The sequence below is a fragment of the Flavobacterium sp. IB48 genome (assembly GCF_016405855.1).
In the GTDB taxonomy this organism is placed as follows: Bacteria; Bacteroidota; Bacteroidia; order Flavobacteriales; family Flavobacteriaceae; genus Flavobacterium; species Flavobacterium ginsengisoli.
This window is the reverse complement of record NZ_JAEFCA010000009.1, coordinates 1-175,714: the sequence shown is the minus strand read 5'-3', so window position 1 is coordinate 175,714 and position 175,714 is coordinate 1. Positions and strand designations below refer to the sequence as shown.

The following is a 175,714-nucleotide window of genomic DNA, read 5'->3' as shown; positions in this document are numbered from 1 at the left end:
GTCTACGAACGTGTCTTTATTTCTTCATCGCTTGTGTTTCAAAGCGGGTGCAAAACTAAAACTAATTTTTTAAACCTGCAAGAAAAAATTTGAAAAATTTTGAAGCTTTATTTTCGCCTCCATTTTCCTTTTTCCTTCCCAGTCTATCAAAGAGCTTTCCGTGTTTTGCGGGGTGCAAATGTAAATCGCTTTTTCAAATCTCGCAAGCTTTTTCGAATCTTTTTTTAGAAAATTTCTTCCCTTTTTAATTCTTATTCCCTTGCCGGCATTTCGATGAGCGTTTCGCTGTTGCGGGTGCAAAAGTAGAACCTTTTTCCGCTTTTCCAAGCTTTTTTATCCGCTTTTTTCAATCTTTTTTCAATCTTTTTCCAATCTTTTTCTTAACTGTCTGGAAGCGCTTCTTTTACGACTTGCTTTTTTTTGACGGCTTGTGGGGTTTTTCTGAGCTGCGGTGCGGTTTTGCCGTTTCATCGGGTTTTTGCAATGCCGCTTTTGCGGGGGTTCCGCCATTTGCCGCCCTTTTTGCGCGGCTTCTTATATTCTTAAAGGGGCGATTTACGTAAAAATGCCTTCCAGAAAAGCTCCTCCATGGCTCCGATGGAAGCGGAAATCCTTTTTTGCAGGCATTCGGAACAAAAAGATTGAAGCGCATAGCGGGAAACGGATCCCATTTATCATTAAAGCTTAATACTTCACATCTGCCCTGCATCATATTCCATACTTATATTATATGCATATAAAAAGCAAACCCGAAAGGTTTTCAAAAAACTGCCGGGTCTTACATTATATATAGTAGTCCTTTATATATAGTATTATTTTTTATTTAAGTCTTTGGCTTTCTGTTGCCATTTTTCTGATAGATCTTCATAATCTATCGGAGTGGCTGGTTTTTGATTTATTAATCGGCCAGATTCAAATGCTCGAACTAATATTGTTTCTATTAGATAGTCTTCGTTTACATCGTATGGCTTATATTCTTCTTTTAAACTAATGTCAAACAAATTGGCGGTTGTATTAGAAACAAAAGCTTTGAATCCGCTTTTTAATGTTTTGATTAGTTCATAAGTTGTAATTCCTGTTTGACGATGAACAAGCTTTACTAAAATCTGACCTTGTTTTCTAGAAAGCTTTTTAAGTCTTTCTTCGAATTCGTTATTTAAATAATCTTCGACGATTTTAAAATACTTCTTTTTTTCTCGACTCGTTTTTAAACGTGACATTCCATTATTCAAAGCCGTTAATCGCTCTGCTGCCAGCTTAGCATATGGATATACTTTATACACTCTATTTTGAAGAATTTGAAATTGTTTCATTTCCTCAGGACTCATCTTTTGTCCTTTTGAAATAATTATTTCTGGAAGCTGAATAGTATCGCCTAAAATAGAATCTCTTTCTGTTAATATATATCCCATTTGCTCGTTCTCTTTAGGAGTAACTTGGGCTTTGGAAGAAAAACAAACTAAGAGTAAAAATAAAAAGGTGGTTAATCTCATTGAATCATAATTTAAGTGTAAAATTATATATTTATACACAACTCTGATACCAAATTTATATTTTAGCGGAAAAATATTTTTATGAGCACAAATTCTATCTTAAACGATACTTCTCTAGCATTCTTAGAAAGCTACCTAAATAACGCTTCCCCTACTGGTTACGAAAGTGAAGGCCAGAAACTTTGGATGAACTATTTAAAACCTTATATTGACACCTTTATTACTGATACTTACGGAACTGCTGTTGGAGTAATTAATCCTGACGCACCGTATAAAGTTGTAATTGAGGGGCATGCGGATGAAATTTCTTGGTATGTAAATTACATTACAGAAGATGGTTTGGTTTATGTAATACGAAATGGTGGTTCAGATCATCAGATTGCTCCTTCTAAAAGAGTTAATATTCATACTAAAAACGGAATCGTAAAAGGTGTTTTTGGATGGCCAGCAATTCATACTCGTTTACGCGACAAAGAAGAAATTCCCAAACTAAGTAATATTTTTATTGATTTAGGTTGCGAAAACAAAGAGCAAGTTGAAGCTTTAGGTGTTCATGTTGGATGTGTGATTACGTATCCTGATGAATTTATGATCTTAAACGAAAACAAATTTGTCTGTCGTGCTATCGATAATAGAATGGGCGGTTTTATGATTGCTGAAGTTGCTCGTTTATTAAAAGAGAACAATAAAAAACTTCCTTTTGGTTTATATATTGTGAATTCTGTTCAGGAGGAAATTGGTCTTCGTGGAGCTGAAATGATTGCGCATAGAATAAAACCAAATGTAGCGATTGTTACTGATGTTTGCCATGACACCACTACTCCAATGATTGATAAAAAGGTAGAAGGTGATCTTAAAATGGGCAAAGGCCCTGTTATTGGCTATTCACCAGCAATTCAGAATAAATTACGTGATTTGATTGTAGACGTAGCTTCAGAAAATAAAATTCCTTTTCAGAGACATGCTACTTCACGTGCAACTGGAACAGATACTGATGCTTTTGCTTATAGCAATGGCGGTGTTCCCTCTGCATTAATTTCGCTTCCTTTACGTTATATGCATACAACAGTAGAAATGGTTCATAGAGATGATGTTGAAAATGTTATTAAGCTAATTTATGAGTCACTACTGAAAATCGAGAACAACGAGACGTTCTCTTACTTTAATTAAAAAAACAATACCGCACTAAATTCGGCTATTTCATGAAATGGCCGAATTTTTAAATCTCCCCAGAATGAAAATATTACTGCTCGAAGACGATTTTACTTTGTCTAAAGAAATCTCTGCCTTCTTTACCTCAAAGAAGTTCGAGTGTGTTCCATATTATGATGGCTCATTGTTACTGAAAAAGTATTTTCCGTACGAATATGATTTGATTATTCTTGATATCAATGTTCCTGGATTAAACGGAATAGAGGTATGCAAAGACATTCGTAAAATTGATATTAAAACGCCAATAATAATGTTGACCGCTTTTAGTGAAATTGAAGACAAATTATCTTCTTTTGATAATGGCGCAGACGATTATCTAGTAAAACCATTTCATTTTGAAGAATTATATGCTAGAGTACAATCTCTTTTAAGACGAAAGGAAGTTCCGCAACAGATAGAGAGCAAAATTGTGGTCAAAGATTTAGAAATTTATGAAGAAGACATGAAAGTTTTTAGATCTGGCGAAGAAATAAAACTTACTCCTAAAGAGTTTAAATTGATTTTAATTTTGGCTCATGCCAAAGGAAAAGTGCTTTCTAAACAATTTATTGCAGAAAAACTTTGGGATTATCATATCGAAACTAATCAAAATACAATTGAAGTTTATATCAACTTTTTAAGAAAGAAAATCGACAAGGATCATGAAATAAAACTTATTCGCACCAAAGTTGGTTACGGTTACTATCTAAGCGATCAAGAATGACATTAAAAAATAGAATATCACTTTTAGTCAGTTTACTGTTTACCATTCTTTTTGGACTGGCATCTACAGTGATATTCATTTTGTATTCTAATTATAGAAAAGAAGAGTTTAGAGATCGATTAGAAATTAAGGCTTTATCGAATATTAAATTATTGGTAAATGTCAAACAAGTCGACAATCAGCTTTTAAAAATAATAGACCAGAACTCTATTAATAAACTTTATGATGAGAAAACCTTAGTTTTTGATTCTAATTATAAACTTATTTATAGCAGTATCGATGATGCAAAAATCAATTGGTCTGTTGAAGATTTAAAATATTTAAAAAAGAATAAAACCTTTTTTAAACAGCAAGGAGATTACGAAGTTTATGGCGTTTTTTACGATACGAACGATAAAGATTTTTATGCTCTAATTTCTGCGACAGATGATTACGGAAAAAAGAAACTTCTTTTTTTAAGATACACATTAGTTGTTTCCTACATTTTCTTTACCACAATCTGCTGGCTATTAACTTCTTTTATGGTTAGAAAAGCAATGGATCCGCTTCTTGCTTTTCATCAGAAAATAAAAAACATAAACGAAAACAATCTCGATACCAGAATTGCATCTAATAGCACGAAGAACGAAGTTGATCTCCTTGCTGATGAGTTTAACTTTATGATGGATCGAATAGAAGTTTCCTACCAAAAACAAAAAGAATTTACTGCTCATGCCTCGCACGAATTAAGGACGCCTCTTTCTAGAATGACTTCGCAGATCGAAAATGCTATTGCCGATCCTGATATAAAACCAAAAAACAGTTCTTTTCTAAATAATATATTAGCCGATGTTAATCATTTAGGAGAGTTGATTAATTCCCTATTAATTCTTTCTAAAATTGATAATAGAAGAACAGAAAACAATGAAATTCAGCGTATAGATGAGATTTTATTCTCTTCTATAGAAAAAATCAACAAAACATTTCCAGATTTTGCTATTCTTTTTGAAATGGAAGAAAGTGATGATTTGGATACTGCTTTAGAAATAAAAGGAAATAAAAATCTTCTAGAAATTGCTTTAACCAACATTTTAAAGAATGCCTACATCTACTCCAATAACAAACAGGCAAAAGTAAAAATAAGCACTGATCATTATCATCTTATAATTTCAGTATCAAATACTGGAAACACTCTTAGCGAAGAAGAACAAAAAAGTCTTTTTGAACCTTTTATGCGTGGGCAAAATTCAAAAAGAACTTCAGGATTCGGTCTTGGTCTAAGAATTGTCCATCGCATTTTGACAGTTCATAAAGCCAACATAATCTACTCAACTCCAAATATTAACACGAATTTATTTCAATTATTTTTCGAATTATAAACTTTTTTAAGCTATTTTTAAGGTAGATTTTAAGCTCCCCTAAAGCCTGTTGATAGCATATTTGTATAATCCAAAAACAATACAATGAAAAAGTTATTCGCATTGCTGTTATTTGCAGTTCTAAATCAAGCTGCAATAGCCCAAAAAACAGCTACCTTAGAAGACTGTGAAGGCCAATTCTTAAAAAAGAATTTATTTCTCTTAGCATCGCAGTACAATATTGATGCTTCAAAAGCTCTAGCCATTCAAGCCCGAATTTGGGACAACCCCACTATCACTGCCGAACTTAATGCGTATAACCCCGAAAGAGACAAGTTTTTTGACATCGGGAAAGAAGGACAAAAAGCGTTTGGTATCGAACAGCTAATTTATCTTGGCGGTAAAAAACGTAACGAAGTTAAACTCGCACAAACCAATGCTCAATTGGCAGAATTATCATTTAATGATTTAATGCGCACCTTAAAACTACAACTTCGTAAAAGTTTTTATACTGTCTACTACAACAGTAAAAATCTCGAAAACACGGATAAACAATTGGCTCATATCGAAGATTTAATCAATTCTTATTCTGTTCAGGCTCAAAAAGGCAATATTCCTTTAAAAGATGTTGTTCGTTTGCAATCTTTATATCTTAATTTCAAAAATGAACGACTAGAAGTTGTAAATAACAATATAGAAGAGCAAGCAAATCTAAAGCTTTTAATGAACGAAACGGAAAATGTAATTCCAGTTGTCAGTAAAGATGATTCGAATAAATATTTAAAAATTATTCCTTTAGATATTAAAAGTTTCGAAGAACAAGCAATTGCAAATCGACCTGACTATTTAGCAAAACAAAAAGAAATAGAGGCTAATGAAATAAATGTAAAATGGCAAAAATCGCTTGCAATTCCAGATCTTACTTTAGGTGCAAATTACGATCAGCGAAGTGGAGCTTTTAATAAAGAATCTAATGTTAGCCTTGGTATTCCGCTACCATTATGGAATAAAAACAAAGGAAACATTAAATATGCTCAAACTATTTTAGAACAATCTAAAGTTGAAAAACAAAATTTTGAACTACAACTACAAACTGAAATTACTTCAGCTTGGACAAAATGGGATGAATCAAGACAAAACTACAGTGTGATTAAACCAACTGTAAATTCAGATTTTGAAGCAGTTTACAACGGAATGCTAACTAATTTTCAAAAACGAAATGTAAGCCTTTTAGAATTTACCGACTTTATGGAAAGCTACAATCAGGCAATAATTCAGTTAAACGAATTAAAGAAAAAAGTAGTATTAGCAGGTGAAGAGTTAAATAGTACCATCAACAAAGATTTATTTTAAAACAGTAAAGAAATGAAACATACATTATTCATAGGAATGGCAGTTGCAACTCTATCTCTAACAGGCTGCAAAAAAGAAGTAGAGAATCCTGAAACAAATACATCTTTTGTTTTAAGTGATACTATGCTAAAAACTACTACAACAGCCGAAGCTACGACCCAACCATTAAAGAACGAACTTAGTTTTTATGGAAAAATTACGGCTGATAATAATAAAATGATTGACGTTTACCCGTTGGTCGGCGGAAATGTTATGAAAGTAAATGTTGAACTTGGTGATTATGTAAAAAAAGGACAAGTTCTGGCAACCATAAAAAGTACCGATGTAGCCGATTTTGAAAAACAATCTATAGATGCTAAAAGTGATTTGCTTGTTGCAAAAAACAATTTAAAAGTAGCGCAAGAATTATTTGACGGCAAATTAAATTCTGAAAGTGATGTTCTACAGGCAAAATCTGAAGTAAACAAAGCACAGTCACAATTAAGTAAAATTCAGGAAACTTATAAAATTTACAATATTAAAGCAGGTTCTATTTATGAAGTGACAGCTCCAATAAGTGGTTTCATTATTCAAAAAAGCATTAATCAAGATATGCTTTTGCGTAATGACCGTTCTGAGAACATATTTGATATTGCAGAAATCAGCGAAGTTTGGGCAATGGCTAATATTAATGAAATCGATATTAATAAAGTAAAATTGGGAACAGCGGCTGCTGTTACTACCCTTAGTTATCCAGATAAAACGTTTAACGGAAAAGTAGATAAAATCTACAACGTAATTGATCCAGAAACTAAAGCAATGCAGGCAAGAATCAAATTGAGCAATCCTGATTACATGTTAAAGCCTGATATGAATGCGAATATCAAATTATCTTTTAATGAAAACCAATCGATGATAGCCGTACCTAGTAAAGCTATTGTTTTTGACAAAAGTAAAAACTTTGTTGTTGTATTTAAAGACCGTAATAACATAGAAACTAGACAAGTAGAAGTTTATCGAGTTGTTGGTGATACAACTTATATTTCAAGTGGTTTAAAAGAAAATGAAAAGGTAATCACAAACAATCAGCTATTTATTTATGGTGCTTTAAATAATTAAGATATGAACAAATTCATAAAAAATATTATTGCTTTCTCTTTAAAGAATAAAGCATTTACCTTCTTTTGGGTCGGATTATTGGCTGTTGCAGGATTTATTTCGTTCAAAAATATGCCTATTGATGCCTTTCCTGATGTTACCAATACGCAAATTATCATTATTACACAATGGAATGGAAAAAGTGCCGAAGAAGTAGAACGTTTCGTGACTTCTCCAATTGAGATTTCAATGAATTCTGTTCAAAAGAAAACAAGCGTTCGAAGTATTACAATGTTTGGATTATCGGTTATCAAAATTATTTTTGATGATGGTGTTGATGATACTTTTGCTCGCTTTCAAGTAAACAATTTATTGAAAAATGTTTCTCTTCCAGATGATGTAGAGCCAGACGTACAGCCGCCATACGGACCTACAGGAGAAATTTTCAGATATATTGTAAAAAGTAAAAGCAGAGACAGTAGGGAATTATTGACTTACCAAAATTGGGTAATTGATAAACAGCTTCGCTCTCTTCCAGGTGTTGCCGATTTAAATGTATTTGGAGGCCAAACTAAAACCTATGAAGTTGGAGTTGATCCAATTAAACTGGCTAAATATAATATTACTCCATTACAAGTTTATAATGCTGTAAATTCTGGAAACTTAAACGTTGGCGGTGATGTTATTGAGAAAAACGGACAAGCTTTTGTAGTTCGTGGTGTAGGTTTATTAAAATCTAAAGAAGACATTGGAAATATTATCGTTGACGATGCAGGAGGAAATCCTATTTTGGTAAAAAATCTAGCTGATGTTTACGAAAGTGCAATGCCAAGAGTTGGACAAACTGGTCTTGGAGATAACGACGACGAAGTTGAAGGAATTGTAGTAATGCGTAAAGGAGAAAATCCGCAGGAAACTTTGGCTTTAATCAAAGCAAAAATCAAAGATCTTAATGATAATGTTTTACCTAAAGACATTAAAATTGAAACTTTCTACGATCGCGATAATCTGATGAATTTCACGACCGAAACCGTAATGCATAACTTGTTTGAAGGTATTATTCTGGTTACTGTTGTCGTATTTCTTTTTATGGCCGACTGGAGAACTACTTTTACAGTTTCCATTGTAATTCCGCTTTCACTTTTATTTGCATTTTTATGTTTGAAAATGATGGGAATGAGCGCTAACTTATTAAGTTTGGGTGCTGTCGATTTCGGAATTATCATTGATGGAGCCGTCGTAATGGTTGAAGGGCTATTTGTGGTTCTAGACCATCGAGCGCATCAATTGGGAATGGAAAAATTCAATAAAATTGCAAAAGGAAGCTTAATTAAGAGAACAGGAACAGAAATGGGTAAAGCTATTTTCTTTTCAAAACTAATCATTATTACAGCTTTACTGCCTATTTTCTCATTTCAGAAAGTAGAAGGAAAAATGTTCTCTCCCCTAGCCTTTACATTAGGTTTTGCATTATTGGGAGCACTGATATTTACATTAACTTTAGTTCCAGTTCTATCGCATATTTTATTGAATAAAAATGTGAAAGAAAAACACAATCCGTTTGTTAATTTTTGGGATCGAATTGTTTCTAAAGGTTTTGCATGGACATTTAAACATAAAGTAAAAACTTTAATCGCTTCTATCGGAATACTAGCTGCTGTTTTCTTTTCTGCAGGTTTCTTAGGAACAGAATTTTTACCTCAATTAAATGAAGGCGCATTATGGGTTACTGCCGAGTTACCAATGAGTACTTCTCTTCCTGAAAGTGTTAAGACTGCTGCAATAATTAGAAAAGACTTAGAGAGTTTTCCTGAAGTAAAGAAAGTTTTGTCTCAAACCGGACGAAGCAATGATGGAACCGATCCTAATGGTTTTGGATTTATTCAGTTACAAGTTGATTTAATTCCGCAAAAGCAATGGAAACGTAAAATTTCTATGGACGATCTGATTAATGAAATGGATGAGAAACTGAAAGTTCATCAAGGAATCACTTATAACTATTCTCAGCCGGTAATTGATAACGTAGCCGAATCGGTAGCTGGATTTAAAGCCTCAAATGCGGTTAAGATTTATGGTGATGATTTAAATAAATTAGATCAGTTGGCAAATGAAGTTTTGGCTCAGATTAAAAATATTCCAGGTATCAAAGATGCAGGTATTTTAAGAAATGTTGGCCAGCCAGAAATAAGCGTTATTTTAGATCGAGAAAAAATGGCTGCTTACGGCGTAACTTTAAGCGATGCTCAAGCTGTTTTAGAATTAGCTTTTGGAGGAAAAACAGCAACTGAAAAGTATGAAGACGAAAAGAAATTTGATGTTCGTGTTCGTTTTTCAAAAGAATACAGAAAAGATGAGAAAGATTTAGAGGAAATTAAAGTTCCAACTATTAGCGGAATAAAAATCCCTTTAAAAGAAATCTGCGATATTAAAACTATTACCGGTCCAGCATTTATTTACAGAGATAATACAAAACGTTTTATTGGAGTTAAATTCTCTGTTCGTGATAGAGATTTAGGAAGTACAATTGCAGAAGCACAATCTAAAGTAAATAAATTGAAACTTCCTGCAGGTTATACAACAGGTTGGACTGGAGAATTTGAGAACCAAGTTCGTGCCAGTGCACGTTTGGCACAAGTTGTCCCTATCAGTTTAATTGGAATTTTTGTTCTGTTATTTATTTTGTTCGGAAACTTTAAAGATTCTCTTCTTGTTTTAGCCAATGTACCGTTTGCAATTATTGGCGGAATCATTGCGCTTCATCTTACAGAAATGAATTTTGGAATTTCTGCTGGAGTTGGATTTATTGCGCTTCTAGGAATTTGTATACAAAATGGAGTAATCTTAATATCCGAATTCCATCATAATCTAAAAGCAAAATACTCGCTGGAGGAATCTATTTTTAGAGGAGTCAAAGCCAGAACAAGAGCAGTAGTGATGACAGCATTAATGGCTTCTATCGGTCTTATGCCTGCGGCAATTTCTACAGGAATTGGTTCAGAATCTCAAAAACCGCTTGCTATTGTAATTATTGGCGGATTAATGACAGCAACAGTCCTAACCTTGTTGGTATTCCCGATATTATTTTGGGTATTTAATAGAAAAAAAGATGTGCCACTTGAATAGGTAGAAAAATATTTAGTTTTAAATCAATTTGTTGGGATTTAAAAAGGAAGAAGCATCATTCTAGTAATGATGCTTTTTTTGTTTTAGAAATTTAATTTTAAAACAAAAAAAAGACCTTTTGCTCAGAAAGGTCTTTTTACTAACTCAAAACTTTTAAACTGTTATTTCAAATCTTTCAAAAGCGCAATTGATTCTGAAGCATTTGATAATTCTGCATATCTTAATGCAGTAAATCCACTTTCGTTTTTTGTACTTGGTTTTGCACCATTTGCCAATAAAACTTTAATGATTTCGTACTTGTTGTAACGTGCAGCAGTCATTAAAGGCGTAAGCTCTTCAGACATTAAATTTACATCTGCACCGTACTCAATAAATTTTTGCACAGCTACGATATCTCCTTTACTAATTGCAACATTTAAAGGGTTTGCTGCATATTCTACTAATTCAACTGGATTTTTAGCAGTTGAAACTTCATTTGAAGCCATAGCTACATTTCCAAATGTTACCAAGGCTAGTCCTAAATAAATAACTGATTTTTTCATAATGATTGATTGTTTATTAATTGATTGATGATGATTTTAATTCTGATGTAAAAGTAATTTATTTTATCGTATTATGCATTACAAAGTACCATGTTTTAACCAATTCTTAACACTTACTTAATAAAACGATAATTAAAGAACCCAAACGTTACCAAATTACTGGTTTTACTATAATAGACTACATAAAAACAAAAATGTTACAATAAATCTTATTTTTTTTTTGATCTTTTTAAAATCGGTATCATTTCAAAACTCACAATTATTTTTTTAAATTTACTATGAGATTAAAAATCAAAAACATACAAGTATAGTTGCAAAGCCCTATAACTTCTATTAAGAAGGAAAAAAAACAAATCAAAAACTACTACCCTTAAAACAAAAACTATGATTTTTATTAAAAGATTACTAGTCATTCTAATTCTATTTATTTCAATTGTCTTGATTGCGGCTTATTTTATGCCAAAAGAATATTCGGTAGAAAGAGAAATTACGATTAACAAACCAGCTGATAGCATCTTCAAATATGTGAGATCACTAAAAAATCAAAATGAGTTTAGCGTTTGGGCCAATATGGATCCAAAAATGAAAGTTCATTATAAAGGAGCTGATGGTGCTGTAGGTTCTGTTTCTTCTTGGGAAAGCAATGTGAAAGAAGTTGGTGTTGGTGAAGAAGAGATTACAAAAATAACAGAAAACAGACGTCTCGAATTTGCGCTCCGTTTTAAGAAGCCTATGGAAGATAATGCTGTAGGATTTATGTCTACTGAACCTATTTCAGATAATCAGACAAAAGTGAGATGGGGAATTAGCGGTGTTATTCCATATCCAACAAACATTATGCTTCCAATGCTAAAAATGGACCAATTGATAGGAAATGATCTGCAAAAAGGTCTAGAAAATTTAAAAGATATAATGGAATAATTTTTCAGAGTTTTAAAAGAAAAAAGAGCAATTCATTTATTTGAATTGCTCTTTCTTATTTCATTTATGTTTTCTACTCTTTTCCATATTCACTTTATTCAAAATAGCAATCGATTCTGCAGATTTTCCAAACTCAGCGAAATGCAAAGCGGTATAACCTCTTTCATTTTCAAGTGAAGGTTCTGCCCCATTTTCGAGTAAAATTTTAATAATCTCTACTTGATTAAATCGTGCAGCCACCATCAAGGGCGTCATGTTATTTACTATTTTATTGATATTGGCTCCATACTTTATAAATCTCTTAACCGTTTCGATATCGCCTTTACTAATTGCTAGATGAAATGGAGAGTTCGAATAAATTGAAAATTCAGCTTGATTTTCAATTTTCAGTTCACAATTTGATGCTTTTATTTCATTTGTAAAAATGAAAATTAGCCCTAAAATAATTACTGCTTTTTTCATAATGATTGTTTGTTAAATGATTGATGATGATGATTTTCTATTTAGACGACTAAAAAGAGCATTAGGTTGCAGGAATAAGGAGAAAAATAAAAAAACGCAATTTAGGCAGACCAAAATTGCGTTTCTTTATTGATGTAAAAATAGATTATATCTTAAACTTCTTGCTGTATATATACTTCAAATCTTTTTCAAATAATGTAAAAGGATCGTTATAAAATTTCATAAAATCGGTTTCGCTAATTTGTCCAGGAAAAGGCGCATAATAGTGAGTTGGACTTGTAGTGTCATTTCGCCAAACTAAAACATAAGCCAATTGCAGATTTTCAGATTTTAAAGTTTTAAGTAAAATTTCTGTCCACCAATTTTCATTAGGAATTGATTCTAAACCAGTTTCTGTAAACGCAGCTACTTTTTTCCTTTTTACAGCCAAATCAGAAAATATTTTTAATTTTTTCAAACCAGCTTCTAAATCATATTTTCCATCACGTCCAAAATCGGCATAATCATCCATGCCCAAAATATCAACGAATTCATCGCCTGGATAACGCTCTAAATATTCTGATTCAGAATTAAATCGATTATCGGGAGAAAAAGCATAAATAAAATTGTGAACTCCTAAAGTATCTCTCAGATAAGAAATCGTAAACTGCCAAACGGCAATAAAATCTTCTCGAGAAGTATGTGATTTTCCCCACCAAAACCAATCGCCATCAAATTCATGAAAAGGTCTAAAAATCATTGGAGAAAGCTTTCCGTCCTTTGCTTTTACAGAATGGGCAAAATCGGCAATAGTTTTTAGAATTTCTTTATACTGTTCGTTATTAGAGCCACCAGGTTTAATTAAAGACATTGAAGCGGTTGAGATTCCGTCTTTCCAGTAAAATCCGCCATCAGACGCTGGATTATTAAAATGCCAAGAGACTGTTGTAATTCCGCCTCTTTCATAAGTATCGATTACATTTTTTCGTAAAACCTCTTTTGTTTTTTCAATCTGTTCTTTAGAACGACCCGAAAAATCGCTAAAATCTATACCAACAACAGCCGGATGCGACCCCGTAACCGACTTTACATCTGAACGATTAGGCTCATTACTCCAACCATGTCCATATTCAAGAGCGTGCTGATGTCCAAAAAGAATATGCTTTTTTGAAATGATTTTTAGATTCTGATATAAGTTTTTAGTTTCTTTTGTCGCATTTTTATCTATTTGCGCAAAAAGAAAATGCCCTACAGTAAGACAAACTAATAGGGCATTTTTTTTAGTAATAAGTTTCATGGCTTAAATAGTTAGTTTAAACCCAAAAGTATTACTTTGAAGAAAGGCAATCTGATACGTTTTATTCAATACGTTGACCAATATTATCAAAATAAAGATAATGCTTTTCTTTTTTTTTTTTGCATTAAAAATTTTTACTTCAGCCCTTTTAAAACAGCTTCAGCCTCTGTTGATTTTGAATATCTTGCATAATCTAATGCTCGTAATCCATGTTCGTTTTCTATGGAAGGTTTAGCTCCATTTGCTAGTAAGATTTTCACAATTTCTACATTATTAAATCGAGCTGCAAGCATTAAAGGCGTCATATTTCGCACAATTTTATTTACATCCGCACCATATTCAATACTTTTTTTTACGGTTTCAACATCTCCATTACACACAGCTATGTGCAAAGGCGATGAGAAATAATCTGAAATTTCAATTTGATTTTTAACTGCCAGCTTATGATTGGAAGCTGCTGCAAAATTTGCAAATACGGCAAGAGCCGTCCCTAGAATGATTACTGTCTTTTTCATGATTGATTATTTGTTTAATGATTAATGATTGTGATGATTACTTGTTAGACGCTCATAGTAGGCAAAACGTTGCATCAAAAATGAAAAAAAAGATAATTTTTCTTAAAAAAGACAAAGAACTGCAATCAGATAAGCTCAATTGCACTTTTCGCATAATTAAATTGGGATAATTTCAGATTAGATTTCATATCGAAAACCTATTTAAACGAAAAAAAGCCTCGCTGAATTTATCTCAGCAAGGCTTTTTATATATTTATTTTTTTAGCTTAAATCGAAATTATTATTTTGAAGAAAGGTAATCTAATACGTTTTTCTCAATACGTTGATCAATATTGTCGATGTCAGCTTTAACAAATTTCTCTCCTAAAATATTCTCATACAATTCGATATATCTTTCAGAAACTGACTCAATATATTCGTCAGTCATATTTGGAATCTGCTGTCCGTCTTTACCTTGGAAACCATTTTCGATTAACCAACGACGAACAAACTCTTTAGATAATTGTTTTTGCTCCTCTCCTTTTTCTTGTCTTTCAGCATAACCATCAGCGTAGAAATAGCGAGAAGAATCTGGAGTATGGATTTCATCAATTAAAACAATTACGCCATCTTTTGTTTTTCCGAACTCATATTTGGTATCCACTAAAATCAATCCACGTTTTGCAGCGATTTCAGTTCCTCTTTGAAATAAAGCGCGAGTATATTTTTCTAAAACTAAATAATCTTCTTCAGAAACAATTCCTTTTGCTAAAATGTCTTCACGAGAAATATCTTCGTCATGAGAACCATTATCAGCTTTTGTAGTTGGCGTAATAATAGGTTCTGGAAATTTATCGTTTTCCTTTAAACCTTCTGCCATTGTAACGCCACAAATTTGTTTTCTACCAGCAGCATATTCGCGAGCAGCGTGACCAGACAAATAACCACGAATTACCATTTCTACTTTAAAAGGATCACATAAATGTCCAACAGCAACGTTTGGATCTGGAGTTGCAATCAGCCAGTTTGGAACGATATCTTGCGTCAATTCCATAAATTTTGTTGCAATCTGATTCAGGATTTGTCCTTTGTACGGAATTCCTTTTGGCAAAACTACATCAAAAGCCGAAAGTCTATCTGTTGCCACCATTACTAAAAGTTCATCATTAATATTATAAACTTCTCTAACTTTTCCGCGGTAAACTGATTTCTGATTCGGGAAATTAAAATCTGTAGTTGTGATTGTATTACTCATTATCCTTTTAGTTGTGTTGTTTTTAATGAATGCAAATTTAAAACTATTTGACAGAGCAAACAAAGAAAATATCAGTTCAATTTTTGCAAATTATTTAAAGTTCAAAATTCCTTTGCCAAAAGATTTTATTGACTCGTCTAAACTTGAAAGTGTTGTGTCTGTCAATTTTTTAAAATCGGTTGATTTGACAATTAGAATCTGTCCTTGATCTTTAGCTGGCGCATTTGGAACAAAAATGACTGCTGAACCATTTTTATCTTCTTCAATTAAATGGGCCGGTTGCCAAAAATCTCCATTTTTAAACAAAATAGGTAAATCTGTTATGGGTTTAGGTTCTTTATTTCTTTTTAGTAATTTTTCTTCTGCTTCTTTTTTATTCTTTTCATAACCTGGCAAAAAGATCATTAATTTCTCGTCTACCCACTTTGTAAATCTTTTTAAAAGAGATAATCGCATTAGAAAACCGCTAAAATAAATTAGAGCTAACAAAATAATTCCGCCTGCGATATCAGTTGCATATTTTCCTAATACAAGATCTAGACGAAGAAAATGTGCAAATTTTTCGCCATAATTCTGAAAGAACTTCCAAACTTTTTCTAACAAAATAAAAAAAACTAAAAGCGGTAATAAAACCAATGCTCCCGAAATACAATTTCGTTCAACTTGAAGTAAAAATCTTTTCATTGCTAAAACAAATTTAAGGTTAAAAAAATAAGAGCTAACTCTCTGCGAATTAGCTCTTATAAAAATAACCATTATTTAGCATTCAGCAACAAAACTGAATATAAAACATTCTAAATTAAGTTGTTGCAAACTCTTTATCTAAAATTTTAGATGCAATATATTTTGCAACACCGTCTTCTGCATTTGTTTTAATTACTTCCAAATCAGGTAAAGCATCTTTTAAAATTGAAGGCGCATTTCCCATAATCAAACCTTTTCCGGTTGCAGACAACATTTGCAAATCATTAAAACCATCTCCAAACGAAATTGCCTCATCCAAAGTGAAACCTTCTTTTTCTAATACTTTTTCAATTGCAACTGCCTTGTCTACAGACTTATCCATAAACTCTAAACAAGTTGGCAAGCTAAAAGCATGATGCAAATGTTCTGAAGAATTAGCTAAAACAGCATCTCTTACTTTTACCAATTTCTCGTGATTATCGCAAGAAAAGAAAATTTTGATTGCTTTAAAATCTTCAATTGTTTTATAATCTACCAATTCTGGACGGTATTTTAATTCGGCTTGAAAAGAGTTCAATCTTTCATTCCATTTATTAGTCTGCCATACATTTTCTTTGAATAACACAACTGTAACATCTGGGTCAATTTCTATATTCAAAGCCGCTTTAACCACATCGCTGTCTAAATTAAAAGCAAAAAGTTCTTCTCTATTTGGCGAATGGATTCTTCCACCGTTAGAACTTACAAGATAAACTGGCACTTCAAGTGTGTCTATAATTGCCATTGCATCAAGATGATGACGTCCTGTAGCTACAATAATTAAGTAACCTTGATTATGAAGTTCTTGAAAAATTGATTTAGTATAATCTGAAATTCTGTGTTGTGGGTTGAGTAAAGTTCCGTCAAGGTCACTTACTACAACTTTTATATTTTTAAGTTTTGTCATATTAATATTCTAATATTTAGAATTGCAAATTTACGGCTTTAAGCTCGGTTAGACAAAGATTACAGGCTTTGAAAGCCAAAATTGAGGTAAGTTTATTATTTATTTAACTATTCCGTTAAATATTGCTGTTTAAACATTTTAAATCTTAACAATTCCAGTTTTGTATAAATTTATCGCTTTTTGTATTATCGTTTCAATCTGTTCCAAAGGCAAATCTTCATTATTATCAAACATCATAATCTTCATTCGTGAGCGATTTTCCTGAATCAGAAAATCTTCATCAAAATGTTTTCCTTCTACAATTCCAATATAAGGCCTTTTGAGTTTTTTATGAATCCATAAATAACAGAACATTTTTCCTTTATAAGAGAAAAAGGGCATTCCGTATTTTAAAGTATTGGTTATGTTTTGATCTTGTTTTAAGATGATTTCTTTTAATGCGAGAAATATTCCTTTTATAGGTTCTTCTTGATTTAGATAGAAATCATCTAATTGTTTCATTTTTTTTAATTAAAATTCAAAAAAATATTCGTTTTGCACTTTTCAAAAGAAAACATACAAAACGAATATTAATAAATGTTAAAACACAATTCACGATTTACATTTAACATTTCACTAAAATTTATAATTAATCGTGATTCTCGATTTGTTTGTAAGCATCGATTACCTTTTTAACCAATCTGTGACGTACGATATCTTTATCATCCAAATAAATAATTCCGATACCTTCAATGTCTTTCAGAACTAGAATTGCTTCTTTAAGACCAGAAATTGTTCTTCTTGGTAAATCGACCTGCCCAGGATCACCCGTAATCATAAATTTGGCGTTTTTTCCCATACGAGTCAAAAACATCTTCATTTGTGAGTGTGTGGTGTTCTGTGCTTCATCTAGGATTACGAAAGCATTATCAAGCGTACGTCCACGCATAAAAGCAAGTGGAGCAATTTGAATAATTCCTTTCAAAATATAATCCTCTAATTTTTCATTCGGAAGCATATCACGCAGCGCATCGTAGAGCGGTTGCATATAAGGATCCAGTTTTTCTTTCATATCACCAGGAAGAAAACCAAGATTTTCACCGGCTTCTACCGCAGGACGCGTCAGAATGATCCTTTTTACTTCTTTATCTTTTAGCATTTTAACCGCCATAGCGACACCGGTATACGTTTTTCCGGTTCCAGCAGGACCAATAGCAAAGACCATATCGTTTTTCTTGATAGTATCAACCAACAATTGCTGATTTGGTGTCATTGCTTTGATAATCTTACCGCCAACACCATGAACTAAGATTTTGTCATGATCGTAAGCTCTTTTTTCTTCTTGACCATCACTCATTATGACACGCTCAATTACATTATCATCAATATTATTGTAACGTGTAAAATGAAGCATTAATCTTTGAAATCTTTTTTCGAATTCGTCTAAAACTTCTTTTTCGCCAAATGCTTTTAAAGTTGTCCCTCGCGCTACGATTTTAAGCTTTGGGTAATACTTTTTAATGATTTCTAAATGGCTGTCCTGCGCGCCCCAAAATTCTTTTGGTGCAATATCTACTAGCTCGATTATTCTTTCGTTCAAATGAAGTAGTTTTAAATTAAATAATTCCTTTTATTATTTAGGGGTTGTCGGGTCTATTTTAGTTTCAGTTTTCGATCGCAGTTTTCAGTTTTTTTCTAAATCAAACTTAATCTTCTGGATATAAATACTGTAACTTGCAAAAACTTTAAAAAATACAAATTGTCTTTTCTTTCTTTCAATTTGTGTTTACTATTACTAGCTTTGCATTTCTCAAATTTAATGAAATTTAGATTTAAATACTATCAATAGTTATAAACAAAATTATGTCAATAATTACCCTTACTACAGACTACGGCTTGAAAGATCACTTTGTGGGGTCGCTGAAGGGTAAAATACTTTCTGAAAATCCAGAGGTTCAAATCATTGACATTTCTCATGACATTGATCCCTTTAATACTGCCGAAGCGAGTTACATTATCGGAGCAGCTTACATGAGCTTTCCAAAAGGAACCGTTCATCTTATTGGTGTCGATATTGAGCGTAATAAAGAAAACCAGCATATCGCTATGCAATGGAACGATCACTTCTTTATTTGTGCCGATAATGGTATTTTAAGCATGCTTACGCAGAAAATCGTTCCGCAGAAAATTGTGGCAATTAATATTCACGATCGCTTCCCGATTGAAGCAACAGATTTGGACATCTTTATTCAAGTCGCTTCTCATTTATCTAAAGGAGGTCTGCTGAATGTAATTGGAAAAGAAATTCCTGCCATTAAAGAAGCTACTGAATTGCAAGCTCTTGTAGCAGATGATGGAAATTCTATAAAAGGAAATATCATTTACATTGACCATTTTGGAAACGTGGTTACGAATATCTCTAAAAAGCAATTCTTAGAAATTTCGCGCGGACGTCCGTATGAAATTGTGATGAAACCAAAAAATATCAAAACGATTCTGCCAAATTACTCTGCGATTGCTACTTCAGATAAATATCCGATAAAAACTTATGAAGGAGAAAAACTGGCCATTTTTAATGAAGCTGGTTTTCTAGAAATTGCTATTTTCAGAAGCAACCCTTCTAAAGTGGGTTCTGCAAATAGTTTGTTAGGATTGAATTATCGTGATGTGATTACTATTAAATTCTCCTAAATTAATTTTAGATTTTTAGAATTCAGATTTTAGATTAATTCTCTCGCAGATTTTGCTAATTGAGCAGATTCATATTTATTATTTGTTTGCATTAGTAAAGAAGATTACTCACACAACATAAACATAGCCCGTAGTTTCAACAGGAAACGGATTGTGATACGCATTTTATATACATCCTAATACATAGTGTGCGTGATATGCATTATGCTCCCGCGGTTGAAACCGCGGGCTATATTTGAAATATTATTACTTATTGGAACTCTAAAAAATATCGTTTTATAATATTTGAATTTTTATTTAAAACAACAATCAAATTTGGTATTTTTGCGCACCTGTAAGACTTTGGACAATTCAAAAAATCTAAAATCAACAGTCTAAAATCTTAAATTACAAACATGTTTGTTCGAATAGTAAAAATGAGTTTTCACGAAGAAAAAATCCCAGATTTTCTGGAGAATTTTGAATCAGTGAAAGAGAAAATACGAAATGCCGAAGGAAATCGTTTTTTAGAATTGTATCAGGACAAAAATGATAAAGGTGTCTTTTTTACCTACAGTTATTGGGAAACTGAAGAAGATTTGGAAAATTATAGAAATTCTGAACTCTTTAATAGCGTTTGGGATTTTACAAAAAAACTATTCAATGCAAAACCAGAAGCTTGGAGCTTGGATAAATTGGTAAGCTTAAATTAGTTCAGGTTTAAGGTTTCACGTTACACGTGCGACTTGAAATATGAAATAAAAATTAAATTATGAAATATTTTTTCTTATCACTTTTACTAATTACACTTAGCAGTTGTGCACAAAACAAGCGTTTAGTTTTAGGGGTTGAAAATGCAAACGAAGAATTAAAAATTGCTTTGTCTAAAAAGTCACAGCATAATGTTATCGATAATAACAAGTTAGTTATAAAAGATAGTGCTACTGTAATTAAAATCGTAGAACCTATTTTATTTGATATTTACGGAAAAGAAAAGATAGAAAAACAAAGACCATATGAAATTTACCTCTTAGAAAATTACTGGGTTATTTCTGGAACATTGCCTGAAAATTATGTTGGAGGAACATTTTTAATAATTATTGATGCTAGAAATTCGAAGATTATAAAAATTACACACGGAAAATAATTTATAAGTCGTTTCAAGGGCATGAAACTTGAAACAATACAAAAACAAAAACAAACAAATGAAATCAATCATTTTAAGAGAAATAAAATCCTTTTTTGGTTCTCCTATTGGCTACTTGGTCATTGCAATTTTCTTAATTAGCAACGGACTATTTTTATGGGTCTTTGAAGGAGACTACAATATCCTAAAAACAGGTTATGCCGACTTAACTCCATTTTTCACATTGGCTCCTTGGATTTTAATTTTCTTAATTCCAGCAGTAACCATGAGAAGTTTTTCAGACGAAAAAAAACAAGGAACTTTAGAGTTATTATTGACTAAACCTTTATCTATTTGGGAAATCGTAAATGGTAAATTCTTCGGTTCGTTTTTGCTGATCATTTTGGCAATCATTCCAACTTTAATTTATGTTAAAGTCATTTCAGATTTAGGCTCACCAGAAGGCAATATTGACATGGGAAGCACTATTGGTTCTTATTTCGGACTATTGTTTTTAATTGCTTCTTATTCAGCAATCGGAATCTTTACTTCTGCCCTTTCAGAAAATCAGATTGTGGCTTTTATTATTGCTGTTTTCCTGTGCTTTTTCTTCTATTTTGGTTTTGAAGGATTGAGCTCATTAATTCCAGGATCAAATAGTTTTGTTTCAGCTTTAGGAATGCAAAATCACTTTAAAAGTATGAGTCGAGGTGTAATTGATACTCGCGATATTATTTATTTTTTAAGCATTGCAGCCGCTTTTTTGTCTTTTACTGTTTATCAATTAAAATCTTATAAAGCTTAATGAAACCATCTACAAAACATAATTTAAAGACATTAGGCATTACTATTTTTATTTTAGTTGTTTTAAATGTACTTGGAACGATCTTTTTTCATCGTTTTGATTTAACAAAAGACAAGCGTTATACTTTATCTCCAACTTCATTAGGAATTCTAAAACAAGTAAAGAATCCGCTTTCCATTAAGATATATATGGAAGGAGATCTTCCTGCAGATTTTAGACGTTTGCAACAGGAAACGAAACAATTATTAGAAGAATTTCAGGCCTATAACAGCAATATTGTTTTTGAATTTGTTGATCCGTTAGAAAATGCAGATGAAAGCGACGAATTGACAAAGTCACTTTTCCAAAAAGGATTAACGCCAATAAACATTACAGTTGACGATAAAGGAAAACAATCTCAAGCAATGGTTTTTCCTTGGGCTGTTGCCGTTTACAATAATAAAGAAGTTAATATTCCTTTATTAAAAAATATCATGGGATCTTCGACTACGCAAAAAGTTATCGGATCTATCCAGCATTTAGAATATTCTATTGCAGATGCAATCCATAAAGTCACAAAAGACAAACAGAAAAAGGTTGCAATTATTAAAGGAAATGGCGAATTGAGAGAAAGGCATATTGCTAATATGTTGAAACAGATTCACGAAAGTTATCTTATAGGTCCATTTACATTAGATTCAGTTTCAAAAAATCCGAGTGGAACTTTAAGCGAACTTAAAAAATACGATTTAGCAATTATTGCAAAACCAACAGAAAAATTCTCTGACGAAGAAAAAGAAGTTCTTGATCAATTTATTATGAATGGCGGAAAAACGCTTTGGCTAATTGATCAGACGGCTGCAGACATGGACAGTTTGTACAATGACATGGGTGCGACTTTGGCTTATCCTAGAGATTTAAACCTGAACGATATGTTCTTCAAATACGGGTTCAGAATTAATCCTGATTTGATTAAAGACGAACAAGGAAGTCCAATAAAACTGGCTACTGGCGAACAAGGAAGTGCAACGCAATATCAAGATTTTATCTGGAAATTTGCTCCTCAAGTTTATCCAACAAGCCAGCATCCAATCGTTAAAAATCTAGGCGGAATTAAATTCGATTTCGCAAATCCGATTGACACTTTGAAAAACGGAATTAAGAAAACAGTATTACTGCAATCTTCCCAATATTCTAAAACAATTGGAACGCCAACAGAAGTTAACCTAAACATGGTTACAGAAAAAACAACTCCGCAAGATTATTTGAATAAAGGAAACAAACCGCTTGCTGTTTTATTGGAAGGTTCTTTCCATTCGGCTTTTGAGAATAGAGTTTTGCCTTTCAAAGACAATTCTTTCACAGCACAAGGAAAACCAAACAAAATGATTGTTGTTGCTGATGGAGATATTGCAAGAAACCAGCTAGATAAAAATATGATGCCCGTTGAATTAGGTTACGACCAGAGAACTGGCCAATTGTACGACAATAAAGACTTTATCATGAATTGTATCAATTACCTTCTTGATGATACTGGACTTATTAACATTAGAAGTAAAGATGTCGAATTGCCTTTGTTGGACAAAGAAAAAGTTTACGAAAGTTATACTTTGACCCAATTCATAACTATCGGAGTTCCAATTCTAATTTTATTGATCTTTGGACTAGTATTTACTTTTATCAGAAAGAAAAAGTACAGCAAATAGATGTTAATAAAAAAATGTAATACTTTGGATAGTTTAAGATATATTTGTAATCCGTATATTTAGACCTTAATTTATTCAAAGGCGCATCAAAAAATAAAACAAAACAGATGAAATTTATAGTATCGAGTTCATACTTATTAAAGCAATTACAAGTTTTAGGTAGTGTAATCAATAGCAATAATACGTTGCCTATTTTAGACAACTTTTTATTTGAACTAAACAACAATGAGTTGACCGTTTCGGCTTCAGATCTTGAAACGACTATGTCGGCTACATTATCGATCGATTCTACAAGTAAAGGAAGCGTAGCAGTTCCTGCTAAACTTTTGCTTGAAATTTTAAAAACTTTCCCAGAGCAGCCATTAACTTTTACTGTTGAAGACAATAACACAGTAGAAATTAGCTCTAACTCTGGTAAATATGCATTGGCTTATGCTGCAGGAGAAGAATTTCCTAAAGCGGTAAGTTTAGAAGATCCATCTGTAACGCTTGTTCCTGCAGAAGTTTTGGCAACTGCGGTAAGCAAAACTATTTTCGCTGCTGGAAACGACGATTTACGTCCAGTAATGTCTGGAGTATTCTTCCAGTTTTCGCCAGAAGGATTAATTTTTGTTGCTACAGATGCTCATAAATTGGTGAAATATTCTCGTACAGATGTAAAAGCTTCTCAAGTAGCAGATTTCATCATGCCTAAAAAACCTTTAAACATTTTAAAAAGTATTTTAGGAACTTCTGACGCTGAAGTAAAAATTGAATACAACGATTCAAATGCGACTTTCTCATTTGATAATTATATTTTAATGTGTCGTTTAATTGACGGGAAATATCCTAATTACGAAGCGGTAATTCCAAAAGAAAATCCAAACAAATTAATGATCGATCGTTCTTTATTCTTAAGCTCTGTTCGTCGTGTTGCGATTTTCTCTAACAAAACTACACACCAAATTCGTTTGAAAATTGCTGGAGCTGAATTAAACGTTTCTGCAGAAGATATCGATTACTCAAATAAAGCAGAAGAAAGATTGACTTGTGATTATCAAGGTGATGATTTACAAATTGGTTTCAACTCTCGTTTCTTGACAGAGATGCTTACAAACCTTCAGTCAGACATGATTATGCTTGAAATGTCTTTACCTAACAGAGCTGGAATTTTAACTCCAGTTGATGGTTTAGAAGAGGGAGAAACTGTTACTATGTTGGTAATGCCTGTAATGTTAAATAGTTAACATTAAAGTTTCTTTCTGTTACAGGGATATTTTTTAGTTTTAAATAAAAGATTTATCATTGTAAAAAAAAAGATATCGCTATTAACCAACCATTTTTTATACCTAGAAACCGCAATTCCTCATAAAGAATTGCGGTTTTTTATTTAGGTTTTCTTTGTTTCAAGTTTCAAGTTGATATACTATTTGATATGCTATGCGTATAATTTTAACGCAAAGTTCGCAAAGGTTTTACGCAAAGTTCGCTAAGATTCTTGCTTAGGATTGTTTTAGAATGCTAAGAACGCAAAGCTTTGTGTACTTATACTCTTTACAAAGACTTTGGTAAAAAGAAAACTTTGTGACCTTTGCGTAACCTTTGCGCACTTTGCGGTTAGAAAAACAAAGCATATCAACTTGAAATCTGAAACTTAAAACTTAAAAAAACATTTTTCCTTATCTTTGTAAAATGAAAATAGAAATTTGGTCGGACATCATGTGTCCGTTTTGTTATATCGGAAAAAGACAATTGGAAACTGCACTTGCGGTATTTCCAGATGATGAATTTGAAATTGAATGGAAAAGCTTTCAGCTTGATCCAACCATAACTGCAGAACCAGACATGGACGTTTACACGTTCTTAGCAGAAAGAAAAGGCATGTCAATTGAACAATCTAAAGAAATGCACAAAGGTGTCGCAGAACGTGCTAAAAGTGTTGGTTTAGATTATAATTTTGATAAAGCTGTTATCTCAAATTCTTTAAACGCGCATCGAATCATTCAATTGGCTAAAACAAAAAATATTGGCGATCGAATGGAAGAGATTTTCTTTAAAGCCTATTTTACCGACGGAGAAGATTTAAACAATGGTCAAACTTTGATTAAATTGGGAATCCAGGCTGGTTTAGAAGAAAATGAAATTAGAGAAGTTCTGGAAAGCGAAGATTTATTTATTAAAGAAGTTCAAGCAGATATCAAAGAAGCTGCCGAAATTGGCGTTCAAGGAGTTCCATTCTTTGTATTTGATCGTAAATATGCAGTTTCTGGCGCTCAACCAATTGAAACTTTTGTAAAAACAATTCAAGAAGTTTTAAAGTAAAACTTTAATCTTATAAAAACGTAAAAGCGTGCTGTCTACATTTAAACAGCACGCTTTTATTATTTAGTCCTTAAATAAACTAAAAAAAATTAATGTCCGGCTCTACCTTTAGAATCATTAGATTTTGTTGTAGTGCTTTTTGCTCTAGAACCAGCTGTTGATTTTTGAGTTTTTCCAGAATCTTTCATTCCAGATTTCGAATCTTTTCTTGAAGTTTCCATAATGTTATAATTTTTTAAATTATTAGTTATACAAAGTTGCAAAATAGCTAAGTGCTTATTTTACAGAATTATACTTGAGTTTTACAAAATGAGAATTATGCTAAAACGCCCCAATAAACAAATCATGTAAGATTAAATGTAAATCCTATAATTTTTTTAAGCGTCTAATTTTCAAATTTGTATATATCAAAAATTTAGAGAACTTACTAATTTAAAACAGCAGCCATGAGAAAAGATGCAAACAGCCGACAAACTGCAAACTTAAATGATTTTAAATGCAGTAAACCCGATCATATTGATACCGCACATGAAAATGAAGCAATGGATCATGAATTTACTTCGGGAGAAAATGAAGATAATAATTATAGAAATCAGTTTACTGACTATTCTGATTGTTATGAAATTATAGAAAGCGGACTAAATTTAGCTGAAAACAATACTCCTTTTTCAACTTACGACACCACCAATCCTTATGACAGTTATAATTTAGATAATGAAGATGACAAATACAGCTGTCCGCCATATAGTAATTTTGAATACTAAAAAAATCCGGAATAGCTGATCATCAAAGAATGAACAAGAATAATTATCTAATTGCCAAATTTTCTAATTATCCAATTAAAAAATGAATGCACCCTTATTACAATTTAACGATAAAGGAATATACTGCCAGCAAGCCGATGTTTATCTCGATCCATGGCGGCCAGTAAAAAATGCGATAATTACACATGGACATTCAGATCATGCGCGTTGGGGGCATGAAAACTATATTACACATTATTCAAATATTCCGATTATAAAATATCGTCTAGGAGAAATAAATGTTTCTGGCAAAGACTGGAATGAAACTTTTATTATAAACGGCGTGAAATTTTCTTTTCATCCAGCGGGCCATATTATTGGTTCAGCACAAATTAGAGTTGAATACAAAGGTGAAATTTGGGTTTTTACTGGCGATTATAAAACAGAAGACGATGGAATCTCAGTTCCTTATGAAGTGGTAAAATGCCATTCGTTTATAACAGAATGCACTTTCGGACTTCCAGCTTTTAAATGGGAACCACAAACAAATGTCATGACTGATATCAATAATTGGTGGGCAGAAAACCGTGCAGAAGGAAAAACTTCTATTCTATTTGGCTATTCTTTAGGAAAAGCACAACGATTATTAAAAAATCTTGATACCAGCATTGGGCAAATTTACACACATGGCGCAATCGAAAACATGACTAATATTGTTCGTCCGCAAATTGATTTGCCGCAAACTACTAGAATTACTTTAGAAACTAAAAAAGAAGATTTATTAGGCAATATTGTCATTGCACCACCAAGCGCTCACGGAAGTACCTGGATTAGAAAAATGACTCCTTTTGTAACGGGAACAGCAAGTGGTTGGATGGCTTTTCGCGGTGCAAGACGCAGACGAGCTGTAGACCGAGGTTTTGTTTTAAGCGATCATTGTGATTGGACAGGTTTACTAGAAAGCATAAAAGCAACAGGTGCAGAAAAAGTAATCTGCACTCATGGCTATTCAGATATTTTTTCAAGATATCTAAGAGAATTAGGTTACGATGCCAGAACAGCCAACACGCAATATGAAGGAGAAACGAACGACGCAAATAATGATGAATTGTAAATTATTAATTTCAAACTCAAAATTCATAATCAAATGAAAAACTTTGCCGAGCTTATAAAAACCTTAGACAGTTCTAATAAAACATCGGTAAAAGTTGATGCGCTGACAAACTATTTCTTAAAAGCAAGCGATGAAGATAAAGTCTGGACCATTGCCATACTTTCGCATCGTCGTCCTCCCCGACCAGTTAATACCACTTTATTGCGCTTATGGGCAAACGAATTGGCTAATATACCGCTTTGGTTGTTTGAAGAAAGTTATCATATTGTAGGTGATTTGGCCGAAACCATTGCGCTTGTTATTCCGACTACAAAAGAGCATACAGACAAAAGTCTGACTGAATTTCTACAGGAAATAATCGCTTTAAAAAAGAAAACTGATTTAGAGAAAAAAGAATATTTACAGACCAATTGGTTGAATCTAAATTATTACGAACGTTTTGTTTTTACTAAATTAATTACCGGAAGTTTTAGGATTGGTTTGAGTCAGAAGTTGATGACGCGAGCGCTCTCTAAAGCTGAAAATATAGACGAAGATACATTGGCGTACAAATTAATGGGCGATTGGAATCCGAATACGATTACATTTCAAGAATTGATTTTAGATGAAAAAAGCAGTGATTATTTATCAAAACCTTATCCGTTTTATTTGGCTTATCCGATTGAAGGCGAATTGGAAAGTTTAGGAAATCCCGAAGATTGGAGTGCAGAACATAAATGGGACGGAATTCGTTCTCAAACGATTATTCGTGAAAATGAAATCTACGTCTGGAGCCGTGGCGAAGAATTAGTAACCGATAAATATCCAGAATTCAATTCTTTTATTGGACTAATCTCCAATGGAACTGTAATTGACGGAGAGATTCTTCCTTTCATAAACAATCAAGTCGGAACTTTTAATGATCTACAAACTCGAATTGGCCGTAAAAATGTATCTGCTTCTATTTTAAAAAATACGCCTGTCATCATTAAAGCTTACGATTTATTGGAATGGCAGGGAAATGATATTCGGAATCTTTCTTACGAAAAACGCCGTACTTTATTAGAAGAAATGTTTACCAGTTTAATAGGAAAAGATATTCCACTACAGCTTTCAGAACGAATTAATTTTTCTACTTGGGAAGAAATTACAAATGAAAGATTAAAATCTCGTGAAATGAAAAGCGAAGGTTTAATGCTAAAACGAAAAGATTCTCCTTATCTCGTTGGAAGAAAAAAAGGAGATTGGTGGAAATGGAAAATTGAGCCTTTAACCATAGATGCCGTCCTCACCTACGCTATGCGCGGTCACGGAAGACGATCAAATCTATTTACCGATTATACTTTTGCGCTTTGGCAAGAAAATGAAAACAACGAACGAGAACTCGTCACTTTCGCGAAAGCGTATTCCGGTTTGACCGATGCAGAATTTAGGATGGTAGATGATTTTATTAAAAAGAATACTTTAGAGCGATTTGGTCCAGTTAGAAGTGTTACGCCTAAATTGGTTTTTGAAATTGGGTTTGAAGGAATTTCGCTTTCTAAAAGACATAAAAGTGGCGTTGCAACACGTTTTCCGCGCATTTTAAGATGGCGACACGATAAAAAAATTGAAGAAGCCAATTCGATAGAAGATTTAAAAAATATGATTTTATAAATGAACAGAGAGCAGTTATTTACAATCGCCAACAATTGGTTTGAAAGTCAGGGATGGAAACCTCTTCCGTTTCAAACTCAGACATGGACTGCTTTTCTTCAAGGCAAAAATGGTTTATTGAACGCGCCAACTGGAAGCGGAAAAACCTATGCGCTCTGGCTTCCGATTATTTTAAATTACATTAAAGAAAATCCGAATTATAAAACTAAACACCATCCAGGTTTAAAAGCGATTTGGATCACACCGCTTCGTTCTTTATCTATAGAAATCAAACAAGCAGCAGAACGAGTTTTAAACGATCTAGACGTTCCTATGACGGTCGGTATTCGTTCTGGAGATACTTCTTCGGCAGAAAGAGCCAAGCAAAAAGGCAAAATGCCCGATTTATTGATTACAACTCCAGAAAGCTTACAATTGCTTTTGGCAACAAAAGGTTATGCCAATACATTTAAAAACTGCAGTTCTATTGTCATTGATGAATGGCATGAATTACTAGGAACCAAACGTGGCGTTCAGATAGAATTGGCATTATCCCGATTAAAAACGATTACCAAAAAATTACGTATCTGGGGAATTTCAGCTACAATTGGCAATCTTCAGCAAGCACAAGAAGTTTTACTCGGAGTTGATTCTGAAGCTTTTAATAATTCTATTTTAATCAAAGCCGTAATTCATAAGAAAATAAAAGTCGTTTCTATCATTCCAGAGAAAATGGATACGTATCCGTGGCGCGGACACATGGGGTTACATTTGATTGATGAAACGGCTAAAATTATCAAAGCCAGTAAAACTACTTTAATTTTTACGAATGTTCGCTCAGCATGCGAAATCTGGTATCAAAGATTATTAGAAAAATATCCTGAATTTGCTGGAGAAATGGCAATGCATCACGGAAGTATTGACAGAGAAACGAGAATTTGGGTAGAAAATGCAATTCGGAATGAAGAATTAAAAGTAGTAGTCTGCACTTCGAGTTTAGATTTGGGAGTTGACTTTGCTCCAGTCGAATCGATTATTCAGGTTGGTGGACCAAAAGGTGTCGCCCGTTTTATGCAACGCGCCGGGCGAAGTGGGCATCAACCCGGAAAAGAAAGTGTTATTTATTTTCTAGCCACTCACGCTATTGAACTTATTGAAGCTTCGGCATTAAAAAAAGCGGTTGAAAACAGTGTTATTGAAGATCGGGTTCCGTATTTAAACGGTTGGGATGTTTTGGTTCAATATCTCAATACTTTAGCCGTTTCTGATGGATTTTATCCCAACGAAATTTTTAAAGAAATTCAAGGTACTTTTAGCTATCAAACCATTTCATCAGAAAACTGGAATTGGATTCTAAATTTTATTACGCAGGGCAGTCAGAGTCTTCATGCCTACGACGAATTTAAAAAAGTAGAAATTGATGAAAACGGCTGTTATAAAATAAACAGCCGAATGATTGCGATGCATCACAGAATGCAGATTGGAACAATCGTTGGCGATGCTGTTATGAATGTAAAATATGTTAGTGGTGGTTATATTGGTACAATTGAAGAATGGTTTATTTCGAAGCTAAAACCTGGTGACACTTTCATTTTCGGAGGAAAAAAATTGGAGTTATTCAAAATTAGAAATATGCAGGTTTTGGTTAAAAAAGCAAATCCTAAGAAAGAATCTAAAATTGCAAGCTGGATGGGTGGGCGTTTGGCTCTTTCTTCTCAAATGAGCGAATTGCTTCGAAAAGAATTATATCGTGCCAATACTGATAATCTTTCTCCTGAATTAAGAGCTTTACAGCCTTTATTTCAAAGACAGCGAAAAGAATCTATTGTACCGAGTTCAGATGAATTTTTAATTGAAACATTTAAAACTCGAGAAGGATTTCATGCTATTTTTTATCCTTTTGAAGGTCGCTTTGTTCATGAAGCTTTGGCTAGTTTATTGGCTTTTAGAATTAGTTTATTGCAATCGATCACTTTTTCTTTGGCTTATAATGATTATGGTTTTGAATTGCTTTCAGATCAGGAAATTGATATTGAAGCCGTTTTAGATAATAATCTCTTTTCAACAGAATATGTGCATCATGATTTGCAGAAAAGCTTAAATTCAACCGAAATGGCTCGAAGAAAATTTAGAGACATTGCTGTAATTTCAGGATTAGTCTTTACTGGTTTTCCTGGAAAAATGGTTAAAACAAAACATTTGCAAAGTGGTTCTCAATTACTATTTGAAGTTTTTAGAGATTTTGAACCTGATAATTTATTACTGCATCAAGCCTATCGCGAAACATTTGAACATCAATTAGAAGAAGGCCGTTTGATAATGGCTTTGGAAAGAATTGCCAATCAGAAAATTATTTGGAAACAATGCTTAAAGCCAACACCATTTAGTTTTCCAATTATTACCGATCGCTTACGAGAAAAATTATCAAGTGAAACTTTGGCTGAAAGAATTCAGAAAATGACTGCTTCATATATGAAATAACGACTTATGAAAATTCAAATACAAAATGAAACCTTTATACTTCACTCAAGCGGAGCTGTTTTTTGGGAATCTAAAAAAATAATTATCATTTCTGATGTTCATTTAGGAAAAGTTACGCATTTTAGAAAACACGGAATCGCGATACCGCAAAACGCCATTTCTGAAAATTTTAGAAAAATTACTGAAGTTTTGGATGAATTCATGCCTGAAAAAATCATTTTTCTCGGCGATTTATTTCACAGTTCAAAAAATGCAGAATGGGATTTATTTGAAAAATGGCTTTCTAACCACAATCAAGAAACCTATTTGATTACGGGAAATCACGATATAATTGATGAGAAACACTACAAAACGATTGGTGTTGTGGTCATCGAAATGTTACAAATAGATGCTTTTTTCTTCACACATCATCCTACAGAAAAAGAGAATTTGTTTAATTTTTCAGGACACATTCATCCCGGGATTGTCTTGCGTGGCTTGGGTTTACAGACCTTAAAGCTTCGTTGTTTCTTTTGCAAACCCAATCAAATGATTCTTCCCGCTTTTGGAGAATTTACTGGAAAATATTTTCTAAAACCCAATTCTGAAGATACTGTTTACGCAATTGCAGGAAATGATGTCGTTCAAATTAAAAAAGAATAACGTAACATATAAACAAACTTAAAAACACATCCTCTTAACAATCAATACATTATACGTATTTATTCACAAAAATAAAAGAATTATCTTTCAAATTTTAAGCTTACATTAGTTGAATTAACTTATAAAGCTTTGAAAATGAAGAATATTACATCAAAATTTGACAAAGTCCTAAACAATTCTACAACCTACGGAAATGTTAATCATGAACCAGATTCGAGTACAGAAACCCAGTTAAACACCCCAGAAAAATCAATGCCGTTTTCAGATCAAATTGGAAATTACCAACGTAACATTGGAATTCCACTCAAATCGCACGAAAACAGTAAAATCTATATTGTAGGAAGCGGAATTGCTGGAATGGCCGCGGCATATTATTTTATAAGAGATGGCCGAATTCCAGCAAAAAACATCACTTTTTTAGAACAACTTCATATTGACGGCGGTTCTTTGGACGGCGCAGGAAATCCGAAAGATGGATATATTATTCGTGGAGGACGCGAAATGGATATGACTTATGAAAATCTTTGGGATATTTTCCAAGATATTCCCGCTCTAGAAATGCCGCCTCCATATACCGTTTTAGATGAATATCGATTAATCAATGACAATGATTCTAATTATTCTAAAGCGCGTTTAATTCATAAAAATGGCGAAATTAAAGACTTTAGCAAATTTGGTTTAAACAAAAAAGATCAGCTTGCTATTGTAAAATTACTTCTTAAAAGAAAAGACGAATTAGATGATCTTACTATTGAAGATTATTTTAGCGCAACGTTTCTAGAAAGCAATTTTTGGACATTTTGGAGAACTATGTTTGCTTTTGAAAACTGGCATAGTTTATTAGAACTTAAACTTTATATGCATCGTTTTCTCCACGCCATTGACGGACTAAATGATCTCTCTTCATTAGTCTTTCCGAAATACAATCAATACGATACTTTTATTACTCCGCTTCGAAAATTTCTTGAAGAAAAAGGCGTAAATATTAAATTTCATACGCTTATAAAAGATCTAATTATTCAAAGTAATACTGAAGGTAAAATTGTTGAAGGAATTATTACTGAGCATGAAGGAAAAGAATCAAGATCTCCTATCGGAAAGGATGATTTTGTTATTGTAACAACAGGTTCTATGACCGAAGATACTTTTTATGGAGACAATAAAACAGCGCCAATTATTGGTATCGACAACTCCACAAGCGGTAAAAGTCCAGGATGGATGTTGTGGAAAAATCTTGCAGCAAAATCTCCTATTTTTGGCAAGCCTGAAAAGTTCTGCAGTAATATCGAAAAATCATCTTGGGAATCTGTTACTTTAACTTGCCGACCTTCTGCTTTTGTAGAGAAACTAAAAGAATACTCGGTAAACGATCCATACTCAGGAAAAACAGTGACTGGCGGAATTATCACGATTACCGATTCTAATTGGCTAATGAGTTTTACTTGTAACAGACAGCCCCACTTTCCAGATCAGCCAGATGATATTTTGGTAATTTGGGTTTATTCATTGTTTATGGACAAACCAGGAAATTATATTAAGAAAGTAATGCCCGAATGTACAGGAGACGAAATTTTAGCCGAATTAAGCTTTCATCTCGGAATAATAGACAAACTTGACAATGTAATTGAAAATACAATTTTACGAAGTGCTTTTATGCCCTACATTACTTCTATGTTTATGCCTCGAGCAAAAGGCGATCGTCCTAGAGTTGTACCTGAAGGCTGCAAAAATCTTGGTTTAATTGGACAATTTGTTGAAACAAATAATGATGTAGTTTTCACAATGGAAAGTTCGATTAGAACGGCTAGAATTGCGGTTTATAAGTTATTGAATTTAAACAAACAGGTTCCCGATATTAATCCGCTTCAGTATGATATTCGTCATTTGCTAAAAGCAGTAAGAACGCTCAATGACGGAAAAGCATTTTTAGGCGAAAGTATTCTGCATAAAGTTTTAAGAGGAACTTACTTTGAGCATGTTTTGCCGCCAATTGAAGAAGATAAAGAAGAACATGAATCTTTTATTTCAGAACAGGTAAACCGATTTAAAGATTGGATAAAAGGGGTTAAGGATTAAATTGTGAATTGTGAATTGCGAGTTATGAATAATTAATTTAAAACTATTTGAATCATTTTATCTAAAGTAATAAATTACATTCTGTTAGGAATATTTGGTCGGTGAAAAATCATGATATTGTTGTGAAATGTGTCCTGTAGGAACACCTGCTTTTTATCGAAAAAAATATAGTCAAACAATCAAACGTTCAAATTCTAATTTTATCAATAAGCTATTCTTGCGGAATGAAATTGGAATAATATTGCGGTTAAAATTGAAAACCCAGTAAAACTAAATTTACTGGGTTTTCTTGTTTAACTCTAAATTGTAATCAGAAAATAAACATTATTGTTCGTCATTATTCATGGCAGACATCAATAAAGTATATGCATTTTTGACAACCACTTTTGAAGAGTCAGAAATCGCATCAGAAGTAATTTGAGTAAAGCCCTCATTTTTGACTCCAGATTTAACTTCATTCATTTGAAACTGGTTATTTCCAATAGCTGTAAACACATAAAATTTTCCTTGCCAACGTACTACTGCATCTTCTGGAACAGTTAACGCTTTCTTATTTTCAATTTCAACTTCGGCGTTTACAAACAAACCAGGTAAAAGTGCAGGATTATAAGCGTTTACATTACAGATAATTTCTGCTGCTCGATCTCCATTTAAGCTTTGATTGATAAAAGCGATTTTAGCCGCATACTTTTTAGCATCAGAAGCATTGGTATAAGCCATTACAGTCTGACCAATTGAAAGCGAAGTCACGTCTTTTTCGAACGCGTTTAAAGTTAGAACAATATCTTTTTTATCAATTAATTCAAAAAGCATATCTGTCGGATTTACATATTTTCCAATGTTGACATTTACTTTAGAAACCAGACCATTAATTGGAGAAACAACTCGAATCGTTTTGCTAATATTTCCAACATTCAGCGTTTTAGCATTAATTCCTAATAGATTTAATTTTTGCTCTAAAGAAGACATTGTAATGCGTTGCGTTCTCATTTCAGTTGTAATCTGTTCTAAAACTTTATCACTCGCCGCTTTATTTGCATTTAACTCTTTTTGCCTTTTGTGTTCGTTTTGGGCCAATTCGAATTTCTCTTTCGCCATTAGATAATTTTGTTGCAATTCTATAAACTGCATATCTTCTAAAACAGCCAAAACCTGACCTTTCTGAACGTTCATTCCGGCAATAAGATTAGTGCTTTTTACATAACCTCCCAACGGAATACTAATACTTATTACGCTTTTTGGCGGAACTGTTACTGTACCTTGAAGCTGTAAAATCTCTTTTACATTCTTCACCGTTGGATTACCGCTTTCTAATCCTGCATTTTTAACTTGTTCAGGACTTAATTTAATAATATCAATGCTTTTAGTTTCAGCACTTTTGGTTTCTTCATTTTTCTTATTTCCACAAGAAATAAGAAATATAGCGCCTATGAACGCTGCAATATATTTTTTCATTTTTAAATGTTATTAAGATTTTGCAGTGTAACAACTGCTTTATTGTAAGCATTAAGCGCGTCTAAATATTCACTTTTGATTGTGATAGCTTGATTAACCACCAAAACCCATTGCAAGTAATCGATATCTCCATTTTGCAATTGACTGCTTGACGCTTCTATAATGGTTTGAGCATTTTTTAATCCATCAGTTTCATAGTATTGTAAACTTTCTTGGAACTTTTTTAGCTCGCGATCTGCATTTTCAATATTCGTTTTCACTTCGATTTTAGTTGCTTCAGAAAGTTCAACAAAGCTTTCGTATTCTGCTTTTGCGGCTCTTTTTCGTTCTGATTGACTAGTGAAAAATATTGGAATCGAAAGACCTGCATTAACATAATTAAATCTTTGTCCGCTACCATAATAAACTTCTTGACCTGAAGCATTAGTTTGACTTCCGATAATGCTTAGATTGTTATATCCTAAAGTAATTTCAGGAAGTAATTTAGCGCCTTCCGTTTTCCATCTATACTTAGCCGATTCCGATTCAAACTGTGAACGCTGAACTGCTGGAAGATTTTCTGCTTTTAAATTTTCGATAGACGAACGATTTAAAACCGCTTTTAAATTCATCTTTTTTGGAGTATGCTCCACTTTATCTTGAAGAATAGCATTGAACGAATTCAAAGCAATTTCAATATCACGGTTGACCATTACCAATTGATTGCTGTAGAATTGTCTTGCAGATTGTGAAGCGCTTTTTTCTAAAACATTTGCTTCTCCAGCTTTAAACCTTAAATCTGATTTTTTCTCCATAATCCTGTAGATTGAATCAGCGTAAACTAAAAGTTCTTTTTTGCTGTTGAGCCACAAATAATCGTAGTAAATATTTCTAACACGAGTTTTTATTTCTTGCGAAGTCAATTGCACTTCTGCTTTTGCTTTATTGAAATCGGCTTTTAAAGCTTTTTTCTGATTGCTATAAACAGTCGGAAAAGCAAAAGTCTGGCTAATTCCAAAACGTGTATCATTCTGCGAGCTATTAAATTGTCCGTAATCGGCATCTATTTGCGTTTGCGGAATATTATAAGCCGTTTTCTGCAAATAACTTTTAGACTGCTCGTTTAATTTAGCCGATTTAACTATTCGATTATTTTGAATCGCAATAGAAATAGATTCGTCAAGCGAAATTGGCAACTCTTGCGCTTTTGCCATGTTACCAATAAAAAGAATACTCAATAAAATGGTTAGATTATTCATATGCTTTTTTCTTTTTTTAGTGAAAACTTTAGCGTGATACGTCATTAAATAAATGGCAGGAAGTACAAAAAGCGTTAAAAGTGTTGCGGTTACCAATCCGCCGATCACTACAGTTGCTAATGGACGCTGCACTTCTGCTCCTGCTCCGTTACTCAATGCCATCGGAAGAAATCCGAGAGAAGCAACAGCTGCTGTCATTAAAACTGGACGCAACCTGTTTTTAGTTCCTAATAAAATAATTTGGAAAGGATCTGTAATTTCTCCTTGTTTCTGAATTCGGTTGAATTCGGATATTAAAACAATTCCGTTTAAAACGGCGACTCCGAACAGCGCAATAAATCCAACTCCGGCAGAAATACTAAAAGGCATGTCGCGCATTACCAATGCAAATACACCGCCGATGGCTGATAATGGAATTGCCGTAAAAATGATAATTCCTTCTTTAAATGATCTAAAAGCAAAATATAATAAGGCAAAAATCATTAATAAAGCCGCAGGAACAGCAACGCCTAATCTTGCTTTTGCTTGCTGAAGGTTTTCAAAAGCTCCTCCATAAGTAATATAATAACCTGGATCAAATTTGATTTGCTGATTTACTTTTTGCTGCAATTCTTCTACAATAGATTGAACATCTCTTCCTCGAACATTAAAGCCAACGATGATTCTTCTTTTAGCATTTTCACGCTGAATCTGATTTGGGCCTTCAACTTCTTCGACACTAGCCACTTGGTAAAGCGGAATTTGCATTCCCGATGGCGTTGCAATCAAAAGATTTCTAACATCTTCAATTCCTTTTCTTCCATTGTCTTCCACTCGAACGACCATATCGAAACGTTTTTCGCCTTCGTAAATACTTCCAGCAACAGCTCCTGCGAATGCGGCATTAATCGTTGCATTCACATCAGCCACGCGTAAACCGTATTTCGCCATTTCTGCCCAATTGTAATCAATTACGATTTGCGGCATTCCTGTAACTTTCTCTACATATAAATCGGCTGCGCCTTCAACTGTTTTACTAATTGCTCCTAATTTTTCAGCGTATTCAGAAAGCTTTTGAAGATCTTCTCCGTAAATCTTACAAACCAAATCTTGTTTTGCTCCTGTCATCAATTCGTTAAAACGCATTTGAACAGGAAACTGAAATCCTGTTGTAACTCCAGGGGCAATTCTTTTAACGGTTTTTGTCATTTTATCAGCCAATTCGGGAAATGAAGAAGCGCTTGTCCATTCTGATTTATCCTTTAAAACAATAATCATATCTCCACCTTCGATTGGCATTGGATCAGTTGGGATTTCTGCGCTTCCAATTCTGGAAACTACTTGTTGTACTTCTGGATATTCCTTCTTTAATTCGGCTGAAATTTTCTCAATAGTTTTGGTCGTCGTAGAAAGATTTGTTCCTAACAATAATCGAGTTTCAACGGCAAAATCCCCTTCTTCTAATTGCGGAATAAACTCTCCTCCCATTCTTCCAAACAAAACAACAGCGATTCCAAAAAGTATAAATGCTGCAATAACAATCGATTTTCTAATGCCTAAAGCTTTCGTCAGCCAACCTTCGTAAGCATTTTCTAGTTTCGCCATTATACGATCAGAAAGATTCTTTTTATGGCTAATTTTTTTACTTAAGAATAAAGCGCTCACCATTGGCACATAAGTCAATGACAAAATGAAAGCTCCTAAAATGGCAAATGCAACAGTTTGCGCCATTGGTTTAAACATTTTACCTTCTATTCCTTGAAGAGAAAGAATTGGTAAATACACAATCAAAATGATAATTTGTCCAAACACCGCCGCGTTCATCATACGCGCAGCAGAGCCTGTCACTTCTTTATCCATTTCTTCTTGCGAAATAGTATCAACTACTTGATATTTTTTTGAACTGTGAAGATGATGCAGAATAGCTTCTACAATAATTACAGCTCCATCTACAATTAATCCGAAGTCTAATGCTCCAAGACTCATTAAGTTTCCGCTAACGCCAAAAGTATTCATCATAATAATGGCAAAAAGCATCGCTAACGGAATTACTGAAGCTACAATAAAACCTGCCCTAAGATTTCCTAAAAATAAAACCAGAATTAGAACAACGATTAAAGCTCCTTCTATTAAGTTTTTTTCTACTGTACCAATGGCGTTGTCTACCATTTTTGTTCTGTCTAAGAAAGGTTCGATTTTTAAACCTTCAGGAAGAATTTTCTCGATTTGAGCAATTTTGTCTTTTACATTGACGATAACATTATTGGCGTTTTCACCTTTCAGCATCATTACAATTCCACCAACCGATTCCCCATATTCGTCTGTCGTTAAAGCACCGTAACGAATCGCAGAAGAAATCTTCACATCGGCAACATCTTTTACCAGAATCGGAAGTCCACCTTGCGTACTTTTAACAACAATGTTTTCAATGTCTTTAATGCTTTTGGCTAAACCTGTACTTCTAATATAAGAAACTGTTGGACCTTTCTCAATATAAGCTCCTCCAGTGTTTTCGTTACTAGTATTCAAAGCCGTAAAAACTTCACTAATCGTTAAATTTTGGGCTTTTAATCTAGCAGGATTTACCGCAATTTCATACTGTTTTAATTTTCCTCCAAAAGTAGAAACATCGGCAATTCCTTGCGTTCCCAAAAGCTGTCTTCTGATTGTCCAGTCTTGAATTGTTCTTAAGTCTTCTAGAGAATATTTTTCTTCGTAACCTGGTTTTGGTTTTAAAACATATTGATAGATTTCTCCCAAACCAGTTGTTACAGGTGCCATTTCAGGCGAATTGGCGTTTCGATCAATTTCTACTTGCTGGAGTCTTTCAGCAATTTGTTGACGTGCCCAATATACATCGGCATCGTCGTCAAAAACGACACTTACAAGAGAAAGTCCGAAACGAGAAATACTTCTGCTTTCTTTTAAATTTGGAATATTACTTATCGCTTGTTCGATTGGGAAAGTAATTAACCTTTCTACATCTTCGGCGCCAAGCGAAGGGGCTGTTGTGATAATTTGCACCTGATTATTAGTGATGTCTGGCACAGCATCAATTGGTAATTGGGTAACTTCATACACACCGTAGATAATCCACAGTAGTGTAAAGATTCCAATTGCCAGTTTGTTCTTAACTGAGAACTGAATTACTTTATTAAGCATAATGTATTAATTAAAAAATAATAAATGAGCAACTGAAAACGATACGTCTCAGCCACTTCAATAAAAAATTTAAAAATTAATTATGCGATTGGAGGTCTAAATAAAGAAAGTAGATTTGGATCTGAAAAAAGATCCGATCTGTAAGTTGGAATTTTTAATTGTGGTAATTCTGGATTGAAAGGAACCGGAAGCAAGTCTTTGTCTTCTAAAATAAAAACAAAGTGAACCGAGCTAGTGCTAATTGTTTTAAAAGGAAGCTGCATGTCTCTATCTCCGTCATTGTCTTCTAGATCTTCTCCCCAATAATGCATAGACAAGAAATCTATAAAGCTTACGCCTTGCAGCTTTTGATGCTCCTGAAAATGTTCTATCAGGATTGGCAGTTTGTAAAACTGCTGTACAAAACTGCTGTTTGAAGCTATTAGAAAAATGAATATGTAGACAATTTGTTTTCGCACGAAGCAAATTTAATTTAAATTCTTCAAGATTTCATCTTTTTAAACTAGCAAAAAGGGTCTTTTAACAATTTAGAAATATGGAATACTGATTTTGTTTATTTCAATATCGATGTCCCATTTTACTGTCAAATCGTCAAAATCATACACTATCTTTCTAGCTTTCAATACTGCTATACTTTTTTATAAAACAAAAAACGAATCAATTCAATAAGAATTGATTCGTTGTATTCTTAAATTTTTATAACTGTATTTTTAGTACAGAATTAATTATTAATATTTGAATTTGCATTTTCTAAAAGCGCCCGTATTTTAGTTAAAATTAAATTCTCATAGGCCTCTTGTCTTTCATCACTTTTTCTTCCCGAAGTAAATCCTTCACTAATTCTATAATTCTTAATAAACTGACTTTTCCTTGCTCCTAGAGCATAATACCAGCTTTCCCTTTCTGATTGAACAAAAATTATGGCTTCATCCAGATTCATTATTTTCTTTTTTGAAATTAACGGACTTGTTTTGTAAACGACATTGTTACGAGCATCAAACGTAAACTGAATTTTAGAGGCTATTTGAATATCATATAAAAAATGAATCAAAAAGTATACTAGAAATATACCTATTACCCAACGCATTTCTTCTCCTAGATAATTAAAAAACAATAATAAAGCTATTACTCCTGCCGTTATTCCAGCCAAAAACCACCAGGATTGAGTTACTGATGTTTTTTGCGGATTTAATGAAAAATAATGAAGCGTTTCTTGGATGTTATATCTTTCTCGAATGTTCATCTAAAATTTCATTAATTTCATTCATCAAATTCTGCATGGATCTAGTTGTAAAACCTTGGGCAATTCCAGTGCATTTCTCCTTGTTTTCTTTTCTGTAATAAAGATTTAAGGAAACGTTTGTTGTGATAAGATTATGTTTCACTTTGACCAATTCAAAATTGAGAAAATCAGCAATCGGAATCAGAACGGGTTTATTAATCAAGCCGTTTTTTATTCTAAATTCATTTTGGTCCAGATCAATACTAAATCCTTCCTGCCAAATCGCAATAAAACATATAGCAGCCAAGACTCCAAAAATGCCAATTACTGCATTATTTTTATAATAAATGCCTCCAATAGTAAAAGCTATCATCGCGAGTACCACAATTAGACCAAAGCCGTATTGTCTTTTCATGACATATAGATTTCCTTCTTTTGTGAATTTCTTCAATTCAATCATTTCTCTACTCAATTTTAACGCCATCAATAATCAGAGAATCACAAAGAAGTGAGATGTAAGCACTGGTATAATCGGCAGTTAATTGATCGCTTAAAGAATCTACTCTTCCTTTTGTAAAATCAAATTTTCTTGTAGGAAGCTTTCCCAATATATCGGTCATAGTAATCTGACCATCAACTCCTGCTTTATTTTTCATTAAAACTGCCAGCAAGGCAATATCTTGTTTTTCAAAATCAAGAGAAAAGTAATAATTGTTTTTTACCTCCGATTCTGTTCCACTAACAGTAGATTTTGTAAAAGAAAATGTAGCAGATCGCAATATCGCTTTTGTCGTTTTGTTACCATCTTTCAAAGCGATTTCTATTTTAATCCGTCTGTCTTCTTGCCCATAACTTAATGATGATATAAAAAGGCAAGCTACCACTAATAATGTAAAAAAAATCTTATTCATAATTTTATAGTTTTAAAAATAATTTATAACAGCAAGATTACTACGAAGATCAACTTGCCACAATTTGAAATTGGCAAATGGATGCTTTAGATTTTTATTTGGTAATTCTATGCCAGTATCGAGAAAAAGCGCTCTTTAACCACTTCTACACAGAGACTTTACAAGGGAATTTCTTGTCAAATTTGCTGGGTGATTTTTTTGGTCAGTCTATTTTCAATTTGTATTTTGGCTTTAATTACCACAATATATGCACGAAAAAACTACTTTAAATCAGATAAAAAACACGAAAACGAAATGGTTATTCTCGTTTCTAATTTTGTTTTTCTTCACCACTTTAAATGCACAAGTTTCGGCTGTAGAAAAAATCGCGTCCTACGGTTATTCTAAACGTTTTTCTGATTCATCTGCCAGTAAAAAAATTCAGCAGCAAGCTCTTAATTTAGCCAAGAAAAAAAAGAATATTGACGATGAAGTTATTTGTTATTCGTATCTCGCGCTTACGCAAAGGCGTTTATTGCATTTAAAAGAATTTACTCGTTATGCAGACACTGCTTATATTTTAGCTCAAAAAAGCAGCAAAACAAGAGTTAAAGCTTTTGCTTCTCTAGCAATGGGAAATTTAAAATCTTATATAGATGATAAACCTCAGGCCATCGACCATTTATTGCATTCGTATACACTTTTCTCAAAAATAAATGCTCATGATCAATGTGCTAAAATTGCGGCCGATATATCTTATCTATTTTCTCCGGCATCGCCAGAAAAGGTGCATAAATATGCGCAAGAAGCTCTAGAACATGCCTATAAAGCAAAAGATCCAGAAAGTAAATTGTATGCAAGATTAGCTTACGGAGGCTATTTGACCGATAAACTCGAATCTGGAACAGAGAAAGATTGGCAAAAGACTTTGGATTTTTTAAAAACTACAGTGGTACTGGCCGAAAAAGAATCTTTTGATATCATTAGCAAAAGCAATATCGGAATTGCTTACATCAATCTGGCAGATCTTTATTCTAAAGGTCCGAAACCAATTAATGAAACTGCCTTGTTTGACAACCTTGAAAAAGCTACTGCAATTGCCAAAAAATATAATATTAAAATCATTTACAGAAGCGCCATAGGCCTTCAAGGTTTTTATTATACCGAAAAAGGAAATTATGTAAAAGCCGAAATGCTTTTTATTGAAGGCATAAAATACCAGCTTAGTCTACCTTACACCGATAATTATTTATTAGCTACTTTTTACAATTGCTTAAAAGAAGTTTCTGCAAAGCGTCATGATTTTGAAGCGTATTATGCATACGATACCTTGTTTACAAAATACAATCAGTTAAAATATAATGAAACTACTCAGAAGCTTTTGCAAAATGCAGATGCCAGATTTGAGTCTTCCAAAAAAATGGAGCGTATAAAACAGCTTGAGTTGGAAAATGAATTGGAGCAGCAAAATAAACTTTTAGGCTACGGAATTGCTGGCGTTCTTTTGCTTGGACTTGTTTTTATGTTTCGATCTTACTATTTCAGGCAGCGTTATTATTTAAAGCGTGAAGAAATTTTAAAACAAGAACAAACCAATAGTGAATTGAAGCTGCAATTAATGGAAAAAGAAACCATTGAAAACCTTGCAACCAGACTTTCGTTAGAAAGAAGATTATTGCGTTCTCAAATAGATCCGCATTTTATTTTTAATGCTTTGGGAAATATTCAGAGTATGATTTTGCAGAAAGACACGATTCCGGCGGTTTCTTATTTGAATAAATTTGCCAAACTCACACGCCAGATTCTAGAACAATCGAGAAAGGAAACCATTTCTTTAGAAGAAGAAATTGGCACTTTAAAAAATTACATCGAATTGCAACAATTGCGTCTTAATAATAGTTTCGAATATGCGATTGTTTGCGATGAATCTGTTGAAGAGGATATTCTTATTCCGCCACTTTTGATTCAACCTTTTATTGAAAATGCTGTCGAACACGGATTAAAACCAAAACCAAAAGAAGAAAAAGGTGTCTTGCAAATTAATTTCTCACAGCAGACGCAACAAAGAAATCTAATTTGCACGATAAAAGACAACGGAATCGGACTTACAGCTTCAAGGAAATTAAAAACAAACGAAAATCATACCTCTCTTTCTACAACAATTACTGACGAAAGATTAGCTAAAATGCAAAAAGATCATCCATACGCTGGTTTTCAGGTTTTAGAACGAAATGCAGACAACGGAGAAACGGGCTGCATTGTTATTATTAATATTCCAATATTATAGAAAATGTACAAAACTATCATTATAGAAGACGAACAACGCATTCGCGAAGCTTTATCCATCATGTTGGAAATGGTTGCGCCAGAAGAAATTCAAATTATCGCTTACGCCGAAAGTGTTGAAGAAGCTGTAAAATTAATTGACCGTATGCAGCCTGATTTGGTTTTTATGGATATAATGCTTCAAAACGGAACTGGGTTTGATGTTCTAAAACAAGTTTCCTTCAACTCTTTTCATCTTATTTTTACAACTGCTTACGAACAGCATGCTATTAATGCTTTCAAATACAGCGCAATAGATTATCTTCTAAAACCAATTGATCCAGATGAACTTAAAACTGCAATTGAAAGGATTTCGCTTTTACAGGAAAGAGTTTTAGAAAAACAGCAGTTAAGCGAATTGCAAAATAACCTTTCTAAAACTCCCGACCGCATTATATTGCCTACTCAAGAAGCTATGTATGTAGTTAAATTAGAACAAATTATAAGATGTGAAACCTCTGGTTCTTACACCACTTTCTTTTTGATCGATGGCCGAAAAATTATGGTTTCTAAACCTTTAAAAAACTATGAAGATTTGCTGGAACCGCCAATGTTTTTCCGTATTCATCAGTCGCATTTGATCAATGTAAATTCAATTATAAGTTATTCCCGCGAAGGAATGGTTCACATGAATGACAAATCGGTTGTGCCCATTTCGAGAGGAAAAAAAGAGCAGTTTTTCAAATTAATGAAAGAGGAAATTTAATCTTTGAAAAACACATTTTACCTCTTACCGATTTAAATACGACAAATACCAACTAAAAAGCGCAGTAGACAAAGTAACTATTCCAAGTCCTATTCCTAGTATATACTTTTGACCCAATAAATAACTTAAACTATGAATAATAAAACCCTTTCTATTCTTAGCTATGTCACTATTATTGGTTGGATTATAGCTTTTGTTAAAAGTAAAGATTTAACACCTAAAAGTGATTTGGTGAGATACCATTTAAAACAAGGATTCGGAATTTTTCTGGTTTCTTTAGTAATAAATGTTGCTTTGTCTATTATTGTAACTATCGTTCCAGCACTTTACTTTTTAAGCTACATTGGATACGTTATTCTTATTTTATGGATTTTCGGAATCATAAATGCTGCCAACGAGCAAAAAAAACCAATTCCGTTAGTTGGACAAGTTTTTGAAGATAAATTCAGCTTTATTGACTAATCTGTCTAGCTTTTTTTAGCTGACGTTTTTATTTTTTGGATGTAGGAGATGATTCTCAGAGAACTTCATTGGCTATCTTAGCAGTGAGCAGTATTTGAGGATCTTTCTACTTTTAATACAAAAATTAAAAATTTATGCCAACCCTTCTAATTGCTGAAAAACAGGAATTAACGATTTTCCTTTTTCTGTCAAATTATATTCGATATGAAGAGGTTTCAACTTAATAGTTACCTTTTCTAAAAGACCTTCTTCTTCCAATTCTTTTAAAGCTGTAGCCAAAGATTGCTTATTTGAGCCTTGAATTTGACGCAGTAATTTATTAAAACGTAAAGGTGACTCTACAGCTAAACGAAAAATTTCTGCTTTCCATTTTCCAGATAATACTTTTAAGAGTCTTTGTGCGGGACAAGTTTCTGTTTCTTCCATAATTATTGCGGGTAGTCAAAAAAAATTGACCTATTGTTTTCGAAAGTTTTTTAATCAAATTTTGTTGTAAATCTAAAGTAAAAATATAAAATGAAAGCAAAGAAACCAAGCGAAATGAGCGTTGAAGAGTTATTAAGAACACAGAAAAAAATAAAAAAAACGATTAAAGTTTTAATTTTAATTGCCATCTTACTTCTTCTTCTAATCGTATTTCTATTTCTCGAGAAAGGATTATTAACTTTAATGATATTTCCTTTATCGATTGCTTTTCTTATTATCAACTCTAATTTTCTTAAAGAAATACAACATGAAATTGCTAACAGAAACTTAGAATAAAACCTTCATATTTAATTTTTTAAATTTAAATTTTCTTAACTGCAAAGTCATTCAAAAAAAATTAAATTTGGGCTCAATTAACAAGCCCTTAAATTATGATTATTCACAAAAAGACTTTTTATTTTCTCTCTCTATTTTTACTTCTTTTATTCTCTCAATTTAACTACGCACAACAACAGAAAACAGTTAAAAAAGAAAGCCGCGGAAGATTATTTAACGACACTACGGCTACAGATAGCGATTACTTAATGGCAATTGAAAAAGCCGGAGAAGTATTAGAATCTGCTTATAATGATATCGATTTTGCAGGTGATACGCGTCATCTTTTTGGCGAAATGAAACGTACAGAAAGTAAACTGGACTTAATTTTGGCTAGTTTGAAAGGTGCTAATCCTAATGTGCGAAACCAGCAGATGTACCGTATTGTTCTACAAGAAATTCAACAAGAACTGGAGGAACAGAATAAGGCAATTAATGCTAAAAATCTGGATCTTGAAAACATCAAAAAACGTGTAATTGATCTTCGAAAAGACAAAACTTTAATTACCTTAATAAAGGATACTATTCGCCGTAAACAATTTAAGAAAGAATTTGGAGATCTTAGAAAAAGATATGTTGCTACTGATAGTTTAATGACTAAAAACCAAACTACTTTAAACAATAAAAAACGACTTACAGTACAACGAAAAATTTCTGTTTCTAATGCTTTAGTTGCCGTTGAAGGAAAACTGGAAAAATCTGGAATTAGCATTTTCAATAAAGAATATCCTTCTTTATGGCAGATTAATGATTCTGTTGCAAAGAAAAGAGTAAAACATAATATTGGGGCCAAAATTATAATTGAAGAAAATGTATCCGCATATTATTTAGGCTACAAAGCTGGCGGACTTATTACGCTGTGTTTCTTTATGGGACTTTTGTTTTGGTATATTTCTCGAAATATTAAATATCTAAACACAAATGGTTATGCCGAGAATCTACAGCTTTTAAATTTCAAATATTTAAACCGAGGTGTTTTACTGCCAATTCTAGTTATTGCATTAAATATTGCTGTAGTAACCAATTTATACGCTCCCGCACTATTTTTAGAATTAATCCAGCTTTTCCTTTTAGGGGTTTTAATCTTTCTTTTTAAAAATCAATGGTCTGGAGTTGCCATGAGAAATTGGCTTTTTCTTTTAGGATTATTCTTTGCGCTTTGCTTTTTGGATTTGTTTATTACAATTGGATTATTACAGCGTTTTGCTTTTGTAGCGATTAATATTTTAGGGATTCGTTACGGATTGGTTCAAATAAAAACACTTAAAGAAGAACTTTATATAAAAGGCTTTTTTAAATGGGCAAGTATCATTTTTATTGGACTAAATATTTTATCAATTTTATATAATTTATTTGGAAGAGTTTCTCTTTCTAATATGTTAAGTATTACGGCTTTTATTTCACTTACTCAAATTGTTGCTTTAAGTGTTCTTTTAAAAATTATTTTAGAGATTATTTTACTTCAAATTTATACGACTAGAGTAAAAAGAGGAATTGAAAAAATGTTTGATTATGAAAGTTTATCAGACACTTTGAAAAAACCATTTATCATTGTAATTAGTTATATGTGGCTAATTGTAATTGCTTCAAATTTGAATATTTGGGAATCACTTCGCGGTTCATTAGGAAAGTTATTAAGCCATCCTAATACAATTGGAAGCATTACGTTTACTTTAGGAAGCGTTGTTTTATTTTTTATTATTATTTGGGCCGCGCATTTGCTTCAAAAATATGTTGCTTATTTCTTTGGAGAAATTGATGACGAAAACGAAGAAAATATTAATAAAAGACAGCATTCTAAATTGCTTATTACACGATTAGTTGTTCTAATAAGCGGTTATCTTCTTGCTGTTGCTGCTTCTGGAATGCCTTTAGATAAGCTGAGTATTCTTCTCGGTGCTTTAGGTGTCGGTGTCGGACTTGGACTTCAGAATGTGGTAAACAATTTTGTATCGGGAATTATTTTAATTTTTGACAAACCAATTCAAGTTGGCGACGTGGTAGAAATTAGTTCTGAATCTGGCCGTATCAAATCGATGGGACTTCGTACTACTAAGATTAATGCTCCAAATGGTGCTGAAATTATTATTCCGAATGGTAACTTATTATCTCAAAATATCACCAATTGGACGTATACTGACAATTTTAAATTGGTCGAAATCACTTTTGAAATTAATGGAGAAACAATTCCAGAAGAAATTAATACAATCGTAACCGAAACGCTTGCTAATCTTCCTTTAGTAAACAATTTAAAACCATCACAAATATACTACAGCTCAATTTCTGATGGAAAGTATAAACTTTTAATCAAGTTTTGGTGCAGTATTTACAGAACGGAAGAAACGATAAGTTCAGCGAGGCAAGAACTTTATGTCAGCTTCAAAAATAAAGGTTTAACTTTCTCAAGTTAATAAAAAACAGAAAAGGCGGTAATTAATTTTACCGCCTTTTTTATTAAGACAATATTTTAAATATTGCTATATTTTTATAGTAATGTGTTAAAATATAAGACTTTACTTAAAAACACGTATAAACCCGTGCATCCATGATTTTGTTATAAAGTAATTTAGCATTGTAGTAAAATACTACGAAAAACTAAAATTAACTATTAAATCTAAAAAATTATGATGGAAGTTTACCTCGGAACAATTTTGAGTTTCGGATTCAATTACCCACCTAGAGGCTGGGCTGCCTGTAATGGCCAGCTGGTAGCAATCACTCAGAATTCAGCTTTATTTTCATTGCTTGGAACAATTTATGGCGGCGATGGCATCACCACATTTGGTTTACCTGATTTAAGAGGAAGAGCTCCTATTCATTTTGGTCAAGGACCAGGTTTAAGCAATTTTGTAATAGGACAAAAAGCAGGTAGCGAAACAATGACTTTGTTAGTAAATAATATGCCTGCTCACTCACATCCACTTGCAGGTACTGCTACAGCAGCAGTAACCTTAACTGCAAATTCTGTAGTTGGAGGAACAATTACAAATATAACTGATGCTGGAAATAACTCTTTTTCCTCAGGTGGTTCAACACCAAATATCTACAGTGAACCAGGAGGAAGCGGAACAGACGCAATTGGTGGCATTACTGCATCTGTAGCAATTGGAGGTAATACAGGAGTAATTGGAGGCACTCAACCTTTTGATTTACACAGTCCATATCTTGCTGTCAATATGTGTATTGCATTATCTGGGCTTTTTCCATCTAGAAACTAATAATTCAAAATAGAGGCAAAAAATGCCTCTATTTTTTTAATCTCATTTTATGGATAACGACATTAAAATAGGCATTTTAATTCCAAAGTCGCAACAGTATCCTTCATTAGATAAAGATTTTATAAGAGGTTTAAAACTCAATAATTTAAATGTAAAATTTTTTGTAGAAAGTATTGGTGTTGGTGCTGATGAAAAACTAATAATTGATAAAATTCAGAAACTTAACTTTCAAGAAGATGTATCAATTATAATTGGTTTTATGGGACATTGCAACATGTCTGAAGTTTATAATTATGCTTCTAATAATAACATCTTATTTTTGGCAGCAGATTTAGGAGCAGCAACTCCTTATCAAGCATCTGCATATGAAGGTATATTTATAAATTCATTAGGACTAACAGATTCTTGCTATTATTTAGGCCAATACTTTATCGCTAAAAAATATCAAATCGCCTCTTCTACTTCATTTTATGATTCAGGATATGGCTTGCTTTCTGCATTAGAATATGCATTTAAAGAAAAAAATCAATTTACAGGACATTACATTACTCCTTTTATGCCAAGAGAAAATGAAGCATTACATATGGATCACACTATAAATACACAGCAACCCAATGCTGTTTTTGCGTTTTATAGTGGTTTATATGCTGAAGAGAATGCTGCTTTTCTGAAACAAAATAAACTTACTCAAAAGTATCCTTTTTATGTAACTCCTTTTTTTATTAACGATAAAATTTTGGAGGAGTATAAAAATAATCCTTCTGAGCTTTATGTAGTGAGCAGCTGGATGCAAAATGATACTACTTCAACCAATTTCACTTCACTTTATAAAGAGGTTTATAAAGAGATTCCTTCTTTCTTTTCAGTTTTAGGATACGAAAATGGATTAATATTAAAGAATATACTTTTAAATGCTGACAGTTTAAAAACAAACTCTTTAATTGAAGAAATGTACAAATTAGATATTGATGGCCCAAGAGGTAATATCCGATTTGATACCACTACCAATAGAACACTATTCAATCACTATATATACCAATTAAATTTGGATTCTTTTAATTCTATAAGCTTTAGAAAAATTGAAACGTTATTAAACGATGGCGGTTTTATTAGAGCTTTTGCCTCACTAACAAAACCTGACCATATAGGAGGCTGGGACAATGCTTATCTATGTCATTAACTAAATTGTATGTTATGAAAAAAAAATTACTCTTATTTTTTACGTTCTTTTGCGTCTTTGGTTTACATCAAAATATAAAAGGACAGACTTTAGGGCCAGGCGATATCGCTTTTATTGGCTTTGATACTGGAGGCCAAGATGGGTTTAGCTTTATAGCCCTAAAAAATCTACCTGCTGGAGAAATTGTATACTTTACAGAAGAAGGTCTCTCGGCAGATGGTCCCATTGAATCTCGCTGGATCGGTAGTGGAGAGCCCCACATCAAATGGACAATACCTCTTGGGGTGACTTGCGGAAAAATTATTTCTGTTATAGAAACTAGTGCTAATACCTTTACTGTAACTGGAGGCCAAGCAAGTGACTTTCTAATTAATCCAGATGGAGCTACTTATAGTTTTAACCTATCTGCTGGCGATCAAATGCTAGCTTATCAAAGTGCTGATAATACAGTTAGACCTACAATTTCGGCAGCCACAATTACTTTTTTAGCAGGTATTCATGGCGATTTTAATTCTCTCAATTATGATTCTACAACGCATTGGAATAGCCGCGACATAACACAAGGTCTTGGTGGTGCAGAAAGTATCATACCACCGGGATTAACTAACGGAGTAAATTGTGTTTCGCTATTTCCTAATATTACTGAGCCAAGTCAATACTTCGCAAAATACACAGGTACTTTAACTGGTACTTCTACTGCTTTAAGAGCAAGTATCAATAACTATACTAATTGGACAATCACAACCCTAACTTCTACTCCTTCTGGAACTCAGGGAATCTTACCTAGCAACTATTCTCCAAATGTAACTTGTACCTCAGTACCAACAGTAACAACAACTACCACTGTAACCAATCATGGTGCAATTACAGCCACGCTGGGAGGTTCAAATGATAATGGAGGTGATAGTGGCGCCATACAAAGAGGTATTGTTTGGTCTTTAATTCCAGATCCTGTAATAAATGGTCCGGGAGTAAATCAAGTAGCGGCAATTGATGGAGTAAGCGCTTTTACCGTAAATGCAAGCGGGCTTCCTTCTTTGGCAACAATATTTTATAGAGCATATGCAACAAATTCAGTTGGAACTGCTTATGGAGCTACTGCATCATTTATGACCAATGCTGCCTTATCTGCTACACAATCGCAAACAAGTGCTTGTAATGGTATCAATAACGGAACGGCAACAGTAACTCCTTCGGGAGGAAAATTCCCTTACACTTTTTTGTGGTCTAATGGCAGTTCCGCAGCTACCGCTGTAAATTTAGCTCCAACCAATTATTCTGTTTTAATTACAGATAGTGAAGGAACTTCAACATCAAAAAGCTTTACTATAACTCAAAACTCTGCTATCTCAGGAACAACCGACATTACCAACGTTTCTTGCAACGGAGGAAACAATGGAGCAATAAATCTTACACCTATAGGTGGCAGTGGAACATACACTTATAATTGGGGAGGCGGAATAACAACTCAAGATAGAACGTTACTTCAAGCAGGCACCTATTCTGTTACTATTACCGACTCTAACGGTTGCAGTCAGACTATCAGCAACATAGTGGTAGGCCAACCTTCAGCAGCACTTGGCGGATCAACAGTTGTAACCAATATAGCTTGCAACGGAGGCAATACTGGAGCCATAAATCTTACCCCAACTGGAGGGACTGGACCCTATACTTTCTTATGGAATGATGGAGTAACTACAACAGAAGATAGAACAGGACTTACAGCCGGTACTTATGCTGTTACTATTACAGATTCTAATTCATGCCAAGTAAACATTAGTAACATTACTGTAGGTCAATCTTCTTTAATTACTGCGAACGCAACTGTAACTCATATTGCCTGCCATGGAGGAAATACAGGAGCAATAAACTTGACTCCTAGCGGTGGTGTTGGTCCTTATACCTACTCTTGGAGTGATGGGCCGACTACTGAAGATCGAACAGGACTTATCGAAGGCACGTACACCGTTACAATAACTGATTCTAATTTATGCTCAAAAACATTGTCTTCTTTTACAGTTAGTCAGCCTAGTTCTCCGCTTGGAGGTACAGCACTACCAACCAATACTACTTGTTTTGGAGGATCAAATGGAACCATTAACCTTACTCCAACTGGAGGTCAGCCACCTTATACTTTCAACTGGGTTGGTGGCGCATCTACTGAAGACAGAACTGGGCTTAGTGCTGGTACTTATGCTGTTACGATTACAGATGGTAATGGCTGCACCGCAACAGTAAGTAATATTGAAGTAGGTCAGCCAACAGAGGTAATTGCAACTTCAGCTGGTCAAACCAATATTTTATGCTACGGATATGCTACAGGAACTGCAACTGTCTCTGCAACAGGAGGAACTGGAATTGGAACTTATACTTACTCTTGGTCACCTACTGGAGGAAGTACTGCAACAGCAACAGGACTAACTGCCGGAACTTACATCGCAACCGTTACTGATGCTAATAATTGCCAAGCGACCCACTCATTTACGATTACAGAACCATTACAGGCTTTAACTGCAACACCATCTGGCCAAACAAATATTTTATGTCATGGATCTACAACTGGATCTGCAACTGTTACTGCTGCGGGAGGAGGAGGAGGCTATACTTACTCTTGGGCTCCTTCTGGAGGAACTGAGGCTACAGCAACAGGACTAGCTGCTGGAACTTACACCGTAACTATTACTGATGCTAATGATTGCCAAACTACCCAAGAATTTATACTTACAGAGCCCGCAGCGGCACTTACAACCGCAGAGGGCACTATAAACAATACTTCTTGTTATGGAGGCGGTAATGGAACAGCGACGGTTATAGCATCAGGAGGAACAGGAAGTGGGACTTATTCTTATTCTTGGAATACAACTCCTGTTCAAAATACCGCTACAGCGACAGGTCTTTCTGCTGGTACTTATACGGTAACAGTAACAGACGCTAATGCCTGTACAGCAACTAGAAACTTTACTATATCTCAACCGTCTATTCTATCAATAACTCCTAGCCAAACCGATGTTTCTTGCAATGGAGGCTCAAACGGAACTGCTACGGCATCTGTAACTGGAGGAGTCGGAACATATACTTACTCTTGGTCTCCTATTGGAGGAACTGGCGCAACAGCAACTGGTCTTACAGCTGGTACTTACACGATTACAGTTACAGATGCAAATAACTGTCAGGCTACACAAAGCTATAATATTGAGCAACCATTTGCCTTAACGGCAACACAATCACAAACAGATGTTTTGTGTAATGGCTCTGCAACAGGTACGGCAACAGTTATTGCTTCTGGTGGGACTGGTAGTAACTATACTTATCAATGGCTTCCTTCGGGAGGAACAGCGGCGACCGCTACTGGATTAATGGCAGGTGCCTACACTTGTACAATTAGAGATCAGAATAATTGCACAATTACAAAATCCTTCAATATCTCTGAGCCAACTTACGCATTAAACGCTACAACTTCTCAAGTAAATGCAACTTGTTCAACAGGTGGAGAAGCGTCTGTAAATGTAAGCGGCGGTGTTCTTCCTTATAGTTATCTATGGTCACCATCTGGAGCTACGACACAAATAGCAACCGGATTAGCTGCAGGAACACACAGCGTTTTAGTAACAGATGGTAATGGATGTACTTTAACGCGAAACTTCACAATTGGAACAACTAACACCCTTGTTGCTACTACATCTCAAGTCGATGTTTTATGCAATGGCTCATCAACTGGAAGCGCTTCTGTAACTCCATCTGGAGCTCCGGGTCCATTTACTTATGTTTGGTCGCCTTCTGTCACTAATACTGAAACAGCAGTGAATCTTAGTGCAGGAAACTATTCCGTGACCATCACTTCTTCAAACGGATGTTCTATTATCAAAAATTTTACAATTACTGAACCTACAGCAATTAATATAACTCCATCACAAACAAATGTTAGCTGTCACGACGGAACAAACGGATCTGCCTCAGTAACAGTAAATGGTGGAACTGGCGCCTATACCTATTCTTGGGCTCCTTCTGGAGGAAACGGTGCAACCGCAACAGGACTTTCTGCTGGAACTTATACCGTAACAGTTACTGATGCAAACTACTGTGAAAAAACACAAAGTTTCACTATAACACAACCTGATGCACTTATTCCATCAATATCTCAAACGGATGTTTCTTGTAATGGAGGTTCAAACGGATCTGCAACAGTAAATGTAACTGGAGGAACTGGACTTTATACGTATTCTTGGTCACCATCAGGAGGAACTAATGCAACGGCCAGCGGATTATCTGCAGGAACCTACACTGTTACTATTACAGATGCTAACTTATGTGAAGCAACAGCAACGGTAACCATTAATGAACCGTCTATTCTTAGCGCAACAATAGCCAAAACAGATGTTTTATGTAATCAAGCAAATAACGGAACAGCAACGGTAACTCCTACTGGAGGAACTGGAACTTATACATACTCTTGGTCACCATCGGGAGGAACTGCCGCAACAGCAACAGGACTAAGTCCAAATACTTACTCTGTTACTGTTACCGATGCAAATGGATGTTTTGTGACACAGTCAGTAATAATTTCAGAGCCATCTGTACTTTCTGCATCAGATTCGCATACCAATGTTTCTTGTAACGGAGGCAATAATGGTACTGCATCTGTAGTGGCAACTGGAGGAACAGGCAATTATAGCTATTTATGGGCGCCTTCTGGCGGAACTGCTGCGACAGCAACTGGTCTTACTGCAGGAACTTATACAGTAACTGTTACAGATGAAAATTCATGTTCTACAACAAATACCATAACAATTACAGAACCAGATGCTTTAACCTTAACACCAAATGCCGTAGCGGTATCTTGCCATAACGGAAGCGATGGATCGGCTACAGTTAGTGTAACAGGCGGTACAGGCGTCTATTCTTATGCTTGGTCTCCATCTGGAGGAAATGCAGCAACAGCAACTGGCCTTGCAGCAGGAACTTATACAGTAACTGTTACAGATGCTAATTCTTGTTCTGCAACAGCAATGGTAACTATTAATGAACCGCCTGCTCTTACAGCGACAATAGCCAAAACAGATGTTTTATGCAATCAAGCAAATAACGGAACAGCAACTGTAACTCCTTCTGGAGGAACTGGAACTTATACATACTCTTGGTCTCCATCTGGAGGAACTGCCGCATCAGCTACAGGATTAAGTCCAAATACTTACTCTGTTACTGTTACAGATGCAAATGGATGTTTTGTAACAGAATCAGTAATAATTTCAGAGCCATCTGTACTTTCTGCATCAGATTCACATACCAATGTTTCTTGTAACCAAGGCAATAATGGTACTGCATCTGTAGTGGCTACTGGAGGAACAGGCAATTATAGCTATTTATGGGCGCCTTCTGGCGGAACTGCTGCGACAGCAACTGGCCTTACTGCAGGAACTTATACAGTAACTGTTACAGATGGAAATTCATGCTCTACAACAAATACCATAACAATTACAGAACCAGACGCTTTAACCTTAACTTCAAATGCTGCACCAGTATCTTGCCATAACGGAAGCGACGGATCGGCTACAGTTAGCGTAACAGGTGGTACAGGCGCTTATTCTTATGCTTGGTCTCCATCAGGTGGAAATGCTGCAACAGCAACTGGCCTTACTGCAGGAACTTATACAGTAACTGTTACAGACGAAAATTCATGTTCTGCGACAAATATCATAACAATTACAGAACCAGATGCTTTAACCTTAACAGCAAATGCTGTAGCAGTATCTTGCCATAACGGAAATAATGGCTCGGCTACAGTTAGCGTAACAGGCGGTACAGGCACTTATTCTTATGCTTGGTCTCCATCTGGAGGAAATGCTTCAACGGCAACTAATCTAGTAGCTGGAACTTACATGGTTACGGTTACAGATGCAAATTCCTGTTCAGTTTCTCTAAGTATTGACATAACACAGCCTGATAATCCAGTTAATCTAAATACTGCAACTATTACAGGAATAACGCAAACTGGTGCTTCATTATCTGGTACTGCATCTTCTGACGGATTAGATACTGACAAGGGAGAATGTTTAACAGAAGTTGGTTTTGTATATGCACAACATGCCTCTCCTACTACAGCCGATACTAAAATTAATGTTACTGCTGCATTAGGAACATTTACAAGCTCTTTATCAGGCCTTAGAGGAAATAGAACTTATTATGTTAGAACTTATGCTGTAAACAGTAACGGTTTTGTTAATTATGGAAATGAAGTAAGTTTTACAACAGAAAAATATACGCTTACTATAACTGCAGCAGCAGGACATACCAAAGTTTATGGTACAACCGATCCAGTATTCAATTATACGGCTTTAGGTTTTGCTAATGGAGACACAAACTCAATACTTACAGGTCTTCTTTCAAGAGATACTGGAGAAAATGTTGGAAAATATAACATTAAGCTAGGATCAATTAGTGCTGGTGCTGATTATATAATTGATTTTACCGGTGCAGAATTTGAAATTACTAAAGCTGACCAAACTATCACTTGGAACCAAACTTTAGATTTTGGATGTTTAGATTCTGATAACGTAACCTTAACTGCAACAGCAGATAGCGGATTACCAATTTCTTATACCATTGCAAATACAGCTTTAGGAACAATTTCTGGATCAACTTTAAATATTACAGGTTCAGGAAATTCAACCATTACTGCAACGCAAAATGGAGATCAGAATCATAATGAAGCTACAGCCGTTGTTAAACCAATAGAAATAAGCCAATCTGGACTCGTTGTACAGCAATGGGCAAATGTGCTATTCTTTGATAACAAATCGAATAATTTTGTGGCTTGGCAGTGGTATAAAAACGGAACAGCTGTTTCTGGTGCAACACGTCAGTATTATAGCGAGGTTCTCCCTTTAAACGGTACTTATTATGTAATTGCAAAAGACAAAAACGGAAATTCAATTAAATCTTGTCCAATTGAGACTACTGGAACAATTTTTACCAAAAAGATAAAAATCTATCCAAACCCAGTTAAACCGGGAGCTCAATTTACTTTAGAATGTGATTTTAGTGATTCTCAATTAAGTGGATCTGAAGTGGTGATTTATGACATTACAGGTAAATTAGTGCAGACTATTTCAAATGTAAAAGCCAAAAATGAAATAACCGCTCCATCACAAGTTGCACTATATATTGTTGTTCTTAAATTGGCTGATGGTCAATTAAAAACAATCAACTTATTGGTTAAATAAAAATGAGATTTAATTTAAAATTACAAGCGATGAAAATTAAAACCACGATAGCCATACTTCTACTGTTTACTGTCACTATAAAAGCACAGGAAATTAATGTCAAGATTAATGGAGGTCCATCAGGAATCCTTTATGATAGCACTCTTGGAGATGGCAAACTAAAATTTGGCGGAGGAATAGGTGTCGGTTACACCTATTTCTTCAGCAGCCACTGGGGAATAATGACGGGAATTGATGCAATGTACAATCAGAACAGTTTTGAATTGCATAACGGAACTACAATCTCAACCTATGAAATCGATGACCAAACTTCTGCATTTGAGTATCAAGTTACTCCGACAAACTATAAAGAAGATCAACACTTCATTTCTATTGCAGTTCCATTAATGATGCAATACAGAACATCAATTGCACCACAGACACAACTGTATTTTGGCGTTGGAGGAAAAATTCTTTTTCCAGGAAAACAAACAGCAAAAGCATCAGCATCTGAGTTGCAATTGAGCGGTTATTATCCTGACATAAATCTCTTGATTGATGATTTGCCTTCTCACGGATTTGGTAAAGTAACCAATTGGCAAGATAAAACAACAGTAAACTTAGATCCTTCTTTTCTTTTAAGTATAGAAACTGGTCTTACTTTCAAACTAAAAGAAAAAACGCAACTTTATACTGGCATATATCTAGATTACGGTTTAACAGAAATGGCAAAAGAAAATCCAGATGTTAATATAGTTGCTTATAGCCCAAACGGGATTGATAATATTCAGGCAAATGGTACAATCGGCAATAGAAAAATTGTTCAAGAAAGCCGTTACTTCTCTGCAGGTATTCAACTGAAATTAGGTTTTATGCTAACTAAAAACAAACCAGAACCTGTGCCGCCAAAAGAAGAAATCATGACCAAGACAGAAGCTCCTGTTCAAGAAGCGGCTCCTGTACAGCAGAAAGTTGTTGAAGCTCCACCTGCAAAAAAAGAACTTACACCAACTGAACGCACATATGTTGAAAAACCTCTTGCTTTCCAAGAAGTTGGCAACACTAATGTAACGCCTGAATTGGCTACAAGATTAGACGAAATTGCTAAAATTCTAAAATCAAATAAAGATACAGATCTTAATATTACAGGATATACTTGTGATATAGGAACTGAAGAACGCAATCTTGAAATTGGAATGAAAAGAGCTCAGGCAGTTTCAGATTATTTACAGAATAAAGGAATTGAATCTAATCGTATGCATTTATTTTCAAAAGGTGAAAGCGAACCTTTAGTTCCAAACATTCCAATTGAGAATAGACCTCTAAACAGAAGGGTTACACTTACGCTGATAGACGCAAAATAATTTTTTTAATCCACAATTGTATAAAGCATGATGCAAGAGTTTAACTCTTCATCATGCTTTATCTTTTTATAAATTTTCCCTTATCATACTTTTATTTCAAAATTTCATTAGAATATATTTTGATTCGAAAAAATAATTCAAAAGCTAACATTTATCATATTTCCTTTCCTCTTTAATACTTTTATTTGCCCTAATAAAAACAAAACCAAATACTTAACCAATTCTTCAAAATGCAATAATTGTTTCATCATGCACATTGATACTGATTTGCTTTATACTTGGGGAGCTGTGGCTAAAAAAGTTCCTAAAAACTCAATTATTTTTTTTGAAAATGATGTTGCACTTTCCTATTTTCAAATTTTAGAAGGAACGGTAAAAATGAGTTATACCAATGAAGATGGCAAAGATCTGACGGTTGGTATTTTTAATGAAGGAAATAGTTTTGGCGAACCGCCACTTTTTATCGGACAACCCTACCCTGCTACCGCAATTGCGCAAACAGATTGTATCATTTTAAAATTATCCAAAAACAGCTTTTTTTCTTTTCTAGAAGAAAATCCAGAAATACAATTTAGGATACTCAAGCTATTTGCATGGAAAATCTATAACAAAATTGTCTTTTCTAAAAATATAGTCAATCATAAACCAGAATATCGCATTCAATATTTTTTAGATAATCTAAAAAAACAAAATAACGTAGCCGCATCAATAAAAATGAAAATTCCATATACGAGACAAGAAATTGCTGACTTTACAGGACTGCGGGTAGAAACCGTAATACGCACATTGTCACTTATGAGTAAAAACAAAAAAATTGAAATTATAGATCATAAATTGTTTTACTAATTTCCTGTCTTATGATTTGAATCATACCAAACCAACACGGTTTTTTCTTCTTTTGTAAAAGGTTAAAAGAAATTATTAATTCAGTTCTAATAGCTTTAAAAATAAAAACGGGAACTTTTTTAGTTCCCGTTTTTGTATTAAGAAATGACTTTATTCATCATTAATTTTGAAATATTCTCTGCCCGCACTTTTATCTCATCAGCATTTTCTCCTTCAAACAAATCATCGACTGTTTTTTTCCAAAGCTTTGTCCAATGTTTAAAATGAGTTTCTGCAAGTCTACTTTTTTGATCTAACATTCGATGTTTCAGCATCGGGTTGCCTTCAAAATTCCCAGTATGAAAAAGAATATTATCCCAAAAATCGTACATAATCGGCAAGTGTTTCTGCCAATTGACCATAGCCACTTCTGTAAACAAATACCCAATTGTTGAATCTGATTTTACTTTCAAGTAAAAAGCATCTACCAATACAATTATATCATCTTTATTTTTAATATCTGTTTTCATATTTCTTTTGTTCTGAATAAATAATAAAAAATTAAAGATCCTTACGGACAAATTTTCTAACCGAAATTAAAAACGGAACTGCTATCCACAAAACAAGCAGTAAAAAAGAAATCAGCAACCCGATAGTTGTTCCGAAAAAATCTTTAAAAATAGCACCTGTATAACCCATCATAGCAGATTGATCTAAATGCAGCAATATTTGTATTCTAGCCAAATCAATCGGACTTGAAGCCGTAATTCCTACCATCGCTTCTTCGATTGGATATTCTGCAAATTGAAACAAAAGAAATAACACCAAAGCATCAAACAATATGGCAAAATACATCCAAAATAAAATGGCTAAGCCTATTCCCTTTGCTTTATCTCGAGTTAAAATACAGCTCAAAAAGGCCAGTGACACAAAAACAACAGAAATTAAACTTCCAGACAGAACCATCATCAATCCTGCCATTCCTGGCGCATTTACCAAAAGAGGAATTCCTGCTCCAAGAAAAAAAGCTAAAAGCATTGCAATAGAAAGTCCTGTAAACAAACTAATCCAGATTTTCTTTCTTTTAATAGGCTGGCTCAACAAAAGTTCTATAAACTCTGAACTATTGTAAATATAAATAGTTGAAAAAAGTATCGATACCAGTGGAACTGTGAATAAAATAACATTCAAAATAGTTAGTAAACCTTTGGCTGTATTGTCTTCAAGCAAAAAAGATCCCCAAGAAAGCAGCGCTAGAATTAGAGCATAACTCACAACAATCTTATTTTTAAGAATATCCAATAAGACAATTTTAATTATTCTGTTCATGCTGCTTTTCTTTTAATATTGTGGCAATAGATTTTGAAATTTTGTTTTCTCCGGTTGATTCCAAAAGATCTTTAATCGTTTTATGAAAATGTACTTTTCCGTCCTGCATAAAAATGATTTGAGTAATCATATCATCCAATTCACTCAACAAATGCGAAGTAATCAAGATTAATTTTCCTTTGTTTTTCTCTTTAATGATTTTCTCCTTCAAGATTTCAGCCGCCAACGGATCTAGTCCTGCAGTCGGTTCGTCTAGAATTAAAACATCAGGATTAAAAAGGAAAGCTAATGTTGCACTTACTTTTTGTGTTGTTCCGCCAGAAAGTGTCCTCATTTGTTTGTCGCTCATTTTATCCAATTTGAAAGCTTTTATCAAATCTTCATCCAATTCCTTCTTCGAATTCCGAATCTGCTTGATCATTTCTATAATCTGAGAAATGGTCATATTATCAGGATAACGGCCAATTTGTGGCATGTATCCAATAGTATTTCGATATTCAAATTTCTTTAAGATCGATTCTTCATGAAGTAAAATATCACCACTATCAGGCAATACCATTCCTAAGATCGATTTTATCAAAGTTGTTTTTCCACAGCCGTTTGGACCAATAAGCGCAATGCATTCTCCTGCTTTAAACTCAAGGTTCACATCTTGCAAAACCTGCAGTCTTCCAAATTTTTTATTTATATTTTTTAAAGTAATCATAATACAAGAGATTTCATTTCGGGAGATTCATCTACAAAATTGTCGGGTGTTATGCTCGGAAGGATTTTTTCTGATTTATCCAAAAGCGTAATCATAAAACTTCGGAACAAAAGCATAGCCGAAGGATTGTTTTCTGTAATAACAGCAAAAAGACTCAGCGGATGAAAAGGCACATCGCCAATCCCGTCCCGATTTAAATCGTAGCCTTCATATTTATCCCAATAATTATTATTGAAATGATTTAGAACAAGGCTTCCGTTAGTACTGATATCGAAAGTATTGGAAAGAAAATTATTAAACGAAACCACATTATCCATACAGCTTGCCTGTACTTTCATTCCCCAGCCATTGTCTTTAAAAATGTTCTTTTCCAATTTTACACGGCTTGTTCCTTCCATATAAATTCCAGAAGTATTGCGGATAAATTTATTTCCAACAATATAGCTATCCGAAATTTCTTTGAGCAGTAAACCATAAGCAGCGTCGCCCCAGTTCTCTTCAAAATAATTGTTGAACATTTTTACATTTTTGGTAAACATAACCGCCACTCCTGCTCCATTATTTTTAAAAACATTGCCTATATAAGAATCATCATTAGAGAACATAAAGTGTAATCCGTAACGAATGTTGGCTTTAGATACATTTCGCCAAATGACAGAATTAGAAACAAACTCAAAATAAATTCCGTCACGATGTCCCGAAATTCTATTTCCTATAATCTGCATACTATCGCTTTTCCAGCAATGAATGCCATTGCCAATACGCTGTTCTTCTTTTTGATAAGCTTTTATGGTATTGTTTTTTACGATGCAGTTTGATCCTTTCTGAACATAAATTCCGAAAAAATTATTATCTAGAACATTGTCTTTTACTACAACTCCGATTTTATCGTATATTTTAATTCCACAGGGATCATTAAGAGAAGCATATCCTGAATTGATAACTTTAAACCCAGAGAAAACTACGCTGTCGGCTTTTATCGAAACTACTTCATATTTTTGCTGTCCATCCAGAACTGGCAAGCCTTTTCCTTGTAGAATTAATTTTTTATCTATAATAATATTGCCTTCTCGATAAATGCCTTTATTGACTATAATGGTGTCACCAGATTTGGCAAGTTCTATTGCCTTTTTAATTGTTTTAACTGACTTATCTGAACCTACTTCAATCTTTTGAGACCAGAGACAATTAAAAAACAATAGGAATGAAAGGCAAAAATGAAATTTCATGATTCAATATTTTAATTAAGATGGCATTTTATTTATTCAAAATTGCAGTCCATTCTGTTTCAACTCCTTTTGATTTTGCTTCAAAAGCTTTTGCCTCACTCTTATTAGAAAAAGCGGCAATATTTCCGTTCATTGGACTTTTTATCATGCCACCTGAAACAAAAAAAGCGTTTTCTGCCTTTATTAATTCATTATTTTTGGCGTAATCGTGTACGTAATATGCTTTTATTTTACTGTCTTTATGCTCTTTACAATAATGTGCCATACAAGCAATATCATCAAACTTATATGCCCTTCCTTTTTCTGTAATAATTTCGGCTCCGTGTCTTCCGTCACTAATTCCCATCATACAGAAATCACAATTATCAGTATTTAGTTTAATAGGAACAGGTTTGTCTCCAGAACATGAAAAAAGAAAAGCAGGAACCAGCAAAATGCCCAAGAGCCGACCAGATGGTTTAGTATATTTTTCCTTTATAATAGCAGCAAATAGCAAAGCTCCAACTACAATTAGCATCCATCCTCCAATATCCGGAATTGAATAAGCGCCAAAATTTAATAATTGTTTGTATCCAAGCATTGGTGGCTGATAAGCCATTCCGGGAACTCTAATAGCAGCATTCGGATCTAGATTATGTCCATATTCATAATTCCATCTGTAGAAATCGCAAGCAGATAATATTCCAAAAATCACAAAAGAAAAGAAGAAAATAAAGAGTCCTTTTCTATTTGATTTCCATGCACAAGCAATTGAAACAATTCCTAATCCTGCAAGAATAAACGGTAGCACTTTAAACTCAATAAAATCTTCTGTATGCAGAGTTTTCATTCCAATATAATGATTCAATCCGTTTATAATATCAACATCGCCAGCAATCTTAGAAGCATGAAGTTTTAATACCAAACCTTCAGGATATTGGGGTGCCGTAAGTTCAATTTTCCAAATAGGAAAGAATACAGCTCCAATTAATAAAAGCCCTGATAAAAATAGCATAACTTTAGAAAAAGGGGATAGTTTTTTATTTTTCATAATAATTCAAAATAAAAGGGAACAAAGAATACTTTGTTCCCTTATGGTTACTGACTATTCTTTTGGTAAATTGGTACCTACACTGTAAGTAATCGGAACGTTGCTTCCTGCTGGCGAAACACGCACATACCCTTGCATTTCTTGGTGCAATGCACTGCAGAAGTCTGTACAATAGAATGGGAAGATTCCTTTTTTCTCAGGAACCCATTTTAATGTTAAGGTTTCTCCTGGCATGATTAGCAATTCGGCGTTGTTTGCTCCTTTGATAGCAAATCCGTGAGGAACATCCCAGTCTTGCTCAAGATTGGTAACATGAAAATACACTTCGTCTCCAACGCGAATTCCTTCGATATTATCTGGTGCAAAGTGCGAACGAATACAAGTCATATAAATATGTACTTTATTGCCTTCTCGAACTACTTTAGATTCTTTTTCACCTTTAGTCGCAAAAGGATGTTTATTGGCCACAATATCATAATATTTCAGCTGTCCATTATTTCTAACTTTATCTGCTGGAATACCTTGTGCGTAGTGTGGTTCTCCAATAGTTGGGAAATCCAGAAGCAATTTCATTTTATCTCCGCTAATATCAAACAACTGTGCACTTTGAGCTAATTCTGGTCCAGTTGGTAAGAAACGGTCTTTGGTAATTTTGTTGTAAACCACCATGTATTTTCCAAATGGTTTTTCTGTATTTCCACCAGGAACCATTAAGTGTCCAGGAGAATAATAAGTTGCTTTTCTGTCTAAAACTTTTAAGTCTTTGATGTTCCATTTTACAACCTCAGATGAAACGAACATTGTAGTATAAGCATTTCCTTTTCCATCAAATTCTGTATGCAAAGGCCCTAAACCAGGTTTTTGAACTTCACCATAAAGTGCTGCTTCATATTTTACAACTGGAATTCCTGCATAAGCACCATCGAATTGTTTTTTAGCAATTGCATCTTTTAATTTTGTGAAACTAAACACTGGAATCAAAGCTGCCAATTTTCCACTTCCAATAATATATTCTCCTGTTGGATCAATATCACAGCCGTGAGGCGATTTCGGACAAGGAATCATATAACAGATATCTTTCAATTCTGAAGCATCTAGAGTTAAAACCTCATTCATGATTACAGATTTAGCACTTTGAGTTTTTTCATCCCAAGTATTATGGGCATATTTTGCAGGAATTCGTTTTCCTTTTCCAGCTTTAATATATTCTTCTGCTTTTTTCCAGTTCACTGCCATGATAAAATCTTTATCATTTTTAGAAGCATTAACTTCCAATAAGGTATTGGCTTGTTCTGTATTATAGCAAGAGAAGAAAAACCATCCGTGAGATTCTTTTTTTCCTGGGTGGCTAAGATCAAAATTCACACCTGGAGCAACGATTTGGAAAGAAAGATCCAATTGACCTTCTTTACCAATTTTAACGAAACTAAGATATCCTTTAAAGTTTTTCTTGTACGTGTTAATAGGCACATCGCCATTATCATTATCTGGCGGCACACTAAAACGGCTTGCTCCTACTACATATTCTGTGTTCTCCGTAATAAATGGCGAAGAGTGATTACCTGCACAGTTTGGTAGCTCAATAATTTCGGCAGTTCTAAACGTTTTCAAGTCAATACGCGCAATACGTGGCGTATTATTCGCATTAGCGAAAATCCATCGTCCATCAACTTCTCCGTTTGTTTGCGATAAATCCAAGTGATGCTGATCGTCCCAAGGCACATAACCATGAGAGGTATTCAACATTGGTTTTGTTTCTTCGCTGTATCCATAACCACTTTGCGGATCTTCAGAAAATACAGGCATTACTCTTAACAATCTTCCGCTCGGAAGTCCGTAAACACTGACCTGACCGCTAAAACCGCCCGATACAAAGTTGTAAAATTCATCATATTTTCCGGGTGCCACATACACTTTCTGAGCGGCATCGCCTTCAACAGCGTCTGTAGAGTCTTTCGGTTTGCACGAAACAAACAAAGCACACCCTAACGTAACAACGAAAATCGATTTTAAAAATTTATTTTTCATAAGGCTATTATTTTGATTTTGATTCCTTTTAATTATTTCACTCCATCATTCTGGCGCATATACTCCAAAATAGATCTTGCTTCATCTTCTGTTAATCCCTGATTAGGCATACGAATCATGCATAGCTCTAATTGTGCCTGCAATTCTGGATCTTTGTCAATCATTGGGTCAGGATTGGTAATAAAATTCATGATCCATTGAGGAGTTCTTCTTTTTGTTACCCCTTTCCATCCAGGACCAACTAATTTTTCGTCTGTTGGTTTATGACAGGAAGTACATTTTACTTCAGCAGTTTTAAGTCCTTTTTCAGCTAATGCTTTATCCAAAGAAGCTCCTAATTCAACTGTTTCATACTTACCAAGACCTCTTTTTGGATCGTAAGATTCTGCATCAGCTGTTTTCTCAGCTGCAGCTGGAGTAGAAAAATCCTGATCGGTGTTTGACTTTTCTTTCCCGCATGACGTGAGCAGGGCAAAACCAAACATGGTTAATAAAAATAATCTGTTCATTACTTTGTTTTTTACTTGTTAAACTTTTGATCAAAATTCTAAAACTTGTTTTTAGTAAAGTATGATTGCAATCATATCCTCAAAAAAAAGTTCATAATACCTTCGTATTCTCAAAAATCAACAAGCAATGAAGTTTTGTGTTTACATATTTTTATTTGCAGTGGTATTTCGCCCAGCATTTCCATTTCTGGATTATGTGGTCAACTACCATTACATTGCAACTGAATTATGCGAAAACAAAAATGCTCCAGAATTGCATTGTAACGGAAAATGTCATTTGAAAAAAGAACTGGCAAAAAGCTATAAAAATGATACACCGGCTTCTAACGAAAAGAAAAGTGAAACAGCAGAAACTGTGATTCTGTTTACGGTACAAATCCCAGTATTCTCTTTTGAAAAAAATAGAGTTTCTACTTTTATAGTAAATGCATTTTATAACAACTTATATTCTCATTTAGAGGCCGTCAACATCTTCCGTCCTCCGATTTTCATCTGATTTTATTTCATTCTTTTCCTTCTATCGAATTCATTCGATAGACCTATTATTATCATTATTTAAATTAAAATCTCATGAAAATTTTAAAATACACAGCCATTTTATTTCTAGCAATTACCTCATTATCTTGCTCTTCTGATAACGATTCTTCTTCAATTCCAGTTGATGAAACAAGCGGACTTCATAAAATACAGGAAATCGCAAATGATACTCATATTATAGAATTGTACTCATCAACAGGTTCTCTAGTTCAAGGATATAATCATATTTCGCTTCGAATAAAAGACAAGAAAACCAACAATTATATTACAGATACAAAACTTGAATGGACACCGCTTATGCACATGAGCATGATGCAGCATTCTTGTCCAAAATCAGTTGTTACTAAAGCATCAGACAAAAAGACTTTATATGAAGGCGATATCATTTTTCAGATGGCACAAAATGCAACAGAATATTGGGAACTCACTTTTAATTACACGGTTGATAATGTTACCTACACTGCAGCAGACAAAATAAATGTTCCTTCATCGGCAAAACGAACTGTAAGCTCTTTTAAAGGAAGCGACACAAGCAATTATGTAATTGCCTATATCGCACCATCTTCTCCAAAAGTGGCAATAAACGACATGACAGTAGGAATTTACAAAATGAAGGATATGATGAATTTTGAGGCTGTAAACAATTTCAAAGTTAAAATCGATCCAAGAATGCCGAGCATGGGTAATCATGGTTCTCCAAACAATACAGATTTGCTTCAATCTGAAACTAATAGTTTTTATAAAGGAAAACTTTCTTTGACCATGACTGGATATTGGAAAATAAATCTTCAAGTTCTTAACGACAAAAACGAAACTATCAAAGGAGAACCTGTTACAGCAGACAATACATCAAGCAGTCTTTATTTTGAGATTGAATTTTAAACTTAAAAATAACAAGAAAGAGGCATAACACAATTTGTCTCTTTCTATTAAAGTATGAAATGATGAAAAATCTAACAGCAACCTTCTTGGCTGTATTTTCAACAATATGCTGGGCGCAGGAAAAACCAAATGATAGTCTTGAAACCGTAAAGCTTAATGAAATAATCGTCATTGGAAGCAAACCTTCTTTGCATCTAAAACAATCAAAATCATTAACCTCTGTAGAAGAATATCTCTCAAAATCATCAAAAGTAAATATGATTAAAAGAGGTGCTTATGCGTGGGAGCCTGTTATAAATAACATGGCTACAGAGCGTACCGTGATTACTATTGACGGGATGCGCATCTTTGGCGCGTGTACCGACAAAATGGATCCGATTACTTCTTATGTTGAGGTTTCAAATTTGGCCGAAGCCAGCGTAGCGTCAGGACAGCAAGCAAGCTGTCATGGTGCAGGAATTGGCGGATCTGTCGATTTAAAACGTAATCAGTTTAGTGATAAAAATACAGGCTGGAACGGCAGTTTAAATTCTGGTTTTGAAAGCAATAATCTTCAAAAAATTATTGGTGCGTCTTTAGGTTACAATGATTCTCGTTTCTACACCCATATCGATTTTATGCATCGTGATGCCGATAATTATAAAGCAGGTGGAAACAAAGAACTGAGTTTTTCTCAATTTACCAAATACAATATTTCTGCCAGTGCAGGATATTTTATAAACAAACAAAACCTTTTGGAAGCTTCTGTAATTTATGACAAAGCAACAAATGTGGGCTACCCCGCCCTTCCTATGGATGTTTCTTTAGCCGAAGCTAAAATTGTATCTCTAAGTTATAAATATGTGCCAAAATCAAGTCTGATAACAAATTGGGAAACAAAAGGATATTACAATTCTATAAATCATAAAATGGACGATACCAAAAGACCAAGCGTACCGATACACATGGATATGCCGGGATGGTCTGATACTTATGGTTATTATTCGAGAATTAAAGGAAAAATTAAAAACCATAATTTTCTAGCTGACTTGAACGGTTTTTACAATAAGTCAATTGCAGAGATGACAATGTATCCTTCAGATCCTAACGAAAATCTGATGTTTATGTATACTTGGCCAGATGTCAGAACTTTATACAACGGATTGTCTTTAGAAGATAATATCAAAATTTCCGAAAAAGATCATCTGAGAATTGGTGCAAATCTCGGATTCCAGAATAATACTGTAGCAAATGATTTTGGATTAGCAAGTCTCCGCATTTTTTATCCTGATATGGATGCTTCAAAAAACCGTTTTCTAAAAAGCTTTGCCGCAAATTATACCAAAAATGAAGGGCAATTTGAGTTCGGATTTGGTTTGGCTTACGCCGAAAGAGCTCCTTCAGTTTCTGAAGGCTACGGATTTTATCTGTATAACAGCAGTGATTTTTATGATTATATAGGAAATCCTAATCTAAAAAATGAAAATGCTCTTGAGGGAAACTTTTCAATTGGCTATAAAAAATCGCAAATCACAGCAAAAATTACAGGATCCTATTTCTATTTTTCAAATTATATAATAGGCAAAATTGACCCTAATACGCTTCCTATGACTATTGGTGCTTCTGGAGTAAAAAGATATGAGGCCATAGACAATGCCAAAATATTCAATACCGATTTTAATCTGACTTATGATTTTCTGGAAAATTGGCAATTCAAATCGCAACTCACTTATAGTTCAGGAAAAGATAATGACGGAAATAATCTGCCATTTATAAGTCCAATTAAATACAGCGCCGGAATCGATTTTAAGAAAGAAAATTTTAATGCTGGAATTAATGCTTTAGGAAATCTGGCTCAAAATGAATTTGCAAAAGTGTACGGGCAAACTAAAACTCCAGATTATCTCATTTTTGGAATTAATGCAGGCTATACTTTCAATTGGAGTCAGAACAAATTAAAAATACAAAGTGGCGTAGAAAACATTTTTGATAAATATTACACCACTTATGCCGACTGGAATAAAATTCCTCGAATGGGGCGAAATGTCTTTGTAAATCTCAGCTTCTCTTTTAATTAGAATTCAATTCTCAAGGTTAACATATACAAACAAATATAAAACAGTATGATTAGAATCATGTTTTGAAAAAAATGATGATAATATATTTACCCTATTAAAATTATGTATTAAAATATATTTTGATACAAGCTTAAAACATAAATACCCAACAGTTTTATAGGTTAACGAAGCCGAAAATTCAAACAAGAAAAAATGAACAAGAACTTTTTAGTACAGGAAATACTCCGATTGAAAAAGGAAAAAAATGCCGTTATCCTGGCTCATTATTATCAAGATGAGGATATTCAGGAAATAGCAGATTTTATTGGAGATAGTCTTGAACTGGCAAAAAAAGCTCAAAATACAAATGCTGATATTATTGTTTTTGCAGGAGTCCACTTTATGGCAGAAACAGCAAAAATTTTAAATCCAAACAAAAAAGTAGTATTACCTGATTGGAACGCTGGCTGTTCACTTGCTGATGGCTGTCCGCCTGAAGATTTTAGAGTATTCAAAGAACAGCATCCCGATCATATTGTAGTCACTTACATCAATTGTTCTGCCCAAATAAAAGCTATGAGCGATTTAGTCTGCACATCGGCAAATGCAAAAAAGATAATCGAATCTATACCAGCAGAACAAAAAATCATATTTGCTCCAGATGAAAACTTGGGCAAATACCTTCAAAAAGAAACCAAACGCGAACTGGTCTTATGGAAAGGCTCTTGTGTTGTGCATGAAGCCTTTTCATTAGACAAACTAATTGAAATATATAACAAAAACCCGACTGCAAAAATTGCGGCACACCCTGAATCTGAAGAACATATTTTAAAAGCAGCACATTACATTGGCTCGACTTCGGGAATTATTAATTTCATTAAAACGGATCCTGCTGCCGTTTTCATTGTGGCCACAGAAGCCGGTATCCTGCATGAGCTTTCAAAAGCTGTACCCGATAAAACGCTGATTCCGGCTCCTACCACAGATCACAATAGCTGTGCCTGCAGTGAATGTGCTTATATGAAAATGAATACACTCGAAAAACTGTATTTATGCCTCAAAAATGAAAGACCAGAAATGCTAATTAAAGACGAGCTGAGAATAGAAGCCTTAAAGCCTATTAAAAGAATGCTCGAACTATCATAAAAAATGCAATAACCTTAAATCAAAATAACATGCTTAAAACAGATATACTTATCATCGGTTCTGGTATTTCGGGATTATTTTTTGCTATGAAAACAGCAAAAAAACGCCCAGACTTATCTATTGTTATAATGACGAAAGAAACAGCCAAAAATACCAATACACAGCTTGCTCAAGGCGGTATTGCTGTAGTGACAGACCTAATAAAAGACAGTTTTAACAAACACATACATGATACGCTTCGTTCTGGCGGAGGCCTCTGCGATAGAGAAGTTGTTAATATGGTTATCAAACAAGCTCCCGAAAGACTTCGAGAACTAATCGAAATAGGTGCTTCTTTTGATAAAAATGAAAAAGGACAATGGGATCTAGGTTTAGAAGGCGGGCATTCACAACATAGAATATTACATCATAAAGATAGCTCCGGACAGGAAATCGAGCAGAAACTGCTCAAAATAATCAAGAAAATGCCCAATATTGAGCTCTTAGAAAATCATATGGTCATTGACTTAAATACCGAAACAAAAAAAGCTAAAACTACTTGTACCGGGGCATTTTTCTTTGAAAAGAAACATAACCGAATTAAATACATTAGAGCAAGAACTGTTATTTTGTGCACAGGCGGATGCGGTCAACTTTTTGAAAACACAACAAATCCAAAAATAGCAACAGGAGACGGATTAGCAATTGCAGCTCGTGCAGGTGCCGAAATTACTGATATGCAATACATTCAGTTTCATCCAACAGCTTTATATACAGGAAAAGAAAATCCGTTGTTTTTAATTTCCGAAGCTGTTAGAGGCTTTGGTGCTTATATAGTAAATGATGAAGGAAAAAGATTTTTATTCAAATATGATATTCGAGGCGAATTGGCTACACGAGATATGGTTTCAAGTGCCATTAGTAAGGAGCTTCAAATAAGCGGAAAAAATCATGTCTATTTAGACTGCAGACACTTAGATGCTAAAGCTTTTTCAAATCAATTTCCTGTAATTACAGCTCATTGCAATGAGTTAGGAATTCGACCTGAAAAAGATCTAATCCCTGTTGTTCCTGCAGCTCATTATCAGTGTGGCGGAATTAAAGTGGATCAAAATGGAGTTACCTCAATAAAAAATCTTTACGCAATTGGGGAATGCGCTAGAACAGGTCTTCATGGTAAAAATCGTCTCGCATCAAACTCTCTTCTTGAAGGTTTGGTCTTTGCACATCAGGCTTCAGAAAATGTAGATAAAACCATTGCCGAATTTATTTTTTCATCACAAATACTAATTCCGAAGTTTCCGAAGGCACATCAAATCGATGATTATCTTGCTTTTGAAATACTTAAAAAAGAATTGCAAAAACTGGTTACTTCATTTTACACAAGTGAAGAACGTGATGCTGAGTTAGCTTTTGAAAAAATAAAAGAGCTTCATAATTATGCCGTTTCGCTTACAGAAGCCCACGAAATTACGATTCCATTTATCGAATTTTCGAACATGATTGCCGCTTCTTTGTTAATCATTAAACAATGTAAAGCTGCAGAAGACCAAAAAATATGCTGAAACCATAAAAAATCTATACCCCCAACCATTATGAAACTAACAAGTAAAACAACCATTGGTGAAATCGTCGCAGATGATTTCAAAACAGCAGCCATTTTTACAAAATTCCATATTGATTTCTGTTGCAAAGGACATCGAACTATCGAAGAAGTCTGCAAAAAAAGAGATATAGAAGAAAGTGTTCTTATTGAACATATTGAAAAAGCAAGAAACAGTTCTGCCAATCAGTCTTTTGATTATAAAAGCTGGTCTGCAGACATGATTGCAGATTATATAACAAAAACCCATCATAGATATGTTACAGAAAAGTCCCCTGTTATATTGGAGTATTTAAATAAATTATGCGGTGTTCACGGTGCGATTCATCCTGAGCTTCATGAAATTCATACTATTTTTTCAAAAACGTATTTAGATCTGACGGCTCATATGAAAAGAGAAGAGTTGGTTGTTTTTCCTTTTATTAAAAAAATGAAAGCCGCACACAGTAAAGGTACAGAACTGGAAACACCGCCTTTTTTATCTATTGAAGCACCAATTGTAACCTTAAAAGATGATCATGTTACAGAAGGACAACGCTTTAAGAGAATTGCGGCTTTAACCAATAATTATACACCGCCAGTTGACTCATGTAACACTTATAAAGTAGCTTTTCTAATGCTAGAAGAATTTGACAAGGATTTAAAAAAGCACATTCATCTGGAAAACAACATCTTGTTTCCAAAAGCAATTGAGCTTGAAAAAACATTTGAAAAAGTGTCATAAATAAAAACGAAACCATGGAAAAATATGTAATAAAACGCAATGGAGATTATAAGCCTTTTGAAGCTTATAAAATTCAGGATGCCATTCAAAAAGCCTTTCAGAGCGTCAGTCAGCCTGTCGACAAAAGAATTTACAAAACTGTTCTTTCTGGTCTTGAGGTAAAGTTTTCGTGGCCTGTAGAAGAAATTCAGGACATGATTGAAAGAGTGCTTTTTGAAAACGGATATTTCCAAACCATGCGTTCGTTTATAATTTATCGCCATACGAGAAAATTACAGCGAGAACATATTAATGGTTTAAACGATGACACCACTTATATAGACAGTACACAAACTGTTGAAGAATACATTAATCAATCAGATTGGCGAATTAATGCTAATGCGAATATTTCGTATTCAAACGCGGGACTAGTCAGTAATACCGCTGGAAAAGTAATCGCTAATTATTGGCTGGATAAAATATACAATAAAGAAGAAGGTTCTGCTCATAGGAATGGCGACATACACATCCATGATTTGGATTGTCTTACCGGATACTGCGCTGGTTGGAGCTTGCGTGTGCTGTTAAATGAAGGTTTTAATGGCGTGCGCGGCCGTGTCGAGAGCAGACCTCCTTCTCATTTTAGAGAAGCATTAGGGCAAATGGCCAATTTCTTAGGAATTCTGCAAAGCGAATGGGCAGGCGCTCAAGCTTTCAGTTCATTTGATACCTATTTGGCTCCTTATGTTTTTAAAGATCAGCTTTCTTATGATGAAGTTTTAAAAGGAATTAGAAGTTTTGTTTACAATCTAAATGTGCCGGCGCGCTGGGGTCAATCGCCTTTTACAAATATTACTTTGGATTGGAATGTGCCAGAAGATCTAAAAGAACAGATTCCGACCCGAAATGACGAACATTTATTTTTAAAGGTTACTGATGAAAATCTGATTTTGCAAGCTAAAAACAGAGGCGTTTCAAAACTGATAGATCTGAAATATGCTGATTTTCAAAAAGAAATGAATCTCATCAATAAAGCCTATTATACCATTATGACAGAAGGTGATGCAAACGGACAGCCGTTTACATTCCCTATTCCAACAGTAAACATCACTGAAGATTTTGACTGGAATGGAGAAAATGTCGATTTGCTTTTTGAAAACACAGCAAAAATTGGTTCATCTTATTTCCAGAATTTTATTGGAAGTCAATATCTTTTGGATGAAAATGGAAACCGAATCGAAAATCCAGAAGCTTATAAACCAAATGCGGTACGCAGTATGTGCTGTCGTTTACAGCTCGATTTAAGAGAATTGCTAAAACGTGGAAACGGTCTCTTTGGAAGTGCCGAAATGACGGGAAGTATTGGCGTGGTAACCATTAACATGGCGCGTCTTGGATATTTGCATAAAGGAAACATCATTACTTTATTTGAACACTTAGATGAATTGCTTCAAATAGCTAAATCGACTTTAGAAAAGAAAAGAATCTTTATCCTGCAAATGTACGACCGCGGACTTTATCCGTACACACAGCGCTATTTAAAACATTTTAGAAATCACTTTTCTACAATTGGCGTAAACGGAATGAACGAAATGGTTATTAATTTTTCTGAAGGAAAACAAAATATAACTGATACTTCAGGAATACATTTCGCGACAGAAATTCTAGATCATATTCGACTGAGAATGAAAGAATTTCAGGAAGAAACAGGAAACCTTTATAATCTAGAAGCAACTCCAGCAGAAGGAACAACGTATCGTTTTGCAAAAGAAGACAAAAAACGTTTTCCAGAAATTCTGCAAGCGGGACAAAATGAAAATATATACTATACCAATAGTTCACAAATTCCAGTCGATCATACCGACGATCCTTTTGAGGCTTTATTGCTTCAAGATGAATTACAATGCAAATATACTGGAGGTACAGTTTTGCATCTTTATATGAGAGAAAAAATAAGCAGTCCAGAAGCTTGTAAAAACTTCGTTAAAAAAGTTCTCACCAACTTTAAACTGCCCTATATAACCGTAACACCAATTTTCAGCATCTGCCCTATTCATGGCTATTTAAACGGAGAACATGAATATTGTCCAAAATGCGACGAAATTTTACTCAATAAAAACAATCAAAAACACTTGGCTTATGAAAACGAAAACGCGTAAGATTCTAGAAGAAAATAAATCGCAAAGAAGTAAATGTTTGGTTTACACACGTGTAATGGGATATCACAGACCTGTAGAAAGTTTTAATATTGGAAAAAAAGGTGAACACCAACAGCGTACACATTTCGAAGAAACCATTATCTATTAAAGGAATATTTAGCCTCACGCCTTTTACTTTATTAGATTATCCGCATAAAACGGCCTGCATTGTGTGGTTTGCAGGCTGTAACATGCGGTGTTTATACTGCTATAATCCTGATATTGTTTTAGGAAAAGGAAAAATAGATTTTGATTCTGTTCTTTCCTTCCTAAAAACTCGAAAAGGATTATTAGACGGCGTAGTATTAAGCGGTGGCGAATGTACTTTACATAAAAAAATAGTTGATTTTATAAAAGAAATCAAAACAATGGGATTTGCGGTGAAAATAGACACCAACGGTTCCAACCCAAAAATATTGAATAGCCTGATTCATGATCAATTAATTGATTATGTCGCGTTAGATTTCAAAAGTCTTCCTCATACCTTTAAACACCTAACGCAATCAGGCTTATTTTCTGAATTTGAAGAAAGCCTTTCTATTTTAATTCAGTCAAATATTCCATTTGAAGTTCGCACTACTTTTCATTCTTCTTTAATTACAAAGAATGATTTTGTGAATATGATAAAATATCTAGAATCTAAGCATTTTGAAGGAAACTATTATGTGCAACACTTTATGAATAATGTGCCAACACTTTCAAAACTAGACCATTCAAATAAAGAAATACAACTAAAAAACTTCTCAACTCCAAAAATAAAAGTTATTTTTAGAGATTGACAACTCAAAATGAACACGTTATGACTTTGCATCATTTTGTATTAATACTTCATCTTTTGGCAGCCACAATCTGGGTTGGCGGTCATTTGCTTTTAGCTATTTGCTACCTTCCAACAGCATTGAAGAAAAAAGACCCTAAGATTATTTTAAATTTCGAAAAAAAGTATGAAAAACTCGGAATGTCTTCTCTTGCTTTACTTATTATAACTGGAATCTGGATGGCGTATGATTTTGGAATTAAAGCCGAAACCTGGTTTCACTTTTCTAGCGGATTTGAAAAGGTAGTTTCAATAAAACTGATTTTGCTTTTCTGCACTTTCTTTTGTGCGGTTTGTGCACAATTTTTCATTATTCCAAAACTTAAACCTAATAATATCAACAAAATGGCTGTCATTATATTAACTGTTACTTCAATTGGTGTTGCAATGCTAGTTTTGGGATCAACGTTGCGTTATGGCGGAATTTAAAGTAACTAAAATCTTAAATCAAATACAACTAAAAAAACAGCCGTTAGGCTGTTTTTCTATGCTTATTACTATAAATCAATTAACTATCTAAAAATTAATCTTTGATAATTTTTCCTTCTTGTTTAAAACCATTTTGATCCGTAATGACATAAACGTATATTCCTTTAATAAATTTCTCAACATTAATTTCAGAGCTGATCTTAGCATCTTTAATTAAAACTCTACCTTCAGAATCAAATAAAGAAATAACATATTTTCCTAAGTTTTTACCTGTAAAGTTTAATACAGATGTTGTTGGATTAGGAGAAACAATAATCTCGTACTTACTTTCAGATTCTGTTTCGTCGGCAGTTGCAGCTATCCTTTCAGGACTTGGACCTGAATTACATGCGTTACAGCCAGCAAAAGAAGATGATAAAATACCGCTGATAGGTTTAACAAAGCAAAAAACAGTATTGTTTGCATTAAAATTGATAGTAATTGTTGTTGAAGTGCCATCTGTAAATCCTATTTGTGCAGTGTAATTTTTTGTTTTGCATATGGCATTATTTGTTTGTAAATAAAATGATGCGCAATATAGATTGCAAACAGAAGAAAAATTATACGTAATACAGCTGCCTTGAACAGGAGTAGTACATTTTATAGGAATTTCGAAACGCAATCCATTTGCAAATCCTTCAGCTACAGAGTTGCAACAGTTATTTAAAGTAGTAATAAATTCGGTATTTGTAGCATTCATACTACCAGCTAAGTAGCTATCACATTCACCATTTAACTCACCAGTTACAAAATAGGGATTAATGCTAGTTCCAGCTGACGAAATTTTAATTTTAATAGGAGTGTTTAATGGTGCTCCAGCTCCAGAACTATTTATATACCCACCAGCTAAATTTATATTATGTTCATAGTAAATAACGGTGCCTGCCACATTGCTAATAGTTAACGTTGAGCCGCTTGATGTGGCTTGACTATTTGCGTTAAATACTGCGAGAAATAAAAAAACAATTAAAAAAGTAAAATTTTTCATAATAATTTAGTTTATATTTACCTACTTTCAGTCAGTTTAGGGTCGCTGTTTCAGTTATTCCGACCAAAATTTATAATAATTAAGCAACTTGGTTAAATAGATAAAACAATATTCTTCGGGTCAATCAACGATAGATTATATTTTCTTCAAACAGCATATATGTACGAAAATAATTCAATAAAACAACATTTTTGTACGTTTTCCCGTAAACAATTAACTTTTTTCATCTTTTAACATATTGTTCTACTTCATGAAAACAAAGCGTCTACATCAATCGCTTATACTATTTAGTCCAGCTTAAAAAAGGTTATTATAAATCATAAAAAAACAGCCTGAAGGCTGTTTAAGATAAGTTTTAAATATAGAGATGTTACATTTGATTTAGTATCATCAAGACATCATACCAACAAGTATTGGTCCAAAAGCGGTCAATAATATATTAGCTAATGCGTACGGAATGGTATAGCCTAAAACTGGAAACTTGCTTCCTGCTGCATCTTGAACAGCTTTTAATCCGATTGTTGAGGTACCTGCACCTGTTTGCGCGCCAAGTAAGATTAGAGGGTTTATTTTTAATACATATCTTCCAAAATACATTCCTATGATATGCGGGATTAAAGCAACTGCTACACCGGCAAGCAAAATACCAAAACCGGTTTCTTTAAGACCTGAAATAAAACTTGGACCGGCTGCAAGACCAACAAGACCAATAAACGCTGCAAGTCCAACGTTGTCAAATATCCACAAAGCGGGTTCTGGAATTTTTCCAAAAACTGGAGTTCTTGAATGTAGCCAACCAAAAATTAATCCCATTACCAACGCACCACCGCTTGTTGTTAAAGTTACCGAAACTCCAAATAATGTTACCGAAAGCAAACCTAAAAGTCCGCCAAGAACAATACCTAAACCGACAAAAATGATATCGGTCTCTGGAGTTAAACGATCCAGATAACCTATTTCTTTCGCTGCTTCTTCCAATTTTGCAGGTCTACCTGAAAGATTTAAAATATCACCTCTATTTAAAACTGTTCTCGATTCAAGTGGTATTTCATGATTCTCTCTCGTTATTTTGTTTAGCATTAGTCCATGATAAAAACTGGCTTTTCGAAGAGCTTTTACTGTTATTCCTTCAATTGCTTTATTGGTTATTGTAACATCTAAATGCGCTAATGGGAAGTTTAATAAATCCTCATCCAAGATTTCTGGACCAATAGAAAAGAGACTGTCTAAAATGATTCCGTGCTGTCCCATAATAACCAAAACATCATCTTTATAAATTATAGTATCAGGTTTCGGGTCTAGCAATTGATGTTTATGGCGTATCCTTTGGATCACAATATTCTTGTTAGATATTAATCTTTCAAACTCGCTTATACTGATTCCTATCCATTTCTCGTTGGTTATTCTATAGGCTCGAATAATCCATCTCTGATAAGCGCTTTTCATTCCTGGACCATACTCAGTTTCACCTGAAATAGTTTCAGCCAGTTTATCGCTTTCTTCAACTAAATTAATACCAAGCAGTTTTGGAGCAATTCCGGTTAGAAAGAAAACAAAAGACGCTGCTCCTACGAGATAAGTTACAGAATAGGCCACGGGAATATTATTGATTAATCGGCTTTTTTCTGCATCGGCAAGATTTAAGTGGCTGATAGCATCTGAAGCTGTTCCAATCACGGTAGATTCAGAAAACGCTCCTGCCAATAATCCAGCTGCTGTCCCTATATCATAACCTAAAAAAGTGGAGACAGAATATGCCACTAATAAACACGACAAACAAATCACCAAAGTGAGTAATAATTGCGGAAATGCATTCTTTTTAAAACCTTGAAAAAATTGCGGACCAACTTTATATCCTGTCGAAAACAGGAAAAAGTCAAAGAAAATAGTTTTTACAATATCGGGAATATCAATATCCAATTGGCCAATTAGCACTCCAGCAAATAAAGTCCCTAATACTACACCAATTTTAAATGTACCTATTTTAATACGCCCGATTAAAAACCCAAGAGCCAAGCATAAAAAAAGTGCCAGTTCAGGATGTTCTCTAAGTATAGCTGTAGCCATATTACTTTTTTTATATAAATTTAAGCAAAAAAAGCAACCAACATACTATATTTCAATTATTTACAAATAATTAATTATAATCACAGTTTAGTAAACAGAAAAGTAACAATGACAAAATTAAATCTAAATGGCTATTTTTGATAGTGAGCTAATTTGGAATAAACATAAATGCAAACCATTTCTAGCATGAAAAATTCAAGCGATTATTCTACAAAACCCTTGTTACAAAGACAAAAATGAATTCTCAAACCATAATACCAGATAAATCTATTTCGCTTTTTGTAAAAAATATTTGGGTATTTGAAAGCGAAGAGAACAAAGCTACAACGAGTTTGCCATTTTTTGCAGATGGTTTTCCTGGTTTGATGTTTCATCAGTCCGAAAATGGATTGACGGTAAAACCTCATGATAAGAAAATGCCAGAAATTTTTGTTTACGGACAAACCATCAATCCAATTGTGCTAGAAATTTCAGGATCTTACTCTATTCTCGTTTTTCAGCTGTATCCTTTTGTGCTGCAAACCTTCTTTGGTATTCTTCCACAAAGCATAAATGACAATTGCTATTATTTGGACAATGCAGACAACAAAATTACAGCGCTTAATCTGGAATTGATTTTATGCAAAACGGTAAACGAAAAAATTGACATTATTTCTAATCTGCTTTTACATTATTTTGAAACCAAAAAACAAAATCTCGATCTAGAAATACGTCAGGCAATTGCAGAAATTATAGATGCAAAAGGACAAGTCCCTATTCGTGCCATTGCTGAGAAGCAAAAGATCAATCTGCGAACTTTTGAAAGGAGATTTTTAAAAGAAACTGGACTCTCACCCAAACAGTTTGCGCAAATATTGCAATTTCAAGCTTCATTGGAACAATTATCCATAAAGAATTATACAAAATTGACTGACATCGTTTACGAAAATGGCTTTGCAGATCAATCGCATTTCATCAAAGTATTTAAAGCATTCACAGGCAAAACACCAAAAAAATTCAGTAAATAGCCGTACTGTCGTTTTTATTCTATTTTCTAAAAAGTCCCTGTTGCACCTTTGTATCATTAACTTAAAAAATGATATAAAATGAAAATTATAATTTTTGGAGCAACAGGAACAGTAGGTCAAGAACTCGTAAAACAGGCAATAGCACAAGGCCACCAAGTTACAGCCTTTGTTCGTAATCCTGAAAAAATGCAACATGTAGTCAACACCAATTTAATACTTTATAAAGGAGACGTATTAAATGCCAAGCAAGTAGAAAATGCAATAAAAAATCAAGATGCGGTCTTGTGCGCCTTAGGTGATGGTAGAACAGGAACAATCAGAGCCGCGGGAACCAAAACAATTATTGAAGCAATGGAAAATACCGGAATAAAAAGATTGATCTGCCAAACTACATTAGGAATGGGCGAAAGTTACGCAAACCTAAATTTTGTCTGGAAACACATCATGTTTGGAATGTTGCTAAAAAAAGCTTTTGCAGATCATAAATTACAGGAGCACTATATTTTAAACAGCGATTTGGATTATTCCATTGTAAGACCAAGTGCTTTCACGGATGGAGAAATTACCAACCAATTTAAAATTGGGTTTGATGGGAATCTTAAAGGGCTCAATTTGAAAATTTCCCGCGCAGATGTTGCGAACTTCATGCTGCAACAGGTTTTAGCAAAAGAGTATTTGAAAAAAGCGGTTAGTATTTCTAATTAATGGCTATGAAACTGACTGACATCATACTTGTTATTGCGGCAACTTTTACTGCTTTAATGGCTGGTCTTTTCTTTTCCTACTCTGTTTCTGTTACGTTAGGTTTAGGAAAATTGAGCGATAAAGAATTTCTTAGCGCTATGCAGCACATAAATAAAGAAATTCAAAATCCATTATTTTTCACTTGCTTTTTTGGTGCTTTAATAATGCTTGTTATTGCCTGTATTTCACGTTACAATCAAAACTCATTTATATTTTTGATTACCGCAACGCTAATGTATTTATTAGGTGTTTTTCTGGTAACGGCTTTTGTAAACGTTCCGCTGAACAACAAATTAGAAGTTTTCGACATTTCAAGTTCTACAGAAATAGCAGCAAAGCAAATGCGAAATATATTTGAAAGACGTTGGAATTTTTGGAACAACATAAGAACAGTTGCATCAATATTAAGTTTGCTAATTGTGATTTTAACCTGTATTCGAGAAAACAAATAAAGAGGACTGCAACTAAAAGCAATATGACTTTCTAAAAACGAAAAAATACGAAAAGATTTTCCAAGCATAAAGAAAAGCCTGAGACTATATAATCTCAGGCTTTTCTTTATTCTATTTACCTCGATGAGACAGAATTCGATTCAACATCTTAATAAATACTTTTATAAAGTCATTTGGACCAAATTAAAGTTTTAATACCATCATAAATAAAATTATAATCTCTCTATTTTAAAATAAGCAAGTTCCTCCTGATTTCTTATCAGATTGCTTAATCGCTTAAACCCGACTTTTTGCAACACATTTTGCGATCCAGTGTTCTCAAGATCTGTTATAGCGACCACTTCATTTGTATTTGTATTTTCAAAACAATACTGCGTTATAGCGCTGCATACTTCTGTAGCAATACCTTTTCCCCAGTATTCCCTACTAAGCACATACCCTATCTCTATCTGATCTGTATTGTGTACAAAAATACGGGCAACACACATTCCTATAAAACTATTATCGGTAGGGTCAAATATAGCCCAACGGCTGAGATTTTTGTTTTTATAATTTTCTAGCAGTTCGCTAAACATTTCGATATATCTTTCAGGTGAAGTATTAGGAAGATATTGCGTCACTTGATTATCTTCAAAAAGATCTAAGAATGTCTGTTTTTCCTCAGGCAAAAATTCGCGTATAATTATTTTGGAGCTTTGATAGATAATATGCATTTGGTACTATTAATATAAATGAATTAGAATCTGTCATCTAAAATTAGTAACAGGATTTCTCTTTTGTAAATATATCGAAAATTTCCAATCACAAAAAGCACTGATCGACGCAAGGGAATAAAACAAAATTAAAAATAGTCCGAATCTTTCATCCATGTTATCTGATCGTCCTCATGAAATATTGGACAAAGAATTATGCTTTTCTCGCCTTTCTCATCGAGAATATACCAATCTGTAGTAGTATCAACTATTAAATCAAGAAATTTTTTTTCCTCTTCCGCTTGAGCAAAAATCAAATCATCATCCTGAACTCCTTCATCTAATAAAATGCTATCTTTTATAGAGAATTTTATAAAGTCAGCTAAATGTTTATTTTCAGATAGTTCAGCCAAATAATCAAATTTAAACGAAATATTACCAGAGCTTCTCATATCCCAATTGGTTTCAACAATCGATCCGATATTAAAGTCTTTCCAATACAATTCCAACTTCTTCATTTCTTTTTAGTTTACTTTAATTTTCTATTTATAAAACATTCTAAACTTACATCAACCACTCACTAACTAATTTCCTATACGTCTCTCCTATTGGCAAAGCATTACCGCTTTTCATTACAATTTGGTTTCCATCTATTACCTTTATTTTATTCTTTGGAATAATATACGATCGATGAATTCGAATAAATTGATTTGATGGAAGCTTCGCCAAAATATCTTTCATATTCTCCAATGCCATTATCTTTTCGTCATTGGTATGAATACGAATATAATCTCGTAATCCTTCAATATATAAAATATCGTTTAGAGCAATTTTATAATGCTTTCGGTCAGCTTTTACAAATAGATAATCATCTCCCTCTTTTTCAGGAGTTTGAAAAGTTTCCTGCCAACGAATGAACTTTTCTACACTTTGATAAAAACGATTAAACGTAATCGGTTTTAATAAATAATCAATCACATGAAACTGAAAAGCTTCTAAGGCATATTGCGGATAAGCTGATGTAATAATGAAATTATACTTCTGATTGAACATCTGCATCAATTCGATTCCAGTCAATTGTGGCATCTGGATATCAATAAAAATCAAATCGACCGATTCTGTATTTAAAACTTCAATCGCTTTAAAGACATCACTATCTGCATACAAAACATTTAGCCTTGAGATTTTAGAAGCGTAATCGGCAATTAATTTTACAGCAAAAGGTTCGTCATCCAGAATAATGCAGTTTATTTTTTTATTCATTTTAAATCTATTTCAAGTTCTGCTGTAAAATGGTTTTCTTCTTTGGTGATTTTAATTTGGTGCTTTTCGGGATAATGAATCTGTAAACGCTTTTGCAAATTATCTAAACCAATTCCGCCTAAACTATCTTTTTTCTGTGTTCCAATTTTATTCTTCACTTTAAAAATCAATTTTTCAGATGAAACTTTTAGCTGAATTTCTATTGGTTCTGAGTCTGAAACTTCTCCGTGCTTTAAAGCATTTTCGACCAAAGGCGATAAAATATACGGCGGAATTTCTTCCAACTCATTTTTGATTTCGACATTAAAATCAACCAAAAGATTCTCTTGATGCCTCAATTCTTCGAGCTCAATATATGCTTTTATATACTCAACTTCATCTGCTAATTTAATCTTTTCTTTCTGCGATTCGTAAGTGGTAAAACGCATAATTTTACTTAATTTATCAATTGCCATTAATGACTTATCTGACTGAAAATAAACCATTGAGTAAATATTATTTAAAGTATTAAATACAAAGTGTGGATTAATCTGAGCTTTCAAAAATTTGATTTCGGTATTCTTATTTTCTTCCACAATGATCTTGTTGTATTCTAAAAGACGAATCGAATAAATCACGAACCAAAGAAACGAACTCAAAATAATTGCCATACTACTATAATGCAAATTATCGAGCATATAACTCAGAAAATTAACGTTGGTATAATTTACTCTATCAAACAAAAGTTTGGTTATGATTTGCTCTAAAACAAATCTTAGAAAAGTAAAAATGAGATATGAAACGAAAACTCCCGCAAAAAGCCTTTTCCAATTGAAAGCTTTGAAAACCTTTTTCATTACGATCAAATAATGAAAATAAAACGTAATAATGAAAACAATAAAATAAGTGCAAAGAAATAGATCTGGTACAGAAAATCGTGCTCCAATCGGATTTTTCACGAAAGTGAAATATGAAATTAAAAGCCAATAAATAATATGAATTAGACATTCGAGCCTTTTGGTAATGGTTCCTTTATACATTCGGTATATTTTTAAAACAAAGATATACATTCAGTAAAAAGCATTTTAACGGGTTTGCAGATTAATCGAATGGGTTTGTCGATAAAAGTGGTTTTTAGGTTTTAATTCTAACAGTTTTGTCCTGTAATTAAATTCAAAACCATGAACAGAATCATTTTAGTATCAATTTTATTTCTATTTCAAATTAACGTATTCGCACAACAATTTTCAGTAAAAGGAAAAATCATCAATCAGAATAAAACGCCGCTGGAATTTGTAACGGCATCTTTATTAAAAGGAGACAAAACTTTACATCTACAAGCTTTAACTGATAGTTTAGGTAACTTTATTTTAAATCCTGAAAAAGGGAGTTATAGATTAATTATAGAAAAATTTGGAACCGAATTCAGCAACAAAGAAATAATCGTAAATCAAGATCTTGATTTAGGAATAATTGAAGTGAAAGAATTAGTGCAATTAGACGGCGTAACTATAAAATCAAGAAAAAAACTGGTAGAACAAAAAGTAGATCGATTGGTTTTTAATGTCGAAAATTCTGTTGTTGCAACTGGCGGAACAGCTTTGGATGCTTTAAAATCTACGCCAACAGTACGAGTTCAGAACGAAACCATTTCTATTGTTGGAAAAGGAGAAGTTTTGGTTATGATTGATGATCGTTTGAACAAAATGATACAGGAAGATCTCGTTGCATTTCTTAGATCCATTCCTGCTGATAACATAAAAAGCATCGAAGTAATTACAACGCCTCCAGCAAAATATGAAGCAGAAGGAAACAGCGGTTTAATCAATATTAAACTGAAAACTGCTAAAGCGAATTCTTGGACTGCAAATCTTGGCTCTACTTATGTACAAAGAAGTTACGCAAGCGGAAACATAAACGGATTATTTATCTACAATTATAATAAATTGTCGCTTCAGGCTTCAATCAATAAAGGAACAGATCAATTTCGCACCACTTCTGATAATCGAATTTATTATCCAAATGAGCTTTGGAAACATGATCTTAAAACCAAATCAAAAACGGATATATTGAGCATTGGTTTTGGTGCCGATTATAAACTGACTGAAAAATGGACGTCTGGAGTAAAATATTTAGGAAGTTTTAATGATAGAAATGCAGTAAATAATCCGCTGACAACTCGTTACAATACTTCTGGAGAAATCAATTCTTATATATTATCTGATGTAAATGCACAGAACAAACCGAAAATGAATTCTATAAATTGGAATAACGTTTTTAGCTTAAATAATGAAGGCAAAAATATTACGGTTGATTTGGATTATTTCAATTATCAAAAAGACGATTCTCGTACATTTTCAGGAAATGAAATAGACAACCAAAATGAAAATATTCCCGAAACTTACTTTGCTGCAATCAATTCTAACTTAAACCGATTGAAAAATTATTCGGCAAAAATTGACATTTCACTTCCTTATTCTTGGGCAAATATTAGTTTTGGAGGAAAAGGATTTTATACTAATACTAAAAACAATTTGACTGTTTTTGACAACGAAACTGGAACTCTGATTCTGGACACCAATTATTCTAATATATTCACATACAAAGAATACAATGAAGCAATCTATTTCTCTGCAAACAAAAAATTAAACGAAAAATGGGAAACGCAAATCGGCTTAAGAACAGAAGCTACACAAACAGAAGGCTATTCTGAAAATCTAAACCAAACTAACAAAAACAATTATATCAAATTGTTTCCAACGGCTTACGTTACCTACAATGCAAACGATAACAACTCGTATTCTTTAAATTACAGCCGAAGAATCCGCCGACCTGATTTTGATTACTTGAATCCGTTTGTTATTAGAACTAGTCCCTTTTACTATTCTCAAGGAAATCCGTTCTTAAAACCTTCTATTATAGATAATTTTGAGTTTTCTTATATCCGAAATCAAAAATGGGTAAATACAATCTATTTTTCTCAGGTTTCTAATTTCGGACAAGAATTAGCAATTATTGATCCTGAAACGAATATTACCAAAAGTACACCAATCAATTACGCTGATACTTACCAAATCGGTCTTTCAACATACTACAATTTCAATAAATATTCTTGGTGGAATAGCTTTATGGGGTTCAATTTAAACTATCAAAACGTAAAATCTAGAACCAATTTAATTGCTTCTGTAGACGGTTACAACGGTTATATTTATAGCAATAACGATTTTACAGTAAATCAATCTAAAACTCTTTTCTTTGGTTTAAATTATGGTTTGCAATTACCAGGACGTTATCAAGTTTTTAATATTTCGACTTTAAATATTTTAGATGTTTCTGTCAAGTTTTTGGCTTTAAAAAAGAATCTTTCAATCACTTTAACTGGAGAAGATTTATTGAACGCACAAAAACCTTTAATTTCTTATTATTCAAACGGAATTAAAAATACGATGGAAAACTACAGAGATTCTAGAGCTTTTAAAATTGCTTTGAGTTATAAGTTTGGAAATCAAAGTGTAAAAACTAACGAAAGAAACTTTGGAAATGAAGAGGAAAGGAATCGTGCAAATTAAGAAATAAATATTGCGCAATTCGAGAGATTTGCGCAGTTTTATTAAGTGAATCTTTAATAGTATATTTTTCTCTAAATAATCTTTACATCATAAATTAATCTTTTACTCAATTACATATACTTCTTTAGAAAACAAGCAGTCACTAGTTCTCAATACCATTTTATCGGGAGGCGTATTTTTATTTGGTTTTAGAAATTTATAATCTCGTATAGCTATATTTAGCATTTGTTTGCCTTTTTTTTCAAAAACAGCTTTAAATTTGAATTTGCCCGTGTTTAATGAATCAACATACGATAACAAAATATTTTTTTGAATTTCATTATAATTGGCTAGTTCTTTATTTATACTGGTTGATAATAATAGCTCCAAGAATCTACTGCTTGTTATATTAGAATCAAAATTACTCACATCGTATTGAAGGTTGCCATCAATCACTTTATTTACTTTTACAGTATCAGGAAAACTGGAAAACAAAATTTTATTTTTATATAAATTCTCTTTAAAACCTTTATCGGAATTCTCTTCTTTTTTGTTGTTGCAAGAAATAATAATAAATGTTATTAATAAACATTTTGCTATCTTATAAACCTCTTTCATTCTTCTATTGTACTTTTGTTTACAATTAATCTTTTATAAATATTTTTAACTTTATACTTCCTCAAGCAAATATAATTTAAAATAAAAATTTCTTAAAAGCTTATGCTTTTTAAATAGAATAAATAGTTACAATCCCTAAATTTCAAACACATCATAAGCTGTTTTATCTCTTTAAAAAACAATCAAATACATAAAAAAATCATTATTAACTTGTTTTTATGACCAATCGGTCATATATTTGCATCGTTAAATACAATCCATCATGACAAAAGGTGAAGAAACCAGACAATTTATTATAGAAAAAGCCGCTCCTATTTTTAATACAAAAGGAATTGCAGCTACTTCTATGAGCGATATTATGGAGGCTACGAAATTGTCTAAAGGAAGTATGTATGTACATTTTGAAAACAAAGATGTTTTGGCCTGCGCCGCTGTAGATCATAATATGAAAATATTAAGTTCTAAACTGGAAACTGCACTTAGACAAGGACAAAGTGCCAAAGATCAGCTTTTTGCTTATATCGATTTTTTTAGCAACCCAATCAATCCACCCGTAATTGGCGGATGTCCTTTACTAAACTTTGGAACCGAAGCAGACGACACAAATCCGATTGTGAAAGAAAAAGTAAACGCTGCCATCAAACGCGGACAAGTGCTTTTAACTTCGATTATAGAAAAAGGAATTGCCGATAAAGAATTTCATTCTGATTGGAATGCATCAGAATTTGCCATTACACTTTTTGCCATGCTTGAAGGAGGACATTTAATGTCTCGAGTGTCTGGCAACAATGATAACATGAAAACAATAGAAAAAACACTTAAAAAAATTATATCTGAAAAATTGATATAATTTTTTTTACTATAAAAATGACCGATTGGTCATAAATAAATTTTTAATTAATTATAAAAAACAAATACCATGTCAAAAACAATTTTAATTACAGGAGCTTCAAAAGGATTTGGAAGAGCTTGGACCGAAGCTTTCTTAGCTAAAGGATACAACGTTGCTGCAACAGCAAGAAATCTAGAAACGTTAAACGATTTAAAAGAAAAATACGGAAACGCAATTTTACCTTTAAAATTAGACGTAAACAATCGTTTAGAATCTCTAGAAGTAGTTCAAAAAGCAAAACAGCATTTTGGAAGAATCGATGTTTTGATTAACAATGCGGGTTATGCACTTACGGGCGCGGTTGAAGAAGCAAACGAACAAGAAGCTAGAGAACAATTTGAAACCAATTTCTTCGGGACATTATGGTTAACACAAGCTGTTATTCCAATTATGAGAGAACAAAAAAGTGGTCATATTATTCAAGTTTCTTCTATTTTAGGATTAGCCACTTTACCAACAGGAATGGGACTTTACAGCGCTTCTAAATTTGCTATTGAAGGTTTAAGCGAAACATTGGCATCTGAGGTAAAACAATTCGGAATTAATGTTACTTTATTGGAACCAAACGGATATGAGTCTAATATCTGGCATACTGGAATTACCAGCGAAAGTTTGCCATATTATGACGAAATCAAAAAGGCTCTGGCTGAAAGAGAAAACATTTTTGGCAAAGTCGAAGCAACTGCTCCAATAGTGGTAAAATTAGTAGAAAACGAAAATCCACCTTTACGTTTGTTACTTGGAAAAGTGGCATTTCCGTTTGTAAAACAAAGCTATGATCAAAAATTGGAAAGCTGGGAAAAATGGAATCATGTTTCAGTTGAAGCACATGGTTAATTGATTTTCAATTTTAAAATAAGAAAGACAATCTAGCATGATTGTCTTTCTTATTTTATTTACTAAATCGTTAAATCAAAAATTGCCAAACGTATTTCGATATTTAACCATCACTGTTTTGAATAAATCTTTATTTGACGGTGGCGAAAGTACGATTGCTCTAGAACCCGAATCTATAGATTCTTCAATACTGTTGAGACTTTTTCCGCCTGTAGCCATTACTGGAAAATCGGGAAATTTAGCTCTAATCTCTTTCACAATTTTAGCTGTGTTTGCTCCTCCAGAAACATGAAAAACATTTACTCCTGCTTCTATCTTTCCTTTCAGAAAATCATGATCAGATGAAGTTACAGTAGCGATAATTGGAATAGAAACTTTCTCTCTTATTTTTTTGACATCTTTATTCTCAAACGGAATATTTACAATAATTCCCGATGCACCCGCTTGTTCAGCATAGATGGCCATTTCTACAGATTTTTTGCCTTTTGTTGTTCCGCCTCCAACACCGCAAACAACAGGTTTTCCTGCAAAATCTATCAAGGTTTTGATTATTTTTGGAGACGGCGGAAACGGATAAACTGCTAGAATTGCATCGGCATCATTATTTTCGATAAGTGCCATATCTGTAGAAAAAAGAAATGATTTTATGATTTCGTTTTTCAGCAGTAAACCTTGGCAGTTTTTGCCAATAATCTCTGGTGTAGTAAGGGCTTTAGTTACGGTTTTATTTCTTCTGAATAACCGGTCCCAAAGTGAACTTTTCTTTTTATTTTCCCAAAATGAGCCTGAAATTGAACTAATCTGCATGGTCTTAATTTTTGCTTTTCGACCAAATTTAATACAGCAAAATCTAAATTTTCTTAAAATAAAAAGTGAAAATTCAGATTTTGTAATGAGTTAGGAAAAATTTGTAGTAAAATTAAATCTGCCAATTAGTTTAATATAAAAATCGAACAAAAGTCGGATTTAATATTTCAAAATATAACCAAACAAAAAATGATTTAAAATTGGATTATCATTCCGTAGGAATGTTTGATTGGTAGAAAAAAAACGACAACGCATTCACGTTCCATCAGGAACGTTTGATGTACACCTCCATAAAAATGATAAAACCAAATGTTCCTACGGAACGTAAAACAATGACAACAATTTAGTTCTACCGACCAGATGTTCCTACGGAACACAGAGCTATATTTATCCAAAAATAAAAAGCGCAAAATGCATCTGATTTTGCGCTTTCTAAATTTTATATGATTTTTTTTATGCTTGAACCTTTTTCTTCTTAGACTTCTTCTTCCCTTTCCTCCACCAAATTATAAATCCAGTTATAGGCAATGAAGCTCCAATCAAACTGACCAAACTCCAGATTATTTTTCCTGTAAGTCCAAAGAAAACTCCTGTATGCAAGTCATGATTACTTGCTTCATAAATATCAGCAGCGTTATTGTCTTTGTATAATTTAGCTCTAAGCAACTGCCCTGTTTTTCCATCAAAGAAAAGCGTATTTTGATTTCTTGCCCAATCATTTGGATACGTCATTCTTAATCGCAATTCTCCTGTTTTTCTAATTGAAAATGAAACAGAAGTTGCACCTGGATATTTCGCATTTGCACTTTCGTAAATGTTATTATATCGAACAGGAATTGTAGTCGAATCAATTTTAGCGTTAGAAACCACTTCATCTCCTTTTCTAAGTTTGGTTCCCGTTACTAAACTAACTCCTTTTTTAACCGTATCATATTTGAAATACGTTCCAGAAAAGGCAATTAAAAGCAGAAATATCGAAGCATAAAATCCTAAAACTTGGTGCAAATCAAAATTGACTCTTTTGAATGAACCGCTCCACTTTATTTTTAAAGATTGCTTAAGCAAGCGTCTTTGGTTTGGAAACCATAAAATTAATCCCGTTATGAGCATAATGATAAAAATTACCACTGCCCAACCTTGAATAAATTCACCAACTTCTCCCAACAACAAAGTACGATGTATTTCTAGTACAGTATTCAACCAATCTGCTCCTTGCTGATTGATTAAAGTTCCATCGTATGGATTGAAATAATACGTCTTTTTCTTTTTTGTCGAAATTTCAACTGCAGAATTTGGTTCTTCCTTATTTATTTTTAAAGCTGTGATTTTCTGCTTTGGTTCCAGTTTTTCATAGTTCTCAATTATAGTTTTTAAACCTATAAATGGCTTTTCCTGAACGGGAACGTGCAGATATTCTTTGTTGGCAAAATCACGAATTTCTTCTTCAAAAACATAAAGAAATCCAGTGATGCTCACTATAAAAACAATGAGGCCCGATGCTAAACCGAGCCACAAATGTATTTGTCTGATAGTATTTTTAAAACCTTTGGTCATAATTTGCAATAAAATCCAAATGTAGAAATATCATTTTAAATGACGAATTGTATTCTTAGAATTTAAACGTAATATTTCCTGTAACTCTTGTTGGGTTTTGAGCTGCTAAACGATATGACCAGTATTTCTCATTCGTAAGATTGTCGACTTTTAATCCTAATCTAAATTTTGGTCTGTCATAAAATACAGAAGCATCCAAAACGGTATAAGACGGAATACTGAATTTGAAAGTCGTTGTATTCGTTTGATAATACTCGCTTCCATAAATTCCACCAAAACCAAATCCAAGACCAGAAGCCGCTCCTTCGGTTAATCTATAACTTGCCCAAAGGTTTGCCGTTGTAGGCGAACCAGCAGTTGTAGGTCTTAAGCCATTAATGCTTGGATTTGCTTTTGTATATTCACTATCATTATAAGTATAACCCGCAACAATATTTAAACCTTTAATAGGATTAGCGATCAATTCTGCTTCAAAACCTTTACTCAATTGCGTTCCGTCTTGAATCTGAAAGTTTACGTGATCTGGATCGTCACGAGTTACGTTTGTAACTTTGATGTCGTAATAACTGAAAGTTGCGCTAATTTTATTAAAGTCAAATTTAACTCCACCTTCTAATTGATTTGCCTGATTTGGTTTAAAAGTATTTCCATTAAAATCAGATCCTCCCACATTATTAAATCCGTTCATGTAGTTTCCGAAAACAGAAACCTTATCTTTAACCACTTGGTAAACAGCTCCCAATCTAGGAGAAAATGCCGTCTGATTGTAATTCCCAGCAATAGAATCACGGCTCGGATAATATACTCCTTTATTGATATAACGATCAGCTCTAACACCTCCCATTACCAACAATCTATCAGTAACATTCAAAACATCAGAAACATAAGCACTATAAGTTCTTTCATCATTTGAAACCATATTAGTGTACGTCGCATTAGCAAACAAAGGCTCTATTTTATTGATTGTGAAATTGTTATATGCATCTCCTGGTTTTCTAAAATTAAGTGCTGGCATGTTTACCGTTGCATCATTACGTGTTGCACGAAGACTGTAAAAATCTAAACCTGCCACAACTCTATTACGCAATTTTCCGATTTTAAAATCTCCGTTAAAGTTTTGCTGAATATCTGTACCGTAATAAGGATAATCTTGATTGGTAACTTGCTGTCTCAATGTTTCATTGCTTAACATAGTCAAAGCCACAACATATCCTTCAGATGAAGATCTTGTTCGCGAAACAATAGTTTGTGAAGTCCATTCGTCTGAAATTTTATATTTCAATTGAGCAAAAATATTATATTGCTGCCCCGTATAATTTACAGTATTATTAGCAAAAGAAAGATTGTACGGAATTCCTAATTCTTCGATGCTGTGGGCAGTTGCATCCGCTTTTGTATAAGGCGTTAATCTTGTTGGAGATGTTCCTTTAGAAACACTAAATTCGGCATCGATTAATAAAGTCAATCTATCACTAACTTCATAAGAGAAACTTGGCGCGATGAAAAAACTTTTGTTAAATCCTGCATCTTGAAAGCTTCTTTCGCTATGCAAGGCCGTATTAATTCTAAAAAGAGCCGTTTTATCTTCGTTAAGAGGCGTGTTAATATCGGCCGTTAAACGATTCAAATCCCAATCTCCAGCCGAATACGACACTTCTCCTTTAAAGAAATTAAAAGGCTTTTTGGTAACTCTATTGAACAATCCGCCAAAAGAAGAAATCGTACTTCCAAACAAAGTTGCCGATGGTCCTTTTATGACTTCAATGCGCTCTAAATTGGATGGATCAATTGTATTATAGGTAAAACTTCCAACCCCATTTCTAACTAACTGAGGCGTTGCAAAACCTCTAGAAATATTAGTTGTTCTTCCTTGATTTCTCACTTCAGAAATACCAGCTCCAGGAACGTTTTTAAAAGCACTATTATAGTCTGTAATTACCTGCTCTTTCATTAGCTCCTTGCTTACAATTGTATAAACCTGAGGATTTTCCATGTTTTTCAGTTTCATTTTAGAAACTTCTTCACTTTCCTTTCTTGCAAATCGGTTTCCTCCAGAACTTACAATTACCTCTTCTAATTTTTGCGAAGTATAAGCCATCTCAAAATCTAGAGTAACTTCTGTGTTATTCTGATCAACAATAACCGAAGCTGGAGAAGATTCGTATCCATTCAATTTTATTTCTATGAAATAAGTTCCGAAAGGGATATTTTTTAATTGATACGTACCATCAGAATCCGTTGTTGTCGTTTTATTTAATTCTGAAATTTTAACCGTTGCACCTTGTAAATAATTTCCGTCTTTAAGAAGAGCCTTACCAGAAATTGAACCAACAGTCGATTGAGAAAAAGCCGTTTCTGAGCATGAAAAAAGAATCAAAAAGGCTGTAAACACTTGAGATAAAACATTGTTTTTAAGTGTTTTAAAAATTGTTTTCATATAAAATTTATAATTTATCCTTATTTAGACTGGTTACAAATATATAAATGAGAACTGACTTCTTAGGAAAAGATTAAAACTTTCTTAAAAAATAATTAAAAACAAACAATGAGATTTCTCGCGTCTTAAAAAGAGCTATGATTATAGAAGATTACCTTCCCAATCAGTTTTCTTTGGAACAAACATTTTATGCCATTTTTCTACAAAGACATTTATGTTTTGCATATCAGATTGAATCAATTTCGAAAGTTTAGCGACTTCGCTTTTATAATCACTTTTAGAATAAAATTTCCCAAGTTTATGTTCTGGTAAAAAAAGCATATAGAATAATGGAGGACCTTTGTATTCGTCACTTCTTAATCTCATTTTAGTTGAAATCTTGTCTGGAGTTCCAAATTCTAAACCATCAAAATCCTTTAAAAGTGATAATGAATTTAAAGCAGGACTAAGCTCATAAATATTCAAATGAATTTGAATCCACTTTTCGCCATTAATTATACTGACAGAAAGTTGTTCTAAATAATTTTCTGAAGATAATCTGCTAAAATCATAAGTATAGCCGCGGCTGTTTCGATCATATTGCCCGTGCCATGAAGTTTTAAATGGAGAAAGCTCAAAACCATTTTTTAATAAAGAAGGAATTCCGACTTCTTTAAAAATTTCATTTCTAACTTTGAGAAGCTCCTTGTCTTCAACTTTGTAAAATAATTTCATTTAAATTTTAAATAGTTTTTGAAAGTAAAATTTTATTAGCAAACCGTTATAGTACAATTTTGATCCGCTTTAAATTCATTTAGAAGTAACTTTTATAAAATTATAAGAAAATACCGTTTTAACCCTTTTTACCTTCTTATAAGTTCTGTTTTCATAAAAAAAAGACTACCTATTCAACAAATATAAGTTAAAAATTTAGACTTTTTAAAATGAACAGATTGTTATGATTTTTAGATTTGGGTTGCAGAAACCGTTATTCTTTTTTATTTTTATGAAATCGTGTGAAACTCTAATCACTTGATTTAATGTTTTAAAATAAGAGAAAAACAAAATGAGCAACAACAAAAAACTAAAAGCTGTAGCTTTCGGAGAAGTACTTTGGGATATTTTTGGTAATGAAAAAAAAATTGGCGGAGCGCCTTTAAATGTAGCGCTTCGCATGAAAGCACTGGGTGTTGATTCTAATATGATTAGCTGTGTAGGAAATGATGAAGATGGAGAAGCAATTATAGATGAAGTCAACAAATTAGGCCTTGAAACCAAAACTATTCTAAAATCTGACGATTTCCCTACAGGATTGGTAAATGTAACATTAGACGAAAGTAAATCTGCGACTTATGAAATTATTTATCCTTCTGCTTGGGACAAGATTGTTTTAAACGAAGAAGCAAGAGAATTAGTCATAAACTCAGATGTTTTAATCTACGGAAGTTTGGTTTGCAGAGATGAAGTCTCTAGAGAAGCTTTAGACGAATTACTCAACACGCACACTTATAAAGTTTTTGATGTTAATCTTCGAAAACCGCATTATGATTACGAAATTCTGCAGCACTTAATGCAATCGGCTAATTTTATCAAATTTAATGATGAAGAGCTAATGGAAATCAGCGCGGCTTTAGATTCTCCTTACAATACTTTAGAAGAAAATATGAATTTCATCTGTTCTTTAACCAATGCCACAGCAATTTGTGTTACAAGAGGAAAAGATGGAGCCTTGCTTTTATGGGACAAACATCTTTATGAAAATGAAGGTTACACGATAAAAGTTGAAGACACGGTTGGCGCTGGAGATTCTTTCTTGGGAGCTTTGATCACTTCGCTTCTAAACGGAAAAGAACCACAAGCAGCTTTAAATTTTGCCTGCGCAACAGGAGCCTTAGTCGCTGGTTCAACTGGTGGAAATCCTAAAATTTCAATATTTGACATAGAAAATTTAATTAATAAAAATTAAAAATTTGAAAAGCCTGATTCTAAACATCAGGCCTTTTTTATAGTTATAACATTCTATTTTTCTTCCAAACATGGGAAATATGTAAATTTAAAATGGAATTATTTCGTCCTAATCAAGAGGAGCGCAGTAAATTGCAAATCCAATAAAATAAGGAAGAATGATGAAAAAACTACGAATTTCACTTATCAATATCCACGGACTTTTGAAAGGTTCTGGTCTCGAAATCGGTCGAGATGCTGACAACGGAGGTCAGACCAAATACATATACGAATTAGCAGAGTTTTTATCGCAGCATGAAGATGTCGAACACGTTCATATTTTTACAAGATTAATAGATGATCCCGCCCTTTCGCCAGAATACTCAGTACCTGTAGAAATTATAAATGACAAACTGGATATAAGGCGAATTCCGTTTCTGGGAAAAAAATATAAAGCAAAAGAACAGCTTTGGGAAGGTCTAGATACTTTTGTGAACGGCGCGATGCAACACATCAAACAACACAATATTTTCCCAGATTGGATTCACTCTCATTATGCTGACGCAGGTTACGCCGCAGCCGAATTATCGTCAGTTTTGAATATACCTTTCGCTCATACTGGACATTCTCTAGGATTCTACAAAAAGAGGAAATTAATCGAAAGCGGAGAAACTGAGGAAGAATTGGAGAAAAAGTTCAAGTTTAAAGCCCGAATTGCTGCTGAAGAAAGAACCTTAGAACTCGCAGAATTTATTGTCACTTCTACCGAACAGGAAATTGAGACCTACAAAGCATATAAAAATTTTGAATTAGGAAAATACCACGCGATCTCTCCCGGAATTGACACCAGAAAATTTGTTCCTTATTATTATCAAGAAAACGATTCGGATAAACATATGGAAGAAGCGCAACGAAAATATTGGGTTGCCGAAAGTATTTCTAAATTTCTTACCAATCCGCACAAGCCAATTATTCTGGCGCTTTCACGACCTGATCGTCATAAAAACTTGAATACCTTAATTGAAGTTTACGGAAAAGACAAAGAACTGCAAAGTATGGCTAATTTGGTCATTTTTGCCGGAATTCGAAAAGACATTGCTAAAATGCCAGAGTCTGAAAAAAACGTTTTAACTGATTTGCTTCTTTTAATGGATAAATACGATTTGTACGGAAAAATGGCAATTCCGAAGAAACATGATGTTGAAAATGAAGTTTCGATTATCTATCGTTATGCTGCAGAAAAAAGAGGCGTTTTTGTGAATTTAGCTTTACATGAAAACTTCGGATTGACCGTTATCGAATCGGCTAGTTCGGGACTTCCAGTTGTGGTGACAAAAAACGGCGGACCTTCAGAAATAATTCCTGTTTGCCAGAACGGAGAATTGGTAAATCCGCAAGAAGAAAGCCAGATCAAAAAAGCACTCCGAAATATTTTAACCGATGAAAATCGATGGAAATATTACTCAAATAATGGTGCAACTAATATTCAAAAATATTACAGTTGGATAAGCCATGTTAACCATTATGTAGATTTAATTAATGAAAATCTATCAGTTTCTTCAACTGGAATCAAAAAACAGCATTATCCAAATATCAATATCAGCCGATTAAAACGAAAAATAGATCACTTATTGGTTTCTGATATTGACGGAACTTTAATTGAACCAAAACTAGCAAATCCAGGTTTGAAAGAATTAAAAGCTCATTTAACCAATCGCACCGAAAAAATGGCTTTTGCAATGGCTTCTGGAAGAAATTTAGCGCTTGTTAAAAAAGTAATTGATGAAGAAGAGTTTCCTCTACCCGACTTTATTATCTGTTCTGTCGGAACCGAAATTTATTACACCAATGGAAAGGATTATATTTTGGATAAAGGTTGGGCAAAATTTCTTGCAGGAAGATGGAAACGAGAAGATATTGTCAATAGATTGAAAGACATTAAATGGATAAAAATTCAGGAAGAAGAAGCTCAAAACCCTTATAAAATCTCATATTATTATGATAAAGAACACTACAATCATGATGAACTGATTACTGCTTTGGGAACGGGCTGGTACAAAGTCAACATTATTCCGAGTCATGGGCAGTTTTTAGATTTTATTCCCAAAAGAGCTTCAAAAGGAAATGCGATTAAATTCTTGTGCAGAAAATGGTCTATTCCGTTAAGTAATGTAATTGCGGCAGGAGATTCTGGAAATGATGTCGATATGTTTAGAGGTTCAGTAAAAGGAATTATTGTTGGAAACCGAAGCGCAGAACTTGCCGATTATGAAACAACAAAAAGCATTTATGTCGCTAAAAATTCAGCTTCAGAAGGAATTTTGGAAGGTTTAAAACATTATAAAGTCATAAAATAATTCATTCGTTGAGCATAAAAAATAAGCCACTAATTGCACAAATTTTCACGAATTTTTAATTAGGCAAAAATCTAAGACATATCACAACTACAACTTTGTCAAAGTTTAAAACTTTGACAAAGTTCTTCAAATTAGAATTCGTGAAAATTCGTGCCATTCGTGGCAAAAAAACATACTAACAGTTTAAAAATAAGTAATAAAATGTATTCAGGTTCAGGATTTAGCAACTGGGAAATTGGAGATGTTGATGTATTTATAGATGAAAAAGGAATTCATCATTTATTTCATTTAATCATTCCAAATCATGATTATATCGCTCATGCCATTTCAAAAGACGGTCTTTCGTGGAAACGAGTAAAAAACGCTTTATTTGTGGGCGATCCAGGAGAATGGGATGATGATATGTTATGGACAATGCACATCAGCAAAAAATCGGATGGCGAAGGTTATGAAATGTATTATACTGGCCTTAAACGCCAAGACAAGGGAATCGAACAAAAAGTAGGAAGAGCAATTTCTACCGATTTGCTTACTTGGAAAAAGGAAAACTTATACGGACTTCCGTTTAAAAGCGAAGCTCCTCATTATGAAGGCAAAAATAACAATCCGCGACAATGGATTAGTTTTCGTGATCCTTTTAAATACCAATACAAAGACGAAGATTATTTGTTAATCTGCGCCCGAAGCGCCTCTGGACCAACATACCGCAGAGGCTGTATTGGTGTAGCAAAAAGAGAAAAGGAAGGTTATGTGCTGCAAAAACCGCTTCACATTCCGTATGTTTATGATGATGTGGAATGTCCGTGTGTTTTTGAAATTAAAGGAACGCATTATCTTTTAGGATCTATCAGAGAAGATATTAAAATTCGTTATTGGTCTTCGCCAGAATTTAGAGGAGAATATTCTGCATTTCACAATAATGTACTGATGCCACAAGGAAACTATGCTGCCAGAGTGGTTAAAGATGGAAAACATTTCTTGGTTTACAATTTCTATTTTGCAGACGGAAACGTCAATACACACCGCGTAATTCCGCCACCAAAAGAATTGGATGTCGATAAAAGTGGAAGACTTTTGCTGAAAAGTTATTACTATTGGGAAAAACTGTATCAGAAAACGATTCTTCAAAAAGATTTGCCTCACCCCTTGCCTATTCTAGGAAATCCAACAGCCGAATTTGTTTTGGAAAATGAAAACAAATGGCGATTTGGCTGCCGAAGCGGTTATGAAATTTATGGCTTCGAAAAACCATCAAACGATTTTGTTTGGGAAGGAACATTGTCTGTTGAAGGAATGGGAAAAACGGGTTTTGTAATTGAATGTGATAAAGAAGGAACTGGATATTATATTTCGATTGATTTTATGAATGGTTTCGTGCAGTTTAGAGCTTGGGGATTTAATGAAAAAGATGTCAAGAATAATTTCATTTTTGAAAACATTCAAACCAATCAATTTGAAATTAGCGAAGAAAAACAGATTTCCTTTAAAATTATCCGTTACGGAAATTACTATGAACTTTCTATAAATGACATCGTAAAACTGACTTTATTGGATTTTAAATACAACGAAGGAAAAGTCGGAATCTATGTTTGTTCTGCTGTAATTTCGATAAGCGATTCTAAAATTCACGTTATTCCAGAACCAGAAAACGAATATGCAGCTTCTGATCCTGAAAAATATGATAATGAACTTCAGCCAAATTCTTTAATTTAATGAGCTTTGCCAAAAGATAAATTATAGAGCTCGTTTACGCATTTTTGTCATTTCGACGGAGGAGAAATCTCCACGAGAAGCTCGATAAAGATTGGACTACCATTGTAGAGTTACTTGTGGAGATTTCTCCTCCGTCGAAATGACAATTATTGAGGTTATAAATGTCAAACTTTGTCAAAGTTGGACTCACTTCACAAAAGGATAATAGGTTAATACAGCTGTTTTTATTTTGAAAGATAAAACTTATATTGGCATTCCAAACTCATAATTTAATAAAATGCCACAAAGTCCGTCTCCTGAAGATGTAAAGAGAATTTTCGAAAATTATTTTACTGCCGATATGAACATCTGGACAGGATTTTCGGAGAAGATTAAAGTTCGTGAATTTGATAAATCTGAAATCATAAAAGATTATCATGGTGTCGAAAAATATCTTAATATCATCATTAAAGGATCTGCGGGATTATTTGTTTGGGATGGTAAAAGAGACATCTGCATTAATCTATTGTATGAAAAAAGTTTTATAAGTGATTATATGTCTTTTTTAAATCAGCAGCCATCTGTTATTAAAACTGAAGCTTTAGAAGATTTGACGCTTTGGTCTATTCCGCATCAAGATTTGAACGAACTGTATCAAAGATCTGAAACAGGTTTACGAATTGGAAAAGCTATTTCTGAAATGCTTTATGTGCGTAAACAGCAAGAACAAATTAATCTATTAACGCTTTCTCCTCAAGAACGTTATTTGAAACTTATAGAAGGGCGTCCAGAAATTTTTCAAAGAACACCACTCAAAATCATTGCTTCTTATTTGGGATTAACAGCAGAAAGTTTAAGCCGAATTCGAAAAAGAGTTATGGAAAAATGATTTCTTACCCAAAGTCAATTTTATTTTCATTTTTGCTCGCTAAGTTTGCTTCACTAAACCAAACAAATTTAAAACGATGAAAAATAAAATCAACTTTGGCGCTATTATAGTTTATTATGTAATTGCTGTAATCTGCAGATATGCAGCTGTTAAAACCAATTTATTGTCAGGAATAGAAAATCCGTATTTAGTAATTTTGCTTCGTGGTGTTGGTCCTGCTTTGGGTGCTTTGGCAGCAATAAAAATATTCTCTCTTAACAATCCAATGTCGTTAAAAGGAATTTATAAAAATGCAATTGTTCCGTTTGCCGTTTATTGGATTCTTCCAGCTGTTTTAATTGCAGGTGTTTATTATTTCACAATCGGTAAATTTCCAATTTTATTAATGTTTACGGTTTTAGTTTACGGACTTTTAGAAGAAATCGGATGGCGTGGATTTTTGCAAGGACAATTGAAATCGCTTCCTAAATTTACTTCAATCTTAATTATTGCTGTTCTTTGGTTCGCATGGCATTTAAACTTTGAAACAACTCCAAGCAACATGATTTTCTTCGGAATCATTTTCTTCGGAACTTGGGGAATCGGAAAAGTATATACTTCTACAGGATCGCTATTGGCAGTTGCGGGAGTACATTCGCTAAATAATTTCTTCCGTAATGGACTTCACGATACAGAACTTGCTTTAATCATAATTTTATTAGTAATATGGGTTGGTTTTATTATTCTTTATAACAGAAAATATAAAACTGCTGTTAATCCAGCTTAACTTAATTCCGCAGACAATTGAGATAGTTTCTGCAAAATATTTTTTTCACGCAGATTTAGCAGATTATGCAGATTTAATCAGTGAAAATCCTTTTAATCTGTGGCAAAAAAAACAGCGCAAACATTTTAAGTTTTGCGCTGTTTCTATTCTAATTTAATCTTTCCATAGTTTCCATTCTCAAACAATGTTCACTTCCTAAATACAATGGATTTCCATGTTTCTCAGACCAAAATCCGTCTAAAATATCTTTGGTAATGCATCTATAAACCGCAACTCCTTTATAAGTTTTATGATCATCGCCTTTATAACTAAAATTAATGACCAAAATATTGTCTTTAAAGAAACCCGTTCCTTTTTGTTTATGCGAATTGATAAGCCAATCTGCTTTTATGCGATTGTTTTGATCTAAAGTCAGAGTCAAAACACCTTTGTAAGTTATCTCATTACTTTCGTCCTGATTGCTTCCCGAAATAGAATAAGTACCTACTAAATCTTGTATTGTCATTTATTTAATGCTGAATTTGAAATATAAATAGTTCCAGATTTTAGAAATCTTTAATTGAAAGTTGGCAAATATATATAATTAATAAACTTTTCTAAACATAAAAAATGCGCACACCATTACAGTCTGCGCATTCTAAAAAAAAAATATCCGAATTATTTAATTTTCAAGGTATATGCAGTAAGCGTACTGGCTGCATCTCTATAGAATCTTACTCGATTATAAGTTCCCGCAGGTGTTCCTTCTGGAACTTTTAATATCGCTCTGTAAATAGTGCCACTTACAAATTCTAACGGATAAATTGCCGTTGGAGCTGTACTGTTATACATTTCTATTTTGGTAATTGTATTTAGTTGACCTCCTCTAATTTCAAATGTATCTCCAATTTTCCTTTCTGTTCCAGAACCAATTAACTCTGCTTTAAAAGAATCTGGTTCAATAACACTAACTTGAAATCTATTTTCGACACTTCCATTTTGAAGCGTATAAATTCCGTTTTTGACACGTAAATCATAAGTTCCTACAGGCATGTCTTCTTTAAGAAAATAATATACTCCATATTCCGTAAACGCTGTACCAGATGTGGTTGTTCCTAACGAACCACCTAAATGAACGATTTCTGCGGTATATTCTGTTTTCTCATCTTCTGCAGATACCAAATAAACTCTAGTGTTTTCGACACTTAGCCACAAATCATTTATCGATGATGTGATTCCTGAGTTTCCTATATTAACAATCTTTTGCAAAAAACCTTTTCTAAAAGTTTCTGGATAGGCTACAGTCCAAGTTCTTGGTTCTGTTTGTCTGAAATCTATTTTAAGCGTATATTTTTTTGTTGTTCCCGCTTTTGAAGTTACCGTGTAAACGGTTCCGTCTTTAAAAGGAACTTCTGTTCCAGATGCCGGAGAAATTACAGCTTCTGTACCAAGAACAATTTCAGGTTTTATGGTTTCTGGAAAAGATGTATTTACACTCCATGTCACTATTATATTTTCCTCTGTAATAGCGGCGCTTACATCATTATTATCTGCATCTTTTATCGTAAAAGACTCAATGTGAGTATATCCTGGAACTTTTACAACATCGCCAGGAATTGAATTTACTTTATCAATATATTCAGTATCACAAGAAAAGAATAGCACTGATAAAAAAAGTAATCCGATTAAAAATACATTGGTATTGTTTTTTTTATTCATGATTGTATTGATTATCTAATTTTTAAATGATTTTATTTTATTATTTTTGCCTTATTGATAAAGGCATTTATATTTTTAAAATGTCTGTATTTTCAATGCTTACGGTAATTCAAAAAGCCGTTTGATAGTCATGGGGTAATGATATGATATTAGTATTTTGCAGAGATCGCCGGTCAAGCTTTACTGCAGCACTTTTTAATTATGTCGTAATCCCATGTTTCTTTTTACATTGTTATTGATTTATAATACTTTAGACCAGTTATAACTGATTACGCTGCTTGAAGTTCCTGGAGTAACCGCAGTTACTTTTACCAAATAAACTTCTGTAGCACTTGTATGAGGAACTGTAACAGAATGTGAATTTGTTCCAGCTGCTTTCCAGATTACAATAGCTTTAGCAGGAGTCATAACATGAGTTGTAATATTATAAGAGTAATATCCTAATCCGTAATTTGATCCAGATATTGTACCATTGTATCCAACTATATTATAAGGATCTGATGTTGGAGCTGTACCAACATTTCCAGTTGCATTTTTAACTTCAACACTTTCTTTCCATAAATCCCATTCTCCACAAACAGAATTTAAATCAACTGTACCAACGTACCATTGAGCTGTATTTCCAACAGGACGAAGTGAAGCTCCGTAAATACCTTCCCACTGAACGTTTACACCGCCAATAACAGCAGCTACTGGAGTCCAGTTAGTATCTACAGATGATGGTGCTTGCCATCTATTTACAGTTACTGATGTTGAAGTTGCAGAACATAATTCTAATGCAGCTGCTTTGGCTGTTTTATTAGAAACTTGTTCTTCTTGTGCTTTTGCAAGTCCTTGTGAATCGGCAGTTTGGTCTTCTGAGCTACAAGATGTAATTGAAATAGTAGCCAATGCTAAAAATGATAAGATTATTTTTTTCATAATGATATATTTAATAGATTAATTTGGCTTCTTTTATTACCTCGGCAGAAAAGACAGACATTTTTTATTTGCAAGTTTATTTTGTAATTCTAATAGGATATTTCATTGTAGCGGTAAGATTATAGCTTTCCATCTGTATCCAATAGTCAGTATCGGGTTCTAATGTTATTGCTTCACTAGAAGTTCCTCCAAAAACATAAGCTGCTGAAAAGCTAAAGATGTCTAAACCTTCATTATACTGCTGAAATTGCCATTTTTTATTTCCTTGTGCATCTACAGCATAAACTTTTGTTACTTCGTAAGAAGGGACAAAGTTTTCACCTTTTAAAAACATAGAGCTTGAAACGGGTATAGTATAAGTTGAAGTCTCACTTGATAATTCTCTTAAAACCAATTTTGGCTGTTGGATCACAATTTTTACAGTATAAACAGCTGTTGTTCCATCAGCTGCTTTAGTGGTATACGTAAATGGTGTTTTTGCGAATACAGGCACTAACTCGGTAGCTGCGGGAGTAATAGTTGTTTTTTCAGGAAGTGAAATCGAAGTTTCTAAATATTCATATTCATAATAAGAAGGCAGATAAACTGTTATTGTTTTTTCTAAATTATTTACAGCGCTATATATCGCTTGACTTTCACCCGGATTTACAACCTTAAAAGATATAATTCTTCGTGCATCAAGGTCGGTAACAATTTCTGTAACTGGATCTTCTTTTACATCTGTCCATCTTTCTTCTTCATTATCGCAAGAAGTTAAAAGACTAAAAAGCGTAAAAGCAACAAAAAACAAAGGTGTTTTTAATTTTGTAATTTTAGTATTCATTATTTGTATTTGGATTGGTTATTTAATTTCAAATTTTGTACTTCCTTTTGGAACCATTACATAATCAAAAGTGTAATACATGTGCGGCGTATCTTTAAACCATTCAGCTGACGTATAAACATCTTTGTAAACCGAAATCATTTTAATTTTGGCATAATTTCCGTTTGCTGTTTTTAGAATAATAGTTCTTGCGGGAATAGTTGTTCCGTTTATAATTTTAAGAGGTTCACCAAGTGCATATGCTACGTGAGCTTTTTGCGGATTAGTTCCATCAGACACAACAACTCCATCAAAATCATACAAGTACCATCCAGTTCCATTACCAAAAGAACCAGCATCATCTGTTCCTATAAGATCAATTCCTGTTTTAAACTGACTGTCAGCCGGAACATCAACCACTTCATCAAAAGGTTTAGCTACAATTGTAATTCCGCCAACTCCACCTGCCTGATAACCATTATTTTTATTGTCTAAACCGTTATTTCCAGACAAAAAGCTGGCATATAATCCGCCAAAAGCTAAATCCCATTTTCTTGTTTTTTTATAAGAACCGTCAACCGATTTATTCTCTTCAAGACTATAGTAAAGTGTTGCAGAAGGCGCCGTCGGATTATCATCAGAAGTGCTTCCTTGATAATTTTTTACATGAATGACTTTATTAAAAAGTGTTTGATCTGGAATTTCTGTTCCTGGGTTTTCTTCATTTCCGCTTCCTTCTGCTGGTTTATCATCAGATGAACATGCTGTAGTTGTGGCAGCAATAAGAAAAACCATCATCAATATTGGCGATACTTTCTCTATTAATGTTTTTATTCGTTTCATGAGGTTATCTATTTATTTGGTATTTAAATTTTTACTTCCGTCTTTCTGGATAAAATATCTGAAAGTGAAATAAGGAGCAGGCCAATTCAAATCTGTAACCGCTGGAGGATTTCCTTTATAGGCATTTACAAGTTGCAGTTTGGCATATTTTCCGTCAGGTAAACGTATCGCATATGTACGATTCGGAATTGCCTGCATAATGTGGCTGCTTAAGCTGTAATAAAACCATCCAGCAGAACTTTCTGAAGAAGCCCATCCTATTTTGGTTATCTCGCTAGTATTAAAATCTGTATCTGAAGGTGCTTGCGTTACATTTTTATACTCTTCATTAAGCAATACAACAGAAGTATTTTCTGCTGGCCCTTCAAAACCAGGATTATATTGGTATTTTGCATTATTTACAAAAACTTCGCTATTGTAAGGTCCTGTAAAAGCAATGTCCCAGTCTTTTGTTTTCATATATTGCAAAGAATCTGCTTTGGTATGCAGCCATATTTGTTTTTTATCGCTGAAGCGAAACAAAAACGTATGAAAACTTCTCTGTTCTTTTCCATTAGTTCCATCTCCCATAGAAGCTCCAGTGTCGCCCGCAAGATCAGTAATAATAGTGCTTTTATTATCAATAAGCGAAGAGTTTGTATCTTCCTCATTGCTGCTGCAGGAAGCCAAACTTATCGCAGCTATCGCGAAAAGCAGTATTTTACTTTTGTTAAATGTTTTAATTGTTGTCATTAGAAATATTTGAGTTTATTGGTTTTTAAAGAAACGATAGCTAACACCCAAAAGAAGTATTCTTCCTGGCTGTCCTGGCATTAGCGGATCTGTATAATCGAAAATATTATCAGCCGTAAATCTGACATTGAGATGATCATTCAATAATTGCTTATCAATACTTGCATTGATCAGCCAGTAATCTTTCACAAAAATGTCATATTTGTCAATAAATTGATTTCCATTACGATCTCCAAATGGATACTTTCCTCTAAAATTCACTCTCAAGTTTGCATTAAGTTTCCATGGATTATTGCGATAGAAAATAGAAGAATTCGCCATATGACGGGAACGGTTTTCAATTCCCCAATAATCTGATGGTCGCGGCTTATACGAATTTCCAGTTGCTGGATCGTGAATATTCTGACTGTAAGGCCATTTTCCTGCTCTAATGCTATCTTTTATGCTAAGATCTTTAGCAATTAAGTATTGATAACCAGCACTTATTTCTAGATTTTTTATTGGGGTTAATTTTAGCGAAAGCTCAAAACCTTTATTGACAGCTTCTGGAAGATTTTGGTAGGTATAAATTATTCTGTTGTTTGAGCCTGTAGCAACTTGAATACTATTAATCTGATTGGTTATTCTATGATAAAAACCGCCTCCCTCTACTTTGAGTTTCTTTGAAGGTTCGAAAATCAATCCTGCATTATAAGAAGTACTTTTCTCGGCTTGCAAATTTCCAGCGGTCTGATCAAGAACATATTGTCTAACTTCGCTGATTTGTCCATCTTTTTGAAGTTGTTCTAAGGTTGGTGCTAGAACAGCATTTCCAATTACTAAATAATTGCTATTTGAATTGTAAAACACTAAATAATTGGTTTTAAAATCTGGTGCTTTAAATCCAGTTCCAACACCTGTTTTAAAAGTTAATTTTGGACTAATAAAATACTGCAATCCAAAACTCGGATTTAATCTTCCTCCAAAATTATTAGTATGATCATAGCGTAATCCGCCAACTGCCTTTAGTTTCTCGAAAGGAGTCCATTCTCCCTGAACATAAGAAAACATAGTTTCTAGAGAGTTTACACCATTGAGCGCAACATCATTCATGTTTTCCACACTTCCCCCAAAACCCCCAACAAGCTGGTATGTATTATTACTGCTATAAGAAAACTGCTGTTCTAAACGATGAAGCGTCTGTTTAAAAACATCTTGACTAACCGAACTATTATTTTCCTGCCAAGCTACACTCATATCAGCAGTATAATACGTAAGGTAGTATCTTGTAATACTTCTAAATGCGCTATTAAAACGATGATCAAATGAAACCGAAAGATTTAAATCCTGCTCATCTTGATTATCTCCAGAAATATGGCCTAGACCAAAATCCTTTTCCATAAAAGAACGACGAAGCCCATATCGTCCGCTCAAGCCTAGAAAACTCTTTTGGTTTACCTGATAACGCGATCTTCCTTGTAAGCTATAATTATCGTAAGGTGGCGAAGTTGTTCCTTGTATGTATTTAGAATTGGTATTGTAACCATCTGTTCTGTAATAATTTGCTGCAAGATTTACAGTGCCTTTATTTTCAAGAAAAGGTGTTTCTCCTTCCAATGTAGCATCAACAATATTCAGTGATCCATAACTTACTGAAGCCTGCATTTGCGGATCTACAACTCCATGTCGGGTAATAATATTTATAGTGCCGCCTAAAGCCTCACTTCCGTACAAACTCGAAGAAGCACCCTTTATAATTTCTATACGTTCGATGTTGGAAACGCTAATTCTCGAAAGGTCAAAGTTGCCATTGTTTCTCCCCACCATTGGCTGACCATCGATTAACACCATAATATATTCACTTCCAAAACCCTGCATTTGCACGCCAACAGATCTAGCCCCACCGCTAATATTGTTTACAATAGCAATTCCTGTTTGTTCTTTTAAAACTTCATCGAGCCTTCTACTCCCCATAAGTTCAATTGTTTTACGATCGATTACAGTAACTGGCATAGCGCTATATCGTGCATTTACCAAGTTTTCAGGATTACTGCTTTCTTTAATGCGGCTCGTTACATTGACTTCTTTCAAATCGACTCCTTGTTCCATTTCGATTTGAATGGAATGAGCAGCGCCATTTAAAGTAATTTTCTCAATGTAATCTTTATAGCCCATATTGCTTATTCGAATTGTATACGTTCCATTTGATAATCCTGAAAATGAAAAATGTCCTTTACTGTCAGTTACGGTGTTTTTAAAAGAAGGTTCTAAAATTACTGTAGCATGCGATAATGGATTTTTAGAATGAAAAACCAAACCGTTTATACTATTATTATTTTGCCCCAAAAGCATATTAACAAATAGTAAAATGAAACTCGTAATAATTGTATTGAAATGACCGTAAGTGCTTTTATTTTTCATTTATTTTTTGACTGATCTCTTCTCAAAAACCAGAATAACTATTCTTATTTAGACTGCGTAAAAATAGTAATTAATAATAAAGTAATAGTATTTTATTTACATATTTTTTAAAATCGTAGAATAAATCGTAAATATCACCTAAACTAAAACTTTATAAAAAATAAATTAAAAATCTAAAAAACAATACTTTAAATAGTAATTATAAATAAAACAAATTCAAGAAAAAAAAATCAAGAAGAGAAAAAGATAGTGCAAAAAAATTAATATTATTTTTATTACGAATTGAAAAAATAGAAGTTTCCTTGCCTCATTTGAAATTTTAAGTCTTAAGAAAAAAACAAAATAAATTATCATTTTTTATGTGAGAAAACACAGAATAAACAACATTGAAATTTTGTTAATTTCTTATAGAATTAAGTAAGAACATTTGAGTTTTTATGATTAAATTGGTTGTATGAGAACAAATCCCGATGTACTTATTATTGGAGGCGGTCTTGCTGGTCTGGCAAGCGCTCTGCACTTATCTAAAAAAGGTTTGAGGGTAACTCTTATCGAAAAAAATACGTACCCAAAGCATAAGGTTTGCGGAGAATATATCTCAAATGAAATTCTTCCTTATTTATTTTGGTTGGACATAGATGTTAGAGAACTCCATCCAACCAGCATTTCAAATTTTGAATTTGTTGCACAAAACGGTAAAACGGCAAAAACAAAACTTCCGCTTGGAGGATTCGGAATCAGCCGTTATGAATTGGATCATTTCTTATTTAAAAAAGCCGTCGAAAATGGCTGTACTATTATTACAGAAAATGTCACTACTATTTCTTTTGAAAATGACATTTTCACCGTAACAACTTCTGAAGAAATTTTTTCAGCAAAAATAATTTTAGGCGCTTATGGCAAAAGATCAAATATTGATCAAGTTTTGTCAAGAGACTTTATTTCTAAAAAATCACCTTGGCTTGCCATAAAAGCGCATTACAAAGGGAAATTTGATGAAAGCCTCGTTGGTTTGTATAATTTTCAAGGCGGTTATTGCGGCGTTTCTAAAGTCGAAAACGACGTTATAAACATTTGCTATTTAGCCGATTTTGAAACTTTTAAAAAATACAAAAACATAGATGAGTATCAAAAATCGGTACTTTATAAAAATAAGAAACTGAAAGCTATTTTCGAAAACAGCACTTCCCTATTCGAAAAGCCTTTAACTATAAGCCAGATTTCATTTGACAAAAAAGAATGTGTAGAAAATCATATTTTAATGATTGGAGATACTGCAGGATTGATTCATCCAATGTGCGGCAACGGAATGGCAATGGCGATCCATAGCGCTAAAATAGCTTCTGAACTAGTTCTTGATTTTTATTATGGAAAGATTGAAACCAGAAATGAATTTGAAAAAAAGTATATCAAAGAATGGAAAAAGCATTTTAGCAAGCGATTATTTTTTGGCAGACTATTATCAAATGCATTGACGCATAAAAATTTAACTCATATCATGACGACCATTGCAGCATCGATTCCTGCATTACTTTCGTTCATTATAAAACAAACGCACGGCCGACCAATAACAATTGAATAAATGGGTGTAAACACTAAATATAGAACAGAAGAAATAGAGATAATGGATGATTTTTCGCTTGAAAGCGAAGAATTGATTGGCGCGTTAGATCAAATTGCTTCTATCAACCAATTGCTTGGAGGAAATAAACTGACGCTACATGGCATAAAAGAACTTTTAAAAAATAATGATATTTCAAAAACAATAATCATTGCTGATATTGGTTGCGGAAATGGAGATATGTTGCGAATGCTTGCTAAATACGGAAAAAAGCAAAATCTAAATTTTAAATTAATTGGTATCGACGCCAATGCTTTTACAATTGATTATGCCAAGAAACTTTCACAAGATTTTACAAATATTGACTATCTCTGTATGGATATTTTTAGCGAAGATTTTAATGAACTGAAATATGATATTGTTTTGTGTACGTTGACGTTGCATCATTTTACAACAGCGCAGATTGATCAAGTTATGAATGTTCTAAATAAAAATGCTTCGATTGGAATTGTTGTAAATGATCTTCATCGAAGCAAACTCGCTTATCGATTATTTGAATTGGTAAGTGTTATTTTCAATCTCAATAGAATGTCTCGTAATGATGGTTTGATTTCCATTTTAAAAGGATTCAAAAAAAAGGAATTGGAGCATTTCTCCGAAAAACTAAATCTAAAAAACTATTCCATAAACTGGAAATGGGCGTTTCGCTACCAGTGGATAATTACTAAAATATGAGTGTAAAGATAATCACAGCTGTTAAGCAGCTTCCGCAATATTCTCGAACGACAGAAGAAATACTTCCCCTTGTAGACGTATGGCTTAAAGGTCAGGAAGAGCGTTTTATAAAAAAAGTAAAAAAGATCTTTGAAGGCGCTTCTGTAGACAAACGATATTCTATCATGGAACCTTCAGAGGTTTTTACCGCTACTTCATTCGAAGAAAAAAATGATATTTATAGCCGTGAAATGATTGTTCTTGGACATCAAGTTCTCGAAAAAGCATTAGAAAAAACTGGTTGGGATCCGCAGAGTTTAGATTACATTATTACCGTAAGTTGTACCGGAATTATGATTCCTTCGCTTGATGCTTATCTGATTAATAAAATGAAACTCAGACAAGATATTGTTCGTCTTCCTGTAACCGAAATGGGTTGCGCAGCAGGAATTTCGGGAATTATTTATGCCAAGAATTTTCTAAAATCGAATCCTGGAAAACGTGCAGCGGTAATTGCTGTAGAATCGCCAACGGCAACTTTTCAGTTAGATGATTTCTCCATGCCAAATATTGTCAGCGCTGCGATTTTTGGAGATGGTGCTGCTTGCTGTTTATTGTCTTCCAAAGAAGAAGATGCTGGTCCTGAAATTCTCGATGAACAAATGTATCATTTTTATGATGCTGAACACATGATGGGTTTCAAACTAACCAACGGCGGACTGCAAATGGTTCTCGATATTGAAGTTCCTGATACGATTGCTTCTCATTTTGGAGATATTATTCATCCTTTTTTGAAACAGAATAATTTAGAAATTAAAGATATTGATCACATGATTTTTCATCCCGGGGGAAAAAAAATCGTGACAACTGTTGAATCTCTTTTCGGAGGATTAGAGAAAAATATTGACGACACTAAAGAAATTCTCAAACAATACGGCAATATGTCGAGCGCTACGGTTTTGTATGTTTTAGAAAACATTATGAATCGAAATCCGAAAAAAGGAGAAAAAGGTTTAATGCTGAGTTTTGGCCCAGGATTTTCAGCACAAAGAGTTTTATTGCAATGGTAATTTGAAAGCTTATGAAATTAACAAATATCGTAAAACAACTTCCTTACAGTGAGCCCTTTTTATTTGTCGATGAATTGCTTCACGCAGATGAAAACAGTGTTATAGGAACTTATACCTACAAAGAAAATCTTGATTTTTACAAAGGCCATTTTAAAGATAATCCTGTTACTCCAGGCGTTATTCTAACTGAAACAATGGCACAGATTGGAATGGTTTGCTTAGGAATATTTCTATTAGGAAATGAATTGGGAGAAAACACCGTAATTGCTTTTACTTCTGCCGATATGGAATTTTTGAAACCTGTTTATCCAAATGAAAAAGTAACGGTAACTTCAGAAAAATTGTTTTTCCGTTTCGGAAAATTAAAATGTAATGCTGTAATGAAAAATGAAGCTGGACAAGAAGTTTGCCGAGGTGTTTTGGCAGGAATGATAACCAAGAAATTATGAAAAAACGAGTTGTTATAACAGGACTTGGAGTTGTCGCGCCAAATGGTGTTGGCATTCCTGCGTTTAGTCGTGCACTGCAAAACGGCATTTCGGGTATTCGTCATGATTCTCAGTTAGAAGAATTGCAATTTTCTTGTCAGATTGCGGGTCAGCCTCAAATATCTGAGGAATTAAAAGCTCAGTATTTTACAGAACTCGAACTTCGCGGATTTAATAGCACCGGAATTTTATACGGTGTTATTGCAGGCATGGAAGCTTGGAATAACGCAGGTTTGCCAATAAACGAAAATCCAGATTGGGATAGCGGAGCTATCTTCGGATCTGGAACTTCTGGAATTGATAAATTTCGCGAAAGCATTTATAAAATTGATGAACTGCAAGTTCGTAGATTAGGAAGTACAGTTGTGGCACAAACAATGAACAGCGGTATTAGCGCGTATCTAGGCGGTAAAATCGGATTGGGAAATCAGGTTACTACGAATTCTTCGGCTTGTACAACTGGAACCGAAGCTATTTTAATGGCTTACGACCGAATTCAATCTGGACAGGCAAAACGAATCTTAGCAGGAAGTACTTCTGATAGCGGACCTTATATTTGGGCTGGATTTGACGCGATTCGTGTTTGTTCTTCCAAGTTTAATGACAATCCAGAAGAAGGTTCAAGACCTATGAGTGCTTCGGCAGCTGGATTTGTTCCAGGAAGCGGTGCTGGTGCTTTTATTATTGAAGATTTGGAAACTGCTTTAAAACGAAACGCAATCATTTATGCTGAAATTTTGGGTGGAAATGTCAATTCTGGCGGACAGCGCGACGGCGGAACGATGACGGCACCAAACAGTACAGCCGTTCAAAGATGCATTAAAACTGCTATCGAAAATGCAGGAATAACTCCGAATGAAATTGATGCCATAAACGGGCATTTAACAGCAACAACAAAAGACAGTTTGGAAATCGAAAACTGGACAAAAGCGTTAGAGAGAAATGGTTCTAATTTTCCGTACATTAATTCACTCAAAAGTCTAACTGGACATTGTTTAAGCGCATCTGGAAGCATTGAAAGTGTTGCCACAGTATTACAGCTTTATGAAGGTTTTTTGTTTGGAAATAAAAACTGCATTGATCTACATCCTGAAATTGCTGCACTTATTGATTCGTCAAAAGTGCTCTTAGAAACAAAAATAACTAACCCAAAAATAATTGCAAAAGCCAGTTTTGGTTTTGGCGATGTAAACGCGTGCATATTATTTAAAAAATTCGAAAATTAAAATGGACAGACAAGAACTTACCGCAAGATTAAAAGTAATTATAAAGCCTTTTGTGACCAACATGGACGCCTATGACAACTTAACAGAAGAAACTGATTTTATAAAAGATTTAAATATAAATTCGGCAAACTTGGTTGATATTGTTCTTGATCTTGAAGAAAACTTCAATATTGTAATTGACAATATCGATATGGAAAGAATGCTAGATGTAAAAACAGCTTTAGAAATTATCGAAACTAAACTTGCCGAAAAATGATTGGCAACGATATTATAGATCTCGCGCAGTCACGTATAGAAAGCAATTGGCAACGGAAAGGCTTTATAGAAAAGCTTTTTACGGCTGATGAACAATTGCTCATAAAAAATTATGCTGAACCAGAAATCATGGTTTGGCTTTTATGGAGTATGAAAGAGGCTGCGTACAAAATCTATAATCGCCATACCAAAATACGTGAATTCAGCCCGAAAAAACTTTATTGTTCATTAAACTCTTTGACTTCAAAAAATGCATCAGGAAGAGTGATTTGTGATAAAAGAATTTATCACACAAAAACGATTTTATCTTTAGAGAACATTCATACTATTGCTGTAGATAATCAGAAAAATTTCAATAATGTAATTGAAGTTCAGAACCAAGAAATTGTAAAAGATGAAAATGGAATTCCGTATTTAAAAACTTTAAACTCACTTCAGGATATTTCAATCAGTCATCACGGAAGATTTCAGAAATGGGTAACTATTCGCCAATAAATCTATTATGCTCTTATTGTTTCTTTAGAAGAAATTCTCTCAAAACAACGGCATGATTTATTTCGGCATCTTTTGCGCCATACAATAACGTGATGGATTGTTTTTCTGCAATTGTTCTTAATCGTTCAACATCTTCATTTTTCGTTTTTAATTCTTCTGTATACAATTTAGAAAAATCGGCAAAATTTTCTTTTTTATGATCGAACCACGTTCGCAATTTTGGCGAAGGCGCAATTTCTTTATCCCATTCATCCACTTTAAGATCAACTTTTTTTATTCCTCTTGGCCATAAACGATCTATTAGAATGCGATAAGTTCCATCATTCTCTTTAGAATCGTAAACTCTTTTAATCTGTATTGTTTTCATTTCTTACTTCATTTCCTTCACAATACTTTCTGCTATTTTTGCATAATCATCGTTGAAGTGATGTGAGCCCGAAATTTCTATGGTTTTAATATTCGATTCTGCAAAACGTTTTCTGGTTTCTTGATCTTCTTCACTTCCAAAAAAACAAACCGGATTATAAGCTTTTATTTTCTTTATTTCCGAAATCACATCATAATTATCATTTGAACTTTCCATACTTAACATATCAGCAATATGAATTTCAAAATCAGCTTTTACATCTGGCGATAGCGAGTAAACTCCTTTTAAACTTTCTTTTAAGTTTTCTGGAAAATTAGCCGCAACAAACGGAATAACAGATGCTCCAAAAGAATAACCTACAAGAATAACCGATTTTTTATTCCATTGCTGCAAATAATGTTCTACTGCTTTTGATATAGCAATTGAAGTTTCTGATGGCGTTTTAGCATTCCAAAAATACTTCTGAGCATCAAGTCCAACAACTGCAATTCCTCTTTCTGCTAACGCTTCTCCAACAGATTGATCAAAACTTGTCCAGCCGCCATCACCAGAAATGACAAAAGCAATCGGAAGATTTTCATCTTTACTTTTTGTCGGAATCAATGTTAAAGGCATTTCAAAAGGCAGTGGTTCCAAATGCTGTTCTTTCAATAACGAATTCTGCTCTGATTTTTGTCTCGCATAATTGGGTGTATTCAGAATTTCTTTATATGCATCTATAAACTGAGGAAGCCAATTTTTTGTAACCGAAAATCCGTGTCCAACTTTTTGAAGTGTAATTAATTTTCCTTGTTTAAGTCCGTCCATGTATTTTTTAGTATCTGCATAATTGCAAACCTGATCTGTTGTTCCTTGCAAAACAATAAAAGGAGCTGTAAGTTTTTCTGTTTTTTCTAGATAAAAGGCTTTTCCTTCTTTTAAAACATGAGAAGTTAGTCCAGAACCATCGCATAAAGTTCTGTCTGTTTCAATATCAGGACAAAATCCTAAAGCAATAGCTCCACTAAAAGTATTGGCAGGAGCTTGAGCCAGCATTCCATAAACGAGTGTAGCGCCAGAAGAATATCCTACTAATATGGGTTTAAAATATTGTTTTAGCTTTAATTTCTTTTGCAAAATCAAACTCAATTCTTCAAAATCGCCTGCCGGATAATAACATTTTGATTTTTCTTTTTTAATGTTTTTAAAATAATGCTGAATATCAATACCAGCCACCAAAGCTCCTTGATCTACAATGTTTTTGGCCATATCTACTACTCCACTATTCCAGCCTCCGTCACCAGAAATAAACAGTACAACTGCATTTGGTGTTGCTTTGGGTTTATATATCGTTACTTTTCCAAATGAACCTACATTTATAGTATCCAAGCTTGCTGCAAGAACACTTTGACCAAAAACAAAAAGAAAAATTATTGTTATTTTATTCATCTTGATTCTTTTTAACGTTAAATTAAAACTGGTTTTCTTTACCATACATTATTATCGAAAGCGCAATAAAATATACATAGAGATTTAGCAGAAAGAGTCTTTGCCATAATCCTTTGTAAAGAGAAATGAAATTATTTTGATCTGAAGAAAAACGAAATGTAAAGAGTATCGTTGTAATAAGTCCGAAAACAAAAACAACCCATGAAAAAATATGAAACAGATATTTTCTTTGTGTTACAATAGCTTTACGTAAAATAAAAGGAAGCAGTAATGCCGCAATAACACCAATCCCACCGGCCAAACTATGCATCATAAAAGAATCAGTCATTCTGCCCTCGACTCTATCAGCTTTAAATAAACCAGAGCCAATACCTTCTCCCCAACCGTAGAGAATAATTAAAACAGAACCTAATTTTATAGCATTAGAGTTGTCATTAAATGCTTTTCCAAAAAAAATTCCGAAGCCAATAAATATAATTCCAATGCAAATCCACCAAATCGAAATTATATTTGAAACAGGACTAATACTGGTCCCTAGCGAACTCATTGTATCCTTTAACTGATCATATCCAGCGTATCGGCTTCCTAATGCAAACACGGCAATAAAATCGGAAATACAGGTAATGATACAAAGTATTGCCATTATTTTTGTCCAATTTAATTGTGCTGTTTTCATATTTTAAAAAAATTATGGTTTTACAACTTTATTAAGAACAATTGGAGCTTGAAGCAAATCGTAATCATGAGAATACACTAAGTATTTGTTGTGCCAAATGGGAGAAAATTTTTCCTTAAAATCTCGCAAACCTTTATAATGCGAAAAGAATTTAATTCTTTCGTAAGCAAACTTCATTGATTTTTCAGGAAAAGTATTCGCTTCCTCAATTCCGCTCATAGCGGCCAGTCCGAGATTTACAGATTCACAATTTTGCGATTTTAAATAGGTAAAAAGCTCAATAAGAATAAAATCCATTATACCGTTTGGCGCATCGTTCGTCTTACGAATTAAATCGTAAGTCCCTTCATTTTCAGCATAATCTGGAATTACATTTAAGAAAGCAACAACTTTTTCTTCGGCATTATCAACCGTAATAATCGTCTGCTGTTTAAGCTCTTCCCAATCAAATCTACCTTGAGAAAATATAATTTCGCTTCTTCCTGTACTGTCTAACCATTCATCGCTAACAGCTTTTATTTTTTGAAGCACTCCATCCTTTATTGGCGGCGAGTAAATAGTAGTTTTAAAGCCTTTTTCTTTGACTTTGCTTATTGCATTTCGCAACGATTTTTTTGCACCGCCTTCGAGTGTAAATAGCGATAAGTCTACAACTCCTTCTTGACCAATAAACAAACTCTTTTTTTGCAGTGAAGCAAACACATCTAAATTTTCTTCGGATACGCGATAATAGATGCTTCTTAGACCGTTTTCATAACAATAATCATCAAATTCTATTATGCATTCTTTCATTTCGGCATTCGATTCTGCAACTGGATTTTCTAATACAACAGCAAAATTATCGGCAACACGATACGCTAAAAAAGCTTTCTGATTTTTGGCAATAAAAATGGTCTTGTCATCGTAGGTTTTAAAATAATCCAATGATGACGAACCATATTGCTGCAGAATAGCATTTGCTGCAGAAAAATCTGCTTCTACAGCTTGTTTTTTAATTGTATACGGACGTATTAAAGCGTAAAGCAGAAATCCTAGAGAGAGAAATCCACAGATATTTATCGACAGAAGAAAACGTCTTGCAAAGCGGTCCAAAGGCACTAAATCTGAACTTCCGATCAAGAAATAGTTTTGCAATGTATATCGTATCGATTGAAGCCAGTCAAAATCAATATTAAAATGTTTTTTGTCTAAGAAATAAAAGCCTAAAATACCATAAACTAAAACAGCTGAAATACTTATTAAAACCGTTTTTAAACCTAAACTCTGCAAATGCGAATTGCTCTTTATATAATATTCTTTTCTTGTCACAATTAAACTAACCAGAACAATAAGTGCAATTACAGCTTCTTCATAATCAATAGCTTTAGTAATATTTCCTATTACAGAAATGCCAGTAAGAAAAACTGAAAACCACCACGCAGTTCGCAATCCTTTGAGCATAAAAGCCGCATTAACTAGCATAAATAAGCCTGCAGTTATTACAAAATAGTTGGAAACTTTGATTGCAGAAATGGGAATTATATCTTCTAAAACATCTAAACGCTCAGAAATAGCCGGCGTTAAAACAGATATAATGTTGATTAAGCCTAAAATAAAAATTAGAAAAGAAGGAATAATACGCATTAATAATTTATTGGCACTGAATAAAAACAATGCTGCTCCAGCCAGTAACGGAATCCAGAATTCGAAGAAGCGATAGAGAAAGGTAATTGCTATTGCATTAACATTCTGAAAACCAAATTGTATCAATATAAAACTCATTGATATTTCGATAGCTCCAAGTCCACGAAGAAAAGGCGAAACAATCAAAAATATAACCGAAATAATGTACCCCATTATCGCTGCGGTTAAGGATGGCGCAAATCCTAAAGCGATCATGGCGACATATAAATGCGCAATTCCAACAAACTCAATAATAGTAGAATAAACAACAACAAGCAGAAACTTATTTTTTATGATTCTGTTGTTTCTTAAATCCTCCATAAAGACCTCGGCAGAAGGAAAAAATCGAATAATAATAGTATAAATAAATCCCTTTTTTATAACCGAAACATAAACATAATACAGCATAATGCTTAATCCAGCAACTGCCGCAAACGCATACCATTCTCCAGAACCTGTCGTGCCTTGAAAAAAAGAATAAATTAAAGCAGGAATAGCAACTATAATAACAGAAAGGATACCGACAAAACCATAAACAATTGATGCAAAATGAATTTGAGTTGCTTTTACACCTTTCTTTTCGATTGGTTTAGTGAAAAAAGCTAAAGAAGAAATTCCGCCAGCAGGTAGGAAAAAACTAACAAAGTTTCGTTTTAGAAAGAGAATAACGGCATCTTTAAATGAAATTTTGCTTTGTACGGCCAAAAAAGAGGCGTAATACATTAAAGCTTGCAATGTGATATAAATAGCGGCCAGAATAACACCAGATAATACCCAAAAAATGCTTGCATCTGCAATAACATTTTTGACTTCTTTTAATTCTGAATTTTCATGTTTGATAAACCATATTCCGATTCCGAGAAAGAAAATGGTAAAGATTGCTTGTCTAATAATTTTATCATTTTCGCGTATAAAAGAGATTCCTTTTTTTTCTTTAAAAAAAACAAGAAATCGGTTAGAAATGGATTGTACTTTCATATTTCTATTATAGAATAATTTTAGCAATGAAAATAAATATCTTGTGTCGTATAAATTTACAATAATTATCTATCACTTATAACTTTACACAAATCTTTTTTAAGTAGCCAGAGAACGAATTATTAAGAAGATTCTCTATATTTGAATTGAATTATGTTCTAATTTTAATTCCCTAACGAGCCAAAATCTATGAGGATATTTTTGACAAAATCTGTATTATTTTTACTATTCTTAACCTTACTTTCTTGCGAAGGCAAAAAAACACAAACCGAATCTAAACCAGCATATAAAGCTGGAGTAATTTTATCTTTTGATGATGCTTATGTCGACGAATGGTCTGAAGCAGATCAAGTTTTAAGAAAATATTCTTGGAAAGCCACTTTTAACGTCTGTAGAATTGATTCTATTGGAGCTCCCGAAATAAAAACACTGTTAGAGATGCAAAAATATGGTCATGAGATCGCTGGACACGGTTATCATCATTACAATGCTGTTAAGTTTACCAAAAAATATAGCGTCAAAGAATATTTAAAACAAGAAATAGATCCGATGATTGTTTCTATGAAGAAAAAGGGATTCAACGTTACATCTTTTGCTTATCCTTACGGGGAAAGATCAGATTCATTAGATCAAGCATTATCTCCTTTATTTAAAATTATTAGAGGAAGAGCATTTGGTGGTGAAGCTCCAGAAAAACAAGACAGCTATTTTAATAATTCTAAAATTGTTTTTGCTTTTGATATTGACAATAGCCATATTCATTTCAGCATTCCTTATGTATTAGAATTATTAGATTATGCCAAAAGAAACAATAAAATTCTACTTCTTTGCGGCCATAAACCTGTAAAAGAAATCACTGAAAATTATCAAGTTAAAATTGAAACTTTAGAATTCATCTGCAAATACATGAAATTGAATGATCTTAAGTTTTATAAACTTTCCGATTTAGACAATTTGGTTCCGCCGAAGCTTTAATCCAGAAAATTGAATTACCACTAACATAAAAACAGCTTTTTTAAAATGAAAAATTTTCTAATCACATTAAGCCTAATACTATGTAATATAATGGCTTATTCTCAAAAAGGTACAATTCCTGCCGACAATCTGCTTAAAACCAAATTGGACTCTCTGGTCAACAAATCTGCTCTTCCGTTTATGTCAGAAAGTTCGAGAGTTGGTCTTTCTATCGGAATTATAAAAGATGGAAAAGAATATTTCTACAACTACGGTTCTACTCAAAAAGAAAAACAAGTTCTTCCTACTTCAAATACACTTTACGAACTGGCTTCAAACAGTAAAACATTCTCTTCAACATTACTAGCAAGAGCTGTTCTCAACAAAAAAGTAACTCTTACAGATGATATTAGAAAATATTTGAAAGGAGATTATCCAAATCTTCAATATAAAGGAACGCCAATTACACTACTAAATCTTGCTAACCTTACTTCTGCCCTTCCAAACTGGATGCCAGACAGCAAAGAGATTTTCGCAAAAGCCAACCCCGATTCTATTGCTTATATATTAGACGCCGTGCATCGAAAATATAGCAGACAACAATTTTATACCGATTTGCATGATGTGAAATTAGATACAGTTCCTGGAGCAATTTCTAGACATTGCAACACAGCAGCGCAATTATTAGGTCATATTATGGAAACAGTTTATGGAGAAAAGTTTGGCACACTTATAAAGAAAGAATTTACAACTCCGCTTAAAATGAAAAATACCGTTTTATTAGGCAATGTTAAACTTCCTGCTTCAATGGCATTTGGATATGATGCAAAAGGAAGAAAAATGCCTTTTATAGATTGGGAAGATATGCAGGTTGCGGCATCAATAGCTTCTTCAACATCAGATATGCTACAATACATTAAATATCATTTGAATGAAAAAAATGCAGATGCAAAATTAACACATCAGCCAACTTTTGGAGATCTTAAGAATGGTGCAATAGGCTTAAACTGGAAAATAACCAAACCAGAAAATGGTCCAGTAAGAATTTCGCATACTGGAGGAAGTTTAGGTTTTAGTTCTTATGTTGTCTTTTCTCCAGAATCTAATTCGGGAATTATTCTCTTTGCAAACGACTCTGATATGAAAACACAGAATGAGCTCATCAAATTGGCCGAAACAATATTGTATTAAAAACTGAATTTAAAAGCCTGATTTTTTCAGGCTTTTTCTTTTTATAATCGAAAGATTTATTCTAAAAAAAAATACAGAGAATAAATACTTTTAATTACTTTTAATGCATCAATTTTATTCTACATAATGATTATTAAGAAAAAAGACAACTGGTTTAAAATGCTCTTTGAATGGAAGGGTTCTGTTTTACCCCAATTGCTTCCACGATTGTTTCTACTCTTTTTGTTTTCCTTCCTTATTGTTTATTATAAATCTTTTCTTCTCGAATATAATCTTCACATTAATCCAGCAATTTTTACTTTGTTCGGAATTGCGCTTGCCATATTTCTTGGTTTTAGAAATAATGTAAGTTATGATCGTTTTTGGGAAGGAAGAAAACTTTGGGGCGCTCTTTTAAACGATACCAGATCGCTAGCCAGACAAAGCATTACACTTTTAAATACAAAAGAAAACAAATTAGAAAGCCAAAAGTTCATTAATCTTTTAATTGCATTTGTTTATGCTTTAAAACATCAATTACGAAATACCAATTCTACAGAAGATTTTAATCGTTTGCTTCCTTCAGACTTTAAAGAACAATTGAAAGATGTTCATTTTAAGCCAATTATTATTTTAAGAGAATTAGGTTTATGGGTAAAAAAAGCAAAAGAAGAGGGCAAAATTGACGGAATGGCGCAATTGGCATTCGAGGAAAATTTAAATAAACTTTCGGATATTGTTGGCGGATGCGAAAGAATTGCCAGTACTCCTATTCCGTACACTTATAGCGTATTATTGCATAGAACTGTTTATATCTATTGTTTTATACTTCCGTTTGGATTTGTAGAAACATTAGGATGGATCACGCCTTTTGCAATTGTTTTTATTGCTTATACTTTTGTAGCCTTAGAAGCTATTGCCGACGAATTAGAAGAACCATTTGGCGTTCAGCCAAATGATCTAGCTTTAGATGCAATGTCTCTTATGATTGAAAATACACTTTTAGAATTAAACGATCAAAAGACGATTGAAAAGAAAACTCCTAACCAATATTATATTACCTAATTTACTTCAAAAACGATGAACAAAGTTTTATTAGTCGAAGACGATCCGAGAGTTGCTTCTTTTATTACAAGAGGACTTGAAGAGCAATTGTATCAGGTAAAAAATGTCAGCAAAGGTTTTGACGCCATTAACGAAGTAATGGAAAACACCTATGATATTATCATTCTTGATATTATGCTTTCTGATATTTCTGGTTTTGAAGTCTGCGAAGTTTTAAGAAATCGAAAAATAATTGTTCCTATTCTTATTTTAAGTGCACTCGATACTCCACAAGAAAAAGTTAGAGGACTGAAAGCCGGAGCCGATGATTATTTGGCAAAGCCCTTTTTGTTTGAAGAACTTCTAGCGCGAATCAATGCACAACTTCGTCGCACAGAATTTAGCACTGGCGTTTTGGATTTTCAGTCGTATGCCGGAATCAAAATTAATATGAAAGAACAAAGCGCCAGCAGAGATGGTAAAGAACTTAATCTTTCTTCGAGAGAATTAAAACTTCTGATCTTTTTTATGAAAAACCGAGAAACTGCTTTGTCTAGAATTGCCATTGCAGAAGCTGTTTGGCACATGGATCTTGATATGAGCATTAATACTGTTGATGTTTATATTAATTATTTAAGAAATAAAATCGACAAGAATTTTCCTTTTCCGCTGATACATACCATAAAAGGTACAGGATATATGCTTAAAGATAAATCTAATGAATCTTAAAAGTAAACTTGCCAGAAATTCGACTCTGCTGTTTGCCTTTATCTTAGGCCTTGTTCTTATTGGATCTTTTTTGCTTTTTAAAAGCCATCGAAAAGATTTGTATTATGAAAAACTCGAAGACAACGCCTTAATTACTGCTTTCTTCTATTTTGAGAAAGATGAAATTAGAAAAATGGACAGTGTCAGTTATAAAGACATTGAAACTCAATTTAATAAAATTGCGAATCAGTCTATTCGAATTTACAATGCAAAAACAAAGAAATTGTATTTACGCGATGATGTTCCTGTTGTATTAAATGATCGAGAATTAAAAGCTATTTCTCGAGACCGAATTCTGCATTTTACAATAGACGAAAGACAATTTAGCGGTTTATACTACAAAGACAACCAAGGAGATTTTATTATTGTTGTTTCTGGAATAGACGATGTTGGAATTAGGCAGTTAGAAATGCTTGCCATTGTTTTCTTTACTTTTTATCTGGCAGGAATTGCACTTAATTATCTTTTAGGAAGATTTTTGGCAAAACAAACTTTCAGACCTTTTGCCGATGTTATTTCTAAAGTAAATACCATTACAACAGAAAATCTCCATTCTAGACTTGAAATGCCAACCGCAAGCGGAAAAGACGAAATAAAGGAACTGATTACAACTTTTAATTATCTTTTAGAAAGACTGGAAAATGGCGTTGCAATACAGAAAAACTTTCTTAAGAATGCTTCTCACGAATTAAAAACTCCGCTTACTTTTATTATAGGAGATATCGATGTTTCTTTACAGCATCCGAGAACCAATGAGCAATATGAAGAAGTTTTAAAATCACTTCGAAGAGATACTTTTCACTTAAAGTCAACATTAGATGGTTTGCTTATTTTATCTGGATTAGAACTTTCAGAGCCTGACCAGATGGAAATGGTTAGAATAGATGAAATTTTATGGAATATACTCGAAAAGAAAAATATCGAATATCCTGAAGTAAAAGTTGCACTTAATTTGGATGCCGTTGCCAATAATGAAGATTTATTATTTGTAAATGCCAACCGACACATGCTTTTTATTGCTCTATATAATATAATAGACAATGCAATTAAGTTTTCTTTTCCTTTACAGGTTAATATTGTAGCTTATGAAGAACAAGGAAAACTGCTTCTAAAAATAATAGATCAAGGTTCTGGAATTGAAGAAAAAGACCTCAAATCTATTTTCGATTTATTCTTCAGAAGCGATCGCACCAGACACATTCAAGGACAAGGATTAGGACTCTTTATTACGATGCAAATACTAAAACGCCATAACATCACTTTAACTGTCGATTCTGAACTTGAAAAAGGCACTGTTTTCTCTCTCCAATTTCCGTAGTATTTGAAATAAAAATCAAAGATATTTCTTGGTCTTAAAAATAGCTTTTCTGCTCTTCGTAACATTTACATAATACTCTAATCTATCTCTAATCTTGTTTAAATCTATCTCTAATACCTTGTTTTATGGGATGTGAGAGAAACTGCTTGATTTTAAAGCGATAGCCGTTTTTTTATTAAATAACATCTTCGTTATCTTAAGTTAACAAAGAATTGTTTTTTGATTTTTCGTTAACATAAGCCTTAAATCGAATCAAAGTAAAGAGAGTTTATTTGTCGTGGATAAAAACTAATAAATAACATGACAAAACTAAAACTCTTTTTTTCGGCTTTAATGCTCCTTACAGCAGGAAGTATTTTTGCCCAGATTACAACTTCATCGTTGTCTGCAAAAGTCAATGATGGAACTACTGCAGTTATAGGTGCAGAAGTTACTTTAACGCATTTACCTACAAATGCAGTTTACAGAGCTACAACAGACAAATCTGGTCGTTTTAGCTTCGAAAACTTAAATGCTGGTGGCCCTTACGAATTAGAAATAAAAGGTAACGACACCAAAGATTACTCAAATGCAAATATTTATCTAGCTCTTGGCGAAAATGATTTACCAACAATAGTAGTTGGAAAAGCAGATAACAATGTATTAGAAGAAGTGGTTATTACAAGTTCTAAACCTTCTTCTAAAAACAATGGTACAAGCATTAATGAAAAACAAGTAAACTCGCTTCCTTTAATTAATAGAGGAATTCAGGATGTTACAAAACTTGTTCCTCAAAGTTCTAACAACTCTTTTGCTGGTACCAACTTTAGATACAACAACGTTACAATTGACGGTTCTATAAATAATGATGCAATCGGATTTAGCCCTTCTTTAGGTGGTCAATCTGGAACTTCTGGAATGCCAGGAAGCAGTACACGTTCAAATTCTATCAGTTTAGATGCAATTCAAGATATTCAGGTTTATATTGCTCCTTACGATATTAAATTAGGAAACTTTTTAGGAGGAAGTGTAAATGCCGTAACAAGAAGCGGAACAAATACTGTGAGCGGATCTATTTACAGTTACGGAAGAAGTGCTGCTATAACTGGTCCTAACAATGCTGGTGACGGTTCTAAAATGCCAAGTTCTTTTGGTGATTACCAAGTAGGTTTCAGATTAGGATTGCCAATTATTAAAGATAAATTGTTCTTCTTTACTAATATGGAATATGCAGAAAGAACAGATCCTGTTTTTTATAATGCTGGTTCAACAGATTCTAACGGAAAATTAACTTCATTAGTAGATAATGCTACTGCAGAGCAGATTTCACAATTCGTAAAATCAAACTATGGGTTTGATCCAGGAACTTACGGTTCTTACAATAACTTCTCGAAAAGTCAAAAATTCTTCAATAAGATTGATTGGAAAATCAATGAGAAAAACTCTCTTTCGTTAAGAAACAATACTGTAATTTCTCAGGCTACAAACTTAGAACGCGATGCTGCAAACTTCAGATTTGCAAGTATGGACTTTACTCAGAAAAACCAAGCTATCAGTACGGTTTTAGAATTAAAAACGCATTTCAATAGCCAATGGTCTAACTCATTTATTGCAAGTTATTCGGCAATAAAAGATTACCGTGATCCAAAATCTAATAATATTATGTTTCCTCAAACAGAAATTGGTTATAATGGAGGAACTATTTTCTTAGGGAACGATCGTGAAGCAACTGTTTTCAACATGAAGCAAAATACTGCTGAGATTACAGACAATCTTACTTATAAAACAGGAAATCACACTTTATTATTTGGTACTCATAATGAGTTTTACGATATCAACTATGGTTTCGTAAATGCACTTAACGGAAGAGTTTCATACAAATCTCTTGCAGATTTCTTCAATAAACTTCCTACTCGTGTTCGTGGAACTTATCCTTTTGATGGTTCTACCAGAGACGAAATCTTCAATAATCCGTATGCTAAATTCAAAATAAACATGTATAGCGCTTACGTTCAAGACGAAATTAGAGTTGGAGAAAAATTAAAAGTAGTTCCAGGTATTCGTATTGATTATACAGATTTGCCAAACAAACCAAAATTAAGCGAGCAGGTACAAAACTCTCCTGAAGATCCAAACTACGGAACAACATATACTTATACTCCGTTGAATCAAATTAAAAACAACTTCTTTAGTTCAGCATTAGTTTCTCCTAGAATTGGATTTACTTATAATGTAGACGATGATAAAACATTTGTTATTAGAGGTGGTTCTGGTGTATTTACAGGAAGAATTCCGTTTGCATGGTTAGGATATGCTTATTACAATGATGGTGTTGGATACGGAAGTTATGACAAAAACAATTTAACTGCTGCTCAGGTTGCAGCTGCTGGAGATCCTTTAGCAACTGGCGGACTTAACGGTTACCATGATGCTACGCCAAAAGTACAAGCCGATTTAATTGACAATAAATTTAAAATGCCTGCTGTTTTAAGAAACTCATTGGCTTTTGATAAAACGATTGACGGATACAAATTTACTCTTGAAGGTATGTACACAAAAGTAATTCGTGACTTAGAGTTTCAACAAGTAAATAAAACAGATAATCCTACTTATTTCTCTTACGATACAAAACACGAAATGCCAATTTATGCTGCAAACATAAACTCAGCTTTTTCAAATGCATATTTGTTGTCAAACACAAATAAAGGATACCGTTACAGCATTACTGAAATGATTTCTAAAACTTACGATTTCGGTTTCAACTTTATGGTGGCTTATACTTACGGAGATTCACGTGATATCACAAACGGAATTCGTAACTCTATGGAAAGTAACTTCCAAATGAACCAATCTTTAACTCCAAATAATCCACAGTTAGCGACTTCTAACTTTAATATTAAGCACAGAATCGTTTCTAATGTAGGTTACGGCGTAAAAGTTGCTCCAAACAATACTTTATCTGCTAACGTGTATTTCAATGCACAATCTGGAAATCCGTTTTCTTGGGGATTTGTTAACTCAACAATTGCAGGAACAGGACAAGCAGCAGGTTTAGCTTATATCTTTAAAGATGCAGCAGAAGCAGCAAAATATATTGGAGTTAATTCTGCAGGAGTTCCATCTGCAACAGCAGCACAACAAGTTGCAGATTATGAAGCTTTCATCAACGGAAATGATTATTTAAAAAGCCGTAGAGGAACATTTACACAAAGAAATGGAGATACAACTCCTTGGAACATTCAAGCTGATTTAAAATTAATGGATGAAATTAAGGTTACTAAAGTAGGAACTTTCCAAATTTCTTTCAGCATGGCAAATATCGGAAACCTTATCAACAAAGATTGGGGAAGAAGTTATTTTGTTCCTAACACTTATAATTCAACAGCAAGTCTTGGTTTAACAAAATCAGGAAACTTAGGCGGAGTTGCTACGGGCGATCCAACTTACACTTTCCAAAAACCGACTACTTCACCTTATACTGTAGATCAATTAGCTTCAAGATTCCAAGGTCAGCTTGGCTTGAGATACTCGTTCTAAAAATTGTGTTTTTTTTTATTTTTGATTATCTCCCCGTTTCTCCTTTAAGAAACTGGGAGATTTTCCTTTTAAACTTATATAACAAAAGCCACTCTCACAAAAGAGAGCAGCTTTTTAAACAAACCAAATATAAATATTACTGTTTTTCTGGTGTAATACTGTAAGAGATTCCTTTTTTAGTAGCAAATACGGCAGTATAACCAATAGTTGATTTTTCGCTTTTAATATTCAGCTTATCTACCACAAATGGTTCTGCAGCTCTTACAGTGCAAGTTCCTCCGTTATTAGATACAATTTTCGTCTTACTCATTTTCCCATCTTTCCAATTTATATCTACAGAGAAATTTCCTTTTGCTTTAATACCTTTAATTTCGCCATCTGTCCAAGCATCTGGCAAAGCAGGAAGCAAATGAATTTCTTGATTCTGACTCTGCATTAGCATTTCGATTACACCAGCTGTTCCTGCAAAATTTCCATCAATTTGAAATGGTGGATGCGCATCAAAAAGATTCGGATAACAACCTCCGTGTCTATTATATTCTGTGTTATTTTCCTTTGTTAATCGCAACTGATTTTTGAATAATTGATAAGCATGATTTCCATCTAAAAGTCTTGCCCACATATTTACTTTCCAAGCCAAGCTCCAGCCTGTTCCGTCGTCTCCGCGAAGTTCTAGCGTTTTCTTTGCAGCGTTTGCTAACTCAGGGGTTTTTAATGGAGAAATCAAATTAGCAGGATGCAAAGCATACAAATGAGAAGTATGCCTATGATGCGGATCTTCTTCTTCAAAATCTTTATACCATTCTAACAGTTGTCCTTTGCTTCCTATTTGAAATGGCAATAATTGTTCTTCTGCTTTACTTACAGTTTTTCTGAAATCAACATCTGTATTTAAAATTTTAGAAGCCTCAATTGTATTTTCGAATAAATCTTTTATAATTCCAATGTCCATTGTAGAAGCTGTTGTAACAGTTCCTTTCTTTTTTCCATCATAATAAAATATATTTTCTGGAGAAGTAGAAGGCATCGTTACCAAATAACCATTTTTATTTTTTTGAAGCCATTCTAAACTAAACTCTGCAGCTCCTTTCATTATCGGATATACTTTTTTAAGATACGTTAAATCGCCCGTATATTGATAATGTTCCCACAAATGTCTGCTCAACCAATTGGCCCCCATATACCAATTGGCCCACATTGGATCTCCTTTTCCAAAATCGCCTACCGGATTTGTCATTGCCCAGATATCTGAGTTATGATGCAAAACCCAGCCATTTGCATGGTAATAACTTTTGGCTGTTTCTGCTCCTGTTATAGAAACATTATTAATGAATTCGTCTAACGGAAAAAACATTTCAGACAGATTTCCTGATTCTACTGGCCAATAATTCATCTGTAGATTAATGTTGGTCGTATAATTGCTGCTCCAAGGCGCACGAAGTTTATTATTCCAAATTCCTTGTAAGTTTGCTGGTACGTTGTGTGTACGCGAAGAAGAAATTAATAAATAACGGCCGTATTGAAAAAATAAAGCTTCCAGTCCAGCATCTTTTTCACCTTTTGCATATTGTTCTAATCGTATATCGGTTGGCAAATTAGATTTATTGGTTTCGTTTACATTTAATTGCAATGAAATTCGGTTAAAGAATTTTTGAAAATCGGCTTTATGTTCTTTAAATAAAAAATCGTATTTCTTAGCACTAGCTTTTTTAATTGGAGTTTCAGCAAATTGATGTTCATCTTTTCCTTGACTGTCTGGACATTTATCAAATCCATTAAAGCTTGTTGCTGCCGAAACAAAAAGCAGTATTTCAGATGCATTTTTTATAACTAATCTATTTCCTTCAGAATTTATTTCTCCATCTTTTACAATTGGTTTAATAATCAATTCAAAACGCATTCCTCTACATCCTGATGCGTCTTCATAAACAACAGGCTCTTTATTATAATCAATATAACTTGGATCTGAATGAGAAGGTGCTTTACCTTTTAAAACCAAAGATTGATTTTGAACTACTTTCTGATTTTTTAAAAGACTTGAAGCATCAATTGCAATAGAAAGTTTTTTTAACTGATCTGCAGAAAGTTTTATCACAATACATTGTGCAGGCGCTGATGCGAAGATTTCTCTTTTGTAATTTACACCGTCAACTTTAAAATTGGTTACCGCTAATCCTGTTTGAATGTCAAGACTTCTGTTATAAGAATCTGTCTTTTTCCCGCCAAAATCCTGTTTTAGAATCAGATCTCCTAAAGGCATAAAGCTTTCGCTATAAGCTCCTTGCATGTTTTTAGTCAATTCATTTGCCTTTTCAAAGTCTTCATTTTTTAATGCTTCTCTAATTAATGCCAAGTTTTTAAATGCATCTGGATTCATATTTTTCTGTACAGGTCCTCCGCTCCACAAAGTAGCTTCATTTAGTTGAATTAATTCAGAATCGACCCTTCCAAAAACCATTGCCCCAAGCGTACCATTTCCTATTGGCAAAGCTTCTGTCCACTCAACAGCAGGCTGATTATATTGCAATTTTAAATCCTGCGAATAACCAAAAAATCCAGTAATGGCAGAAATAAATATAAAAACCTTTTTTAAAAAATGATATAGCATGGTATTTCTATTAATAATTTACAATTAATTAGTTCATTTTCAATTTTAAGACCGTTACCGAATAAGCAGGAAGATTTAAATCTTGTTTTCCTTTTATCACTTTGTATTCACTTTCTTTTGGTGTAATTTTTTTAGGTTCTGCAAAAGTGTTTTCATCTTGTGTACTTGCACTTGCCAATCTTATTATTGTTCCTTTCGTACTTAATTTTGCACCTTTTAAATCAATATTCACTTCTTGGCTTGATGCTGCAGTATTGACCAATTTTATAATAATTTCTTTGCTGTTTGCGTCTTTTACCGCCGATGCGTACAAATCATTCTGACCAATTAACGCTTTTCCGTCTTTTGTAATGCTTAATAAATCTGTTCCTTTATTGGTTGAAAACAATTGCTGTACATAATAATTGGCTGATCCGTAAGATTGCAGATTATTAAACCAAATCATATCTGGTGTCCATTGCCAAGCATCTTCATGCGCCATCAAAGGCGCGTAAGAAGTTAACTGAACAACTTCTGCATTTCTTTCTAAACCTGTCATAAAAGCAGCTTCAGAAAAAGCACATTCCCAATTGTTTCTATTATTTGGGTTTGCTCCAGAAACACTTTGTGCAGCATATTCTCCTGCAAATATTTTTGGACCTTTTCTATCGTAATTATCGTAACGTCCTGCATTTTCTCTAAACCATTTCGGGCTTTCGTAATAATGTTCGTCTACCAGTTCTGCGTTAAGTTTTTTAAGTTCTTGCATTGCATAATCAAAATGTTCACCTTTTGGAGAAGGTCCGCTTCCAGACACAATAATAATATTAGGATATTTTGCTTTTATGGCTTGTTCAAAAACTTTATATCTTTCAATGTAAGCTGGTCCCCATTGTTCATTACCAACTCCGATATATTTTAAATTAAATGGTTTTGGATGCCCCATGTCTGAACGGATTTTTCCCCAATTTGTAGTAACTGCACCATTAGCAAATTCGATCAAATCTAAAGCATCTTGAACGTATGGTTCTAATTCATCCATTTGAGCTAATTCTCCTGTATTGTATTGACAAGCCATTCCGCAACTTAAAATAGGTAGCGGTTCTGCACCAATATCTTCTGAAAGCTGAAAGTACTCGTAAAACCCTAATCCGAAACTTTGAAAATAATCTGGAGTTTGCTTGTGGTTGAATTCGACATTCCAACGATTCATCATGGTTTTTCTTTCTTCCACATTCCCAACCGATTTTTTCCATTGGTAACGATCAGAAAGTGTTCTACCTTCTACAATACAACCTCCTGGAAAACGCAAAAATCCAGGTTTTACATCATACAAAAGCTGTACGAGATCTTTTCTAAGTCCGTTTTTTCTGCCTTTCCAAGTATCTTCAGGAAAAAGCGAAATCATGTCTAAATCAATAATTCCCGTTCCTTCAAAAGTTAGTTTTAATTTTGCTTTTGCTTCTGTTTGAGTACCAATAAGCTGTGCTGTATAATTCGTCCATTGATCTGATTTTGGAACAATGCTCGTTTCTCCAATTACCTTTTGATCTTTATCTATTAATTGAACAATAATTTTTTTTATTGCTCCGTTATGATTCGCAGCTTTTAAAGAAAGATTGTATTTAGCATCCTTCTTCACTCCCATTCCTCTGAAACCTTCGTTTATTAAAGCGTAGCCTTTATCATTATTAATCTCAACTCTGCAAAAATTAGTATTATTTGAAGCTATGTTGACAGGTACGGCCATTCCAGATTCCTTATTCATCGAAGACCTGTTCGATTTAGGCTGCTCCCATCCCATTAAAGGTTTTTCAAATTCAAAGGATCTGTTTTTAATCATTTCGGCATAAAGTCCACCATCTGCAGCAAAATTGATGTCTTCAAAAAACAAACCGAACATGGTTGGCTGAATTTTGGTTATCGTTTTGGAAGCATCAACTTCTAAAGTCGCTTTTTGGGCATTTCCATAAATAGTACTAAATAGTAAACCACTTATGAATAATGTTGAAATTACATTTCTTTTCATTGTACTGTTTTTATATTGAGAATATACTTGCAATATATTAATTAATCATTCTAAACGCTATGCTGAAAGTTTGAAAAGTATCACTTTACAAAAATTTATTGTGAATTTAACACTTATAATTTTTATACAAGATTACGTCACTTTTTAACGGCCTCATATTTATTTGGAAAAGCTGCTTCTCCATCTAAATTAACCACTTTTAAAATATCAACATTTTTACTTTCTACAGCATATTTATAATATTCTGGTTTGTTTTTTCCCCATTGAACCGTGCAATTCTGAACTTTTATACTTTCGGCAGTATCAAAATAAAAACCCGAAGTGCTTCCTTTTACAAAACCTTCCACATTTGCAGGACGTCTGTCATATAATCCGCCAGGGAAAGAAGTCGTTTTATCCATGTAAACGCTCACGTTTTCAAAAACAATGTTCTTGATTTTATCTTTTGATTCTCCGCTTACAAACACACCATTTTCTCCTGTACATTGGATATTCGAGAAATAGATATTCTTAATTTCTCCGACCTTACCTTCTGTCGCCCCTTTTGGAAAACGCCAATTTGCGTCTTTATGGTTTCCTTTTGCTCTGCTAAAAGCTGTTACATAAATCGGTTCTGCTTTTCCCCACCAAGTATCAGTGTTTAATTTACTTTCGATAATAATATTAGAAAAAATAACGTCGCTTACCGTACCTTCATCACGATTTTGAATACCTAAAGCGCGATTACTATTTTTAATGATGCAATTATTAATAACCACTTGTCTGATAGCATCCATATTTTCTGAACCTATTTTAATAGCGCAACTGCTGCTTGTCATAGTACAATTGGTTACTGTAATATTTTCGCAAGCACCAAATTCTTCAAATTCTCTTCTGTTTTTTAAACAAATGCAATCATCACCGCTTTCGATATAACAATCACTAATTCTAACATTTTTAGAATGGTCTAAATCAATTCCGTCACTGTTACGGACTTTTAAGCTGTTCAATAAAGTAATTCCGCTAATTACAACATCATTACAACCAATTAAATGCACAGTCCAATAAGCTGAATTTCCGATATGAACATCTTTGATTCTGATATTTTTTCCTCCAATAATTGTTAAAACATGTGGTCTTGGATCTAATACATTAAACGGTTTTAAAATATAGGCATCATCTTCCTCTGCTCCCATAAAAGAAATTCCGTTTCCGTCTATTTTGCCGCTTCCGCTAATGGTAAAATCTTCTATATTTTCTCCTCCGATCCAAATCGTTCCTTCGCCTGGATTGGTTCTAAAAGCACTTTTGGTGTACAGTTTCTCATCTGGACTTGCTAATAATTTTGCTCCGGCTTCAATATGCAAATCTACTTTTGATTTTACATCAATTGGTCCCGCCAAAAAGGTAAATGGTGCTGGAATTAAAACTCTTCCGCCTGTTTTACTACAAGCATCAATTGCTTTTTGAATAGCTGCCGCGTCGTTGGTTTTACCGTCTCCTTTTGCTCCGTATTTTTTAACGTCGTAGATTTTCTGCGCAGAAACTGTTAAGGAAATACAGAAAATTAGGATCGCGATTATAGATTTCTTTTTCATGTTTTATATTTTTTTTTAATGCCACAAAGACTCAAAAGCACTAAGTTTTTTTGTTTCACGCAGATTCTGCAGATTTAAACAGATTCTGCAGATTTTTTTTTAAAGAAATCTAATTTAATCTGCCAAAATTTGCAGAATCTGCGTGAAAAAAAATCCTTTTTAATCTTAATAATCTTTGGCAAAAAAACTTTGTGTCTTAGTGCCTTTGTGGCCAACTATCAATGTGCTGGTAATTCAAATTTATTTTGCTCTGGTTCTATTTTTCTTTTTGCAGCTTCACTGTCCAAATTGCTTGATAAAACATCTTTAAAAACAATCTGATTGATTTTATCCGAAGGAACATCAATAGCTTTCATTGTCAGATTTTTTACATCGTCGAAAACAAAAGCTGGACGAAAATCTTCCTTATCTAAAATCAGTTTTATATTCTTCATTTCGATTCCGTTTACGTGACGCACATAAAATCCCCAAGAAGGCAATTCACCAAACATCGTAAATTCAGGATATCCATTAATGTTTTCTTTTACATCTTTTAGTCTGCTTAACGGATGATATGCCATTCCTTTTGAAGCTCTTCCTGGATAAATGATTTCGATATTTTCTAAAGTCACATTTTCTATCAAATGCCCTGGAATTCCTGCAATAGAAGAGGGAAACGGATTATGGAAATAATCGACTTCTGGTCCGCGCATATCGTAATCAATGTCTGGACGGCCAAAGGGAACTTGTACTTTTACATTTTTAACCGATACATTTTTAATATAACCTGGTTTATCTCCATTTCTGTGACCCAAACGAATTAATATCGCGTTTCCAGTATTTAGCGCTGTAATATCAGAAACTTTGATGTTTTCAATCTCAGCACCATCAACAGATTCAATCGCAACTGCCGATCTGAAAGTATCAAAAACTTTAATATTTTCAATGGTCACATTTTTGAAACTTCCGTAAGAACCTGTCCCAAATTTCACTGCATTTGCACTAGATCTTATCGTACAATTTCCGATGTAAATATTGTTATTGTGCAATCCCAGAACTTCAGATTTTAAGCAGATTCCGTCATCTGCAGCGTTTACATTACAATTGGTAATTCGGGCATTCTCGCAGCCGTCAAGGTCAATTCCGTCATTGTTCCAATACGCTCGGCTTTCCACTTTCATAAAATCAATTGCAATGTTTTTACATTCTCTAAAACACATTGTCCAGCCTGGGCTATTTTTTAATGTAATTTGCGTCATGGTAATCGAATCGCATTTTACAAACGAAATCAGTTTTCCTCTGCCATCTTCAGGGCGCATTCTTCTGTAATTGTATTTCGGATCAATTCGAACTCCTGTATGATGCAGACTGTCTATTGCTAAAGCCAATTCTCTTCCTTGTCCATCGATAATTCCTTTTCCATTTACCGCAATATTTTTGGATTGATTAGCAATAATAAAAGCTCTAATTCCTTCGTATTTTGGATAATCGTCTGGATTGGTGCTTCCTAATAAAGTTGCACCATCTTCAAAAAATAATTCTACATTATCTTTTAAAACAATACTTCCCGAAAGAAAAGTCCCTTTAGCAAAAACAACTTTTCCTCCTTTGTTTTTATTCGCTGCATCAATTGCTTTTTGAATGGCTTTTGTGTTTAAAGTTTTGCCATCTCCAACAGCGCCGTATTTTTTAATATCAAAAACCTTTTGCGCCGAAACGGTCAGCGAAAGGCAAAGGATAATTAAGGTAATTATAGATTTCTTTTTCATATTTTTATTTGATCTTTACTTTAATCTCTTTGTTAATTTTTTTCACGCAGATTTAAAATGATTTTAGCAGATTTTGCAGATATTTTATAAAAAAAACAATTAAATCTGCTAAAATCTGCCACATCTGCGTGAAACAAAAAACCTGTGACTTTTTAGCAATTCCAAAATATTACCAGAAAACCGTGTACAAAGCCACTAAAACGCCACTGATAATAAACGAACCAACGATAAACTCTGATGATACTTTAAACATTGATTTATCTACTTCTATTTGATGAATTTCAGACTCTTCTTCAGAAACTGGATTTACCACACTTATTCCCACCATTATTAAAACAATTATGAAGAAAACAATAGTCATTCTGTCTAAGAAAGGATAATCTGGAAAAACGCCATCTGTCCACATGGGTAAAAATTTCAAAACTGCAGCAAGAGGTACGGTTAATAATGCTCCTGCAAGTCCTGCTGCTGGAGTTGTTTTTTTCCAGAACATTCCCAACAAGAAAATCGCTAATACTCCTGGCGAAAAGAATCCAACATATTCTTGAATAAATTGATACGCTTGATCTAATGATTTTAATGCAGGAGCAACAAAAGCTGCTATAATCATACATACAACAACGCACCATCTTCCTGTACGAACCAATTTCTTTTCTGATGCCTGCGAGTTGAAATATTTTTTATAAATATCTAAAGAAAAAATAGTCGAAATACTATTGGCTTTTCCTGCCAGAGAGGCTACAATTGCAGCAGTTAAAGCGGCTAAGGCTACTCCTTTTAATCCTGCCGGAAGTAAATTCATTAATGTTGGATACGCGTGATCTGGTTTTAAAACTCCAGCTGCATCTACCATTTCTTGTTGAAACATTCCGTTTTCGTGCATTACAAACATGGCGATTCCTGGTAAAACCGCAATAATTGGAACTAAAAGTTTTAGAAAAGCGGCAAATAAGATTCCTTTACGCGCAGTTTTTAAATCGGCTCCTAAAGCTCTTTGAACAATATATTGGTTACATCCCCAATATGCCAGATTATTGATTAACATTCCGCCAACTAAAACCGACATTCCTGGCAATTCATTATAATGCGGATTTGATTCTTCTAAAATCATGTGCAAATGTCCTGGAGCTTCATCAGCAATAATCGAAAGTGCTTTTAGAATATCTTTTCCAAAACCAAACTGATCTGAAAGCAATGTTAAGGCTAAATAAGTTGTTACTAATCCGCCGAGAATTAAAACGATAACCTGAAACATATCTGTGTATCCAATTACTTTCATACCGCCCAATGTTACGATTACCGAGAATAAACTCAAACCGATGACACAAAACTGAAAGCTAATTGGAGCTATAGAAGAAATAGCTAAAGCACCTAAATAAATTATTGAAGTAAGGTTAACAAAGACATAGATTAACAACCAAATAATAGCCATAATTGTACTCACTGTTCCGCTATATCTTTTGGCTAAAAACTGAGGCATCGTAAATATTTTATTCTTCAAATAAATGGGTAAAATAAACATTGCTACAATAATTAATGTAGCAGCCGACATCCATTCATAAGAAGCAATAGCAAGTCCGATGGCGAAACCTGAACCGCTCATACCAATAAAATGTTCTGCTGAAATATTAGAAGCAATTAAAGAAGCTCCAATTGCCCACCAAGTAAGTGATCCTTCGGCTAAAAAATATTCGTTAGAACTCGTTGCAGCAGTTTTTTTGCTTCTGTAAATATACATTCCATAGGCAGTAACTATGACAAAGTAGATAAAGAAAACAATGTAATCTGCGGTTTGTAATACATTCATAATTGTGTGGTTATTGTGTGGTTAGATAGTAAAATGTATTTTAAAATTTGATTGCTATCAAATCTTGAGAAACCATTTCTTTTTATATAAAAAGTACAGTAAAATAAGCTGTACAATGGTGACGGATAATGCGACAAAAAAAGGCTGCCAATTAAGCGAGATATATTGTATAAGTCCGCCAAAAAGATAATCTGCTGTATGTTTAAAATCGACTAAACCTTCTGCTGCGATATAAATTAAAATAGAATTGGAACCAATTAAGATTAATGGAAATGCCCATTTATGAAAACCAAACAAATCGATTATCACATAAAAAAAGACAAAAAACAAAATACTAAATCCGCCAACAAAACAGACAAAAGAACTGGTCCATAAATGTTTGTTGATTGGAAAACTGATATCCCAAATCAAACCTATAATAATTAAAACTACTGCCGTTAAGGTCATTAAAAGCAATTTCACATTTATAGAGAATGGGCATTTTGCTTTTAAAAATGTTCCTATAAAAACGCCTAATAAAGCAGTTGCGATAGCGGGAAGAGTTGAAAATATTCCTTCTGGATCGTAAACCGTACTGTGCAATCTTCCTGGTAAAAAAAGACGATCAATGTAGCCTTCTAGTGAACCTTCTTTGGTTAAAACTCCAGCTCCAAAATCTGGGACCGGAATCCATTTCATTGCAGCATAATAGCCAATTAAGATTCCGAAGAACCAGATTAATTGTTTTTTAAAATCAAAATTCAAAAAGATGATTCCGGCAAAAAACCAAGCGAGTCCAATTCTTCCTAAAACACTTGCAAAACGCGTTTGGTCAAAACCATCAAATCGTAATAATCCGTTTACTACAAATCCTAGAACCAATAAAATGAAGGTTCTTTTCAACATCGATAAATATATTTTTCGCTTTTCGGTTGGAGGCAAATCATTTGGAGATTTAACACCAGCCAGTTGCATTTTCTTTTCGAAAGAATAAGGCATCGAAACGCCGGCCACAAATAGAAACACAGGAAAAATCATATCATAGAAGGTAATACCATTCCATTCTGCATGATGCAGTTGCGATGACATCCAGACAAAAATAGGAATTGGAGCCACTTTGGCCAGAGCATGAATAATATGTTCGCCACTCATGATCCAAAACATCACAAACCCGCGCAGTGCATCTAAAGAAATTAATCTTCCACTTGTAGTGTTACTCATTTTTTTATTTGATTAGTCTTCAGTCGCAGTCTCAGTTTTCAGTCCTAACTGTGACCGAAAACTGAAACTGAAAACTAAAATTATTTAAAGTGGTTTAATGACAAATCCGTAGCTGTATTCGCTTTGGGTTAAGGTATATTGTTCGTGTGGCGGTGCGCCCCAACTGTTGTCACCTCCTAATCCACGTTGGGTTAAATCGACACAAACTACAACTTCATTTCTCGGAGTAATATCGCTAGAATGAATATTCTTTTTAGAAATTCCTCCGTCAAAATCATTCGGATAATTATTTAAAGTACTTATTCCTAAAGGTTGCAGACCTTTTATTTCCAAGCCATTTCCTGAATTGCTTGATAATTTAAACCAGCGTATATCGGTCTTGTATCCATTTTCTTGTGGGCGTGTATAAGGCACATATTGGTCTGCAACTTTACTAGTATAAATTCCTTTCAAGGATGCTGTTTTTCTGTCAGGATAATTTTCTAAAGGTCCTCTTCCGTAATAATCCAGATTTTCTAATGTATTTTTTAAAGTGAAAATCATTCCGAAACGCGGTAATTCTGGAACCGGATTATTTCCTTTTTTATAAGAAGCCTGAATTTCTAAAGCGCCATCATTTCCTAATGCATATTTGATTGTATAATCGGAAGTAACGTCGTTCAATTTTAATCTTGCAATGATATATTTTTTGCCATTTTCCTCACTTTGCTGAATACTTTCTAACGAAGTGTTTTTTCCAGCAGTTCTCCACACATTTGTTCTAATCTGCATTTTGTTTCCAATATCATTATCTGTTGGAGCTCTCCAAAAATTAGGCTCAGGATATTGTTTGAAATATTCTTCGCCTTTTAAACTGTAATACGAAATCAATCCAGTCGATTTGCTGATTTTAACGGTTACATTATCAGAAGTCAAAACAAACTGATCTTTTTCATCTTGTACTTTTGCAGCACTTCCATTTTCAGATTTTGCGAAATATTTCCCATCTTCTATTACAAATTGCTCTTTTGCGATTTCAAAGTTTTGAGGCAATATTTCTGAGCCAGTTTTCGTACTAGCAAAAACATTCAATAAATATTCTGTTCCTTCTTTTGACTCTAATTTTGGTAAATCAATTTTAAATTGCTTTTTTGATTTCGGATCTAAAGCAACATTCAAAATTCCTTCTTTAATTACTTTTCCGTTTTCTAAAACTTCATATCTAAAATTGTATTTGTTCAGATTGGTAAACCCAAAATCATTATTGATTTCAATAATTCCGTTCTTTATATCTACAGCTTTAAACAAGATATTCTGATATACTTTTTTTACTTCAAAAGCTCCAGGATGAGGTGTTCTATCAGCATAAACCAACCCGTTGTGACAGAAGTTTTCATCATTTAAGTAATTCTGGCTTCCCATATCGCCACCGTAAGTCCAGTATTTGCGGCCTGCTTCATCAATTCCATAAAATCCCTGATCTACCCAATCCCAAATAAATCCGCCTTGCATGTTTTTGCTTCCGCGAATGATATCCCAATATTCTTGAAAATTTCCGCTGCTGTTTCCCATTGCATGCGAATACTCACACATGATATAAGGGCGTGTAACTTCTTTACGTGCCGCATATTCTTTCATGTATTCAATTGTTGGGTACATTGGACAAACGATATCAGTATTTTCGTTTTCTTTTGCTTGTTCAAACTGAACCAAACGAGAATTATCTCTTTTTTTGATCCATTTGTATGCTTCGTGAAAAACAGGTCCATTGGCGCTTTCATTTCCTAATGACCAGATAATTACAGACGGCATATTTTTATCTCTTTCAACAAGGCTGTAAATTCTGTCTAGATGTGCTTCTCTCCATTCTGGAAGATAACCAGGATTCGTTTTTGGATTCATCCAAATTAGAGGTTGTCCCTCTACTCCCATTCCATGACTTTCGATATTAGCTTCATCCACCAAAAACAAACCGTATTTATTACATAGTTTTACCCATAAAATATTGTTCGGATAATGACTGCAGCGAACTGAATTAATATTCAGCTGTTTCATCATTTTAATATCTTTCATCATCGTCGCTTCGTCCTGATAATGTCCTGTTTCTGGATTATGTTCATGGATATTAACGCCATGAACCATTAATCGAACTCCATTAACTAATAATTGGCCACCTTTTAGTTCTACTTTTCTAAATCCGATTTGTGTTCCAACTGTTTCTACAATATTTCCTTTTGCATCTTTTAAAGTCAGAATCAACGTATATAAATTAGGCGTCTCACTGCTCCATAATTTTGGACTTGATACATTTTGAGAAAAATTTAAAGTCTGAACTTTTGACGCTTCTAAATTGACATTCAATTCTTTTACAAATACATTTTTCCCAGAAGCATCAACCAGTTTTGCGACTACTTTTTGGTTGTTAGCAGAAGTTGAACTCAGATTTTTTAAACTCACATCGACACTTAGACTTCCGTTTTTGTATTTAGCATCTAAATCTGGTTTGGCAAAAAAGTCTGCAATACGAACATTATCTGTACTATACAAATACACATTTCTATCAATACCAGAAAGTCGCCACATGTCTTGATCTTCTAGATACGAACCATCGCTCCATCTGTACACTTCTATCGCTAAATCATTTTTTCCAGATTTTAAATACTTCGAAATATCAAATTCTGCCGGACTTTTGGTGTTTTCTGTGTAGCCTACTTTTTCCCCATTTACCCAAATATACATAGCTGCAGTTCCTGCTTCAAAATGAAGAAAGACATGTCGGCCGTTCCAGTTTTCTGGCAGCACAAAATCTCTTTTATAAGACCCAACTGGATTGTCCCAATGATTAATAAAAGGCGGATTTTTTTCAAAAGGATACGTAATGTTGGTATAAATTGGCACACCGTAACCATTCAGCTCCCAATTAGAAGGCACTTGAAGTTCTTTCCAATGTAAAGTACTGAAATCCGTTTTATAAAAATCCTTCGGACGTTCGTCTGGTGTTGGCGACCAAGAAAATTTCCATTTTCCGTTTAAAGAAAAATACCAAGGTGAGTTTTCATATTTATCCATTATAGCAGAAGTTTCATCTGCATACGGAAGAAAAGCAGCACGAGCTGGCTCTCTGTTAATTTGAAATACCTCTGGATTTTCCCAATCATTACGGTCTTTTTCTTGAGCCGAAATTCCTATTGTGAAAAGCAATAACAGGCTAATAAAAAATATTTTGGTTGTGGTTTTCTGCATTATTTTTGGTTTTAGATAGCTGGCATTTATTTTTTAACACATAGAAACATAGCTTTTCTTTGTCTTGAAAGGCCTTTCACTTTATTATTAAAACATATAGTATGTGTGGAAACTATTTTCTTCTAATAAATGTTTTTACGCTTAAAAGAATCCCGATAGCTATCGGGACTATGTTTCTATGTGTTTATATGACCTTTTTAAAACTTCAATTTTTCTGGTAAATATTTCGCAACTAATTCTTTATAATAAGGAAGTAATGCTTGCACGTCTGGTTTTACAGGTGCTTTTGTATACAAATCGTAAGGATTGAATTTTCTCACCCAGTCAAACATTTCGATGTCTTTTTCATTCATTAAATGCGCATAAGCATTTTCTTTGTGCTGAGAATAAAAGGAATGATAACGAATCATGTATAAAGCTGGATCTGGAAGATAATCTTTCATGATTTGATACAAATACTCATCGTGTCCCCAACTCATTTTTACATTGTTCAATCCGCAGTTTTCTGTGTAAACACCAAACTTGGTATTGAATCTTTCGTCTGTAAAATCTGGATTTTCTTTAAAGAACTCTGAATATACAATTTTATCCGAATAAGCACATCCAACAGGAAATGTATCTCCTACAACTGCCCATTGCGGTTCTCCAAACAAACATAATACTTTACCTAAATCATGAATAAAACCAGTCAATACAAACCAATCTGGATGACCGTCTGCGCGAATTGCTTCTGAAGTTTGTAAAAGGTGCTGTGTTTGGTCTAAGTCAATATCTGGGTCACTGTCGTCTACAAGCGTGTTTAAAAACTCAACAGCTTCCCAGATTGACATTTCTTTTCTATTAAATTGCAGAAAATCTTGTTCTTTGCTGCATACAAAATCATAAGTTTGATACGTGTGGTTTATTCTGTAAAACTCCTTAACAGTTTCTACTCTTTCCGAATCAACATAGTTTCTAAATTCTTCTTTCTGCTTTTCTTTTACTTCTTCATTTTCTTCAGAAGGATCAGGATATCGCATTAATAAATCATCTTCCCACTCATCTAAATTATTTAACGGATTGTCTGTATCTATATGCTTTTTCATAATGCTAAATAGTTAAAAGTTATAAGACAAAAATAGAATTACATCCTTCTTTCAAAATGGATTAATACATCAAAAACATGGATAAAATTGATTATTGTAGGATTTTTACATATCAATCAAAGAAAAAATGGATAGAATTTGAATTGGACTGAAAGTCCAAAAGCATCAAACTAGTGCACCGCACTACACTCTAACATGGGAATGAATAGCACCCTACAAGGGTGAAAGCACAAATATGTCCATATAATAATTCAACACATAATACTCAGAATATGCTTTCACTCTTTCAGGGCTAATTTAGATGTTGCACATTCTTTCGCTGTGAGTCGCACTACTTTGATGTTTTTGACTCTTTGAGAGCTGGATTGTAAAATTCCTGAATTGCTTCGCCAATCGCCATCGTCCGAATCCTGCCAAAAAAACTAATTAATCAACTTGCTTGGCGGGAAACCAAACTGCTTCTTGAAGCATCTACTGAAATATAGCGGATCATTAAAACCAACCAAATCTGTTACTTCAGAAACATTGTATTTTTTGGTTTTTAGCAATTCTGCTGATTTTTTTAAACGAATGGTTCTGATAAATTCGTTTGGTGCTAAATCGGTCAATTCTTTAATTTTTCTATATAATTTGGAAGAACTAACGCCCAGTTTGTCACATAAAAAATCGGTTGAAAGATCGACATCACTTAAATTATCGTTAATTAGATTTGTAACTTTTTCCATAAACTCCTCGTCAATTGGCGAATGTGTCAGCATGCTAACTTTGCTTTCTACTTCGCCAGAGAATTTTTGCTTCAGTTCTAATCTCGATTTGATCATATTCTCTATAACCGTTTTCAAAAGTAAAGGCTCAAAAGGTTTTACCAGATAACCATCGGCTCCAATATCATAACCTTTTACTTTATCCATATTTTCTCCCAACGCTGTAAGCATCACAACTGGAATATGACTTATAAATTCATCATTTTTTAATTGTTGGCAAAATTCCAATCCGTCCATAACGGGCATCATAACATCGGTTACGCACAAAATAGGTTTTATTTGTCGGCAGATTTTTAAGCCTTCTTCTCCATTTTCAGCATCATACACTTTATAATAATCTGATAAATAATCGACCAAATATTTTCTGAGTTCTGAGTTATCTTCAATAACCAGAATCTTCTCTTTTAAATCTGTATTCTGAATAATTTTCTTGGCAGCTTTTTCTGGAATCAGCATACTTAGATTGTCATTTTTAAGAGCATATTCAAACACTTCTTTATGTTCGTAAGATTCACGATCAATCGGAATTTCTACTTTAAAAGTACTTCCTTTTCCTGCAGTACTTTCTACAGAAATAGTTCCTTTATGAATGGCAACCAAAGATTTTACCAATGACAAACCAATTCCTGATCCAGTATTATTGTCTTTACTGTTTGAAGCTTGGTAAAAACGTTTGAAAATTTTATCTATACTTTTTAACGGAATACCAATTCCGTCATCTGTAACTTCAATTACCAAAATATCTTCAACCGTATCTTTTAGTCTCACATACAAATCTACATTACCATTTTTGTTGGTAAACTTCAAGGCGTTAGACAAAAGATTGTAAAGAATTTTATCGTATTTGTCATTGTCTAGCCAGCCATTTATTTCATCATCTTCAGAAATAAAATTGAGCTTAATTTTTTTATTATAAGCCATTTCCTTAAACGAATCGAAAATATTTTTCGAATACGATAAAATGTCCGTTTTGGTTACTTTTAGTTTTAATTCACCCGACTGCGCCTTTCTAAAATCCAAAACCTGATTCACCAAATTTAGCAATCGGCTGGCATTTTGATAAATTAAGTTATAACGGCTCTTTTCGTAATCTGTAGCATTACTATTTTCATCCAAAAGCTGTTTTGCTGGACCTAAAATTAGCGTTAATGGCGTTCTTAATTCATGCGAAATATTGGTAAAGAAACGTAATTTCTCATTATTTAATTTTATGTCGTGTTCTCTGTTTACTTTTTCTGTGAGCAGCTCTTGTTTTAAACGAATACGATTCTTAATCTCTTTTCTAATGAAATAAAAAACACCGAATAAAATAGCAAAAAACATTAAAAAAGAAGTCGGCGTAAGCCAGAACGGAGGCAGAATTTTTATTTTATAAGAAACCGTTTTACTCCAATAACCGTCGCTATTGCTTGATCTTATCTTAAAAGTATAATTGCCTGGATAAAGATTGGTATATTGTACAATTCTAGATGTACTATTAACTGTTATCCATTCTTTATCAAAACCTTCTAGCATGTATTGAAATTTATTCAATTTTTCGTTTGCGAATGAAGGTGCCGAAAACTGCAGAGAAAAGTTTCTGTTTTTATGGCTTAATTCGATTTCATTTCCATAATTTAAATCTTTAGAAAGCGGAATTTCTCCGTTGATTTCCATTTCTGGAAAAACTTCCTCATTTTGAATCTTAAATTCAGAAATAACAGGCAATGGCGACCAATTATTTCTTTTCATCGCTGGCGGAGAAAAAGAAATAATTCCGTTTTTACCGCCAAGAAAAATATTAGAATTATTAAAATAAAAGAAACCGCTAGAACTAAAAACATCCAATCTGTTTCCGCTATTTACATGATATATGCTAATATCTTTTAAATTCGATTTTACAAAAGCAATATTATTATTGTTGATATTAAGCCACAAATTACCGTTGGCATCTGATAAAATATCAGTAATCCATTTTCCAGAAAGTTCCTTAAGATTTTTTACGGGTTCAAATTCGTTCTTTTTCGGATTGTACAAACATAGCCCAAAACGAGTTGAAGCCCAGATCTTTCCTTTAACATCTACTAAAACATCACTAACATTTTCGTCATGAGGAACACCTTTTTCTTTGATAAAAAGTGACGAATATGTTTCTATTTTTCCGGTATTGATATTGTATTTTACCACTCCCGTTTCTGTTGCAAACCAAACATTATTTTTGGTATCTCTTTCAATGGCATTAATCTGAAAATCGGGTAAAAGTTTACTTGAAGTTTCTACTTGAAGTGTTTTAGTATTTAGAATTACAGCTCCTTCTCCAAATGAACCTACAATCATTTTATCATCTGTAATTTTTCTAAAGGCAAAAACAGGCGATTTCTCAAATCCTAAATTTATTTCTCTAGAAGAATTGCTCAAATAATTATAAACCAAAACATTGCCATCCCAAAGACCACAGTAAAAAATCTTTCCGTCTTCAGAATAAATACTAGCAATATCTTTTCCTGTGTTGTGCAGAGGTGTCGAACCTTTTATGTTAGAAATAAAAAGCCCGTTGTGATAAGTTGCGACAATTACTTTTTCATCATAGGTTTTGGCAAAACCTCTAATTCTAGGCGCTTGATTGCCAATAGAACGCGAAATATCTTTATTTAAAGTAAACTGATTCTCATACGGATCGTATTTATCTAAACCATCTTCGGTTCCAATCCATAAGACTCCAGATTTATCAAAATAAAGTGCCGAAATTAAATTATCGACAAGCGAAGTGTCATCTGAAAGAATAGAATAATACCATTTATAATTTCCTTTTTGAATGTCTTCTAATTGATCACAAACTAATAATCCACCCAACGTTCCAACCCAATATTTGCCATCAGGAGCTTGGGCAACAGAAAGAAAATAAGGTCCTAAAGCACCTCTAACTTGTTTGTTTTCAATATATAGATTAACAAACTTATCGCTTGCTTTATCGAGTTTATACAAACCTTCGCGAGTTCCAACAAAAATATCTTGTTTGGCATCTTCGTAAATAAAATTTAGGTATGGATTTTTTATATTCGAATTTGGAACAGAAAGCGTATAATTATTGATTTTCACAATCGCGCCTTTCGCATCCATCGTAATTTTGGCTACAGATGATTTCTCATAACTTCCAACCCAGACATTTCCTTTTTTATCTTCAAAAATTTCTTTTATATATTCATAACCATTCAGTTTAATTTTTTCGAATCGGTTTTCTTTTAAAAAGAATAAATAAATTCCTTTCGTTTTGGTTCCTACCCAAACTCTTTCAAATTTATCTACATAAACGGCTCTAACTTCGTCATCTGGCAAACTGTTTGGATCGTCTTTTTTATGAAAATAAGTAGTAAAAACATGCGTATCCATTTTGAAAAGCGTGAGTCCTTTTCGGGTACCAATCCAGAGATAATTATTTTTTTCATCCAGCTCTAAAGCCGTGATATCATCATTGTACAATTTGTTTTTACCAGGCGTAGAACTCATGTAATTTTTGAACTGATAACCGTCAAAACGATTTAATCCTGAAAAAGTTCCAAACCACATGAAACCCTTTTTATCCTGTACAATATGTCGTACCGAATTATGAGACAATCCGTTATTATCATTATAATGCGCAAATTTTATATTCTGTGAATACGAATGATAAAAAAGGGCGGATAACAAGAATAATAAAAAGGATTTTTGGCTCATGGAAATAAATTATAAATGCAATTTAATCTTTTTGATTCAATAAATATTAAAATTATTTAACAGATAAATTATCAATTTTGTTGTTTTTTAAATCAATTCTGAAATGATTGGAAGGCTCGCCGTTCATGGTTTTCCAAAATATTTTGGCCCATAAAACTAACTTAGGGTTATTTGATTTTTTTAACTGTTTGCATATCAATTCATATTGCTTTAATCTCTTTTTTCCAATTTCAGAAAAAGCCAATTCATCGGCACTTTTTAATCTGTAAAAATCGAAAATCATATCAAAACCTGTCCATGATTCAAAATCAGAAAATGTTAGCGAATTCTCTTTCAAATCTTTAGAAACTTCATTTGCATTTTTATTCCATTCTAATAAATCTTTACCAGAAAGTTTCTCAATCGATTTTAAGAAATCTGTCGGAAAATCTTCGGGTAAGAATCGCAAACGAACTAATTCCTTTAGATGCCAATTGGTAAATGCTGCATAATCATTTGCTTTTAGAATTTCTTTGTTCCAAATGATGTTACTTTTAATAGCTTCCAAATGAGCATATTCTTCTTCATAAAAAGGAAATAAACTGTTGAATTTATTGACTTTACCAATTACAACAGTTTCTACTTCCAGATCATATTGAGAATGAATAGTCAATATTTTATAAGCTGGCATATAAGCCGCAAGCGATGGTGTTTGAATATTAAAAAGTGTATTTCCTTTTGCTGTTGTTCTAACTCCCGTATCGTTAATGTGCATATGTCCGCCAAAATGAATCTGAATTCCAGCATCGGCAAATTGCTGTGCTACTTCTTCATTTGGAACTCTTTGCAATTGCATTTTATTAGCACCGAAAAGCTGTTTTAATTCTGGCGAAGCATCGTCATTAAATTCAACCATCGGATAATGACTGAAAGCAATCAATATTTTTCCTTTTTGTTTTGCTTCTGCAGAAACCTTTTTTACCCAATTAATTAAATGGTTTTTATAAATCAGAACGTTATTATAACCTGTATTTGCTCCCGAAAAATCGTGCGGATTATTAGATTCTCCTGATAATTTTTCATTTGGAACATACGCATTTGCATCTATTGCCAAAAGCCAGATTCCTTTTATTGGTTCAACCAAATAACTGGCATCGGGCAAATACAAATTGGTGTTTTTTATTAAATACGTTCTTTTTTCTAAAACGGATTCTTTTTGAGCTTCTTCAAAATTATAATTTTCATAGCTGTAATTAGAAAAAGGAGTTTCCCAATACAAATCACTCTTCTTTGGAAAAAAACCAAAATCACGCATTTCGCTAATGGTTTCTTTATAACCCCAATTTTTTATATCGGCAGTAATAATGGGTTCCAGTTCGCTTTTACTTTTATTAAAATTGTCTGGAGAACTGCTAATAATTTGTTCTTTTCCGTCTTTTCCTAAAAAATCTGTTTTAACAGCATCTTGAGCAAAAGGTTTTACGATATCATGATTTCCTGTAGTAACAAAGAATGAAATTCCGTATTTCTCGGAGTATTCATTTAGAATTTTTCTTAATCCGCGAACGTGAACAGGCTGTCCGTCGTCGCTGAAATCGCCTGGAAGCACTACCTGTTTTATGCCTCTTTTTACAATATCATTTAAAGCTTCTAAAAAGGCAAAATAGTTTTCATTAAAAATTCTCGTAGAATGCAATTGAGAATTCATCGTTCTAATATTGGCATATTCGCCCGTTACAGGATTTGGAATGCCTTGATAATTACTGTCCTCAAATTTGGCATAAATATCTTGCAGATGGGCATCGGCTATAAAAGCAATCTGAATTTCTTTCTTAATGTTCTGCTGTGATTTGCAGGAATATAAAGAAAGAAGCAGTACTAATATAATCGATATTCTAAACATTTGTTTTGTTTGTTTTTAATTTTATGATTATCCGTTATTTGTCCTATTTTAAAAATAGAAAGTCTGTAAAATCAAACGCGAATTAAACCGATTCGCTAACGCGAAGGCGCGGATTAAACCGGATTTTATTAATCTGTTTAAAAATATAAATAGATTATCCGTTTTAATCCGCGCCTTTACGAAATAAATCCGTTTAATCCGCGTCCTTGCTTAAAGGATAATTCAATTATTTTTTAATAAATGCTTCCAATTTATCTAAAGTGTTTAGTTCTGTTTCTCTTGCACTTGAAGATATAATTGAAGTCTCTAAAGTTTTTGCAGGTTTTGAAATCAACAAATATTGCGTTCCATCGTCTGTTGTTTTCTCATAATCTTTCGGATTGTATATAATCGCTCCTCCTACTTCAACAATTTCTGCAGCAACGTCTTCTGGATGTTTTCCCCAAACTGCTATGTAATTAGCACCTTTTTTTGTTGCGCAATCTTTAAAGTAATTTACTCCTGTCGCAAATTGCACTTTTTCTCCAGTTAAAGAAACTGCTTCTACTTTTGCTTCTCTTTTACCAGAAAACACGGTAACACGAACTAAAATGTCTACTTTTTTTCCTTTGTAAGGAACGCCTCTTGAAATCATTTCCATCCAAGAAGTATTTTCTGTTTTTCCAACACGAGCCAAACGATTTGTTACCGGATTTAACGGCACCAATTTTTCGCCATCCCACAGTTTTACTCCTCCTAAACCAACAGTAGATGCCACTTTATAATAATCTGCTCCCCAGCCTTCTTTTTGCTGTTCTGGCGTTGGGTACCAATTTGCTTTTTTTAATTCTAAACCTGGTTTAGCTTTAGAATAAACATCGATTGCTACTTTATCGCTGAAATAAATTCGCAAAGCCATCCATTCGTTTTCAATTGCTGGGCCGTGATGTCCGATCGTTTTATATAAATCTCCTGATTCTGAGCCAATATCTGTTAGATACGTAATTTTATCAGACTTCATATACAAACTGGTGTCTGTATTATTTTGTCCGAAACAAATGCAGCAAAAAAGTAAAGAGGTTACGATAGATAATTTCATAATTTAAAATATTATAAGTTTAAGTGTAATTCCTGTAAATTTAAAAACAACTTTCAACAATCTACTACGAATTCTATCTATTGTTCTGAAATTATCAATTTATATCAAAATTGTGAAAAATCTTAAACTATAAAATTTCCTTTTTGCTTTTCTAATTGTATTTTTTTGCCACAAATTAAAAGGATTAACACAGATTAAATTTGTTCATTTAAAAATCCTTCTAATCTTTTTAATCTGTGGTTTTAAAACCAATTTAGTCCGTTAATAAAACAGTTCTATTTTCTATTTTCTTTAATCCACTACTTTTACCAAGGTAGGATTAATTCCTAACGGGTTCTTAATGATTTTACAGATTAAAGGAAACTCTGGATTTTTTACAATCCACATTTCGGTTTCGTCTATTTGCGCTCTTACATGCAATGTTTCGATTATTTTTCCATCAATAGAAACGTCGTTTTTATCTTCACTTTTATCTAGAACATAAGTTGTATTGTTGTAAACAAAGGAATTGTTTTTGACTAAATCCTGATAAGCTGATTGCGAAATCATAAAAAAAGTTTCTGTTGGTTTTAAGTTTAGAATTGGTGCATATTCTCCTTGATTAAAGCTTAAGGCATTTCCATTTTTTACTGCTTCAGGAAGCATTACTATTTTACTGTTTACGCCTCTTGTTTCCAATTTAAAAGCCAATGCATTATTTGACGTTTCGGCTGTAAGCTGTAAAGTTCTCGTTTGTCCATGCAGTTTACAGACATAATGCAGTTGGGTATTATTTTTTAATGTCGGAATATAATTCTGTGCTATTGTGGTTTGATAAAGAGCACAGAAAAGAATAACTAAAAATATATTTTTCATCTTACTTATCTTTTTATTTTGCCGGTGGTAAAATTGTCGTTCCCCAAGCTGAAGGTTTCGAATCCATTTCTAAAATCAGTTCTCCTCCATTCATAATATCATCATGCGTAATCCATGCTTTGTTGTATGGTTTTCCGTTTAACAAAGCGGTTTTGATGTATTTGTTTTTATCATTCATTTTTTTTGTGATGATTTTAAAACTTTTGCCGTTTTCTAATTTTACAAATACTTCCTTAATCAAAGGCGTATTGATTAGATAATAAGGTTGTCCTGCATTTGGATACAATCCCATCATGTGGAAAGCCAGCCATGAAGACATTGCTCCTGAATCGTCGTTACCTGGAAGTCCTTCTCTTGAAGTATTAAAATTATCCTTGATAATCGTTCTGATTCTGTCACTGCTTAAATACGGTTTCCCAATCCAGTGATATAAACACGGGGTTAAGAATGAAGGTTCATTGGCAACATTAAATAAATTATTGTCAAAGAAAATATCCAATCTGTTTTCAAATGCTTTTTCGCCGCCTGATTTTTTTACCAATTCCGGAATATCGTGCGGCAAACTAAATGAATATTCCCATGAAGTTCCTTCGTAAAAGAAAACACACCAATGACAAACATACCAAGGCGATTCGATAATGACAGGCGTATATTTAAAAGTTGGCTTTTGGATTTTTGATTCGCCAAAAACAACATCATCCAGCCAGTTTCCGTCTTTGTCTTTTGGCATGATAAATCCTTTTGCTCCGTTATTTTCATAATCTGCTCGCCATAGATTCTGCCAATTTTCAGCCTGTTTTATGTATTGATTGTACAAATCTGTTTTGCCTAAACCTTTGGCAACTGTTGCAATATTATAATCGTTGTAGGAGTAATCGATGGTTCTGTTTCCTGCTCTGTCTGTGCCATAAGGAACGTATCCTAGTTTAAGATAATCTAAAAGTCCGCCTCTTCCTTCTTTCTCTTCATTTCCTCCGGGAGGCACTGTTGCATCTTTCAGCATTGCTTGAAGTGCTAATTCGTAATCTATTCCTTTTAAGTTTTTTACAAAAGCATCAGCAATTACCACCTCAGCGTTTGATCCTCCCTGAGTTCTTCCATTGTCATTACCGCTTCTTCCTTCTGGCATATAGCCTTCGCGTTTGTAAATGTTCAGCATTGCATTAATGATTTCTACTTTTCGCTTGCTGTCAATCAATGTAATTAAAGGACTTGATGTTCTAAATGTATCCCAGATGGTATAAAAATCATCATAATAAGGCTCGTCATTTGTCCATAACGGGTTTTCTCCTGTTCTGTCTACAGGCATAATCATCGTGTGATATAAACCTGTATAGAACATTTTTCTGTATTCGTCTGAGGTATCTTTAGAAAGCTGGATTCTGCTCAATAAATTTTCCCATTTGTTTTCTAAAGCCTTTAAAACTTCATTAAAATTCCAATGCGGAATTTCAACTTCTATATTATTCTTTGCTTTTAATTCGCTTAAAAATGAAATTCCGATTTTTACATTCAGCTCCTCTTTTCCATTTTCAAAAGAAAGTAAAACTGCTGTTTTCTTTCCTGAATCAAATTGCGCTTTTTGATTATTATAAAATTTTCCGTCTTTAAAAGTGACATATTTAGCAATTGGCTGATCAAAAATAGCATAGAAATAAACGGTGTAAGCGCGTCCGTTGTTCCATCCTCCACGAATTCTGCTGTAACCTCTAACTTCAGTATCTGAAACTATTTCGATTTGTGAACCCACAAACTGTTGTGCTTCTCTAGCTTCTGGAATTTTTTCTTCGCCAAGAAAAAATCCAGGATCTATCTTTAATTCTTTTGATTTATTTTTTGGGTAGGTAAAACGGTAAAAAGAAACTTTCTCGCCAGTAGTGATTTCGGTTTTAATATTATTTTCCTTGAAAACCGTTTCGTAATACCCCAGTTTTACGTTTTCTTCTGCTCTAAAAGAAGTCTGGTCTATTTTGTCTAAAGTACCAGAAAATGGCATAATCTGGATATTTCCGTATTTTGGACCTCCGCCTGTTCCGCTTACGTGAACCTGACTGAATCCTGTTACTTCTTTTGGTATTGGAAGCCAGCCGCTGTTTGGGCTCGAGGTGCAGTCTGGACTTGGTTTTACCATTCCGTAAGGGCATGACGGCCCGATAAAAACTCTCCCTACTCCTTCTGAACCAATCATTGGATCAACATATTGATGGACTGTTTGAGCGTTTGTGATTACGGTAAACAAAAATGATATTCCTAAAAGTATATTTTTACTGTATATTTTCATTACTTACTTATTTCTTTAAGAACTAAAAAACTTATTTTTTTACCACTGATTAAAAGAATTAAAATGATTTTACTAAGGCTGAAATTAATCTATTTAATCTTTGAAAGATGTGGCAAAATTTTACTTTGACATTTCTAAAATCAATTCGCCTCCATTGGTAATTTCCTGATGCGACAACGTAAAATCTTTTACCGCTTTATTGTTGTATCTGATGTCTTTTATGTACACATTTTCGGAACTATTATTATTGGCTTTGATCACAAATGTTTTTCCTGAATAATATTTCGAATTTAAATCAATCGAGATTTTATTGAAGATTGGGCTTCCTATTTGGTAAACAGCATCTTGGTCGGTTCCTCCATTCATTTGAAACAAACCTAATTTAAGTAAAACATTCAAACTTCCCATTAATCCTTGGTCTTCATCGCCGTTGTAACCTGTTGCTGGCGATAATCCGCTGAAGGTGCTTTTTACTACGTCTCTTGTCCAATATTGCGTTAAATCTGGTCTTCCTAAAATGGTGAAAATATTCGAAGTCTGCATGGATGGCTGATTTCCAAAATTGACTGGAATTCTACTAAACTCCGGATGCAATTCTGCGTCATGAGAAGTACCAGAAGTATAGTTTTGCTTTTTAGCCGTTTCAAATTGCTGATTTAATTTAGTTACAGCTTTTTCTTTTCCTCCCATTAAATCAGCTAAACCAAGAATGTCATGTGGCACAAACCAAGTCGACTGTGCTCCGTTTGATTCTATAAATCCGTTTTCATATTGATACGGATCGTAGTTTTCTCTCCATCTTCCATCTACATTTTTCGGACGCATCCATCCAGTTGATTGATCGAAAACATTCTGATAGTTTTTGGCTCTTTTCATGAAATACTTGTAATCGTCTTCGTGATTGAGTTTTTTTGCCAATTGCGCCAAAGTCCAATCTTGATAAGCGTATTCTAAAGTCTGGCTAGCTCCATCTTCATGGCTTCCAAAATTACCGTCTGGCAGCGGATACGGCACATATCCTTTTTCTAAATAATATTTTAATCCTCCGCCAATACTGGTATTGTGTTCATAACCTGCTTTTGCCATGATTCCGCCTTCCATGTGTCCTTTTTTTAGCGCCACATAAATAACTTCTAAATCATCTTTTACAATTCCTTTTTGAATGGCACTTACAATAAAAGGTGTTGCCGAAGCTCCTGTCATTACATAGGTGTCATTTCCGCCTGATGGTCCGCGCGGAATAGAACCTCCATCTTTGTAATACTGCATTAGAGAATATACAAATTCTTCCATGATCTCAGGATATACCAATCCCCAGAGATTATTAATTGTCCATTGAGCACCCCAAAAAGCATCAGAATTGTAGTGATTGAATTTTGGTTTTCCGTCTGCTTTTAAAGGCAAATGTCCTATCCTGAATTTGTCCCCTGTATTATCAGGATAGGCTCCATTTACATCACTGATCATTTTTCTGCCTTGGAGAGCATGCCATAAATCAGTATAAAATCTTCTTTGATCTGTTTCTGTTCCTCCTTCTACTTTTATTCTTCCCAATAAATTACTCCATTCATTTCTAGAATCTTCAACAGTTTTATTAAAATCCCAGTGGGTTAATTCGGTATCGATGTTGTTATTGGCATTTTCAATTGAAGTATACGAAATACCAACTTTCATTAGTACTTGCGTTCCCTTTTTATTAAAATGAATTAAATAATTTCCTGTTGCGTTGTCTTTCTCTATAGAGGTTATTGGTTGTTCTGTTTTAACTTTAAAAAATACTGTCAAAGGTTTTGGACGCCTAAAATTGGTGCTTAAAACTAATGAACCTGAAAGTTCAAAATCATTGTTTTTTTCTAATTTTCCATTGGTGTTTTCACAAGGACCTAAAACGGTATTCAGATTAAAAAGAATTGTTTTTTGTGCCTTTGCTGGAAATGTATATTTATGAAAACCAACTCTTGGCGTGCTCGTTATTTCTGCTTTTATCTGATATCTATCTAGTTTTAACGAATGATAACCTGGTGTAATAATTTCTGTTTTATGACTGAATTTGGAATAAAAATCTTTAAAAACAGTTTGTTTGTTTGCGCTTGAGATTGTTACTGGCATTACTGATACGCCAGACATTTGCCACTCGTGAACATGACTAAAACCTTTAACTGTATCTGTAGTATATTTATATCCGCCTCCCCAATCGCCATTGATTTCTGTATCGGGATTTAAGTTAACCATACCAAACGGACGACTTGCAGAAGAAAAGTAAAACCATCTTGAATTTTCGGTGTCCAACAACGGATAAACCATATCTGAGATTTGTTTCTTTTTTAAAGAAACAGCTTTTTGGGCGTTGCATGACACTAAAAAAATAAGACTTAAACTTATTCCTAGGAGTCCAATTTTATAGATTTTGTTTAGTTCCATTTATTTTCTGTATTGAATGGGGCGATATTGGTTTAGAACGATTTTATGTTTTTGATTTATCACAAAATCGAAAATATTAAGCATAAGGATGGCTGTGAGAATTATAGAATTATTCTCAAAAAAAAAGTAGAATGTTACAAAGCTTAATCTGTATAGAATTGTCCGAAATACTTTTGATTAAACTTTGTTTCCATTCAAAAAATAAACTGAACTGATTTTTACGAGCAACTGAAAAAAATCGGTTTTTTTTTAGAAAAAAGGAGAAGGCTTTTTACGCTCTTCTCCTTTTCAAAATTAAAATTGAATTACAAATGCGTACTTAACTAAATTTTTATTCTTAATAACCATCATTCTGAGTAAGGGCTGGGTTTAAAACCATTGCATTTGTCGGGATTGGGAATACACGACGGTATGTGTCTGTATTAGTTTTATATCCCCAAGATCCTTCATATTTTCCAAAACGAATCATATCGTTTCTATGCCAAGCTTCCCAAGCAAATTCACGGCTTCTTTCTTTGTAAAGATCTTCTAAAGTTACTCCGCTTAAAGCAGCAGATGTTGTACGATTAGAACGAACCATGTTTACTAATGCATCAACACTTTGACCTAAAGTCACAGATCCGCCACGTAAAATTGCTTCTGCTTTCATTAAAAGAATATCAGAGTAACGCAAGAAAGGAACATCATTGTTTTGATTACGGTTTGTTGAAGATGCGTCAGGATAAAACTTAACGTTTCTGTATCCCATATTCCAAGCGATTTCATCATTACCACAATCGAATAATGTTACGCTCTGACGAAGTTCAATATCTGGAGTTAAGTTTACTTGATAAGTATATGCCGCTCCACCATCAGATCCTGTGTAGAATTGATCGTAACCTTTTTTAGTTGTGGTAACCATTACTGGAGTTACACCATCATTCATAAATTGAAGTCCCGTAAGCCATTGTTTGTTACGAATATCATTGGCATCATTAAAATAGGCATAAAATTCTGGCAGTGTACTTCTAGGCGCACTTGGCGTGTAAGAAAGTCCGAACTTAGCTCTTTCTGAACGTGGGACATCATAACGTGCGTGATACATTTGCCCGTTGAAACCCACTGTAACAGCTGCTGGATCATAAGGAACCGCAAAGATGAATTCTTTCATTGCTGGTCCGTTAGTCGGGTAAAACATTTGAAGGTAAGTGGCTCTAGGTTCTACAACATATAAATTAGAATTGATTACTTCATCGCAAGCTGCGATACATTCGTTATAACGTGCCGTTCCTGTGTATACTTCGGCGTTCAAATACAATTTAGCCAACATTGCATTAGCGGTTTGTTTATTTGGTCTACCGTAAGTCGTAACTCCTGAAGCAGGGTTCAAATTAGGAACTGAACTTTTTAGTTCTTTCTCAATGTACTCAAAAACTTGTTTTCTTGGAGTTTTAGCATGAGAAGTAAAGTCTCCATATAAAGTATCTAATGGCACGTCTCCATAACTATCCATTAACATGAAATAAGAAATAGCGCGCATTGTTCTTAGTTCTGAAATCAAAGTTTTTTTATCAGTTCCTTCAGGCATTGTCTGTCTTAAGATCGAAATAGCCTGATTGCTTGTTCCAATTACTTTAGATGACCAATCCCAAAGGCTTCCTATGATACCATTGTCTGGGTTCCAGTCATGGTAATGCATTGAAATATAGTTTCTATTATCAAACCAGTTACCTCCTCTTGCTGGTAAGATAGCTTCATCTGTAGATAATGACTGCGACCACCACCAAGCAAATGAAAACTCACCTCTAAATGCTGCATAGACTGGTCCTGTTGTCTGAATATATTGTGTTGAGTTTTGAGGAAATACCTCAGGTGTCAATTGAGTTGTGATAGGCACTTCTAGATCATCACAAGACCATACCAAACCAGCTAAAAGTACTGGAAGCCCTAAATATTTTAATATCTTTTTCATAATGTTTAGCTTTAATTTTTAGAAAATCACATTTACACCGAACATATATGTTCTGGTTTTTGGATAGAAGTTATTAGAATCTACACCTGGAGCTGTTCCTCCTTGTTCAACCTCTGGATCAATTCCTTTGTACTTAGTAATAACAAATACGTTATTTACAGTCTGATAAATACGGATACTGCTGATGTAATTTCCAACTTTTCCAAAATTATAACCTAAAGTCATGTTATCTAATCTTATATAACTGCCGTCTTCTATAAAACGATCTGAATATTTATAAGAGTTTAAGTCATTTGGCGACTCATTGCCGGCATCTACTAAAATGTTATTGGTCATTGCGGTACTTGGTCTAAATAAGTCTGCACGAGTTGCATTGAAAATTTTATTACCAAAAACTCCTCTAAAGAAAATACTTAAATCGAATTTTTTGTATTGGAAATTATTTGCCCATCCCATCAATAATTTTGGCTGTGCGCTTCCTGCATAATGATAATCTACTCCAATTTGAGGTGTAGTTGTTAGATCACCGTTTTTGTCATAATACTGAGAAACTCCGTCAGCATTTTTTCCAGCATATTTCAATGTAAAGAATTGTCCTAATGGTTTTCCTTCTTTAAAGATTTGTAAAGTACTTCCTGTTTGTCCTCCTCCGTCTGGTTGTACACGACGAATTGAATCTCCACCAACAAAGAATGGACTAGTTAATTTAACAATTTCATTTTTGTTATGCGCCAAATTCAAATTAGTATTCCAGCTAAAATCTGCTGTTTTAACAATAGTTGCGCCTAAACTAACTTCAATACCTTTGTTAGACATTGTTCCTCCGTTTGCTACAATTGTTCCTACTGGCACCAATACAGGATTAACATTGTAGTTAAAAATCATATCTGTTGTTTTCTTATCGTAAACATCAACAGAACCTGTTACTTTTCCTTTTAAGATAGAGAAATCAACACCAATATTTGCTGTTGCAGTTTTTTCCCATTTTAAATCAGGATTTGCTGCTTGGTTTGGTCCGTAAGCTCCAATCTGTTGTCCGTTGTAATAGAAAGTTCCTAAACTTCCAGAAATAAATTGAGCTGTGTAAGCATTAAATCCAGAAGAGTTTCCAGTTACTCCCCAGCTACCACGAAATTTCAAATCGCTAAAAAAGTTTTGGTTTTTCATAAAACTTTCTTTGTCAACTCTCCATGCACCTCCTACAGAAGGAAAGTATCCCCATTGGTTGTTTGCACCAAACATAGATCCACCATCTCTTCTAAGTGATCCTTGTAAAAGATATTTATCTTTATAATTATAATTTAAACGTCCGAAGTAAGCAATTAAACGTGTTTTTTGATATGCTTTGCTATCTCCAAAATTCACCACATAACCATTAACAGAAGTATAGTTACTTAAAGCTAAGTTGTTATACCCAACATTGTCAACTGGGAAATTTGTTGTCGTAGCCTGAAAACCATCTCCTAAAGTGTTTTCTTGCCAAGAGTAACCTAAAACAGCTTTTATTTTATGATCTCCAATTGATTTATCCCAAGTAAAGAAACTCTCAATAATGTTGTTTGTGTTCTCGTAAGCATTTCTCAATGCAGAACCATTTACTCCAAAGTTAACCAATGTTTTTGTCAAAGGCGGATCTGGGTTGTTGTAAAAGTTGGCACTGTTATATTGTGAATAATAGCTGTCATAAAATTCTCCGTGAGATGTATTTAGTCTTTGGTGTGCCAAATTCAAGTTATACGTTAATCCGAAAGGCAATTTTACTTCTGCGGTAAGATTACCTACAAGATTATTTGTCTTAGTTTCGTCTGTACCATGCTCAATTAAAGCTACTGGGTTAAAGTATCCAGGACTTACAAAGTTTTCAAAAAAACTACCATCATCATTTCTTACTGGAGAAACAGGAAGATAACTTGCTGCTTGTAAAAGAACTGTATTACGCTGCGGTACATTTTGATATTTTGTTCTAGAATTAGTAACATTTAAACCAAACTTTACTTTATCATTAAAAGCATATTGTTCAACAGATAAACGAGCAATGATACGAGAAAAGTCACTTTTTAGCATAACTCCTTCTTTATTAAGAGAAGTAATACTTGCGGTATAACTTCCGTGATCTCCGCCGCCACTCATAGATAAGTTATGACTGCTTGACGCTGCACGCCCTGATCTTAGAATTTCTTTTTGCCAATTTGTGTTAGCACCTTTGTCATTTTCTGGAGTAAAATTCAAATTGTTTTTAGTTGTAAAAGCTCTAAGTTGATCTGCATTCATCATATCCAAATTATTAGAAACTTCTTCAAAACCAAAATATCCATTGTAGGCAACTTGTGTTCTTCCTTTACTTCCTTTTTTTGTTGTTACCATGATAACTCCATTTGCTGCACGGTTACCATAAATTGCTGTTGCAGCCGCATCTTTTAATACGTCGATTGTTGCAATATCATCTGGTGATATAACCGAAATATCAACTCCTGGAATACCATCAATTACATAAAAAGGTCCTTGCGAACTGTTTAATGTTGAAGCTCCACGTAAAACTACCGAAGCTGTTTTTGTTGGGTCACCGCTTGAAGAAATATTCAAACCAGAGACTTTACCTTGCAAAAGTTGTCCAACGTCGCTAATTGCACCTCTGTTTAAATCTTCAGCTTTAACAGAAGAAACCGAAGTCGTTAAGTTTTTACGAGATCCTTTACCATATCCCACAACTACAACTTGTTCTAAGTTTGTAGTAGTAGATTGTAATTTAATCGAATAATTAGTTTTTGTTCCGTCTAATTTTACAGTCTGATCATCAAATCCTATGAAGGAAATTATTAACGTCGCATTTTTGTTTGACGCTAAAAATTTAAATTTTCCATCAAAATCTGTCGTTACAGTATTAGTCGTCCCTTTTTCAAGGATATTAGCGGCTGGCAGAGGAATACCTTTGTCATCTAATACAACACCAGACACTTCTGTTTTTTGTGCCCAAGTATTAATTGAGAAGCCAAAGAAAAAGGCTAATAATAAAAGTTTAAGTTTTTCCATTGTATATTGGTTAATTGGTTAAATAGTATTGACGAAATTAGTGCCAAAGAAATGTTAACAAATGGACAAGTTATTCATAAACATGGATAATTTCTTTAAAATCAATAATGACAAGGCTTCGCAAAGTATTTTTTCTAAAATTATATAGTTAAAAACTTATTAATTAATCGATTTCGTAAAATTTTCTATTCATCTTTTTAGTATGGTTTAAGGTTATGTTATAAATATTAAGTTAAATTTTGTCTATATACGTAGCAATTATAATCTTGGTAACTTTTTATTTGCTTTTTGTCCAATTAATTTCCCAATTTTTAATTGATTCCCTTTCTTTATTTTCATCAAAAGGAGTATTTGTAGCAACAGATTTTTTTAAAGCTTCTAAAAACATTTTCCATCTTGGCCAATAAAATCCTTTGTACATTCCTTTCCAAGATCTAGAAGCGTAATCGTTTAAGTGTCCTTCTCCGCCCCAAAGCGTAATTAATGTTTTGGCATTTTTTACATATAATGAAGAAACCTCTGGTGAACTTCCATAATCTGAAGCCGATTTTACCCATTGATCCAAACTGTTTAATGGCTGACCTGACATTACAGCATCGATATTCAAAACTTGTTTTTCTATCTTTTTAAATAATCGATCGCCTTGCTCAATGTCTTTCTGTTGATATGCTTTTACGCATTCTATTAAATCTTCATCAATACATAATGAATAATAATGTCTTGTAACATCTATTAAATCATATTGAATAAAATTCTTTTTATCGTATTTCTTCGCTTCTTTGGTTAAAATATCCAAAGCCTCTTTTAGTTTTTTCTTATCTCCAGGGTTTCCTTTAAATTCTGTAATGGTTACTGTTGGACGTTTAAATAACAAATACGCTCCAGCCCTATCATTCCACCAACGTGTTTCCCAATATTTGACATTATAGACAGATTCTAATAATAATTCCCACGCTAGAAAAACAGGTTTAGAAGTCGTTTGCCCGTATCTTGCGTTTAAGTATTTAGTTAGCCAATCATTTACAGGTTGCTCTCCTTTAGTCCACGGAAGATCATAAATGTATTCGTATACAATCGAATTATTATTTAAACCTTCAGGCATTGCTCCATAACCTGCAATATTTCCTCTATGCGGATTTTTAAGCAGACTTGTCAATTCATTTTTGTAAAAATTTAAATCGCCATAAACAGGATTCGATCCACCATAATTATGTACATAACCGTAAGTCCACTGTTTACCGTAAAAAGCTTCTTGATTATCCCATACTTTATATCTGTCATTGGCATAATCCTGAACCATTACTTTATCGTTTGGAACTTTACTTAAAAATGCGCTTGTAGCTTCTTTGGTCCAGAATTCTTTATTGTCTCCAAAAAGCCATCCTTGCATAACCCAAGTTGCACCAGGAGCTGCTTCATTTATAGTCTCATAAACGGCACTTCCATAATTAGAAAGTTCTTCATATTTATTATGTTCAGAAACTGGCGGTTCAATTTCATTAAATGAATCTGCCAAATAGAAATCTGACTTTCCGTACATTTTGGTATAAATTTCTATAAAACGTTTTCCGATTTTTTTAAATAAAGGATCTTTAGAATCTAAAAGAAAAGTGCTCGCAAAACCACCGCCAGACCACGATTTTAATTCTGTAATTTTAGCTTCAGGATGTTTTTCGGCGAAAGCCTTAGGAACATATCCGCTAAAAGCAGGAACAACAGGATGCATGTCTAAAGTTCTCATTCTCTCCAATATTTTCTTTTGAAGTTCTTCTTTTTTAACAAACCATTCTTGTGGCAAAGGACCTTCTAGACTATTAATATTTCCCATTCTTTGCCAAGGTAAAAAAGCTGGCCCAGCAAAATGTGCCTCTAATTGATTGTTTGTCAAACCATATTCTTTCCATAATTCCTGCCACACCGCTTCCTGACCTTCCATTGCAGTTGGAAGATTAATGCCATGCATAGCCATCCAGTCTATTTCTTGTTCCCAACGTTTCCAGTCCCACCACGGAGTTGTATAGCCAAAAGTGCAAGCGTTTAAATATTCTCTATACTCAAATGGCGTACTTCCTTTTTTGGAATATTTTGGCCAATCTTTAGGTAAATTGACTCTGTTTCCTTCCCAACTAATTAAAACTGCACCGATATCTCTAAGAAAATTATACGCTGCGTAGCAAAGTGCTGTATTATTTGAAGCTTTAATTTTTACAAGATTGCTGGTTGCTTCCACTTCAAACCAATCTTTATCTTGATTTTTATTTTCACTTATACTCAGTTCAAACTCATTGACACGACTACCAATTAATCGCTCTATTACAGCAGAAGCGCTTTTTGTTTTTTCGTCGTTTTTGGAATATCCGTTTAAAGCACAAAAAAATAACAGTACAAATAATGGTACAGCATTTTTAATTTTAAGATTCACTCTTTTCATATAATCATGTATTTAATAAATTTCTTTCTCTAAAAATTGAATAAAAAAAGGGAGATTAAATCTCTCATTAATCTCCCTAACTAATAAAAACTAACAAATATTTACTAATCAATCACCTTCAATTTATTATCTTTTTTTTGTGTTTTCTTTTTGAAAACTACTGCGATTCAATTGGGTTTTGGATCGAAAATAAAATTACTTGCATTGTTATTCTTCAAGATGGACGAATCAATCAAAAGAATAGACATATTTTTCATATCTCTGTAATTAGTCCATTTTTACGAATTCTTTCTGCCATTTAAAGCGTTGCAAATGTCATTGGTCTAAATTTCAATAGAATAATAAAAAAAAGTCGTTTATTTATAATGCTGTACAGATCTAACTATTCTCATTCTATTTAAAACTAAAAAAACATATGCAGTCTCGTAGAAAATTTATAAAAAATGCCAGTATTTTTTCAGCAGGATTATTGGCTGTTCAAGCTGATGTTTTTGGACTAAATTCTAATCTTTTTGAATTTCCTTTAAAAGATTTTATAACCAAAAGGCCTCCGCTTGCAGAAAGAAAATTTACTAGTAAAGCTATTGAAGCTGCAATTGTAAAAATTAAAAAACAAATTGCAAATCCACAGTTGGCTTGGCTTTTTGAAAACTGTTTTCCAAATACGCTAGACACAACTGTCGAATTTGAAATTATAGATGGCAAACCCGATACTTATGTCATTACAGGCGATATTGATGCAATGTGGCTTCGTGATAGTACTGCTCAAATCTGGCCTTATATTCCGTTTGTAAAAGAAGATGCTAAACTTGCCGAATTGGTAAAAGGCGTTATAAATCGTCAGACAAAATGCATTCTCCTTGATCCGTATGCAAATGCTTTTTATAAAGATTTCAATAAAGAAAGTGAATGGAAAAATGATATTACCGATATGAAACCGGGAATTCATGAACGAAAATGGGAAATAGACAGCTTATGCTATCCTGTTAGATTGGCTCATGGCTATTGGAAAGAAACTGGAGATATTAGCATGTTTGACAAACAATGGAAAGATGCCATGAAATTGATTCTGAAAACATTTAAAGAACAGCAGAGAATGGACGGAAAAGGCGGACCATACAGTTTTATGCGACAAACAGCTTGGGCAACAGATGGAGTTCCTTTAAGCGGTTATGGTTATCCTGTAAAACCATGCGGGCTGATTGTTTCGACTTTTAGACCAAGCGACGATTCTACTTTGTTTGGATATCTAATTCCGAGCAATATGTTTGCAATCGAAATTCTAGGTTATCTTGTAGAAATGTTTTCAAGTCCCGCTTTAAAAGATAATGATTTAGCAGCTGAAGCTAAAGAACTTCAAGCGCAAGTTCAGAAAGGTTTAAATGAATATGGAATTATAGATCATCCTAAATTTGGAAAAATCATAGCTTTTGAAGTAAACGGATATGGAAGTTTTCATATGATGGATGATGCTAATGTTCCTTCTCTTTTATCATTGCCTTATCTCGGCGCAGTTTCTCCCGATGATCCTTTGTATCTAAATACTCGTAAAGTAGTACTTTCAGAAAATAATCCGTTTTTTTATAAAGGAACAGCCGGAGAAGGAATTGGAGGCCCTCACACTGGTGTTGATACGATCTGGCCCATGAGTATTGTTTTAAGAGCCATTACAAGCATTGATGAAAAAGAAATTAAAAGTTGTATAAGCACTTTAATTAAAACCAATGCCAATACAGGATTTATGCATGAATCTTTTCATAAAGATGACGTAACCAAATTTACACGTAAATGGTTTGCATGGGCAAATACTTTGTTTGGAGAAATGATTGTACATACGAGCCTTCAATATCCTCAAATTTTAAAAGACAAAAACTTATAATGAAAAGAGCTTCAATTTATGAAGCTCTTTTATTTAGAATATTGTTTCATCCGCATTAGGATCAAAACTTCCTTCATCTGGATATTTAATGCTGTCCTTTAGTTCTTCTACTCGTTTTGGATCAAACTTAGGTAATTGCAATTCATTATTTTCTTTCCATTTTTTAACTATTTTAGAAACTTCTGCTGCTTTTTCATTAGAAACAGGCGTATCTCTAGTCATATAAAGCGTTTGCGAAGGATAAGCCAGAGAGGTGCCACTTTTTTCTATAATGTCCAACATTCGCAATAAAAGATCTTCTTGCACTTCTTGCGATGTCTCTACATTTATGGCTTCAATATAAGCTGTAATCTCAACCTTTAAAGAATCTGCTGTAATACCAGTAAAACGAACTATTGGATTTGTATTTAAAACAGAAGGATGTGCATAAAGCAATGACCTTAATTCTACAAGCAGATAACGCATTTGGTCTGGCGTAGTTTCCATTCTAAATCCAAAAATTGGATTAAATATAAATCGATCGCGATGTGCATAATTTTCGATTTTACTAGCTGACAACTGACCGTTCGGAATTGTTACAATACTACGAGCAGGGGTTCTAAGTGTTGTAGAACGCATCCCGATAGATTCTACAGTTCCTTTTATGTCATCGACTCTACAATAATCGCCTACACGAAGTGGCTGATCAGCAATAAGACTGACACTCCCTACAAAGTTTTCTATAGTTTTTTGCGCTCCAAGCGCCAGTGCAATCCCTCCTATTCCTAGTGCTGCAAGTCCAGCTGTAACATCTACTCCAATAATTCCTAATATTGCAATAATTCCGATTACAACAATTGCAACTTTCATGGTACGACTTAAAAATAATACCGCAGATACCGCAGAAGCACGTCCGCGATTGTTCATTCTGCTTCTTGTAAACATGCTCACAAAATCGGTCAATCTCCAAAGCAGAATTAAAAAAGCTACAATTCCGATCGTAATTATTATAATGCTAAATCGCTGGCGAACTATTATAGAAATTCCCATTCGCTGTGTTAAAGTCACAAACAAAATCACCGTCAGATACATCTGAACTGGAAGTGTAAAAGCTTCTATTATAGCATTACCTTTCTCACTATCTGCTTTCTTCCATATTTTTTGCAATAAAAATATAAACACAAATATCAATAATCTGGAAAGCAGGTACGTAAGCACTGTCATTACAACCACTACTCCCCAATGTCCAATTGGTACATTTCCTAGTTTTCTTACTTTTAAAGCATTTGGCAATACCCTGTCTAAAAAAGTCTTTTCGCCACTAATATCAGCAGAAAGAATTGCTTCTATAGTTTCAGCAGAAAAAAGCCATAAGGCTGGCTCACTATCATCTGACTGATTTTCTAAATAAAGTTGAATGCTTATTTTATCGGTAGATATATTTCCAACCAAATCTACACCAGTTGCCAGATTATCATCTATACGTCCTAATTCTTTATTGCTAAGAATAGATGATGGCGAAAAATTACCTCCCTGATCCAACAGCTGTTGAAAGGTTTTGGCTATTCGTATTCTTTCAGACGTTTTACGATACGAACGTTTACTAAGCATAAAATACTGGCTTGCGCGCAGATAATTCTGATCGCCAATTGCTTTTATGAAACCGTTGACAGTTCCTTGAGGTGTTCTCCTTCCTAAAGAATCATCGGGAGTTTTTACAGGTTCTTCAGTAGTAGTTTTTGCTCCTCCTAAAAGCTGTGCTTCTAATTTACAAGGAGTTAATATTAATACTGAAATCAACAGTATAAAAGAGAATAAACGTTTAGTACCTAAAATCATATTTTTTTGCTTTAGTAACTTAGACTATTAAAAATAAGAAATATAGCAGAATTACAAGTTATTTGCATTGCCTTTTTTTAATTTTCTATGCAAAAGCCTTCATAAGATTTCATAAGAGCAATTCTGGAGCTTTTGACAAATTCAATTAATCCTATTTGATTTAGCTTTTTTGTTAAATCTAGTATTTCTTCATCTGTTCCTGTAGCCTCTAATATTGTATACTCTTTTTGAATTTCTGAAACTATAAGATTGTTCTCACGAAGTAAATTTTCCATTTTCGAATTAGTCATAAATACTTCTGTAAACATTTTAAACAATGCGGTTTGTTTTGAAACAATTTCATCATTTAATGAATAATAGCATTTAAATACCTCAATAATTTTCTCTATTTGAGCAACTAAATTTACCACTGTATTCAATGTTTCAGTTATTACAATTGTATGTCTGTATGCTTTATCAATCTCACAAATAGACATATTAAGGCTCAAAATGTCTATTTGCTTTCTTATAAACATTGAGCTTAATTTGTTCATTAATCTTAATTGATCCTCAGAATAAATGGTAAGGGTAAATTCGTTTTTCATTGTTTGATTTTTATATATGCTTTTTTTTGTTCGTAATCGAAATAAAAAAAGCCTTTCACATTTGGACTGAGAAAGGCTTTTTTGAATAGACAATAGAATCCTGACTCGTCATGTAATACGAATAATGATAATTGAAATAATAATGCTATTCTGAATTGAATTTTTCATAATTGCTTTAAACAAAAAAACCTCCCGTTGCAGGGAGGTTTTTCTAAATTGTATCTTTTACTTATTTATATAACATCCCTACATCATTATCTAATGATAATTGTGATAATAATAGCATTGATGTTAATTGTATTTTTCATTTGTTTGATTTGATGCACAAATATATCAATATTTTTTAATCTCTAAACAATAAATCCGTCACTGTTGGACGGATTTATTTATTTTGAATTTTAAGGTATTAAAACGGCTCTACCTTTTATTTTTCCTTGTCTCATTCTATCATAAACTTCATTTGCATCGTCTAGTTTATGCTTTTCAATTTCTATATGTATTTTCTTTTGTCTTGCCAAGCCTACAACTTCCATCAGTTCAGTTCGTGATCCCCAATACGGATTGGTCATACTAACTCCAAATGGCAAAACATTCATGCTATACTGGTAATGTCCTCCGCCAAGCCCCACAATAGTAAGATCTCCGTCAAGGCTTACTACTTTTGTTCCTAAATCTATTGTAGAAGTTGCGCCAACAAAATCAATAACAACTTTAGCTTTTTTGATTCCTGTAATTTTCTGAATCTGTTCTGCTGCATCAGCATCTTTAGAATTAACCGTAAAAGTTGCTCCCAATTCTTTAGCGAAAGCCAATTTATCTTCGGTAACATCACAAGCAATAATAGCTGCTCCGCTTATTTCTCTTAATATCTGCAAAGCAACGTGCCCTAGTCCGCCAACTCCAATTACTACCACAAATTCATCCGGCATTAATTTCGGAAGCGAACGTTTAATCGCAGAATAAGGTGTAAGTGCTGCATCTGTCAATGGAGCTGCAATAACTGGGTCTAAATCAAAAATAGGCACTAAAAGTCTCGAAGATGGCACCAGCATATATTCTGCCATACCGCCATCTAATCCTAAACCTCCACCGTAAGCTTGCTCAGATTGATGATCACAATAATTTTCTTTTGACTGTTGGCAAGGTTTACAATGACCACATCCCCAAGGGCCATATACTAAAACGGCGTCTCCCTTTTTATAACCTTCAACATTTTCGCCAATTTCTTCAACCCATCCAGCATTTTCGTGTCCTAGAGTAAAGACTGTTCCAACAACAGTTCCTTCGTCTATAATATGCAGGTCTGAGTGGCAAACTCCTGCCCCGCCAATTTTTAATAAAACTTCATCACCTTTAGGAACAGGTTTTTCAAGATCATTAACAACGCGGACATCTTTGTGTCCAAAAAAACGTACTGCTTTCATAAAATAAACTTTTGATTACTATTCTACTAATTTACAACTTGTATTTTCTATATAGTTTATTAAGCAAGTTAAGTTTATCCTAATTTATTGCTTTTAATGAGCATTTATAGGAGGTTTAGATAAAAGGGCGAAGTAAAAAATGATGAAAAACCAGTGTATAGATATAAAAAAAGAGAACCAAAGTTCTCTTTTAAATTTTATTTTATACTGTTTAAAATCAGCTAGATTATATCGGTTCAAAAGCTAACTGCTCCGTAATTTAATTTTAATAATAAACAGACAATAAGATTTTTGAATTTGAACTCTCTATATATTTTGAAAGTCTATTTAAAAATTCTTGACTAACCATTGGACAGCCGTGGCTATTGATTATATAGTATTCTTTTTCATCTGATGGAACCTCTTTGTAAGAGTGTAATACAATGGCACGTTTCATTGCATTATTATTGGTTTCGTCTAATCCAGCAAGTCTAAAAGCTTTACCAAATATACCTTTATATGGTTTCTCTACTGAATATCTTCCAAGTGAAGTGCAATTAGATTCTGGTGCATTACTAAACTGAAGAATATCTCCTTTAATTCCTGTCTCAGAACCTGAACCATGCGCTACAAGCCCTTGGTCAAGGATCTGGTTATTTTCTAGATCGTAAACAAAAAAGCGGTTTTTTCCTGATTTTATTTTCATATCAACAAGAAAAGCAATTTTGTTATTAAACTTGTGATTTCCAGATGTAAAAGCCTTAATTTCATTTACATGCTCTGTAAGTCTTGCAAATTCAACTTCGCTTAATATTTCATCATCATCCCATACATTCATTGTAGTAAAGGAACTCAAGGAAAAAAGCAGCGCCACTAAAAATATTCTCATATCAGGCAGACGGTTAAGTTAATAATTATAATTTGGGACAAATATAAATTTAATGTTGCAAAATTATACACAAAGTTTATACAATTCCCATATCATAAGTTAAAGATATTATAAATATCTGAAAACAACAACATTAAACGTTAAATTTTAACTAAATAACGTTAATCTGCTACATAATGATTTCAGATAGGTATATTTTTAAATACTCTTTCCAAGTTTGTGTCCCAGCATTATTTTCTGGGCATAGATTTACTCCGGTAGTGAACAATTTATGGCGAATATCTTCTGGTATTTCTAGTATTATATCTTTATCACTTTGAATTGTTTCTAAGTAAGATTTAGTCATTTCTTCAAAATGAAGTACTTCTGGACCTCCAAAATCTTTTATTAATCCTTTTGATTGCTCTAATGCAATGGACGCAAGTAATTCTGCAACTTCTTGTACTGCTACAGACTGAAACCTCAACCCTGATGGAATTGTTATAAAATCACTTTTTCCGCTTTGATCTAATGTTTTAATCATATTAAGCACAAAATCATGGAACTGTGTTGTTCTTAGGATCGTAAAGGGAATGCCACTATTAGCTACGATATTTTCTACTTGCAATTTTGCTTGGTAGTATGGATAATCGTTTTTATCTATTCCGACAATAGAAATGTATATGAAATGTTTAAGTGAATTTCTATCTGCTGCATTTAGCAAATTTTTAGTTCCTTCAATATCTGTCTGTAGAAAGTTTCTTGGATTACTCGCACAGTGAATGATTACCTCAACATCTTCTGTTGCTTCTTTTAAACCAATGTTTTCAAGTAAGTCTCCAGTAAAAAATTGTATATTATTTTGAGTTGTAATACTTGTTTTTGTTGTTAATACAACTGTTTTTATCTCTTTCTTTACTAGTGCATCAACAACATATTTCCCTAAGTTTCCATTTCCGCCTGTAACTAATACTTTCTTCATTAGGTTCCAATTTGACTACGATATTAGAAAAAAAACGATTAATCTCAAAATGAGCTTATTATTTATAAAAAAACTGGCTTCATTTATAGATGAAGCCAGTTAAATTTTGTTTAATGATATCTTATTGCATACTCAAATAAAGGTAGCCAGCCGAGCTCTGCTCTTTACTATCAGAATCAACATATTTTATGATGTAATAATAAGTTCCTGTTGGCAATCCTGCACTTTGTTTTACAACTGCTCTACCATTAGAATAACCATTAAACGCATTGGCTGTATTATCATATCCGTTTGTATGGAAAACTATTACTCCCCAACGATTATAAATCTCAACCGTATTTTGAGGATAGCATTCGATTCCATCGATTTTAAAAATATCATTTTTACTATCTCCATTTGGTGATAATGCATTATGTGGAATTACTTTGCAACCGTTTATATCGAGAACCGTTGGATCATCACCTGTTGGAGAAGAACCATCAGACAAATCTGAAACATCTTTTCCTGTTGGATCTACAGGAGTTGGAGGTCCCGTTGCTTCTGCTAAAGCTTGATTTACCACTTTCCCTTTAGCGATATCAGTTGTGGTAATGGTATAGTTCGCTCTGTAAAGCCATTTTTCGTGTAAATCCAAACTTCCGTTACCATCAAGATCTCCTGTACTATTTGCTACATTGGCAGGATCTAAAGAAGGAGTCGTTAATCCTGGCATTGGATCGTTTACTCTAACATTCGTCAATACTGTATTTCCGATATTAGTAACTGTAAATAAATAACTAATTACATCCCCAACTTTTGCATTATTAAGATCCCCGCTAAAAGAAGCTATTTCTTTTACAATCGCAATTTTTGGGTTATTTGGCAATGGTACCACAGTACAATCAGGACAAGTTGGGTCATAATATGGATCTCCAGGTGTAGACGGATTGGTCGGATCTTTAGAAGTATCATTAACCGTTGTACCATCAGGATCGTCTACTGTAGGTGGCGTATTCCCTTGACCAAGTGCGCTATTGTAAATTACACCATTTTGAATATCAATTTGTGTGATAGTGTATGTCACTTGGGCATTTCCAGTTTGTCCAGGATCAAGTGTGCTCGGCACCATTGCAAGGTTTACTACTCCAATATACGAATCGTTTATTTTTACATTCTCCAATCTAATATTTCCTGTATTTTTCACACTAAATGTATATGTAACTGTTTCTCCTGCTTCTGGAAAACCATCTCCATTTGTGTCATTGGCTGCCGTAAATGCACCATCTTTAAGTACCTCAATTGAAGGTATCGGTACAATTGGCGTTACAGTTACGCTATCTTGATCGTTCTCGCTAGGATCATTATTGTTGGGAGTTGAATTTGGATCAAAATTATTTGAAGTAATTATCTGAGCCACATTTTTATATTCATCTACAATCCCAACAGAAGCATTAATTTTAACAATGTAAGTAAGCTGAGCAGAAGCACCAGATGCTAAATTTAAAACTGGCCATGTAATTGTATTTCCTGCAAATAGACCTCCGTTGTTTGCACTGATGAAAGTATAGCCGGATGGAAGCAAATCATTTGCACTTACTCCTGTTGCGTCATCAGGCCCAAAGTTTGTTACTGTTATTGTAAAATCAATTTGATCTCCTACATAAGGAGAAAGATTACTCGCAGTTTTGGTCAAAGCAATATCAGAACATAAGATAACATTAATATCCACTTTAAGGGCATTTCCTATAGTATTTTCACAAACTGCATTATTCTGAACCGTAACATAATACGATGTATTTGCAGTTAAAGAAGGGGTAACAAAGACTGCACCCGTATAAAGTAATACGGATAAATTAGAATCTTGATACCAATTGAATATCGGATTATTAAGCGCACTTGAGGCAGTAATTGTTGATGTACCGCCAGTACAAACTGTTGCATTCGATATATCAACTGCAATATCTGAAGCCAGCCCTAAAGAATTTACCGTCACCGTTACCGCTTTTCTGGTGTTCGGAAGATTTTCGCAAACCCTGTCGCCGCTTACGCTAACATAATAAGTTGTAGTTACTGTTGGCGAAGGGCTGTATGAAGCTCCCGTGCTTAAGACTGTTGTAGTTGTCTGATCGGCGTACCATCTAAAAACTGGAGTAGCGACTGTTGCAGAGGAAGCCGTCAAAGAAGCTGAAGAGCCTGAACAGATCGTCGCATCTGAAGCTGTGATGTCCGAGGCCAATCCCAGAGAATTTACCGTTACCGTCACCGCTTTTCTCGTGTTCGGAAGGTTTTCGCAGACCCCGTCTCCGCTTACGCTAACGTAATAAGTTGTGGTAACTGTTGGCGAAGGGCTGTATGATGCTCCAGTGCTTAAGACTGTTGTAGTTGTCTGATCTGCATACCATTTAAAAACTGGAGTAGTGACGGTCGCAGACGAAGCCGTCAAAGAAGCTGAAGAGCCTGAACAGATCGTCGCGTCTGCAGCTGTTATGTCTGAGGCCTGCCCTAAAGAATTTACCGTTACCGTCACCGCTTTTCTTGTATTCGGAAGGTTTTCGCAAACCCCGTCTCCGCTTACGCTAACATAATAGGAAGTTGTAGCTGTTGGCGAAGGGCTGTATGAAG

Annotated in this window: 136 protein-coding genes; 65 read left to right on the top strand and 71 right to left on the bottom strand. The window is 33.6% G+C overall.

Going from position 1 to position 175,714, the window contains the following annotated elements:
* Positions 1-69: 69 nt before the first annotated feature.
* Positions 70-327, bottom strand: a complete 258-nt coding sequence (locus JC605_RS23810; RefSeq protein WP_233074193.1) for a hypothetical protein — start codon at positions 325-327, stop codon at positions 70-72.
* Between the two features lie 485 nt (positions 328-812).
* Entirely contained in the window at positions 813-1,493 is a 681-nt protein-coding gene (locus JC605_RS21375) for a DUF4294 domain-containing protein (protein ID WP_198858131.1), read from the bottom strand.
* A gap of 81 nt (positions 1,494-1,574) precedes the next feature.
* Here JC605_RS21375 and JC605_RS21370 point away from each other — a divergent pair, with 81 nt between their 5' ends.
* From JC605_RS21370 to JC605_RS21345, 6 genes are all read left to right on the top strand, one after another.
* Positions 1,575-2,663 (top strand): M42 family metallopeptidase, encoded by a 1,089-nt coding sequence (locus tag JC605_RS21370; RefSeq protein ID WP_198858124.1) that lies wholly within the window; start codon positions 1,575-1,577, stop codon positions 2,661-2,663.
* 64 nt (positions 2,664-2,727) lie between these two features.
* The gene (locus JC605_RS21365; RefSeq protein WP_198858123.1) at positions 2,728-3,408 is read left to right on the top strand and encodes a response regulator transcription factor; all 681 of its coding nucleotides are present in this window, start codon (positions 2,728-2,730) and stop codon (positions 3,406-3,408) included.
* A complete protein-coding gene (locus tag JC605_RS21360) occupies positions 3,405-4,766 on the top strand; it encodes a HAMP domain-containing sensor histidine kinase (protein ID WP_198858122.1) in 1,362 nt (453 codons plus the stop codon). Before JC605_RS21365 ends, JC605_RS21360 begins: the two co-directional genes overlap by 4 nt.
* 84 nt (positions 4,767-4,850) lie before the next feature.
* Positions 4,851-6,098, top strand: coding sequence for a TolC family protein (locus JC605_RS21355; protein WP_198858121.1), 1,248 nt, complete (start codon positions 4,851-4,853; stop codon positions 6,096-6,098).
* Positions 6,099-6,110: 12 nt separating this feature from the next.
* Positions 6,111-7,196 (top strand): efflux RND transporter periplasmic adaptor subunit, encoded by a 1,086-nt coding sequence (locus JC605_RS21350; protein ID WP_198858120.1) that lies wholly within the window; start codon positions 6,111-6,113, stop codon positions 7,194-7,196.
* A 3-nt stretch (positions 7,197-7,199) separates the two neighbouring features.
* Positions 7,200-10,298: an efflux RND transporter permease subunit gene (locus tag JC605_RS21345; RefSeq protein WP_198858119.1), complete on the top strand. Its 3,099-nt coding sequence runs from the start codon at positions 7,200-7,202 to the stop codon at positions 10,296-10,298.
* A 161-nt stretch (positions 10,299-10,459) separates the two neighbouring features.
* On the opposite strand, the gene JC605_RS21340 is transcribed toward JC605_RS21345, so the two are convergent.
* Positions 10,460-10,840: an ankyrin repeat domain-containing protein gene (locus JC605_RS21340; protein ID WP_198858118.1), complete on the bottom strand. Its 381-nt coding sequence runs from the start codon at positions 10,838-10,840 to the stop codon at positions 10,460-10,462.
* A gap of 384 nt (positions 10,841-11,224) precedes the next feature.
* Here JC605_RS21340 and JC605_RS21335 point away from each other — a divergent pair, with 384 nt between their 5' ends.
* Positions 11,225-11,761 (top strand): SRPBCC family protein, encoded by a 537-nt coding sequence (locus JC605_RS21335; RefSeq protein ID WP_198858117.1) that lies wholly within the window; start codon positions 11,225-11,227, stop codon positions 11,759-11,761.
* Positions 11,762-11,821: 60 nt separating this feature from the next.
* Here JC605_RS21335 and JC605_RS21330 read toward each other — a convergent pair whose 3' ends face one another.
* From JC605_RS21330 to JC605_RS21295, 8 genes are all read right to left on the bottom strand, one after another.
* Positions 11,822-12,223, bottom strand: coding sequence for an ankyrin repeat domain-containing protein (locus JC605_RS21330; RefSeq protein ID WP_198858116.1), 402 nt, complete (start codon positions 12,221-12,223; stop codon positions 11,822-11,824).
* A 145-nt stretch (positions 12,224-12,368) separates the two neighbouring features.
* Positions 12,369-13,499, bottom strand: a complete 1,131-nt coding sequence (locus JC605_RS21325) for a glycoside hydrolase family 26 protein (RefSeq protein ID WP_198858115.1) — start codon at positions 13,497-13,499, stop codon at positions 12,369-12,371.
* A 134-nt stretch (positions 13,500-13,633) separates the two neighbouring features.
* Entirely contained in the window at positions 13,634-14,014 is a 381-nt protein-coding gene (locus tag JC605_RS21320; RefSeq protein ID WP_198858114.1) for an ankyrin repeat domain-containing protein, read from the bottom strand.
* Positions 14,015-14,294: 280 nt separating this feature from the next.
* Entirely contained in the window at positions 14,295-15,248 is a 954-nt protein-coding gene (locus JC605_RS21315) for a phosphoribosylaminoimidazolesuccinocarboxamide synthase (protein ID WP_198858113.1), read from the bottom strand.
* Positions 15,249-15,338: 90 nt separating this feature from the next.
* Positions 15,339-15,932 carry a hypothetical protein gene (locus JC605_RS21310; RefSeq protein WP_198858112.1) on the bottom strand — a complete coding sequence of 198 codons (594 nt, stop codon included), beginning with the start codon at positions 15,930-15,932 and terminating at the stop codon, positions 15,339-15,341.
* Between the two features lie 115 nt (positions 15,933-16,047).
* Positions 16,048-16,878, bottom strand: a complete 831-nt coding sequence (locus JC605_RS21305; protein WP_198858111.1) for a Cof-type HAD-IIB family hydrolase — start codon at positions 16,876-16,878, stop codon at positions 16,048-16,050.
* 138 nt (positions 16,879-17,016) lie between these two features.
* Complete coding sequence (locus tag JC605_RS21300) at positions 17,017-17,379, bottom strand: DUF1801 domain-containing protein (protein WP_198858110.1); 363 nt, start codon at positions 17,377-17,379, stop codon at positions 17,017-17,019.
* A 127-nt stretch (positions 17,380-17,506) separates the two neighbouring features.
* The gene (locus JC605_RS21295) at positions 17,507-18,457 is read right to left on the bottom strand and encodes a PhoH family protein (protein WP_144212431.1); all 951 of its coding nucleotides are present in this window, start codon (positions 18,455-18,457) and stop codon (positions 17,507-17,509) included.
* Positions 18,458-18,720: 263 nt separating this feature from the next.
* Between JC605_RS21295 and JC605_RS21290 the strand changes: the two genes are divergently transcribed.
* The 7 genes from JC605_RS21290 (at position 18,721) to JC605_RS21260 (ending at position 25,444) form a co-directional block, all read left to right on the top strand.
* Positions 18,721-19,548, top strand: a complete 828-nt coding sequence (locus JC605_RS21290) for an S-adenosyl-l-methionine hydroxide adenosyltransferase family protein (protein ID WP_198858109.1) — start codon at positions 18,721-18,723, stop codon at positions 19,546-19,548.
* 395 nt (positions 19,549-19,943) lie between these two features.
* The gene (locus tag JC605_RS21285) at positions 19,944-20,240 is read left to right on the top strand and encodes a putative quinol monooxygenase (protein WP_198858108.1); all 297 of its coding nucleotides are present in this window, start codon (positions 19,944-19,946) and stop codon (positions 20,238-20,240) included.
* 59 nt (positions 20,241-20,299) lie between these two features.
* Entirely contained in the window at positions 20,300-20,674 is a 375-nt protein-coding gene (locus tag JC605_RS21280; RefSeq protein WP_198858107.1) for a YbbC/YhhH family protein, read from the top strand.
* A 58-nt stretch (positions 20,675-20,732) separates the two neighbouring features.
* Positions 20,733-21,458: a gliding motility-associated ABC transporter permease subunit GldF gene (gldF, locus tag JC605_RS21275; protein ID WP_198858106.1), complete on the top strand. Its 726-nt coding sequence runs from the start codon at positions 20,733-20,735 to the stop codon at positions 21,456-21,458.
* Positions 21,458-23,143: a gliding motility-associated ABC transporter substrate-binding protein GldG gene (gene gldG / locus JC605_RS21270; RefSeq protein ID WP_198858105.1), complete on the top strand. Its 1,686-nt coding sequence runs from the start codon at positions 21,458-21,460 to the stop codon at positions 23,141-23,143. The genes gldF and gldG overlap by 1 nt, the downstream gene beginning before the upstream one ends.
* A gap of 107 nt (positions 23,144-23,250) precedes the next feature.
* On the top strand, positions 23,251-24,369 hold the full coding sequence (gene dnaN, locus JC605_RS21265; RefSeq protein WP_095930019.1) for a DNA polymerase III subunit beta: 1,119 nt from the start codon (positions 23,251-23,253) through the stop codon (positions 24,367-24,369).
* A 445-nt stretch (positions 24,370-24,814) separates the two neighbouring features.
* Positions 24,815-25,444, top strand: coding sequence for a DsbA family protein (locus JC605_RS21260; RefSeq protein WP_198858104.1), 630 nt, complete (start codon positions 24,815-24,817; stop codon positions 25,442-25,444).
* Between the two features lie 89 nt (positions 25,445-25,533).
* Here JC605_RS21260 and JC605_RS23860 read toward each other — a convergent pair whose 3' ends face one another.
* Positions 25,534-25,665 (bottom strand): hypothetical protein, encoded by a 132-nt coding sequence (locus JC605_RS23860; protein WP_255562403.1) that lies wholly within the window; start codon positions 25,663-25,665, stop codon positions 25,534-25,536.
* Between the two features lie 225 nt (positions 25,666-25,890).
* Here JC605_RS23860 and JC605_RS21255 point away from each other — a divergent pair, with 225 nt between their 5' ends.
* From JC605_RS21255 to JC605_RS21230, 6 genes are all read left to right on the top strand, one after another.
* Positions 25,891-26,208 (top strand): hypothetical protein, encoded by a 318-nt coding sequence (locus JC605_RS21255; RefSeq protein WP_198858103.1) that lies wholly within the window; start codon positions 25,891-25,893, stop codon positions 26,206-26,208.
* A gap of 82 nt (positions 26,209-26,290) precedes the next feature.
* The gene (locus tag JC605_RS21250; RefSeq protein ID WP_198858102.1) at positions 26,291-27,301 is read left to right on the top strand and encodes a ligase-associated DNA damage response exonuclease; all 1,011 of its coding nucleotides are present in this window, start codon (positions 26,291-26,293) and stop codon (positions 27,299-27,301) included.
* A gap of 33 nt (positions 27,302-27,334) precedes the next feature.
* Entirely contained in the window at positions 27,335-28,936 is a 1,602-nt protein-coding gene (locus JC605_RS21245; RefSeq protein WP_198858101.1) for an ATP-dependent DNA ligase, read from the top strand.
* Complete coding sequence (locus tag JC605_RS21240; protein ID WP_198858100.1) at positions 28,937-31,396, top strand: ligase-associated DNA damage response DEXH box helicase; 2,460 nt, start codon at positions 28,937-28,939, stop codon at positions 31,394-31,396.
* 6 nt (positions 31,397-31,402) lie between these two features.
* Entirely contained in the window at positions 31,403-32,038 is a 636-nt protein-coding gene (gene pdeM / locus JC605_RS21235; protein WP_198858099.1) for a ligase-associated DNA damage response endonuclease PdeM, read from the top strand.
* A 135-nt stretch (positions 32,039-32,173) separates the two neighbouring features.
* Entirely contained in the window at positions 32,174-34,114 is a 1,941-nt protein-coding gene (locus tag JC605_RS21230) for an oleate hydratase (RefSeq protein WP_198858098.1), read from the top strand.
* Positions 34,115-34,438: 324 nt separating this feature from the next.
* Here the strand turns inward: JC605_RS21230 and JC605_RS21225 are convergent, their stop codons facing one another.
* The 6 genes from JC605_RS21225 to JC605_RS21200 all read right to left on the bottom strand — a co-directional run bounded on the left by JC605_RS21225 (position 34,439) and on the right by JC605_RS21200 (position 42,081).
* A complete protein-coding gene (locus tag JC605_RS21225; protein WP_198858097.1) occupies positions 34,439-35,569 on the bottom strand; it encodes an efflux RND transporter periplasmic adaptor subunit in 1,131 nt (376 codons plus the stop codon).
* A 2-nt stretch (positions 35,570-35,571) separates the two neighbouring features.
* Entirely contained in the window at positions 35,572-39,948 is a 4,377-nt protein-coding gene (locus JC605_RS21220) for a CusA/CzcA family heavy metal efflux RND transporter (protein ID WP_198858096.1), read from the bottom strand.
* 80 nt (positions 39,949-40,028) lie between these two features.
* On the bottom strand, positions 40,029-40,406 hold the full coding sequence (locus tag JC605_RS21215) for a hypothetical protein (protein WP_198858095.1): 378 nt from the start codon (positions 40,404-40,406) through the stop codon (positions 40,029-40,031).
* 263 nt (positions 40,407-40,669) lie between these two features.
* The gene (locus JC605_RS21210) at positions 40,670-41,191 is read right to left on the bottom strand and encodes a hypothetical protein (protein WP_198858094.1); all 522 of its coding nucleotides are present in this window, start codon (positions 41,189-41,191) and stop codon (positions 40,670-40,672) included.
* On the bottom strand, positions 41,169-41,630 hold the full coding sequence (locus JC605_RS21205) for a hypothetical protein (protein WP_198858093.1): 462 nt from the start codon (positions 41,628-41,630) through the stop codon (positions 41,169-41,171). Before JC605_RS21205 ends, JC605_RS21210 begins: the two co-directional genes overlap by 23 nt.
* Positions 41,631-41,634: 4 nt before the next feature.
* Positions 41,635-42,081 carry a hypothetical protein gene (locus tag JC605_RS21200; protein ID WP_198858092.1) on the bottom strand — a complete coding sequence of 149 codons (447 nt, stop codon included), beginning with the start codon at positions 42,079-42,081 and terminating at the stop codon, positions 41,635-41,637.
* Between the two features lie 247 nt (positions 42,082-42,328).
* Here JC605_RS21200 and JC605_RS21195 point away from each other — a divergent pair, with 247 nt between their 5' ends.
* The 3 genes from JC605_RS21195 to JC605_RS21185 all read left to right on the top strand — a co-directional run bounded on the left by JC605_RS21195 (position 42,329) and on the right by JC605_RS21185 (position 45,553).
* Positions 42,329-44,347, top strand: coding sequence for a sensor histidine kinase (locus JC605_RS21195; RefSeq protein ID WP_198858091.1), 2,019 nt, complete (start codon positions 42,329-42,331; stop codon positions 44,345-44,347).
* 3 nt (positions 44,348-44,350) lie between these two features.
* Positions 44,351-45,091 carry a LytTR family DNA-binding domain-containing protein gene (locus tag JC605_RS21190; protein WP_198858090.1) on the top strand — a complete coding sequence of 247 codons (741 nt, stop codon included), beginning with the start codon at positions 44,351-44,353 and terminating at the stop codon, positions 45,089-45,091.
* 132 nt (positions 45,092-45,223) lie between these two features.
* Positions 45,224-45,553, top strand: a complete 330-nt coding sequence (locus tag JC605_RS21185) for a DUF4870 domain-containing protein (RefSeq protein WP_198858089.1) — start codon at positions 45,224-45,226, stop codon at positions 45,551-45,553.
* Positions 45,554-45,685: 132 nt separating this feature from the next.
* On the opposite strand, the gene JC605_RS21180 is transcribed toward JC605_RS21185, so the two are convergent.
* On the bottom strand, positions 45,686-45,979 hold the full coding sequence (locus tag JC605_RS21180) for a helix-turn-helix domain-containing protein (RefSeq protein WP_198858088.1): 294 nt from the start codon (positions 45,977-45,979) through the stop codon (positions 45,686-45,688).
* A 90-nt stretch (positions 45,980-46,069) separates the two neighbouring features.
* Between JC605_RS21180 and JC605_RS21175 the strand changes: the two genes are divergently transcribed.
* The 7 genes from JC605_RS21175 (at position 46,070) to JC605_RS21145 (ending at position 60,161) form a co-directional block, all read left to right on the top strand.
* Positions 46,070-46,315, top strand: a complete 246-nt coding sequence (locus JC605_RS21175) for a hypothetical protein (RefSeq protein WP_198858087.1) — start codon at positions 46,070-46,072, stop codon at positions 46,313-46,315.
* A gap of 95 nt (positions 46,316-46,410) precedes the next feature.
* Entirely contained in the window at positions 46,411-48,765 is a 2,355-nt protein-coding gene (locus JC605_RS21170) for a mechanosensitive ion channel family protein (protein WP_198858086.1), read from the top strand.
* A gap of 213 nt (positions 48,766-48,978) precedes the next feature.
* The gene (locus tag JC605_RS21165) at positions 48,979-49,572 is read left to right on the top strand and encodes a phage tail protein (protein ID WP_233074192.1); all 594 of its coding nucleotides are present in this window, start codon (positions 48,979-48,981) and stop codon (positions 49,570-49,572) included.
* A 49-nt stretch (positions 49,573-49,621) separates the two neighbouring features.
* The gene (locus JC605_RS21160; protein WP_198858085.1) at positions 49,622-50,752 is read left to right on the top strand and encodes an ABC transporter substrate-binding protein; all 1,131 of its coding nucleotides are present in this window, start codon (positions 49,622-49,624) and stop codon (positions 50,750-50,752) included.
* A 14-nt stretch (positions 50,753-50,766) separates the two neighbouring features.
* Positions 50,767-57,972 carry an MBG domain-containing protein gene (locus JC605_RS21155; protein ID WP_198858084.1) on the top strand — a complete coding sequence of 2,402 codons (7,206 nt, stop codon included), beginning with the start codon at positions 50,767-50,769 and terminating at the stop codon, positions 57,970-57,972.
* Between the two features lie 29 nt (positions 57,973-58,001).
* Positions 58,002-59,315, top strand: coding sequence for an OmpA family protein (locus JC605_RS21150; RefSeq protein WP_198858083.1), 1,314 nt, complete (start codon positions 58,002-58,004; stop codon positions 59,313-59,315).
* Positions 59,316-59,564: 249 nt separating this feature from the next.
* The gene (locus tag JC605_RS21145) at positions 59,565-60,161 is read left to right on the top strand and encodes a Crp/Fnr family transcriptional regulator (RefSeq protein WP_198858082.1); all 597 of its coding nucleotides are present in this window, start codon (positions 59,565-59,567) and stop codon (positions 60,159-60,161) included.
* Positions 60,162-60,298: 137 nt separating this feature from the next.
* Here the strand turns inward: JC605_RS21145 and JC605_RS21140 are convergent, their stop codons facing one another.
* The 7 genes from JC605_RS21140 to JC605_RS21110 are packed head-to-tail and all read right to left on the bottom strand — an operon-like array spanning position 60,299 to position 66,971.
* Complete coding sequence (locus JC605_RS21140; protein ID WP_198858081.1) at positions 60,299-60,670, bottom strand: group III truncated hemoglobin; 372 nt, start codon at positions 60,668-60,670, stop codon at positions 60,299-60,301.
* A gap of 31 nt (positions 60,671-60,701) precedes the next feature.
* Positions 60,702-61,469 (bottom strand): ABC transporter permease subunit, encoded by a 768-nt coding sequence (locus tag JC605_RS21135; RefSeq protein WP_198858080.1) that lies wholly within the window; start codon positions 61,467-61,469, stop codon positions 60,702-60,704.
* Positions 61,453-62,175: an ABC transporter ATP-binding protein gene (locus tag JC605_RS21130; RefSeq protein ID WP_198858079.1), complete on the bottom strand. Its 723-nt coding sequence runs from the start codon at positions 62,173-62,175 to the stop codon at positions 61,453-61,455. The genes JC605_RS21135 and JC605_RS21130 overlap by 17 nt, the downstream gene beginning before the upstream one ends.
* The gene (locus tag JC605_RS21125; RefSeq protein ID WP_198858078.1) at positions 62,172-63,404 is read right to left on the bottom strand and encodes a nitrous oxide reductase family maturation protein NosD; all 1,233 of its coding nucleotides are present in this window, start codon (positions 63,402-63,404) and stop codon (positions 62,172-62,174) included. Before JC605_RS21125 ends, JC605_RS21130 begins: the two co-directional genes overlap by 4 nt.
* 28 nt (positions 63,405-63,432) lie before the next feature.
* Positions 63,433-64,434 (bottom strand): nitrous oxide reductase accessory protein NosL, encoded by a 1,002-nt coding sequence (locus tag JC605_RS21120; RefSeq protein ID WP_233074191.1) that lies wholly within the window; start codon positions 64,432-64,434, stop codon positions 63,433-63,435.
* Positions 64,435-64,488: 54 nt separating this feature from the next.
* Complete coding sequence (gene nosZ / locus JC605_RS21115; RefSeq protein ID WP_198858077.1) at positions 64,489-66,462, bottom strand: Sec-dependent nitrous-oxide reductase; 1,974 nt, start codon at positions 66,460-66,462, stop codon at positions 64,489-64,491.
* A gap of 32 nt (positions 66,463-66,494) precedes the next feature.
* Entirely contained in the window at positions 66,495-66,971 is a 477-nt protein-coding gene (locus JC605_RS21110) for a c-type cytochrome (protein ID WP_109193600.1), read from the bottom strand.
* 127 nt (positions 66,972-67,098) lie between these two features.
* Here JC605_RS21110 and JC605_RS21105 point away from each other — a divergent pair, with 127 nt between their 5' ends.
* The 10 genes from JC605_RS21105 (at position 67,099) to JC605_RS21060 (ending at position 77,301) form a co-directional block, all read left to right on the top strand.
* Positions 67,099-67,467: a hypothetical protein gene (locus JC605_RS21105; protein ID WP_233074190.1), complete on the top strand. Its 369-nt coding sequence runs from the start codon at positions 67,099-67,101 to the stop codon at positions 67,465-67,467.
* A 74-nt stretch (positions 67,468-67,541) separates the two neighbouring features.
* Positions 67,542-68,390: a hypothetical protein gene (locus JC605_RS21100; protein ID WP_198858076.1), complete on the top strand. Its 849-nt coding sequence runs from the start codon at positions 67,542-67,544 to the stop codon at positions 68,388-68,390.
* A 59-nt stretch (positions 68,391-68,449) separates the two neighbouring features.
* Positions 68,450-70,447, top strand: a complete 1,998-nt coding sequence (locus JC605_RS21095) for a TonB-dependent receptor (protein ID WP_233074189.1) — start codon at positions 68,450-68,452, stop codon at positions 70,445-70,447.
* Positions 70,448-70,639: 192 nt separating this feature from the next.
* Positions 70,640-71,572 carry a quinolinate synthase NadA gene (gene nadA / locus JC605_RS21090; RefSeq protein WP_198858075.1) on the top strand — a complete coding sequence of 311 codons (933 nt, stop codon included), beginning with the start codon at positions 70,640-70,642 and terminating at the stop codon, positions 71,570-71,572.
* 29 nt (positions 71,573-71,601) lie between these two features.
* Positions 71,602-73,116, top strand: coding sequence for an L-aspartate oxidase (gene nadB, locus JC605_RS21085; protein WP_198858074.1), 1,515 nt, complete (start codon positions 71,602-71,604; stop codon positions 73,114-73,116).
* Between the two features lie 30 nt (positions 73,117-73,146).
* The gene (gene ric / locus JC605_RS21080; protein ID WP_198858073.1) at positions 73,147-73,878 is read left to right on the top strand and encodes an iron-sulfur cluster repair di-iron protein; all 732 of its coding nucleotides are present in this window, start codon (positions 73,147-73,149) and stop codon (positions 73,876-73,878) included.
* 14 nt (positions 73,879-73,892) lie between these two features.
* Positions 73,893-76,016, top strand: a complete 2,124-nt coding sequence (locus JC605_RS21075) for a ribonucleoside triphosphate reductase (RefSeq protein WP_198858072.1) — start codon at positions 73,893-73,895, stop codon at positions 76,014-76,016.
* The gene (gene nrdD / locus JC605_RS23855) at positions 75,997-76,164 is read left to right on the top strand and encodes an anaerobic ribonucleoside-triphosphate reductase (RefSeq protein ID WP_198858071.1); all 168 of its coding nucleotides are present in this window, start codon (positions 75,997-75,999) and stop codon (positions 76,162-76,164) included. The genes JC605_RS21075 and nrdD overlap by 20 nt, the downstream gene beginning before the upstream one ends.
* Positions 76,118-76,834: an anaerobic ribonucleoside-triphosphate reductase activating protein gene (locus tag JC605_RS21065; RefSeq protein ID WP_370569082.1), complete on the top strand. Its 717-nt coding sequence runs from the start codon at positions 76,118-76,120 to the stop codon at positions 76,832-76,834. Before nrdD ends, JC605_RS21065 begins: the two co-directional genes overlap by 47 nt.
* A 20-nt stretch (positions 76,835-76,854) precedes the next feature.
* On the top strand, positions 76,855-77,301 hold the full coding sequence (locus tag JC605_RS21060; protein ID WP_198858070.1) for a CopD family protein: 447 nt from the start codon (positions 76,855-76,857) through the stop codon (positions 77,299-77,301).
* Between the two features lie 94 nt (positions 77,302-77,395).
* On the opposite strand, the gene JC605_RS21055 is transcribed toward JC605_RS21060, so the two are convergent.
* Positions 77,396-78,328, bottom strand: a complete 933-nt coding sequence (locus tag JC605_RS21055) for a T9SS type A sorting domain-containing protein (protein ID WP_198858069.1) — start codon at positions 78,326-78,328, stop codon at positions 77,396-77,398.
* Between the two features lie 390 nt (positions 78,329-78,718).
* Positions 78,719-80,395: an aspartate-alanine antiporter gene (gene aspT / locus JC605_RS21050; protein ID WP_198858068.1), complete on the bottom strand. Its 1,677-nt coding sequence runs from the start codon at positions 80,393-80,395 to the stop codon at positions 78,719-78,721.
* Between the two features lie 236 nt (positions 80,396-80,631).
* Here aspT and JC605_RS21045 point away from each other — a divergent pair, with 236 nt between their 5' ends.
* From JC605_RS21045 to JC605_RS21035, 3 genes are all read left to right on the top strand, one after another.
* Positions 80,632-81,402, top strand: coding sequence for an AraC family transcriptional regulator (locus JC605_RS21045; RefSeq protein WP_198858067.1), 771 nt, complete (start codon positions 80,632-80,634; stop codon positions 81,400-81,402).
* A gap of 78 nt (positions 81,403-81,480) precedes the next feature.
* A complete protein-coding gene (locus JC605_RS21040; protein WP_198858066.1) occupies positions 81,481-82,107 on the top strand; it encodes an NAD(P)-dependent oxidoreductase in 627 nt (208 codons plus the stop codon).
* A 5-nt stretch (positions 82,108-82,112) separates the two neighbouring features.
* On the top strand, positions 82,113-82,598 hold the full coding sequence (locus JC605_RS21035; RefSeq protein WP_198858065.1) for a DUF1772 domain-containing protein: 486 nt from the start codon (positions 82,113-82,115) through the stop codon (positions 82,596-82,598).
* Between the two features lie 212 nt (positions 82,599-82,810).
* Here JC605_RS21035 and JC605_RS21030 read toward each other — a convergent pair whose 3' ends face one another.
* The 4 genes from JC605_RS21030 to JC605_RS21015 form a co-directional block, all read right to left on the bottom strand.
* Positions 82,811-83,311 carry a GNAT family N-acetyltransferase gene (locus tag JC605_RS21030; RefSeq protein WP_198858064.1) on the bottom strand — a complete coding sequence of 167 codons (501 nt, stop codon included), beginning with the start codon at positions 83,309-83,311 and terminating at the stop codon, positions 82,811-82,813.
* 128 nt (positions 83,312-83,439) lie between these two features.
* A complete protein-coding gene (locus tag JC605_RS21025) occupies positions 83,440-83,808 on the bottom strand; it encodes a hypothetical protein (protein WP_198858063.1) in 369 nt (122 codons plus the stop codon).
* A gap of 46 nt (positions 83,809-83,854) precedes the next feature.
* Positions 83,855-84,553, bottom strand: a complete 699-nt coding sequence (locus JC605_RS21020) for a LytTR family DNA-binding domain-containing protein (protein ID WP_198858062.1) — start codon at positions 84,551-84,553, stop codon at positions 83,855-83,857.
* Positions 84,550-85,572, bottom strand: a complete 1,023-nt coding sequence (locus JC605_RS21015; protein WP_198858061.1) for a sensor histidine kinase — start codon at positions 85,570-85,572, stop codon at positions 84,550-84,552. Before JC605_RS21015 ends, JC605_RS21020 begins: the two co-directional genes overlap by 4 nt.
* 141 nt (positions 85,573-85,713) lie before the next feature.
* Here JC605_RS21015 and JC605_RS21010 point away from each other — a divergent pair, with 141 nt between their 5' ends.
* Positions 85,714-88,101 carry an outer membrane beta-barrel family protein gene (locus JC605_RS21010; protein ID WP_198858060.1) on the top strand — a complete coding sequence of 796 codons (2,388 nt, stop codon included), beginning with the start codon at positions 85,714-85,716 and terminating at the stop codon, positions 88,099-88,101.
* Positions 88,102-88,203: 102 nt separating this feature from the next.
* Here JC605_RS21010 and JC605_RS21005 read toward each other — a convergent pair whose 3' ends face one another.
* Complete coding sequence (locus JC605_RS21005; protein WP_198858059.1) at positions 88,204-88,698, bottom strand: hypothetical protein; 495 nt, start codon at positions 88,696-88,698, stop codon at positions 88,204-88,206.
* A gap of 262 nt (positions 88,699-88,960) precedes the next feature.
* On the opposite strand from JC605_RS21005, the gene JC605_RS21000 reads away from it, so the two are divergent.
* Both JC605_RS21000 and JC605_RS20995 read left to right on the top strand, forming a co-directional pair.
* Positions 88,961-89,548 (top strand): TetR/AcrR family transcriptional regulator, encoded by a 588-nt coding sequence (locus JC605_RS21000; RefSeq protein WP_198858058.1) that lies wholly within the window; start codon positions 88,961-88,963, stop codon positions 89,546-89,548.
* A 69-nt stretch (positions 89,549-89,617) separates the two neighbouring features.
* Complete coding sequence (locus JC605_RS20995) at positions 89,618-90,427, top strand: SDR family NAD(P)-dependent oxidoreductase (RefSeq protein ID WP_198858057.1); 810 nt, start codon at positions 89,618-89,620, stop codon at positions 90,425-90,427.
* A 75-nt stretch (positions 90,428-90,502) separates the two neighbouring features.
* On the opposite strand, the gene JC605_RS20990 is transcribed toward JC605_RS20995, so the two are convergent.
* The 4 genes from JC605_RS20990 to JC605_RS20975 form a co-directional block, all read right to left on the bottom strand.
* The gene (locus JC605_RS20990) at positions 90,503-91,234 is read right to left on the bottom strand and encodes a hypothetical protein (protein WP_198858056.1); all 732 of its coding nucleotides are present in this window, start codon (positions 91,232-91,234) and stop codon (positions 90,503-90,505) included.
* A gap of 453 nt (positions 91,235-91,687) precedes the next feature.
* A complete protein-coding gene (locus JC605_RS20985) occupies positions 91,688-92,788 on the bottom strand; it encodes a PepSY domain-containing protein (protein WP_233074187.1) in 1,101 nt (366 codons plus the stop codon).
* 55 nt (positions 92,789-92,843) lie between these two features.
* Complete coding sequence (locus tag JC605_RS20980; RefSeq protein WP_198858055.1) at positions 92,844-95,225, bottom strand: TonB-dependent receptor; 2,382 nt, start codon at positions 95,223-95,225, stop codon at positions 92,844-92,846.
* A 141-nt stretch (positions 95,226-95,366) separates the two neighbouring features.
* Positions 95,367-95,939 (bottom strand): hypothetical protein, encoded by a 573-nt coding sequence (locus JC605_RS20975; protein ID WP_198858054.1) that lies wholly within the window; start codon positions 95,937-95,939, stop codon positions 95,367-95,369.
* 331 nt (positions 95,940-96,270) lie between these two features.
* On the opposite strand from JC605_RS20975, the gene JC605_RS20970 reads away from it, so the two are divergent.
* From JC605_RS20970 to JC605_RS20950, 5 genes are all read left to right on the top strand, one after another.
* Positions 96,271-97,170, top strand: a complete 900-nt coding sequence (locus tag JC605_RS20970; protein ID WP_198858053.1) for a carbohydrate kinase — start codon at positions 96,271-96,273, stop codon at positions 97,168-97,170.
* A gap of 157 nt (positions 97,171-97,327) precedes the next feature.
* Positions 97,328-99,505, top strand: a complete 2,178-nt coding sequence (locus JC605_RS20965) for an HAD-IIB family hydrolase (RefSeq protein WP_198858052.1) — start codon at positions 97,328-97,330, stop codon at positions 99,503-99,505.
* A 201-nt stretch (positions 99,506-99,706) separates the two neighbouring features.
* Entirely contained in the window at positions 99,707-101,218 is a 1,512-nt protein-coding gene (locus JC605_RS20960; RefSeq protein ID WP_198858051.1) for a glycosyl hydrolase family 32, read from the top strand.
* Between the two features lie 277 nt (positions 101,219-101,495).
* Positions 101,496-102,086 carry a Crp/Fnr family transcriptional regulator gene (locus tag JC605_RS20955; RefSeq protein WP_198858050.1) on the top strand — a complete coding sequence of 197 codons (591 nt, stop codon included), beginning with the start codon at positions 101,496-101,498 and terminating at the stop codon, positions 102,084-102,086.
* A 76-nt stretch (positions 102,087-102,162) separates the two neighbouring features.
* Positions 102,163-102,852, top strand: coding sequence for a CPBP family intramembrane glutamic endopeptidase (locus tag JC605_RS20950; protein WP_198858049.1), 690 nt, complete (start codon positions 102,163-102,165; stop codon positions 102,850-102,852).
* A 148-nt stretch (positions 102,853-103,000) separates the two neighbouring features.
* Here the strand turns inward: JC605_RS20950 and JC605_RS20945 are convergent, their stop codons facing one another.
* From JC605_RS20945 to JC605_RS20915, 7 genes are all read right to left on the bottom strand, one after another.
* Positions 103,001-103,357: a hypothetical protein gene (locus tag JC605_RS20945; RefSeq protein WP_198858048.1), complete on the bottom strand. Its 357-nt coding sequence runs from the start codon at positions 103,355-103,357 to the stop codon at positions 103,001-103,003.
* Positions 103,358-103,509: 152 nt separating this feature from the next.
* Complete coding sequence (locus JC605_RS20940) at positions 103,510-104,550, bottom strand: hypothetical protein (protein ID WP_198858047.1); 1,041 nt, start codon at positions 104,548-104,550, stop codon at positions 103,510-103,512.
* A 240-nt stretch (positions 104,551-104,790) separates the two neighbouring features.
* A complete protein-coding gene (locus JC605_RS20935; RefSeq protein WP_198858046.1) occupies positions 104,791-105,471 on the bottom strand; it encodes a hypothetical protein in 681 nt (226 codons plus the stop codon).
* 76 nt (positions 105,472-105,547) lie between these two features.
* Complete coding sequence (locus JC605_RS20930) at positions 105,548-106,294, bottom strand: hypothetical protein (protein ID WP_198858045.1); 747 nt, start codon at positions 106,292-106,294, stop codon at positions 105,548-105,550.
* An 18-nt stretch (positions 106,295-106,312) separates the two neighbouring features.
* Positions 106,313-107,116 carry an HmuY family protein gene (locus JC605_RS20925; protein WP_198858044.1) on the bottom strand — a complete coding sequence of 268 codons (804 nt, stop codon included), beginning with the start codon at positions 107,114-107,116 and terminating at the stop codon, positions 106,313-106,315.
* Between the two features lie 12 nt (positions 107,117-107,128).
* On the bottom strand, positions 107,129-107,848 hold the full coding sequence (locus tag JC605_RS20920) for an HmuY family protein (RefSeq protein ID WP_198858043.1): 720 nt from the start codon (positions 107,846-107,848) through the stop codon (positions 107,129-107,131).
* 15 nt (positions 107,849-107,863) lie between these two features.
* Positions 107,864-110,248 carry a TonB-dependent receptor gene (locus JC605_RS20915; RefSeq protein ID WP_198858042.1) on the bottom strand — a complete coding sequence of 795 codons (2,385 nt, stop codon included), beginning with the start codon at positions 110,246-110,248 and terminating at the stop codon, positions 107,864-107,866.
* Between the two features lie 454 nt (positions 110,249-110,702).
* Between JC605_RS20915 and JC605_RS20910 the strand changes: the two genes are divergently transcribed.
* Genes JC605_RS20910 through JC605_RS20880 form a run of 7 tightly spaced genes read left to right on the top strand, consistent with a single transcriptional unit; the run spans position 110,703 to position 116,057 of the window.
* Complete coding sequence (locus JC605_RS20910) at positions 110,703-111,830, top strand: NAD(P)/FAD-dependent oxidoreductase (protein ID WP_198858041.1); 1,128 nt, start codon at positions 110,703-110,705, stop codon at positions 111,828-111,830.
* Positions 111,831-112,544, top strand: a complete 714-nt coding sequence (locus tag JC605_RS20905; RefSeq protein WP_198858040.1) for a methyltransferase domain-containing protein — start codon at positions 111,831-111,833, stop codon at positions 112,542-112,544.
* Positions 112,541-113,593: a type III polyketide synthase gene (locus tag JC605_RS20900; protein WP_198858039.1), complete on the top strand. Its 1,053-nt coding sequence runs from the start codon at positions 112,541-112,543 to the stop codon at positions 113,591-113,593. Before JC605_RS20905 ends, JC605_RS20900 begins: the two co-directional genes overlap by 4 nt.
* Positions 113,594-113,604: 11 nt before the next feature.
* The gene (locus JC605_RS20895) at positions 113,605-114,042 is read left to right on the top strand and encodes a 3-hydroxyacyl-ACP dehydratase FabZ family protein (RefSeq protein ID WP_198858038.1); all 438 of its coding nucleotides are present in this window, start codon (positions 113,605-113,607) and stop codon (positions 114,040-114,042) included.
* Positions 114,039-115,307 (top strand): beta-ketoacyl synthase, encoded by a 1,269-nt coding sequence (locus JC605_RS20890; RefSeq protein WP_198858037.1) that lies wholly within the window; start codon positions 114,039-114,041, stop codon positions 115,305-115,307. Before JC605_RS20895 ends, JC605_RS20890 begins: the two co-directional genes overlap by 4 nt.
* Before the next feature lies 1 nt (position 115,308).
* Positions 115,309-115,563, top strand: coding sequence for an acyl carrier protein (locus tag JC605_RS20885; protein WP_198858036.1), 255 nt, complete (start codon positions 115,309-115,311; stop codon positions 115,561-115,563).
* On the top strand, positions 115,560-116,057 hold the full coding sequence (locus JC605_RS20880; protein ID WP_198858035.1) for a 4'-phosphopantetheinyl transferase superfamily protein: 498 nt from the start codon (positions 115,560-115,562) through the stop codon (positions 116,055-116,057). The genes JC605_RS20885 and JC605_RS20880 overlap by 4 nt, the downstream gene beginning before the upstream one ends.
* A 13-nt stretch (positions 116,058-116,070) precedes the next feature.
* On the opposite strand, the gene JC605_RS20875 is transcribed toward JC605_RS20880, so the two are convergent.
* The 4 genes from JC605_RS20875 to mprF are packed head-to-tail and all read right to left on the bottom strand — an operon-like array spanning position 116,071 to position 121,168.
* Positions 116,071-116,424 carry a DUF488 domain-containing protein gene (locus JC605_RS20875; protein ID WP_198858034.1) on the bottom strand — a complete coding sequence of 118 codons (354 nt, stop codon included), beginning with the start codon at positions 116,422-116,424 and terminating at the stop codon, positions 116,071-116,073.
* A 3-nt stretch (positions 116,425-116,427) separates the two neighbouring features.
* The gene (locus JC605_RS20870; protein ID WP_198858033.1) at positions 116,428-117,852 is read right to left on the bottom strand and encodes an AcvB/VirJ family lysyl-phosphatidylglycerol hydrolase; all 1,425 of its coding nucleotides are present in this window, start codon (positions 117,850-117,852) and stop codon (positions 116,428-116,430) included.
* Positions 117,853-117,874: 22 nt separating this feature from the next.
* Positions 117,875-118,528: a DUF998 domain-containing protein gene (locus JC605_RS20865; RefSeq protein ID WP_198858032.1), complete on the bottom strand. Its 654-nt coding sequence runs from the start codon at positions 118,526-118,528 to the stop codon at positions 117,875-117,877.
* Between the two features lie 12 nt (positions 118,529-118,540).
* Positions 118,541-121,168 (bottom strand): bifunctional lysylphosphatidylglycerol flippase/synthetase MprF, encoded by a 2,628-nt coding sequence (mprF, locus tag JC605_RS20860; protein WP_198858031.1) that lies wholly within the window; start codon positions 121,166-121,168, stop codon positions 118,541-118,543.
* A 189-nt stretch (positions 121,169-121,357) separates the two neighbouring features.
* Between mprF and JC605_RS20855 the strand changes: the two genes are divergently transcribed.
* The 6 genes from JC605_RS20855 to JC605_RS20830 all read left to right on the top strand — a co-directional run bounded on the left by JC605_RS20855 (position 121,358) and on the right by JC605_RS20830 (position 129,938).
* A complete protein-coding gene (locus tag JC605_RS20855) occupies positions 121,358-122,143 on the top strand; it encodes a polysaccharide deacetylase family protein (RefSeq protein ID WP_198858030.1) in 786 nt (261 codons plus the stop codon).
* 45 nt (positions 122,144-122,188) lie between these two features.
* Complete coding sequence (locus tag JC605_RS20850; protein WP_198858029.1) at positions 122,189-123,313, top strand: serine hydrolase; 1,125 nt, start codon at positions 122,189-122,191, stop codon at positions 123,311-123,313.
* A 126-nt stretch (positions 123,314-123,439) separates the two neighbouring features.
* Positions 123,440-124,357: a bestrophin family protein gene (locus tag JC605_RS20845; RefSeq protein ID WP_198858028.1), complete on the top strand. Its 918-nt coding sequence runs from the start codon at positions 123,440-123,442 to the stop codon at positions 124,355-124,357.
* Between the two features lie 15 nt (positions 124,358-124,372).
* Positions 124,373-125,065 carry a response regulator transcription factor gene (locus tag JC605_RS20840; RefSeq protein ID WP_198858027.1) on the top strand — a complete coding sequence of 231 codons (693 nt, stop codon included), beginning with the start codon at positions 124,373-124,375 and terminating at the stop codon, positions 125,063-125,065.
* The gene (locus tag JC605_RS20835) at positions 125,055-126,422 is read left to right on the top strand and encodes a HAMP domain-containing sensor histidine kinase (protein ID WP_198858026.1); all 1,368 of its coding nucleotides are present in this window, start codon (positions 125,055-125,057) and stop codon (positions 126,420-126,422) included. Before JC605_RS20840 ends, JC605_RS20835 begins: the two co-directional genes overlap by 11 nt.
* 300 nt (positions 126,423-126,722) lie before the next feature.
* The gene (locus JC605_RS20830; protein ID WP_198858025.1) at positions 126,723-129,938 is read left to right on the top strand and encodes a TonB-dependent receptor; all 3,216 of its coding nucleotides are present in this window, start codon (positions 126,723-126,725) and stop codon (positions 129,936-129,938) included.
* A 136-nt stretch (positions 129,939-130,074) separates the two neighbouring features.
* Here JC605_RS20830 and JC605_RS20825 read toward each other — a convergent pair whose 3' ends face one another.
* From JC605_RS20825 to JC605_RS20745, 17 genes are all read right to left on the bottom strand, one after another.
* Positions 130,075-132,546: a glycoside hydrolase N-terminal domain-containing protein gene (locus tag JC605_RS20825; protein WP_198858024.1), complete on the bottom strand. Its 2,472-nt coding sequence runs from the start codon at positions 132,544-132,546 to the stop codon at positions 130,075-130,077.
* A 28-nt stretch (positions 132,547-132,574) separates the two neighbouring features.
* Positions 132,575-134,554, bottom strand: coding sequence for an alpha-L-arabinofuranosidase C-terminal domain-containing protein (locus JC605_RS20820; protein ID WP_198858023.1), 1,980 nt, complete (start codon positions 134,552-134,554; stop codon positions 132,575-132,577).
* 137 nt (positions 134,555-134,691) lie between these two features.
* Positions 134,692-136,131 carry a glycoside hydrolase family 28 protein gene (locus JC605_RS20815; protein ID WP_198858022.1) on the bottom strand — a complete coding sequence of 480 codons (1,440 nt, stop codon included), beginning with the start codon at positions 136,129-136,131 and terminating at the stop codon, positions 134,692-134,694.
* A 218-nt stretch (positions 136,132-136,349) separates the two neighbouring features.
* Positions 136,350-137,879, bottom strand: coding sequence for a glycoside hydrolase family 28 protein (locus JC605_RS20810; protein WP_198858021.1), 1,530 nt, complete (start codon positions 137,877-137,879; stop codon positions 136,350-136,352).
* Positions 137,880-138,048: 169 nt separating this feature from the next.
* On the bottom strand, positions 138,049-139,686 hold the full coding sequence (locus JC605_RS20805; RefSeq protein ID WP_198858020.1) for a sodium/sugar symporter: 1,638 nt from the start codon (positions 139,684-139,686) through the stop codon (positions 138,049-138,051).
* Positions 139,687-139,743: 57 nt separating this feature from the next.
* Complete coding sequence (locus JC605_RS20800; RefSeq protein ID WP_198858019.1) at positions 139,744-140,886, bottom strand: acyltransferase family protein; 1,143 nt, start codon at positions 140,884-140,886, stop codon at positions 139,744-139,746.
* Between the two features lie 84 nt (positions 140,887-140,970).
* Complete coding sequence (locus tag JC605_RS20795; protein ID WP_198858018.1) at positions 140,971-144,108, bottom strand: glycoside hydrolase family 2 TIM barrel-domain containing protein; 3,138 nt, start codon at positions 144,106-144,108, stop codon at positions 140,971-140,973.
* Positions 144,109-144,305: 197 nt separating this feature from the next.
* Positions 144,306-145,193, bottom strand: coding sequence for an inositol oxygenase family protein (locus JC605_RS20790; RefSeq protein ID WP_198858017.1), 888 nt, complete (start codon positions 145,191-145,193; stop codon positions 144,306-144,308).
* Positions 145,194-145,615: 422 nt separating this feature from the next.
* Positions 145,616-149,650, bottom strand: a complete 4,035-nt coding sequence (locus JC605_RS20785) for a two-component regulator propeller domain-containing protein (RefSeq protein WP_198858016.1) — start codon at positions 149,648-149,650, stop codon at positions 145,616-145,618.
* A 52-nt stretch (positions 149,651-149,702) separates the two neighbouring features.
* The gene (locus JC605_RS20780; protein ID WP_198858015.1) at positions 149,703-151,532 is read right to left on the bottom strand and encodes a metallophosphoesterase; all 1,830 of its coding nucleotides are present in this window, start codon (positions 151,530-151,532) and stop codon (positions 149,703-149,705) included.
* 226 nt (positions 151,533-151,758) lie between these two features.
* The gene (locus tag JC605_RS20775; protein WP_198858014.1) at positions 151,759-152,610 is read right to left on the bottom strand and encodes a DUF4861 family protein; all 852 of its coding nucleotides are present in this window, start codon (positions 152,608-152,610) and stop codon (positions 151,759-151,761) included.
* 291 nt (positions 152,611-152,901) lie between these two features.
* Complete coding sequence (locus JC605_RS20770) at positions 152,902-153,465, bottom strand: hypothetical protein (RefSeq protein WP_198858013.1); 564 nt, start codon at positions 153,463-153,465, stop codon at positions 152,902-152,904.
* A 13-nt stretch (positions 153,466-153,478) separates the two neighbouring features.
* Positions 153,479-155,746, bottom strand: a complete 2,268-nt coding sequence (locus tag JC605_RS20765; protein ID WP_198858012.1) for a GH92 family glycosyl hydrolase — start codon at positions 155,744-155,746, stop codon at positions 153,479-153,481.
* A 120-nt stretch (positions 155,747-155,866) separates the two neighbouring features.
* Positions 155,867-158,167 carry a GH92 family glycosyl hydrolase gene (locus JC605_RS20760; RefSeq protein WP_198858011.1) on the bottom strand — a complete coding sequence of 767 codons (2,301 nt, stop codon included), beginning with the start codon at positions 158,165-158,167 and terminating at the stop codon, positions 155,867-155,869.
* A 337-nt stretch (positions 158,168-158,504) separates the two neighbouring features.
* Positions 158,505-160,118 carry a RagB/SusD family nutrient uptake outer membrane protein gene (locus JC605_RS20755; protein WP_198858010.1) on the bottom strand — a complete coding sequence of 538 codons (1,614 nt, stop codon included), beginning with the start codon at positions 160,116-160,118 and terminating at the stop codon, positions 158,505-158,507.
* A gap of 18 nt (positions 160,119-160,136) precedes the next feature.
* Entirely contained in the window at positions 160,137-163,148 is a 3,012-nt protein-coding gene (locus JC605_RS20750) for a TonB-dependent receptor (RefSeq protein WP_198858009.1), read from the bottom strand.
* Between the two features lie 277 nt (positions 163,149-163,425).
* A complete protein-coding gene (locus tag JC605_RS20745) occupies positions 163,426-165,579 on the bottom strand; it encodes an alpha-N-acetylglucosaminidase (RefSeq protein WP_198858008.1) in 2,154 nt (717 codons plus the stop codon).
* 415 nt (positions 165,580-165,994) lie between these two features.
* Here JC605_RS20745 and JC605_RS20740 point away from each other — a divergent pair, with 415 nt between their 5' ends.
* The gene (locus JC605_RS20740) at positions 165,995-167,458 is read left to right on the top strand and encodes a glycoside hydrolase family 125 protein (protein ID WP_198858007.1); all 1,464 of its coding nucleotides are present in this window, start codon (positions 165,995-165,997) and stop codon (positions 167,456-167,458) included.
* Positions 167,459-167,491: 33 nt separating this feature from the next.
* Here the strand turns inward: JC605_RS20740 and JC605_RS20735 are convergent, their stop codons facing one another.
* The 6 genes from JC605_RS20735 to JC605_RS20710 form a co-directional block, all read right to left on the bottom strand.
* Entirely contained in the window at positions 167,492-169,276 is a 1,785-nt protein-coding gene (locus JC605_RS20735; RefSeq protein WP_198858006.1) for a mechanosensitive ion channel family protein, read from the bottom strand.
* Between the two features lie 77 nt (positions 169,277-169,353).
* A complete protein-coding gene (locus JC605_RS20730) occupies positions 169,354-169,860 on the bottom strand; it encodes an acetolactate synthase small subunit (protein ID WP_198858005.1) in 507 nt (168 codons plus the stop codon).
* A gap of 398 nt (positions 169,861-170,258) precedes the next feature.
* Positions 170,259-171,284, bottom strand: a complete 1,026-nt coding sequence (locus JC605_RS20725) for an NAD(P)-dependent alcohol dehydrogenase (protein WP_198858004.1) — start codon at positions 171,282-171,284, stop codon at positions 170,259-170,261.
* Positions 171,285-171,549: 265 nt separating this feature from the next.
* Positions 171,550-172,152: a murein L,D-transpeptidase catalytic domain-containing protein gene (locus JC605_RS20720; RefSeq protein ID WP_198858003.1), complete on the bottom strand. Its 603-nt coding sequence runs from the start codon at positions 172,150-172,152 to the stop codon at positions 171,550-171,552.
* 169 nt (positions 172,153-172,321) lie between these two features.
* A complete protein-coding gene (locus JC605_RS20715; RefSeq protein WP_198858002.1) occupies positions 172,322-173,113 on the bottom strand; it encodes an SDR family oxidoreductase in 792 nt (263 codons plus the stop codon).
* A gap of 121 nt (positions 173,114-173,234) precedes the next feature.
* Positions 173,235-175,714: gliding motility-associated C-terminal domain-containing protein (locus tag JC605_RS20710; protein ID WP_198858001.1), on the bottom strand; the 2,480-nt coding region annotated here is incomplete at its 5' end.

Coding starts and splice junctions, on each gene's coding strand:
- JC605_RS20875 (WP_198858034.1), bottom strand. CDS start 116,424: ATGAAAACAATACAGATTAAAAGAGTTTACGATTCTAAAGAGAATGAT.
- JC605_RS20925 (WP_198858044.1), bottom strand. CDS start 107,116: ATGAAACGAATAAAAACATTAATAGAGAAAGTATCGCCAATATTGATG.
- JC605_RS20730 (WP_198858005.1), bottom strand. CDS start 169,860: ATGAAAAACGAATTTACCCTTACCATTTATTCTGAGGATCAATTAAGA.
- JC605_RS21370 (WP_198858124.1), top strand. CDS start 1,575: ATGAGCACAAATTCTATCTTAAACGATACTTCTCTAGCATTCTTAGAA.
- JC605_RS21335 (WP_198858117.1), top strand. CDS start 11,225: ATGATTTTTATTAAAAGATTACTAGTCATTCTAATTCTATTTATTTCA.
- JC605_RS20750 (WP_198858009.1), bottom strand. CDS start 163,148: ATGGAAAAACTTAAACTTTTATTATTAGCCTTTTTCTTTGGCTTCTCA.
- JC605_RS20725 (WP_198858004.1), bottom strand. CDS start 171,284: ATGAAAGCAGTACGTTTTTTTGGACACAAAGATGTCCGCGTTGTTAAT.
- JC605_RS21205 (WP_198858093.1), bottom strand. CDS start 41,630: ATGATTGAATTGAAGAAATTCACAAAAGAAGGAAATCTATATGTCATG.
- JC605_RS21030 (WP_198858064.1), bottom strand. CDS start 83,311: ATGCATATTATCTATCAAAGCTCCAAAATAATTATACGCGAATTTTTG.
- JC605_RS21290 (WP_198858109.1), top strand. CDS start 18,721: ATGTCAATAATTACCCTTACTACAGACTACGGCTTGAAAGATCACTTT.
- JC605_RS21315 (WP_198858113.1), bottom strand. CDS start 15,248: ATGAGTAATACAATCACAACTACAGATTTTAATTTCCCGAATCAGAAA.
- JC605_RS20970 (WP_198858053.1), top strand. CDS start 96,271: ATGAGCAACAACAAAAAACTAAAAGCTGTAGCTTTCGGAGAAGTACTT.
- JC605_RS20815 (WP_198858022.1), bottom strand. CDS start 136,131: ATGAAAAAGAAATCTATAATCGCGATCCTAATTTTCTGTATTTCCTTA.
- JC605_RS20980 (WP_198858055.1), bottom strand. CDS start 95,225: ATGAAAACAATTTTTAAAACACTTAAAAACAATGTTTTATCTCAAGTG.
- JC605_RS21325 (WP_198858115.1), bottom strand. CDS start 13,499: ATGAAACTTATTACTAAAAAAAATGCCCTATTAGTTTGTCTTACTGTA.
- JC605_RS21100 (WP_198858076.1), top strand. CDS start 67,542: ATGAAAATTTTAAAATACACAGCCATTTTATTTCTAGCAATTACCTCA.
- JC605_RS21305 (WP_198858111.1), bottom strand. CDS start 16,878: ATGACAAAACTTAAAAATATAAAAGTTGTAGTAAGTGACCTTGACGGA.
- JC605_RS20745 (WP_198858008.1), bottom strand. CDS start 165,579: ATGAAAAGAGTGAATCTTAAAATTAAAAATGCTGTACCATTATTTGTA.
- JC605_RS21150 (WP_198858083.1), top strand. CDS start 58,002: ATGAAAATTAAAACCACGATAGCCATACTTCTACTGTTTACTGTCACT.
- JC605_RS21280 (WP_198858107.1), top strand. CDS start 20,300: ATGAAATATTTTTTCTTATCACTTTTACTAATTACACTTAGCAGTTGT.
- JC605_RS21110 (WP_109193600.1), bottom strand. CDS start 66,971: ATGAACAGATTATTTTTATTAACCATGTTTGGTTTTGCCCTGCTCACG.
- JC605_RS21130 (WP_198858079.1), bottom strand. CDS start 62,175: ATGATTACTTTAAAAAATATAAATAAAAAATTTGGAAGACTGCAGGTT.
- JC605_RS20825 (WP_198858024.1), bottom strand. CDS start 132,546: ATGCTATATCATTTTTTAAAAAAGGTTTTTATATTTATTTCTGCCATT.
- JC605_RS21025 (WP_198858063.1), bottom strand. CDS start 83,808: ATGAAGAAGTTGGAATTGTATTGGAAAGACTTTAATATCGGATCGATT.
- JC605_RS20915 (WP_198858042.1), bottom strand. CDS start 110,248: ATGAAAAATAAAAGCACTTACGGTCATTTCAATACAATTATTACGAGT.
- JC605_RS20895 (WP_198858038.1), top strand. CDS start 113,605: ATGAAATTAACAAATATCGTAAAACAACTTCCTTACAGTGAGCCCTTT.
- JC605_RS21075 (WP_198858072.1), top strand. CDS start 73,893: ATGGAAAAATATGTAATAAAACGCAATGGAGATTATAAGCCTTTTGAA.
- JC605_RS20965 (WP_198858052.1), top strand. CDS start 97,328: ATGATGAAAAAACTACGAATTTCACTTATCAATATCCACGGACTTTTG.
- JC605_RS20800 (WP_198858019.1), bottom strand. CDS start 140,886: ATGAGTAACACTACAAGTGGAAGATTAATTTCTTTAGATGCACTGCGC.
- JC605_RS21155 (WP_198858084.1), top strand. CDS start 50,767: ATGAAAAAAAAATTACTCTTATTTTTTACGTTCTTTTGCGTCTTTGGT.
- JC605_RS21355 (WP_198858121.1), top strand. CDS start 4,851: ATGAAAAAGTTATTCGCATTGCTGTTATTTGCAGTTCTAAATCAAGCT.
- JC605_RS21220 (WP_198858096.1), bottom strand. CDS start 39,948: ATGCTTAATAAAGTAATTCAGTTCTCAGTTAAGAACAAACTGGCAATT.
- JC605_RS21225 (WP_198858097.1), bottom strand. CDS start 35,569: ATGAAAAAATATATTGCAGCGTTCATAGGCGCTATATTTCTTATTTCT.
- JC605_RS23860 (WP_255562403.1), bottom strand. CDS start 25,665: ATGGAAACTTCAAGAAAAGATTCGAAATCTGGAATGAAAGATTCTGGA.
- JC605_RS20945 (WP_198858048.1), bottom strand. CDS start 103,357: ATGACAATACAAGATTTAGTAGGTACTTATTCTATTTCGGGAAGCAAT.
- JC605_RS21260 (WP_198858104.1), top strand. CDS start 24,815: ATGAAAATAGAAATTTGGTCGGACATCATGTGTCCGTTTTGTTATATC.
- JC605_RS21035 (WP_198858065.1), top strand. CDS start 82,113: ATGAAACTGACTGACATCATACTTGTTATTGCGGCAACTTTTACTGCT.
- JC605_RS20995 (WP_198858057.1), top strand. CDS start 89,618: ATGTCAAAAACAATTTTAATTACAGGAGCTTCAAAAGGATTTGGAAGA.
- JC605_RS21120 (WP_233074191.1), bottom strand. CDS start 64,434: ATGAAAAATAAAAAACTATCCCCTTTTTCTAAAGTTATGCTATTTTTA.
- JC605_RS20780 (WP_198858015.1), bottom strand. CDS start 151,532: ATGTTTAGAATATCGATTATATTAGTACTGCTTCTTTCTTTATATTCC.
- JC605_RS20890 (WP_198858037.1), top strand. CDS start 114,039: ATGAAAAAACGAGTTGTTATAACAGGACTTGGAGTTGTCGCGCCAAAT.
- JC605_RS20940 (WP_198858047.1), bottom strand. CDS start 104,550: ATGAATAAAAAAAACAATACCAATGTATTTTTAATCGGATTACTTTTT.
- JC605_RS21320 (WP_198858114.1), bottom strand. CDS start 14,014: ATGAAAAAGACAGTAATCATTCTAGGGACGGCTCTTGCCGTATTTGCA.
- JC605_RS21000 (WP_198858058.1), top strand. CDS start 88,961: ATGACAAAAGGTGAAGAAACCAGACAATTTATTATAGAAAAAGCCGCT.
- nosZ (WP_198858077.1), bottom strand. CDS start 66,462: ATGAAAAATAAATTTTTAAAATCGATTTTCGTTGTTACGTTAGGGTGT.
- JC605_RS20985 (WP_233074187.1), bottom strand. CDS start 92,788: ATGACCAAAGGTTTTAAAAATACTATCAGACAAATACATTTGTGGCTC.
- gldF (WP_198858106.1), top strand. CDS start 20,733: ATGAAATCAATCATTTTAAGAGAAATAAAATCCTTTTTTGGTTCTCCT.
- JC605_RS21020 (WP_198858062.1), bottom strand. CDS start 84,553: ATGAATAAAAAAATAAACTGCATTATTCTGGATGACGAACCTTTTGCT.
- JC605_RS20755 (WP_198858010.1), bottom strand. CDS start 160,118: ATGAAAAAGATATTAAAATATTTAGGGCTTCCAGTACTTTTAGCTGGT.
- JC605_RS20905 (WP_198858040.1), top strand. CDS start 111,831: ATGGGTGTAAACACTAAATATAGAACAGAAGAAATAGAGATAATGGAT.
- JC605_RS20880 (WP_198858035.1), top strand. CDS start 115,560: ATGATTGGCAACGATATTATAGATCTCGCGCAGTCACGTATAGAAAGC.
- JC605_RS20850 (WP_198858029.1), top strand. CDS start 122,189: ATGAAAAATTTTCTAATCACATTAAGCCTAATACTATGTAATATAATG.
- JC605_RS20930 (WP_198858045.1), bottom strand. CDS start 106,294: ATGAATACTAAAATTACAAAATTAAAAACACCTTTGTTTTTTGTTGCT.
- JC605_RS21245 (WP_198858101.1), top strand. CDS start 27,335: ATGAAAAACTTTGCCGAGCTTATAAAAACCTTAGACAGTTCTAATAAA.
- nadB (WP_198858074.1), top strand. CDS start 71,602: ATGCTTAAAACAGATATACTTATCATCGGTTCTGGTATTTCGGGATTA.
- JC605_RS21095 (WP_233074189.1), top strand. CDS start 68,450: ATGATGAAAAATCTAACAGCAACCTTCTTGGCTGTATTTTCAACAATA.
- JC605_RS21345 (WP_198858119.1), top strand. CDS start 7,200: ATGAACAAATTCATAAAAAATATTATTGCTTTCTCTTTAAAGAATAAA.
- JC605_RS20820 (WP_198858023.1), bottom strand. CDS start 134,554: ATGAAAAGAAATGTAATTTCAACATTATTCATAAGTGGTTTACTATTT.
- JC605_RS20765 (WP_198858012.1), bottom strand. CDS start 155,746: ATGAAAATATACAGTAAAAATATACTTTTAGGAATATCATTTTTGTTT.
- JC605_RS21195 (WP_198858091.1), top strand. CDS start 42,329: ATGCACGAAAAAACTACTTTAAATCAGATAAAAAACACGAAAACGAAA.
- JC605_RS20830 (WP_198858025.1), top strand. CDS start 126,723: ATGACAAAACTAAAACTCTTTTTTTCGGCTTTAATGCTCCTTACAGCA.
- JC605_RS20845 (WP_198858028.1), top strand. CDS start 123,440: ATGATTATTAAGAAAAAAGACAACTGGTTTAAAATGCTCTTTGAATGG.
- JC605_RS21310 (WP_198858112.1), bottom strand. CDS start 15,932: ATGAAAAGATTTTTACTTCAAGTTGAACGAAATTGTATTTCGGGAGCA.
- JC605_RS20790 (WP_198858017.1), bottom strand. CDS start 145,193: ATGAAAAAGCATATAGATACAGACAATCCGTTAAATAATTTAGATGAG.
- JC605_RS20735 (WP_198858006.1), bottom strand. CDS start 169,276: ATGATTTTAGGTACTAAACGTTTATTCTCTTTTATACTGTTGATTTCA.
- JC605_RS20910 (WP_198858041.1), top strand. CDS start 110,703: ATGAGAACAAATCCCGATGTACTTATTATTGGAGGCGGTCTTGCTGGT.
- JC605_RS21160 (WP_198858085.1), top strand. CDS start 49,622: ATGGATAACGACATTAAAATAGGCATTTTAATTCCAAAGTCGCAACAG.
- JC605_RS20960 (WP_198858051.1), top strand. CDS start 99,707: ATGTATTCAGGTTCAGGATTTAGCAACTGGGAAATTGGAGATGTTGAT.
- JC605_RS21045 (WP_198858067.1), top strand. CDS start 80,632: ATGAATTCTCAAACCATAATACCAGATAAATCTATTTCGCTTTTTGTA.
- JC605_RS20900 (WP_198858039.1), top strand. CDS start 112,541: ATGAGTGTAAAGATAATCACAGCTGTTAAGCAGCTTCCGCAATATTCT.
- JC605_RS21145 (WP_198858082.1), top strand. CDS start 59,565: ATGCACATTGATACTGATTTGCTTTATACTTGGGGAGCTGTGGCTAAA.
- JC605_RS20770 (WP_198858013.1), bottom strand. CDS start 153,465: ATGAAAAATATATTTTTAGTTATTCTTTTCTGTGCTCTTTATCAAACC.
- JC605_RS20835 (WP_198858026.1), top strand. CDS start 125,055: ATGAATCTTAAAAGTAAACTTGCCAGAAATTCGACTCTGCTGTTTGCC.
- JC605_RS21340 (WP_198858118.1), bottom strand. CDS start 10,840: ATGAAAAAATCAGTTATTTATTTAGGACTAGCCTTGGTAACATTTGGA.
- JC605_RS20810 (WP_198858021.1), bottom strand. CDS start 137,879: ATGAAAAAGAAATCTATAATTACCTTAATTATCCTTTGCCTTTCGCTG.
- JC605_RS21285 (WP_198858108.1), top strand. CDS start 19,944: ATGTTTGTTCGAATAGTAAAAATGAGTTTTCACGAAGAAAAAATCCCA.
- JC605_RS21250 (WP_198858102.1), top strand. CDS start 26,291: ATGAATGCACCCTTATTACAATTTAACGATAAAGGAATATACTGCCAG.
- JC605_RS20975 (WP_198858054.1), bottom strand. CDS start 95,939: ATGAAATTATTTTACAAAGTTGAAGACAAGGAGCTTCTCAAAGTTAGA.
- JC605_RS20720 (WP_198858003.1), bottom strand. CDS start 172,152: ATGAGAATATTTTTAGTGGCGCTGCTTTTTTCCTTGAGTTCCTTTACT.
- mprF (WP_198858031.1), bottom strand. CDS start 121,168: ATGAAAGTACAATCCATTTCTAACCGATTTCTTGTTTTTTTTAAAGAA.
- aspT (WP_198858068.1), bottom strand. CDS start 80,395: ATGGCTACAGCTATACTTAGAGAACATCCTGAACTGGCACTTTTTTTA.
- JC605_RS21330 (WP_198858116.1), bottom strand. CDS start 12,223: ATGAAAAAAGCAGTAATTATTTTAGGGCTAATTTTCATTTTTACAAAT.
- JC605_RS21300 (WP_198858110.1), bottom strand. CDS start 17,379: ATGAAACAATTAGATGATTTCTATCTAAATCAAGAAGAACCTATAAAA.
- JC605_RS21170 (WP_198858086.1), top strand. CDS start 46,411: ATGATTATTCACAAAAAGACTTTTTATTTTCTCTCTCTATTTTTACTT.
- JC605_RS21255 (WP_198858103.1), top strand. CDS start 25,891: ATGAGAAAAGATGCAAACAGCCGACAAACTGCAAACTTAAATGATTTT.
- pdeM (WP_198858099.1), top strand. CDS start 31,403: ATGAAAATTCAAATACAAAATGAAACCTTTATACTTCACTCAAGCGGA.
- JC605_RS20740 (WP_198858007.1), top strand. CDS start 165,995: ATGCAGTCTCGTAGAAAATTTATAAAAAATGCCAGTATTTTTTCAGCA.
- nadA (WP_198858075.1), top strand. CDS start 70,640: ATGAACAAGAACTTTTTAGTACAGGAAATACTCCGATTGAAAAAGGAA.
- JC605_RS21240 (WP_198858100.1), top strand. CDS start 28,937: ATGAACAGAGAGCAGTTATTTACAATCGCCAACAATTGGTTTGAAAGT.
- JC605_RS21060 (WP_198858070.1), top strand. CDS start 76,855: ATGACTTTGCATCATTTTGTATTAATACTTCATCTTTTGGCAGCCACA.
- JC605_RS21230 (WP_198858098.1), top strand. CDS start 32,174: ATGAAGAATATTACATCAAAATTTGACAAAGTCCTAAACAATTCTACA.
- gldG (WP_198858105.1), top strand. CDS start 21,458: ATGAAACCATCTACAAAACATAATTTAAAGACATTAGGCATTACTATT.
- JC605_RS21055 (WP_198858069.1), bottom strand. CDS start 78,328: ATGAAAAATTTTACTTTTTTAATTGTTTTTTTATTTCTCGCAGTATTT.
- JC605_RS21105 (WP_233074190.1), top strand. CDS start 67,099: ATGAAGTTTTGTGTTTACATATTTTTATTTGCAGTGGTATTTCGCCCA.
- JC605_RS21350 (WP_198858120.1), top strand. CDS start 6,111: ATGAAACATACATTATTCATAGGAATGGCAGTTGCAACTCTATCTCTA.
- JC605_RS21040 (WP_198858066.1), top strand. CDS start 81,481: ATGAAAATTATAATTTTTGGAGCAACAGGAACAGTAGGTCAAGAACTC.
- JC605_RS20805 (WP_198858020.1), bottom strand. CDS start 139,686: ATGAATGTATTACAAACCGCAGATTACATTGTTTTCTTTATCTACTTT.
- JC605_RS20870 (WP_198858033.1), bottom strand. CDS start 117,852: ATGAATAAAATAACAATAATTTTTCTTTTTGTTTTTGGTCAAAGTGTT.
- JC605_RS21180 (WP_198858088.1), bottom strand. CDS start 45,979: ATGGAAGAAACAGAAACTTGTCCCGCACAAAGACTCTTAAAAGTATTA.
- JC605_RS21365 (WP_198858123.1), top strand. CDS start 2,728: ATGAAAATATTACTGCTCGAAGACGATTTTACTTTGTCTAAAGAAATC.
- JC605_RS21125 (WP_198858078.1), bottom strand. CDS start 63,404: ATGAAATTTCATTTTTGCCTTTCATTCCTATTGTTTTTTAATTGTCTC.
- JC605_RS20795 (WP_198858018.1), bottom strand. CDS start 144,108: ATGCAGAAAACCACAACCAAAATATTTTTTATTAGCCTGTTATTGCTT.
- JC605_RS20950 (WP_198858049.1), top strand. CDS start 102,163: ATGAAAAATAAAATCAACTTTGGCGCTATTATAGTTTATTATGTAATT.
- JC605_RS20855 (WP_198858030.1), top strand. CDS start 121,358: ATGAGGATATTTTTGACAAAATCTGTATTATTTTTACTATTCTTAACC.
- dnaN (WP_095930019.1), top strand. CDS start 23,251: ATGAAATTTATAGTATCGAGTTCATACTTATTAAAGCAATTACAAGTT.
- JC605_RS21005 (WP_198858059.1), bottom strand. CDS start 88,698: ATGAAAGAGGTTTATAAGATAGCAAAATGTTTATTAATAACATTTATT.
- JC605_RS20865 (WP_198858032.1), bottom strand. CDS start 118,528: ATGAAAACAGCACAATTAAATTGGACAAAAATAATGGCAATACTTTGT.
- JC605_RS21165 (WP_233074192.1), top strand. CDS start 48,979: ATGATGGAAGTTTACCTCGGAACAATTTTGAGTTTCGGATTCAATTAC.
- JC605_RS20840 (WP_198858027.1), top strand. CDS start 124,373: ATGAACAAAGTTTTATTAGTCGAAGACGATCCGAGAGTTGCTTCTTTT.
- JC605_RS20990 (WP_198858056.1), bottom strand. CDS start 91,234: ATGCAGATTAGTTCAATTTCAGGCTCATTTTGGGAAAATAAAAAGAAA.
- JC605_RS21375 (WP_198858131.1), bottom strand. CDS start 1,493: ATGAGATTAACCACCTTTTTATTTTTACTCTTAGTTTGTTTTTCTTCC.
- JC605_RS21210 (WP_198858094.1), bottom strand. CDS start 41,191: ATGAACATTCGAGAAAGATATAACATCCAAGAAACGCTTCATTATTTT.
- JC605_RS20760 (WP_198858011.1), bottom strand. CDS start 158,167: ATGGAACTAAACAAAATCTATAAAATTGGACTCCTAGGAATAAGTTTA.
- JC605_RS21190 (WP_198858090.1), top strand. CDS start 44,351: ATGTACAAAACTATCATTATAGAAGACGAACAACGCATTCGCGAAGCT.
- JC605_RS20885 (WP_198858036.1), top strand. CDS start 115,309: ATGGACAGACAAGAACTTACCGCAAGATTAAAAGTAATTATAAAGCCT.
- nrdD (WP_198858071.1), top strand. CDS start 75,997: ATGAAAACGAAAACGCGTAAGATTCTAGAAGAAAATAAATCGCAAAGA.
- JC605_RS20775 (WP_198858014.1), bottom strand. CDS start 152,610: ATGAAATTATCTATCGTAACCTCTTTACTTTTTTGCTGCATTTGTTTC.
- JC605_RS21140 (WP_198858081.1), bottom strand. CDS start 60,670: ATGAAAACAGATATTAAAAATAAAGATGATATAATTGTATTGGTAGAT.
- JC605_RS21360 (WP_198858122.1), top strand. CDS start 3,405: ATGACATTAAAAAATAGAATATCACTTTTAGTCAGTTTACTGTTTACC.
- JC605_RS21135 (WP_198858080.1), bottom strand. CDS start 61,469: ATGAACAGAATAATTAAAATTGTCTTATTGGATATTCTTAAAAATAAG.
- JC605_RS20955 (WP_198858050.1), top strand. CDS start 101,496: ATGCCACAAAGTCCGTCTCCTGAAGATGTAAAGAGAATTTTCGAAAAT.
- ric (WP_198858073.1), top strand. CDS start 73,147: ATGAAACTAACAAGTAAAACAACCATTGGTGAAATCGTCGCAGATGAT.
- JC605_RS20920 (WP_198858043.1), bottom strand. CDS start 107,848: ATGACAACAATTAAAACATTTAACAAAAGTAAAATACTGCTTTTCGCG.
- JC605_RS21185 (WP_198858089.1), top strand. CDS start 45,224: ATGAATAATAAAACCCTTTCTATTCTTAGCTATGTCACTATTATTGGT.
- JC605_RS20715 (WP_198858002.1), bottom strand. CDS start 173,113: ATGAAGAAAGTATTAGTTACAGGCGGAAATGGAAACTTAGGGAAATAT.
- JC605_RS21015 (WP_198858061.1), bottom strand. CDS start 85,572: ATGTATAAAGGAACCATTACCAAAAGGCTCGAATGTCTAATTCATATT.
- JC605_RS20785 (WP_198858016.1), bottom strand. CDS start 149,650: ATGAGCCAAAAATCCTTTTTATTATTCTTGTTATCCGCCCTTTTTTAT.
- JC605_RS20935 (WP_198858046.1), bottom strand. CDS start 105,471: ATGAAAAAAATAATCTTATCATTTTTAGCATTGGCTACTATTTCAATT.
- JC605_RS21200 (WP_198858092.1), bottom strand. CDS start 42,081: ATGAATAAGATTTTTTTTACATTATTAGTGGTAGCTTGCCTTTTTATA.
- JC605_RS21010 (WP_198858060.1), top strand. CDS start 85,714: ATGAACAGAATCATTTTAGTATCAATTTTATTTCTATTTCAAATTAAC.
- JC605_RS21175 (WP_198858087.1), top strand. CDS start 46,070: ATGAAAGCAAAGAAACCAAGCGAAATGAGCGTTGAAGAGTTATTAAGA.